General features: G+C 60.9%; 228 protein-coding genes, 1 tRNA gene and 2 pseudogenes (2 of these 231 running past the window's edge). 115 read left to right on the top strand and 116 right to left on the bottom strand.

The features are described 5' to 3' along the window. Window positions 1-62, bottom strand: the start of a protein-coding gene (locus ACM64M_RS03100; protein ID WP_416227167.1) for a Tim44/TimA family putative adaptor protein. 598 nt of this gene lie to the left of the window's left edge; the window shows 62 of its 660 coding nt (coding positions 1-62); the start codon lies at window positions 60-62; the stop codon falls past the left edge of the window. Between the two features lie 355 nt (window positions 63-417). Between ACM64M_RS03100 and secB the strand changes: the two genes are divergently transcribed. From secB to ACM64M_RS03080, 4 genes are all read left to right on the top strand, one after another. Beyond that, window positions 418-954 (top strand): protein-export chaperone SecB, encoded by a 537-nt coding sequence (secB, locus tag ACM64M_RS03095; RefSeq protein WP_416227166.1) that lies wholly within the window; start codon window positions 418-420, stop codon window positions 952-954. A gap of 27 nt (window positions 955-981) precedes the next feature. Further along, the gene (gene murJ / locus ACM64M_RS03090) at window positions 982-2,562 is read left to right on the top strand and encodes a murein biosynthesis integral membrane protein MurJ (RefSeq protein ID WP_416227165.1); all 1,581 of its coding nucleotides are present in this window, start codon (window positions 982-984) and stop codon (window positions 2,560-2,562) included. Window position 2,563: 1 nt separating this feature from the next. Continuing rightward, complete coding sequence (gene trpS / locus ACM64M_RS03085; RefSeq protein ID WP_416227164.1) at window positions 2,564-3,583, top strand: tryptophan--tRNA ligase; 1,020 nt, start codon at window positions 2,564-2,566, stop codon at window positions 3,581-3,583. A gap of 195 nt (window positions 3,584-3,778) precedes the next feature. Then, complete coding sequence (locus tag ACM64M_RS03080) at window positions 3,779-4,447, top strand: DUF4136 domain-containing protein (protein ID WP_416227163.1); 669 nt, start codon at window positions 3,779-3,781, stop codon at window positions 4,445-4,447. Between the two features lie 90 nt (window positions 4,448-4,537). On the opposite strand, the gene dut is transcribed toward ACM64M_RS03080, so the two are convergent. Together dut and ACM64M_RS03070 are read right to left on the bottom strand one after the other, a co-directional pair. Beyond that, window positions 4,538-4,996, bottom strand: a complete 459-nt coding sequence (dut, locus tag ACM64M_RS03075) for a dUTP diphosphatase (protein ID WP_416227162.1) — start codon at window positions 4,994-4,996, stop codon at window positions 4,538-4,540. Next, window positions 4,993-6,723 (bottom strand): phosphopantothenoylcysteine decarboxylase, encoded by a 1,731-nt coding sequence (locus ACM64M_RS03070; RefSeq protein ID WP_416227161.1) that lies wholly within the window; start codon window positions 6,721-6,723, stop codon window positions 4,993-4,995. Before ACM64M_RS03070 ends, dut begins: the two co-directional genes overlap by 4 nt. A gap of 160 nt (window positions 6,724-6,883) precedes the next feature. Here ACM64M_RS03070 and ACM64M_RS03065 point away from each other — a divergent pair, with 160 nt between their 5' ends. Next, the gene (locus tag ACM64M_RS03065; RefSeq protein WP_416227160.1) at window positions 6,884-7,264 is read left to right on the top strand and encodes a DUF4345 family protein; all 381 of its coding nucleotides are present in this window, start codon (window positions 6,884-6,886) and stop codon (window positions 7,262-7,264) included. On the opposite strand, the gene ubiB is transcribed toward ACM64M_RS03065, so the two are convergent. Together ubiB and ACM64M_RS03055 are read right to left on the bottom strand one after the other, a co-directional pair. Further along, window positions 7,261-8,829, bottom strand: coding sequence for a 2-polyprenylphenol 6-hydroxylase (gene ubiB / locus ACM64M_RS03060; RefSeq protein ID WP_416227159.1), 1,569 nt, complete (start codon window positions 8,827-8,829; stop codon window positions 7,261-7,263). The two genes, ACM64M_RS03065 and ubiB, sit on opposite strands and share 4 nt — an antisense overlap. A 4-nt stretch (window positions 8,830-8,833) precedes the next feature. Then, the gene (locus ACM64M_RS03055; RefSeq protein WP_416227158.1) at window positions 8,834-9,607 is read right to left on the bottom strand and encodes a class I SAM-dependent methyltransferase; all 774 of its coding nucleotides are present in this window, start codon (window positions 9,605-9,607) and stop codon (window positions 8,834-8,836) included. Between the two features lie 105 nt (window positions 9,608-9,712). On the opposite strand from ACM64M_RS03055, the gene mutM reads away from it, so the two are divergent. From mutM to ACM64M_RS03030, 5 genes are all read left to right on the top strand, one after another. Beyond that, window positions 9,713-10,528: a bifunctional DNA-formamidopyrimidine glycosylase/DNA-(apurinic or apyrimidinic site) lyase gene (mutM, locus tag ACM64M_RS03050; RefSeq protein WP_416227157.1), complete on the top strand. Its 816-nt coding sequence runs from the start codon at window positions 9,713-9,715 to the stop codon at window positions 10,526-10,528. Window positions 10,529-10,688: 160 nt separating this feature from the next. Continuing rightward, on the top strand, window positions 10,689-10,949 hold the full coding sequence (rpsT, locus tag ACM64M_RS03045) for a 30S ribosomal protein S20 (RefSeq protein WP_416227156.1): 261 nt from the start codon (window positions 10,689-10,691) through the stop codon (window positions 10,947-10,949). A 467-nt stretch (window positions 10,950-11,416) separates the two neighbouring features. Beyond that, a complete protein-coding gene (gene dnaA / locus ACM64M_RS03040) occupies window positions 11,417-12,877 on the top strand; it encodes a chromosomal replication initiator protein DnaA (RefSeq protein WP_416227155.1) in 1,461 nt (486 codons plus the stop codon). A 107-nt stretch (window positions 12,878-12,984) separates the two neighbouring features. Further along, window positions 12,985-13,416 carry a DUF983 domain-containing protein gene (locus tag ACM64M_RS03035; protein WP_416227154.1) on the top strand — a complete coding sequence of 144 codons (432 nt, stop codon included), beginning with the start codon at window positions 12,985-12,987 and terminating at the stop codon, window positions 13,414-13,416. Continuing rightward, complete coding sequence (locus ACM64M_RS03030; RefSeq protein ID WP_416227153.1) at window positions 13,413-14,180, top strand: HesA/MoeB/ThiF family protein; 768 nt, start codon at window positions 13,413-13,415, stop codon at window positions 14,178-14,180. The genes ACM64M_RS03035 and ACM64M_RS03030 overlap by 4 nt, the downstream gene beginning before the upstream one ends. A 237-nt stretch (window positions 14,181-14,417) precedes the next feature. Here the strand turns inward: ACM64M_RS03030 and ACM64M_RS03025 are convergent, their stop codons facing one another. Next, a complete protein-coding gene (locus ACM64M_RS03025; protein ID WP_416227152.1) occupies window positions 14,418-15,119 on the bottom strand; it encodes an NAD-dependent deacylase in 702 nt (233 codons plus the stop codon). A gap of 36 nt (window positions 15,120-15,155) precedes the next feature. Here ACM64M_RS03025 and dapB point away from each other — a divergent pair, with 36 nt between their 5' ends. The 3 genes from dapB to ACM64M_RS03010 are packed head-to-tail and all read left to right on the top strand — an operon-like array spanning window position 15,156 to window position 17,087. After that, complete coding sequence (dapB, locus tag ACM64M_RS03020) at window positions 15,156-15,884, top strand: 4-hydroxy-tetrahydrodipicolinate reductase (RefSeq protein WP_416227151.1); 729 nt, start codon at window positions 15,156-15,158, stop codon at window positions 15,882-15,884. A 10-nt stretch (window positions 15,885-15,894) separates the two neighbouring features. Further along, window positions 15,895-16,545 carry an endonuclease III gene (gene nth, locus ACM64M_RS03015; protein ID WP_416227150.1) on the top strand — a complete coding sequence of 217 codons (651 nt, stop codon included), beginning with the start codon at window positions 15,895-15,897 and terminating at the stop codon, window positions 16,543-16,545. Beyond that, on the top strand, window positions 16,545-17,087 hold the full coding sequence (locus ACM64M_RS03010) for a hypothetical protein (protein ID WP_416227149.1): 543 nt from the start codon (window positions 16,545-16,547) through the stop codon (window positions 17,085-17,087). The genes nth and ACM64M_RS03010 overlap by 1 nt, the downstream gene beginning before the upstream one ends. Here ACM64M_RS03010 and ACM64M_RS03005 read toward each other — a convergent pair. Then, the gene (locus ACM64M_RS03005) at window positions 17,084-18,340 is read right to left on the bottom strand and encodes a dicarboxylate/amino acid:cation symporter (protein ID WP_416227148.1); all 1,257 of its coding nucleotides are present in this window, start codon (window positions 18,338-18,340) and stop codon (window positions 17,084-17,086) included. The two genes, ACM64M_RS03010 and ACM64M_RS03005, sit on opposite strands and share 4 nt — an antisense overlap. After that, window positions 18,337-19,503: a succinyl-diaminopimelate desuccinylase gene (gene dapE / locus ACM64M_RS03000; protein WP_416227147.1), complete on the bottom strand. Its 1,167-nt coding sequence runs from the start codon at window positions 19,501-19,503 to the stop codon at window positions 18,337-18,339. The genes ACM64M_RS03005 and dapE overlap by 4 nt, the downstream gene beginning before the upstream one ends. A 54-nt stretch (window positions 19,504-19,557) precedes the next feature. Here dapE and ACM64M_RS02995 point away from each other — a divergent pair, with 54 nt between their 5' ends. Further along, window positions 19,558-19,998, top strand: coding sequence for a cupin domain-containing protein (locus ACM64M_RS02995; RefSeq protein WP_416227146.1), 441 nt, complete (start codon window positions 19,558-19,560; stop codon window positions 19,996-19,998). Here ACM64M_RS02995 and ACM64M_RS02990 read toward each other — a convergent pair. Then, on the bottom strand, window positions 19,995-20,870 hold the full coding sequence (locus tag ACM64M_RS02990; protein WP_416227145.1) for a S1/P1 nuclease: 876 nt from the start codon (window positions 20,868-20,870) through the stop codon (window positions 19,995-19,997). The two genes, ACM64M_RS02995 and ACM64M_RS02990, sit on opposite strands and share 4 nt — an antisense overlap. After that, window positions 20,867-21,526, bottom strand: coding sequence for a glutathione S-transferase family protein (locus tag ACM64M_RS02985; RefSeq protein WP_416227144.1), 660 nt, complete (start codon window positions 21,524-21,526; stop codon window positions 20,867-20,869). The genes ACM64M_RS02990 and ACM64M_RS02985 overlap by 4 nt, the downstream gene beginning before the upstream one ends. Before the next feature lie 144 nt (window positions 21,527-21,670). Between ACM64M_RS02985 and ACM64M_RS02980 the strand changes: the two genes are divergently transcribed. Both ACM64M_RS02980 and ACM64M_RS02975 read left to right on the top strand, forming a co-directional pair. After that, entirely contained in the window at window positions 21,671-22,090 is a 420-nt protein-coding gene (locus ACM64M_RS02980) for a VOC family protein (protein WP_416227143.1), read from the top strand. Window positions 22,091-22,273: 183 nt separating this feature from the next. Then, a complete protein-coding gene (locus ACM64M_RS02975; RefSeq protein WP_416227142.1) occupies window positions 22,274-23,305 on the top strand; it encodes a fatty acid desaturase in 1,032 nt (343 codons plus the stop codon). 15 nt (window positions 23,306-23,320) lie between these two features. Here the strand turns inward: ACM64M_RS02975 and yihA are convergent, their stop codons facing one another. From yihA to ACM64M_RS02945, 6 genes are all read right to left on the bottom strand, one after another. Then, window positions 23,321-23,998: a ribosome biogenesis GTP-binding protein YihA/YsxC gene (gene yihA / locus ACM64M_RS02970; protein WP_416227141.1), complete on the bottom strand. Its 678-nt coding sequence runs from the start codon at window positions 23,996-23,998 to the stop codon at window positions 23,321-23,323. Continuing rightward, window positions 23,995-25,809: a membrane protein insertase YidC gene (yidC, locus tag ACM64M_RS02965; RefSeq protein ID WP_416227140.1), complete on the bottom strand. Its 1,815-nt coding sequence runs from the start codon at window positions 25,807-25,809 to the stop codon at window positions 23,995-23,997. Before yidC ends, yihA begins: the two co-directional genes overlap by 4 nt. An 80-nt stretch (window positions 25,810-25,889) precedes the next feature. Then, on the bottom strand, window positions 25,890-26,099 hold the full coding sequence (gene yidD, locus ACM64M_RS02960) for a membrane protein insertion efficiency factor YidD (RefSeq protein ID WP_416227139.1): 210 nt from the start codon (window positions 26,097-26,099) through the stop codon (window positions 25,890-25,892). Further along, on the bottom strand, window positions 26,096-26,485 hold the full coding sequence (rnpA, locus tag ACM64M_RS02955; protein WP_416227138.1) for a ribonuclease P protein component: 390 nt from the start codon (window positions 26,483-26,485) through the stop codon (window positions 26,096-26,098). The genes yidD and rnpA overlap by 4 nt, the downstream gene beginning before the upstream one ends. 126 nt (window positions 26,486-26,611) lie before the next feature. Continuing rightward, complete coding sequence (gene rpmH, locus ACM64M_RS02950) at window positions 26,612-26,746, bottom strand: 50S ribosomal protein L34 (RefSeq protein ID WP_416227137.1); 135 nt, start codon at window positions 26,744-26,746, stop codon at window positions 26,612-26,614. Window positions 26,747-26,853: 107 nt separating this feature from the next. Beyond that, a complete protein-coding gene (locus tag ACM64M_RS02945; protein ID WP_416227136.1) occupies window positions 26,854-27,882 on the bottom strand; it encodes a hypothetical protein in 1,029 nt (342 codons plus the stop codon). Between the two features lie 174 nt (window positions 27,883-28,056). Here ACM64M_RS02945 and ACM64M_RS02940 point away from each other — a divergent pair, with 174 nt between their 5' ends. Beyond that, entirely contained in the window at window positions 28,057-29,553 is a 1,497-nt protein-coding gene (locus tag ACM64M_RS02940; protein ID WP_416227135.1) for a YifB family Mg chelatase-like AAA ATPase, read from the top strand. Between the two features lie 18 nt (window positions 29,554-29,571). On the opposite strand, the gene recQ is transcribed toward ACM64M_RS02940, so the two are convergent. Next, entirely contained in the window at window positions 29,572-31,413 is a 1,842-nt protein-coding gene (recQ, locus tag ACM64M_RS02935; RefSeq protein WP_416227134.1) for a DNA helicase RecQ, read from the bottom strand. Between the two features lie 70 nt (window positions 31,414-31,483). Continuing rightward, the gene (locus tag ACM64M_RS02930) at window positions 31,484-32,038 is read right to left on the bottom strand and encodes a winged helix-turn-helix transcriptional regulator (RefSeq protein WP_416227133.1); all 555 of its coding nucleotides are present in this window, start codon (window positions 32,036-32,038) and stop codon (window positions 31,484-31,486) included. A 226-nt stretch (window positions 32,039-32,264) separates the two neighbouring features. Between ACM64M_RS02930 and ACM64M_RS02925 the strand changes: the two genes are divergently transcribed. Beyond that, window positions 32,265-32,606, top strand: a complete 342-nt coding sequence (locus ACM64M_RS02925) for a CC_3452 family protein (protein ID WP_416227132.1) — start codon at window positions 32,265-32,267, stop codon at window positions 32,604-32,606. A gap of 128 nt (window positions 32,607-32,734) precedes the next feature. On the opposite strand, the gene ACM64M_RS02920 is transcribed toward ACM64M_RS02925, so the two are convergent. The 3 genes from ACM64M_RS02920 to galE form a co-directional block, all read right to left on the bottom strand. After that, window positions 32,735-33,340, bottom strand: a complete 606-nt coding sequence (locus ACM64M_RS02920) for an HAD family hydrolase (RefSeq protein WP_416227131.1) — start codon at window positions 33,338-33,340, stop codon at window positions 32,735-32,737. 99 nt (window positions 33,341-33,439) lie between these two features. Continuing rightward, complete coding sequence (gene ykgO, locus ACM64M_RS02915) at window positions 33,440-33,565, bottom strand: type B 50S ribosomal protein L36 (protein ID WP_007165381.1); 126 nt, start codon at window positions 33,563-33,565, stop codon at window positions 33,440-33,442. A gap of 89 nt (window positions 33,566-33,654) precedes the next feature. Further along, window positions 33,655-34,686: a UDP-glucose 4-epimerase GalE gene (gene galE, locus ACM64M_RS02910; protein WP_416227130.1), complete on the bottom strand. Its 1,032-nt coding sequence runs from the start codon at window positions 34,684-34,686 to the stop codon at window positions 33,655-33,657. A gap of 113 nt (window positions 34,687-34,799) precedes the next feature. Here galE and ACM64M_RS02905 point away from each other — a divergent pair, with 113 nt between their 5' ends. The 3 genes from ACM64M_RS02905 to ACM64M_RS02895 all read left to right on the top strand — a co-directional run bounded on the left by ACM64M_RS02905 (window position 34,800) and on the right by ACM64M_RS02895 (window position 37,378). After that, complete coding sequence (locus tag ACM64M_RS02905; RefSeq protein ID WP_416227129.1) at window positions 34,800-35,441, top strand: hypothetical protein; 642 nt, start codon at window positions 34,800-34,802, stop codon at window positions 35,439-35,441. Window positions 35,442-35,443: 2 nt separating this feature from the next. Continuing rightward, window positions 35,444-36,583, top strand: coding sequence for a M14-type cytosolic carboxypeptidase (locus tag ACM64M_RS02900; protein ID WP_416227128.1), 1,140 nt, complete (start codon window positions 35,444-35,446; stop codon window positions 36,581-36,583). Window positions 36,584-36,667: 84 nt separating this feature from the next. Then, window positions 36,668-37,378, top strand: coding sequence for a DUF4197 domain-containing protein (locus ACM64M_RS02895; protein ID WP_416227127.1), 711 nt, complete (start codon window positions 36,668-36,670; stop codon window positions 37,376-37,378). Here ACM64M_RS02895 and ACM64M_RS02890 read toward each other — a convergent pair. The 3 genes from ACM64M_RS02890 to ACM64M_RS02880 are packed head-to-tail and all read right to left on the bottom strand — an operon-like array spanning window position 37,372 to window position 39,104. Then, window positions 37,372-37,797 (bottom strand): cytidine deaminase, encoded by a 426-nt coding sequence (locus ACM64M_RS02890; RefSeq protein ID WP_416227356.1) that lies wholly within the window; start codon window positions 37,795-37,797, stop codon window positions 37,372-37,374. The two genes, ACM64M_RS02895 and ACM64M_RS02890, sit on opposite strands and share 7 nt — an antisense overlap. A gap of 44 nt (window positions 37,798-37,841) precedes the next feature. Beyond that, entirely contained in the window at window positions 37,842-38,576 is a 735-nt protein-coding gene (locus ACM64M_RS02885; protein WP_416227126.1) for a glycoside hydrolase family 25 protein, read from the bottom strand. 9 nt (window positions 38,577-38,585) lie between these two features. Beyond that, the gene (locus tag ACM64M_RS02880; protein ID WP_416227125.1) at window positions 38,586-39,104 is read right to left on the bottom strand and encodes a UPF0262 family protein; all 519 of its coding nucleotides are present in this window, start codon (window positions 39,102-39,104) and stop codon (window positions 38,586-38,588) included. 161 nt (window positions 39,105-39,265) lie between these two features. Between ACM64M_RS02880 and ACM64M_RS02875 the strand changes: the two genes are divergently transcribed. Further along, window positions 39,266-40,777, top strand: coding sequence for a replicative DNA helicase (locus ACM64M_RS02875; protein WP_416227355.1), 1,512 nt, complete (start codon window positions 39,266-39,268; stop codon window positions 40,775-40,777). An 8-nt stretch (window positions 40,778-40,785) separates the two neighbouring features. Here ACM64M_RS02875 and ACM64M_RS02870 read toward each other — a convergent pair whose 3' ends face one another. Then, the gene (locus ACM64M_RS02870) at window positions 40,786-41,970 is read right to left on the bottom strand and encodes a phospholipase D-like domain-containing protein (protein ID WP_416227124.1); all 1,185 of its coding nucleotides are present in this window, start codon (window positions 41,968-41,970) and stop codon (window positions 40,786-40,788) included. 108 nt (window positions 41,971-42,078) lie between these two features. Here ACM64M_RS02870 and rpoZ point away from each other — a divergent pair, with 108 nt between their 5' ends. The 3 genes from rpoZ (at window position 42,079) to ACM64M_RS02855 (ending at window position 44,517) form a co-directional block, all read left to right on the top strand. Then, window positions 42,079-42,423, top strand: a complete 345-nt coding sequence (rpoZ, locus tag ACM64M_RS02865) for a DNA-directed RNA polymerase subunit omega (RefSeq protein WP_416227123.1) — start codon at window positions 42,079-42,081, stop codon at window positions 42,421-42,423. 225 nt (window positions 42,424-42,648) lie between these two features. Next, window positions 42,649-43,380 carry a ParA family protein gene (locus ACM64M_RS02860; protein ID WP_416227122.1) on the top strand — a complete coding sequence of 244 codons (732 nt, stop codon included), beginning with the start codon at window positions 42,649-42,651 and terminating at the stop codon, window positions 43,378-43,380. 60 nt (window positions 43,381-43,440) lie between these two features. Further along, entirely contained in the window at window positions 43,441-44,517 is a 1,077-nt protein-coding gene (locus tag ACM64M_RS02855; RefSeq protein WP_416227121.1) for a DUF3667 domain-containing protein, read from the top strand. A 63-nt stretch (window positions 44,518-44,580) separates the two neighbouring features. Here ACM64M_RS02855 and ftsH read toward each other — a convergent pair whose 3' ends face one another. Both ftsH and ACM64M_RS02845 read right to left on the bottom strand, forming a co-directional pair. After that, window positions 44,581-46,542, bottom strand: a complete 1,962-nt coding sequence (gene ftsH / locus ACM64M_RS02850; RefSeq protein WP_416227120.1) for an ATP-dependent zinc metalloprotease FtsH — start codon at window positions 46,540-46,542, stop codon at window positions 44,581-44,583. A gap of 107 nt (window positions 46,543-46,649) precedes the next feature. Then, a complete protein-coding gene (locus ACM64M_RS02845) occupies window positions 46,650-47,333 on the bottom strand; it encodes a TetR/AcrR family transcriptional regulator (RefSeq protein WP_416227119.1) in 684 nt (227 codons plus the stop codon). Between the two features lie 119 nt (window positions 47,334-47,452). Between ACM64M_RS02845 and ACM64M_RS02840 the strand changes: the two genes are divergently transcribed. The 4 genes from ACM64M_RS02840 to ACM64M_RS02825 are packed head-to-tail and all read left to right on the top strand — an operon-like array spanning window position 47,453 to window position 51,801. Beyond that, window positions 47,453-48,589, top strand: a complete 1,137-nt coding sequence (locus ACM64M_RS02840; RefSeq protein WP_416227118.1) for an ABC transporter permease — start codon at window positions 47,453-47,455, stop codon at window positions 48,587-48,589. Further along, the gene (locus ACM64M_RS02835) at window positions 48,586-49,329 is read left to right on the top strand and encodes an ABC transporter ATP-binding protein (protein ID WP_416227117.1); all 744 of its coding nucleotides are present in this window, start codon (window positions 48,586-48,588) and stop codon (window positions 49,327-49,329) included. Before ACM64M_RS02840 ends, ACM64M_RS02835 begins: the two co-directional genes overlap by 4 nt. 44 nt (window positions 49,330-49,373) lie before the next feature. Further along, entirely contained in the window at window positions 49,374-50,375 is a 1,002-nt protein-coding gene (locus ACM64M_RS02830; RefSeq protein ID WP_416227116.1) for a biotin/lipoyl-binding protein, read from the top strand. A gap of 7 nt (window positions 50,376-50,382) precedes the next feature. Beyond that, a complete protein-coding gene (locus tag ACM64M_RS02825; protein ID WP_416227115.1) occupies window positions 50,383-51,801 on the top strand; it encodes an efflux transporter outer membrane subunit in 1,419 nt (472 codons plus the stop codon). On the opposite strand, the gene ACM64M_RS02820 is transcribed toward ACM64M_RS02825, so the two are convergent. The 5 genes from ACM64M_RS02820 to ACM64M_RS02800 all read right to left on the bottom strand — a co-directional run bounded on the left by ACM64M_RS02820 (window position 51,798) and on the right by ACM64M_RS02800 (window position 57,177). After that, window positions 51,798-52,799 (bottom strand): HupE/UreJ family protein, encoded by a 1,002-nt coding sequence (locus tag ACM64M_RS02820; RefSeq protein ID WP_416227114.1) that lies wholly within the window; start codon window positions 52,797-52,799, stop codon window positions 51,798-51,800. The genes ACM64M_RS02825 and ACM64M_RS02820 overlap by 4 nt on opposite strands. Then, window positions 52,796-53,596, bottom strand: coding sequence for a peptidyl-prolyl cis-trans isomerase (locus ACM64M_RS02815; protein WP_416227113.1), 801 nt, complete (start codon window positions 53,594-53,596; stop codon window positions 52,796-52,798). Before ACM64M_RS02815 ends, ACM64M_RS02820 begins: the two co-directional genes overlap by 4 nt. Next, complete coding sequence (locus ACM64M_RS02810; RefSeq protein WP_416227112.1) at window positions 53,593-55,536, bottom strand: DUF3604 domain-containing protein; 1,944 nt, start codon at window positions 55,534-55,536, stop codon at window positions 53,593-53,595. Before ACM64M_RS02810 ends, ACM64M_RS02815 begins: the two co-directional genes overlap by 4 nt. 108 nt (window positions 55,537-55,644) lie before the next feature. Continuing rightward, the gene (locus tag ACM64M_RS02805; RefSeq protein WP_416227111.1) at window positions 55,645-56,094 is read right to left on the bottom strand and encodes a MaoC family dehydratase; all 450 of its coding nucleotides are present in this window, start codon (window positions 56,092-56,094) and stop codon (window positions 55,645-55,647) included. Between the two features lie 3 nt (window positions 56,095-56,097). Then, window positions 56,098-57,177 carry a CaiB/BaiF CoA transferase family protein gene (locus ACM64M_RS02800; RefSeq protein WP_416227110.1) on the bottom strand — a complete coding sequence of 360 codons (1,080 nt, stop codon included), beginning with the start codon at window positions 57,175-57,177 and terminating at the stop codon, window positions 56,098-56,100. A 218-nt stretch (window positions 57,178-57,395) separates the two neighbouring features. On the opposite strand from ACM64M_RS02800, the gene ACM64M_RS02795 reads away from it, so the two are divergent. Both ACM64M_RS02795 and ACM64M_RS02790 read left to right on the top strand, forming a co-directional pair. Beyond that, the gene (locus ACM64M_RS02795; protein WP_416227109.1) at window positions 57,396-57,791 is read left to right on the top strand and encodes a glucuronosyltransferase; all 396 of its coding nucleotides are present in this window, start codon (window positions 57,396-57,398) and stop codon (window positions 57,789-57,791) included. Beyond that, window positions 57,788-58,270, top strand: coding sequence for a glycosyltransferase (locus ACM64M_RS02790; RefSeq protein WP_416227108.1), 483 nt, complete (start codon window positions 57,788-57,790; stop codon window positions 58,268-58,270). Before ACM64M_RS02795 ends, ACM64M_RS02790 begins: the two co-directional genes overlap by 4 nt. On the opposite strand, the gene ACM64M_RS02785 is transcribed toward ACM64M_RS02790, so the two are convergent. Next, a complete protein-coding gene (locus ACM64M_RS02785; protein ID WP_416227107.1) occupies window positions 58,267-58,809 on the bottom strand; it encodes a hypothetical protein in 543 nt (180 codons plus the stop codon). The two genes, ACM64M_RS02790 and ACM64M_RS02785, sit on opposite strands and share 4 nt — an antisense overlap. Window positions 58,810-59,099: 290 nt before the next feature. Here ACM64M_RS02785 and ACM64M_RS02780 point away from each other — a divergent pair, with 290 nt between their 5' ends. Genes ACM64M_RS02780 through ACM64M_RS02765 form a run of 4 tightly spaced genes read left to right on the top strand, consistent with a single transcriptional unit; the run spans window position 59,100 to window position 63,976 of the window. Beyond that, window positions 59,100-59,831 (top strand): polysaccharide biosynthesis/export family protein, encoded by a 732-nt coding sequence (locus ACM64M_RS02780; RefSeq protein ID WP_416227106.1) that lies wholly within the window; start codon window positions 59,100-59,102, stop codon window positions 59,829-59,831. Between the two features lie 4 nt (window positions 59,832-59,835). Then, window positions 59,836-62,052 (top strand): GumC family protein, encoded by a 2,217-nt coding sequence (locus ACM64M_RS02775; protein WP_416227105.1) that lies wholly within the window; start codon window positions 59,836-59,838, stop codon window positions 62,050-62,052. A gap of 60 nt (window positions 62,053-62,112) precedes the next feature. Next, window positions 62,113-62,991: a glycosyltransferase gene (locus ACM64M_RS02770; protein ID WP_416227104.1), complete on the top strand. Its 879-nt coding sequence runs from the start codon at window positions 62,113-62,115 to the stop codon at window positions 62,989-62,991. A 7-nt stretch (window positions 62,992-62,998) separates the two neighbouring features. Then, window positions 62,999-63,976 (top strand): glycosyltransferase family 2 protein, encoded by a 978-nt coding sequence (locus ACM64M_RS02765; protein ID WP_416227103.1) that lies wholly within the window; start codon window positions 62,999-63,001, stop codon window positions 63,974-63,976. On the opposite strand, the gene ACM64M_RS02760 is transcribed toward ACM64M_RS02765, so the two are convergent. Further along, window positions 63,973-65,046 (bottom strand): O-antigen ligase family protein, encoded by a 1,074-nt coding sequence (locus ACM64M_RS02760; protein WP_416227102.1) that lies wholly within the window; start codon window positions 65,044-65,046, stop codon window positions 63,973-63,975. The two genes, ACM64M_RS02765 and ACM64M_RS02760, sit on opposite strands and share 4 nt — an antisense overlap. A 533-nt stretch (window positions 65,047-65,579) precedes the next feature. Here ACM64M_RS02760 and ACM64M_RS02755 point away from each other — a divergent pair. Next, window positions 65,580-65,846, top strand: a complete 267-nt coding sequence (locus tag ACM64M_RS02755; protein WP_416227101.1) for a spike base protein, RCAP_Rcc01079 family — start codon at window positions 65,580-65,582, stop codon at window positions 65,844-65,846. Then, window positions 65,846-67,414: a hypothetical protein gene (locus ACM64M_RS02750; RefSeq protein WP_416227100.1), complete on the top strand. Its 1,569-nt coding sequence runs from the start codon at window positions 65,846-65,848 to the stop codon at window positions 67,412-67,414. The genes ACM64M_RS02755 and ACM64M_RS02750 overlap by 1 nt, the downstream gene beginning before the upstream one ends. A 15-nt stretch (window positions 67,415-67,429) precedes the next feature. Here ACM64M_RS02750 and ACM64M_RS02745 read toward each other — a convergent pair whose 3' ends face one another. The 10 genes from ACM64M_RS02745 to rfbA all read right to left on the bottom strand — a co-directional run bounded on the left by ACM64M_RS02745 (window position 67,430) and on the right by rfbA (window position 76,854). After that, window positions 67,430-68,218 carry a hypothetical protein gene (locus tag ACM64M_RS02745; RefSeq protein WP_416227099.1) on the bottom strand — a complete coding sequence of 263 codons (789 nt, stop codon included), beginning with the start codon at window positions 68,216-68,218 and terminating at the stop codon, window positions 67,430-67,432. Further along, window positions 68,215-68,907: a class I SAM-dependent methyltransferase gene (locus ACM64M_RS02740; RefSeq protein ID WP_416227098.1), complete on the bottom strand. Its 693-nt coding sequence runs from the start codon at window positions 68,905-68,907 to the stop codon at window positions 68,215-68,217. The genes ACM64M_RS02745 and ACM64M_RS02740 overlap by 4 nt, the downstream gene beginning before the upstream one ends. Then, on the bottom strand, window positions 68,904-70,355 hold the full coding sequence (locus ACM64M_RS02735) for an oligosaccharide flippase family protein (RefSeq protein ID WP_416227097.1): 1,452 nt from the start codon (window positions 70,353-70,355) through the stop codon (window positions 68,904-68,906). The genes ACM64M_RS02740 and ACM64M_RS02735 overlap by 4 nt, the downstream gene beginning before the upstream one ends. A 4-nt stretch (window positions 70,356-70,359) precedes the next feature. Beyond that, the gene (locus tag ACM64M_RS02730) at window positions 70,360-71,496 is read right to left on the bottom strand and encodes a Coenzyme F420 hydrogenase/dehydrogenase, beta subunit C-terminal domain (protein WP_416227096.1); all 1,137 of its coding nucleotides are present in this window, start codon (window positions 71,494-71,496) and stop codon (window positions 70,360-70,362) included. Window positions 71,497-71,581: 85 nt separating this feature from the next. Continuing rightward, complete coding sequence (locus ACM64M_RS02725) at window positions 71,582-72,787, bottom strand: polysaccharide pyruvyl transferase family protein (RefSeq protein ID WP_416227095.1); 1,206 nt, start codon at window positions 72,785-72,787, stop codon at window positions 71,582-71,584. Continuing rightward, window positions 72,788-73,507, bottom strand: a complete 720-nt coding sequence (locus ACM64M_RS02720; RefSeq protein ID WP_416227094.1) for a methyltransferase domain-containing protein — start codon at window positions 73,505-73,507, stop codon at window positions 72,788-72,790. A 9-nt stretch (window positions 73,508-73,516) separates the two neighbouring features. Further along, entirely contained in the window at window positions 73,517-74,575 is a 1,059-nt protein-coding gene (gene rfbB, locus ACM64M_RS02715; protein WP_416227093.1) for a dTDP-glucose 4,6-dehydratase, read from the bottom strand. Beyond that, complete coding sequence (gene rfbD / locus ACM64M_RS02710) at window positions 74,568-75,425, bottom strand: dTDP-4-dehydrorhamnose reductase (RefSeq protein ID WP_416227092.1); 858 nt, start codon at window positions 75,423-75,425, stop codon at window positions 74,568-74,570. The genes rfbB and rfbD overlap by 8 nt, the downstream gene beginning before the upstream one ends. Further along, a complete protein-coding gene (gene rfbC, locus ACM64M_RS02705) occupies window positions 75,425-75,967 on the bottom strand; it encodes a dTDP-4-dehydrorhamnose 3,5-epimerase (RefSeq protein WP_416227091.1) in 543 nt (180 codons plus the stop codon). Before rfbC ends, rfbD begins: the two co-directional genes overlap by 1 nt. Next, window positions 75,964-76,854 (bottom strand): glucose-1-phosphate thymidylyltransferase RfbA, encoded by an 891-nt coding sequence (gene rfbA / locus ACM64M_RS02700; protein ID WP_416227090.1) that lies wholly within the window; start codon window positions 76,852-76,854, stop codon window positions 75,964-75,966. The genes rfbC and rfbA overlap by 4 nt, the downstream gene beginning before the upstream one ends. Window positions 76,855-77,084: 230 nt before the next feature. Between rfbA and ACM64M_RS02695 the strand changes: the two genes are divergently transcribed. Both ACM64M_RS02695 and ACM64M_RS02690 read left to right on the top strand, forming a co-directional pair. Continuing rightward, window positions 77,085-78,242 (top strand): nucleotidyltransferase family protein, encoded by a 1,158-nt coding sequence (locus ACM64M_RS02695; RefSeq protein ID WP_416227089.1) that lies wholly within the window; start codon window positions 77,085-77,087, stop codon window positions 78,240-78,242. Further along, window positions 78,239-79,915: an ABC transporter ATP-binding protein gene (locus tag ACM64M_RS02690; protein ID WP_416227088.1), complete on the top strand. Its 1,677-nt coding sequence runs from the start codon at window positions 78,239-78,241 to the stop codon at window positions 79,913-79,915. The genes ACM64M_RS02695 and ACM64M_RS02690 overlap by 4 nt, the downstream gene beginning before the upstream one ends. 9 nt (window positions 79,916-79,924) lie before the next feature. On the opposite strand, the gene ACM64M_RS02685 is transcribed toward ACM64M_RS02690, so the two are convergent. The 5 genes from ACM64M_RS02685 to ACM64M_RS02665 all read right to left on the bottom strand — a co-directional run bounded on the left by ACM64M_RS02685 (window position 79,925) and on the right by ACM64M_RS02665 (window position 83,467). Next, entirely contained in the window at window positions 79,925-80,203 is a 279-nt protein-coding gene (locus ACM64M_RS02685; protein ID WP_416227087.1) for a PqqD family protein, read from the bottom strand. A 33-nt stretch (window positions 80,204-80,236) separates the two neighbouring features. Next, on the bottom strand, window positions 80,237-81,109 hold the full coding sequence (locus ACM64M_RS02680; RefSeq protein WP_416227086.1) for a hypothetical protein: 873 nt from the start codon (window positions 81,107-81,109) through the stop codon (window positions 80,237-80,239). 96 nt (window positions 81,110-81,205) lie between these two features. Next, entirely contained in the window at window positions 81,206-81,343 is a 138-nt protein-coding gene (locus tag ACM64M_RS02675) for a hypothetical protein (RefSeq protein WP_416227085.1), read from the bottom strand. A gap of 142 nt (window positions 81,344-81,485) precedes the next feature. Then, entirely contained in the window at window positions 81,486-81,614 is a 129-nt protein-coding gene (locus tag ACM64M_RS02670; protein WP_416227084.1) for a lasso RiPP family leader peptide-containing protein, read from the bottom strand. Continuing rightward, window positions 81,611-83,467, bottom strand: a complete 1,857-nt coding sequence (locus ACM64M_RS02665) for an asparagine synthetase B family protein (protein ID WP_416227083.1) — start codon at window positions 83,465-83,467, stop codon at window positions 81,611-81,613. The genes ACM64M_RS02670 and ACM64M_RS02665 overlap by 4 nt, the downstream gene beginning before the upstream one ends. Before the next feature lie 273 nt (window positions 83,468-83,740). On the opposite strand from ACM64M_RS02665, the gene ACM64M_RS02660 reads away from it, so the two are divergent. The 4 genes from ACM64M_RS02660 (at window position 83,741) to ACM64M_RS02645 (ending at window position 86,841) form a co-directional block, all read left to right on the top strand. Beyond that, window positions 83,741-84,175, top strand: a complete 435-nt coding sequence (locus ACM64M_RS02660) for a lasso peptide biosynthesis B2 protein (protein ID WP_416227082.1) — start codon at window positions 83,741-83,743, stop codon at window positions 84,173-84,175. Between the two features lie 139 nt (window positions 84,176-84,314). Beyond that, window positions 84,315-84,587 (top strand): hypothetical protein, encoded by a 273-nt coding sequence (locus tag ACM64M_RS02655; protein ID WP_416227081.1) that lies wholly within the window; start codon window positions 84,315-84,317, stop codon window positions 84,585-84,587. A 170-nt stretch (window positions 84,588-84,757) separates the two neighbouring features. Next, window positions 84,758-86,125: an O-antigen ligase family protein gene (locus tag ACM64M_RS02650; protein WP_416227080.1), complete on the top strand. Its 1,368-nt coding sequence runs from the start codon at window positions 84,758-84,760 to the stop codon at window positions 86,123-86,125. Next, window positions 86,122-86,841 carry a hypothetical protein gene (locus ACM64M_RS02645; protein WP_416227079.1) on the top strand — a complete coding sequence of 240 codons (720 nt, stop codon included), beginning with the start codon at window positions 86,122-86,124 and terminating at the stop codon, window positions 86,839-86,841. The genes ACM64M_RS02650 and ACM64M_RS02645 overlap by 4 nt, the downstream gene beginning before the upstream one ends. Before the next feature lie 6 nt (window positions 86,842-86,847). On the opposite strand, the gene ACM64M_RS02640 is transcribed toward ACM64M_RS02645, so the two are convergent. From ACM64M_RS02640 to ACM64M_RS02630, 3 genes are read right to left on the bottom strand one after another with little or no spacing between them, the layout of a single operon-like run. Further along, window positions 86,848-87,645 carry an enoyl-CoA hydratase-related protein gene (locus ACM64M_RS02640; RefSeq protein WP_416227078.1) on the bottom strand — a complete coding sequence of 266 codons (798 nt, stop codon included), beginning with the start codon at window positions 87,643-87,645 and terminating at the stop codon, window positions 86,848-86,850. 9 nt (window positions 87,646-87,654) lie between these two features. Further along, window positions 87,655-88,668, bottom strand: a complete 1,014-nt coding sequence (locus ACM64M_RS02635; protein WP_416227077.1) for an acyl-CoA dehydrogenase family protein — start codon at window positions 88,666-88,668, stop codon at window positions 87,655-87,657. Next, window positions 88,668-89,816 (bottom strand): acyl-CoA dehydrogenase family protein, encoded by a 1,149-nt coding sequence (locus tag ACM64M_RS02630; protein WP_416227076.1) that lies wholly within the window; start codon window positions 89,814-89,816, stop codon window positions 88,668-88,670. The genes ACM64M_RS02635 and ACM64M_RS02630 overlap by 1 nt, the downstream gene beginning before the upstream one ends. Window positions 89,817-90,599: 783 nt before the next feature. Here ACM64M_RS02630 and ACM64M_RS02625 point away from each other — a divergent pair. After that, on the top strand, window positions 90,600-90,959 hold the full coding sequence (locus tag ACM64M_RS02625; RefSeq protein WP_416227075.1) for an ArsC family reductase: 360 nt from the start codon (window positions 90,600-90,602) through the stop codon (window positions 90,957-90,959). Then, window positions 90,932-92,029, top strand: a complete 1,098-nt coding sequence (locus ACM64M_RS02620) for a glycerophosphodiester phosphodiesterase (RefSeq protein WP_416227074.1) — start codon at window positions 90,932-90,934, stop codon at window positions 92,027-92,029. Before ACM64M_RS02625 ends, ACM64M_RS02620 begins: the two co-directional genes overlap by 28 nt. A gap of 3 nt (window positions 92,030-92,032) precedes the next feature. Here the strand turns inward: ACM64M_RS02620 and ubiG are convergent, their stop codons facing one another. After that, complete coding sequence (gene ubiG, locus ACM64M_RS02615; RefSeq protein WP_416227073.1) at window positions 92,033-92,770, bottom strand: bifunctional 2-polyprenyl-6-hydroxyphenol methylase/3-demethylubiquinol 3-O-methyltransferase UbiG; 738 nt, start codon at window positions 92,768-92,770, stop codon at window positions 92,033-92,035. Window positions 92,771-92,849: 79 nt separating this feature from the next. Between ubiG and ACM64M_RS02610 the strand changes: the two genes are divergently transcribed. The 6 genes from ACM64M_RS02610 to purU all read left to right on the top strand — a co-directional run bounded on the left by ACM64M_RS02610 (window position 92,850) and on the right by purU (window position 99,225). After that, window positions 92,850-94,106, top strand: a complete 1,257-nt coding sequence (locus tag ACM64M_RS02610) for an aspartate kinase (RefSeq protein ID WP_416227354.1) — start codon at window positions 92,850-92,852, stop codon at window positions 94,104-94,106. Between the two features lie 95 nt (window positions 94,107-94,201). Beyond that, window positions 94,202-94,897: a helix-turn-helix domain-containing protein gene (locus ACM64M_RS02605; RefSeq protein WP_416227072.1), complete on the top strand. Its 696-nt coding sequence runs from the start codon at window positions 94,202-94,204 to the stop codon at window positions 94,895-94,897. 178 nt (window positions 94,898-95,075) lie between these two features. Beyond that, entirely contained in the window at window positions 95,076-96,083 is a 1,008-nt protein-coding gene (locus tag ACM64M_RS02600) for a GGDEF domain-containing protein (protein ID WP_416227071.1), read from the top strand. Window positions 96,084-96,152: 69 nt separating this feature from the next. Then, window positions 96,153-97,331: a formate-dependent phosphoribosylglycinamide formyltransferase gene (gene purT, locus ACM64M_RS02595; RefSeq protein WP_416227070.1), complete on the top strand. Its 1,179-nt coding sequence runs from the start codon at window positions 96,153-96,155 to the stop codon at window positions 97,329-97,331. Window positions 97,332-97,349: 18 nt separating this feature from the next. Next, window positions 97,350-98,357: an NAD(P)H-dependent flavin oxidoreductase gene (locus ACM64M_RS02590; RefSeq protein WP_416227069.1), complete on the top strand. Its 1,008-nt coding sequence runs from the start codon at window positions 97,350-97,352 to the stop codon at window positions 98,355-98,357. Between the two features lies 1 nt (window position 98,358). After that, window positions 98,359-99,225 (top strand): formyltetrahydrofolate deformylase, encoded by an 867-nt coding sequence (purU, locus tag ACM64M_RS02585; RefSeq protein ID WP_416227068.1) that lies wholly within the window; start codon window positions 98,359-98,361, stop codon window positions 99,223-99,225. 13 nt (window positions 99,226-99,238) lie between these two features. Here purU and ACM64M_RS02580 read toward each other — a convergent pair whose 3' ends face one another. Beyond that, entirely contained in the window at window positions 99,239-101,413 is a 2,175-nt protein-coding gene (locus tag ACM64M_RS02580) for a PQQ-dependent dehydrogenase, methanol/ethanol family (protein ID WP_416227067.1), read from the bottom strand. A 120-nt stretch (window positions 101,414-101,533) separates the two neighbouring features. On the opposite strand from ACM64M_RS02580, the gene ACM64M_RS02575 reads away from it, so the two are divergent. Further along, complete coding sequence (locus tag ACM64M_RS02575; protein ID WP_416227066.1) at window positions 101,534-102,430, top strand: dienelactone hydrolase family protein; 897 nt, start codon at window positions 101,534-101,536, stop codon at window positions 102,428-102,430. A 237-nt stretch (window positions 102,431-102,667) separates the two neighbouring features. Here ACM64M_RS02575 and ACM64M_RS02570 read toward each other — a convergent pair whose 3' ends face one another. Then, the gene (locus ACM64M_RS02570; RefSeq protein WP_416227065.1) at window positions 102,668-103,654 is read right to left on the bottom strand and encodes a complex I NDUFA9 subunit family protein; all 987 of its coding nucleotides are present in this window, start codon (window positions 103,652-103,654) and stop codon (window positions 102,668-102,670) included. A 165-nt stretch (window positions 103,655-103,819) separates the two neighbouring features. Here ACM64M_RS02570 and ACM64M_RS02565 point away from each other — a divergent pair. The 3 genes from ACM64M_RS02565 (at window position 103,820) to ACM64M_RS02555 (ending at window position 104,822) form a co-directional block, all read left to right on the top strand. Further along, window positions 103,820-103,906: transfer RNA gene (locus tag ACM64M_RS02565), tRNA-Leu, on the top strand. Window positions 103,907-104,239: 333 nt separating this feature from the next. Continuing rightward, window positions 104,240-104,530 (top strand): type II toxin-antitoxin system RelE/ParE family toxin, encoded by a 291-nt coding sequence (locus tag ACM64M_RS02560; RefSeq protein ID WP_416227064.1) that lies wholly within the window; start codon window positions 104,240-104,242, stop codon window positions 104,528-104,530. Then, window positions 104,520-104,822: a HigA family addiction module antitoxin gene (locus ACM64M_RS02555; protein ID WP_416227063.1), complete on the top strand. Its 303-nt coding sequence runs from the start codon at window positions 104,520-104,522 to the stop codon at window positions 104,820-104,822. Before ACM64M_RS02560 ends, ACM64M_RS02555 begins: the two co-directional genes overlap by 11 nt. 203 nt (window positions 104,823-105,025) lie before the next feature. On the opposite strand, the gene ACM64M_RS02550 is transcribed toward ACM64M_RS02555, so the two are convergent. Further along, complete coding sequence (locus ACM64M_RS02550; RefSeq protein WP_416227062.1) at window positions 105,026-105,805, bottom strand: SDR family oxidoreductase; 780 nt, start codon at window positions 105,803-105,805, stop codon at window positions 105,026-105,028. After that, window positions 105,802-106,131, bottom strand: coding sequence for a nuclear transport factor 2 family protein (locus tag ACM64M_RS02545; protein WP_416227061.1), 330 nt, complete (start codon window positions 106,129-106,131; stop codon window positions 105,802-105,804). Before ACM64M_RS02545 ends, ACM64M_RS02550 begins: the two co-directional genes overlap by 4 nt. Before the next feature lie 106 nt (window positions 106,132-106,237). On the opposite strand from ACM64M_RS02545, the gene ACM64M_RS02540 reads away from it, so the two are divergent. Beyond that, window positions 106,238-107,143 (top strand): LysR substrate-binding domain-containing protein, encoded by a 906-nt coding sequence (locus ACM64M_RS02540; RefSeq protein WP_416227060.1) that lies wholly within the window; start codon window positions 106,238-106,240, stop codon window positions 107,141-107,143. Window positions 107,144-107,205: 62 nt separating this feature from the next. On the opposite strand, the gene ACM64M_RS02535 is transcribed toward ACM64M_RS02540, so the two are convergent. Together ACM64M_RS02535 and ACM64M_RS02530 are read right to left on the bottom strand one after the other, a co-directional pair. After that, window positions 107,206-107,637, bottom strand: a complete 432-nt coding sequence (locus ACM64M_RS02535; protein ID WP_416227059.1) for an organic hydroperoxide resistance protein — start codon at window positions 107,635-107,637, stop codon at window positions 107,206-107,208. Window positions 107,638-107,690: 53 nt separating this feature from the next. Then, window positions 107,691-108,707, bottom strand: a complete 1,017-nt coding sequence (locus tag ACM64M_RS02530; protein ID WP_416227058.1) for an alpha/beta hydrolase — start codon at window positions 108,705-108,707, stop codon at window positions 107,691-107,693. A gap of 112 nt (window positions 108,708-108,819) precedes the next feature. Between ACM64M_RS02530 and ACM64M_RS02525 the strand changes: the two genes are divergently transcribed. Further along, a complete protein-coding gene (locus ACM64M_RS02525; protein WP_416227057.1) occupies window positions 108,820-109,284 on the top strand; it encodes a MarR family winged helix-turn-helix transcriptional regulator in 465 nt (154 codons plus the stop codon). A 209-nt stretch (window positions 109,285-109,493) separates the two neighbouring features. Beyond that, window positions 109,494-109,937 (top strand): annotated as a pseudogene (locus ACM64M_RS02520) (transposase); the annotation flags it as partial. A 289-nt stretch (window positions 109,938-110,226) separates the two neighbouring features. On the opposite strand, the gene ACM64M_RS02515 reads toward ACM64M_RS02520, so the two are convergent. Both ACM64M_RS02515 and ACM64M_RS02510 read right to left on the bottom strand, forming a co-directional pair. Then, window positions 110,227-110,700 carry a hypothetical protein gene (locus tag ACM64M_RS02515; protein WP_416227056.1) on the bottom strand — a complete coding sequence of 158 codons (474 nt, stop codon included), beginning with the start codon at window positions 110,698-110,700 and terminating at the stop codon, window positions 110,227-110,229. After that, on the bottom strand, window positions 110,667-111,596 hold the full coding sequence (locus ACM64M_RS02510; protein ID WP_416227055.1) for a hypothetical protein: 930 nt from the start codon (window positions 111,594-111,596) through the stop codon (window positions 110,667-110,669). The genes ACM64M_RS02515 and ACM64M_RS02510 overlap by 34 nt, the downstream gene beginning before the upstream one ends. A 239-nt stretch (window positions 111,597-111,835) precedes the next feature. Here ACM64M_RS02510 and ACM64M_RS02505 point away from each other — a divergent pair, with 239 nt between their 5' ends. Both ACM64M_RS02505 and ACM64M_RS02500 read left to right on the top strand, forming a co-directional pair. Continuing rightward, complete coding sequence (locus ACM64M_RS02505; RefSeq protein ID WP_416227054.1) at window positions 111,836-112,078, top strand: helix-turn-helix domain-containing protein; 243 nt, start codon at window positions 111,836-111,838, stop codon at window positions 112,076-112,078. Further along, window positions 112,075-113,340: a type II toxin-antitoxin system HipA family toxin gene (locus tag ACM64M_RS02500; protein ID WP_416227053.1), complete on the top strand. Its 1,266-nt coding sequence runs from the start codon at window positions 112,075-112,077 to the stop codon at window positions 113,338-113,340. Before ACM64M_RS02505 ends, ACM64M_RS02500 begins: the two co-directional genes overlap by 4 nt. A 911-nt stretch (window positions 113,341-114,251) precedes the next feature. On the opposite strand, the gene ACM64M_RS02495 is transcribed toward ACM64M_RS02500, so the two are convergent. After that, window positions 114,252-115,607: an ATP-binding protein gene (locus ACM64M_RS02495; protein ID WP_416227052.1), complete on the bottom strand. Its 1,356-nt coding sequence runs from the start codon at window positions 115,605-115,607 to the stop codon at window positions 114,252-114,254. Window positions 115,608-115,624: 17 nt separating this feature from the next. Then, window positions 115,625-116,350, bottom strand: coding sequence for a response regulator (locus ACM64M_RS02490; protein WP_416227051.1), 726 nt, complete (start codon window positions 116,348-116,350; stop codon window positions 115,625-115,627). Window positions 116,351-116,519: 169 nt separating this feature from the next. On the opposite strand from ACM64M_RS02490, the gene ACM64M_RS02485 reads away from it, so the two are divergent. From ACM64M_RS02485 to ACM64M_RS02465, 5 genes are all read left to right on the top strand, one after another. Next, the gene (locus tag ACM64M_RS02485) at window positions 116,520-116,945 is read left to right on the top strand and encodes a hypothetical protein (RefSeq protein ID WP_416227050.1); all 426 of its coding nucleotides are present in this window, start codon (window positions 116,520-116,522) and stop codon (window positions 116,943-116,945) included. A 41-nt stretch (window positions 116,946-116,986) separates the two neighbouring features. Next, a complete protein-coding gene (locus tag ACM64M_RS02480; RefSeq protein ID WP_416227049.1) occupies window positions 116,987-117,877 on the top strand; it encodes a sterol desaturase family protein in 891 nt (296 codons plus the stop codon). 10 nt (window positions 117,878-117,887) lie between these two features. After that, window positions 117,888-118,859, top strand: a complete 972-nt coding sequence (locus ACM64M_RS02475; protein WP_416227048.1) for an alpha/beta hydrolase — start codon at window positions 117,888-117,890, stop codon at window positions 118,857-118,859. 279 nt (window positions 118,860-119,138) lie between these two features. Further along, window positions 119,139-120,206 carry an MBL fold metallo-hydrolase gene (locus tag ACM64M_RS02470; RefSeq protein WP_416227047.1) on the top strand — a complete coding sequence of 356 codons (1,068 nt, stop codon included), beginning with the start codon at window positions 119,139-119,141 and terminating at the stop codon, window positions 120,204-120,206. An 11-nt stretch (window positions 120,207-120,217) separates the two neighbouring features. Continuing rightward, the gene (locus ACM64M_RS02465) at window positions 120,218-121,198 is read left to right on the top strand and encodes a glutathione S-transferase N-terminal domain-containing protein (RefSeq protein WP_416227046.1); all 981 of its coding nucleotides are present in this window, start codon (window positions 120,218-120,220) and stop codon (window positions 121,196-121,198) included. Here ACM64M_RS02465 and ACM64M_RS02460 read toward each other — a convergent pair. Next, the gene (locus ACM64M_RS02460; RefSeq protein WP_416227045.1) at window positions 121,195-122,202 is read right to left on the bottom strand and encodes a formylglycine-generating enzyme family protein; all 1,008 of its coding nucleotides are present in this window, start codon (window positions 122,200-122,202) and stop codon (window positions 121,195-121,197) included. The two genes, ACM64M_RS02465 and ACM64M_RS02460, sit on opposite strands and share 4 nt — an antisense overlap. Window positions 122,203-122,331: 129 nt before the next feature. Between ACM64M_RS02460 and ACM64M_RS02455 the strand changes: the two genes are divergently transcribed. Continuing rightward, window positions 122,332-122,727, top strand: a complete 396-nt coding sequence (locus ACM64M_RS02455) for a hypothetical protein (protein ID WP_416227044.1) — start codon at window positions 122,332-122,334, stop codon at window positions 122,725-122,727. A gap of 30 nt (window positions 122,728-122,757) precedes the next feature. Then, window positions 122,758-124,512 (top strand): sulfatase-like hydrolase/transferase, encoded by a 1,755-nt coding sequence (locus ACM64M_RS02450; RefSeq protein ID WP_416227043.1) that lies wholly within the window; start codon window positions 122,758-122,760, stop codon window positions 124,510-124,512. On the opposite strand, the gene ACM64M_RS02445 is transcribed toward ACM64M_RS02450, so the two are convergent. Both ACM64M_RS02445 and ACM64M_RS02440 read right to left on the bottom strand, forming a co-directional pair. Further along, window positions 124,506-125,336 carry a hypothetical protein gene (locus ACM64M_RS02445; protein WP_416227042.1) on the bottom strand — a complete coding sequence of 277 codons (831 nt, stop codon included), beginning with the start codon at window positions 125,334-125,336 and terminating at the stop codon, window positions 124,506-124,508. The two genes, ACM64M_RS02450 and ACM64M_RS02445, sit on opposite strands and share 7 nt — an antisense overlap. Before the next feature lie 25 nt (window positions 125,337-125,361). Beyond that, the gene (locus tag ACM64M_RS02440; protein ID WP_416227041.1) at window positions 125,362-127,035 is read right to left on the bottom strand and encodes a sulfatase; all 1,674 of its coding nucleotides are present in this window, start codon (window positions 127,033-127,035) and stop codon (window positions 125,362-125,364) included. Window positions 127,036-127,290: 255 nt separating this feature from the next. Between ACM64M_RS02440 and ACM64M_RS02435 the strand changes: the two genes are divergently transcribed. Both ACM64M_RS02435 and ACM64M_RS02430 read left to right on the top strand, forming a co-directional pair. After that, on the top strand, window positions 127,291-129,948 hold the full coding sequence (locus ACM64M_RS02435; protein WP_416227040.1) for a TonB-dependent receptor: 2,658 nt from the start codon (window positions 127,291-127,293) through the stop codon (window positions 129,946-129,948). 290 nt (window positions 129,949-130,238) lie between these two features. Next, on the top strand, window positions 130,239-131,279 hold the full coding sequence (locus tag ACM64M_RS02430) for an alpha/beta fold hydrolase (RefSeq protein WP_416227039.1): 1,041 nt from the start codon (window positions 130,239-130,241) through the stop codon (window positions 131,277-131,279). Between the two features lie 10 nt (window positions 131,280-131,289). Here the strand turns inward: ACM64M_RS02430 and ACM64M_RS02425 are convergent, their stop codons facing one another. After that, window positions 131,290-132,750: an MFS transporter gene (locus tag ACM64M_RS02425; RefSeq protein ID WP_416227038.1), complete on the bottom strand. Its 1,461-nt coding sequence runs from the start codon at window positions 132,748-132,750 to the stop codon at window positions 131,290-131,292. 124 nt (window positions 132,751-132,874) lie between these two features. Between ACM64M_RS02425 and ACM64M_RS02420 the strand changes: the two genes are divergently transcribed. The 3 genes from ACM64M_RS02420 to ACM64M_RS02410 all read left to right on the top strand — a co-directional run bounded on the left by ACM64M_RS02420 (window position 132,875) and on the right by ACM64M_RS02410 (window position 135,986). After that, a complete protein-coding gene (locus ACM64M_RS02420) occupies window positions 132,875-133,489 on the top strand; it encodes a TetR/AcrR family transcriptional regulator (protein ID WP_416227037.1) in 615 nt (204 codons plus the stop codon). Between the two features lie 184 nt (window positions 133,490-133,673). Further along, window positions 133,674-135,521: a flavin-containing monooxygenase gene (locus ACM64M_RS02415; RefSeq protein WP_416227036.1), complete on the top strand. Its 1,848-nt coding sequence runs from the start codon at window positions 133,674-133,676 to the stop codon at window positions 135,519-135,521. Between the two features lie 192 nt (window positions 135,522-135,713). Next, complete coding sequence (locus ACM64M_RS02410; RefSeq protein ID WP_416227035.1) at window positions 135,714-135,986, top strand: EF-hand domain-containing protein; 273 nt, start codon at window positions 135,714-135,716, stop codon at window positions 135,984-135,986. Here the strand turns inward: ACM64M_RS02410 and ACM64M_RS02405 are convergent. From ACM64M_RS02405 to ACM64M_RS02395, 3 genes and pseudogenes are all read right to left on the bottom strand, one after another. After that, window positions 135,979-136,263 carry a hypothetical protein gene (locus tag ACM64M_RS02405; protein WP_416227034.1) on the bottom strand — a complete coding sequence of 95 codons (285 nt, stop codon included), beginning with the start codon at window positions 136,261-136,263 and terminating at the stop codon, window positions 135,979-135,981. The two genes, ACM64M_RS02410 and ACM64M_RS02405, sit on opposite strands and share 8 nt — an antisense overlap. Beyond that, window positions 136,263-136,679, bottom strand: a complete 417-nt coding sequence (locus ACM64M_RS02400; RefSeq protein ID WP_416227353.1) for a hypothetical protein — start codon at window positions 136,677-136,679, stop codon at window positions 136,263-136,265. Before ACM64M_RS02400 ends, ACM64M_RS02405 begins: the two co-directional genes overlap by 1 nt. Window positions 136,680-136,844: 165 nt before the next feature. After that, window positions 136,845-137,924 (bottom strand): annotated as a pseudogene (locus ACM64M_RS02395) (FAD-dependent monooxygenase); the annotation flags it as partial. Window positions 137,925-138,029: 105 nt separating this feature from the next. On the opposite strand from ACM64M_RS02395, the gene ACM64M_RS02390 reads away from it, so the two are divergent. Beyond that, entirely contained in the window at window positions 138,030-138,644 is a 615-nt protein-coding gene (locus tag ACM64M_RS02390; RefSeq protein WP_416227033.1) for a TetR/AcrR family transcriptional regulator, read from the top strand. 3 nt (window positions 138,645-138,647) lie between these two features. Here the strand turns inward: ACM64M_RS02390 and ruvC are convergent, their stop codons facing one another. The 3 genes from ruvC to ACM64M_RS02375 all read right to left on the bottom strand — a co-directional run bounded on the left by ruvC (window position 138,648) and on the right by ACM64M_RS02375 (window position 140,326). Then, window positions 138,648-139,136, bottom strand: a complete 489-nt coding sequence (ruvC, locus tag ACM64M_RS02385; protein ID WP_416227352.1) for a crossover junction endodeoxyribonuclease RuvC — start codon at window positions 139,134-139,136, stop codon at window positions 138,648-138,650. A 96-nt stretch (window positions 139,137-139,232) separates the two neighbouring features. After that, entirely contained in the window at window positions 139,233-139,583 is a 351-nt protein-coding gene (locus ACM64M_RS02380) for a DUF3147 family protein (protein WP_416227032.1), read from the bottom strand. Continuing rightward, window positions 139,583-140,326: a YebC/PmpR family DNA-binding transcriptional regulator gene (locus ACM64M_RS02375; RefSeq protein ID WP_416227031.1), complete on the bottom strand. Its 744-nt coding sequence runs from the start codon at window positions 140,324-140,326 to the stop codon at window positions 139,583-139,585. Before ACM64M_RS02375 ends, ACM64M_RS02380 begins: the two co-directional genes overlap by 1 nt. A gap of 118 nt (window positions 140,327-140,444) precedes the next feature. Here ACM64M_RS02375 and ACM64M_RS02370 point away from each other — a divergent pair, with 118 nt between their 5' ends. Continuing rightward, on the top strand, window positions 140,445-141,167 hold the full coding sequence (locus tag ACM64M_RS02370; RefSeq protein ID WP_416227030.1) for a type II CAAX prenyl endopeptidase Rce1 family protein: 723 nt from the start codon (window positions 140,445-140,447) through the stop codon (window positions 141,165-141,167). Between the two features lie 13 nt (window positions 141,168-141,180). On the opposite strand, the gene ACM64M_RS02365 is transcribed toward ACM64M_RS02370, so the two are convergent. From ACM64M_RS02365 to ACM64M_RS02355, 3 genes are all read right to left on the bottom strand, one after another. Further along, window positions 141,181-141,636, bottom strand: a complete 456-nt coding sequence (locus tag ACM64M_RS02365; RefSeq protein WP_416227029.1) for a GNAT family N-acetyltransferase — start codon at window positions 141,634-141,636, stop codon at window positions 141,181-141,183. A gap of 4 nt (window positions 141,637-141,640) precedes the next feature. Beyond that, a complete protein-coding gene (locus tag ACM64M_RS02360) occupies window positions 141,641-141,958 on the bottom strand; it encodes a heavy metal-binding domain-containing protein (RefSeq protein WP_416227351.1) in 318 nt (105 codons plus the stop codon). 116 nt (window positions 141,959-142,074) lie between these two features. Further along, a complete protein-coding gene (locus ACM64M_RS02355; protein WP_416227028.1) occupies window positions 142,075-142,335 on the bottom strand; it encodes a DUF2312 domain-containing protein in 261 nt (86 codons plus the stop codon). Window positions 142,336-142,470: 135 nt separating this feature from the next. Here ACM64M_RS02355 and ACM64M_RS02350 point away from each other — a divergent pair, with 135 nt between their 5' ends. Both ACM64M_RS02350 and ACM64M_RS02345 read left to right on the top strand, forming a co-directional pair. Then, entirely contained in the window at window positions 142,471-143,754 is a 1,284-nt protein-coding gene (locus ACM64M_RS02350; protein WP_416227027.1) for a YARHG domain-containing protein, read from the top strand. Next, window positions 143,744-144,940, top strand: coding sequence for an adenylate/guanylate cyclase domain-containing protein (locus ACM64M_RS02345; protein WP_416227026.1), 1,197 nt, complete (start codon window positions 143,744-143,746; stop codon window positions 144,938-144,940). The genes ACM64M_RS02350 and ACM64M_RS02345 overlap by 11 nt, the downstream gene beginning before the upstream one ends. Here the strand turns inward: ACM64M_RS02345 and ACM64M_RS02340 are convergent. Continuing rightward, a complete protein-coding gene (locus ACM64M_RS02340) occupies window positions 144,937-145,254 on the bottom strand; it encodes a DUF1244 domain-containing protein (protein ID WP_416227025.1) in 318 nt (105 codons plus the stop codon). The two genes, ACM64M_RS02345 and ACM64M_RS02340, sit on opposite strands and share 4 nt — an antisense overlap. Window positions 145,255-145,318: 64 nt before the next feature. Here ACM64M_RS02340 and pyk point away from each other — a divergent pair, with 64 nt between their 5' ends. Beyond that, the gene (gene pyk, locus ACM64M_RS02335; protein WP_416227024.1) at window positions 145,319-146,806 is read left to right on the top strand and encodes a pyruvate kinase; all 1,488 of its coding nucleotides are present in this window, start codon (window positions 145,319-145,321) and stop codon (window positions 146,804-146,806) included. Window positions 146,807-146,845: 39 nt separating this feature from the next. Here the strand turns inward: pyk and ACM64M_RS02330 are convergent, their stop codons facing one another. The 6 genes from ACM64M_RS02330 to rpoB all read right to left on the bottom strand — a co-directional run bounded on the left by ACM64M_RS02330 (window position 146,846) and on the right by rpoB (window position 158,421). Beyond that, on the bottom strand, window positions 146,846-147,313 hold the full coding sequence (locus ACM64M_RS02330) for a hypothetical protein (RefSeq protein ID WP_416227023.1): 468 nt from the start codon (window positions 147,311-147,313) through the stop codon (window positions 146,846-146,848). A gap of 45 nt (window positions 147,314-147,358) precedes the next feature. Further along, window positions 147,359-148,687: a glutamate--tRNA ligase gene (gene gltX, locus ACM64M_RS02325; RefSeq protein ID WP_416227350.1), complete on the bottom strand. Its 1,329-nt coding sequence runs from the start codon at window positions 148,685-148,687 to the stop codon at window positions 147,359-147,361. A 54-nt stretch (window positions 148,688-148,741) separates the two neighbouring features. Next, window positions 148,742-149,182, bottom strand: a complete 441-nt coding sequence (locus ACM64M_RS02320; RefSeq protein WP_416227022.1) for a DNA-directed RNA polymerase subunit beta' — start codon at window positions 149,180-149,182, stop codon at window positions 148,742-148,744. Between the two features lie 85 nt (window positions 149,183-149,267). After that, window positions 149,268-149,735, bottom strand: coding sequence for a hypothetical protein (locus tag ACM64M_RS02315; RefSeq protein WP_416227021.1), 468 nt, complete (start codon window positions 149,733-149,735; stop codon window positions 149,268-149,270). Window positions 149,736-149,846: 111 nt separating this feature from the next. Continuing rightward, window positions 149,847-154,130, bottom strand: a complete 4,284-nt coding sequence (rpoC, locus tag ACM64M_RS02310; RefSeq protein WP_416227020.1) for a DNA-directed RNA polymerase subunit beta' — start codon at window positions 154,128-154,130, stop codon at window positions 149,847-149,849. Window positions 154,131-154,206: 76 nt separating this feature from the next. Then, window positions 154,207-158,421 (bottom strand): DNA-directed RNA polymerase subunit beta, encoded by a 4,215-nt coding sequence (rpoB, locus tag ACM64M_RS02305; protein WP_416227019.1) that lies wholly within the window; start codon window positions 158,419-158,421, stop codon window positions 154,207-154,209. Between the two features lie 459 nt (window positions 158,422-158,880). On the opposite strand from rpoB, the gene ACM64M_RS02300 reads away from it, so the two are divergent. The 7 genes from ACM64M_RS02300 (at window position 158,881) to ACM64M_RS02270 (ending at window position 162,860) form a co-directional block, all read left to right on the top strand. After that, window positions 158,881-159,021, top strand: a complete 141-nt coding sequence (locus tag ACM64M_RS02300; RefSeq protein WP_416227018.1) for a hypothetical protein — start codon at window positions 158,881-158,883, stop codon at window positions 159,019-159,021. Window positions 159,022-159,050: 29 nt separating this feature from the next. Continuing rightward, window positions 159,051-159,578: a DUF2975 domain-containing protein gene (locus ACM64M_RS02295; protein ID WP_416227017.1), complete on the top strand. Its 528-nt coding sequence runs from the start codon at window positions 159,051-159,053 to the stop codon at window positions 159,576-159,578. Next, window positions 159,578-159,823, top strand: a complete 246-nt coding sequence (locus ACM64M_RS02290) for a helix-turn-helix domain-containing protein (protein ID WP_416227016.1) — start codon at window positions 159,578-159,580, stop codon at window positions 159,821-159,823. Before ACM64M_RS02295 ends, ACM64M_RS02290 begins: the two co-directional genes overlap by 1 nt. Then, window positions 159,823-160,491: a hypothetical protein gene (locus ACM64M_RS02285; protein WP_416227015.1), complete on the top strand. Its 669-nt coding sequence runs from the start codon at window positions 159,823-159,825 to the stop codon at window positions 160,489-160,491. Before ACM64M_RS02290 ends, ACM64M_RS02285 begins: the two co-directional genes overlap by 1 nt. Before the next feature lie 325 nt (window positions 160,492-160,816). Beyond that, window positions 160,817-161,332 (top strand): 50S ribosomal protein L10, encoded by a 516-nt coding sequence (gene rplJ, locus ACM64M_RS02280; RefSeq protein WP_416227014.1) that lies wholly within the window; start codon window positions 160,817-160,819, stop codon window positions 161,330-161,332. An 86-nt stretch (window positions 161,333-161,418) separates the two neighbouring features. Then, window positions 161,419-161,793 (top strand): 50S ribosomal protein L7/L12, encoded by a 375-nt coding sequence (rplL, locus tag ACM64M_RS02275; protein ID WP_416227013.1) that lies wholly within the window; start codon window positions 161,419-161,421, stop codon window positions 161,791-161,793. A 131-nt stretch (window positions 161,794-161,924) separates the two neighbouring features. Beyond that, entirely contained in the window at window positions 161,925-162,860 is a 936-nt protein-coding gene (locus tag ACM64M_RS02270; RefSeq protein WP_416227012.1) for an IS1595 family transposase, read from the top strand. A 253-nt stretch (window positions 162,861-163,113) separates the two neighbouring features. On the opposite strand, the gene ACM64M_RS02265 is transcribed toward ACM64M_RS02270, so the two are convergent. Continuing rightward, window positions 163,114-163,854 carry a DUF3800 domain-containing protein gene (locus ACM64M_RS02265; RefSeq protein WP_416227011.1) on the bottom strand — a complete coding sequence of 247 codons (741 nt, stop codon included), beginning with the start codon at window positions 163,852-163,854 and terminating at the stop codon, window positions 163,114-163,116. A 6-nt stretch (window positions 163,855-163,860) separates the two neighbouring features. Between ACM64M_RS02265 and ACM64M_RS02260 the strand changes: the two genes are divergently transcribed. Then, window positions 163,861-164,004, top strand: coding sequence for a hypothetical protein (locus ACM64M_RS02260; protein ID WP_416227010.1), 144 nt, complete (start codon window positions 163,861-163,863; stop codon window positions 164,002-164,004). Then, window positions 164,001-164,321 carry a hypothetical protein gene (locus ACM64M_RS02255; RefSeq protein WP_416227009.1) on the top strand — a complete coding sequence of 107 codons (321 nt, stop codon included), beginning with the start codon at window positions 164,001-164,003 and terminating at the stop codon, window positions 164,319-164,321. Before ACM64M_RS02260 ends, ACM64M_RS02255 begins: the two co-directional genes overlap by 4 nt. 100 nt (window positions 164,322-164,421) lie before the next feature. On the opposite strand, the gene ACM64M_RS02250 is transcribed toward ACM64M_RS02255, so the two are convergent. Further along, a complete protein-coding gene (locus ACM64M_RS02250) occupies window positions 164,422-164,901 on the bottom strand; it encodes a Pycsar system effector family protein (RefSeq protein WP_416227349.1) in 480 nt (159 codons plus the stop codon). Window positions 164,902-165,139: 238 nt separating this feature from the next. Between ACM64M_RS02250 and ACM64M_RS02245 the strand changes: the two genes are divergently transcribed. Together ACM64M_RS02245 and spt are read left to right on the top strand one after the other, a co-directional pair. Beyond that, on the top strand, window positions 165,140-165,382 hold the full coding sequence (locus ACM64M_RS02245) for an acyl carrier protein (RefSeq protein ID WP_416227008.1): 243 nt from the start codon (window positions 165,140-165,142) through the stop codon (window positions 165,380-165,382). 13 nt (window positions 165,383-165,395) lie between these two features. Further along, the gene (spt, locus tag ACM64M_RS02240) at window positions 165,396-166,631 is read left to right on the top strand and encodes a serine palmitoyltransferase (RefSeq protein WP_416227007.1); all 1,236 of its coding nucleotides are present in this window, start codon (window positions 165,396-165,398) and stop codon (window positions 166,629-166,631) included. Window positions 166,632-166,643: 12 nt separating this feature from the next. Here the strand turns inward: spt and ACM64M_RS02235 are convergent, their stop codons facing one another. Beyond that, window positions 166,644-167,267, bottom strand: coding sequence for a YqaA family protein (locus ACM64M_RS02235; RefSeq protein ID WP_416227348.1), 624 nt, complete (start codon window positions 167,265-167,267; stop codon window positions 166,644-166,646). A 245-nt stretch (window positions 167,268-167,512) separates the two neighbouring features. On the opposite strand from ACM64M_RS02235, the gene ACM64M_RS02230 reads away from it, so the two are divergent. The 7 genes from ACM64M_RS02230 (at window position 167,513) to ACM64M_RS02200 (ending at window position 173,220) form a co-directional block, all read left to right on the top strand. Further along, window positions 167,513-168,001, top strand: a complete 489-nt coding sequence (locus ACM64M_RS02230; RefSeq protein ID WP_416227006.1) for a hypothetical protein — start codon at window positions 167,513-167,515, stop codon at window positions 167,999-168,001. Beyond that, window positions 167,998-169,338 (top strand): DNA-packaging protein, encoded by a 1,341-nt coding sequence (locus ACM64M_RS02225; protein ID WP_416227005.1) that lies wholly within the window; start codon window positions 167,998-168,000, stop codon window positions 169,336-169,338. Before ACM64M_RS02230 ends, ACM64M_RS02225 begins: the two co-directional genes overlap by 4 nt. 39 nt (window positions 169,339-169,377) lie before the next feature. Further along, the gene (locus tag ACM64M_RS02220; protein ID WP_416227004.1) at window positions 169,378-170,535 is read left to right on the top strand and encodes a phage portal protein; all 1,158 of its coding nucleotides are present in this window, start codon (window positions 169,378-169,380) and stop codon (window positions 170,533-170,535) included. Continuing rightward, entirely contained in the window at window positions 170,532-170,837 is a 306-nt protein-coding gene (locus tag ACM64M_RS02215; RefSeq protein ID WP_416227003.1) for a DUF6127 family protein, read from the top strand. The genes ACM64M_RS02220 and ACM64M_RS02215 overlap by 4 nt, the downstream gene beginning before the upstream one ends. Further along, a complete protein-coding gene (locus tag ACM64M_RS02210; protein WP_416227002.1) occupies window positions 170,837-171,256 on the top strand; it encodes an HK97 family phage prohead protease in 420 nt (139 codons plus the stop codon). The genes ACM64M_RS02215 and ACM64M_RS02210 overlap by 1 nt, the downstream gene beginning before the upstream one ends. Window positions 171,257-171,338: 82 nt before the next feature. Further along, entirely contained in the window at window positions 171,339-172,487 is a 1,149-nt protein-coding gene (locus ACM64M_RS02205; RefSeq protein ID WP_416227001.1) for a phage major capsid protein, read from the top strand. Window positions 172,488-172,662: 175 nt separating this feature from the next. Next, window positions 172,663-173,220 (top strand): head-tail connector protein, encoded by a 558-nt coding sequence (locus tag ACM64M_RS02200; RefSeq protein WP_416227000.1) that lies wholly within the window; start codon window positions 172,663-172,665, stop codon window positions 173,218-173,220. A gap of 38 nt (window positions 173,221-173,258) precedes the next feature. Here ACM64M_RS02200 and ACM64M_RS02195 read toward each other — a convergent pair whose 3' ends face one another. After that, window positions 173,259-173,387 (bottom strand): hypothetical protein, encoded by a 129-nt coding sequence (locus ACM64M_RS02195; protein WP_416226999.1) that lies wholly within the window; start codon window positions 173,385-173,387, stop codon window positions 173,259-173,261. Between ACM64M_RS02195 and ACM64M_RS02190 the strand changes: the two genes are divergently transcribed. From ACM64M_RS02190 to ACM64M_RS02140, 11 genes are all read left to right on the top strand, one after another. Beyond that, window positions 173,386-173,778, top strand: coding sequence for a DUF3168 domain-containing protein (locus ACM64M_RS02190; protein ID WP_416226998.1), 393 nt, complete (start codon window positions 173,386-173,388; stop codon window positions 173,776-173,778). The genes ACM64M_RS02195 and ACM64M_RS02190 overlap by 2 nt on opposite strands. Before the next feature lie 20 nt (window positions 173,779-173,798). After that, window positions 173,799-174,206 carry a phage major tail protein, TP901-1 family gene (locus ACM64M_RS02185; protein ID WP_416226997.1) on the top strand — a complete coding sequence of 136 codons (408 nt, stop codon included), beginning with the start codon at window positions 173,799-173,801 and terminating at the stop codon, window positions 174,204-174,206. Next, on the top strand, window positions 174,203-174,517 hold the full coding sequence (locus tag ACM64M_RS02180; protein WP_416226996.1) for a gene transfer agent family protein: 315 nt from the start codon (window positions 174,203-174,205) through the stop codon (window positions 174,515-174,517). Before ACM64M_RS02185 ends, ACM64M_RS02180 begins: the two co-directional genes overlap by 4 nt. Further along, window positions 174,514-174,726, top strand: coding sequence for a phage tail assembly chaperone (locus ACM64M_RS02175; protein WP_416226995.1), 213 nt, complete (start codon window positions 174,514-174,516; stop codon window positions 174,724-174,726). Before ACM64M_RS02180 ends, ACM64M_RS02175 begins: the two co-directional genes overlap by 4 nt. Further along, entirely contained in the window at window positions 174,719-175,291 is a 573-nt protein-coding gene (locus tag ACM64M_RS02170; RefSeq protein ID WP_416226994.1) for a tail tape measure protein, read from the top strand. Before ACM64M_RS02175 ends, ACM64M_RS02170 begins: the two co-directional genes overlap by 8 nt. Before the next feature lie 17 nt (window positions 175,292-175,308). Further along, window positions 175,309-177,630: a DUF2460 domain-containing protein gene (locus tag ACM64M_RS02165; RefSeq protein WP_416226993.1), complete on the top strand. Its 2,322-nt coding sequence runs from the start codon at window positions 175,309-175,311 to the stop codon at window positions 177,628-177,630. Continuing rightward, on the top strand, window positions 177,630-178,445 hold the full coding sequence (locus ACM64M_RS02160) for a DUF2163 domain-containing protein (RefSeq protein WP_416226992.1): 816 nt from the start codon (window positions 177,630-177,632) through the stop codon (window positions 178,443-178,445). Before ACM64M_RS02165 ends, ACM64M_RS02160 begins: the two co-directional genes overlap by 1 nt. Then, window positions 178,442-178,855, top strand: a complete 414-nt coding sequence (locus ACM64M_RS02155) for an NlpC/P60 family protein (RefSeq protein WP_416226991.1) — start codon at window positions 178,442-178,444, stop codon at window positions 178,853-178,855. The genes ACM64M_RS02160 and ACM64M_RS02155 overlap by 4 nt, the downstream gene beginning before the upstream one ends. A 20-nt stretch (window positions 178,856-178,875) precedes the next feature. Continuing rightward, a complete protein-coding gene (locus ACM64M_RS02150; RefSeq protein ID WP_416226990.1) occupies window positions 178,876-181,056 on the top strand; it encodes a phage tail protein in 2,181 nt (726 codons plus the stop codon). Between the two features lie 16 nt (window positions 181,057-181,072). Next, window positions 181,073-181,531, top strand: coding sequence for a DUF2793 domain-containing protein (locus ACM64M_RS02145; RefSeq protein ID WP_416226989.1), 459 nt, complete (start codon window positions 181,073-181,075; stop codon window positions 181,529-181,531). Between the two features lie 185 nt (window positions 181,532-181,716). After that, window positions 181,717-182,862 (top strand): OmpA family protein, encoded by a 1,146-nt coding sequence (locus ACM64M_RS02140; protein ID WP_416226988.1) that lies wholly within the window; start codon window positions 181,717-181,719, stop codon window positions 182,860-182,862. A gap of 314 nt (window positions 182,863-183,176) precedes the next feature. Here the strand turns inward: ACM64M_RS02140 and ACM64M_RS02135 are convergent, their stop codons facing one another. From ACM64M_RS02135 to ACM64M_RS02105, 7 genes are all read right to left on the bottom strand, one after another. Then, window positions 183,177-184,796 carry an MFS transporter gene (locus tag ACM64M_RS02135; RefSeq protein WP_416226987.1) on the bottom strand — a complete coding sequence of 540 codons (1,620 nt, stop codon included), beginning with the start codon at window positions 184,794-184,796 and terminating at the stop codon, window positions 183,177-183,179. Window positions 184,797-184,850: 54 nt separating this feature from the next. Next, on the bottom strand, window positions 184,851-185,561 hold the full coding sequence (gene queC, locus ACM64M_RS02130) for a 7-cyano-7-deazaguanine synthase QueC (protein ID WP_416226986.1): 711 nt from the start codon (window positions 185,559-185,561) through the stop codon (window positions 184,851-184,853). An 83-nt stretch (window positions 185,562-185,644) separates the two neighbouring features. Further along, entirely contained in the window at window positions 185,645-186,058 is a 414-nt protein-coding gene (locus ACM64M_RS02125) for a DUF3617 domain-containing protein (protein ID WP_416226985.1), read from the bottom strand. 85 nt (window positions 186,059-186,143) lie between these two features. Further along, the gene (locus tag ACM64M_RS02120; protein WP_416226984.1) at window positions 186,144-187,040 is read right to left on the bottom strand and encodes an Hsp33 family molecular chaperone HslO; all 897 of its coding nucleotides are present in this window, start codon (window positions 187,038-187,040) and stop codon (window positions 186,144-186,146) included. A gap of 78 nt (window positions 187,041-187,118) precedes the next feature. Continuing rightward, on the bottom strand, window positions 187,119-188,063 hold the full coding sequence (gene argF / locus ACM64M_RS02115) for an ornithine carbamoyltransferase (RefSeq protein ID WP_416226983.1): 945 nt from the start codon (window positions 188,061-188,063) through the stop codon (window positions 187,119-187,121). Beyond that, window positions 188,063-189,262 carry an aspartate aminotransferase family protein gene (locus ACM64M_RS02110; protein ID WP_416226982.1) on the bottom strand — a complete coding sequence of 400 codons (1,200 nt, stop codon included), beginning with the start codon at window positions 189,260-189,262 and terminating at the stop codon, window positions 188,063-188,065. Before ACM64M_RS02110 ends, argF begins: the two co-directional genes overlap by 1 nt. A 134-nt stretch (window positions 189,263-189,396) precedes the next feature. After that, entirely contained in the window at window positions 189,397-190,200 is an 804-nt protein-coding gene (locus tag ACM64M_RS02105) for a cold-shock protein (protein WP_416226981.1), read from the bottom strand. 277 nt (window positions 190,201-190,477) lie between these two features. Between ACM64M_RS02105 and ACM64M_RS02100 the strand changes: the two genes are divergently transcribed. Continuing rightward, window positions 190,478-190,915 (top strand): TIGR01244 family sulfur transferase, encoded by a 438-nt coding sequence (locus ACM64M_RS02100; RefSeq protein WP_416226980.1) that lies wholly within the window; start codon window positions 190,478-190,480, stop codon window positions 190,913-190,915. A gap of 15 nt (window positions 190,916-190,930) precedes the next feature. On the opposite strand, the gene ACM64M_RS02095 is transcribed toward ACM64M_RS02100, so the two are convergent. Further along, window positions 190,931-192,376 (bottom strand): amidohydrolase, encoded by a 1,446-nt coding sequence (locus ACM64M_RS02095; RefSeq protein WP_416226979.1) that lies wholly within the window; start codon window positions 192,374-192,376, stop codon window positions 190,931-190,933. On the opposite strand from ACM64M_RS02095, the gene ACM64M_RS02090 reads away from it, so the two are divergent. Genes ACM64M_RS02090 through ACM64M_RS02080 form a run of 3 tightly spaced genes read left to right on the top strand, consistent with a single transcriptional unit; the run spans window position 192,375 to window position 195,443 of the window. After that, window positions 192,375-192,848 (top strand): hypothetical protein, encoded by a 474-nt coding sequence (locus tag ACM64M_RS02090; RefSeq protein ID WP_416226978.1) that lies wholly within the window; start codon window positions 192,375-192,377, stop codon window positions 192,846-192,848. The genes ACM64M_RS02095 and ACM64M_RS02090 overlap by 2 nt on opposite strands. Window positions 192,849-192,860: 12 nt before the next feature. Then, on the top strand, window positions 192,861-193,823 hold the full coding sequence (locus tag ACM64M_RS02085) for a sterol desaturase family protein (protein WP_416226977.1): 963 nt from the start codon (window positions 192,861-192,863) through the stop codon (window positions 193,821-193,823). Window positions 193,824-193,847: 24 nt separating this feature from the next. Next, window positions 193,848-195,443: a GMC family oxidoreductase gene (locus ACM64M_RS02080; RefSeq protein WP_416226976.1), complete on the top strand. Its 1,596-nt coding sequence runs from the start codon at window positions 193,848-193,850 to the stop codon at window positions 195,441-195,443. A 285-nt stretch (window positions 195,444-195,728) separates the two neighbouring features. Here ACM64M_RS02080 and ACM64M_RS02075 read toward each other — a convergent pair whose 3' ends face one another. The 16 genes from ACM64M_RS02075 to glpX all read right to left on the bottom strand — a co-directional run bounded on the left by ACM64M_RS02075 (window position 195,729) and on the right by glpX (window position 212,388). Beyond that, complete coding sequence (locus tag ACM64M_RS02075; protein WP_416226975.1) at window positions 195,729-197,066, bottom strand: ammonium transporter; 1,338 nt, start codon at window positions 197,064-197,066, stop codon at window positions 195,729-195,731. A gap of 14 nt (window positions 197,067-197,080) precedes the next feature. Further along, window positions 197,081-197,419 (bottom strand): P-II family nitrogen regulator, encoded by a 339-nt coding sequence (locus ACM64M_RS02070; protein ID WP_416226974.1) that lies wholly within the window; start codon window positions 197,417-197,419, stop codon window positions 197,081-197,083. A 263-nt stretch (window positions 197,420-197,682) separates the two neighbouring features. Continuing rightward, window positions 197,683-198,252: a pyridoxamine 5'-phosphate oxidase family protein gene (locus ACM64M_RS02065; protein ID WP_416226973.1), complete on the bottom strand. Its 570-nt coding sequence runs from the start codon at window positions 198,250-198,252 to the stop codon at window positions 197,683-197,685. Window positions 198,253-198,269: 17 nt separating this feature from the next. Next, on the bottom strand, window positions 198,270-199,151 hold the full coding sequence (locus ACM64M_RS02060; RefSeq protein ID WP_416226972.1) for an alpha/beta fold hydrolase: 882 nt from the start codon (window positions 199,149-199,151) through the stop codon (window positions 198,270-198,272). Between the two features lie 38 nt (window positions 199,152-199,189). Continuing rightward, a complete protein-coding gene (locus tag ACM64M_RS02055) occupies window positions 199,190-200,740 on the bottom strand; it encodes a peptide chain release factor 3 (protein WP_416226971.1) in 1,551 nt (516 codons plus the stop codon). Window positions 200,741-200,864: 124 nt separating this feature from the next. Continuing rightward, entirely contained in the window at window positions 200,865-203,258 is a 2,394-nt protein-coding gene (pheT, locus tag ACM64M_RS02050) for a phenylalanine--tRNA ligase subunit beta (protein WP_416226970.1), read from the bottom strand. Beyond that, on the bottom strand, window positions 203,255-204,355 hold the full coding sequence (gene pheS / locus ACM64M_RS02045) for a phenylalanine--tRNA ligase subunit alpha (RefSeq protein ID WP_416226969.1): 1,101 nt from the start codon (window positions 204,353-204,355) through the stop codon (window positions 203,255-203,257). Before pheS ends, pheT begins: the two co-directional genes overlap by 4 nt. 81 nt (window positions 204,356-204,436) lie before the next feature. Continuing rightward, window positions 204,437-205,372, bottom strand: a complete 936-nt coding sequence (locus ACM64M_RS02040) for a helix-turn-helix domain-containing protein (RefSeq protein WP_416226968.1) — start codon at window positions 205,370-205,372, stop codon at window positions 204,437-204,439. Between the two features lie 10 nt (window positions 205,373-205,382). Continuing rightward, complete coding sequence (locus tag ACM64M_RS02035) at window positions 205,383-206,345, bottom strand: helix-turn-helix domain-containing protein (RefSeq protein WP_416226967.1); 963 nt, start codon at window positions 206,343-206,345, stop codon at window positions 205,383-205,385. Between the two features lie 172 nt (window positions 206,346-206,517). Continuing rightward, window positions 206,518-206,877, bottom strand: coding sequence for a 50S ribosomal protein L20 (gene rplT, locus ACM64M_RS02030; protein WP_416226966.1), 360 nt, complete (start codon window positions 206,875-206,877; stop codon window positions 206,518-206,520). Window positions 206,878-206,955: 78 nt separating this feature from the next. Beyond that, the gene (gene rpmI, locus ACM64M_RS02025; protein WP_416226965.1) at window positions 206,956-207,159 is read right to left on the bottom strand and encodes a 50S ribosomal protein L35; all 204 of its coding nucleotides are present in this window, start codon (window positions 207,157-207,159) and stop codon (window positions 206,956-206,958) included. A gap of 393 nt (window positions 207,160-207,552) precedes the next feature. Then, complete coding sequence (gene hisN / locus ACM64M_RS02020; RefSeq protein WP_416226964.1) at window positions 207,553-208,323, bottom strand: histidinol-phosphatase; 771 nt, start codon at window positions 208,321-208,323, stop codon at window positions 207,553-207,555. A 101-nt stretch (window positions 208,324-208,424) separates the two neighbouring features. Continuing rightward, window positions 208,425-209,360 carry a ribose-phosphate pyrophosphokinase gene (locus ACM64M_RS02015; RefSeq protein ID WP_416226963.1) on the bottom strand — a complete coding sequence of 312 codons (936 nt, stop codon included), beginning with the start codon at window positions 209,358-209,360 and terminating at the stop codon, window positions 208,425-208,427. 82 nt (window positions 209,361-209,442) lie between these two features. Next, complete coding sequence (gene arsB / locus ACM64M_RS02010; protein WP_416226962.1) at window positions 209,443-210,513, bottom strand: ACR3 family arsenite efflux transporter; 1,071 nt, start codon at window positions 210,511-210,513, stop codon at window positions 209,443-209,445. Continuing rightward, window positions 210,510-210,899 carry an ArsR/SmtB family transcription factor gene (locus ACM64M_RS02005; protein ID WP_416226961.1) on the bottom strand — a complete coding sequence of 130 codons (390 nt, stop codon included), beginning with the start codon at window positions 210,897-210,899 and terminating at the stop codon, window positions 210,510-210,512. Before ACM64M_RS02005 ends, arsB begins: the two co-directional genes overlap by 4 nt. 460 nt (window positions 210,900-211,359) lie before the next feature. Further along, the gene (glpX, locus tag ACM64M_RS02000; RefSeq protein WP_416226960.1) at window positions 211,360-212,388 is read right to left on the bottom strand and encodes a class II fructose-bisphosphatase; all 1,029 of its coding nucleotides are present in this window, start codon (window positions 212,386-212,388) and stop codon (window positions 211,360-211,362) included. A 144-nt stretch (window positions 212,389-212,532) separates the two neighbouring features. Between glpX and ACM64M_RS01995 the strand changes: the two genes are divergently transcribed. Next, window positions 212,533-213,147, top strand: coding sequence for a hypothetical protein (locus ACM64M_RS01995; protein WP_416226959.1), 615 nt, complete (start codon window positions 212,533-212,535; stop codon window positions 213,145-213,147). 14 nt (window positions 213,148-213,161) lie between these two features. On the opposite strand, the gene ACM64M_RS01990 is transcribed toward ACM64M_RS01995, so the two are convergent. Together ACM64M_RS01990 and ACM64M_RS01985 are read right to left on the bottom strand one after the other, a co-directional pair. Then, entirely contained in the window at window positions 213,162-214,505 is a 1,344-nt protein-coding gene (locus ACM64M_RS01990) for a homoserine dehydrogenase (RefSeq protein WP_416226958.1), read from the bottom strand. Between the two features lie 117 nt (window positions 214,506-214,622). Then, window positions 214,623-215,525, bottom strand: coding sequence for a hypothetical protein (locus tag ACM64M_RS01985; RefSeq protein WP_416226957.1), 903 nt, complete (start codon window positions 215,523-215,525; stop codon window positions 214,623-214,625). Window positions 215,526-215,946: 421 nt separating this feature from the next. Here ACM64M_RS01985 and ACM64M_RS01980 point away from each other — a divergent pair, with 421 nt between their 5' ends. The 4 genes from ACM64M_RS01980 to ACM64M_RS01965 all read left to right on the top strand — a co-directional run bounded on the left by ACM64M_RS01980 (window position 215,947) and on the right by ACM64M_RS01965 (window position 218,642). Further along, window positions 215,947-216,618, top strand: a complete 672-nt coding sequence (locus tag ACM64M_RS01980; protein ID WP_416226956.1) for an energy transducer TonB — start codon at window positions 215,947-215,949, stop codon at window positions 216,616-216,618. Between the two features lie 75 nt (window positions 216,619-216,693). Beyond that, complete coding sequence (locus tag ACM64M_RS01975; RefSeq protein ID WP_416226955.1) at window positions 216,694-217,476, top strand: MotA/TolQ/ExbB proton channel family protein; 783 nt, start codon at window positions 216,694-216,696, stop codon at window positions 217,474-217,476. A gap of 129 nt (window positions 217,477-217,605) precedes the next feature. Continuing rightward, window positions 217,606-218,142: an ExbD/TolR family protein gene (locus ACM64M_RS01970; protein ID WP_416226954.1), complete on the top strand. Its 537-nt coding sequence runs from the start codon at window positions 217,606-217,608 to the stop codon at window positions 218,140-218,142. A gap of 62 nt (window positions 218,143-218,204) precedes the next feature. Beyond that, entirely contained in the window at window positions 218,205-218,642 is a 438-nt protein-coding gene (locus ACM64M_RS01965; protein ID WP_416226953.1) for an ExbD/TolR family protein, read from the top strand. Window positions 218,643-218,736: 94 nt separating this feature from the next. Here the strand turns inward: ACM64M_RS01965 and ACM64M_RS01960 are convergent, their stop codons facing one another. The 3 genes from ACM64M_RS01960 to pgmG form a co-directional block, all read right to left on the bottom strand. Beyond that, entirely contained in the window at window positions 218,737-221,226 is a 2,490-nt protein-coding gene (locus ACM64M_RS01960; protein WP_416226952.1) for a ligase-associated DNA damage response DEXH box helicase, read from the bottom strand. A 61-nt stretch (window positions 221,227-221,287) separates the two neighbouring features. Then, window positions 221,288-222,577: a hypothetical protein gene (locus tag ACM64M_RS01955; RefSeq protein WP_416226951.1), complete on the bottom strand. Its 1,290-nt coding sequence runs from the start codon at window positions 222,575-222,577 to the stop codon at window positions 221,288-221,290. Next, window positions 222,564-223,985 carry the 3' portion of a phosphoglucomutase/phosphomannomutase PgmG gene (gene pgmG, locus ACM64M_RS01950; protein ID WP_416226950.1) on the bottom strand. The gene runs 30 nt beyond the window's last position, so 1,422 of the gene's 1,452 nt are visible here — the last part of the coding sequence; its start codon lies beyond the right edge, outside the window — the gene reads right to left on this strand; its stop codon occupies window positions 222,564-222,566. Before pgmG ends, ACM64M_RS01955 begins: the two co-directional genes overlap by 14 nt.

The following is a 223,985-nucleotide window of genomic DNA, read 5'->3' as shown; positions in this document are numbered from 1 at the left end:
GAATACAGGCGCAGCCCCAGAAATGCGGCGATCATGGCGAGGATGACGATTTCTAGAATCACAATAGTACCTGATATCCTTTCGGCGCTTATAATTGAACGCCTGATCCTTATTGTGCATGCCGGGCAGGCAAACAAACGGCTTTGAATGCCCTTAGGTACGGCTGACGCACCATCAAGATGAGTCTCGTCCCACAAATAGGCATCAAATTCAATTCGCCAACGTCTTTTCGGCGTAACAAGGCAGCAATTTCCCGGCGTTTCGTGGCAGTCATGCAACCTTCGCGCGTTGCAGTCGCCCCATTGCCTGCCACCCGCGCCCCTGCTAGGCGCGCGGACCTTGCATCCATCCAATACCGGCGCATCGTATAGCGCGCCGCACGAAATTTGAACCGACAACGCGAAAGACGAAACGACCATGGCCGACGAAGGCGACATCCTCACCGATCTGGACAATCAGGCAGCAGGCCCCAATGGCGCGGACAATCTGCCCGCCGCCGGGATCATCACCCAATATGTGAAAGACCTGTCGGTCGAAAACCCCAACGCGCCGGACGTCTTTCAATGGACCGACGCGCCAAAGGTCGATGTGCAATTCAACATTGGCGCGCAGCCCAAGGGCGATCAGGTGACCGAGGTTGAACTGAAGATCAACATCACTGCCACCACTGCAAAGGGCGCAGCCTATATTGTCGAACTGTCCTATTGCGGCCTGATCGGCCTGCGCAACATCCCAGAGGATCAGGCGCATGCGTTTCTGTTTGCAGAGGCTCCGCGGATCCTGTTCCCCTTTGCCCGCCGGGTGGTGGCCGATGCCGTGCGCGATGCCGGGTTCCCGCCGCTGATGGTGGACCCGATTGATTTCAACGGCCTCTATATCCAGCAGCTTCAGGCGAAGCGCGCGCAGGAAGCGGCAGCCGCCGGTGATGCGCCCGCGCCGAGCGGCGACGCGTAAGCCCATAGCAAGGCGGGCCTGAAAGCCATGAGCCTGCTCAGAAATGTCGGCACAATCGGCTCGCTCACCTTGGTGAGCCGAATTGCCGGCATGGCGCGCGAGATGATCTTTGCCCGTGTGCTCGGCGCCAATGCGGTGACCGATGCGTGGTTTCAGGCCTTCATCATCCCCAATGTGTTCCGCCGCCTGTTTGCCGAGGGCGCGTTTTCCGCCGCGTTCGTGCCGATGTTTTCCAAGCGTCTGCACGGCGCGGACACGCCGGAACAAGGGCTGGCGGAGGCCCGTTCCTTCTCCGCCGACGTGCTGAGCGTGCTGTTGCCGGTGCTGATCGCGCTGGTGGCGCTGTTTGAAATCGTCATGCCGGGGGTGATCTGGCTGCTGGCGGACAAGCCGGTCAATCCCGCCGGGTTCGATCTCGCAGTGGATTTCGCGCGGATCATGTTTCCCTATATCGTGCTGGTCAGCCTGGTGACCTTGTTCACCGGAATGCTCAATTCGGTGTCACGCTTTGCGCCCGGAGCAAGCTTTCCGATCATCCTCAACATCGTGCTGATCGCTGCGCTGCTGACCGGCGAATGGTTTGCCAGCACCACCGGGGCGAGTGTCGAACAAATCGCCTATGGCATCGCCTGGGCGGTGACCGGGGCGGGGATGATGCAGCTGGCGTGGCTGTATTACTGGGTCAGGACCGAAGGTTTCGAGGTGAAGCTGCGCCTGCCGCGCATCACGCCAGAGGTAAAGCGGCTCGGCATCATTGCCCTGCCCGCGGCGATTGGCGGCGGCGCGTATCAGATCAACACGCTGGTGCAGCTCTATTTCCTCAACCAGCTTGAAGACGGCTCGGTCAGCTACATGAATTATGCCGACCGGCTGAACCAATTGCCGCTCGGCATCATCGGCATCGCGCTGTCGACCGCGATCCTGCCGACGCTGAGCAAATTCGTGGGCAGCGACAACAAGGAGGGCGCGGACCGCATTCAGTCCGATGCCATTGAACTGGCAATGCTGCTGACGATCCCCGCGGCGGTCGCGCTGGCAATCTGCGCCGAAGCCTTCGTGACCATGATTTTCCAGGGCGGACGGTTCGATCTGGCCGATGCTGCATCGACCGGTCAAGTGCTCGCGGCGCTGGTGCTGGGCCTGCCCGCCTATGTGCTGGTCAAGGTGCTGGTGCCCAATTTCTACGCCCGCGCCGATACACGCACGCCGGTGGTCGCGGCGTTTATTTCGCTGGGTGTGTTCATCGGCTTTAACTTCGCGCTGCTGGACACTTACGGCGTGGTCGGGGTCGCCTTTGCCAGCGTCATCGGGGCGTGGATCAATGTCACTTTCCTGATGATCGTGCTGGCCATACGCGGGCATTACCGCGTGCCGCCCATGCTGGTGCTGCGGATCGCACGGCAGGGGCTTGCGGCGGCGGCGATGGGCGCGGCCTTGTTCTACACCGCCGACCTGCTAACGCCGTGGTATTCCGCCGGTCTGTTTGCGCGGCTGGCGGCGCTGCTGACGCTCGTGGGCGCGGCGGCTATCGTCTATTTCGGCATCGCCTTTGCGGTCGGCGCAATCGACCGTCAGCGGATCGCCGCCCTTACAAAGAGAGCAAATTAACATGCGTGTCGTCTCTGGCATTCAGCCCACCGGAAAACCGCATCTGGGCAATTACCTCGGCGCAATCGTCAATTACGTGAAGCTTCAGGACGAAGCCCACGCGGCGGGCGGTCAATGCTTTATCTTCCTGGCCGATTTGCACGCCATTTCGCAGCCGCATTCGCCCGCCGAACTGACCCAGAACACGCGCGAAATGGTCGCCACTCTGGTCGCCTGCGGGGTCGATCCGGCCAAAACCGTGCTGTTCAATCAGGCGCAGGTTCCCGCCCATGCCGAATTGCAATGGCTGCTCAACGGCACCGCGCGGATGGGCTGGCTGAACCGCATGACGCAGTGGAAAGACAAGGCGGGCAAAAACCGCGAAGGCCAATCGGTCGCGCTGTTCACCTATCCCGTCCTTCAGGCCGCCGACGTGCTGCTGTATCAGGCGACGCATGTTCCCGTGGGAGAGGATCAGAAACAGCATCTGGAACTGGCCCGCGACATCGCGCAGAAATTCAACAATGATTTCTGTGCTGAAGATGCACCGCTGTTTACCCTGCCCGAACCCTATATCCCGCCCGCCGCCGCGCGGATCATGAGCCTGCGCGATGGGTCGGCCAAGATGTCGAAGTCCGATCCTTCCGACATGAGCCGGATCAGCCTGACCGATGATGCCGACACGATTATGAAAAAGATCAAAAAGGCCAAGACCGATCCCGAGCCCCTGCCGAGCGAGGAGAAGGGGCTGGAGGACCGGGCCGAGGCGAAGAACCTTGTCGGCATCTATGCCGCGCTGACCGGGCAGACCGCGGCGCAGGTGCTCAGCGATCATGGCGGGCAGGGTTTCGGCGCGTTCAAGCCTGCCTTGGGCGAAGTGCTGATCGAGACGCTCGCCCCGATCAACGCGCGTTTCATGGAATTGAAGGACGATCAGGAGGCCTTGGATGCGATCCTCGCGCGCGGCGCGGCGCAGGCGCGCGAACGCGGCACTCCGACGCTTGATGCCGCCTACAAGGCGCTGGGACTGGTGCGCGGCTGACGGCGCTTGCTGTGCGTTAAAGCGTGGTTCAGCCGATCCGGTTATGCTTCGCTCTGGACTGTCAGGTCGCCGTCAGATTTGCAGCTCAGGTTCAGGCATAGTTTGTGACAGGCTGCCGCTGGCTCCGCGCGCAATCGCTGCGGCGCTACGCCGCGCTGGTGATTTAATAAAGGATATGCCATGGAGATCGCTATTATGACTTCGCCATCCCCCTTGATGAGTCGCATCCGCAGGTTTGGCCTTGCGGGTCTGCTCGCTGTCGGACTGGGTGCTTGCGCGCCCACGTTTCAGGCGGATGTCTCGCGGTTTCAGGCACAATTGCCCGCGCCGCAAGGTCAGACATTTGCCGTCGTAGCGGACGATCCGGCGCTGGCTGGCGGGCTGGAATTTGCCCTCTATGCCGATCTGGTCGCCGCCGAAATGGCAGAGCTGGGATACAATCGCGTCGCTTCACCAGAGACCGCAAACCTGCTCGTCCGGTTCGATTACGGCGTTGACAATGGCCGCGAACGGGTGCGCAGCAGCGGGATCGCAGCCGATCCATTCTTTAGCCCGTGGGGCGTGTATGGTGCACGCGGTTTCCGCCGCAGCTATGCTTTCGGGTTCTATGATCCATGGCTCGCCGGACCGGAAGTGCGCAGTTACACCGTCTATACCAGCGACATTGATCTGAAGATCGACAACGCCAGCACCGGACAGCGCCTGTTCGAAGGGCAGGCTCAGGCCGTGTCGAGTTCCAATCGTTTGCAGGCGCTGGTGCCGAACCTCGTCGATGCGATCTTCACCGATTTCCCCGGCAATTCGGGCGAGACCTTGCGCATCACCATCCGCGAAGACGGCAAGACGGTGCGCGCGGCCAACTGACGCAGAGCGGCTCAGACATACCCTTGGACGGGACGAACAGGGCGGCGCAAGGGATCAGCGCCGCCCTTTTTGTTGTGGAAGCGCAAACAACTATAGCCCCGCATGTCCGCCGGTCGATCCGAAACCGCCCGCGCCCCGTGTCGTCGCGTCCAGCTCAGCCACCTCATCCCACTTGGCCTGCACCACCGGGGCGAGCACCAATTGCGCCACGCGGTCGCCGCGCTGCACCGCGAAATCCTCGGTCCCGTGGTTGATCAGCAGCACCTTCAATTCGCCGCGATAATCGCTGTCGATGGTGCCGGGCGTGTTGGGCACGGTGATGCCGTGCTTGAAGGCGAGGCCCGAACGCGGGCGGACCTGAATTTCATAGCCCTGCGGAATTGCCAGCGCGAGGCCGGTCGCCACCGCGTGCCGCGCGCCGGGGGCCAGCGTCACATCCTCCGCACTGACCACATCCATCCCCGCTGCACCGTGGGTGGCATAGGCAGGCAGCGGCAGGCCCTGCCCGTGCGGCAGCCGCTTGATCGCAACCGTCACCGGCTCATTCACTGCGCCGCCTCTGCCGAAAGCGCCGCCGCGATCCGCTCCATCAATGCCATCGCCACTTCGCCTTTGGGCATTTCATCGAGGCTTTCGACCCCGTCGGCGCTGACGATATGGACGCGGTTGGCATCGCCGCCCATCACGTCGCCCGAAACGTCATTGGCGATGATCCAGTCGCAGGACTTGCGCTTGCGTTTCTTCTTGGCGTTGTCGAGCACGCTTTCGGTTTCGGCGGCAAAGCCGATCACCAGTTGAGGCCGGTTCGATGCCGACGCCAAATTGGTCAATATGTCGGGATTTTCGGTCAGCATCAGCGCCGGAGGGGCAGAGCTGCGTTTCTTGATTTTCTCATCCCGGTATTCCTTGGGCCGCCAGTCGGCGACCGCAGCGACCATCACCGCGACATCAGCGGGCAGCGCCCGCTTGACCGCGCTGGCCATTTCCTCGGCGCTTTCGACGTCGATCCGGTCCACCCCGGCGGGGGTTTTGAGCGCAACGGGCCCAGCGACCAACGTAACATCCGCGCCCAGCGCAGCCGCAGCGGCGGCAATCGCAAAGCCTTGTTTCCCGCTCGACCGGTTGGCGATGTAACGCACCGGATCGATCGATTCCCACGTCGGTCCGGCGGTCACCAGCACATGCCGCCCGTCGAGCGGTTGATGCGACGCATTGGCAATGAACCCGCTGACCTCTGCCTCATCGGCTTCAATTGCGGCGAGTTTGCCCGGCGCAGCCTGTTTCGCAGCGATCTTGCGCGCCGCAGGGGCTTCAGCCTGCTCCGGCTCGACGTCAGCGATGGTTTCAGGCGCAGACTTGCGGTCGTCGACCTCGTGATTGATCGCATCGGGGTCCATCGGCGGGGCGGCCCTGCCAGCCCCTTTGCTGGCAAGCAGCGGCCCGCCGAAGTCGGGGTTGAATTCGACCTCTTCCTCGGCTCCCGCGTCTTCGTCAGCGGCGCCGAATTCGTCCTCACCGGGAGCCTCGTCAAGCTCTGCCTCGATTTCCTCGGCGCTGCGCCGCGCGGTGGAACGGGGTATGATCCGCGACAGCAATCCGCCCAGCCCGCCCATCGGACCAGCCTCTTCGGGCTCAAGCGCCTCAATCGCATCATTCGCCAAGGCGGGCGCGGCGGCAGGTGGAACAGTTTCGTCCTCCACCTCGATCCCGAAATGCGCGGCAATCGCACGCCAGATGGCGTGGGGTTCGGGCAGGCGGCCATAGCCAAATTCGCCGCAGGCCATTGCCCCTTCGTCCGGGTGCAGCACCGTCACGCCCGCATCTTTCAGCCATGCGACGTTGCGCTGCGTCGATTCGTGCTCCCACATCTTTACGTTCATCGCGGGCACCGCCATCACCGGCTTGTTGGTGGCAAGGATCAATGTGGTCGCCAGATCATCGGCGATACCCGCCGCCATTTTCGCCATCAGATCGGCGGTCGCCGGGCACACGACGATCAAATCGGCCTCCCGCGACAATTCGATATGGCCCATCTCGACCTCGTTCTTGAGATCGAACAGGCTGGTGTAAACCTGGTTCTCGCTGAGCGCGGCGAGCGACATCGGGGTGACGAATTGCTGACCGCCCTTGGTCACGACGCAGGTGACATCGCCCTGAACCCCATTGGCACCCTTGCGGATCAGCCGGACGAGCTCGCACGATTTGTAGGCCGCGATACCGCCGCCTACGACCAACAGCACCTTTGGCGAAAGCACTTTTGGCTTCGCTGCGCTCATCCCCGTCACACTCCTCGTTGCACCATTTTTCAGGCGCTTCGATCACTCCCTAGCGTTCTGCCCCACGCGCGCCAAGTCCAGCCTTTGCCTTGGGACACGATGGTTAAGATTGTGCTTAGAGCCCCGTCCGGCCATAGCTGTGTGCGAGAGGGGATTTACGATGATTGTTGCACTGCGAACGGCGCTGGCTCTGGGCGGGCTGCTGCTGGTGTTCATGGCATTCGGGTTTCTGACCAATCCGGCCGGGTCCGGCGCCGATTTCGGGATCACCGCCGCGGGCGCGCATGGCATCACCTCGATCCGCGCCGACATGACCGCGTTTTTCGGCGTTGGCGGCGCGTGTTTCGTGTGGGGCGCATGGGCCCGGCGCAGCGATCCGCTGATCATCGGCGCGGCTTTGATGCTGACGGCATTGGCCGCGCGGATAATCTCGCTGTCGATCAACGGCAGTTTCGAAGGCTATGCGCCGCCGATGGTGGTGGAATTGCTGCTCGGCGTGCTCGGCCTGATCGGCGCGCGGGTGCTGCCAAAAGGCGCCTAGAACAGCCCTGCGAGGCTCGCTCCCCATACCGCGCCTGCGCCGACCAGTCCGGCGATGAAATATCCCAGCCAGCCGCCGCCCTCACCAGCGCCCTTGGCTCGCCGGTCGGTGAGCAGACGGATATCGGGCAGCGGCGCTGGTTCGGGCGCGCCGCCTTTGGGCGGGAATTTCTCCTCCAGCCGCCGGATCAGTCCCGGCAGACGAAACAGCGTCTCGGTGTCTTCCTTGATCCGGTCCGCCACCGCCGCCTCTGGCCCCAATTCGTCGCGGATCCAGCTGCGCACATAAGGCGCAGCAGTATCCCACATATTGATATCGGGGTTCAACTGCGTCGCGATCCCCTCCACCATCACCATCGTCTTTTGCAGCAGCAACAGATGCGGCTGGGTCTGCATGTCGAAATCGCGGGTGATCGCAAACAGCCCGTCCAACATCTGACCGACGCTAAGTTCCTTCACTGGCTTGCCGCGCATCGGTTCGCCCACCGCGCGCAGAGCGGTCGCAAATTCTCCGACCGAGTGGTAACTGGGCACATATTGCGCCTCGAAATGAATTTCCGCGACGCGCCGGTAATTGCCGGTGGTCAGCCCATAGAGGATTTCGGCGAGCCATTGCCGCGCCCGCCGGTCGATCCGCCCCATGATCCCGAAATCAATGGCAACAATCGTGCCGTCATCCTCGATGAACAGATTGCCCTGATGCATGTCGGCATGGAAGAAACCGGCGCTGATCGCCTGGGTCAGGAAACTGATGACCAATTTGTTGGCGATGGCACCCAGATCGTGCCCGCGCGCCAGCAATTCATCGCGGCGCGAGATCTTGACCCCGTCGACCCATTCGATGGTCAGCACCCGGCCATTGGTGCGGTCCCAATCGACCGCCGGGATGCGGTAACCGGCGACGCCCGACATTTCTTCTGCCAATTCGCTGGCGGAAGCAGCCTCGCGCCGCAGATCAAGTTCCGCATTCGACCAGCGTTTGAAATTGGCAATGGTCAGGCGCGGGCGCAGGCGCATCGCCTCTCCGCCCATCGCCTCGACATGCGCGGCGGCCCATTCATAGGTCTGAATATCGGCCGCGAATTTTTCGCGGATGCCGGGGCGCAGCACCTTGATGGCGACGGTGCGACCATCGGTGGTCACGCCTTTGTGCACCTGCGCAATCGACGCTGCGCCGACCGGATGGGGGTCAATTTCGGCAAACAGCGTGTCTATCGGTTGATTAAAGGTGGCGGCAATCTGCGCCTCGATCTGCGCGAAGGGGACCGGCGGCAGATCGTCTTGCAGGCTGAGCAGATTATGCGCTGCTTCTTCGCCCACCAGATCGGGTCTTGTCGCCAGCGACTGGCCTAGCTTGATCGCAGCGGGGCCGATCGCGCGAAACGCCCCGGCGTAATCGCGCGGACCGTGTTTGCCGGTGAAGGTCGCCAGCCGCGCCAGCCGCGCCAGCCGCCGAACCTGCGCGGGCGCATTGGGGTCTTGCTCTATCCCCACCAGCGCGCGTCGCCGGGCCAGCGTGATACCCCACCGCGCAAGGCGGAACAGATGCGTGGCAGGGGCGGTCATCGGTTCAGACTTTCCAACCGGAATGGATGGCAACCGCGCCGCCAAGGATCGATTCGACCCGCGTGTTCACAAAACCGGCGGTGCGGATCATGCTTTCAAATTCCGGCATGGAGGGAAATTTGCGGATCGATTCGACCAGATAGCGATAGCTGTCGGCATCGCCCGCGATTGCCTGTCCCATGCGCGGCAGCAATTGTTCGGAATAAATATCGTAGACTTGCCGAAATCCCGACCATTCGGTGGTCGAAAACTCCATACAGTAAAACCGACCGCCGGGGCGCAGCACGCGGTAAGCTTCGGCCAGCGCGCGGTCCTTGAAGGTGACGTTGCGGATGCCGAACACGATGGTGTAGGCGTCATAGCTGTTAGTGGCGAAATCGACCTTTTCGGCGTTCTGACAAGTGAACACGAGGCTGCCGGTTTCTTCGCTCTCGCGCCGTTCCATCGCGCGTTCTGCGCCGACATCCAGCATGTCCTGATTGATGTCGGCAACGGTCACATCCGCGCCCCGGTCGGCCATGCGGAATGCGATGTCGCCGGTGCCGCCCGCCATATCGAGAATGCGTTCGCCGCGCTGCGGCTTGACCCGTTTGACGAAGCGGTCTTTCCACCCGCGATGCATACCCATCGACATCGCATCGTTCATGATGTCGTATTTGCGCGCCACGCTGGAGAACACCTCGCCCACGCGGCGAGTTTTCTCTTCGGGTGCCACCTGTTCATAGCCAAAGGAGACGGTGTCGCCTTCGCCCTCGCTTATTGGGGTGCTTTCATCCATGCCGTGTCCCCTAGATGGAATTGTGCGGCGCGCAAAGGGTGTTAGAGCGCTTCGTTCAGTTGTTCCGGACCGCCCGGCACGCAAGCGTTAGCGAACCAGACAGACATGCCAGAACTTCCAGAAGTTGAAACAACGGTGCGGGGGCTCGCTCGGTTCCTTGATGGGCAGCGGATTGAGCGGGTTGCGCTCAACCGCCCCAATCTGCGCCGCCCGTTCCCGCCCGAACTGGTGCAGGTGATGACCGGCGCGCAGGTCACCGGCCTGTCGCGGCGGGCGAAATACGGGCTGATCCATATCGACCGGGGGTGGGCGATGATCTTTCACCTCGGCATGAGCGGGCGCTGGCGGATCGACCCGGAGGCGCCTGACCGCCACGATCATTTGATTATTGAGACCGCAGGCCACCGCTTTGCGCTGTGCGATCCGCGCCGGTTCGGTTCGGTCGATCTGGTGCGCTGCGATGCGCTGGACGCTTGGCCGCAATTTGCCGCGCTGGGGCCGGAGCCGCTGGGCCCGGGGCTGACCGCTGCGCATCTCAAATCGGCGTTTCGCGGCAAGGTGCAATCGGTCAAGCTGTGCCTGCTCGATCAACGGATCGTCGCCGGGCTGGGCAATATCTATGTCTGCGAGGCGCTGTGGCGCGCGGGCATCCATCCGCGCAAGGCGGCGGGCAAGGTGACGGGGCCGCAACTCAATCGGCTGGTGCCGGTCATCCGCGAAGTGCTCGAAGCCTCGATCGCGGATGGCGGTTCAACCTTGCGCGATTATGCCGCGCCCAATGGGGAGCTGGGCTATTTCGCCACTCGCTTTGATGTCTATGGCCGCGAGGGTGAGCCGTGCCGCCGCGAGGATGAAGGCACCATCCGCCGCATCGCGCAAGGCGGGCGCAGCACCTGGTTCTGCCCGAAGTGTCAGCGTTAACGCAGCATCCGCCAAGAATTGTTGACGATTCGCACACTGCACCCTATGTGGCGCGCTTTCCGGTACGCGGACACCGATTCCGTGCGCCTGCTTTCGAACACACCACAAATTCATTCGGTCGCCCTATGCGGCCCGCATCAAACGCGAGACAGACAGAAATATGGCCAATTCGCCGCAAGCCCGCAAACGCATCCGTCGCAACAATGCCCGTGCCGAAGTTAACGGTGCCCGCGTAAGCCGCATTCGCGGTTTCGTGAAAAAGGTCGAAGCCGCCTGCGAAGCGGGTGACAAAGACGCCGCTGCGGCCGCGCTCAAGGCTGCTCAGCCCGAAATGGCGCGCGGCGTTGCGCGCGGCGTCATGCATAAAAACACCGTGTCGCGCAAAATGTCGCGCCTGACAAAGCGCGTCGCCGCGCTCTGATTCGGCCGATTCTCCGCCGGATGAACGGCGGTCGGGGCATCCCCGCTTGGGATTTCACCTAGCGAGCTCCAACGATTGTGGATAAGGGCTGTGCCGAAGGGCGCGGCCCTTTTGTTTTGCGACAATTGTGACCGGAATTGCACCTGCAAATGTTAGGAATCCCCGCGATTCGCATGCGCTGAACGGTCAATATTTCATTGAATCAGGGACTTGAACGGACGCCTGCGGGGTTGCGGTGAGTCAACAAGAATATTTAAGTTTTATTGCAATTCGCTGCTTGCGCTTATCGCCCAACGGTTCTTTATTCGCTTCTCACCCGGGGCCGGACAGTCCGGGGGTCACACAGATTAGTCGACGGGGAACCTTGCGAAACACCGTTTCGCAAGCATGGCGAAGATTTGCCTTTCGTTGCGATAAATGGCTCCTCCGGACGTAAGTTTCGGAGATAGTAGAGTATTGGGGAAGCAATGGTGCACAAAATTGACAAGGCGCGGACAGCGCGCCGGAATGCGGACGATGATTTGATGGAAGATGCCGAAGCGGTAAATCTCGCAGCCGATTGGGCAGATATCAGCCAGGGCCTGCGCAAAGACCTGGGTCATCAATTGCACAGCCAGTGGATCAAGCCGATCCAGGTTGGCGGCATCAACAAGGAAAACGGCACGCTCGACCTGTTCCTGCCCACCGAATTCTCGGCCAATTGGGTCAAGGACCGCTTTCACGAACGGCTTCAACTGGCGTGGAAAATCGTGCGCAGCGACGTGCGCAATGTAAACATTCAGGTCCACCCCGGTCGCCGCCAGCTTCCCGAGCTGCGGCTGGGCGATGGCCGCCGCCCGGCCAATGACGGCGCCAGCGCGATTGCAGTCGCAGCGGGCACGATTGGCGATGGCGGGTTCAGCAGTTCGGTCGGGCTCGACCCCTCGCAGACCTTTGCCGCCTTTGTCACCGGAGAGGCCAATGTGCTGGCGTGCAACGCCGCGCAGCGCATGGCCGCAACCCAGCAGCCGCAATTCTCGCCGCTCTATCTCAAGGCCGCGACCGGTCAGGGCAAATCGCACCTGCTCCACGCCATCGGGCACTCCTTCCTTCAGGCGCATCCGCGCGCACGGATTTTCTACTGTTCGGCAGAACGGTTCATGATCGAATTCGTGCAGGCTTTGAAAGCGGGCCAGATGATGGAATTCAAGGCGCGGCTGCGCAGCTTTGACCTGCTGCTGGTCGATGACATTCAATTCATCATTGGCAAGGCATCGGCGCAGGAAGAGCTGCTCTACACGATCGACGCGCTGCTGGCCGAAGGCAAGCGGCTGGTGTTTGCCGCTGACCGCGCTCCGCAGGCGCTGGACGGGGTCGAACCGCGTCTGCTCAGCCGCCTGTCGATGGGTCTGGTGGCCGATATTCAGGCCGCCGATATCGAACTGCGCAAGAAAATTCTGGTTTCGAAACTGTCGCGCTTTGCCCCGCTCAGCGTGCCCGAGGACGTGATCGAATTTCTCGCCCGCACCATCACCCGCAACATCCGCGAATTGGTCGGCGGCCTGAACAAGCTGATCGCCTATGCCCAGCTGACGGGTCAAGAAGTGTCGCTGCAACTGGCCGAGGAACAACTCACCGATATTCTCAGCGCCAATCGCCGCCGAATCACCATCGACGAGATTCAGCGCACCGTGTGCCAGTTCTACCGCATCGACCGCAGCGAAATGTCATCCAAGCGCCGCGCGCGCGCCGTGGTCCGTCCGCGTCAGGTGGCGATGTATCTGTCCAAGGTGCTGACCCCGCGCAGCTATCCCGAAATCGGGCGCAAGTTCGGCGGGCGCGATCATTCGACCGTGATCCACGCGGTTCGCCTGATCGAAGACCTGCGCACCCGCGACGCCGATATGGACGGCGATGTGCGCAGCTTGCTGCGACAATTGGAAAGTTAATTCGCACATAATATCCGCAAGCAATGAACAGACTGATCGACAGGGCAATGCACAGCCCTGTCGACAGCCTATTCACAAGCTGTGCGCAGCCTGCCAACAGGCTATTCATGAACCTTTCCGCGCCGCTTCCCACCCATTCGATCAACCTGCCAGACGGAGTGTTTGGCGCTTTCCTGCGCGGCGGGCGGGGTAAATGCCCGCGCTGCGACGCTGCGCCGCTGTTCCGCCAATGGCTCAAACCGGTCGACACTTGCGCGCATTGCGGGCAAGATTGGTCGGTCCAGCAGGCGGACGATTTTCCCGCCTATATCGGCATTTTCGTGGTCGGCCACCTGCTCGCCCCGGTGGTGATTGCGATGATCGGCACATTCGGAATGTCCGCTTGGCTGACCTTGGCGATCATCCTGCCGGTGGCCATCATCATGCTGATCGCGATGCTGGGACCGGTCAAAGGCGGCGTGATCGCGTTTCTGTGGTGGCACGGCATCGGCGCCTTTGTGAAAGAACGCCACGCGATTGAGGCACCCGACGGGCCATGACGCTGACCCCTGCACGGCTTGACCGATTCGCGCGGCATATTGTGCTGCCCGAGGTCGGCGGCGCGGGTCAGGTCGCGCTGGCGGGACGGCATGTCGCGCTGATCGGCCTTGGCGGGATCGGTTCGCCCGCGCTGCAATATCTGGCCGCGGCTGGGATCGGGCGCTTTACACTGGTCGATGACGATGTGGTCGATGCCAGCAATCTGCAACGCCAGACGATTTTCACACAGCGCGATGTCGGCCACGGCAAGGCGACCAGCGCCCGCCGCTGGCTCGCCAATTTCGATGAAGTGCTGGAGGTCAGCCTGAGCGACAGTCGCATCAAGTCCGGCAACGCGCCAAACCTGATCGAGGGCTGCGATCTGGTGCTGGACGGGACCGACAATTTCGCCACCCGTCTCGCCGTCTCCGATGCCTGCGTGCAGGCCGGCGTGCCGTTGCTGTCCGCCGCCGTGGGTAGGTTTCAGGGGCAGGTCGGTGCGTTCGCAGGGCATTTGCCGGGTGAGGCGTGCTATCGCTGCTTCGTCGGCGATGCGTTTGACGCCGAGGATTGCGACACCTGCGCCGAAGACGGCATGCTGGGCGCAATGGCCGGATGGACCGGCAGCTTTGCCGCCATGCAAGCCGTGCGGGTATTGCTCGAAGGCGTCAGCCGGTTCGGGCAGCCGATGTGGGGGAAGCTGCACATCCTCGACGGAATGTCGCCGGGCATGCGCACGCTGACGATTGCGAAGGATCCGGCTTGCCGGGGATGCGGGCTCTGAAAGCCCCTGCCCCCAAGCAAGCCAATCAGTATTCCGCTTTCCTACACGCAGCCAACATGGCAACCCAGAGGCTGCTCTTTGAAATTGTCCGCATACCCCTTTCAAAACCACTTTCTGTTGGAAAAGTGTCAAGCAGTCGGAATCGGCGTTAATTATTGAAATATATATATTTTACTCCGAAAAACCCGCTTGACACCCTGTCACATGTGTCAAGCAGTTTCGCTGGGTTTTGGCGATTCAACCGCGCAGCACTTCATCCACCCATTCGGGCACCAATTGCCCCGCCGCCCCGTGGCGCGATTCTGAAAAGAAGTGGCTACCCTCGCTCGGTTCCAGATTTAACTCCAGCGTTGCTGCGCCGTTCGCCCTCGCCTCCTGCACGAAACCCGCCGCCGGGTAGACCGCGCCGCTGGTGCCGATGCTGACGAACAGGTCGCAGGCCTCCAGCGCGCGGGTGATCCGGCCCATTTGGTACGGCATCTCGCCGAACCACACGACGTCAGGGCGCAGGGTCGGCGCGCGGCAGACCGGGCATGGCGGGCGGTCCAGCATGGTCCGTTCCCACCGGCTGCGCGTCTCGCACGACTGGCAGAGCGCGCTCTTCAACTCGCCGTGCATGTGCAGCACGCGTGCCGACCCGCCGCGTTCGTGCAGATCATCGACATTCTGCGTGACCAGCAGCAGATCGCCCGAAAACTCCCGCTCCAGCCGCGCCAGCGCCAGATGCGCCGGATTTGGCGCGGCATTCGCCAGCGCCTCTCGCCGGGCATCGTAGAAGCCGAGCACCAGATCGGGGTTGCGGGCGAAGCCTTCGGGCGTGGCGACATCCTCCACCCGGTGCTGTTCCCATAGGCCCCCTGCGCTGCGGAAAGTGTCGATCCCACTCTCGGCGGAAATGCCCGCGCCGGTAAGGATGACGATGCGTTCAAACTCTGTCATGAAAGCTGTTCAACCATGTCAGGGGCTAAAAGATCAATGGCACAGTTTGCCGTCATCGGACACAAGGGCCGGATGGGCCGCGCGCTTTCGCAGGCTATCGATGAGGCTGGCCATAGCCTTTGCGTCGGGGTGGATGTGGGCGGCAATCCGGGACCGCTGGTTGGCGGCTGTGATGTGATCGTCGATTTTTCCGCTCCCGAAGCGCTTAAGGCCAATCTTGGCGCGGCCAAGGTGGCTGGCATCCCTATACTGGTGGGCACCACGGGACTGGAGCCCGAACATTTCGTGATGCTGGATGAGGCTGCAAAATCAGTGCCCGTCCTGCAAACGGGCAACACTTCGCTGGGCGTGAATCTTCTGGCGCATCTGGTGCGTGAGGCGGCGGCGCGGCTGGGCAATGATTGGGACATTGAAGTGCTGGAGATGCACCACCGTGCCAAGGTTGATGCGCCTTCGGGCACGGCCAAATTGCTGGGCGAGGCAGCGGCTGAGGCGCGGGGGATCGAGCTGTCGGACAATATGGAAAGCGGTCGGCACGGATACACCGGGCCGCGCGGGGAAGGCCACATTGGCTTTGCGACGCTGCGCGGCGGAACGGTGGCGGGCGAGCACAGCGTCATCTTCGCCGGAGAGCAGGAACGCATCACCCTGTCGCATTCCGCCGAAGACCGGATGATCTTTGCGCGTGGTGCGGTTCGTGGGGCGGCATGGCTGATTGGCAGACCAGCGGGGCGTTATTCGATGAAAGACGTGTTGGGATTGTGATCGCAAAGGCATGACAAAGGATCAGATCTTCGAATTCTTCCGTCGCCTTGCGGAGGACAATCCCGAGCCCGAGACCGAGCTGGAATATGGCAATGCCTATCAGCTTGTCGTCGCGGTGGCACTGTCGGCGCAGGCGACCGATGTGGGGGTGAACAAGGCGACCCGGGGGTTGTTTGCGAAGGTGAAGACGCCGCAGCAGATGGTCGATCTGGGGCTGGAGGGATTGGTGGAGCACATCAAAACGATCGGCCTGTTCAATTCCAAGGCGAAGAACGTGATCGCGCTCTCGCAGCTGCTGGTGGACGATTATGGCGGAGAGGTGCCTGGCACGCGCGAGGACCTCGTGCAGCTACCCGGAGTGGGTCGCAAGACGGCGAATGTGGTGCTCAATTGCTGGTTCGGGCAGGAGACTTTCGCGGTCGACACCCACATCCTGCGCGTCGGCAACCGCACCGGCATGGCGAAGGGCAAGACGCCCGAGCAGGTCGAGGCGAAGCTGGAAAAGCGCGTGCCCCAGCCGTTCCGGCTACACGCGCACCACTGGCTGATCCTGCATGGACGCTATGTCTGCAAGGCACGGACGCCAGAATGTTGGCGGTGTCCGGTGGTCGATTTGTGCAGTTTCCGGAAGAAGGTGCTGGAGAGGCCGAGGGGGCGGTGATGGTTAACAACAAGTCGGCAAGTTTGCCCAACCAGGAAGTGGCAAAAATCTTATCCGGCGATCTGACACGCGAGGTCCCACAAGAGGTCCGGAATGTACTCCTGGACGTCATTCTTATCTGGGCGAGTCTTGATATGGCAACTGCCTTTTACCTGTCCTCAATAAAGGGTTTGGATCCTAGTGAGGGGGCTAATCGCTACGGGCGAAAGGAAATTGCTGAAAAACTGAAGAAAGCCGCCAAGGCACTTTTTGATGAAGGCAAGAACGACACTGCTTCAGAAATTCAGAAAATTGCAGCGGATTATCCCGACAAAGCGTTCTATCGGAAACGTATCGCCCATTCTAGGTTGGTTGGCGTTCGGGCGTCCGATAGTTCTCGTCTCGTTTTCTTACCTTTCGAGAATGAAGGTCCGCCGGGAAATTTGGCCATGGAGGTTTTATCAGTCGAATTATTCAGCGACGCATTTAGATGGGCGCAGGCCGCCCATGTGTTCTTTATGGCCCTTGTCGACCAAGAAGGCTTCTTCTCGGCAGAAGCCTAAACATCATCCGCCGAGATCAGCTCCGCCGTATCCAGTTCGCCCGTCATGCTCGCCACCGTCACCGCCACAGCCGCATCGCCGCTCACATTGGTGGTGGTGCGCATCATGTCCATGATCCGGTCGATCCCGGCCACCAAAGCAATCGTCTCCAAAGGCACGCCGACCGCGCCGAACACCAGCACCATCATGATCAGCCCCGCCCCCGGAATGCCCGCCGCGCCAATCGCGCCGAGCGTTCCGAGCACCGAGATCATCACATAATCGCCCCATGACAGGTCCACGCCAAACACCTGTGCACCGAACAGCGTCGCAAGGCCCAAATACATCGCGGTGCCGTTCATGTTGATCGTCGCGCCCAGCGAAATGACGAAGCTCGCGACCGAGTTCGACACGCCGAGGTTGCGCCTTGCGCAGCGCAGGGTGACGGGCAGCGTCGCGTTTGAACTGGCGGTGGAATAACTGACCGCCATCGCGTCCACGATCCCGCGGAAGAAATCCACCACCGGCAGCTTGGCCAGAAATTTGATCATCCCGGCATAGATCAGCCCGATGATCAAGAAGCAGCCGAAATAGTTGAGCGCCACCAGTATGCCGAGCGCCTGCAACGCCTCCAGCCCCAGCGTACCCGCCACCCACGCCATCAGCGCGAAAACGCCAAACGGGGTCAGCTCCATCACCACCATCGTGACTTTTTGCATCACGACGCTGCCGCTCTCGAAGATTGTGAGCACCGGCTCGCCCTCTTCCTTGGCCATCAGAATGCCGATCCCAATCAGCAGCGAGAAGATGATCAGCGGCAAGACGTTGACGTCCGCCATCACCTGCACCGGGCTGGACGGCACCATTTCGAGGATCATCTGCTGGATCGTGACCCCGTCTTGCTGCCGCTCCTGCGCGCGTTCGAGCGCGGCGGCGTCAAGCTGCATCGACGAAGCGTCAAGACCCGAACCGGGTGAAAAGAACGTGCCAATGCCCAGACCCAGCCACACCGCCATCTGTCCGGTCACCACGAACAGCAGCAATGCGCGCCAGCCCACGCTGCCCAGCTTGCGCAAGTCCCCGATGCTGGCAACGCCCGCGACAAGGCTGAAGAAGATCAGCGGCACCACCAGCATCTTGATGAAGGCGATGAATATGTCGCCCACAATCTTGATGCTCTCCGCACCCGGCCCCCACAGGTAACCGGCAATAATGCCAAGGATCAGCGCCGCGATAACCCGCTGCCACAGCGGAATTGCAAACCAGGTTTTCATGCGGACTGCGCCCCTTCTTGTTCTGTTTTGAGCGTCAGCGCCCCGAGCGCCGCGCGTGTGTAGATGCGAGTAAGCACATCCAGGTCGGCTATGGCCACTGCTTCGTCGCGTTTATGCATGGTTGCGTTGCACAAACCAAACTCAATCACCGGGCAAACGCTGCGCAGGAAGCGCGCATCGGACGTGCCGCCGGTCGTCGATTGTTCGGGTTTGAGGCCGGTTTCGGCTTGGATTGCAGCGGCCAGCATGTTTGAAAAAGCGCCCGGCGCGGTCAGAAACGGCTCGCCCGAAATGATCGGCAGCGCGTGTCCGCCGTGCTTTTCGGCGATCGCCGCCACCAGCTGCGACAGGCCCGCGCCCGAATGCAGATCGTTGAAGCGGATCGAAATGCGCGCCTTTGCTGCTGCCGGGATGACATTGTGCGCCTTGTTACCAACCTCGATTTCGGTGATTTCAAGGTTCGATGGCTGGAACCAGGCGGTGCCCGTGTCGAGCGCCAGCGCATCCAGCTCCGCCAACATCGCCACCAGTTTAGGGATCGGATTGTCGGCGAGGTGCGGATAGGCGACGTGGCCTTGCGTGCCTTCGACGCTGAGCCAGATGTTGACCGATCCGCGCCGTCCGATTTTCATCATGTCACCCAAGCGGTGAACGCTGGTAGGCTCTCCGACAAGGCACAGGTCCGGGCAGATGCCATCGGCCTCCATATGATCGATGATCGCGCGCGTGCCGTGGAGTGCGGGCCCTTCTTCGTCGCCGGTGATGATAAAGCTGATCGTGCCCGCGGCCTGCGGCACATTCGCGGCGGCAGCGACCATGCAGGCAATCGCGCTTTTCATGTCCACCGCCCCGCGCCCGTGGAGCAGTTCGCCGCGCATCGTTGGCACGAAGGGATCGCTATCCCAGCCCTCTCCCGGCGGCACCACGTCCAGGTGCCCGGCAAATGCAAAATGGTTGCTTCCTTCTGGCCCATAGCGGATGGCGAACAGGTTTTCGACCGGGGCTTCGTCGCTGCCGTCCTCGCCCTGCCCGCGCCGGAACCGGTGGATGCCAAAACCCAGCGGGCGCAGCATCGCCTCCATCTCGTCAAACACCGCGCCAGTCGCAGGGGTAACGCTGGGCACGGCAATCAGGCGCTTGGCAAGTTCGAACGCTTCGGTCATTCCGGCCTGCTTAGCAGGAGTGTGCCCGCGCCCAAACTTGATTTGTCTGCCATCGTGCAAACCAACGTGACCGGGTATCCGCCCCCTTTTGACGCTGATGTCGAAGGGCGCTGGTATCGGCGGCTGGCTCCGGCGGCGGGGCTGGAACACATGGGGGCCACCCACGTGACGCTGGCACCGGGTGCCTTCTCATCGCAGCGACACTGGCACAGGGGGCAAGACGAGCTGGTCGTCATGCTCGAAGGCGAAGCGGTGCTGTTAGACGATGCCGGCGAGACGCAAGTGCACCCCGGAGACGTATTGATCTTCCCGGCAGGTGACGAGAACGGCCACCGTCTGCACAATCGCGGGTTAACGCCATGCGTTTTCATCGCGGTTAGCGCGGGTACCCGGGAAGCGGATTGCGGAGAATATCCCGATATCGACATGATCTTTGACGCAGAGGGATATGCGCGCAAGGACGGGACCAGATATGAAACGCGGCGCATTCCCTAATCCCGCTCGGGCAACACCAATGGGCCGGGGGCAAAGGCGCTTTCGAGCAGTTCGGCGATGCGGACGCCTGCCTGCTGAACGCGCCGTTTGGCAATCGGCACTCCGCGCGTGATGTCGTCCTGCGTCAGCGCGGTCTTCATTGGCAGGTCGGCTTCGCACACGCTTTCGGTGTCGAAGGCTGTGGGATAGACAAAACTGCGGCTGATCTCCCAGCTTTCGCGGCCCCAATCAGCAGCCATCCCGCCGCCCAGTTCAGCTCGCTCCGCAGCGGTGTAGCGGCGCACCACCGGGTCAGCCGGATCGCTGATTGCGCGTTCGGCCAGCGGGCCATCCCAAATCCAGTGCAGGTTGAGCCCCGGCACGATGCCGTAATCCGCCTCCCGGTCATTGCCGCCACGATCTTCCTTGTCGCCCGAATGGAGCGGCATGTGCACGTCACCTGCAAAATGGACCATGAAGGCGAGCGCTTCCAAGCGCACGTGATCGGGCAGGCTTTCATCGGCCAGCACCCGGTGCGCGCGCTCGATCTGCGCGGTGACGCAATTGCCGCCAGAGCAATTGGCGCGAGGGTTGAACGTCTCGCAAATCGGCGCGGTGCGGTAATGCCATGCGGCGGTGTAGCCCCAGCGCCAGAAGCTGCGGCGGATGCAATCGGGCCAGACGCTGGCGTCCTGTATGGTGGCCAGCGGGCATTCGGGCGTGCCGAGCAGCGCCTCTGACCGCATCAACCGGCGGATCTTTGCGCGCGCCTCGGGTGAGACGTTGGTTTCGGCAATATCAGCGGTTTTGCGATGCGCGTAAAAGCCCCAGGCGCTGGCAGGTGCAGGCACCAGCAAGGCGAAAGCGCATAGGGCCAGAAGCAGATGTCTCATCCCACGCTCTCATATTGCTCGATCACCCATTCCTCATCCTCTGATGCGCCGATCCATTGCTCCATCCATGCATGTTCCCAGATTGCCTGCATATAGCCTTGCGCAAAGCCGGGAACGCCGATGCCATAGGTCATGAAGCGCGACACGACGGGGGCGTAGAAGATGTCTGCCGCGCCAAAGGTGCCGAACAGGAACGGTCCGGCGCTCCCATGGCGCGCGCGCGCCTCTGCCCACAGCTGAAGGATGCGGACAACCTCGCTCTTGGTCTGATCCGACACATCCTGAAGCTGGATCCGGCGACGCACATTCATCGGCATTTCGCTGCGCAGCGAGCCATAGCCGGAGTGCATTTCCGCCACCATCGAACGCGCCATGCCGCGCGCGGCCTCATCCTTGGGCCAGAACCGTTCACGTCCAACCTTGTCGGCCAGATGTTCGAGGATCGCCAGACTGTCCCAGATCACATTGTCGCCGTCCCACAGGATCGGCACCTTGCCTGACGATGGCTGAAAGTCGCCGGTTTGCTTGCGCCTTTCCCATTGTTCGCCCAGCATCGGCACGGTGATCTCTTCAAAGCTTAGCCCCGATTGCTTCATGGCCAGCCAGCCGCGCAGCGACCAGCTTGAGTAGTTCTTGTTGCCGATGATCAGCTTCATGCGATTCTGCGCTCCACCTTGCGTCTTGTCGCGCTGTAAGCGTTCATCCCTGAGCTGTCGATGCTGAACCGTGACACTTGCGGGGACTGACACGGGGCGGAATTAAGTGATGCGCGCCGCCCGCGTGCTGCTATGGTCACGCACATGACACTTGCACCGTTTCACCTCGCATTTCCCGTCGATGATCTGGCCGCCGCCCGCAGTTTTTACGGAGGCCTGCTTGGCTGTCCAGAGGGTCGCAGCAGCGATGAATGGATCGATTTCGATTTTCACGGCCATCAGATCGTCACCCACCTAGCACCGGGAAAGGCTGGCGACCGGATGAGCAATCATGTCGATGGCCACGGTGTGCCGGTGCCGCATTTCGGGCTGGTGATGTCACTCGAAGATTGGCGCGCACTTGCCGACCGGCTGGAGCAGGCGGGCACCGATTTCGTCATCGCGCCGACCGTGCGGTTTAAGGGCAAGCCCGGCGAACAGGCGACGATGTTTCTGCGCGATCCGTCTGGCAATGCGCTGGAATTCAAGGCCTTTGCCGACCCCGCCCAATTGTTTGCTGCTTGAATCGGCAATAAATTCATTCAACAGCCTTGCGAAATGCAAGCTTTATCAGATAGCTGCACAAAAATGTCTTTTTCCGGCAATAGGCTGGTTTCGTTTCCTTGCCTTGATGAGGCCATCCTTAAAGAGGTGCGTGTGCCGCATAGCCAACTTGCTTCCATAGTAAAGCCAGCCGAAATTCCTTCATTGTCTTCAGCCCAACCGGTCCCGGATGACCCTGGGCTCAATCCGCGCGTGCTTGCGCGCCAGCTTAACCGGTTCACCTCGCCGGATCTGACGCGCAGCATCTGGGAAACCGCAGTCACCTTCGCCCCGTTCGCGGCGCTGTTTACCGCGCTGCTGTTCGCCGTAGATGCAGGCTATTACGCGGCGCTGCTGGCGACCCCGTTGGCCGGATTGTTCCTGTTGCGGCTGTTCATCATTCAGCACGATTGCAGCCACGGTTCCTATTTTTCGCAGAAGTCGGCGAACAACTGGCTGGGCCGCGCGATCAGCGTGCTGACGCTGACCCCATATGATAGCTGGAAACGCTCGCATACGCTGCACCACGCCAACACCGGAAATTTGGACGCGCGCGGGTTTGGCGATGTCGATACGCTGACGGTGCGCGAATTTGCTGCGCTGGGGTGGAAAGATCGGGCGCTGTATCGCCTCTATCGTCACCCGGCGGTGCTGCTAGGGCTGGGCCCGGCCTATCTGTTTCTGCTGCGCCACCGCTGGCCCACGGGCCTGTCGGACAAGGGCGCGAATTTCTGGGGCAGCGTGATGGCGACCAATGCCGTGAGCGCCGCCGTGCTTGGCGTGATCGGGGTCATTTTCGGCCCGCTGGTTACGGCGCTGGTGTTTGTGCCGGTGCTGCTGACCGCAGCATCGCTTGGCGTCTGGCTGTTCTATGTGCAGCACCAGTTTGAACAGGCCTATTGGCAGTACAAGCCCGGCTGGACCTTTCACGAAGCGGCGCTGGGCGGCAGTTCCTATCTGATGCTGCCTGCTCCGCTGCGCTGGTTCACCGGCAACATCGGCATCCACCATGTCCACCATCTGGCCAGCCGCATCCCGTTTTATCGGCTGCCCGCCGTGATGAAAGCGCATCCGGAGCTGGAACAGGTCAATCGGCTGACCCTGCCTCAGGCGGCGCGCACGATGGTGCTGGCGCTATGGGATGAAGACGCGGCGCGGCTCGTGTCATTTGGCGAAGCGGCGCGCGCCGCAAGGTAAGCGCTAACGCTAAAACTAGCGATGGTTCCACGGGGCATTTTCGCCCAGCGCATCGGCCACAACCGCGGCGCGCAAGGCGTCGATCCCCTTCCCTTTTTCCGCGCTGGTCAGGTGGATTTCGGGATAGGCGGCGACGTGTTTCTTGGCCTCTTCGGCAGTCTTGGCGGCCACCCGGTCCAGCTCCGATGCTTTGATCTTGTCGGTCTTGGTCAGCACGATACGGAAACCCACGGCGGCTTCATCGAGCATCCGCATCATCTCGCGGTCGACCTCTTTCAGCCCGTGTCGGCTGTCGACCAGCACCAGATTGCGCGCCAGCACCTGCCGTCCGCGCAAATAGGACTTAACCAGCCCTTTCCATCGCTCGACCACTTTTACCGGAGCCTTGGCAAACCCGTATCCGGGCATATCGACCAGCCTGAACTGCGTGGGCTCACCCACTTCAAAGAAATTGAGCTCCTGCGTTCGGCCCGGCGTCACCGATGCACGCGCGATTGCCCGCCGCCCGGTCAGCGCGTTGAGCAGCGAGCTTTTGCCAACATTGCTGCGTCCGCAAAACGCGATTTCGGGCACGCCGGGATCGGGCAGGAATTTCAACTGCGGCGCGGACAACAGAAAATCGACCCGCCCTGAAAACAGGCGCGAGGCAGCGTCTTCGCGGTGTTGCTGTTCGCGCTCTTGTTCAGGTGTCACGCTTGACTCTTTTCGGCCTTCTCGCGCTCCGCCTTGCGCGCCAATTCGGCTTTTTCCTTATCCGCCGCCGCGCGCAATTGCGGGTGCTTGGAATAAAGATAGCTTTGCTGCGCCAGCGTCAGCAGGTTCGATGTGACCCAGTATATCAGCAGGCCAGCGGCAAACGGTGCCATCACGAACATCAGGATCCACGGCATGATGCTGAACACCTGTTGCTGCACGGGATCCATCGCGGTCGGGTTCAGTTTGAACGTCGCCCACATCGTCACCCCAAGCAGGATTGCCAGCACACCGATGCCAAGGAAACTGGGCACGTCATAAGGTATCAGGCCGAACAGATTGAGGATTTTTGCAGGGTCTGGTGCGCTCAGATCCTTGATCCAGAATTCGATGAAGGGTTCGTGCCGCATTTCGATGGCAAGGATCAGCACTTTGTAGAGCGCAAAAAAGATCGGAATCTGGATTATCAGCGGCAGGCATCCCGCCAGCGGATTGACCTTCTCATCCTTGTACAGCTTCATGATCTCTTGCTGCTGCTGCGCTTTGTCGTCCTTATACCGTTCCTGGATCGCCTTCATCTTGGGCTGGACGGCTTTCATCTGCGCCATCGACGAAAACTGTTTCTGCGCGATCGGGAACATCACGCCGCGAATGATGACCGTCAGCAGGATGATGGCGACACCGAAATTGCCCACCAAACCGTTGAGCGTGCGCAGCAACCACAGCAGCGGCTTTTCGAACCATTCGAACCAGCCCCAGCTGATGAGTTTGCCGAAATAGGTGATCCCGCTTTCCTCATATCGGTCGAGGACAACGCTTTCCTTGGCCCCAACAAACAGGCGGGTCGTTTCGGTAATCGTGCCGCCAGCAGGAATCGTTTGCGCCTCATATCGCAAGACCGCCCGAAACAGGTTGTCGCCAAGCGATTCGAATCCAACCGTGCCGCTTTGCCCCTCGCCCTTGATTAGCGCCGAAGCCCAGTAATTGTCGGTAAAACCCAACCAGCTCGGCACTCCCGCAGGAGTTTCGCTGCCAAGCTCTGCGAGTTCGGCGTAGGAATGCGGATCCCATAAGGTGCCGTCAAACACACCAAGCGGCCCGGCATGAGCGATAAATTGGTCAAGGGTCGCGGTGGTGCTGGTCCGTTTGATAAAGGCAAAAGGTTCAACGATTGCTGCGTTTTCTGAACGGTTCTGCGCGGACTGCACGGCTGTAATCATGAACTGATCATCGATCGACAAGCGCACTGAATAGCTTACGCCGCTGGCGTCGCTGCGCGTCAACGTGATCGGTGCCTGCGGAGTAAGGCGCTCGCCATCGGCTTGCCAGATTGTGCCGTCAGACAGGATTTGCCCACCTGATTTGAAACCGAATTCAGCAAAATGCTGTTCTTCGGTGCGTTCGGGCGCGAACAGGCGGACCGGGCCGCTGTCCTTGTCGACGCTCTCACGGTAATCCTTGAGCACGATGTCATCAATCCGCGCGCCCACGAGGTTGATCGAACCGGCGACGCGCGGCGCGTCGATCACCACACGGTTTGGATCGGCGAGCGCGGCGGACAGGTCGATCGGACCCGCTGGAGCTTCGGCGACCTCAGCAGGCTGCGTGGCGCCAGCAACAGGAGCATCACCGTCTGAGGGGACGACCGAAGTGCCCGCTGCTGGGTCAGATGCCGCGCCTGCCGCTGCCACAGAATCGCTGGACGCGGGGAGCTCGGTCTGCGGATAAAAATACCGCATCCCGAAATCCCAACCGAGGATAAGCAGGCCGGATAGCACGACGGCGAGCAGGAGATTGCGCTGGTTGTCCAAGATTATGCCCTAATGTGCCCTGTTTAAGGGATATGTTGAGTGTGTTATATGGGTATGACAGCGTCCCGGTCCAGCCCCTTTCAGGGAACTGGATCATGGCCGTGCCCACCCCATGGATGGCAGCGCCCTATACGCTTTACCGCCAGCCATCCACCCTTGAGAGCGCCATATTTGCCGAGCGCCTCAATCGCATACTGGCTGCACGATGGGGAATAACGGCAGGTGGGCGGCAAAATCAGTGACGGACCCCATTGCCACAGGCGCGCGATGAAGATGAGAATGTGCTTCAACGGACGGCCCGTTGTCCGCGATTGCCGCGATTGGGGCGGCGACCACGTCCCGCATCGCCCTTGCCCTCGGCAGCGCGGACCAGCGCCTTGTCCAGTTCCTTGGCCATATCCTGAAAATCGCGTTCGATCCCGCCGTGCCTGCCGATCAGCACGTGATCGTGATCGGGCAGGCCATGCTCGGGCAAAGCCGCGCGCAGCAGTTCTCGAAATCGCCGCTTCATCCGGTTGCGCACCACCGCATTGCCAATCTTCTTGGTGACCGTGATCCCATAGCGCGTGCCCTGCCCGCCATTGGGCCGGGTGAGCAGCACGAAACCCTCGCGGGCATTGCGCAAACCCGAATTCGCCGCAACGAAATCGCTACGTTTGGTGAGGACCGAAATCATAAGCTCGCAGATAACGCAAACGGGGCCCCAAAGGGAGCCCGCAAGGGCGGCAGTCCGCCCACAGCGCCGCGATCTTCAGATCGCATGAGCGAGGACATCGCACGCCGAGCGGCGTGCGAAATCACCTCACGCGCAGAGTTTCTTGCGGCCGCGGCTGCGACGTGCGCGCAGAACCTTGCGGCCGCCCGGCGTTTTCTTACGGGCAAAGAAACCGTGCCGACGGGCACGCACAAGATTGCTGGGCTGAAAAGTCCGCTTCATATCATCCTCGAATACAATGTGGTGCTGCGCGCTACGGCCTCATCGGCTTTGGCGGCGGCGACCATGGTTTGGCCGTTCGAACAAACAGCCAGATCAGGCGCGCGCCACTATGGGAAAGCGGAAGGCGAGTCAAGGCGCGAGACGTCCGCGACCGCCAGTTTGATCGCATCCCAATCGCCGTAAACCAGCGTCGGTCCGGGCGTGGCAGCGCGAACTGACGGTTGCGCAGCCGCTTCGCGCTCCACCTGTGCGAGCGTTACGGCGGGAGTTCGAACCATCTGCAGCGCCATGATTCGCGGCGCTGGAACAGGGCCCAGCCAAGCGCGCATATCGCTCGCCGCCAGCCACCGGGCGCTGGCGTGGGGCACAGAATTGGTTATGGCGTAGAATTCCCGCGCGCGCGCCTCGCTCATGCCCATTTCGACGTAATAATCGAGATAGAGCCGATGCGCGGGGTGGTCGGCGGCAAAATCTTCCGCTTCGCGTCCATGATTGTCGAGCCAGGAATGCACTGCAAATTGCGCGCCGTCGGCGATGGTGCGCCGGGCCCCTGCCAGAAACAATTCAACCGCACCCGACCGCACTGATCCGCCTGCGGGGACATGCGTGGCAATCCCGGCGGCGCGTATCCGGCGGCCCAGCGCCAGATTGGCAATGTCGTTGCGGGTGCCGGGGGCTTCGACCATGTCGAGCACCGCAAGCCCCGGAAAATCGCGCAGCATCGCGTCAAATTGTGCCGGAGAAGCGCTGTCGGTCGATCCCATCATCGCTGCGCTGGTCGGTCCGGTCACGACAAAGGGGCCGTATTGCGCCAGAATTCCGGTGTCCCGGCGCGGAGCAGCGGGCATGGTGTAGCGCGCAGCAGAACGCGCTTGCGCGCGCGTGTCCAAGGCCGCCTCCCCGTTTACCAGGGTCACCGTGATTGTCGGCATATCGGCAGAGGCAGGAATGGCGGCGGCGGCGCTATCGGCAATCCTTACCCAGCTGCCGGTGGACGGGTCCCATTCCTCGATCCAGCTTTCGGTGGTGATGGTGCGCATTGTGCCATAGCCGCTTTCGGCTGCATCCCGGGCGAGCGCCGGGCTACCCAGCATGACCATCTGCAATACGGCAAAAAATGCGGCAATTCGTTTCATAGCCGAATGACTATCGGAGGCGACCTTCAGGAATTGCCAAGGTCTATGCTTGCTGAGTTCTTTACTTTAATCGTCTGCGCCGCTTGGTCTGGGCTCTCGACAGTCCCTTGATTACCCTGCATTAACGGCCCCGGCGGCAAATTGCCGCGTTTATCACTTCGGGGGATTTGCAGCTTGGTCGCGCTGGTTCGAACCGTCGCCTATCTGGGGCTCGAAGCGCGCCAGGTCGAAGTGCAATGCCAGGTCGCGCCCGGCCTGCCGCGCTTTTCGGTCGTTGGGCTGGCAGATAAGGCGGTAAGCGAAAGCCGCGAACGGGTGCAGGCCGCGCTGGCCGCAATGGGGCTGGCGCTGCCGCCCAAACGCATCACGGTTAATTTGTCGCCCGCCGATCTACCCAAGGACGGATCGCATTACGATCTGCCGATTGCGCTGGCGCTGCTGGCGGCGATGGGGGTCACCGATGCGGAACAATTGGGCGACTGGATCGCGGTGGGTGAATTGTCGCTGGATGGCCGGGTGGTCGCATCCCCCGGCGTGCTGATCGCCGCGCTGCATGCCAGCGCGCAGCAATGCGGATTGATCTGTCCCGCCGAACAGGGATCGGAGGCAAAGTGGGCCAGCGGCGTGCCGGTTCTGGCTCCGCGCGATCTCGGCAGTCTGCTCGCGCATCTCAAGGGCTCGCAGGTGCTGCCCGAACCTTTGCGCGGCGATATCGAGGATGCGCCGCATGTTACCGACCTCAAACAGGTAAAGGGACAGGAAACCGCCAAGCGCGCGCTCGAAATCGCGGCGGCGGGCGGTCACAATCTGTTGATGATGGGACCGCCGGGATCGGGCAAGAGCCTGCTGGCAAGCTGCCTGCCGGGTATCCTGCCCGAACTTACCCCGGCAGAGGCGCTTGAGGTGTCGATGGTGCAATCGGTTGCAGGGGTGCTCACCGCAGGCCGGATCAGCCGCGCCCGCCCGTTTCGCGCGCCGCACCATTCGGCGAGCATGGCGGCGCTGACTGGCGGCGGGTTGAAAGTGCGCCCGGGCGAGGTCAGTCTCGCGCATCTGGGGGTGCTGTTCCTTGACGAATTGCCCGAATTTCAGCGCGCGGTGCTCGATTCTCTGCGCCAACCGCTCGAAACCGGGCAAGTCGATGTGGCGCGGGCCAATGCGCATGTGCGATTTCCCGCGCGGGTGCAGTTGATCGCGGCGATGAACCCGTGCCGCTGCGGCCATGCGGGCGAGCCGGGACACGTCTGCGCGCGCGGCCCGCGCTGCGCGAGCGAGTATCAGTCGCGGTTGTCCGGGCCGCTGCTCGACCGGATCGATTGCCACGTCGAAGTTGCCGCGGTCAGCGCGGTCGACCTCACCCTGCCCCCGCCCGCAGAAGGCAGCGAGGAAGTTGCGCGCCGGGTCGCCGCCGCCCGTGCAAAGGCGGCGCAGCGCGGGGTGCGATCCAATGCTGAACTGGAGGGCGAGCGGCTGGAAGCCCACGCCTCGCCCGACGATGGGGGCCGCGAATTGCTGATGCGGGCGGCGGAAAAGCTGCGGCTGTCGGCACGCGGCTATACACGGATGCTGCGGGTGGCGCGGACCATTGCGGACCTTGCTGGCGCAGATCAGATCGGGCGCGCGCACATTGCCGAAGCGCTATCCTATCGGCAGATGGTCGGGCGGCGGTAAGCGCGCAGAAGCGGCGGGTTACGATTCAAATTCGCGGATCGCGTTCAGGAATTCATCGCCCCAAGTGTCGAGTTTTTTCTCGCCCACACCCTGTATCTCGCCCATTTGCGCAAGTGTGTGGGGACGTTCGCTGGCCATGGCGCGCAGCACGCTGTCGTGAAAGATGATGTAGGCGGGCACGCTGTGTTCGCTGGCCAGCCGCTTGCGCTTTTCCCGCAGCGCTTCGAACAAAGGATCACCGGCGGGGTTGGGAACCGGATTGGCACCCTGACCATGGGCCTTGCCTTCGCCCGCTGCGCCGCGCGCGCCGCGCCTGCGCCGGGCCGGCTTTTCCGGTGGCTGGGCAATCGTCAGCGCCGCATCGCCGCGCAGGAGCGCGCGCGCATTGGGGCCCAGCGCGAGCCCCCCATGCGCATTGGTCATCAACATTTCATGCGCCATCAGGCTGCGCATCACCGGGCGTAGCAACGGCGCATCCTGCGCGCCCAAGATCCCGAAGACCGACAAGGCATCGTGGCCGCGCTGGCTCACCCGGTCATCCGTGCGGCCCAGCAGCACTTTCTCGATATGGCCGATGCCGAAGCTTTGCCCAGTGCGGTAGATCGCACTGAGCAATTTCTGCGCAATCTCGGTCGCGTCGAGCACGTCGGGCGGGTTCAGGCAATTGTCGCAATTGCCGCAGGCTGGCGGCGGGTCTTCGCCGAAATGCCGCAACAAGATTGCGCGGCGACAGGTCGGTGCCTCGACCAGTCCCACCAGCGCATTCAGCCGCGCGCGTTCGCTTTGCGCGCGCTCTTCGGGCATTTCGGCCAGCCATAGCTGCGCCCGCGCAAGGTCGCTCGCGCCCCAGAACAATTGCGCCTTGGCCGGTTCGCCGTCTCGGCCTGCGCGGCCTGTTTCCTGATAGAACGCCTCGATCGACTTGGGCAGCCCGGCATGCGCGACAAAGCGCACGTCGGGTTTGTCGATACCCATGCCGAACGCGATTGTGGCGACCATCACCATGTCTTCGGATGAAAGAAACCGGGCCTGTGTGGCGGCACGCTCCGGCGGCGAAAGCCCGGCGTGATACGCCCCGGTTGGCCTGCCGGTAGCGGCGAGTTTCTGGGCAATGTCTTCGGTAGCCTTGCGGCTTTGCGCATAGACGATCCCGGCACCCGGTGTGGATTCGAGAAAATCCTTCAATTGCTGGTTCAGCGAATTGCGCGGGGAAATCGCATAGTGGATATTGGGCCGGTCAAACCCCGCCAGGATCAATCCAGCGCGCGGAATGCCCAGTTGCTCCAGAATATCGAGCCGGGTCGCCTTATCCGCTGTCGCGGTCAGCGCCAGCCTTGGAACATCCGCGAACCGGTCGAGCAAACCGCGCAATTGCCGGTAGTCGGGACGGAAATCATGCCCCAGATCGGAAACGCAATGCGCTTCATCAATCGCAAACAGCGAGATATCGGCAGCGGCGATCAGCGATTGGAAACCCGCCGTCGTCGCGCGTTCGGGCGCAACATACAGCAGATCAAGCTCGCCTGCGCGCAGCCGCTGAGCGGTTTCGGCATTGTCGCTATCCGCCGATGTCATTGAGGCGGCACGGATGCCCAGCGCGGCGGCGGCGCGAATCTGATCGTGCATCAGCGCGATCAGCGGCGAAACGACGACCGCCGTGCCCGGCCGCGCCACTGCGGGAAGCTGATAACACAGCGATTTGCCCGCCCCGGTCGGCATCAGCGCCAGCGTATGTTCGCCGGCAAGGATGCGGGTGACGACCGCTTCCTGTTGTCCGCGAAACCCGGAAAAACCGAAAGTCGCGCGCAGCACTTCGAGCAGTTCAGGGTGCGAGCCTTGCGTTCGGGACGCGGCAATCATGTTTGAACCTGTCCCTGCGGGTTGAGCGGTGAGTGTAAACCAGTGTGGGGCGGGTCCGGCGGCGACCTACTTACGATGCAGCGGCCCGCTTCACCGCTTCTATATCCACGACGTCACCCTTGGCGAGGGCGCCAGCAGGCTTTGCCACAGTCCCGTCGGCACGCCGCCCGACATCGGCGCGGCGTACCATATGCAGATCAGTGTGACCAAGTATCCGGCCATTATGCGACAGGATCGAAACCGGACCAATCGGCAGGCGATCGAATTCATCGACCAGAACCGGATCCTCCGATACGAATTCGGAGCCATATTTCTGTCCCCACTGACGCAGCGAGATCATGGCGGGCAGCAGATCAAAACCTTTTTCGGTGAGGCGGTATTCGATCTTGCGGCGATCATCGGCGCAAGGTTCGCGTTTCAAAATGCCGTGATCGACCAGCTTGGCCAGCCGGTTGGACAGGATATTGCGGGCAATGCCAAGCTCGCTCAGGAATTCCTCAAAATGTTTGAGCCCGTTGAAGCTTGCCCGCAGGATCATAAATGACCAGCGTTCACCCATCACCTCAAGCGCTTGCGGCAGGCCGCATTCGATCAATTCGCGCAGTGGTTCTCTAATTCCGCCCATATCAGTCCCTTCTCTGCAACCTATTTAGCGCCTTATGCGTCAATCGCAAAATCAGCCTGAATTTCTTGCGCGCCAAGGCGGAACCCATCCTGCAAAAATAATTTCAGTTTTTGGTTGCAACTTAAAACCTAATCGCATAGGTAGTGATTCGCAACTGATTTCGACATGAAACTTTGCAGACAAGAAAACAAGCTACCCCATGATCTTTCAATCAAGGACCAATGTGATGACCCTCTCCCTTCCCCGCACTGGCCGTTTCACCGTTCTTGCACTTGCCTTGGTTTACACCGGGCTAAGCTTTGGTGTTGCGACCTCCACCACTCCGCTCGCCGCGCAAAGCGGTGCTTATTACACGGCCACTCTGGCCCAGCCCGCCGCCGACGACCGTGCGGTCGCAGGCGGCGTTGCCTGGGCGTGTCAGGACACAACCTGCGTCGCCAATAAAGGCTCGTCGCGCCCTTCGCGCATCTGCCGCGGTCTGGCTCGTGAATTTGGCGAAGTCACCAGCTTCATAGCCAATGGCGAAGCGCTGACCGAAGAAGATCTGGCGCGTTGCAACGGCAATTGACCTGACGGCAGGCGGGATCCCGATTTCCCCAGCCGCCTGCCCCATCCACTCGCCTGCATCTCTCCACGCGGGCGAGGCTTATCACCCCCGGCGCAGCCCGTTCCCCAACGCTGCGACCGGGGGTGTTTTTATGGAAGATAGCCCGAAGCGCGCAATTGCCCCTGCAACGTCTGCGCATCGGAAAACAGATGCGCGTCCCACCCGCGCGCGCGCGCGGCGGAAATATTGGCGGGATTATCATCGGTAAAGAACAGCGCACCGCCCGGCCTGCCGCTGCGCGCTTCGGTGATGGCATAGATACTCGGATCAGGCTTGGCGACGCGTTCTGCCCCGGACACGATGATGTCATCGAACAGATCGAAAATCGCGTGCTCCCGGCGAAACTGGACAAACAATTCCTCACCGAAATTGGTCAGGCAGAAAAGCGGCACCCCGCGATCATGCAATTGCCGGACGATTTCATGCACCCCTTCGACCGGCCCCGGCACCGTTTCATTGAACCGCGCCGCATAGGCTGCGATCCTGAGCGCCTGATCTGGATATTGCGCGATACGCGCGGGCAGCATGTCGGCCAGAGGCGCACCGCGATCATGCTGAAAATGCCATTCTTCGGTGACGACATGGGTCAGGAACCAATCGAGTTCCTGTGCATCGTCAATGATTTTCTCAAACAGCGCGCTCAGCTGCCAGTGAAACAGCACCCGGCCGACATCGAAAACCACCGCCTTTTGCACGTCATGCACTCCTCAAACGGCTGCGGCCCGCGCTCCTGTTTGGAGGCGGGCCGCTGCGTTTCATCGATCGCTCTTGCGAGCGACCGGCCAATCAGCTGATCAACCCTGGCGGGCTTTGAACCGGCGGTTGGTCTTGTTGATGACATAGGTGCGCCCGCGACGGCGAATCACGCGGCAATCGCGGTGGCGGTTTTTCAGCGACTTAAGGCTGTTGCGGATCTTCATGTCAGGTTCCTGAGAATAAAATAGGCACCGGAGCGTGTGTCCGATGCCGCAATTTCAAGCCGCGCGCCTACGCGGCGAATCGGCTGACGTCAACCATTTCCCCTTATCTGCGCCAGTTTCCTCTCCCATGTCAGCGCATGGGCGATAATCGTGTCGAGATCATCGTGTCGCGGCTGCCACGGCAGGACCGAGCGGATGCGCGAGGAATCGCAAATCAGCGAATCGGGATCGCCCGCCCGCCGCGCCTCGATCCGGCGGTCGATTGTCATATTGGTCACCCGGTCCACCGCATCGAGCACTTCGCGCACGGAAAACCCGCGCCCATAGCCGCAATTCATGGTCATTGATCGCGCCGGCTGCGCAATCAGCGCCTCCAGCGCCAGCACATGCGCGGCCGCCAGATCGCTGACATGGATGTAATCGCGCACCCCGGTCCCGTCGGGCGTGGCGTAATCGGTACCAAAGATGCTGACAAAATCGCGCATACCGAGCGCGGCCTCCACAGAGACCTTTATCAGATGTGTCGCCCCGGCAGTCGATTGGCCGGTGCGCGCCAGCGGATCAGCACCCGCGACGTTGAAATATCGCAGCGCGCAATAATTCATCGGATGCGCCGCCGCCGTGTCGCCCAGCATCTGTTCGGTCATGAGTTTTGACCAGCCATAGGGATTAATCGGGCGCTGCGGCGTGTCCTCGCTAACCGGAGAAACCTCGGGCAGGCCGTATGTCGCAGCGGTCGAGGAAAAGATGAAATGCGGCACCCCTGCGGTCACCGCCGCCGCGATCAAAGCGCGGCTCTTGGCGGTGTTGTTGTGGTAATATTTGAGCGGGTCGGCAACGCTTTCGGGGACCACGATCGACCCGGCAAAATGCATGACCGCGCGCGTATCTTGTTCGGCAAAGATTCGCGCCAGCAACGCCGCATCCTCGATATCGCCTTCGTAAAGCGGCACATCGTCGGGCACGGCAAAGCGAAATCCGGTAGTCAGATTGTCGATCACCGCAACCGGCCATCCGGCATCGCGCAGCGCCAGCACCGCATGGCTGCCGATATAACCAGCCCCGCCAGTGACAAGGACAGAAGGTTTGAAGCTTTCAGCCGCTTTCAAGTTCTCAGTCATGGCGCGGCGCATATCAGCATTCCCCTGAAAAAGAGTGAAGCCGCCGCCCCCGCATCGCAGTTTTGCACAGAACCATCGGGCGGGTATAAGCTGGCCATGAGAGGATCATCCCTATGTCCATAGCCGCCCATCTGACCCGCGCCGCCGCCTTTGCAATTGGCGCGGCATCCTTGTCCGCTTGCGCAGGCAGTTACACCGGCCCGGTCGAGGTGACCCGGTTCGTGGCAGAGCGCCCGGCGGCGCTGGGCGAAATGCTGGGCCAGGGCACGATCACGCTCGACTTTCCAGAGGAAATGCAAAACCAGACCGCACGCAATGCCTTTGCTGCGGCGATAGCGGATGAGCTTTCAGCGCTTGGCTATACTGTTGTGCTTGATGGATCAGCAGCGGCCGCTCAGCTTGCCACGGTGCGCACCAGCCGCAATCCGCTGGCCTCCGAAGGTTCGCGCGGCCCGGTCAGCGTAGGGGTCGGCGGCAGCACTGGCAGCTATGGCAGCGGTGTGGGGCTGGGCATTGGCATCAATCTGGGCGGCGGGCAGAACGGCCCCACCGTGCTCACCGACCTTGCGGTGCGTATCAGCCTTGTGGGGGGCGAAACCCTTTGGGAAGGCCGCGCGCAGCAACCGGTTTCGCTCCGTTCCCCCTATGCCGATGTGGACGCAAGCGCCCGCACACTGGCCGCCGCCTTGTTCAAGGACTTTCCCGGTGGCAATGGCGAAACCGTCAGCATCGACGTAGACCAGCTTCAGGAATAATCATGACCCAAATCGCCATCGACGCCGCATTCGACAGCGGCAATATCGAAGTGCTGTCGATCTCCGGGCGCAGCGCGCGACTGGCAATCCCGAAAGACCACAATTCCGAATTTTCCCAGTGGTTTCATTTCCGCGTGACCGCCGAGGTGGGCGAAGAAATCGAGCTGAAAATCACCGGGCTTAACGCTACCGCCTATCCTGGCGGCTGGCCCGGTTATGACGCCTGTGTATCGGAAGACCGCGAATATTGGGCGCGCGCTGCCAGCAGCTTTGACAAGGGCGAAGAAAACGGCACACTCACCATCCGCTACTCACCTGCTTCCAACCTCTGCTGGTTCGCCTATTTTGCTCCCTATTCAATGGAACGGCATCATGATCTGGTGGCCGAGGCCGCGGCTTGCGAGGGCGTGGATCTGGTGCGGCTGGGCACGACACTCGACGGCCAGCCGCTCGATCTTCTCGAAATGGGCGAAGGCGACACGCAGGTCTGGCTATATGCCCGGCAGCATCCCGGCGAAACGCAGGCCGAATGGTGGATGGAAGGCGCGCTCGAATGTCTGACCGATCCCAGCGACCCGGTGGCGCGCGCGCTGCGTCAGCGCTGCCGCCTGCATATCGTGCCCAATTGCAACCCCGATGGATCGCGGCGCGGGCATATCCGCACCAATGCGGTCGGCACCAATCTCAACCGCGAATGGAACGGCCCAAGCGCCGAAAAATCCCCTGAAGTACTCGCCATCCGCGCCAGGATGGACGAAACCGGGGTCGATTACGCAATGGATGTTCACGGTGATGAGGCGATCCCGGCGGTGTTTCTGGCCGGATATGAAGGCATCCCCAGCTGGACTGATGAGCATGGCGAAAAGTTCTATCGCTATCAGCGCATCCTCGACCGGCGCACACCTGATTTCCAGACCAAGCAGGGCTATCCCAAATCTCCAGCGGGCAAGGCCAATCTGGGCATCAGCACCAATCTGGTCGCGGAGCGTTACGGTGCCTGCGCGATGACGTTGGAGATGCCCTATAAGGACCTTGCCGATTTTCCTGAGCCAGAACAGGGCTGGTCGCCGGAGCGCTGCAAGCTGCTGGCGCGAGATTGTCTGGCGGCGCTGGTTGAATGGCTGGACGGTCCAGAGGCATAAGCGACGCGATTGGCGGGTTACATGAATTTACCCCGATTCGCCCGAGAGGCTGTGATATAAGGCTGCAAAGAAGGGAGACCGGACATGCAGCGATCATTTGGCGTTACCGAACGCAGGGCGGTGCTTACCGGGCTTGGCGCGGGCGCTGCGGTGATGTTGATGCCAGCCGGTTTGCACGCACAGGGCCGCGGACTGGGCCTGTCCTCCATTCTAGGACGCGCCAGCGACGCGGCGCTGGACAAGCTCGCGCAGCCCGGCGCATTTTACGGCGACGAAAGCATCCGCATCGGTCTGCCGATTGTCGGCAATCTTGGCGGGCGCAGCGGCGGGCTGCTGGGTTCGCTGATGACTGCGGGCGACCGGCTGGGCGTGCTTGGCGGGATCACCCGTTCGATCAACGATGCGGCCGGAGTGGCCGCGGGCGAGGCCAAGCCGATTTTCCGTGATGCAATCGGAAATCTGTCGTTCACTGACGCACCCGCGATCATCCGCGAAGAGGATGGCGGCACGCAATATCTGCGGCGTTCAGCCAATGACCGCCTGCATGCGCGGCTGGAACCGCTGATCGACCGCGCGCTGGATCGGGCCGGGGTCTACCGCCAGTTTGACGGTTTGGCAGAGCGGCACAGTTTCATCCGCAACGCCGGGCTGAGCCGCCAAAGCATCAACCGTTCGGTCACCGATCAGGGGCTAGACGGGATTTTCGCCTATATCGGCAATGAAGAACGGACGTTTCGCAGCGACCCGGTCGGCAACCTAGGCGGCGTGCTAGGCGATTTGCTGGGCAATCAGTGAAGATGCGCCGGGCCGAACGCATGCGGCAGCAGCGCTGACAGTGTCATCCGCCGCACCTCAATTGTCCCGACGCAGAGGATCAACGGGTCGGTTGCACCCAAGGCTGCGAGCTCGTTCAGCACCTGACGGCACCGCCCGCATGGCGTAATCGGAGCGCCGTCCCCCTTACCCTCCGGCCCGATCACGGCAACCGCCACCAGCCCCCCGCGCCGCCCTTCGCCCAGCGCCTTCGATACGGCATTGGTTTCTGCACACAGCGACAGGCCGTAGCTGGCGTTTTCGACATTCGCGCCGGTGATAATCGCGCCGTCTTCGAACAGCAGCGCGGCACCAACTGGGTAATCGGAATAGGGGGCATAGGCTTGCACAGCTGCCTTTCGCGCAGCGGCGATCAGTTCGGCTTCGTGTTGCTGTTCCATCAAACCCACTCCGTTCGTCCCGAGCCATGCGGCGGGCCGCAAATTCATTTCTGCACCACCACCCATTCGATTGGCGCTTGCGACGCCTCGCTTACCAACTGGCTGTTGGCGCTCCATAACAGCCATGGCCGCCCGGCGTAATCGGGCCTTGCCCGGTCCCCGACCAGCCACAGGTCGCGCGCGGTGCTGCGCGCAGTGTGGTGACGCGCTTCAAACTCGCGGCCCAGTTGCAGGATCACCGGCTTTCCGGCGTGAATCTCTATCTGGTTGACCAAAGTCATCAATTCGCTTTCGACCGCTGCGTCGCTAACCTCGGGATCGCATCCCGGCGCGGTCTGCTGCAGTGCAACCGCCGGCGGCAACAAATCGGCGCTGCGCGGCACCATTCGGGTAAAGCGCGCAGATTGATCGTCGGCGCGCAGGCAGGGATCGAACGGCAGGACCACCCCCACTTTCAGACCCGATGCACGCGCCGCCGAAAGCCTTGCGGCAAAGCCCGGATCGGGCGCAGCGCCGGGTCCAGCAAGTTCGAGATAAACAAATTCAGCGCCGATTGCGCGGAGCGTTTCAAACCGCGTGCCAGGTGCGCCGCTGGCGATCACCGCCCCTTGTTCCGGATAAAGCGCCGCATCCGGACGCCAACTGCGCATGTCCCACCACAGCCACGCGGCAAAACCCAGCGCGATCAGCACCGCCAGCGCCCCGCCCCGGATCAGCCAAGTGCCAAGGGCACTGCCCCGCTTCCGGCTGATTTTCCGGCTCCGGCTGGAACGCGCCATGCCCCTGCCTTACCCTTTGATATGCAGAACGCAGATCAGCGTGAACAGCCGCCGCGCGGTGGCGAAATCGGTTTCGACCTTGCCTTCGAGCCGTTCCACCAACAGTTCCGCCGCGTCATTGTGGATGCCTCTGCGGGCCATGTCGATGGTTTCAATCTCGGCCGGGGTTGCCTTGCGAATGGCCTGATAATAACTGTCGCAAATGGCGAAATATTCACGGATCGGGCGGCGAAAACGCGCCAGTCCGATCAGCAGGCTTTCCAGCGCGCCTTCGTCCTTGTCAGCAATATCCATCGCCAGCCGTCCATCGCGCACCGCCAAATGCAACCGATACGGCCCCTTTGCCCCGCGTTCTGCGCTGCGCACAGGTTTGAAGGTGTTGTCCTCGATCAGGTCATAGATGGCGACCCGGCGTTCCTGTTCGACATCGGCGTTGCGCCACAGAATCGTCTCCTCATCGAGCGATATGTGAGCGATGCGATGCGTATCCTGCAGCGGATTCGCGGAATCGGGAGGGACAATGGCCATGACGCACACAGCCTTCGCAGATCATATAGGCTTTCTTCAAGCATTTCGGTGCGCGGATCGTCCGGCAATCCCCGCAATCCACAGCGCGAACCGCCAAAATGAAAATATATTCCGCCGCGCAGACCTTGCAAGCACCGGGGACAAGGGCGCATCAGGACGGGATGGCCGAAACCAGACCCCTCACACTTATCGACAGCGATTCCAACACTGAACGCAAACTCCCTTTCAATCTTGAAGCGGAGGCCGCGTTCCTTGGGGCGGTGCTGATCGACAATCGCGTGATCGAGGAATTGCAGACCCCGATCCAGCCGCAGCATTTCTTTGAACCGCTGCATGAACGGATCTACACCCGCATCCTGGCTCTGATTGAACGCAATGCGACCGCCTCTCCGGTGACGCTGCGACCGCATTTCGAAGCGGATGAGGCGTTGAAGGAGCTGGGCGGCCCCAAATATCTGGCGCAGTTGACCGCCAATGGAGCAGGCCTTCTGGCCCCGCGCGAATTGGCGCAGCAGATTTACGATCTCGCCCTGCTGCGCGAGTTGGTCAGCGTTGGGCGCGGGCTGGTCGAAGGGGCGCTGGACACGTCCGAACAAACCGACCCGATGGAGCGTATTTCGCAGGCCGAGGCCGATTTGTTCCGGGTCGCAGAGGGTGCATCGACCGGAAAGGACGCTTCCACTTTCCGCGATGCGTCGATGATGGCGATCAAGATGGTCGAGGCTGCGATGAATTCGGGCGGCGGGCTGTCGGGCAAGACCACCGGGCTGGAAACAATCGACCAGAAAACCGCTGGCCTGCACGATTCCGACCTGATTATCCTCGCCGGGCGGCCGGGCATGGGCAAGACCTCGCTCGCCACCAACATCGCTTTCAATTGCGCCGAGGAGCATTTGAAGTGGATGCAGGACGGGGGCGAACATCAATATGGCGCGCCCACCGCATTTTTCAGCCTCGAAATGAGCGCCGATCAGTTGGCGACGCGTATTCTGGCCGAACAGTCGGAGGTTTCATCGGAGGCCTTGCGCAGCGGCAAATTGTCGCGCGACGATTTTCAGAAGCTCAGCTTTGCCAGTCAGCGGCTGGCCGAATTGCCGCTGTATATCGACGATACGCCCGCGCTTACGATTGGCGCGCTGCGCACCCGTGCGCGGCGGCTCAAACGGCGGCACGGCATCGGGCTGATCGTAGTCGATTACCTGCAATTGCTGCAAGGATCGGGGCGCGCCAATGACAACCGCGTCAATGAGATTTCCGAAATCAGCCGCGGATTGAAAACTTTGGCAAAAGAGCTGAGCTGCCCGGTCATCGCGCTGTCCCAGCTCAGCCGCGCGGTCGAACAACGCGATGACAAACGCCCGATGCTGTCGGACCTGCGCGAATCCGGGTCAATCGAGCAGGACGCCGACATGGTCTGGTTCATTTTCCGTTCGGACTATTACCATCTGCTGGTCAAACCCGACACGCCCGACAGTTCTTCATCGACCGAGGCGACCGAGAAATACCGCGAATGGGAAACCAAATATGAAGAGCTGGTGGGCAAGGCGACGCTGATCGTCGCCAAACAGCGCCACGGTTCAACCGGTAATGTGCCGCTGCATTTCCAGAGCGAGATCACCAAATTCACCTCGCCCAATATGCGCGATTATTCGAGCTATGGGATCGACGGATAAATGCAGGATCAGCGCGATGCCTGCCGCGCAAACCGGTAATCGAGCAGGCTGATCGCGTAAAAGAACCGCCAGCGCATCCGGTCAAGGAGGCTGGTGTTGCGGCGATACCATTGCAGGTCCACCGGAGCGCTCGCCGCCTGCAAATGGTCCAGAAATTCGCGCAAGCGATCGGCCAGCGCTGCGTCTTCGACCCGCACCATCAGTTCGATGTTGATCCTGATCGACCGGCGATCAAGATTGGCACTGCCGAAATAGCTTTTGTCGTCCAAGACCAGCAACTTCATATGCAGCTTGCACGGCTGAAACTCGTAGACCTTTGCCCCGCTGCGCAGCAGGCGCCTGTAGAACATCCGGGCCAGTTCGATGGTGGCTGGCAGATCGGATTTCCCTGCCGCAATCAGGCGCACATCGCCGCGTTTCGCGGTCCGGGCAAGCAGCCGCCGGATGCTGAGCGGGGGACCGAAATAGGCCGTCGCCAGATCGACCCTGGCCGCGCGCGTCAGATCTTTCTTGAACCGATAGCTCCAGTGACTGCGGCGAACCAATGGGCCGCCCAGCAGCAATTGCACCGGCCCATCGCCCGGATCCCATTGTCTGATCATCCGGCGCACGCGGCGAAATTGCGAGCCGGAGGTTCGCGTCCAATTCGCCAGCAGCGCAAACCACTCGGTGAAACTTTCCGCCACCTTTCCGTCGATGCCGACACCCAGATCGCACCAGCCATTATCTTGCGGCGGGTCATAATAATGATCCGAGACGTTCGAACCGCCAGTCATCACCCGCGCGTTGTCGGCAATCACGAATTTCTGGTGATTGCGGATGAGGTAACGCACGCCCCAACTGGCCGAGAATATCGCGAACTGCCCCCCCGCCTGTTGCAGCGGCTGAAAGAATTCCGCGGAAGCATCGCTGCCGAAATCGTCAATGATCAAATGCACGCGGACCCCGCGGCGCGCAGCCTCGATCAATGCATCAAGCACTTGTCGGCCGGATCGATCATCCTGAAACATATAATAAAACATATCGAGAGAGCGTTCAGCCCCCGCGATATGCTCGATCAGCGCCGCCAGCCGGTCGGCCCCAGCGGGATGAAATGTAAAGGTGTGGCCGCAGGCGCTTACCTGGAAACTCTCGTGATCCACGTAATCGCATGTCTGGTTCGATGATGGATCGGGGGTCTGATTGTTGGGCACAGCAGAGTGAATGCACTGCAAGCGACTGGGTTGCAATTCCTTGACTCTGGCGCTGTGCCGCCCTAGCTGCGCTATCCCTTCCCAAATCCAGATTTCAAAGAGGCCGATATGGCACGCGTTACCGTTGAAGATTGCGTCGATAAGGTTCCCAACCGGTTCGACCTCGTCCTGCTTGCCGCTCAGCGTGCGCGTGAAATCTCGGGCGGCAGCGAACTGACCGTTGACCGCGACCGCGACAAGAACCCGGTCGTGGCGCTGCGTGAAATCGCCGAACAGACCGTGCGGCCCAAGGAATTGCACGAATCGCTCGTCACCAGCCTGCAGAAAATCCTGCCCGACGATGAAGACGACGCCGATGAAATCGGTTCGCTCAGTCAGTCGGCCGAAGCGCTGCGGATCACCGCCAGTGCGCCCGCGCGCTCGACTTCAATCGGCGGCGATTACGAAGGATAGGCCCCGTTTGCGCAGCGGGCATTGCGCTGCACCTGTCCCGAATTGAGAAGGCCGCCAGTTTGGCGGCCTTTTTCGTTGTTGCGGTGTATGATCGGGCGCGGCATGACCGTAATATAACGCGCGCGGCAGGGCGCTTGCCTTTGCCCTGCAAGAGGATAATTAAGCAGCTGTAACCAAAACGTCACAATTGGGCTATCAATCCCTACAGGAGAGCGTTTCAGCATCATGGCTTCAATTGCAGTCTACAGCGTCAAGGGCGGGGTCGGCAAAACCACCTTTGCTGTCAATCTGGCGTGGTGCGCAGCCAATATTTCGCGCCGCGAAACGCTGATCTGGGACCTTGATGCTGCCAATGGCTCAGGCTTTCTGCTTGGCGTGGACCCCAAGAAGAAACGCACCGCCGAAAGTGTGTTCGATCAGGCCCGCGACCCCGCCAAGCTTATTGAGAAGACGGGATTTTCCGGGCTTCATCTGCTGCCCGCCGATGAAAGCATCCGAACGCTCGACCGGCAGTTTGACCGGATCGGCAAGAAGAAACGGCTGGCGGGTCTGGTGGAGCAATTGGGCAAGGATTTCGACCGCATCATTTTCGATTGCCCGCCGGTGCTCAACGAAGTGAGTGCACAGGTGATGCGCGCCGCCGACCTTGTGATCGTCCCCCTGCCGCCTTCACCCCTATCCACCCGCGCGTTTGAAACCGTGGTCGAAGAGGTGCGCGGCGCAGGCAAGGGGCATCCGCCAATCCTGCCGGTGATGTCGATGGTGGACATGCGCCGGACGCTGCACCGGCAAGCGCGCGAGGCCAATCCGACCTGGCCCGTCGTTCCGCTGGCGAGCGCGATTGAGCAATGCGCGGTGGAACGCAAGCCCGTGGGTGCCTTTGCCCCGCGTTCCCCGGCCGCGCGTGCCTTTGCGCAATTGTGGACCGCAATCGAACGCAAGCTTGCCGCTGGCTGATATTGGCAATCGCCATCCGCGGGCTATAGTGCTGCGAAGCGCGAAGGGGGCGCGGCCGCGATGAGCGACATTGCCGAAGGAATTGGTGGGGCAATCGAAGGCGTGCTTGCTGGCCGAGCGGTCGAACCTGAAACAAGCGGCGCAGGTTCTCTCGCGGTTGGCAGCGATGCCAATCAGAAAACCTGCCGCAATTGCAGTGCTCATGTGACCGCCTCATATTGCCCTGAATGCGGGCAAAAGGCCCATGTCCACCGCACGCTTTCGGCGATCTTACATGATCTCATTCACGGGGTGCTGCATCTGGACGGAAAGTTCTGGCTGACCCTGCCGATGCTGATCTTCAAGCCGGGGCAGCTTACTCGCCGCTATATCGAAGGCGAACGCGCCAAATTCGTCAGCCCGATGGCGATGTTCCTGTTCAGCGTGTTTGCGATGTTTGCCGTGTTCCAGATGGTCGGCATCGGCGTTCCCACCGAGCTAAACGCCAATCCAGCAATCTCGCAGACCGTCCAGACTGCCCGCGCGGCCGCCGAAGCCGACGCCACAGCCCTGCGCGACGAGTTATCGGAATTGCCGCCCGGAGACCCCCGGCGACAATCTATTGCACAAGAACTTCGCGTTGTAGAGCAAGGGATCGATGGCCTTTCGAAAGTCGACCTGATGCAATTCGGCGACAATGGCAGAGTTACATTTGACGGGACTGGCATCGATTGGCTGGACGAGGGGATTGTCAAGAAATGGACCGAAAATCCAAGCTTGATGCTCTATAAGCTTCAATCCAACGGTTATAAGTTCAGCTGGCTTTTGATACCGCTTTCGGTGCCATTTGTTTGGCTGATATTTGCATGGAAGCGCCGCTTTAAGGCCTACGATCACGCCATCTTTGTGACCTATTCGCTGTCGTTTATGTCGCTCCTTTTCATTCTGGTTTCATTGATTGGAACCAGCGCGCTTGGAGGGGGCTGGGCTTTCTCGATCCTTGCGACTTTGGCCCCGCTGCATGTCTATAGACACCTCAAGAGCGCCTATAATCTAGGATGGTTCTCAACCCTTTGGCGATTTCTGGCGCTGCTGGTTTTCATTGTGACCGTGTTAGGGCTGTTCCTGCAGGCGCTGCTGCTGCTGGGTGCGTTCTGACACCAACGAAAACGGGCGCGCGGATTGTCTCCGCACGCCCGCTTGATTGCATAGACTGAACGATCAGGCGCCTTGCGGAGCCTCTCCGCCTTTGCCGCCAAACCGCTTGCCCGCCTTGGGGATTGACGATCCTTGCGCCGGAATCACCGCGCCCTTGCCGCGCGGTTCGTCGAGGCGGTTGATCTTGCCATCCTTCATCAGCTGGTCGATCTCTTCGCCCGAGAGGGTTTCATATTCGAGCAGCGCCTGAGCCAGCAGATGCAGCTTGTCCTCTTGCTCGGTAAGGATATCGGTGGCGCGTTTCAGCCCGCCTTCGACCAGTTCCCTGATCTCCGAATCGATCAGCTTGTTGGTGTCAGCTCCGGCCATCGTGCGCGCGGTCTGACCCATGCCCAGATAACCTTCCTGGCTCGCTTCATATTGCAGCGGGCCCAGCTTTTCCGACATGCCCCATTTGGTCACCATATTGCGCGCCAGATCGGTCGCATATTGGATATCGCTGGAGGCTCCGCTCGACACTTTGTCATGGCCAAAGATGATGTCCTCGGCCACGCGCCCGCCCATGGCTACCGCCAGATTGGCGTGCATCTTGTCGCGGTGATACGAATAGCTGTCGCGTTCGGGCAGGCGCATCACCATGCCCAAGGCGCGGCCGCGCGGGATGATCGTCGCCTTGTGAATCGGGTCGGAGGCCGGTTCGTTGATGCTGACGAGCGCGTGCCCTGCCTCGTGATAGGCGGTCATCTTTTTCTCATCATCGGTCATGACCATGCTGCGGCGTTCGGCGCCCATCATGACCTTGTCCTTGGCGTCCTCGAATTCCTGCATCGCCACCAGCCGCTTGTTGCGGCGCGCGGCCAGCAGAGCGGCTTCGTTGACGAGGTTGGCGAGATCCGCGCCAGAGAAACCCGGCGTGCCGCGCGCAATAGTGCGCGGGTTGACGTCGGGGGCCAGCGGCACTTTCTTCATGTGCACGCCAAGGATTTTCTCGCGCCCTTCGATATCGGGGATCGGCACCACCACCTGACGGTCAAACCGGCCCGGACGCAGCAGCGCGGGGTCAAGCACGTCGGGACGGTTGGTGGCGGCGATGATGATGATGCCTTCGTTGGCTTCAAACCCATCCATCTCAACCAGCAACTGGTTCAGCGTCTGTTCGCGTTCATCGTTGGAATTGCCCAGCCCATGCCCGCGCGAACGGCCCACGGCGTCGATTTCGTCGATGAAGACGATACAGGGCGAGTTCTTTTTCGCCTGTTCAAACATGTCGCGCACCCGGCTTGCGCCGACGCCAACGAACATTTCGACGAAATCCGAACCGGAAATGGTAAAGAACGGCACGCCTGCTTCGCCCGCGATTGCGCGCGCCAGCAGCGTCTTGCCCGTGCCGGGCGATCCGACCAGCAACGCACCTTTGGGAATTTGCCCGCCAAGCTTGGAAAAGCGCGACGGGTCCTTCAGAAATTCGACGATCTCTTCCAGTTCCTCGCGCGCTTCGTCAATTCCGGCAACGTCGTCAAAGGTGACGCGGCCCGAACGTTCGGTCAGCAGCTTGGCCTTGGATTTACCAAAGCCCATCGCGCCGCCGCCGCCGCCTTTCTGCATCTGTCGCAGCGCAAAGAAGGCAATGCCCAGGATCAGGATAAACGGCAGCGACTGCAGCAGGATATACAGCAACACATTGGGCTGCTCGCGTTCCTTGCCGGTAAACTTGACGTTGTTCTCTTCAAGCAGCGCGGTCAGCTGATTGTCCGAAGGGATCGGAATGGTCGAGAAATTCTCATTGTTGTTGAGTGTGCCGGTGATCAGATCTTCACCCAGCTGCACTTCGCGCACGGCGCCTGCAGCGACCTGATCGCGGAAATCCGAATAATTGATCTGCGTGCCCGCAGGTTGGCTCGCGCCGCCGAACATGGACACAACCAGCAGCAGCGCCAGAAAGATGCCGCCCCAGATCATCAATTGTTTGACCCAAGGGTTCTGCCCTTCGGGGGGCTGCTCGTTGGGGTCGTTTTGATCGCTCATGCGTCGGAATCCTTTCTCAGCCTTAGCAATGTAGGATCACACGGGTGAATGGCAAGATAATGCGCGTCTTGCCGCTTCACGCTAATTTTTGCACAGGGTGATGCAGATTATTGTTCAGCGCTGCTCTGATGATCCGGGAGATATCCGGGGGCGTAGGCTTTCAGGAACACATCAACCGCCCCGGCGATGCGCCGCGCGTTTTCACTTTCGGATGGAAGCACGCCAAACCGCCGCTCAAGATCGCCCATCCCTTTGGCCATTGCGACAAATTGCTCCGCGGCAAGCTGAGGGTCGGGGATGCTCAACTCGCCGGCGGCGCTGGCATGGGCGAGCCATGCGCTGAAGGCGGCCTTCATCCGCCACGGTCCCGCTTCAAGGAATGCGCGCCCAATGGCCAGGTCATGCTCAGTCTCTGCCGCAATGCGGCGTTCAAACTGGATCATCTGCGGGCGCGAAAGAAACGCGAACATCGCCTCGCCAACGACGATCAGCCGCTGCCTGATTGTCCCTGCCACCATTGTGTCGAGGCTGAAAACCCCGCGCATCCGTTCACATTCATGCCCAACCGCAGCGCTGAACAGCGCCCGCTTGTCCCCGAAATGATTGTAGATCGTGACCTTTGAAACCCCGGCATCGGCAGCCACCTGTTCGATCGAGGTCGCAGCAAACCCGTCATCGAAGAACCTCCGTGAAGCCGCTTCGACGATCCGATTGCGCTTGGCGTGATCGGATGGTCGGCCAGGTCGCTTTTTGTCGGCGCTGCTTTTCACTTTGGCTGGAACCTGTTTCACTTTTGTCGCTTGACCAAATGAACGGCATCGTTCATTTAAACGGCGTCGTTCATTATTGCTCTGATTCCTCCCCCGCCGCAACCCCCTCCTCGCCCGCTTTCGACAAAGGTTCGCACCGCATGCTTTGGATTGCCATCCGGATGCTCACGGGGGACAGACAGAAATTCTATGGCCTGTTGTTCGGCATTGCCTTCTCGACCCTGCTCATCACGCAGCAGCTGACGATCTTCGTCAATCTGATCGAACGCGGCGCAAGCGGGGTTTACAATGCGCCCGAGGCTGAAATCTGGGTGATGGACCCGGTTAGCCGCACCACCGAAGTCAATTATGCCATGCCCTCAACCGCGCTGGACGAAGTGCGCTCTGTTCCCGGTGTCGAATGGGCGGTGCCGCATTTGCGCGCGGCGGCCTCGGTGCGCACCCGCACCGGCGACCTCGAAGGGGTGGCGATCATCGGCGTTGACGATGCGACGCTGATCGGCCTGCCCGAACGGCTGATCGAAGGGCGCAAATCGGTGCTGTTGCGGCCCGACACGGTCATCATCGACGATGGCGGGGTCGGAAACCTGTTTGAAAACGGCGATGAACCCATCGGTCAACGGCTGGAACTGAACGATCAACGCGCGGTCATTCGCGGCGTGGCGGATTCGATCCCCGCCTTTACCAGCCAGGTCGTGCTCTACACCAAATACAGTCAGGCGCTGAATTACGTGCCGGGCACGCGCAACCGGCTGACCTTCGTGCTCGCCGGGGCCAGCGACGGATTAAGCGCGAAAGAAGTCGCCACCCGGATCGAGGAACGCACCGGGCTGAAAGCGCAAACGCGCGACGAATTTGCGCGCGCAGGCGTCGATTTCATCGTCCAGAACACCGGCATCCCGACCAATTTCGGTATCACGGTTGTGCTTGGTTTCGTGGTCGGCGTGGCGATTGTCGGCCTGACGTTCAGCCTTTTCATCCGCGACAATATCAAACAATTCGGCGCGCTAAAAGCGATTGGCGTGACCAATGCCAAAATCGTCGGCATGGTCGCGGTGCAGGCTGGGCTGGTTGGATTTGTCGGCTATTCCTTGGGCGTGCTTGGCACGGTGCTGTTCCTCTGGAGCTTTTCAGGCAATCCGTTTTTCAAAGGGTTCTATATCCCCTGGCAAATCCCGCTCATCAGCTTGGGCGCGGTGATCGTCATTCTGGCTATCACCGGCTGGCTGGCGCTGCGCAGCGTGTTGAGCACAGAACCCGCCTCGGTGTTCAGGTGAGCGCGGCCGACATGGACCTGCCCCGCGCCGTGTGCGCCGGAGAGCCTGCGATCTGCGCGCGCGGCATCACTCGCGATTTCACCGCAGGCCAATCGACAATCCGGGTGCTGCACGGGATCGACACCGATGTTCAGCCAGGCGAGATGACCTATGTCGTTGGCGAAAGCGGATCGGGTAAAACCACGCTGATTTCGATCATGTGCGGAATATTGTGGCCCACGGACGGCGAAGTGACGGTGTTCGGCACCGACATATACAGCCTTTCGGATAGCGAATTGGTCAATTTCCGGCTCAAGAACATTGGCTTCATTTTCCAGCAGTACAATCTGATCCCTTCCATCGACGCCGCCGCCAATGCCGCCGTGCCGTTGATCGCGCAGGGCATGGCGGTCGAGCCTGCGCGTCAAAGGGCGATCGCACTGATGGAAAAGCTCAATATTGGCGATCAGGCGAACAAGCTGCCCAATCAGCTTTCCGGTGGTCAGCAACAGCGCGTCGCGATTGCCCGCGCGCTGGTGCATGAACCGCGTCTGGTGGTGTGCGATGAACCCACCGCCGCGCTGGACGCGAGTTCGGGCCGGCGGGTGATGGATTTGCTGCGCGAGGTTGCGGTCGCGCCCGATCGCGCCTGCATCATCGTGACACATGACAACCGCATTTTTGATCTCGCCGACCGCATTCTGGTGCTCGAAGACGGACGCATCACCCATGACGGCACCGATATGCCCAGCGATCACTGACCTCTTGCCGCCGCCAATTGCCCATAGAAAGTCCTGAGAAGACCATGCCCCTCTTGCCTTCCAACATCAGCTTTTCGCGCCAGATCCTGCCCATTCTCGCGGTGGTCGGTATTGCGGGCGCAGCCTATTACATTGCTGGCGACCTGCCCGACCGGGAAATCACGGAGCCTCAAAACCAGCCGCCCAAGGCGACTGGGGCGCTGGCCAATGCGGCGCGCGTAGCGGGGTCAGGGATTGTTGAACCCGCCAGCGAAGTGATCGACATCGGTTCGGCGCTTTCGGGATTGGTCACCGATCTGCGGGTCGCGCCGGGTGATCGGGTGGAAAAAGGACAGGTGCTGTTCCGCGTCGATGACCGCGCCGCCCGCGCTGCCCGCGCCGAGGCAGAGGCCGCGATCCGCGAAGCCCGCGCCGCCATCGCAGAGGCGCAGACCGCGCAGTCCACCGCGCAGCAGCAATTGGCGCTATACCAAAGCCTGTCCGATCCCGCCGCGGTCAGCCGCGCCGAAGTGATCCGCGCCGAAGGTGACGCGCGCACCGCAACCAGCCGCCTGCAATCCGCCCGCGCCCGGCTGGGTGCCGCGCAGGCGCGGGCATCAAGTGCGCAAACCGAAATTGAGCGGCTGAGCGTGCGCGCACCCATCGCGGGAGAGATTCTGGCGGTGAACATCCGTCCCGGCGAATTCGTCGCCACGCAAGGCGGCGGCGGCAACCTCCCGTTTATCCAGATGGGCGAGACCAACCCTCTGCATATCCGCGTCGATATTGATGAAAACGAGGCGGTGCGCGTCAAACTGGGCGCATCTGCTATCGTCTCCCCACGCGGCGCGGCCGAGATCCAGGTTGAGGCCGCGTTTGTCCGCGCAGAACCGCAAGTCGTGCCCAAACGCTCGCTCACCAACAGCGCGGCAGAGCGGGTTGATGTGCGGGTGCTGCAATTGATCTATGCCCTGCCGCAAACCGAAGCGAGCGCGGTCTTCCGGGTCGGGCAGCAGATCGACGCCTTTATCCCTGCCACCGAAAGCGCAGCCGATGCCGGGAAGTAAGCCAGCCTTGCCGCTGACCGCCCGGCTGCTGGCATTGGGCCTGTCGGCGGCGCTTGCCGCCTGTGCGGGCGGGCCGTCGCCCGAGGTTGCGACCCCAACACCCGTTCTGCCAGAGGCGTTTTTCTACCAGCCCAGCGGCGGCGAGGCGGCGGCGCTGGATGCGTTGTTGCCAACCGATGATGCAGCGTTTCTTGAACTGGCCGGGGCGGCGCTGGACGAAGCGCCCAGTCTCGCCGAAGCCTTGGCGCGGATCGATGCCGCGCGCGCGGGCGCACGGCGGGCGGGCGCAGAGCGGCTGCCCAGCCTGAGCGCTGACGGTTCTGTCACCGGCAACCGGATCAACCCCAACCAGTTTGGCGATGGCGCGGCGCAAGGCGGTTTTATCGACACTGAGCAAGTCTCCTATGGTGCCAATCTCACCGCCAGTTGGGATGCGGATTTGTTCGGGCGGTTGCGCGCGCAGGAACGCGCAGCAATGGCGCGGATCGATGCCGCCAGCGCATCGGCAGCGGCAGTGCGGATCGCCTTGCTTGCCGAAATCGCCGCCAGCGTCACCGATTGGCGCGTTCTTGAAGCGCGTAGCAGCGCTATTGAAAGCGATGTGATCGCTGCACGGCAACTTGCCTCGCTCGCTGCGGTGCGTGAACAGGCCGGAATCGCGCCGGGTTTTGACCGGGTGCGCGCAGAGGCTGCCGCCAGCGCCTCACGCTCGCGCCTCGCAGCACTGGAGGGCGAAAAGGTGCGGATTGCCGGGCGCTTGATTACGCTGACCGGGCAAAGCGGCGCGGTGGTCAACGCGGCTTTGGCGCAAGGCGGCCCGGCGTTCGCGCCGCGCCCTGCCCCGGCCAGCTTGCCGTCAGAATTGCTCACCAACCGTCCCGATGTCGCAGCCGCTGCGGCGCAGCTTGCCGCCAGCGATGCCGACCTTGCCGCTGCGGCCCGCGCGCGTTTCCCGCGGCTGACATTGTCGGCAGTTGTGGGGCTGCTTGCCTTTGATCCGGGCGATTTATTCGACGAGGATTCGCTAATCGGCACACTCAGCGCCGGAATTGCCGGTCCGCTGGTCGATTTTGGCCGGTTGGAGGCCGAAATTGACGGCGCTGCGGCCAACAAAAGGGTTGCATTTCAGGCCTATCGCGGCGCGGTCTTTCAGGCGCTGGGTGATGCCGAGGCGGCCTATGGCACGCTCGCCGCATCCGATAATGAAGCCGTGCTCGCCGCGCTAGAACGCGATCAATTGGAACGCGCGGCGAGCCTTGCCAATGACCGTTACCGTGCAGGCCTTGCCAGCTTTCTCGAAGTGCTCGATGCGCGCCGCGCCGCCGATGCCAGCGGCGAACGCGCAGCGGCCGCAATTGGCCGGGCGGAGCGCGCGCGCATTCTGCTATGGCAGGCGTTGGGCGGGGAACCCAGCAGGGAAGATTAGCCGATCACCCGCTCGATCAGCCAGAAACTCCCGGTGATCCCGATCGCATAAGTTGCGAAGCGCAGCACCGGAGTTTCAGCCTTGGGAACGGCGCGCGTCAACACCTTCAGCAACCCGGCAAGCGCGGCGATCACCAGCAATTGTCCGGCCTCCACACCAAGGTTGAATGCCAGCAAGGCACTCACAATTTCGCCCTGCGGCAAGCCGATCTCGGCCAGCGCCCCGGCGAATCCGAAACCGTGAAACAGCCCGAATGCAAACGCCACCGCCCACGGGAAGCGCCGCGTGAAGGTGCGCCGTTCGGGCGAGCGCAACACCACCGCCACCTCGACTGCCAGAAACACGATGGACAGCGCAATCAGCGCCTCGACCGGGCGGCTCGGCAAACCTGCATAGCCAAGCGTCGTTGCCACCAGAGTGATCGAATGCGCCACGGTAAAGGCGGTGGCGGCCTTTACCACTGCCCACGGCGCGCGCACCAACAGCACCAGCGCGATCACGAACAACAGGTGATCCCAGCCAAACACAATGTGCTCCGCCCCGATCACGAAGTAATCGCGCAGCACCTGGCCAGTGTCCGGCTCTGCGAGAACCTGGGCAGTCGGCGCATCTGCAGTCAGGCGAAAGGTCTGCGTGGGTCGGTCCAGCGGTATGAGGCGCGCGATTGCATCGGCACTTCCGAGCAATTCGCTCAGCCCGAATGTCTGCCCGGCAAGGTCACCGGTGCAGCGCAATTGCTGACGGCCCTGCAAGGCGAGCGCGGCGGCCCGCTGAACGGGTTCGCCAACCGCCTCGCACACTTGAGGAAACACCGGCCGCGCCACTGGAGCGGCGCTTTGCGCGCGGGTCGCGGCAACTGGCAGCTTCCATTCGAGCACCCATTCGTCAACCTCGCGCTCGCTCAATTCGATGACTGCGGGGCGCAGTTCATCGGCGCTGAGCGGGGCCGCGATCAGCGCGAGGATGATCGCCAGCAGATACCGAAGGGTCAGCTTCACTGGTCAATCTCGACCCGGTAGGCGCTGCGCAACACGTCAAACGCCCGCTGCTTGCGATCCGCGATTTGGGCGCTGCGCCAGTCATTCTCGACCCGGCTCCGTATGGCTTCGAATTCAGGCTCGGCGCTGCGCCGGTCGCGCAGCCTTACCAGATGCCAGCCGAAACCGGATGGCACCGGCCCTTGCCACCTTTCCGAAGGGGCGAGTTCAGCCAAGGCGCGCGCAAACTGCTCTCCTAAGCGGTTCTGCACATCGCGCATGCTTGACCCGTCCACGCTGGGCGGCAGGCTGATCGGTTCACCGCTCGGCGCAGCCCGCGTCCCGGCCTCGCCAAGCGCTGCGCGCGCGCGGGCTTCATCGGCAAAATAGACCTGATCGAAGGACACCAGCGCCGCACCTGTGTATTTTTCGCGGTTCGCCTCAAAATAGGTCCGTAGCGCCGCCTCACCGGCCTGCGCGATTTCGGCGGCGGCGCTGGCGGACAGGTCCATCTTGGCGACCATGCGTTGACGCACGACGGCATCATCCTGATCCAGCCCCAGCCGCAAGGCTTCGCGGTAGAGCACTTCGTCGCGGACATAGCGGTCGATTCGTGCGTCCAGTTCGGCATCGGTCGGAGCGCGGCCCATTACCTGCTCGAAACCCAGCGCAAGCTGCGCCTGCTGCTCAGCATCGACGGAGATCACGCGCGAGGCGGGATCAACCGGCGTCCCGCCCCAGGTGAGCGCAAAGTAAACGATCGCGCCGAGCCCGAGAAAATGAACCAGCGGCTCGCGCGTCCAACCTGGCAGTGTCACGAACCCTCGGCACTCTTTCGCTTGACCCAGATTGGCGAAGTGTAGGCGCGTTCCTGCGCTACGGCATTTTCCATCGCTTCGCCCGTCAGTTCAAAGCCGAACCTGACCGCATCGAACAAGGGCCAGCGCGGGGTCGGGATTTCGAGCACGCGGACATAATAGAACGCGCTGGTCCCCGGCGTGTAATCGGGATCGGTCCAGGTCGTGCGCAATTCAGCCGCGCCGATAGAATTGGTATAGGTCGCGTCATCGCGGTTGACCGTATCGCCCACCGGGGTCAGCCCAGTCGCAGTGCGCCGGCGGCTGTCCATGTCGCTCCAGACCACATCGTAAACTCGTTCCTGCGTTTCGCCGGAGCTGTCGATCCAGCCTTTCACCACTTGCACCCGGTCCAGATTGGCACCGTCGGGGTCTTTCAGCGCGCTGATAAGGAAACTGGGCGCTTTGCCCTGATCGGCCAGTTCGCCGCCCATCGGCACCCCGCGTGTATAGCCCGCGCGGACCCAGTCACCGTCCCAATCCTGCGGGGTAAAGTCGAACCCGCCAAACACCCGCACGCTCATGCGAGGACCGGTGGTGGCGTAGACCTCGCGCCGGGCAAAGGCATCGAAGATTTCCGCGCGCGTGTTCCCCCGCGCCCATGCCGCCGCATAGCCGCCCGCAAGGTAATGCCAGCCAAACCGGCCCTGCCGAGTGCCCAGGTTTTGCGGCTGCATCGCACGACCCTGATAGGACGGTTCGTTGCCGGTGTGCTTGCCCCAGAAATTGTCTTCGTCGCCAGTGGCCAGCGCGGTGTGACTGTCGGTCGCGCCGATCATGCCAAAGGCATAAGGATTCACGCCAAGCTGCTGTTCGAGCGATAGACCGCGCAGCAAGGCCGAACGGGCATAGGACCCTGCAAACATCTCCGGTTCGGATTTGGCGGTGAGCGGAAGATTGCCAAGTTCCCAGCCCGCAACACCGAAACCAGCCATTTCGTCATTGGGCGACAGAAAGGGATGCGTTTCGCTATCGCCCTTGATCTGGGTAACCTCGATAACCGGTTCCGCAGCAGCGCGTTTCGCCGCATATTCTGCTGTCATGGGCGATCCATCGGGCATGGCCATTTCAAACATCAATCCGTTGGACACATTCGAATTGTGCGGAATTGCCAGAGCATTGCCGCCGGTCGCTGCCTCATAGGCGGCCATGTAGTCCCACAATTGCTCCGCCGCTGTGTTGATGCCGGGGAATGGCAAGGTCTGGCTTGTGCGATCGCTGCCATCGCGGAACATCACCACCCGGTGCAGATTGTTGCCGTCGGGCATGGCTGTCCATTCGAACCCAGCAAAAGCAGTAAATGTGCCCGGTTCATTATAACGGTCGAGCAGACCGAGCTGGGTGCTCCAGATGTCCTGTGTGCCCTCACGCGCGGTTTCAGGATCGCTGAAAGATTCGGGCAATGTGCCATTTGCCGCTGCCGTAATCAGTTCCGCAATTGCCCGCTGCGAGCCCTCAGGCCCTTCATGCATCATGTCGTACCAGCGCAGCACCGTCTCATCGCCGATCACCCATTCGACATACCAACGCGGCGCATCATACAGGCGTCGGGTCGCGCCTAGGCCGTCGGAATGGTCGGCGATGACAAGGAAATCGAGCGGCCGGGCGAGCTGCGCCTGCGCGCCGGTGGTGGCGGTCACTTCTTCACCGCGCGCGAACCGCAGCGCGTCTTCCGGGCCAAGCCGAACGCCAAATCCAAACGCATCGATGGAATTGTCGGTGTGGAGATGGGTGTCGCCCCAATAGGGCCGGTCAGGAAACTCGGCGAGTTCAACGGTGTCGGTGCCATCGCCGCTTTGCGCGGCGCTGGGCGCTGGTTCAGAACTGCAGCCGCCAAGCACCCCTGCCGTGCCAGTCGCCAAAACCAACCATGCGGCGCTTTTCGTCCACGTCCTGCGCACGGCTTTCTCCCCCTATGTCGTTTTCGCCTTACTCATCGGTAAGTTTGCGCTGACAGGTCCGCACCCGTCAAGCCGCGATGTTTTTAACAGCCCCCAAAATGAGGCGTCTCAGCCGCTCCTTTTGAGCAAAGCGGACCGTTCGCAGCGGCATACAACCTCGCCGTGCTGATTGAGCAATTCATGCGTGAAAATCACGATCCCTGCCTCGCGGCGCGACTTGCTTTCGCGCAGCTCCTTGACTTCGCTACGGGCGCGCATCGTATCGCCGATAAACACCGGCTTTGGCGTCACAACCTTGTCGAAGCCGAGGTTGGCGACCAGCGTGCCCAGCGTCGTGTCCCCCACTGACAATCCCACCAGCAAAGCAAAGGTGAAAGTGGAATTGACCAGAATTTGGCCGAAGCCGCTCTCCTTGGCTGCTTCGATGTCGAGATGCAGCGGCTGCGGATTGTGGGTCATGGTCGAAAACAGCAGATTGTCGGTTTCGGTCACGGTGCGGCGGATTTCATGGTCAATCCGGTCACCCACGTTCCATTCATCAAAGAATTTACCCGCCATGGTTCAACCCTTCCGCCAATTGGCCACGACATCGGTGCCATCATCCGCGCTCGACCGGACGGTGCCCGGTGTGCGGCTAAAGCGCGGCGCGGGCGCGGTGTGCCATTCGCCGTCATGTTCTACATAGGCAGATCGCGCCGCCATATGCGGATGATCGCGCGCTTCATCAAGGCCAAGCACTGGGGCGAAACAGGCATCTGTCCCTTCAAGCAATTGCACCCATTCGGCCTGGGTGCGGGTCTTGAACAGCGCCGCCAGCCGGTCTGCATAATCATCCCAATTGGCTGGATTCATCTGCGCCTCGGCCAATTCAGTTGGAGCGCCCGACTTTGCCAGCAATTCGGCGTAGAATTGCGGTTCAATCGCGCCAACCGACACCTCGCGGCCATCGGCACATTCAAAGCAGCGATAGAAATGCGCGGCCCCCGACAGCATGCCCTTGCCGCGATCGGTGGACAGGAACGGCCGGCTGCGCGCGCCAAAAAAGAAACTCATCAGGCTGGTTGCGCCGTCGACGATTGCGGCGTCGACCACCTGACCTTTGCCCGAATTTTGGCGTTCATAAAGCGCCGACATGATGCCAAAGGCACAATACATCGACCCGCCGCCAAAATCGCCGACCAGATTTTGCGGCGGCGAAGCGGTTTCGCCCGCTTTACCGACAGCGTCCAAAGCGCCGGTGATGGCGATGTAATTGATGTCATGCCCAGCGGCGTGCGCCAGCGGCCCTTCCTGTCCCCAGCCGGTCATCCGGGCATAAATGAGCCGCGGATTGATCGCCAGCAACTCCTCCGGCCCCAGCCCCAACCGCTCCATCACGCCGGGCCGAAACCCTTCGATCAGCACATCGGCCTTTGATGCAGCATCAAGGCAAAACGCCCTACCCGCTTCGGTTTTGAGATCGACGCTGGCGCGGTGGCGGGCGCGTTCGACCACCGGATTGGTGACGGCTGCGCCCGGACGATCAATCCGCACCACCTCTGCGCCCAGATCCGCGAGCAACATCGCGGCGTGCGGACCTGGCCCGATTCCGGCAAATTCGATCACTCTCAATCCGGCAAGCGGCCCGGAATTCTGGTTCATTCTCAACTCTCCCTATACCTCTCTCTGTGCCGACTGGCATGGCGTAGGGCAAGTGCCTGTCTGGGCCCGCTTGACGCTCTGCCGGTTTGACTAACTGCGAAATTCAGCAATAGGACCGCCGGATTGTTTCTCAGTGCGGAAGAACGATGCAGCAAGCGACACAATCCTGCCGCAGAGTGTTGGCGGTTGCCTCTGGCGGGGGTCATTGGGAACAGCTGATGCTGCTGCGCCCGGCCCTGACGCATTGCGACGTGCGCTATGCCACAACGCATGCGGATATTGCGCATCAACGCGGCATTGCGCAGGTCGATACACTGCCCGATTGCAATCAGAACAAACCGGTCAGTTCGGCACTTTGCGGGCTTGTCGCGCTTTGGGTGGTGCTCAAACATCGCCCGCATGTGGTGCTGTCAACCGGCGCGGCTCCGGGGTTTTTCTGTCTGATGGCGGGGCGGCTGATCGGAGCGCGGACACTATGGATCGACAGCGTCGCCAATGGCGAACAGCTTTCCATGTGCGGAAAATTGTCGCGGCGCTTTGCCCATCAATGCCTTACCCAGTGGCCCGATCTGGCCGATGAACCGCAGGTCAAATATCGCGGAGCGGTGCTGTGATCCTCGTTACTGTCGGTATGCAGCTTGGTTTTGACCGCCTGATAAGGGCGATGGATGCAATCGCGCCGACGCTTGGGATGGAAGTCATCGCGCAGACTGGCAAAGGGTCATTCACACCCCAAAACATGACCGCACGCGAACGGATCGGGGCAGAGGAGTTTGACCGACTGGCGGAACAAGCGCAGCTGATCGTCAGCCATGCGGGGATCGGCACCGTGCTCACCGCACAGCGTCTATCAACGCCGATCGTGCTGCTGCCCCGGCGATTTGAATATCGGGAGCACCGCAACGATCATCAGGTTGCAACGGTGACCAATCTTGAAGGGCGCGCGGGGATCCTCGTGGCGCTGCGCGACGAAGACCTGCCGCACGCCATTGAACAAGGGCTGGCAATGGGCACTGTCACCCCCGCCCTTTCGCCATCCACTCAGCAGCTGCACGCGGCAATCGCGCGCTATATTGACGGCGGAGAAATCTAGCGGCGTCTTGCCGTTGCCATTTGGCGGATCAGCCAGATGTAATAGGCCGCGGCGCAAAGGATCGCGGCGCTTGAACCAATATCGCCGACCCAATTCAGTTTCAAAGGTCCGTAGAGCAAACGGTCCATTGCATGCAGTGAAATCGACCTCAACGCGATGGTCACAATCATGATTCCGCTCGCCCCGGCAGCAATCGCAACGGCAATGTTGCGTCGCCCGGAAATCCGGCGATTGATCCAATAGGTGGCAAGCAATCCCAAGCCTGCAAAGGCCGCAATGCATGCTGCAATGATCCAGCCTTGCACTATGCGGCGATTGTCGATCATGTCGGCTGACCGAAGCCAGCCGCGCAGATCGGCGCGTAGGCCCTCTTCGATGTTGAACAGCCGCAATATGACGAGCACCGCAAACAGCACGGCGATAATTGACCATGATCGCGCATGCCAGCCCTGTTGTCGGTGAAGGCGGGCAAAATAGCCCGCACCCAGACACGACAGCACAACCAGGCAATACAGCGCTGCGGCTGCAAGACTTAACAATGTGGGCCCCTCATGCACCTGCTGCCTCGCTCCTCGTTCAGCAAATTTCTCAGCCAGATCGGCAAAACTGAACCGGCTGGCGCGATGCGATAAAGGCTGCGCAGCAAGGTGCAAGCCGTCAATGCGCAACCGCTCACAATCCAGCCTCCATTCTGCCCGCCATGATGCGGGCCCCGCAATGTCTCGATTCGAAACAGATCGTTACAAGCCGGTCAGGCACGCGGCTTTGAAGGCGGTTGCACAACACAAAACCCCGGTTTAAGGAAGAATGCGTAGCAAAGGGGACTGCAGTGGCGTTCAGAATTTCTATCAGCAACCGGCTTGGCATGGCCAGCGTTTCGGCATTGATCGCGCTTTCGGGCTGCGCTTCTACGCCTGAGCCGGTTATTGGTGCCGCCGTCAGCCAGCCGCGCAGCGACCTTGGTCAGGCGAACTATTCGCAAATGCCATCGTCGACCTATGCGCTTCGGGCATCTGACAAGATTTCGGTCAACGTGTTCCGCGAACCCGATTTGTCGGTAGAGAACGTGCGGCTTGGCGTAGACGGGGCGGTTTCGCTGCCGATGCTCGGTTCTATTCCGGCGGCCGGGATGACCACCCGTCAGCTGGAACAGGATGTGTCGCGCCGGCTGCTCGCCGCTGGCCTGCGAACCCCCATGGTCAGCGTGAATATCGCCGAATATGCCTCGCATCTCGTCACCGTCGAAGGCGCTGTCGAGGACCCCGGAGTATACGCTTTCCAGCCGGGTGCCCGGCTTTCAACCGCAATCGCGCTGGCCGATGGTCCGACCGATGTCGCCAAGCGCGAACAAATCGCGGTTTTCCGTGAGAGCCCGCAGGGCATTATGATTGCGAAGTTTGACTATGCGCAGGTCAGTCAGGGCACCATGCTCGACCCGATCCTGCAGCCCGGTGACCGCGTTGTCATGGGGACCAATGGGCTGTCAGTGTTTTATCAAAATCTCCTCCAGGCCCTGCCCGCATTCGGCGTGTTCGGCGTCGCGGCGTTAAACAACAACTGAACCAATGAACGAACGCTCTATTATTGATCCGTCCGAACAACCGGATGGCCGTGGCACTTGGCTTGAAACCTACCTGCCCGAATCCGAGATTGTTCGTGCCAATCCCGGACAGCAGCTCATCAGCCTCGCCACGGTTCGCGGCGTTGTCTTTCGGCAGCGCTGGCTGTTTGCCGGGGTAATTCTGACCGCATTGACGGTCGGATTGATCATCACCTTGCTGGCCACCCCGATGTATCTTGCCACCGCAAAGGTCAGCGTTGAGCCTTATGGTGCCTTCATTCTCGAAGGCCAGGACGTTGAACAGGGCATCGCCAGCAACCAGGTCGGCGATTATCTCGCCACGCAGGTGGAACTGATCAAGAGCCGCAGCCTCGCGGAAGTGGTTGTTGCCGACCGCCAATTGGGCGAACGCTACGATCTGCTGGGGCAGGACATCGACGCCAGCCGTCCACCCGATATGAGCGATGAGCAATGGCTCGAATCCAAAAACTCAGTCGCCGCATCGATTCTGGTCAAAGGCGTAACTTCCGAAGTGCCCGATGTCAGCTGGGTGATTCCCATCGGCTTTCGTTCGGACAATCCCGCTTTGGCGGCCGAAATGGCCAATGCTTATGCCGATGCTTTCATTTCGTCCGATACACGCGATTCGGTCGAAGGCAATGAATATGCAATCGAATATCTGCGCGATCAGATTGAAATTGTGCGCGCCCGACTGGAAGAGGCAGAGCGCGAAACCAACGCCTATGCACGCGGCAGCGGGATCATCGTCCAGCCGACCACTGACGCGGAAGGCAACGTTCAAAACTCCACGATAACCAGCTCCAATCTGGCCAATATCAGCCAGCGGTTTGCCGATGCACGTGCCGCGCGAATCGAAGCAGAACAGAAATGGCGCTCGATCCAGAACCTGCCAGCCGCACAGCTTCCCGAAGTGCAGAACAACGCCGTGCTGCAAGGGCTTGTCACGAACCGCACCGGCAAGCTCGCACAGCTGGCTGAATTGCGCCAGCGTTACAGCGACGAATTCCCGCAGATCGCCAACCTGCTTGCGCAGATCGAGATCCTGGATACTCAGATCGAACGCAGCAGCGCCGACATCAAATCGACCGTCCGCAACGAATTTATCGTAGCCCGCAATCAAGAACAGGCGTTGCAAGCCGAGCTTGGCTCGCTTTCGAGTGAATCGCTTTCCGAACAGGATGAGATGGTTCAGCTGACCGTGCTTGAACGCGAAGCAGAAGCGCTGCGGCAGCAATTGCGGTCGCTGCTCGAACGTTTCAACCAGATCAGCAGTGCCGCCAATGTAAACAGCGGCACCATGACCAAGATCGAAGGCGCGCTGGTGCCAAGTTCGCCCTATGCGCCGAGCCTGTTGCAGAATCTTGGCCTGGCGTTGGTGCTGGGCGTTGGCCTGGCCGCTGGCCTCGCGGTCTTGCGCGAGATGTTCGATGACCGAATCCGTTCGCTCGATGAAGTTGAACAGAAAATCGATCTGCCGCTGATCGGGCATACGCCGCATGTCAGCGAAAAAGACATCGATGTCGAAAGCTCGAACAATTTCACGTCACTGATGGAAGCCTATGCCTCGATCAAGGCGGCAATAGAATTCTCACTCCCGCGCAGCCGCAATGTCTTGCAGCTCACCAGCACGCATGAATCCGAAGGTAAATCGACGACCGCAGTTGTGCTTGCCGAATTGTTTGCACGTTCGGGGCGCAAGACGCTCTTGGTCGATGCCGATTTGCGGCGCCCCTCGGTGGCGCGTTTGCTGGAACTTGAACGTCCGCAGATCGGTCTGGTCGAAGTGCTGTATGGTCATGCCAAGCTTGAAGACGCGATCGTCAAAGGCGTGCATGATAATCTTGAAGTCCTGCCCATCGGTTCGGTCCCGCCCAATCCCACCGAAATCCTTGCGTCCGACGAAATGCGCGATTTCATCGCAAAGGTGCGCGACGAATATTCGATGGTGATCTTCGATTCCTGCCCGGTTCTGGGGCTGGCCGATGCTCCGCTTCTGGCGCGGCTGATGGACGGCACCATCTTTGTTCTCGAAGCGAATAAAGTGCCCTTCTCCCAAGCCCGCAATGCGGTCAAACGCCTGCGCGGCTCTGGCGGCAATGTGCTCGGGCTGATCTTGACCAAATATCGTGCATTGGAAGCCGGACAATCATACGGCTATCAATACAGCTATTATGAATATGGGTCGGGCTCAAAACGGTAGACGAGTTTGCCGGTGCCCGGCGCTCCGATGAAATGACCGCACCGACAGGATCGTGATCAAGTGCCTGAACCGGTAGAATTCAGTCTGATCATACCGGCTCACAACGAAGAATCGGTGATCGCACGGTGCCTGAAAACCGCACTATCGGGTGCGCCTGACCCGCCCGGTTTTGAAATCATTGTCGCGGCAAATGGCTGCTCCGATCGCACCGCCGAAATCGCCCGAAATGTAATGCCTGCGGCTCAGATTCTCGAAATTCCCGAGGGTTCGAAAACCGGAGCGATCAACGTCGCCAACCGCGCGGCATCCCACTTCCCGCGCATCTATCTCGATGCCGATGTGGAATGCGAATATGGTTCGCTGGCCGCTCTGGCGCGGACGTTGAAAGGCCCTGAAATCATGACCGCCGCCCCCGCTATCCGGCTTGATCTGGAACACTGCAATGCGTTGGTCAAAGCCTATTATTCGGCATGGATGCAGCAACCCTTTGCAAAGGCGGGCAAGGGCGGCGCAGGCTGTTACGGTCTGTCGCAAGCCGCGCTGGAGGCGGTCGGAGAATTTCCCCAGATTATCGGTGACGACATCTGGATTCACACGCGCTTTCCAGACGAACAGAAACGGATGGTGGCGCAAGACGAGCTTGGCCGCCCGGTGTTCTCAATTGTCCGCCCCCCGCGCACCGCCTGGCAGCAGATCAAAGTCGAGGCGCGCCGGATGATCGGCAATGCCGAGGTTAAGCGCAATTATCCGAGCCCCTATGTCAGCTTAGCCAACAAAGGCGGCGGGGTGCTGGGTTCATTGCGCAGCGGCGCCTCGCCCATCGATCTGCTGGTCTTCTATGCAATCAAGATGATGGTACGGATCGAAACTCGGCTGGCAAAGTCGCGCGGCAGCGGCGTGGAATGGACCCGCGATCTGACCTCCCGTCAGGATGGTTGATCGAATTGTGAACGAACCCTCCGCTTCTAGTCGCAGCGCGGCCCCGGACGTCAGCATCATGATCGTGGGCTACAATTCAGCGAACGTGATCGACCGCTGCGTGGCATCGATAGCGCCCGCTTGCACAGGTCACAGTTACGAAACCCTTCTGGTCGATCAGGGTGACGGTCAGACCGCAGCATTGGTCGCGGCGCGCTTTCCCGAAGTTGCAATCATTCCCAGCCGCGGGAACATTGGTTTTGCGGCTGGCAACAATCTGCTCGCCGCGGCGGCAAGGGGGAAATATCTCTTGTTGCTTAATCCTGACGTTGAGCTGACGTTTGAAGCCGTTGACAGGCTTCTTGAAGCGGCTGGAAGGCATTCTGAAGCCTCGGCCTGGGGCGGAATAACGCTGGATCGCAGCGGCGCACCCGATGTCGGAAACACGGTCCACGTTCCCTCGCTTGGCGAAATGGTCAGCCGCGTAACCGGGCGATCCAGCGCGGGATTGCGGGCGGGAGCGCGCTTCGACACAGACGAAAGAGCCGAAGTCTTGAGCGGCGGTTTTGTGCTCATCTCGCGGAGTGCGTGGGATGAAGCGGGCGGCCTCGACGAGCGCTATTTCCTCTATTGCGAGGAAGTGGATTTCTTCTACCGGCTGGCTCAGCGTGGGCATAGTTTTTGGCGGATTGCCGATGCGCGCGCCTATCACGACATTGGTCACGGAGAGGTCGGCTCACCCATGAGGATGCTCTATCGGGCGGCAGGGACGATGCAATTTGCCCGGATCCATTGGCCAAGATGGCGGGAAACTGCCGCCTTCCTGCTGATCTGGATCGGTGCGCTTCAACGCTATGGTATCGGCACGTTGCTGGGCAGGTGGCGCGCTCATTTCAGGGCAATTGCACTAAGCAACCGGCAGCTGGCGCTGCGACCGGATGTTTGGAGGCATGGCTATGACCCGCAGCGCGGATTGCTCGCAAAACTCGCACAAAAGCCCGTCTAGCGCGGTAGTCGCTCGCTAGCGTGTGGCTTTGCAGGAGCAGGTGCTGGACGCGCGGCAGACCGTCGGATCAGCATCCGCGGGACCTCCCTTTGCAGGTTAACGCCAAGGCTGACAGCGATGCCAAGCAACACAAAAAACCAGACCAGCACGGACAGCCAAAGCGAAACCGATATTGCCCCAAGCGCAAAGACAGCGAGCGAGATCGCCACTCCGCGCAGCAATCGCGCATCCTGCGGGCGATAGGTGCGCGATTTGACCGCCAGCAAAATTACGCCTGCCACAGTGGCAGCTATCAGCAGGATCGAAACCGGAATCCCAAAGCGCAGCGCCATGATCAACCAAAAGTGGTCGAACGAACCAGAATGCATCCAGGACGGACGATCCCAATCTGCATAGCCGAGCCCAAACCAGGGATGTTCGGCAATATTCTGCGTGCCATAGTTCCAGATCAGGACGCGGTTGTAAGCAGACGTGGTGTTGAGCGATGCGTAACGGATCATCAGGCCGTAGAACCCTGAATTGCTTGTCAGCTCGACCATCGCGTAAAGAATGGCCGTGCCGAACAGGAAAATGCGCCAGGTCACATTGCTGATCTTTTCGGAAGCCCAATCATAGCACCACAACACGCCGCCCATCAGCAGCCCCAGCAATGCAGCTGAGCTCATCGAGAAAAAGCCGCCAAACGAGGCTGCTATTCCCAAGATCTTGGGCCACCCGCGCAGCCCTGATGCCAGATAAAGCGGGAGAAAGCTCGCGAGGAAAATCCCGGCCAGAATGGGATGCGGAAAAGGCCCGGTTCCGCGCATCAGGCCGAGCCTGACGTCGTCTCGCAATCGGTATGGCGAACCGGAAATATCCGAAGCCACGCGCTGCAACACGCGCGTGTGCGTTACCGCCTCCTGAACAACAAACAGGCTCATCAACGCTATGCCCGGTGCGATCATGACCAGAAACAGCCGCAGGTCGCGCGGCGTTTGAATCGCCGCCCGCGCAAGAAAATACGCAAAGGCAATATCCAGCGTATGCGCGCCGCCTTGTGTAATTGCGGTCGAGACAAGGCCGCTGGTCATGTAAGAAGCAAGCCAAATCCATGCCGCTGCGACCGCGATGAGCAAATCCGGCCAGACAAATCTGAGCCTCCCCGCAACTGCACTGGAAAGCAGATACAAGGTCGCAGGAAACATGAAAATTCGGTACGGCGGAAGATACACCCCAAACAACCGGACATGGAGCTGTTCGGGAATGAAGAGCAGATAAATCAGCGTTGCAGCCAGATAGACCGGTACCATACTGCGCGGTTGCGCGCGAACAGGCGCAGCAGCTCTCGGCCGGGCTGGTAAAGGGCGATAGGTAGTTGCCACGGTATTCGGGTAGCCGCTTTTCCTCAGCAATCAAAGACGCAATTCATGCAGTCAGGAGTGCAATGTATAAAATCGGGATTCGTAGAAAACCCTGACCCAGACTCCCTCAATCGAACATCGCACTGCTCCGTTCGAATTGACCGGGGCGGCGAACAATTTGGTGACAGGGCAAAAAATCACTTTCCTACATGTAACCTTTTTGGTTCATGAATGTTCTCCATTTCATCATATAGGAAATCAATATGCCCGATCCCTTCGGTTCTTCTAGCGATAGTGTCATTGCTCCGGCCCGCCACGCCTTTCCCATTGCTCCTGACAACATCAATGATCTGCCACGCTTCACCAAAGCGCTCTACATCGGAACGGGCGGAACGATTGTGCTGCGCGCCGTCGGATCTGATGCAGATGTGACCTTTACCAATGTTCAGGATGGATCGTTCCTTGATGTACGGTGCCGCGCGATCCGGGCCGCCGGCACGACTGCGGCCGGTATTGTGGGGCTGGCCTGATGGCGGGCTTTGGCTTTGGCTCCGCGCGTGGTCGCCGCGCGCGGAGCAGTGGCAACAGCAATGGGCCCGGAGTTGGCCCCGGCACCGGCCCTACTCTTAGCCAGACCATCGGCGCCTTGACCCGCAATCAGTTCGGTGGGGGTGTCCCGGTTGGTGCAAGCGCGATCACCTCCGGTGACGCGGGCGGGCACTGGACCATCTCAGCGGGGCGGCTTTTTCCAAGCGCCGCTGGCGATGCGGCCGATCTCAATGCTGGTCCTTACGTGCTTGCCCTCGATGACGGTTCAACGATCAATATTGTCGTAGAGCCCAACACTTGGGACGTGACCGACCAAAGCGAATGGGACTTCATTGCTCGCCAATCACCAGCGACATTGGCTGGCAAAAAGATCGGGCTGCGTAACACCTCCACTTTGGCACTTGGGATTACAGGTGGATTTGGCACTCCGTTCCGGCGCGTCGATCTGCGCGATGGAGGCGGCAGTCCCCTAGTTATCGAAGGCCGCTTTGGCGCGGCGGGCGCCTTTGCCGATTATTGCGAGATCGACAGAGTGCAATTCATGCGCGGGGCGCGCGGTATCACATTTAGGCATCTCAAGACGGACGCAACCGCGAATGCGAAATTCACGCTAGTCGGGGAAGGCGCAAACCACACCGAAGACATCACGATTGATGATTGCTGGGTTCGCGGCGAAACCGGCGATCCTAACGGAGATTACAGCACCAGTTCGAATTACCCCAACCTCAACCGTGACCTCATCAACACGACCGGCTCTGCCCTTGGTTCGGTTGGCAACATCACGGTCACGAATTGCAAGGTCGAATGGGGCGACAGCCTCGTCAACATCAGAGTGGACAAGCTCGGCGCGCAGTCGATCATCACGGGCAATGAATGCGCCTATTTCTATGGCGATGCGATCGCTGTGACTATGGCACCAGCCAATCCGCTGCCGGTGACAATCAGCGACAACTTCATCCACGATACGGTTGGGCTGGCCACGGATAGCGCCAATCCGCATGTGGATGCGATCCGGTTGCAAGGCAGCACAACCGCGCTTGCCGATTGGGCGGGCATCACAATCGAACGCAACATTATCGTCCAAGGGACCGCGCGCGGCGATATGCAGGCGATATTCCTCGACGACATGAGGACCGGCGCTGGCGATAGCGGTCATTTCTTCACCGCAGCGATTCGCAATAACATCGTTGCCATCGATTTCTCGGTGCACGGCATTACAGTCATTCAGGCAAAGGATTGCGTGGTCGAAAGCAACACGGTCATTTCATGGGATCAAGGTTCGTCGAACGCGCCTTCGATCCTTGTCGCTGGCTCTGGGCTGACCACCGCGACCAGCGGCGGCGGCAATGTGATCCGCAATTGCATCGCCGACAATATCGGAGACAGCGTTGGCACGCTAACGCTGACCAGCAACTTCACGACCGGATTGAACGGCGCATCCATCGCCTACAGCACCCTGTTTGACGGCCCGACTTTCGCGCCCACGACAGAGGCCGAAGCCAAGGCGTTCTTTAACCCCAAGGTGGCGGCGGGGGCCTTGATACCCTAGCCGCTAGGTCAGGCATCAAAGATCCAGTTTGCTAACCAATTCGCGAGGATCGATCCGTGAATCGGTCGCGTTGGCAAGCCTTCGTTTTAGCGAACGCCACAAACGGAGACGCGCGCGCAACAATGGTAAAACCGAGCGTGACAACGGTACCGTCAAGGTCGGCACGGGCAGGAATTCTTGCCATTTCTGTCTCATGTAGAACCAAGCCTGCGAATATCCGCCGCGATAGGTCCGAACCGGTTTGCTGTTATGGATAGCGGGGATGTCGGCGACATAAGCCTGCATCCCTGCTGCCCGCGCAGCCAAAACTATATCCGCCGCGTAAAGGTGAAAGCCGGGCAATTCTTCGTCAAAGTGCAATCCGCTGCCGCGCCGCAGGACAATCACGAATTCATCAATGCACAGCGTTTCTACCGGTTCATCAAACCTTTGACCAAGGCGTAGGCTAAGACCCGACGACCACGCATGGCCGGCATATTCACCGTCCTGATTGACGCCCCAGGCCCCGATTATCGCCCAGTTTGGATCTTTCACTTCAATCTCTGCAATCGCCCGCCTCAGCGCCGCTTCCCAACCTTGCGGCAAGAACACATCCTGATGCGCAAAAACGATAATCTGAGATGAAGTATCATCGATGCCCTTGTTGTAGGCCTCGGACGCCGAAGCCGCCCCGCGATAGCAATTCAGCTTTGCCTTGCCCTCTGAAATGATTGGAGAGCGCATCAGATTGTTCTGCAAGACTTCTTCATCATTCACTGCGGCAACGATGTGGATGTCCAGATTGCTTTGCTCGGTCCCGGTCACGTCTTATGCCCTACGATGCAAATCTGGCGGACTGTCAGGTGGCGCAAGCGGTTAAAGGTCAACAGGTTGAACGCGCGCGCGCCGGGGCCGGGTCGGGCCATGGGCCGAATGCTATCGACGCGAATGCCTGCGTCTTCGAACATGGCTCGATAGCTAGCCTGAGTAAACCAGCGTAGGTGGGTGCGGTCCATTACCCCGCTCTCCGTCAGCTCCCAGCGGTCCGCAAGCAATCCGCGCAAGACCGACATTTGGGCCACATTGGGCGAACTGGCCATGACCAAAGCGCCCGGCTTTAGTTTGGCTGCCACCCTCCCCACAACCGACCACGGATCGACAAGATGCTCGAGCACCTCGCTCATCAGGACTGCGTCGAAATGCTGGTCAGGCCACGGCAGATCGAGGGTTTCGACATTGCCTTCAACCACTTCGGTAAGCCGTGTTCGGGCGACGCTCGCCGCTTGATGGGCAATTTCCACTCCGATGTATTCCTGACACAGTTCCTGCGCGAGAGCCGCCGCACCAGTCTCGCCCGCGCCGCAACCAATTTCGAGAACGCGGGCCTGACCATCCCTTGGCAGCAGTTCGAGGAAATCCTGCCTGACCCCTGCGAAATAGCCGTCAGACTTTCCGGCATAGGCTTGGGCACTGTGGTCACCTGGGGCAGGTGTCTTGGAAGCAGTATCAATCATTGCTGGTGCCTATAGATTTTGCCCGCAACCACGACCAGCACGGCCTTCAGCCTTTGCCGAAGGTCGCGCGAAACGAGCAAGGCTGTGATGATGCCGGGCGCGCTGGTTGCTATTGCCAGAAAGGCGGTGAAGCCAAGGTCCGCGAAGGGATCGTTGATCGAATTCAGTGCAATCAGAATAGCTGCCATGATGACAAAGACCAGACCGAAGGTAAGGCAGGCGGAGCGGGCAGCGGGTGCTCTGCGACTGACCTGAAACAGCGCCAACACCGTTGCCGCCACATCTCCGGCACACATCGATGCCGCGACCCAGACGATTCCGTGGCCCGATGACAACACCAGATAGGCCCCAACCAGACCGCTGATGCGCAGGATGTTTGCGGTCAGTATGTCGCTGGTCCCGCCAAGGCTGAGCGAGATCACCACGCACCACGCGCGCAGCACAGTGGCCCCGGCAAGAATCGATAGAAATGTCACCAGCAAAGGCGGGGTCACATAGCCCGGACCAAACATCAGCAGGACGATCGGTGCGCCCAGCGTGGCGAGCGGAAACAGCACCGCAGATAGCAGCAGCAAACAAGCCGCGCCGGTAGTGCGGCAGCGCTCCCGATACATTTCAATATTGTCGCGGGCTTCGGAAAGCAGCGGCAGGAACAGATTGCCGCAAAGCCGCGCGAAGAACACAGCTGCTCCGCCAGTCAGCGCGCCGACCGCTGCATATCCAGCAAGATCGAGCATCCCGCCCAGAGTGCCGATCACTATCCGGTCGCCCTGAGTGGCGAGAAAGATCACGATCCCGTTGAGAAACAGCGGCCAGCCAAACACAAACACCGGCAGTGCGGCGTTCTTGTCAAACCCCAGACGATACGGCGATCTGGCCAGAATATGCGACAATGTGACGGAAATGATCGAAGTGGCAATGCAACCCGCAGCGATTGCGATGAAGCTTTCCGTCACGATCGCCAGCGCAATTGTCAGCAACACGCCCGGCAAAAGCCCGCCCAGCTGCATCTTCACATAGGGACTGAAATGCATCTGGCGTTGCTGCGCCAGCGGATCGAGATGGCGAAATCCTTCGATGACCGGAATGATCGCCGCGCATGCATAAAACCAGCCGAGTTGAGGATTGCCAAAGCTCGATGCGATCCAGTCTGACAGGAGAAAGATCGCAGTCCCCATCAACACACCGCGCGCCAGCAATACACTCGCCAGAGTGGGCATCGCGATCGTTAAAGCGCCCTCGCGCACCTGAATCAGATATTTCTCAATGCCAAGATCGCTAATGAGCGCAAAGGTGCTGACGACCAGCAGGAACGTGACGCTGATGCCGAAATATTCCGGCCCAAGAAAACGCGCGACCAACAGAACGCGCAAGAACAACAGTGCATGTTCGCCGACATAGCCAAGTCCAAGTGTCGAACCCGCTTTCAGGAAACGTCCTGCCGCCACCGGATTACCCCGCCCCGCGCTGGATCAACAGCCTGCGCAATGTGCCCAACATGCTGCGCAGGCCCTGCCTGATGCCAAGCTTGCGGGCGTTGACCGCTAGTTCGAGATTTTCAAATCGTGGAAGCCGCCTGAAGGTCACCGCGACCGCCGCCAGCCTCGGCAGTACCAGCCCTTTACGCTTGGCCTGAAACGGCTGCATTTTGGTCATTTCGTCAAGGGTTAGCGGCGCTGTGATAATGTCGCCCGCCGCTATCGCGCGCTGCACCAATGCTTCGCCCTTACCCGTGCGCGTCAAGACAATGCTGCGCCCGTCCTGTTCATCGAACAATGGGTTGCCAGCATCATCGCAATACCAGCCGTCGGCGCAAACGATGTCGGCAAATTCTCCCGTTCCATCGGGGCAAATCTTGCAGCGAAACTGCAAATGCCGATTCAGGATGGTGCCCCAACTGGTATCGTAATCCATGCGGAAACGGCGGCCATCGCTCATTTCGGCGGTGGCAAAGCCTGGCCAGCCATCCCCGCGATAGCGAAACGCAGCAATGGCGCTTTCATCCTCGACGCCCATCTCAGCAAGCAATGCAGAGGTGCCGCGATAGCTCGGGACGCCTGCACACATAAAGGCGATCATGCAGACAACCTTCTGCCCAACTCTCGGATCGCGGCGCGCAAGCTGACGCAGTCCGGCCACGTCGCAGGGCTTTCCGACAAAGGCGAATCGGCCCGGCGCGTCGAGTCTCTGGCCGATATCTTCCAACGGCGACGAAGGCGCATATCGCGATCCTGCGGCGCGGAAAACATCGTCGGCTACTTGGCTGATTGTTAGCGCATTTCGGATCGGGGAATCGGGCGCGGCGGCGGTCTGGATGACATAATCGATTTCACCGTTGGCGATCAGGAAATTGAGAATGGCTGACAAGCCTCCGCCCGACGAAGCGTTGCGGCGCAGCCCGGCATCGCTGCTCCAACCCAGTCGAGCCTCGACGACCGGGCCCCATGTAGGGTGGTATTCGGCATCGAATTCTTCAGGCGCGTGCCGGATATTTGCGCCCGGACAAACCGCATCAATCAGTCGGGATTGCTGCGCGGGGACCGGGCAGGTGGCAAAGGGGCGGCGGAACCCTTCGGCCGTATCCCGCATAACAATCGGCGCGCCGGGCCCAGAGCCAATCCCGGCGCATAATCCGCAGCCCGAACATAGCCCGTTCGCTGTAATGGATTCGATATCAAACATCGCGCCGCGCCAGATCGCCGATTACCCTGTCAAGAAACGCCGTATAGTCCGCCAGCCTGCGCTGCGCCTCGGCATTGGCGGCCACGGCCTCTGCGCGAATGGCAGGAATGTCGGAAAGCGCCGCGTCGAAACGTGCGAGGACCTCCGCATCGCTGTCGCTCGTCAGGTCGGCATTCCAGCCATAGCCAAGCGAACCAAACAGCCCGCTGAACTTGCGGCTGTAACCCAGCGGCACCACCGCCGTGCCCGAGGAAATGGCTGCAATGGTCGAATGCATCCGGCTGCCCGCAAACAGATCGAGCCCGGCAATGTAGCTCTTTGCCTCTGAAGGACCGCTAAACCGGGACGGCAATATCGCTTTGGGAAAGCGCGCTTTCAAAGCCTCAGCAACAGCATAATCGTCTTCATAGGGGGTCGCAGCCGCCAGCACATGTGGAACCAGATGCACCTCGATGCGCGGGTTATCCAGCAGCCGCCCAAGCAGGCTGTCGACCAACGCGGGATAGTCCACGCTCAAAGCAATCCGATCGCTCGCCGCAATATCACGGCGGTAGAGCAGCGCCGACACGTTGAGCCCAGCCTTGATCGGGCCATTGGCAAGGTCGCGGGCTTCCTTGTCAGCGGCAGCATCGAACGGCAGCGCAAACGCAACGTCGGTCGTCAGCGATGATTTCGCCGCCATCCCCAGCTCCTGCAAGATGCCAAAGGATTTTTCGTCGCGCGCAAAAATGGTGCTGGCCAGGTTCATCACCCCGACCGCCGCATGTCGGGCGAGGGCTGTGTGGAATGGCCCGATGGTCTGCGGACTGAACACCAGTGGGCCGCCACCGCGCATGGCGGCAATTTTCGATCCGATAATTAGCCAGAACCGGCGCGCGGCATAGATGTCTGAAAAACTGTCTCCGCCGCCGATGTCGAATACAATGTCACACCGGCCAAGCTGGCGGTGCAACGCTGAAAATGGATTGGCCAGCGCCTTGTATCCGATATTCTCAAAGTGGTTTTCATATGCGATTTCATGGCTGTAGTCGAAAGCCCCGCGCACCCCCATCAAATGAAAGACCGGTCGCCGCCCGGCCTTTTCCGCCGCCTTGCCAATCAGGTTTGCATTGGCCACGCTCAGCGCGCCGACGCCAAGGTTTTCGGAGAAGCACGAATGCCACAAAAGACCGATGTGGAGAGGCAGCTGACCGGACATTCAGGCGCTCCGATCCGGGCCAAGCCGCGAAGCGATCAGCGATTTTGCAAAAATCACTGCAAACCGTTCAGTCGAATGTTCGGCATCGGGAAATAGTGCATGCATCGTGCTGCGGCTGATCATTCTGCAACCGTCCAACCGCGACAAAGCACCTGAAAAATCAGACTTTTTGGCCAATCCCAAGGTGAAATGCGTGTGCGCGAAGAGGCGCGCCGGGTCTGGCAGCCAATGCAGTAAAGGAAACGCGGTGTGCGGGTCGATCGGGAACCAGAAATTGGGCGTCTGGACGTAATACGCCCAAGCTACTCGCCTGATTTCCTTCGCAAAATCCTGCATATCCGCATATTGGCCGACATGCTCGATCACCGAATTGGAATGCACCAGGTCAAAGCTCTGATCGGCATATTGCGGCATGGCGCAAGCATTACCAGCAGCGTTTACATAGCTGATACCGACTTCAACAGCTTGCGAAAACGCTTCAAGTTCCGCGCCATAATTGAGCAGCGTCAGTTCCACTCGCCCGCGCAGATGCGGCGACAGCATGTTCCAATATTCGGCGCGGCCGCCAACGTCCAGAATCCGCAACGGTGCTGATTGTTCAAGCAATTGTTCGATCATCGCTTCGATCTTGGCAAATCGGGCACGGCGAAATCGCGCTTGAAGACGTTTGAAGAGCCTGCCTTCGTCTCGCTTGCGAATAGGGGCGGGATTTACGGTCACAGGCTCAGCCTATTTCGCACCTGATAACAGGGGGCGCCACCAGTCCTCATGCGCCAGATACCAGCGCAGGGTCATGCGCAGGCCTTCGTCAAAGGACCGGGTCGCTGAATAGCCCAGCGCATTGCGCGCCTTGGTCTCGTCAATGGCATAGCGCCGGTCGTGCCCCGCGCGGTCGGTCACGAAAGTCTTGAGGCTTTCGCTCTTGTGCCCCTTGGCCGCGGGCGCATCGGGATAGCGCTCTGCCAGACCCTCCACTTCCGCAAATGCCAGATCAACCTCACGGCAGATTGCATCGATCACCGCCATATTGGGCAATTCCGCCCCGCCGCCGATATTGTAGGTTTCGCCCGGCTGGCCATGCGCAAGGCAGGCCTCGATCCCGCGGCAATGGTCCTCCACATGCAACCAGTCGCGCACATTCATCCCGTCGCCATAGATCGGCAGATCCTTGCCCGACAATGCGTTCAGGAAAAACAGCGGGATCAGCTTTTCAGGATATTGATACGGCCCGTAATTGTTCGAACAATTGCTGGTCGTGACATTCAGCCCATAGGTGTGGTGATAGGCCCGCACCAGATGATCCGACGCAGCCTTTGACGCGGAATAGGGCGAGTTCGGCGCATAGGGCGTCGTCTCGCTAAAGGCTGGATCATCCGCGCCAAGCGAGCCGTAAACCTCATCGGTAGAGATATGATGGAACCGGTGCTCCACCCCGTCGCCAGCCAGCCAGACCGCGCGGGCCGCCTTCAGCAGGCTGTTGGTGCCAAGGATGTTGGTGTCGATGAATGCATCAGGGCCGCTGATCGAACGATCAACATGGCTCTCAGCGGCAAAGTGAACAATCGCGCTGATGCTGCGTTCGCGCAGCAATTGTTCGACCAATTCGGTGTCGCGAATATCGCCCACGACCAGTTCGGCGCGCGGCGCCCCGTCGAGGGTCGAGCGATTGCCCGCATAGGTCAGCGCATCCAGCACGATCACCGCATCTTCGGGATGCCGCGCATTCCAGTAATGGACGAAATTGCCGCCGATGAAACCGGCGCCTCCGGTCACGAGCAAATTAGCCAAGGGCAGCTTCCTGTCTAAGCATTTCGCGCAGGTTTGCGCGCCAATGCGCCGGCACATCGCCGAGCAAATCGCGCGTCGCCCGGCAATCGAGCAGCGAAAAGGCGGGGCGCGCAGCGGGGGTGGGATATTCGGCGGTGGTGATCGGTTTGATCGCGGGGATTCTGGCGATCAAGCCGAGCGTCAGCGCCTCTTCGGCAATTGCTACGGCAAAATCATACCAGCTCGCCGCGCCCGCATCGCTGTGATGGAAAGTTCCCGAAGCCTGTTTGTCGAGCAGACCCCAGATGGTCTGCGCAAGACCGCTGGCCCATGTCGGGGAACCGATTTGATCAGCCACGACGCCCAATTCTTCGCGCTCGTTCATCAACCGGATCATGGTCCGCACGAAATTGGCCCCGCCCGCTTCGTAAACCCAGGCGGTTCGCACCAGAAGGTCGCTTGCCCGCAGATGATCCTCGCCTTCGGCCTTGGTCCGGCCATAGGCGCTGATCGGTGCGCGCGCATCATCGGGCCGATAGGCGCGCGGCGATTTGCCGTCGAACACGAAATCGGTCGAGACATGGACCAGCTTTCCGCCCTGTTCCTCCATCGCTTCGACCATTATGGCCACTGCATCGGCATTGATCGCCCGTGCAAGCTCTTCGTCGCTTTCGGCCTTGTCGACGGCGGTATAGGCGGCAGCGTTGATGATGACCTCAGGTGCTTCGACCACCAGCCGGGCCCGCAGCATCGCAGCATCAGTCAGATCGACATCGTCAACGTCAATCGCGTTGAGATCGGCATGGGCAGGAGCGAGCCGCTGAAGCGCGCCGCCCAATTGCCCGCCGGCTCCTGTAATCAGTACTTTCATCAGAATGCCGGCACGTCAGCGAGCGAAAGCCCGCGCGCGTCCTTTTCGGAAATGATCGGATCAAGATCCTGCACCGGCCACTCTACTCCCACTTCGGGGTCGTCCCAGGCCAGCGTATGCTCTGAGCCCGGAGCATAGGGCGCAGTGCATTTGTAGAGGAAGTCGGTGTCATCTTCCAGCGTCAGGAAACCGTGAGCGAACCCTTCGGGCACCCACAACATCCGCTTGTTTTCGGCCGAGAGTTCCACCCCGATCCATTTGCCGAAATGCGCCGACGATTTGCGCAGGTCCACCGCAACGTCAAACACCGCGCCGCGCGTAACCCGCACCAATTTGCCCTGCGCGCCGGGGTTTTGAAAATGCAGCCCGCGCAGCACGCCCTTTTGCGAATGGCTATGGTTGTCCTGAACAAAGCTGCGGTCCAGTCCCGCTGTGCGAAAGACCGCCTCGTTCCATGTTTCCATGAAAAATCCGCGCGCATCGCCGAACACACGCGGTTCAATGATCAGCGGTCCGGGGATGGCAGTCTCGATCAGTTTCACGTCAACACCGGTCGTTCGAGCAGGCTGAGCAGATATTCGCCATAGCCGGATTTGCGCAGTGGCTCGGCAATTTCCCGCAAACGATCTGCGGTGATAAAGCCCTGACGAAATGCGATTTCTTCGGGGCAGGCGATCTTGAGGCCCTGACGTTCCTCGGTGATCCGTACATAGGTCGCCGCATCAAGCAGAGACGCATGGGTGCCGGTATCAAGCCACGCAAAACCGCGCCCCATAATTTCCACCGACATCGTGCCATCGTCCAGATAGAGCCGATTGAGATCGGTAATTTCCAGCTCGCCGCGCGCCGATGGCGCGAGATCACGTGCGCGGTCTGCCACAGTTTCATCGTAGAAATACAGGCCGGTTACGGCGTAGTTCGATTTGGGGGCCTTGGGCTTTTCCTCAATCGAAATTGCCTTTCCGGCGTCATCGAATTCGACCACGCCGAAAGCCTGCGGGTCATTCACCCGATATGCAAACACGGTCGATCCCTGTTCGCGCGCATTGGCGCTTTGCAACAGATCGGGCAGTCCGTGACCATAGAAAATATTGTCGCCCAAGATCAGCGCGCTTGGCCCGCCGCGCACGAAATCGGCACCAATGTGAAACGCCTGCGCCAGACCTTCGGGCTTTGGCTGTTGTGCATAGGACAGGCTGACCCCGAAATCCGAACCATCGCCCAGCACGCGCCCAAATTGGTCCGCGTCTTCGGGCGTGGTGATGATCAGAATGTCGCGGATACCGGCCAGCATCAGCGTGCTGAGCGGGTAATAGATCATTGGCTTGTCGAAAATCGGCATCAGCTGTTTCGACACGCCCCGGGTCAGCGGATAGAGCCGGGTGCCCGAACCCCCTGCGAGAATGATGCCTTTGCGTGGTTTGGCCACTGATCCCCGCCTCTTGAATCTACTCCGGGCAAACGCCCCGAAAAACCGCGCTTCGCATTGCAGCATGGCCCCTAGTGGTCAACACCTAATGTCTGCCCGAAAGGGGCACAGCGCCAGTGCTCTGGCCAAAGCGCCGGATTTGGCCCATTACGACACGAAACCAAGCGCTTTGCGCAGGAAATCGCAGAAATTTATCGCCACAAAGCTCCGGATCAGCCACGGCATAGCACATGATCGACCCGTCGTCAGTTGACCGATTTCTGGCCGCTACATTGCGCAATCTGCATGGCGGAAAGGCCGCGGATTGGTCGCTATCGCCCGAAATTGACTGGCCTGCCGTCTGGGCAAGGATTGAATATCACGGGATACCGTTTGTCCTGCACATCTGCGCTGACCAGCTGGACAATTGGCCGCCGCCGCTGCTTGCGCGAATTGCCGAAGAAGCGCGGCTGATCGCTTTATGGGAGACGACCCACCGCGATTGCGTTCGCGCGCTTGTGAGCGCGCTCGCGGCCACCGGAATCGACGCCGTCATGATGAAGGGCACAGCGCTGGCCTATGCCTTTTACGATGAGCCAGCGGCGCGGCGGCGCGGTGACAGTGATCTGCTGGTCGAACCGGCACACCGAGAGGCCGCACGGGCAATCCTTACCCGGCTTGGCTGGTATCGCCGGGATGATCCACACGGTCTCTATCATCAGGAAGGCTGGCTGCACGATGCGGCGGGATTCTTTGTCCATTCGGTCGATTTGCATTGGGAGCCGTCGGACCGTCCGGTGCTGCACCATGTGCTGCCGATGGAGCAATTCTTCGCCCGTAAAGTGGCGATGCCGCGATTTGGCGAAGCCGCCTTTCGCCCGGATAGCGCGACCATGATCCTGCACGGCACGATCAATCAGAAATGGCACGCTCAGCATGGCTACGAATCGGAAAAAGGCCGATTGATGAGCCCGCGGCGGCTGATCTGGTCGGTCGATTTCGGTCTGCTGGTGCGCAGCATGGACGAAACCGATTGGCAGCGGCTGACCGCGCATTGCGCGCGAGAAGGGGTGGGCGAATTGGTCGCCGAAGCGCTGCGCGGGGCGCGGGATGATCTCGGCACGCCAATCCCGGCGGAGGTTCTGGCGCAGCTCGACCGCGCGCCGATGAGGCCTGACCTCAAAGCCTATTTCTCCAATCCCGACTCGCTCGCCCAGTTTCGCATCGACCTGCGCAGCACGCAGGGACTGATCGGGAAATTGCGCCTGGTCGCGGCGCGCGCCTTCCCCCCGCGCAGCCATCTGATTGAGAAATATCCGCAAGCGCGACGCTGGCCGACCCTGTTGCTGCAGGCGCGGCTCTTGGTTGATACCGCAAGACGCGCGCTGCGCCAGGGGCCTGCGCAATGAGCGTGCGGTTCTGGATGGAATGGGCGCAGCGATTCCGCTGGCAATTGGCGCTGATTTGCGCGCTCACGGTGCTGAGCTCCGCTGCGACGCTGGCGGTGCCCTGGCTGGCGGCGCAGGTGTTGGGCGGCGTGGTGGCAGGCGGAACCGCCGCAGGCTCTGAGTTTGACCTCTCGCAAACGCTGGCCTTGCTGGTGACAGCGCTGGCGCTGCTCACCGTGCTCAATATCGCAGCGGCCATCCTGTCAGAACGCGCGTCAACCGCGATCCTCACCGAATTGCGAAAGCGGATCTACAACCATGTGCAAATGATGCAGCTTGGCTTTCATGACGCCGCGCGCCGGGGAGATATGCTGGCGCTCACCTCTTACGAAGTCGGAAATTTGAGCGACTTTCTCGCCAATACAATCGCCAACGCGCCGGCGATGGTTCTGACCGCGGCAGGCGCGATTGTGGTGCTGTTCTGGATTGATCCGGGGATGGCTTTGATTGTGCCAGTGCTCATTCCCTTGTTCATCCTGATGATGAAACTCGCCGGTCGCCGCCTGCGCGAAGTTTCGGGTAAAGTCCGCGCGGCCGAAGTTGAACTGATCGCAATTGCAGAGCGCGATCTGGAAATGCTGCCCGCGATCAAAGCCTTTGCAACCGAGGAACATCACCGCGCCGAATTTGCCGCTGCTGCGGAAAATTCGCGGGCGCTGGCGGTCAAACAGGCGCAGCTGAGCGCGTTTGTCGGCCCGGTCATGGCGCTGCTTGCGGCGCTGGCGGCAATCGCCGTGCTGATGGGAGGCAGCGAGCAAATGCTGGCAGAGCGCGGATCGTCTGCGGAACTGTTTGCCTTCCTGCTCTACGCCGCGCTGCTGACCCGGCCTGCCGGAGCGCTCGCCAATATGTACGGCGCCTATCAGATGGCGCGCGGCACGCTTGCACGGTTGGAGGATGTCCTCGCGCTCGCACCTGAACCGGGCCATGCGCAAGGGCTCAGGCTGGGACGGGCGAAAGGCGGTATCGCGTTCAAACAACTGTCTTTCAGCTACCCCGGCAGAGCGCCGGTGTTCACCGGGTTCGACCTTGAGATAGCGCCGGGCGAAATCGTCGCGTTGACCGGTGAAAACGGAGTGGGCAAATCGACGCTCGTCCGGCTCCTGCTGCGTTTTTATCAGAGCGATGCCGGGTTCATCACGCTCGATGGGATCGACACCTCGGAAATTCAGATTCAGGACCTGCGACGGCAATTTGGCTACGTTCCGCAGCGCGCATTGCTGTTCAACGGCACGATTGGCGACAATATTGCATTTGGTCAGCCCGTCGAAAACCGCCAGTCAGCGGTCGAGAAGGCCGCGCGGCTGGCACAGGCCTGGGATTTCATCTCCGCCTTGCCCGATGGCTTTGAAACAGCGATTGGCGACAATGGCATCCGCCTGTCAGGCGGGCAGCGGCAACGCATCGCGCTGGCGCGGGCACTGTTCCGCGACCCGCCGATCTATATCCTCGACGAAGCGACAAGCATGTATGATCTGACCAGCGAGGCGGCCTTTGTCGAAGCCTGCGTGGATTCGCTGAAAGGGCGCACCGTCATCATCATCACGCATCGCCCGGCGAGCCTTGCTTTGGCCGACAGGGTGCTGAAAATCGTGCCCGGAGGCGCGGTGTTGGAAGCAGACAATCAGGCGTAGCGGCGGGTGTTATGCGGCGGCAGCGATCAATTCCTGATCCTGCAATTGCCTTGCCAGCTTCAGCAAATCCGCTTCGATCCGGTCACGCGGTGCGTCGAATTCGGCTTCGATAATGTCGCACAATTCCTTGATTTCATGGGGCCGCTCGCTGAGCAGTTCCCATATCCGCCCGCCAACGCTGTCGAGCCCGAAATACTGGCCGCTCGACAGATCGAGCAGAACCATCTCGCCGCCCACCTCGCGCGCCACAACGTCGTTCGAAACGCTAAACCGATCACTCAGCTGCATAAGCCGCTCTGTGCTTCCCCCAAGCTCAAGGCATCAAATGCCCTGAACATTCCCCAAAATTGCGCCCCGAACCCTAGGCAGTTCCCCGTAGTCACGCGTAAAGTCAAGCGTGTAGCAGCGTATGTCCTGCGACAGGTCAGCTATTCTCGCAAAGTGACCGCGCAGCCGCGCCTTGTCTTCGACATCAAGGATGAAGGCATGCGGCATCAACATGCTGACGGCCTCTTGCAGCGAACATTGCCGGATCGACAAGGGCGCGCGGTGATCGGTTCCAAGGATATAGATCTGGCTCAGCGGTGCCGGATTTTCGGCAAACGGCAATGCACCGCCCGCCTCAACATCCTGTTTCAAATTTTCATCTTCAACGCGTGCATTCTCGCCCAGCAAATAGCGCGCGCTGTCCGCGAACAGCCGCAGCTTTGATCGCTTGGGCTGCACCCAATAACGCCCGCTATCGAACCTGAGGTCGATGACATCTTCGGTCAGGAACGGCTGCCCTTCACGCGCGAAGGAACCAGCCAAAGTTGTCTTGCCGCCTCGTGACAGGCCAAGAAACGCGACGGCCCCTGCTGCACCGTCGCGCGCCGCCCCATCCAGTCTGACCGCGCTGCCATGCAGATAGAGTCCGCCCAAATGGTTTCCCAATATGGGCTGGATCGCATTGTGATACAGATTGATGATCGTCCGATCGTCGCAGTCAGGGGCGGGCCAGCCGGTAACGGTAAACTCAACTGCGTTAGCTTCCGGACTTAGCAGGAAATCGCCTTGGCCGGGAAAACGGATCAGGAAACCGCCGACCATTCTGTGAAATTCGGCCTGACATTGGCCTTCGGGGGAGATCCAGCGATCATAGGGCTGCGATGACAGGCGTTCCTGCGGGCGGCGGGCGGCGGGTTTCCAATCCATTGCGGTCTTGCCCCTAGAACTGGCGAAGTCGATTCGCCAAAGCCTTGTGATTCGCGCGATTTTGCGATCGTTGCTGCAAATCGCGAAACGCCGGAATCAAGTGCCAGCCGCCGGCAACCCGGCTTGCAGGTCGAGCCCGTATTGAACCACCAGAGGCGCCGCCTTCGCCGCCTGCGGGAACTGGCTTGCAATGAAAGGCTGACCAAAGGTCAGCACGTCTGGCAAATCTGCCAAATGCTGTCCGAGACCCGGCGGTCACAACCAGCAACATGCGGAAAAGCCAATGATTAAAATATCTTGCGCACAAAACAAAAGGCACTCCGATCGGAGTGCCTGATGTTTGCCTTAAACCAACGGCCCGCAACGGACCGCTAGATTAGAAGCGCGAATCGGCCACTGCGCCATCGCGGAAACGTGTGCCGCTGCCGCCGGTCAGGTTACGAACAGAACCGAAAACCGTGAGTTTCGGAGCTTCGTACTTCGCTTTTTCAATCGTCTTGATCATTGTTGGATCCTGTCCTGTTGCACCCCAGTGGCAGGGTTAATCTCGGTTAAGCAGTTATACTGATACAAAAATGCTGCGGATGCGTAAAGGCCCCAAATTTCCCATGCCCAATAATCGCCCTCTGGCGCGGTGAAATCGACCTTGAGAAGTGCCTCCAACGCACTGAAATCGCAAATTCCCGACAGCTGCTCGCGTGCATTTGCGCGGACATAATCGGCAAATTGCGAATCGATTTTTGTATTGGTGAAGTTAGCCTTGGTGCTGCGATCAAGGATAACCTGAGGCAGCAGGCCTGCCATCGCCTGCCGGTGCAAAGCCTTCGCGACATTGCCCTGACGTTTGATCTCTCCGGGGGTTTGCAGGGAAAATTCGATAAACGCCCGGCTGAGCATCGGATGACGCGCTTCAAACCCGATCGCGGCGCGTTGGCGCCGCATCAGTGAATGCGACAGATCGTTGAATGGTGATGTCGCAAGATTGTGCTTGGACCAATGGACAGCGTTTTCGGGCAGGCCTGATTCGTAGGCTTCCTCTGCCTGAGCCAGAGCATCGCGCAGTTCCGGCACCAGCCATTGCATGGTCGGATCACCCCGCCGCCGTCTTTCGCGCAGCCGCTTGCGTAAAGTGCGGCGAATCGGTTCGGGCATCAATTCAGCGCCGCCATGTCGCAAGGCCTGTTTCAGCGCCGCGGGCCAGCCCACTGCGGCACCGTCACGCCGAAGGGCGCGCCAGAAACCCGCAACATCAAACTCGGCGACGAATTCGCGGTAATACAGGCTGTTGCCTTGCAACCATTCGTCTCCGCCGGTGCCAGTGATCATCACGCGCGAGCCATCGGCCACGGCTCGCCGTTCCATTTCGAGCATCATGGCCCCGTTCGAGGGGATCGGTATGTCGCGGTGCCAGTTGGCGTCCCGCGTGTACCAATCATTCTCTGGATCGAACAACGGCACTTCGGTCAACTCGCGCCCCAGATGGGCCGCAACGGCGCGGGCATAGGGCAGTTCAAACGCATTGCCCCCCTCCTCTGCCGCCAGCGAATATCCGGCAATTCCCGGAGCCAGCAATTGCCCCGTTCTTTCGAGGCTGTCCGCCACGCAAAACAGCGCCGAGCTATCAAGCCCCCCGCTGACTGCCACCCCTACCGGCGTGTCGGTCCGCGACGAACGGCGCACGCAATCGAACAACATCTCGCGGTAATGTTCGGCATATTCTTCGGAGGAATTGTAGCGAATGGTGATGTCAGTGGGCGGCGTCCAATAACGCTGCAATCGGGTCCGCTGCCCATCGTGGGTCAACGTGTGGGCGCGGACCAGCCGCTTGACCCCGACCCACGGCGTTGTCTCACGCATGTGCCAACGCTTGGTGATAACCTGAGCGATATAATTCCGGTCGGGCTCCAATGGCTGCCCACTAAGTGCGGCAATGGTGCGAAATTCGGACGCGATGATAAGGCGTCCCGGTTCCTGCAGATAATAGAGCGGCAGAAACCCCATATGGTCACGCGCCGCAAACACATGCCCCTTGCGCAGATCGGCGATAATCAGCGCATATTCGCCTTGCAGTCGATTCGCGCATTCCTCGCCCCAAATTTCATAGGCATGGCGGGCAATCTCCACGTCTGAGCGGCTGCGCAGGCGCACACCCCTTGCGGCCAGATCAAGTGCCACTTCGACAGGATTGAGAAGGTGGCCGTCGAACACAGCGGCCACTCGCCCATCGTCGCTGACGTCAGGCTGCGCGCATTCCCGCGATTCGGCATTGGTGTGCAAAACACCCGCGGCCAGACCCATCGGGCCGGCGTTCCACGTAGCCGATTGGTCGTGCGGGATTTTGGCGAGCGAACTTGCCATAAGCTCGAGCTGCTCCGCGCGCATCCCCCCGCTGGCAAAAATTGCTCCAATTGCAGACACTTATGAAAATTCCGTCACTTGGACGCGGATCGGCTGAGCGATTACGACGCTTGGCATGAGAGGAACCTTTATGCCAATAGATTGGGTCAGCAGCGCGTGCGAACATCGTGCGCCGACAGAGCGCAGGTCATTAAGCTTATCATGAATTTGGCGCAATCACCGCATATCCCGAACCCGGGAAGCCGGCCAAGTCTTGCAGATATCCCGTGGCTGGTGGGCTATTCGGCGCGCGGCCTGTGCGAACTGATTCGCGCACGCATCGCTTTCGGAAGGCTAGAGGCAAAGGCAATCCCGCTGCGCAATCGCCAATCCCTTGCCGGTTCCGCCACTGAGCCGGCAATTGCCGAGGCTGCTCTTGCCCGTATATCCTACGTCTTGCCGCGGCTGTCCGACCGGCTGCCGTGGCGCAGCGACTGCCTTGTTCAGGCGATTGCGGCGCAGAACTGGCTATCAGCAATGGGTGCCGCAAGCGAGATACAGATCGGTGTCGAAAATCCCAAGGGCGGCCAATTCGGTGCCCATGCATGGCTGGTGCATGACGGAATGGTCGTAACCGGCGGCGATATCGCGAAGTATGAGGTGATCCTTGCTGATTCGCGGATGCGGGGCGATTCGGGGGACGAAACAGTGGATCGGGGCGCTGGCTAGCGGCCTTGGCGGGCCAGAATCGAGCAATTCTGCCTCTGCTCAGACTTCATTTACCCTTTTTTCGTAACCCATGGTTGTCAAACTTGTTGCGCTGCAGTAGGGGTTGTCCCGTAATCAGGTGCAATAAAAGGTTAATTCGATGATCAAAATCATGTCTCGTATGATGGTGACTGCGGCTGCAGCCAGCATGGCCTTTGCGCCAATCGCTGCTCAAGCCAACACGCGCGCAGGCGACAGTGCTCCGGTTTACACCAGCACCGCCTCTGCTCCTGGCCTTGCCCGTTCGGCTGAAGGCGAAGAGCTGCGCGGCACGCCGGGCATCCTGATCGCTCTGCTCGCTGCAGCTGCTGCGATTGCCGGTATCGTTGCCGTTGCCGACACCAATGACGAAGGTCAGTCGCCCGGCACCTGAGCCGCCGATTGATCGGACCAGCATATTGTTGGTAAGCAAAAGAAAAAGCGCGCGGGATTCCCGGGCGCTTTTTCTTTGTCTGGTTTTTGGCTGCGCGAACGGAATTGCCAATGGGTGAAAACGCCCCCTCATACCGCCACCCAAACCATCCCGATTCGTTAAGCGGGGGCATGGCTGATCATTCCGAAGGCGCACTGGGCACATTCTGGACGGTCGCCATCCTGTTCGTTTTTGCCGCTGTGTTTGGTGGGGGCGGGTCGAAATACGGGATGGCGAACCTGATCGTTCAGCTTGCCGCACTGACCGCGCTCTCGTTCCACCGCCGTGCATTTTTCGAATTCTGGGCAACCTCCCCCGCTGGCTTGAGAGTGCTGATCGCAGCGTCGATCATGCTGCCGCTGATCTATCTTGTCCCATTGCCGGTGAACCTTTGGCAAAGCCTGCCGGGCCGCGAGCTGATGACCGAATCCTTCGCCCTGATCGGTGAAGCGCAATGGGCAAGTGCCAGCGTTGATCCGATCCGGACCTTGCTCGCGCTCACCGCCTTGATCGCCCCGCTCGCGTTGCTGACAATTGGCTGGAACATGGCGCAAGACCGGCTGATCATGGTCGGCTGGATAGCTGTCGGGCTTGGCCTCGCCAATTTTCTGATTGGCATTCCGCAAGTCCTTTCTGCCGGTCAAAGCGGGCTTCTCTATCCTGAAAACCCCATGCCCGGGGTGTTGTTTGGCACCTTTGCCAATCGCAATTCCACGGGCCTATTGCTGGTCGGCTGCGTCGCTCTGGCGGCCTTGCTGCCTCCCCCACCGCGTCTCGGGAGGAGTGCATCGGCAATCCAGATTGTCACCTGCATGCTGCTCATCGTGGCCATCATCCTCACCCGTTCGCGCACCGCGCTGGTTTTGACGTTGGTGCCAATAGGCGCGGTGATGCTGCGAGTGGCGCTTGCACATGCGGGGACGCGCACCCTTCGCGGTCAGGGTGAAAGCCGCAAGGCCTGGTTTGCATTGGTACCGGCGGCGCTGATCGCCGGGGCGCTCGGATTTTTTCTCGCGACCGGGCCAGGCCGGGTCAACGACGTGCTAGAGCGCTTCGACGACAGCGACGATGCGCGCGCATATATCTGGGAAGATGCCGCCTATTCGGCGGATCGATATTGGCCGATTGGTTCCGGGATGGGCACCTTTGACGACGTTTTCCAGATCGACGAATCGCTCGAAAACATGACCCTGCGCACCGCAGGCCGGGCGCATAACGATTATCTCGAAGTGGCGATTGAGGCGGGGCTGCCTGGCCTGACCCTGATCGCCGGTTGGCTGATCCTGCTCGGCTGGCTGATCTGGCGAGCCAGAAAATCGCGTGGTCGCTGGATCGCGTGGAGCGGCGGGGTAATCCTGCTAACCATCGCTTTGCAATCAATAACAGATTACCCGCTGCGCAATCTGACCATGCTGACATTTGCAAGTTACGCGCTGCTCATACTGCTGCGGTTTGGGTCGCCGGAACATTCCTCCTCGCGGCAGGAGGTGTTGCCATGATCGCAGGGATTGCATGGCGCGCCGCGCTTGTGGGAATCGCGCTCGTCACGTTCGGCGTGCAATTGGACCGGCAGACACGGCGCACGCCTGCCATTGCTGAAAGCGTGCCAGAGGCCTTGCGCTCGGCAGCGCAATTGCCGGTCGCCGCCGATGCTTTGGCGGGAGACGATCCAGATCGCGCATTGGCGGAAGCCGAGCGGCTCGTTCGTCGCCGCCCGCTCCCCGCTGAGCATCTGCGGCTCTTGGCTCAGGCACAATTTGCGGCGGGGCAGGTCGATAAGAGCGCGCTGTCGATTCAATATGCTGCACAGCGCGGCTGGCGTGATCCGCTGGCACAGGAATCGATGCTGCGGCTGGCGCTGGAGGCTGGCGATGCACCCGAAGCCGCGCGGCGCTACGCTGCGCTATTTTTGCGCCGCGACACCGCAGACGCGCTGCTCGAAGAGCTTGGCCCGCCCGTGCTAGCCGAAGCTGGCGGCGAAGGGCGCACGACCTTGGCTAGCATCGTTGGTGGAGGTCAGCGCTGGCATAGCCAGTTCCTCAACCGGGGTGCGCGGGTAATGCCGTCGGACGCCTTTGTCGAAATCATCGCCGCGACCGCTGCCAAAGGAACGCGGTATGATTGCCGGTTGTTGCGACAGGCGCAGCGTGCGCTTTCCGCCCGCGACGAGGCTGCCGGAACGCGGCTTTCGGCAATTGTGGATGAGCAATGCTAGGCGGATCTAGCGCCCCTTGAAGACCGGTTTGCGCTTTTCGAGGATCGCGTTGACCGCTTCCTGATGGTCTTCCATCTGCTGCAGCACGCCTTGCGTGGTCGCGGCCTTGGCGAGGCTGTCCTCGAGCCCCATGCGCTGCGCAGCGAGCATGATCTCCTTGCCCTTGCGCAGGGCAAGTGGCGGGTTTGAAACGACTTTTTCTGCCAATGCGCGTGCGGCACCCATCAGCGCATCGGGTTCCACCACCTGGCTTACCAGACCCCAGGCCAGCGCCTTTTGCGCGTCGATCGCTTCTGAAGTGTAGAGCATTTCCGCCGCGCGGGCATAGCCAATGATGCGCGGCAGGAACCACGCTCCGCCGTCACCCGGAATGATCCCCACTTTCAAAAAACTCTCTGCAAACAATGCCTTGCTCGAAGCGATCCGCATGTCGCACATCGTGGCGAGATCATTGCCCGCGCCAATCGCCGGGCCGTTGACCGCTGCGATCACCGGCACGGTCAGCTGCTCCATCAGCAATGGGATGCGCTGAATCCCGGTTTTATACCAAGCCTCTATGTCGAGCGGGCTCATCGCCTTTTCCGCTGTCATCGCGCCAATATCGCGCAGGTTCCCGCCCGATGAAAACGCCTTGCCCGCCCCGGTCAGGATTACGCAGCTGATTGCCTTGTCGCTTTCCGCCTTTGCAAACGCTTCAAGCAGGCTTGCAATGACTTCATCGCTCAGCGCATTGCGTGTTTCATCGCGGTTCAGCGTGATGGTGGCGACGCTGTCTTCGCGTGAATAGAGTACGGGATCAGACATGGGTTCTTCCTAGATGGGCTGGCTGATTCGCGGCCAGAGGCGAGGTTCGGGATCACTGAGCACGCTGCGGCCCAGACGCGATGCCCATTCGGTCTGCGACCCGAATTCATCCTGCCATTGCCACAGACGCCGGGTAAAGCGGCCCAGCGCATATTCGCGGGTGAAGCCCATGGCTCCATGCGCCTGATGTGCGGCGGCGGCGACTTTCGATGCCGCCTGCCCGCAGCGCGTCTTGGCAATCGCGATCTCGCCTAGCACACCGGGTCCGCAATGCGGATCAATGCGCAGCGCGTCGCTGGCCAGTTCCACTGCAGCGATGGAGGCGGCGGTTTCGCAGGCAATGTCGGACAAGTGATGCTGGATCGCCTGAAACTTGGCCAATGGGCGGCCAAACTGTTCGCGCTCCTGCGTATAGGTCAGGGTCAGCTCCAGCACCGCTTGCATCGCGCCCGCCATATTGGCGGCGCGCATCAACGCGGCAATCGCGCGGAAGGCGTCTGCGCTAAGCCAATCCGGCGCAGCAATTTCCGCCAGTGTTTCCTGCGGCGCGCGCACCAGCCGGCCCGCGCCATCTTCCGCTTTGGCAAGCGGCGCAAAGTCATCAGGAGACAGGCGGGCACAGCGCAGAAACCCGTCCTGCAGGATCAGAACCGCATCAACCTGTGCCGCATGGGCAACCGCCGCCGCAGAGTCGAACGGGTCAACCAACCCGATGCGCAATTCCGGCGCTTCGCATCCCGCCGCCGACAGCAGGCCCGCCGCCAGCATCGTATCGCCCAGCGGCAACGCCGCCGCATGGCGCGCCATCATTTCTCCCAGCACCAACGCATCGGCAATTGAACCACCAAAGCCGCCATGCTCCTCTGCCGCGCATAAAAGGACAAAGCCGTTTTCGGCGAGCGTAGACCACAGCGCGCGGGCGTCGGCGCCCTGCCCCGCGGCCTGATCGATGGCTTCAAGCGGAGCATCGGCCAGAATCCGTTCCAGCCCCTCGGCGATCAGCGACAGCGTCTCCCGCTCCATCACCGCATCCCCATTTCGCGGGCGATGATACCGCGCAGGATCTCGGTCGTGCCGCCGCGCAGGGTGTTGGAAGGCAAATGCAGCACCGCTTCGCGCAGCAATGCCTCCAGCCCGTCCGGCCATTCTGCAAACGAAATACCCGCCAGCATCGAGCGAAGCTGGGCAACGATGTCATTTTCCAGCCGGTTGCCCATTTCCTTGACCACCGCAGCCGCAGTTGCCGGACTTTCGCCCTGCTCCAGCATCTCCGCCACACCCAGCGACATCCGGCGCAGCACGCGCAGGTTCGCAAGGATCGATCCCACCTCGATCGCGCGGCGTTCATCGGCATGGCGCGCGATCACCGGCAGCGCCTGTTCCAGCACAATCAGCGAGGTGAGAAAGCGTTCGGGGCCCGACCGCTCCAGCGCCAGTTCGCCCATGCACTGCGCCCAGCCATTGCCTTCGGTTCCCAGCAACGCGTCTGCAGGAAGTTCAACATTGTCGAACAAAGTCTCGTTGAAATGCGGGGTCCCGCCAAGGTCGCGAATCCCGGAGATTTCGATGCCGGGCAGCGAGAGATCGACCAGAAACTGCGACAGACCCACTTGCCGATTGCGCCCCTCGGCAGGCGATGTGCGCGCGAGCACAATCATGTAATGCGAATAATGCGCGCCGGTCGACCAGATCTTGCGACCCGACAGCACCCAGCCTGTATCGCTGCGCTGCGCGGTGGTCCGGATCGCAGCCAGGTCTGAGCCCGCTTGCGGTTCGCTCATCCCGATTGCGGTAAAGCATTCCCCGGCGGCAATGCGCGGCAGGATCGTGCGTTTCTGCTCCTCAGTGCCATAGCGCAGGATATGCGTTCCTGTCTGACGGTCCGCGATCCAATGCGCGGCCACCGGGGCGCCGGCAGCGAGCATCTCCTCGGTCACGACAAAGCGGTGTGCCACCGGGCAATCATGGCCGCCATATTCGCGCGGCCAGACCATGCCGAGCCAGCCCTGCGCGCCCATCTTGCGGCTGAACGCAGGATCGGCGGCGGAAACCCAGCAATCAGCCGAAGGGCTAAACCCGCCCGACGCAAGTTCGGCATTGAGAAAACCGCGCAGATCTTCTCGCAAGGCATGTGCGGCTGCATCGAATTCAAGACGGGGGAATTGAAACATCGTCGCTGACCTTGGCCTCATTCATGATGGAATGCTGAAACGAGCAACGCGCTTTTCGCCCGCGATGCGGCGATGTGCCAGCCGCATATTTGCCAGTAAGTCAATCAACCAGCCCGGATTGGGTGCGCAATCAGGCTCCGCTTGGCAATCTCGCCTTGCCTCAGGCGGCTTGCAGCCCTCAATGGCTTCGCTTTTTGGTGGGAGCAAGGGCAGCTTGCCGCTCACGCCCAGTACGACTGGTCCATCGAAGCGGCTTTCGGAACCGCCCAGAAACGCCGGGTAAGGATAGCTCAGCGGAAGCGGTGGTGCAGGCAAGGTGCTGGTCACCGCGATGGTGAAAGTGCAGCTTCCTGGCGTTACGAATGCCGGCTCTGACGCCGCCGACGCGCTCGCGGCGGCAATAGCGGACGCGCACCGTACCCCCCGAACAAGTGGGCTGTGAAATGGAAGCGCGGGCAAGCCGTCCGGGTTACGGGTTGCGGGCTGCAAGCGGCGATGACTGGCTGCTTTTGGCGAACGGCGGCGAGCGGCGAAATGTCTGGGATTGGGTGGTTTCCTACCTGACCCGTCATCCCAGCAAAGGCTGGGATCTCGGGCGGAAAGCGCCGATCCATGCAGCCCTGGACCCCAGCTTCCGCTGGGGTGACGGGAGAGGCCGAAAATAGGGTCGATAGCAGACCGGCGGCTCTTCGCCGGAATGGCGCGAAAGATTGTTATTGCGCACCTTTGCAGCATACTCAATTGCACTTCGGTAAGCGCTCAAACATGACGACAGGCAAATCAATGACCAAACTCTCCCTCTACGGCATCCCCAATTGCGACACGGTCAAGAAGGCGCGGCGGTGGCTGGATGCGAACGGCGTCGAATACGACTTTCACGATTACAAGAAAGAAGGCGCGGATGAGCAGAGGCTTGCGGGCTGGATCGCGGACAAGGGGCTTGATGCGGTGCTCAACACGCGCGGCACGACCTATCGCAAGCTCCCCGATGCCGACAAGGCGGCGGCGGCGGACAGTCACACAGCCGTAGCCTTGCTCGTTCAGCACCCCTCCATGATCAAACGGCCAGTGGCCGAAGCCGGTCACACGGTTCTGGTAGGTTTCAAGGAAGACGAATGGTCCGCAGCATTCTTGCAAGCATAGCGTTGGGCGCGGCGTTGGTCGCATCTCCACTAAGAGCCACTGCCGAATCCGATCCGGAAAACATCGCAAAGGTGGTCGCCGCGATGCAACGTCCCCTTATCATCGCGCATCGCGGGTCGTCTGGCGAACGGCCCGAACACACGCTGGCCGCCTACGAACTGGCAATTGCGCAGGGCGCGGATTACATCGAGCCCGATCTGGTCGTGACCAAGGATCTGCAATTGGTCGCGCGCCACGAAAATGAGCTGTCGGGCACCACCGATGTCGCCAGCCGCGAGGAATTCGAGGACCGCCGCCGGACCAAGAATGTCGAAGGGCAACAGGTTGCCGGCTGGTTTTCCGAAGATTTCACACTCGCCGAATTGCGCACTTTGCGCGCCCGCGAAAGGGTGGGCAATATCCGGCCCGGCAGCGCGGCCTATAACGGCCTCTATCAGATCCCGACCTTTGCCGAGATCGTGCAATTGGTGCGCGTCAAACAGGCCGAGACCGGGCGCACCATCGGGCTTTATCCCGAACTGAAGCATCCCACGCTCATGCTGGAGCAGGAGGGTATCGACATGGTCGATCTGCTCGTCACGCAATTGCGGCAGCTTGACCTCGACCGCGCGGATGCGAAGGTGTTTGTCCAGATTTTCGAAATCGGCCCCTTGCAGCGCCTCAACGCCCGCGTCGATACGCCGCTGGTGCTGCTCATCTCTTCGGAGGGCGGGCCCTATGACGAACCGGAAATGCGCTGGGCGGAAATCATCACACCCACCGGACTGGCTGAAGTGGCGGCCTATGCTGACGGAATCGGTCCGTGGCTGGGCCATGTGCTGGACCCGGATACTATGCAGGCGACTGCGCTGGTGGGTGATGCCCATGCGGCGGGGTTGAAAGTCCATCCATGGACCCTGCGCAAGGAAAACGGGTTCCTGCCCGCATCGCTGCAAAATGACGGCGGCGCAGCGGCAGAGGGGCAGTATCAGCGCCTGTGGAACGCCGCTCTGGCCACCGGTGCGGACGGGTTCTTTACCGACAATGTGCGCGAATTGGTTGCGCTGACGGGCGCAGCGGTAGGCGAATAGCGGCTAGGCGCGGCGCGCGCTCACGATGTAATTGAGCGCTTCGTCAGCCGCCAGATGCAGCCCCTTGCCCGGCCGCCACGCAATGCCGCGCCGTTCGGTGATTTGCAGGCCGACATCGGCGAGCAGGCCCTCCAATTCTTCGGGCGTGACAAAATCGCTCCAGTGATGCGTGCCCTTTGGCACATAGCCCACCGCTTCTGCCGCGCCGACCAACAAGACCCGCGATGCCGCCGTGCGGTTGGGGGTGGACATGACCAGCAGCCCGTCCGGGGCCAGCCGCGCCGCGACATCGGCAAGGAATGCGGGCTTGTCGGCAACATGCTCCACCACTTCAAGGCAGGTGACCAGATCAAAAGTGCCAATATCAAGCGCGCCGACCTCGCCCGCCATATAGCGGATGCCCAGCCCGGCTTGCTCGGCATGCGCGCTGGCCGCCGCGACATTTTCCGCCGCCGCGTCCACTCCGGTCACATCGCCGCCCAGCCGCGCCAAGGGTTCGCACACCAGCCCCGCGCCGCACCCGATGTCGAGTGCGCTCTTTCCTGCCAAGGGACGAATCGAGCGCGCGTCGGTGCCGAACTGCGCGTCAATCGCCGCGCGGATGAATTGCAGCCGCACCGGGTTCACCTGATGCAGCGAGGCCATCTTGCCCTTGGGATTCCACCAATCCTTGGCCAGGTTGGCAAAGAACTCTGCCTCTTCGGGGCGGATGGTTACATTTGATACGTTTGCGTTTCCCATGCGCTCTCCCTAACAGCGCTCGCGGGACCTAACCAGCAAGAGTATGCTCACCTTGGCGCGCTCCAGGCAAAGAATCGTGATGAAATTTGGCGGCACTTCGATGGCCGGGACCGAGCGGATTCGCCGGGTGGCCAATATCGTGCGCACACAGGCGGCCGGCGGCAACGAGATCGCGGTCGTTGTCAGCGCGATGGCGGGCGAGACCGACCGGCTCGTAAATTTCTGCCGCGAAGCCAATGCGCTTTATGATCCCGCGGAATATGACGTGGTGGTGGCCAGCGGCGAACAGGTGACCAGCGGATTGCTGGCGCTGACCCTGCAATCGCTGGGGTGCAAGGCGCGCAGTTGGCTGGGCTGGCAAATCCCGGTGAAAACGATCGAAGCCCATGCCAAGGCGCGGGTCAGCACAATCGACGCGCCCGACATGCTCGCCAGCATGGCAAGCGGCGAGATAGCAATTGTGCCGGGGTTTCAGGGCGTTTCAGACGATGGCCGCATCACGACTTTGGGCCGGGGCGGATCGGACACTTCGGCGGTCGCGGTCGCGGCGGCGGTAAAGGCGGATCGCTGCGACATCTACACCGATGTCGACGGCGTCTACACCACCGACCCGCGGATCGTCGCCAAGGCGCGCAAGCTGAAGGCAGTCACCTACGAAGAAATGCTCGAACTGGCATCCGTCGGGGCCAAGGTTTTGCAAACCCGGTCCGTCGGGCTGGCGATGAAACAAGGGGTGCGCATTCAGGTGCTCTCCAGCTTTACCGGCGACGATGCAGTGTCAGCCGACGACCTGCCCGGCACGTTGATCGTGTCGGATGAAGAAATGGACGAAATGGTGGAGAATGGCCTGATGGAACGCCAGCTTGTGACCGGCATCGCGCATGACAAGAATGAGGCGAAGGTGATCCTTACCCGGGTGCCCGACAAACCCGGCGCGGTGGCCGATATCTTTACCCCGCTGGCCGAGGCGAGCATCAATGTCGACATGATCATTCAGAACGTGGGCCGCGACAAGGGTGAGACCGACGTGACCTTTACCGTCCCGCAGGCAGACCTTGCCCGCGCGCAGGCCTTGCTGGAGGATCGCCGAGCCGGGATCGGATACAATCGGATCATCACCGACAGCCGGATCGCCAAGATCAGCGTCGTCGGCGTGGGCATGAAAAGCCATGCGGGCGTTGCCAGCACGATGTTCCGCGCGCTGTCCGACCGGGGCATCAATATTCAGGCAATCTCGACCAGCGAGATCAAGGTCAGCGTGATGATCGACGAAGATGAGACCGAGCTAGCGGTGCGGGTGCTGCACACCGCCTATGGTCTGGATGCGCCTGATTGATCGGCAATTCGTCTCATCCCGTTAAGGGTGCGCCGCTAACTCCTTCTTAACGCTTATCGCCAAGGTTTAGGGCTCTTTTACAGGAGTCGTATCCCATGGCGATGAAAGCCCATCTTGCAACACTTGCACCGGGCAGCCCGGCCAATGTCGACGGTCGCCGGGCTGTCCGGCGCGCCTTGCAACTGGAAACCAGCGGGGTCTTCGCAGGCTCTGGCGAGGCCAATGTGACGGTCCACAATATCTCTGCGGCGGGTCTGCTGCTGGAAACCGGGCAAGCGCTGGCCGTGGGCGACATGCTGGCGATTGAATTGCCCGAATTGGGCGCGGTCGGCGCAGAAATCGTCTGGAAAAGCGAGCGCCTGTATGGCTGCGCCTTTCAACAGGCTCTGGGTGAGGCGGCGCTATCTGCGGCGCAATTGCGCGCCGCTGCTCCGGGTGCGGCGCCGGCTCCGATATCAGCTGTGCCGCCCGCCTCGCAGCGCAGCGGGACTGGGGACTGGCTGGGTGAGAAATTCAACCGTCTGCGCCGCGAACGCGGGCTTACTCTGGCGCAGGTTGCCGATGCCATGGGGGTGAGCAAGCCAACCGTCTGGGCATGGGAAAAGGGCAAGGCCCGCCCCTTGCCCGAACGCCTGACATCGCTGGCCGAAGTTTTGGGCGTAAGCGAGGATGAGATCAATGAATCCGGCACGCCCGGCGAAGCGGCTGCTCTGGTCGATGAATGTCGGCAACGGATAGCCTCAGCCTATGGAATTAACCCAAATAGCATCCGCATAATGCTAGAAATTTGATATAAAATACCAAGTATATGCACAGAAATAATGAAACAGCGCCAAAACATGGTAAACGATAATCAGGATTGATTCGTTTTTTAGTCGGGTAAACAAACGCATATAACAACTTTCATTTCTGCGTGCAGGCAATTTGGGGATTGCATAGAAATTGCGCGGCGAAAGTTAGCTAATAGTATTGCCGACCGATTTTCGATTTGATCCCGTGGTCGTAACAAAGCCGGGGGCAATCGGCATGGAAATGGGTTTCAGCATTGCAGAGGGCCGGGCGCTGCGCGGCCTTCTGGAGGATGCTTCGGGTGATATTGTGGTCCGGCTCGATCCGGGCGGGTTTGTGGTCCATGCCTCGCCCAATGTCGCGGAGCTTGGCATTGATCTGACGGCGCGGCTGTTCATGCCGCATATCACCGATTTTGCCGAGCCGGGTCACGGGGCAGAAGTGGCGCGCTTTGTCGATCAGGTGTTTGCAGGCACCGCGCATTCGGGCCGGATAGAATTTCCGGTGCGCATCTGCGCGGTGGATGATTGCACCGATCATGACGATCCTGAAAATCCCGCCGGTTCTGGACTGTGTCGGCGCTGGTACACTTTGGGGCTGAAACTGGTCGAAAACGGCGGTGGCGACGCCGGTCACCGCGCCTTGGGCCTGCTTCGGCTGGTCCGGCACGCGCAGGTTTCCGCCGCAGACAACACGCCGAACGCGATGATTGATCCGGTCACGGGGCTGGCCAGTCGCCAGGTGTTTTTCGCCAGCCTGCACCGCGCCTTCGCGCATGATGGCCCGCAAACGGTCGCGCTGCTTGCGGTCGATTCGCTGAAGGCTCTAGCGCTGCAATATGGCAGGCGCACCGCCGATGAGATCCAGTGGGGATTTGCCCGATTTCTTGAATCCATGGTGCTGCCCGGCCATGAACTGGCGCAGCTTGATGGGGAACGTTGCGGGGTGTTGCTGCACGGCATGACGTTGAAGCAGGCACGCTGTTGGAGCGAGGATGTCTTGCAGACCTTTGGCGCGCTGGCTGTGAGCGCATCGAAACGCGCGCCCGAATTGACCGCCAGCGCCGGGTTGGCACAGGTCGAGGCGTCCGCCGACTGGACGATGCGCCAGGCAGAGCTGGGTCTGGTCATGGCGCGCGCCGGTGGAGGCGGCCAGACGGGGGTCTGCGGCCATCCGCTGCCGCTGTGACTTTGTGCCCAGACAGTCAGATTGACCGCGATGCTTGGCCATCGCTGGTTCTGCCGCTAGTCCCGAAAGATGGCTTTTACCTCCACGATTCTGCTGCTCGGCTCGGGCGAGCTGGGCCGCGAATTCACCATTTCGGCTAAGCGACTGGGCGCGCGCGTCATCGCCTGCGACGCCTATGCGGATGCGCCAGCAATGCAGGTTGCGGATGCTTGCGAAGTGTTTTCAATGCTTGATGGCGGGGCCTTGCGCGCCGCTGCTATCAAACACCGCCCCGATCACATCGTGCCCGAGATTGAGGCTATCCGCACCGAAGTGCTCGCCGATCTGGAACAGGAAGGCTTTAATGTCATCCCCTCCGCTCGCGCTGCACAGCTGACCATGAACCGCGATGCCATCCGCGATCTGGCCGCAGCAGAGCTGGGTCTGGTTACCTCGCGCTATCACTATGCCGAAAGCCTTGATGAGGTGCTGGCGGGCGCCGCGAACACCGGCTTTCCCTGTGTAATCAAGCCGGTGATGTCGTCATCGGGCAAAGGCCAGAGCAAGGTCGATGATGCCGCCGGGCTTGAGCCCGCCTGGGACTATGCCGTTGCCAATATGCGCGGCGACCGCGCGCGGGTGATTGTCGAGCAATTCGTCGATTTCGACTATGAAATCACGTTGCTGACGGTGCGGCACCGGGATGGCTTCTCCTTTTGTCCGCCAATCGGTCACAGGCAGGAACGCGGCGATTATCAGGAAAGCTGGCAACCCGCTGCGATGTCTGCAGATGCCCTTGAAAAAGCGCGCGCGATGGCACGTAAGGTTGTGGAGGCGCTCGAGGGCAATGGCCGCGGATGGGGCATCTATGGGGTCGAATTCTTCGTGAAAGGCGAGGAGGTAATCTTCTCCGAATTGTCTCCGCGCCCGCATGACACCGGTATGGTGACCCTGATTTCTCAGGGCCTATCCGAATTCGATCTGCACGTGCGGGCGATCCTCGGATTTCCGGTCCCCGATACGATTGCGGCGGCTGCGGCGGCTTCGGCGGTGATCCTTGCGGACCGGGACAGCGATGACTTCGGATATACAGGACTTGCCGAAGCTTTATCCGTCGAAGGCAATGTCGATCTGCGGATATTCGGCAAACCCACGTCACGGCCCTTTCGCCGGATGGGGGTGGCTCTGGCGGCTGCTGAGACTGCGGAGGAAGCGCGGCTCCTGGCAATTCGTGTCGCAGGCACAGTCAAGATTGCCTATCGCGATTGACCTGACTAATCGCGGCTGATGACCATTTATCCCCAGAGCGCGGCCCTGATGCAGCGCGGTATCGATTTCCTTGGCTGCGAGCACGCGATCCTGTGCGGCGCGATGAGCTGGGTGTCTGAGCGCAACCTTGTTTCCGCCATTTCCAATGCGGGCGGATTTGGTGTGATCGCCTGCGGAGCGATGACGCCCGATCTGCTCGACACCGAAATTGCCGAAACACGGGCGCGCACGGCCAAGCCTTTTGGCGTCAATCTGATTACCATGCACCCGATGCTGTTCGACCTGATCGCGGTGTGCCAGAAACATGGCGTCAGCCACGTCGTGCTGGCCGGCGGCATCCCGCCCAAGGGCAGTGTTGAGGCGATCAAGGAATTCGGCGCCAAGGTGATCGTGTTCGCCCCAACGCTGGCGCTCGCAAAGAAACTGCTGCGGTCGGGCGGCGATGCGCTGGTGATCGAAGGGATGGAAGCCGGCGGCCACATCGGCCCGGTGGCGACCAGCGTGCTGGCGCAGGAATTCCTCCCCGAACTGTCCGCCGATCACGTCGTCTTCGTCGCCGGAGGCATTGGCCGGGGCGAGGCGATCGCCAGCTATCTCGAAATGGGCGCATCGGGCGTGCAACTGGGCACGCGCTTTGCCTGCGCCACCGAAAGCATCGCGCATCCCGATTTCAAGAAAGCGTTCTTCCGCGCCAAGGCCCGCGACGCCGAAGCCAGCGTCCAGGTTGACCCGCGCCTGCCCGTAATCCCGGTGCGCGCGCTCAAGAACAAAGGCACCGAGGAGTTCACCGCCAAGCAGATCGAGGTTGCCGGAATGCTCGACCGCGGCGAGGTCAACATGCTTGAGGCGCAATTGCAGATCGAACATTTCTGGGCGGGCGCGCTGCGCCGCGCCGTGATCGACGGCGATGTCGAAAGCGGCAGCGTGATGGCCGGGCAGAGCGTCGGCATGGTGACCAGCGAAGAACCCGCCGCCGACATCATCGCTCAGCTGATGGGCCAGTGCGAGGCGGCGCTGAACCGATAATATGGCTGCACCGCTTATCCTCACTCTCGCTTGCGCTGACCGGCCCGGCATCACCGCGCGCGTCACGGGCTTTCTGTTTGAGCGGGGCTGCAACATCCTCGACGCGCAGCAGTTCAACGACCGCGCGGAAGCGGGCGGCACCGACCGCTTCTTCATGCGCGTGGTGTTCGACCCCGATGGCTCGACCGCAGAGGGACTGCGCGGGGCCTTTGCAGCACTGGCGGGCGAATATGCAATGGCGTGGAAAATGGCGCGCGAAGATCGCCCGCGCCGCACCATTATCCTGGTCAGCAAGGCCGACCATTGCCTCGTCGATCTGCTCTATCGCTGGCGCACGGCTGAGCTGCCGATTGACCCTGTGGCCATAGTCTCCAACCATCCGCGTGAGGCCGCAATCCGCGAAGACATTGGCGGCATCCCGTTCCATCACATCCCCGTCACCCCCGATACCAAACCAGAGGCCGAAGCCCGGCTGCGTGCGCTGGCCGAGGAAACGCAGGCCGAACTGGTGGTGCTGGCGCGCTACATGCAAATCTTCTCAGACGAACAGAGCGCCCATTTTGCGGGTCGCTGTATCAACATTCACCATTCTTTTCTGCCGGGGTTCAAGGGCGCGCGGCCATACCATCAGGCGCACGAACGCGGGGTCAAGATCATCGGCGCGACCGCCCATTTCGTCACCGCTGACCTCGATGAAGGCCCGATTATCCATCAGGATGTCGAACGCATCACCCACGCCGACAGCCCCAGCGATCTGGTGCGCAAGGGCCGCGACATTGAACGCCGCGTACTTGCCGAAGCGGTGCGGCTGTTCGCGCAGGAACGCGTGCTGATCAATGGCAGCCGGACCGTGGTGTTCCGGGGTTAGGCGCATTCAGAGGCTAACGCCGCCCGACCTGCCTTGCCGCTGCTTCCGCCGCCTTGTCCGCATTGGCGCGGTGAATAACGAAGGCGCGAATTGCCTGGATTTCATCCGTGGTCAGCGAGCCTGCGAAACCGGCCATGCCGTTATCCTTGAGCGCGCCGTCATGCACAATTGCGGCCCAGCTGCGGGCATCGGCTAGTGTGCCGGAGCGCCGCAGGTCCGGCAGAACACTCGATCCAACGGCTTCAAAGCCGTGGCACGTGCTGCAATAGCGACCGTAGATCGCCTTACCAGCGGCAATGGTGGCTGCATCAGCACGGCTCGGCGGCGGATCAAGCGGAAGGCGGACCAGTTCTGGCTTTTCTGGCAGGCTCAATTCACCGCCCAACTTAAAGACAAGCAGGCGGCTGATGTTTGCCATTGGCCCGCCGGGCTCGGCCATTTCGCCGTCATTGACCAAGGCAAAACCGCCGCCCCAGCCCACGAGAACGGCGACATATTGTACGCCCTCAATCGAATAGGTCATGGGTGCTGCCTGAATCCCGGTTTGCCCGTCAAAGCTCCACAATTGCTCGCCATCAGCCGCGTTGTAGGCCCGGAATTCACCTGTATTGGTGCCCTGAAACACAAGGTTGCCTGCGGTCGCCAACACACCGCCATTGGCTCCCCCAGGATGATCCACGCTCCACCGGGCTTCTTGAGCGACGGGATCCCAAGCAAGCAGTTTGCCCCCGACTTCCGGGGTTAGCTGTTTGCGGATTTCGCGGTCGGAAGGAACACCATCCGAGTAGTCAAAGCCGTGGTTCCAGCCGCGCTTGCGATCAGGGTCCCACTCTTTGACCGGGACATACATCTGACCTGCTTCAACCGTCGGAATGTAAACCAGATTGTGATCGGGGTGATACGCCATCGGATGCCAGTTATGACCGCCGCCAGATCCCGGATTGACCAAGGTCGGCAATCCTGTGCGGTCGACTCGCATTTCGGGAACCTGAATCGGACGACCTGTTTCGGGATCAATCCCGCTCGCCCATGTTACGTTGACATAGGGCTCACCGGACAGGAACTCACCCGTCGCGCGGTCGATCACATAGAAAAACCCGTTTTTGGGTGCCTGCATCAAGACTTCGCGCATCTCTCCGCCGATTTCCATATCGGCAAGCATGATGTGCTGTGTGGCTGTGTAGTCCCAGGTTTCCCCGGGCGTGGTCTGATAATGCCAGACATATTCGCCCGTGTCGGGCCGCAAGGCGACGATGCTGGAGAGGTAAAGGTTGTCACCTTCGCCCGCGCCATCTTTGCCCGGAGACCGGATCGCCTGGTTCCATGGGCTGCCATTGCCAACGCCGATATACAATAGGTCGAGATCGGGATCGTATGCCATGGCATCCCACGCAGTGCCGCCGGCGCCGATTGCATCGGAGCTGCGCAACACTTCAGTGTTCCATGTCTCGGCGGCGTCCTGAAGATATTGCGGGCTTTCGCCGCCTTCATTGCCGTCCGGCACTGTGTAGAAACGCCAGATTTGTTTGCCGGTTTCGGCATCATATGCGCCGACATAACCACGCACGCCCAATTCTGCTCCGCCATTGCCGATGATGACTTTGCCATCGATCACGCGCGGCGCGCCGGTGATGGTATAACTCTCGTCCTGATTGACGGTAAAAACTTCCCAGTTCACCTTGCCAGTGTTCCGATCCAGCGAGACAAGCCGCCCATCAAGCGTGCCCAGAAAGAGGCTGTCACCCCATGCGGCCAAACCGCGGTTGACGACACCGCAGCAGGCTTTGACTGCATATTCACCGGGCACCTCGGGATCGTAATCCCATAAGGGCGCACCGGTCTTGCCGTCATAGGCCTTTACCTTGCTCCATGCGGTTGAAACGTAGATCTTACCATCAATGGCGAGCGGCGTCGCCTCCTGCCCTCGCGCAGTGTCCATATCGGCGAACCACGCCAAGCCCAGTTCACCGACATTTTCGGTGTTGATCTGATCCAGCGGGGAGAAACGCTGTTCAGAATAGGTGCGGCCATAGGTGATCCAGTTGGCGCTATCCGCGTCCGCGCCAGTCAGCATCGCGGCGGTGATCCCGTCCTCGCTGTAGAAATCCGCGTCGAACGCTTCGTTGCAGGCGACCACACCGAGCGCGCCCAGCACCAGCAAAGGCACTGCCCAGACTGTTTTGTTCATGAATCCCTCTCCCTCACGGCACATGTTGCAGCGCGCGGGAACGCTTGTCCATAAGCGAACGTCTTGACTATGAAGTAGCCGGTGATGCCGCCGGTATCCGAACCGCCAAGGGAGAGCGCAATGTGTGATGAAGCAAGATTGAAGGAATGGGCGGCAGGCGTGGTGAGCCGGCGGCAGTTTGGCGCGCTGGCCGGAACCGCGGCGATTGTCGCCTGCGCGCCCGGGGATGCTGTAACGGCGCAGGATAGCAGCGCGCAGCCCAGTCTCGACCTGACGGAAAGCGCGGTCACATTCGCCACCGATGACGGCACGATGGATGCGTTTTTCGTGCATCCGGCGGCGGGCGCGCATCCGGGCGTGATATTCTGGCCCGACATTGCCTCGATCCGCGAATCGAAACGCAACATGGCGCGCAGGCTGGCGGGTGAAGGCTATTCGGTGCTGGTGCTCAACCCTTATTACCGCGATGTCACGGGTGAGCAATTCGCCGATTTTGCCGACTTTATTGCGGCGCAGGGTTTCCCCAAAGTCTCGCCGTGGCGGACAAAGCTGGATGCGGGCGCAGTCGGGCGCGATGCGGTCGCGGCGGCGGCGTGGCTCGATGCGCAGGCGCCGGTCGATGCGGCGCGCGGGATCGGCACGCAGGGCTATTGCATGGGCGGACCCTTCACCGTGTGGAGCGCGGCGGCGGTGCCAGAACGGATCAAGGCGGCGGCAAGTTTTCATGGCGGCGGGCTGGTGCGCGAAGACAATCCGCTCAGCCCGCACCGCCTGCTGGACCGCACCGAAGCGGCGTTTTTGATCGCGGTGGCGCAGGATGACGATGCTGAGGCTCCAGCGGTCAAGGACACTTTTGCCGCCGCCGCCGAAGCCGCCGGACGTCCGGCCAAGGTCGCGGTCTATGCCGGGGATCACGGCTGGACCGTTCCCGACAGCCCGGCCTATGCGCAAGAAGCGGCGGAAAGGGCGTATGATGATTTGCTGGAGCTTTACGCTGCAAACCTGAGCCTCGACTAGGGTCAGGACCTAGGGCGCTGGCCTTCGGTCTGGTTTTCCTACTCGCTCAGGCTGCTGTAACCGGGCGGCGTGGACCTTCGACCGATTCCTGCCTTTGCGCACTTCCCATTCGTCCCGGCGAAAGCCACCGTGCGAGGTCGGAGTTTCTTGTGTCAGGACTGTGTTCCAAGTGTTCCATCCTGTAGGGTTTGCGCCTCGCAATCGGACCGCCCGCGCTTAGGAGCGCAGGCGGGCGCATCAGGAACGAGAAGCGCCCTCGCGCTCCTTGCTGCGCAGGTTCGACAAGCCAAAGCGCCCGAACTTGCGATAGCGGACCATCCACTTGTCCAGAAACAGCCCAAGCGGGCGCGGCGTTATGCCCAGATCATCAAAGGTGCGGGTGGTGCCGGAGACCACGCTGCCGGGCTGGAGCAAGGTCCATTGGTCCTTGCTCATCGGTGTGCCGGGGAGGCTGGCGAACACGCCGGACAGTCCATCGGGCATGGCGATGAAGCGGCGCTTGCGTCCCTGTGCGGCGGCGATGCGCTGGTTGATCTCCATCATGGAGAGTTGCTCGGGACCGCCCAGCTCATAGATGTGCCCGCCATGCTGCGCCGGGTGTTCGAGCGCGGTGGCAATCGCCTCGGCAACATCGTCGACATGGACCAGTTGCAGCCGCGCCTCGGGGCCGAACACCGGGAGCACCGGCAGCATCTCGATCAGCTCGGCGAACATGTTTATGAAGCTGTCATCCTTGCCGAACACGATCGAGGGGCGCAGGATGGTCGCCTCGGGAAAGGCCTCGGTGACACGCTGTTCGCCCAGCGCCTTGGCCCGGGCGTATTCGGCGCTGCTGCCCGCGTCGGGACCAATGGCGCTTAGATGGACAAAGGCGCGTGCGTTATTCTCCTTGGCGATGCCGGCCATGGCGCCCGGAGCCTCGCCCATCAGTTGCGTCAGATTGCCGCCAAACGCGCCAACCAGATTGACGACATGCGTGGCCCCGTGCAGCGCCGCCCTGAGACTGTCCTCGCGGGTGATGTCGCAATGCGCGAATTGCAGCTGCCCCAGATTGGCGAGCGGTTTGAGCGCAAAGCCGCTCTGCGGGTTGCGACTGGCGATCCGCACCCTAGCGCCGCGGCTGAGCAGGCCTTGCACGGCATAATTGCCGATAAAGCCGCCTCCGCCAAAAACAGTGACGAGCGCGTCTTGGAACGGGCTGGATGGGTGGGCAGTTCTGGCCATGGCGTGATCCGTAGCGGTAGCAGGAAGGGGTTGTTCGCAGCGCAATGCTTCAACGCGCACAATAGGGCAAGAGCGCTGTGAGGTTTGCGTTGACAGGCAGGCAAGCTGAACGCTATTGGCCCGCCCCTACCCCGGCGAAAAGCGCGATTGCTGCTCGCCACCCGTGCCCAGATGGCGGAATTGGTAGACGCACCAGCTTCAGGTGCTGGCGCTCGCAAGGGCGTGGAGGTTCGAGTCCTCTTCTGGGCACCAACGACCTAAGTAATTGAAATATTTAGGACAAAAGGCATATTCTGAAGACTCACATTGGTTCTCCAAACTCTTGTCTCGTATTGCCTTTTCCTTTCTTTTTCAATGCCTAACGGTTTCAGGCGTTCGAATCCCTGATTGTCCCGGATCGATCTAGCTCGAGATTTTTGCGGGCCTTTTCGTGGGCTTCTGAGAAAACGAAATTCCGAGGCCCGCACCTGCTTTCTTCGGCGACCCATTTTTTGAGTGTCGATTGGATAGTATCCCACCTGTGTGAGGTGTGTCGCGCGTCGCGTGACGCTTGACAAGGCGAGGTGTAATGGCTAGATAGGCCTCATGGAAATCGAATCCATCAGGCACAAAGGCCTGCGCCGCTTCTTCGAAACCGGCAATCCCAAAGGCTTGGTGGGTGATGTGGCTAGGCTGCGCAAGATGCTTGCCTTTATTGATGCAGCTGAAGGTATCGATGAGCTTTTCGTGCCACCTAACTTCGGCCTGCATGAGCTTGCAGGAAACCGGAAAGGTACCTGGTCGATGACCGTTACACGCAACTGGCGCTTGACCTTCAGAGCCAATGAAGAAGGCGCGCTGATCGATATGGATCTGGAGGATTATCATGGCGCTTAAGATGCACCCGTCGCTCGCCGTCCATGCCGGTGACTGGCTCAAGAGCGAGATTGTCGAGCCTGCAGGAGTAAGTGTAACCGATCTCGCTGCACATTTCGGTGTCTCGCGGCAGGCGCTGAGCACGCTGCTAAACGGAAATGCCAACCTCTCTGCCGATATGGCGATTCGCTTTGAGAAAGCATTCGGGGTCAGGGCCGATACCTTGCTGCGGATGCAGACAGCCTATGAACTAGCCCAAGCACGAGCGCATGAGGCCGAGATCAAGGTCAGTAAGTTTGCAGAGGCTGCTTGATAGCTGCCGACCTTAGCCAACGCAACGCGGAGCAGCGGATTATCGAACTCAAGGTCCAGGTTGATACCAGTCGATATTGTAAACGGAAGCAGCTGGGCCGTTTCCGGACAGTCTGCATTCGGGCGCCGGACCTCGCGAAGCGGACGTTCGGCAAACGACCCGATCCCAGATTTTCATGACCACGGGCAAAATCGCGGGGAACATCAGGCCGTCGGCACCGTTCCACCGTCAATCACATACTCGGTTCCCGTGATGGAGCCGGCCCGGTCTGAGGCTAGGAAGGCGATCAGGCTGGCAACCTCTTGGGGCATCGAGGGGCGGCCGATAGGAACCCCGCCGAGCGATTGCATGATCATCTCCCGGCCATGCTCCACGCTGACACGGTGTTTCGCCGCCAAGCGGCGCGCCAGATCGACCGAGGATTCGGTTTCGATCCAGCCGGGCGAGACCCGCACCACGCGCACGCCCTCTGGCGCGACTTCCTTCGACAGGCTCTTGCTGTAGGTCGAGAGCGCAGCTTTGGCAGCGGCGTAGCCGGTGGTCGCCTCGGGCAGAGGAAGTGCGCGCTGGATCGAAGTCACATGGATCACCACACCCGAACCGCGCGACGTCATGGCGGGCACCAACGCGCGGTCGAGCCGCACCGCCGGCATCAGGTTGAGATCGAGTTCTCTGCGCCACTGCGCGTCATCAAGCGCCTGGTAGCCGCCCGCCGGGGCCGAGGAGCCGCCGAGCATGTGGACCACGATATCGACCCCGCCGAGCCGGTCGTGCACTGCCTTGGCCACGGCGGCGCACCCCTCAGGCTTGGTCAGGTCGGCGGCGACGAACTGCGCGTCAGGCATCCTCTCAGGCTTGTTGCGCGCGGTGGTCAACACCCGCGCGCCCAGTTCCTCGAACAAGGCGAAGGTCGCTGCACCCGCCCCGCGTGTGCCTGAGGTGACCAGCGCGCGCTTGCCTTCCAGCGTGACGAAGCCGTTCATATCACGATCTCAAGGGCGGCGATCAGATCGCGTTCAATGGCGAAGAGGTAGCGCAGGTCCACCGGGCTGCCGGGAAAGTTGCCTTCGAGATGGCTGGTGACGACGATCTTTCCGTCTTGTTGGTCCAGCGCAAAGGGCTCGGCGGTATAGCTGTACTGCGTCGACGCATTCGCCATCCACTGCCGGATCGCATCGCGCCCGACATAGCTGTTGCCTTCGTCGATCACGGTCGCATCGGGGGTAAAGCAGGCAGCGAGCGCGGCGGCATCGGCGCGCTTGTCAGCGGCGAAATAGCGGGCGATCGGGTCGGGCAGATCGAGGGTCATGGTCGTTCTCCGGTTGGCACTGTCAATGTCGAAGAGGGAGATAGCGCTTTGACATCATCCGGATAAGCGGGATAAAGTGGGATACTATATTGCGGGATACGGGATAATGAGAAGCCACAGCCTGGCCGAGTTCGATGCAGTTATCGCCATTGGGCGCCGGGGCTCGTTCCGGGCTGCCGCACTTGAACTGAGCGTTTCGACCAGCGCGCTCAGCACCACGATTGCCAGACTGGAAGGCCAGCTGGGCGTTCGCCTGTTCAACCGCACCACACGCAGCGTCGCGCTGACAGAGGCAGGGCGCAGGTTCATTGAGCAAGTAGCGCCCGCGCTTTCGGATATCCACGAGGCGCTCGATACCGTCAGATCGCAGCAGGACATTCCGGCCGGAACGCTGCGGATAAACACCTTTGCCACCGCCGGGCGTGAGATACTTGAATCGCTGATGCTCGAATGCCTGCGTCGTTTCCCGCAGATCCGGATCGACGTGGTGACCGAGGGAAACCTTGTCGATATTGTCGCCGACGGGTTCGATTTCGGAATTCGCAGCCAGAACCTCGTCCCGAGCGATATGATTGCGATGCCGCTCGGCCCCGCGCAGCGCCATGCTGTGGTGGCTACCTCTGCCTATCTGGCAGAGAGAGGACTGCCCCGCGTTCCGGCCGATCTGGTTGGACACGCCTGCATCCGCACGCGGCTGCCCAATGGCGCGCTGCTGCGCTGGCAGTTCGAATCCGAAGGCGAGCCGCTGCAACTCGATGTCGACGGCCCGCTCACGCTCGACGAGGCGAGTCTGGCGCGGATCGCTGTGCTTGCCTCGGTCGGCATCGGCTATTTCATGGAGTCCGACGTGCGCGAGGATATCGCGGCCGGAAGGCTCGTTCGGCTGCTGGCGGACTGGACCCCGCCGCTCGCGCCGCTGTGCCTCTACTATCCCAGCCGGCGCAATCCGCCGGCCGCCTTCAAGGTGTTCGTCGATCTTGCGCGCGAGCTGGCGCGGGCACGCGCCGCTTGAACGGCGCAAGGCCCGGCCAGCTGTGTTGCCGACCGGGCCCGTGCCGTGATGGGCCGTCAGGATCACGCCTCGGTCGAGACCTCGAGGCTGACTTCGATGTTGCCGCGCACCGCGTGCGAATAGGGGCAGACGGTATCGGCTTCGGCCACCAGGGCTTCGGCTTCGGCGCGCTCTAGCCCGGGCAGCACGATCGCAAGCGTTACTGCGAGACCGAAGCCCTTGTCGGCGCGCGGGCCGATGCCGACCGTGGCGCTGACAGCGGAATAGGCAGGAACGCGGACATGCTTTCCTTGAGTAGCGACGAACTTCATCGCGCCGAGGAAGCAGGCGGCATAGCCCGCAGCGAAAAGCTGTTCGGGGTTGTTGCCCTGGCCATTGCCGCCAAGCTCCTTCGGCGAGGCAAGCCCGACCGCGAAGGCTCCGTCATCGGTGCGGACGCGGTCGTCGCGGCCACCGGTGGCAGTGGCGCGGGTGGTGTAGAGAAACTTGGTCATTTCATGGGTTCCTTGTGTGTGTGTGTGTGTGTGTGTGTGGTGGATCGGGGCGATTAGATGTCAAAGGCATCGCGAAGCCGCGCCGCACCCTGGGCGATCGCCGCCCGGGCCGGTTCGCTCGCCGCAAGCGGGTTGAGCATCACGAAGTCATGCATCGTGCCGTTGAAGCGGGTGGTGGCGACCGGCACCCCGGCTTCGATCAGGCGGCGGCCATAGGCCTCGCCCTCATCGCGCAGCAGGTCGTTTTCCGCCACGATGATGGTCGCTGCGGGCAGGCCCGAGAGCTGATCCTGCGAAGCGCAGAGCGGGAAGGCGAGCACGTCCTGGCGATGTTCTGCCGGGAAGTTCGCTTCGAGGAAGTAGTCCATCGCTTTGCGGGTCAGGAACGGCCCTTCGCCGAATGCGCGGTAGGAGGCATTGTCCGAGACATCGTCGGTCACCGGATAGAACAGCAGCTGGTGGCTGATCGTGGGGCCTGAACGGTCCTTGGCCATCATGGTGACGGCGATGGCCATATTGCCGCCCGCACTGTCGCCCGCCACCGCCAGCCGCGCCGGGTCGATGCCCAGCGCCGCGCCGTTCGCCGCGACATGTTCGAGTGCGGCATAGGCCTGCTCGTTGTTGACGGGGTAACGAACCTCGGGGGCGTTGTCGTATTCGACGAAGACGACCGCTGCACGGGCCTGCACCGCCAGCTCGCGGATCAGGTGATCATGGGTGTTGCGGTCGCCCATCACCCATCCGCCGCCGTGATAGTAGAGCACCGCAGGCAGATCGCCCGCTGCATCGGCCGGGCGCACGATACGGATCCGCACGGCTACGGTCGGGCCGATGTTCCAGACGAGGTCCTGCGTGGTGGTGGGGGCTGAAGCCTCCACCTCGTCCGCCTGCACCCCTGAGAGAACGGCGCGCGCATCGGCATAGGGCAGCTCGTAGATCGGCTGCCCGGCGGCAGCAGCCTCGGCAAATCCGGCTGCGGCCGATTCCAGGGTCTGGGCAATGGCGGGGACGGGCAACAGGGCCAGCAAAGCGCTGGAGGTCAGGGCGGAAAGCAGAATCGATTTGGTCATGGCTTGGGTCCTTTCTATATCGGGCACGATTCAATCGTGTGCGATTTACATAGCCCGATGATTCGGCTTGTCAACCCTTGCGATTAAATCGTGCGCGATTTATATCGTCGCCATGACCCAGACCGACTCTCCCGCCGATGCCGGCAACCCGCTCGACACGTTCCTGTGCTTTTCCGTTTATGCGGCAGGACTGGCCTTCAACCGCGTCTACAAGCCGTTGCTCGATCCCTACGGCATAACCTATCCGCAATATCTCGCGCTGGTCGCGCTGAGCAGCAAGGACGGGCAGACCGTCAGCGAGCTGGGCGACAAGCTGCACCTCGAATCGAACACATTAACACCGCTGATCAAGCGACTCGAAGCGGCCGGAATGGTTACTCGAACGCGCGACAAGCAGGATGAGCGGGTCGTCCGCCTGAGCCTGACGGATTCTGGCAGCACACTTGTCGATCAGATGCTCGGCTGTGTCCCTGCAGAAGTGCTCAAGGCTGCGGGTTTGGATCAAGAATCGCTGCAAGCGCTGAACGACGAGATAGCTGCAGTTGGGGCCGCGCTACGAAACGCTGCGGGCCGATAGAACCATCCAGCCGCCAGTTGCCGCACAGATAAGGCGCTTCTCAACGCGGTCGCTTTGACAACTCCAGACCTTCAGCAGTTGGGCCGATTGCGGGCTGACCGCATTTGGGACCGCAAACTGAAGAGCAGACATTCAGCTTACGAACCCGGAGCGGACACTCCCGGTCGCTCGCTGGCGCCAATTCCCCCTGAGTCTCCCAATTGCAGCGTACCTTCGATCACGACGACGACAGCTACATCTGCCCAGGCGGCAATCGCCTGCGTCTATCGAACCGCAACTTCAGCGTGCCGCGCCTGCGTGCCAATGCCGACGGCTTCATCCGCTATCGGGCCCGCGAGAAGGACTGTGGTGCATGCGGACTGAAAGGACGTTGCACCCCGAAGCTGGCAGCCCGCAAGATCATGCGCTCCGTCCACGAAAGCGCGCGCGATAGGGCCCGAGATATTGCAACCAGCGATGCCTATCTCGTCTCGCGACGACAACGGAAGAAGGTCGAGATGCTGTTCGCGCACCTCAAGCACATCCTGAAGCTGGATCGCTTGCGTCTGCGCGGTCCCAATGGAGCAAATGACGAGTTCCACCTAGCCGCAGCCGCCCAGAACCTCCGCAAACTGGCCAAGATGCAACCAATGCCGGGTCTCGCACTCGCCTGAGTGGACTGCTGCCTCCGCTCGTCCGCTATCCACACCCGCCTTCAGCCCGCGCCAGCTGCGACTTCTTCAACAGAATAGGGCGCAAAGCGGACATCGATTGGCCTTGTTTCGCGAAGCCGAAAGATCAACTTTAAGCCATGAAAAAGGCATCAAACCAGTACATTAAGCGGATTTAGCGGGCCTATTGGTGGGCTTTCTCGAAAACGACATTCGAGAGGCCTGCAGTTCCGCTTCCGGCCCTTTTTGAATTGGGCTGTGTACTCGCGCCCGCAATGCCAGGAACGGAGGATCAACGTCGCAGTTCACTGATTCCCAGTTCATCCCACATCCAGCCAAAGTTATAGCTAGCCATTGGGTCGGACTCGCCGGTTTTTGCGGAACCGTTTTCAAGATATTTGAGCCATTCCGCCACCTGGGGCCTGCCGGTTCTTGCGCGCGCCAGGGCGCGGGGCGTCTTGTTGCCCAATGCCGGAACCGCCTCGTCAAGCGCTCGCACATATTCGCGGGTCAGCAAGTCGTGAACAATGTGTTCCATCTCATGCGGCGGAATTTCCGACGACAGGTCCGGCTCGTCGCGGGTGGCACCATCGGTCATCACCTGAGCCAAGGTCTGGATTTCCGTGAGCGGCGTTTCGACGCGTTCACCCAGCCAATCGCTGATCTGTTGGGTCGCCTGCTGCGCGCGTGTGGCGCTGTTCACTTCGACGATCAGTTTGCGCCCTTCCAGTTCTACATTGGCGAAAACCGGTGCGCCGTCATCCATGGGGTCAGCAAAGCCTGTTTGCCAGTGCTCCCAAATTGCCTGCTACTTGCGGCAGGCGCCAGCCAGTTCCAGAAGTTATCGCTGGCGGGTGAAAGCCATTCCGCCGCATTCAGCATTCGCGTCACGGTCCTTACCAGCACATTTTTTGCCAGTGGGAAGATGATCCGATGGAACACTAGATCATCACCGTCGGCATTGACCATTTCCGGTTCCTCGCTCGCCATCAGCTGACCCAGGCTGTCCAGCAGCCAGATATTGGTGAACATCGGCGCAGAGGCGCGCAGCAACATCTCCGGATCGGTCGGATCAGGCCCGGCCTCGTTTCCGGATTCGTCAAGCAATAGGGAATAGGTTTCCGCGATCCGCTTTGCACCTTCCGGGCTGAAGGCCAGAAGTGCGCCGGAAATACCACGCCGCCCGTTCACCTCGACGACTCTGGTGGAAATCTTGTCCCAATTGATCAGGGTTTGGGTGGCGCTCTGCTCGTGCACAGTCACTGGCGGTGTATCACGCAACAGATCGCGTAGAGTCATTGACCGGCCAGACACGACGTCGCTCACCTCATAGAGCGACATGACACCATCGCGCAGTGCACGCATATAGGCCTTGTTGTGCGCCTTCTCGTTCCAGCCCCTGCGCTTGAGGTAGTCATTGACCAGGTTGGCGCCATCCGGCTCCAGTTCCTGGGCGAGCATGTCCTCGAATGCGCAGCCCCATATCGGCCCTTGCCAGTGATCGCCGATGAGATCGAATATGGCATCCGGATCGAGCCCAGTGTCTTTGCATGCGAGGCCTAGGTGGGCAGACAGCATGTCGTCCATCACTTTGCCCCAGGGTTCGCGCTCGGCAAATTTCATCAAGCGGGAGAGATCGTGGGTGGAGTTTGATCGGGACATTGAGCTTGACCTTGGTTCGAGCAGTGCCTGGTCTTCGTAAGTTGCTTTGGATGAGAATCCAGGATGACCATGTAGCATGGCAGAATGGTGGAAATTCCTGACCTTTGGAACAGGCGGTATGCCGTCCAATGAGTTATCTTGCATATTTTACCAATAACGTCCATATTTGGACGATGTATGATGTCATACACAATCAATTGTCCTCAATTGGACAGAAGATTAGGGTCAGGAGGGTTGCATTGGGCCTGACGCAGAAGGATGCGGCGGAGCGGTCGGGCGTAGCCTATCGCACCTGGCGGCGGATGGAGGGGGAGGGAAAGGCCTCGATCGGGGATCTTGTCCGCGCCGCGATGGTTCTGCGCTGTGAACATGGTCTGGTAGAGCTTTTCCCCGAACCGGTGGCCAACAATATGGATGAGTTGCTTGAGCGTCAACGTGTAGCATCGGGGAAGCGCAAGCGCGTGGGGAGGACGCGCAAGTGAAACTCGCGCCTGGAACTCCGCTTGAAGTGCTGCTCTGGACTGACGAGACAGCGGCGCCTCAGCCGGTGGGTCGGCTCGCCATGGCAGGCGGCGTGGCGCAACTCGAATGGTCAGAGTGGGCGCGTGCTGCAAGACTAGCCTTTTCACCGCTCCACTACCCGCCTGAACCGGGCCTTCATGCCGCGCGTAGGGGATTGTTCGATGGCTTGCACGGTTTCCTGGCTGATAGTCTCCCGGACGCGTGGGGGGCGCTCCTGCTCCATGGGCAATTGCGGAGGCTGGGCCATCGATACGACGATCTTGATGCAGTGGACCGGTTGGCATTGATTGGCAACAAAGGAAGGGGGGCGCTGGTGTTCCGTCCGGCGACGCTTGTTGCCGAAGATGCAGGTGCGATCGACCTCGACCGGTTGGCGGGCGAAGCGCATCATGTCCTTTTGGGGCACGAAAGCGAACTCGATGCGTTCCTAGCGAGACTTGGTGGTGGTTCAGGTGGGGCCCGACCCAAGGTCCACATCAGCATTGATGCTGATGGATTGCTGCAAGCGGGAGACGAGCTTGCAAACAGCGCAGCTGGCCTTGTTGCGGAACAATGGATCGTCAAATTTCCCTCGCTCAGCGACCCTCCCGATATTGGCCCGATTGAAGAGGCCTATGCCCGTATGGCGCGTGCTGCCGGGATTGAAATGGCCGAGACACGGCTGATCGCCTCGCAGAATGGCAGCGGGCATTTTGCCACCCGCCGTTTTGACAGGCCCGCACCCGGAAAGCGGATCCATATGGTCAGCCTTGGCGGGGCAGTGGAGGCGTCGCCCCACATGCCCAGCCTCGACTATGATGGTTTCTTCAGAGCAACACTGGCAATCACGCGTGACGTTCGCGACCTGGAACAGGCCTTTCGGCGGATGGTGTTCAATGTCCTTGCCCACAACCGCGACGACCATGTCCGTCAGCACGCATTCTTGATGGATACGAAAGGCGAATGGCATCTTTCCCCTGCCTTCGACTTGACATTTTCCCGCGGCCCCGGCGGAGAGCATTACATGGGTGTGGAAGGTGAAGGGCGGGCAATCACCCGCGCTCATGTCGATGCGCTCGGACAGCGCCATGGCATTGCACCCCGCCGCATTGCAGAAATGGTGGAGCAGGTGAGAGACGCCTTGGCTGAGTGGCCTGCCCATGCACGCGAGACAGGTGTGGATGCTTCGTGTGACGAGATCAACGTAGTGCTGACAAAACAGTGGCGACAATTTGCTCTGTGAGGCTAAATTATCAAGGTGGATACATGGAAAAAGGCAAATATATCAGCTTGATAGAATGCATTGCGGGCTTATTTGCGGGCCTCGCACCGTTTGGGCATCAGAAAGGCATGTAGTTTCAATATCTTGAGTATCTCAATGTGGTGCCTCTTCTGGCACCATTGATTTAAAGTATTGAATTATAAAGTTAAAACGACGTATTTCAAAGGTCGACCGGATCGTATCCCGCCTGAGTAAGAATTGTCGTGCGTCGCGTGACGCTTATCTGTCCCTACCAACTCTCTAATGCAAGAGACGTGTTGAATTGACGACCGAAGCGCTCCTGCCACCCTCATACCAAGCATTTCCTTTACCCAGCCGCGGGCTACGTCATGACATTACGTCGTTCTGTCCTTGTAGCCCGCTTCGGTCAGCGCCATTCTCAAGGACAGAGACACCTTATTGCTGTGCGCAATTAGGCTTGTCAGCATGGTTTGGGTTGAGCCGGAACCGAGATGTTAGCACGGGGTTGTTGCGTCAAATTGGCGTGATTGCTTGACGCGTGTGATTGACAATTCCGGCGTTTTACCAACTCTCGACCCGCAGATGAGTACGAATTAAAAACAATATATTTTCAGTGCTTTACTTGACCTCGCCGACCCCTTCTACGGCTCTTGCGAAAACCACATCGAAAGGCCCACTTCGTCCTCGCCATTGGATAATTTCTGATCGCTGCATGGCGTCGCAGTGCGAAACTGGCCCAGCTGCTGTTGCAAATCGAGCAACAGATAACGGGCCGCTTGCGAACCGTCGGGGCTTGGGGTTCAAGGAACAAGAGATTGCCATTCGGTAGACGATCTTGGTTCGGAATTTTGAGCAATTCCGTCCGAGTGGTGCGTTTTTCCATAAGCGATGACAGACTAAGGCCTAAGCGTCTACATGCCCATCGCAGCGGGAAAGACCACCTCGGCGCGCAGGCCCCCGGCGGCGCGGTTGGATAGCCGGATCTGCGCGCCGTGCGTATGCGCGATGGCGCGGGCGATGCCCAGGCCGAGGCCGGTTCCGCCGGTCGCCCGGTTGCGCGATCCCTCGCCGCGGAAAAACGGCTCGAACACCCGGTCCAGCTGGGCTTCGGGGATGCCCGGACCGTTATCCTCCACCGCGATCCTCAGCCCCTCGGCATCCCGCTCCAAGCGAAGGCCGACCCATCCTTTGCCATAGGCCCGCGCGTTTGCGAGCAGGTTCTCGAACATCCGGGAAATCGCCAGCCGGCTTCCGGCAATCGTGAACGGGTCCAACGGGTTGTCCTGAATGACGTCGACATGCTGCGGCGCTGCCTCGGCGAGCTTGGCGAGGAAGGCGCGCAGTTCGATCAATTCGTGCTCCACGACTGGGCTTTCGGCGCGGGCATAGGCCATCATGTCTGAAAGCAGGTGCTCCATCTGGGCAAGGTCGGATTCGATCTCGGCAACCGGGATAGTGTCCCTGCCATCGGTCCTCAGGCGCAATTTGGTGAGACCCGTGCGGATGTCATGCGCAATCGCGACCATGATCTGTTCGCGCTCGCGGATCAGACCGTCGAGCCGCAGCCGCATCCGGTTGAGCGCATGCGCGAGGCGGCGCAGCTCCAGCGGGCCGGTCTCCGAAACGGGGACAGCGGTTTCCGCCAACCCGACACGCTCTGCATCAAGCTCCAGCGCGCGGATCGGGCGCATGATCACATAGTGAAGCGCAAACCCCAGCACACCCGTCACCACCAGCAGCAGGGCAACCAGAAAAATGAGGCCATAGGGCCGCTCGGTATAGATGATCGAAGGGGACAGCCAGATGTTCAGAACCCGGCGATCTTCGAGCGCAATCGCGATATGCAGCGTGCTTGAGGAGTTGTAGAACAGGTCGGGATTTGCGCCTCTCATGCGCGCCAACTCGAGCGCACCGAATTCACCAAAGCGAATGTCTCGTTCCCGCAACCGTTCGGCAACCGCGCTGTCGATCCCGATCAGGAGCGTCTGTCTTGCGCCATCAGCGGCAAGTGCGGCATCGAAGCTATCATCTATCCACGCCACCCGCGACCGGCTTGCATAGGTCGACAGGATCGCTCCTTCGACCTCGGTCGGCGAAGTCTCGATCAGCCATACCAGTTCGGTGATGCCATCAGCGCTATCGCTGATCGCCCGGTCAAACACGCGGCCGGACAATGGCGTCTGCATGATCAGGATCAGCGCGGCGAGGGTCAACACCAGCAGGCCGAAGGTCAGGGCCAGCACCCGCGCGAGGATCGAGTTGAACATTGCGCCTGCCTGCCGCCTCAATAACCTTCGCGCTTTACCGGGGCCGAGAAAGCATAGCCGAGATTGCGCACGGTCTTGATGAATTGTGGCTGCCTGGGGTCAGGCTCGATCTTGCGGCGGATGCGGCTAATCTGCGAATCGATGCTGCGGTCGAAGGGATTGGTGTTCACCCCGCGCGACAGATCGAGCAGCGTGTCGCGTGACAGCACCCGCGGCGCACGCTCGACCAGCGCCAGCAGCAGCGCGAATTCGCCCGAGGTGAGCGCGATATCGGCTCCGGTAGAATCCCTTAGGGCCAATTGGTCTGGCAACAGCACAAAACCCCCAAAGCGCAGCGCGCGCGGCGCTGTTGCCGGATCGGGCGCGCCTTCGGTTCTGCGGCGGCGCAGGACCGCTTTGATCCGGGCGACCAGTTCGCGCGGGTTGAAAGGCTTGCCCAAATAATCATCCGCCCCGATCTCCAGTCCGACGATGCGGTCGATGTCTTCGGCCATTGCGGTGAGCATGATGATCGGGATATTGGAGGTTGCGCGCAGGCGGCGGCAGAAGCTGAGGCCGTCTTCCCCCGGCATCATCAGGTCGAGCACCATAAGATCGGCCCGCGCCTCGGCAATCGGCGCCTCGGCCTCGACCACCGATTGCGCCGTCAGGGTGCGCATGCCGCTGCGTTCCAGCACCCCGGAGACGAGGTCTAGAAGCTCGGGATCGTCATCGACGAGGAGGATGGTCGGGTTTTGTTGCACCAGGCGACAATAGGCACGCACCGGGCTTCACTCCAGTTCCCTTTTTGCGACCATTTGTGTCCGGGCGCACCCGCTGTGGCAACAATTCGTCACAATTTGTGTCGCTCGCGGCAAACGCGGGCAATGCGGCGTGGTCATTTTGCCTTCATCGCAATTGATGGAGACCCCCGTGACCAAGATTTTCAAACGCATGTCCGCGCTTGTTGCCGGCATTTTGATCGGCCCCGCGCTGATCCTCGCCGCACCGGCCAGCGCGCAATCGAGCGACCAGATGCGCAAGATGCTTGAGCGCGCCGATGCCAATGGTGATGGCGATATCACCCGCGCCGAATTTGACCGGGTCCGTTCTGACATGTTCGCGCGAATGGACCGCAATGAAGACGGCTATGTCGACAGCAAGGACCGCCCGCGCATGTTCGGCGATCGCTTCGACCAAGCCTATCGCATGCTCTCGTCGCTCGACAGCAATCGCGACCGCCGCGTCTCGCAAAGCGAACTTGTGAAGGGCGAAGCCCCTGCCTTTATCGCTGGCGACGCCAATGGCGACAATGTCCTCAGCCGTACCGAGATTGCCTCGCTCAGCCCGCCCCTCTGAGCCCGGCAAGCCCACCATCACCCGATTTTCTGGAGCACGCCATGCTGACCGAACAGCCCCCGGTAGCCTTCGCCCTGATCGTCATCCTCTTCGCGCTGGCCGAGTTCCTCTGGCGCAGACGATCGGGGCGGGGTTATGACCTCGGTTCGCTTGGTGCCAGTCTCGGCGTGATGGTGGGTCAATTCCTCTCCAAACTCATCACCGGAGGCGTGGTGGCCACCGCGATGTTCGCGGTGTTCAGCCTCGCGCCGGTGCAATGGGCGATGGATGACTGGCGCACCTGGGCGGTCGGCTTCTTCGTGCTGGAGTTTTTCTACTACTGGCAGCACCGTTTCAGCCACACGATCCGCTGGCTGTGGACCAGCCACGCGGTGCACCATTCACCCAATGAATTCACCCTGCCCGCGGCCGTCCGCCTCGGCTGGACCAGCACGATTTCGGGTGGCTGGGTCGTATTGCTGCCGATGGCGCTGATGGGCTTTCATCCCGTGGTCATCGCGACGCTCATGGCGACCAATCTGCGCTACCAATATTTCCTGCACACCGAAGCGGTGGGCAAGCTTGGACCGCTCGAATGGGTGCTCAACACGCCCTCGCACCACCGGGTGCATCACGGTTCCAACCCCGATTATCTCGATACCAATTTCGGCGGGGTGCTGATCGTCTTCGACCGGCTGTTCGGCACTTTCGTCGAAGAGCGCGAGGATGAGCCGGTGCGCTATGGCCTGACCACGCCGGTCACCAGCAACAATCCGTTCGTCATCGCCTTTTACGAATGGGCGAACTTGTGGCGCGACCTGAAGCAGGCGCGCTCCGTGCGCGATGCCTGGCGGGTTCTCTTCGGTCGCCCGTCGGAGCTCGCGACCAGCAATGCGGACGACACTTCGCGCCGCGCGCTCGCTCTCACCCTATCCCTTCATGCCAACCAATAGGAAAAACACCATGACCCCCATCCTTCGCCCCCGCAGCCTGTTGTGCATTGTCGCCGCCTTCGCACTGTCATCCTGTGGTGGCGACGAGACCGCCTCGCCGGTTTCGGTTGCACCTACGCCGACCCCAACGCCCACTCCCACCCCGACACCCACGCCCACACCGAGCGCCTTCACGCTGCTTTCGGACATCAAGTACGGCGAAGGTGCAACCACGACCGGCAGCATCAACCTGCTGCTTGACATCTACCAGCCAGAGGCGACCTGCACCGCGCCGCGTCCCACGGTTTTCTATGTCCATGGCGGCGGCTTCATTCTCGGCGACAAACAGGACCAGCTTGTGGCCGCCATCGCTCCGCGGATCACCGCCGAGGGATTCAACTTTGTCTCGATCAATTACCGCCTCACCGGCGACAGCCCAGTCTTTTCGCAAGAATTTTCGGCCTTCGCGCAGGCGCTGGTCGATGACGGCATTGCCAATCCCCAAAGCAATCTCTTCCCCGCCGTGATCAGCGCTATCGAAGACGGGGTCACCGCGCTACGCTGGATGGAAGACAACGCGGAAGAATATTGTATGGACATGAGCCGGATGGGCTATTGGGGTTCCTCGGCCGGCACGATCGTCACAGCCCAGATCGCCTATGGGCTCAACCAGTTTGGCATTGCACGGCCTGAACCGCGCTTTCACAACGCTTGGTGGGGCGAGCTTTTTCGTGTGAGCGACCTTGAAGCGGGCGAGGTTCCGTTCCTGATCCTGCATGGCAACGAAGACCCGCTGGTGGATTACCAGATTTCGCTTGATCTGACGGAGCGAGCCGATGTGGTGGGCGTGCCGTTTGCGTTCTACACTCTGGTTGGTGCCGAACACGGTTTCGACACGAGCAATCAGGCTCAGACCGCCGCCGGTATCGATGCCTCGGTACAGTTTGCTGTCGATCACCTGACCGGCGGTACGCCGACCTATGGGCGATTTGATCTGCCCTAGTGTGAGCAGCTGTCAGTAACACCTTGTCCCCTACAAGCCCCGCCGGGGACCATAGTTGCTGATATTCGGCTCCCCTCACAATCGTCGACTATGCGGGCATACGGACCCCGATGCCTTCTTCATTGATGTTGATCCAATGCGCTATAATGTCCGATGCGGTAACTTGAAGCGCCCGAGCCGCCGCACCTCGACGCCCTCAGCATGCAGAATACAGCAAAAGCGAGAGCAATTGCCTAATGTAGTCAATTAAGCCAATAGCTCGTGCAAAGGGGAAGGATAATGAAGCGAATCGGGATTGGGTTTTTGGTGTTGGTCATGCTGACCGGGGCTGCGGCTTTTGTGTTTCAGAAACCGATCGGCCAATTCGCGTTCGAACGCGCCGCGCAGCAATTGGCTGGTCGCAATCAACTGGCCAGCCTCACTGACGGGTTGCATATCGGGCTTTGCGGCACGGGCTCGCCGATGCCCAATCCTCAGCGCGCCGGACCCTGCAATGTGGTGATCGCGGGAGACCAAGTGCTCGTGGTCGATATGGGCGAGAACGGCAACCGCAACCTCAACTTGATGGGCATCAGCGCCGGTGATGTCGACGCCTTGCTGCTGACCCATTTCCATTCGGACCATATTGACGGCATTGGCCCGCTGATGCTGTTCCATTGGACCCGCGGAGCAAGCACCGCCCCGCTCCCGGTCCATGGCCCCGAAGGTGTCGAGCAGGTCGTGGCGGGCTTCAATGCCGCTTATGTGCTCGATCACACTTACCGGATCGCCCACCACGGCGAGACAGTCGTGCCGAGCAGCGGAGGCGGAGCGGAGGCGCGGCCCTTTGCTATCAAAGGCGACAGCGCAACCATCCTGAAAGGCGGCGGCCTGACAGTGACGGCGTTCAAGGTCGATCACGACCCGATCAGGCCCGCGGTCGGCTATCGCTTCGACTACAAGGGCCGCGCACTGTGCATCAGCGGGGATGCGGCGAAATCAGCAAATCTGATCGCCGTCTGCAGGGGGGCTGACCTGATTGTCCATGACGCTTTGCAACCTCGCTTGCTCAAAGAGGTTGAGGCAGCGTTTGCCGCGCAAGGCAATGCCAACACTGCCAAGATATTCCACGACATCCAAGACTATCACTCCACGCCCGAACAAGCGGCGGAAAGCGCACAGGCGGCAAGAGCGCAGATGCTGGTCCTTTCGCACCTCGTGCCGCCGCTGCCGGCGGCATACCTCTACCCTGCGTTCCTTGGCGATGCGCCCGCGCGGTTCGATGGCGAGATCGCGGTGGGCGAGGACGGGATGTTGTTCTCGCTCCCGCCGAACAGCGAGGCAATTGACCGCCGCAGCCTGATGTGAGGAAAAGCGCTGTGTACAAACTCCACGGCGCTTTGGCGTCACCTTATTCGATGAAGATGCGGGCGATCCTGCGCTATCGCCGCATCCCGCATGTTTGGTCGCAAGGCCCAGCGACGCGTGCGGCGCAGGCGTATATGAAGGCACCAGTCATCCCGGTTCTGGAGTATCCCGAGGGGCATTTCACCAATGACAGCACTCCCCTGATCCACGATCTTGAAGCAAGGCACCTTGAGCGCTCGATTGTCCCCGAGGATCCGGCACAGGCTTTCATTGCGCATCTGATCGAGGATTTTGCAGATGAATGGCTGACCAAGGCGATGTTCGGCTATCGCTGGCTTGAGGCGGTGGATCAGGACCAGATGAGCCACTGGCTCGCCTTCGATCTGTTCCAGGGTGGCGGATTGGTTCAGATTGAGGGCTTCGCCAACGCCTTCCGCGATCGACAGGTAGGGCGCATGGCGCTGGTGGGATGCGCGCGCGACAATTTCCCGCTGATCGAGGCATCAACGCGCCGGGTGTTGGCCGCGTTGGAAGCGCACGTGACGACGTGCCACTGGCTGTTCGGCACCTGCCCGTCGCTGGCTGAGTTCGGGATTTACGGACAAATCTCGCAGCTCGGTGTCGATCCGACCGCGCAGGGGATGATGCGACGCGACTATCCCTATACCTATCGCTGGCTGGCCCATGTCGACGATGCCTCAGGCGTCGAGGGCGAGTGGGTGCCGGGTTGGTCCACCGCAGTCGAGGCGATTCTGAGCGAGGCAGGGCGGGTTTATGTCCCCTTTCTACGCGCCAACGAAGCCGCCTACATTGCGGGCGAAGGCAGCTTCCGGATCAAAGTCGATGGGCTGCCTTACGAACAGGGAACTTTCGGTTATCAGGTCAAGTGCCTGAACGCGCTGCGCCGCCGACATGCCGACCTACCGCCAGAGGTGCGCACTGAGGTCGACGCGCTGTTGGTCCGCAGCAATTGCCTAGCGCTGTTTGCCTAGCGTGGCGCGGGCCGTTCGTTGTCGACAAGGCGGAAACCGATGTGGTCGGTGCCGAGATCGCGTTCCTGAAACTGGCGTGCGGCGGGGCGATAGCGGGCGCAGTAATTGGCCGCGCACAGGTATGATCCGCCTTTGATCACATTCACCGGCTGGCCCGGCTGGACGATGCTGGTGGTCCATTCCCAGACATTGCCGATCATGTCGTAGAGGCCAAAGTCATTGGCGGGAAAGCAGCCGACCGGTGCGAGGGCGGAAAAGCCGTCTTCGCCCGTATCTCGCGCCGGGAAGACACCCTGGTAATAGTTCGCGGTCGGTCTGCCCGAAGTGTCCTTGGGCTCGGGCAAGGATTCGGCTCCGGCGCGCGCGGCAAACTCCCACTGTTCCTCACTGGGCAAGCTCAGCCCCGCCCAGCTGGCATAGGCGAGGGCGTCATTATAGGTGACCTGCACTACGGGGTCACGGTCGCGTTCCGCAATCGCGCTTTGCGGGCCTGAAGGGTGCTGCCAGTTCGCGCCCGGCACCCAAGCCCACCAATTGCGGTTGTCGGGTGTCGGCACGCGGAACACGGCCGAGCCGGGTTGAAACATTTCGCGCGGCGCGCCGGGCAAGACCTTTGGGTCGCGCTCGGCCTCGGTGCGGTATCCGGTTGCGGCGACGAAGGCGGCGAACTGAGCGTTGGTAACTTCCGTGCGGCTCATCCAGAAGCCTTCGACCTCAACCGCGCGCGGCGGGCCTTCTTCGGGGTAGCGGCCATCCGCGCCCATAGTGAATCGGCCGCTGGGGACCCACACCATTGCGGATTCGGAAAGCCCCGTGCAGGTTGGGGCGGCCCGCTTGATCGTGTCCTGCTGTGGAGCCTCGCCGCAGGCGGAAACAGCGAGCAACGCGGTGAGCAGCAGCCCCAACGGTACGTCCAGTATCTTGCCTCGATTGAACCGCATCTGCTTGTCCCGCCTTGGATCGCGCACAATCATCACCATTCCGCCCAGAGCGCCATTATTCATGTGGCACATCGCGTGCTAGCATGAACTGCTCGGCCAACCAGCGCCTGGCAGACCAGCCCTTCGCCGTGCCTTTGATTGACAACACACTTACAGATAATATACCCCATTAACAAGATGGAGGTATGGCGAATGCAAGTGGGTCGATGGGATGTTTTGGCGCTCGTCGCCATCATCGCACTCTTCATGGGCACCAACGCGGCGCTTTGGCTGCTTGTCCCGGAGCGCGCTGCAAAGGTGCTTGAAATGCCCTTGCTGACCGGAGCTGGCTTGAGCAGCCAGATGGATATTGGTGCTCTCTTTCTGGGTGCCGCCACCTTCACCATATTGGCGTTGATCACGCGCGAGCGACCGTGGTTCATCGCTGCGGGGGTACTGATCCTTGGCGCCGCTGCATATCGGACTAATGCATTTCTGTTTCACGGCGCTGAATTTCTCGGGCACTTTGTGGCTATCGAAGTTGTGATTGGGACTGTTCTGATCTTTGCCAGCCGCGCGCTTGGGAGCCGGCGCGAGGACAAGAGCTAGGGCATGGGGAGATTGCGCTTTAGACTGCTGGTGCCGCTCTTGGTCCTTGCCGCGCTGGCCGGAGCGACCGGACCGGTAACCACCGCGAACAAGCGCCCCAATGTCGTGATCATCCTTGCTGATGATGTCGCACTTATGGATTTCGGTGCCTATGGCGGCGAGGCGCGCACGCCCAATATCGACGCGCTGGCCGGGCGTGGGGCGCTGTTCACCCAATACCGCGCCTCACCGCTATGTTCGCCCTCACGCGCGATGCTGCTTACGGGCATGGATGCGCACCTCACCGGCGTGGCCACTATTCCTGAAGTCCTGCCAAAGGAGCAGCGCGGCCAGCCGGGCTACACAATGGCGCTGGAGCCGGGGGTGCTAACGCTGGCCGACCGGCTGCGGGCGCAGGGCTATCGCACTGTGATGGCGGGCAAGTGGCACATGGGCGAGGCTGCGGACGAGATGCCGCAGGCGCACGGCTTCGACCGCAGCTTCGCGCTGGCGGCCTCAGGCGCGGACAATTGGGCCGACCGGTCCTACATGCCCTATTACAAGGACGCGCCTTGGTTCGAAGACGGGGTGGAGGCCAGCCTTCCCCAAGATTTCTATTCCTCGCGCTTCATTGTCGACACGGCGATCGAATATCTTGCCGAGACCGATCCGGCCAAGCCGTTCTTCGCCTATCTGCCGTTTCAGGCGATCCACATCCCGGTGCAGGCGCCGCAGGAATTCATCAACCGCTACAAGGGCCGATATGACGCTGGGTGGGAGGCGTTGCGCACGGAACGGCATCAACGGGCGCAGGCGCTGGGCCTGATCCCGCAAGGCGCGCCGCTCGCTGCCCTGCCGCCCGATTTCCGCGCCTGGGACAGCCTCTCGGTCGAGGATCGGGCGCTCTATGCTGCGCGGATGGAAGTGAACGCGGCGATGCTGGAGGCGATGGACTTTCACATCGGGCGACTGATCGCGCATCTCAGGGCCAGGGGTGAATACGACAACACGATATTCATCGTCTCCTCCGACAACGGCCCGGAGCCTTCGCGCGGCGACGACACGGCAACCCTCAGCCTGTTCCATTGGCTGACCGGCTATGACATCGGGGCTGAGACCATGGGCGGCCCGGGGCATTGGGGCTTCATCGGCCCCGAATGGGCCGCAGCCGCCGCCACGCCTGGCGCTTGGTTCAAGTTCTATGCCACCGAAGGCGGGATTCGGGTGCCGCTGATTATGGCCGGGCCCGGCATCGCCCCGCAGCGGATCACCAGTCCGGCGATGATCACCGATATCGCCCCGACCGTGCTGGACTGGCTCGAGGTCAACCCGCATCAAGCCAAGGGCAAGCCGATGACCGGGCGAAGCTTGCTCCCGGTGCTCAGCGGTGCGGCCGAAAGCGCCTATGACCCTGACGAGGCCCGAGCGGTCGAGGTGTCGGGCAATTCCGCGCTCTATCTGGGCGATTACAAGATCACCCGCAGCGTGCCCCCGGTGGGCGACGGCCAGTGGCGACTCTTTAATCTGGCGCGCGATCCGGGCGAGACGACTAATCTCAGCGCAACCGAGCCTGCGGTCATGCAGCGGTTGCTCGCTGAATACGCCGCCTATGCCAAACGGGTAGGCGTGCTGGAGATGCCCGAAGGCTATGATTCCATGGCGCAGGTCAACCGCAACATTGGGACACGGCTGCTCAGCAATTACCCTTGGCTTTATGGCGTGCTGGGCGCGTTCCTACTGGCGCTTGTTGCGGCTTTCTGGCTGGCGCTGCGCGCGCTCCGCCGTCGGCGCAGGGCCGCTCAATAGGCGCGGGTGACGATCACGCGCGTACGCTTGAGGCCTTCGTCCCGGTCGCCGAGCGCGCGGCGGTAGAATGGGAACTGCTCCATGGCGAAAATCGCGGTGGGATCGGGATAGATCATCGCTGCGAGATCATCCCACGGCTCCTGCCATGCCGGGCTTTCCGGCGCGGCCAGCACCGAAGTGATCTGGCCGGCAAACAGGAACTGGCCGCCGACACCGTGAACTGCCCGCATGGCTTGGCGGCCATAGCGAAGATAAGCCGCGCGCCCATCCGCCGCGTCGCCTTTGGTGATCGCGGGATATTCGAGAAAATTCACCATCGTCACCTGCATGCTCCGCGGCAGCGCCTGGGCGTGGCCGATCGCCTCAAGCGTTGGCAGCACATCGCGCCGCCCTTCTACATGATCGAGCGTGGTCGGCAGCGGGCCCTTCGGGCGCCGGGTCAGCCCAAGCCGATGACGCAGCCGCAACATGCCGAGCGCGGCGGAAGGCACGTTGGTCAGTTCGATTTCGGCCACGAAGAGGTCTGTCACTCCGGGCTGCGCGGTGAGCCGCGATACAGCGGGACTGCCTTGCGGGAGAATGGCGAAATGGGTCCAATAGGCTTCCCCCTCGCCCACCAGAGTGAACAGCGTGGTTGATGTCCACAAGACATCCTCGACCTGCACCGGGATGCTCGGGTCGTTGTGGCGCAGCGCGGCGAAGATCACCCGCTCCTGCCGGTGGATCGGGCGCGAGGGCTGGCGCCGCCCGGTGATCGTCACCGCCGTCCCCGCAGCAGCAATGGCCGCGAGGGTGCTCGCAAGGGCCGCAAGAACGATATTCATGCTGGTCTACTCCTTTCCTGCCGCTTCAATTGGCCCACAGGATATACTCATCCCCCTCCGCAACCGACTGATCGATGGTCTTGTCAATCACGATCGGGCTGATCAGGCTGTGCGGCCATAGTGAGGGCACGGCGTTAACATGATGCGCGGCCAGCAGCGCCTGCAATTCGGCGACCTTCTGCGGTTGCTGGCTCGCAAGGTTGGCCTTTTCGGTTGGATCGGCGGCGAGGTTGAAAAGCCAGAGCTTGTTCTGATAGCCATCCACCTGCAGCTTCCAATCGCCCGCGCGTACCACGCGGTAATTGCCCGATTGCCAAAAGATCGCATCATCCTTGCGCTGGAGCGGGGCGGTGCCGAAGGCGGCGGGCATGAAGTCGACCCCGTCGATCACCCGGTCACTGGGCAAGGGCGCGCCTGCGGCTGAGGCCAGGCTGGGGAACAGGTCGATATGCGTAACCGGGCTGTCCACCACGGTGCCTGGCGCAATGCGCTGCGGCCATTTGACGAACATGGGCACGCGGATGCCGCCTTCGAACAGGGTGATCTTCCAGCCCCTGAGCGGTGCGTTGACATCGGGAATGCCGATATAGCCCGGCGCGCCATTGTCGCTGCTGAGCACCACGATGGTGTTGTCGGCGAGGCCCTCTTGCTCAAGTTTGTCCAGCACCCGTCCGACGCTGCGATCCACCGCGCGGATCATCGCGGCATAGACCCGCTCACGATGGGTCCCGAACTCGCCGACCGCGTCGAAATCCTCACGGGTCGCCTGCAGCGGGGTGTGCGGCGCCCAATGCGCGAGATGGAGGAAGAACGGCCGGTTGCGGTTGGCCTCGATCACCCGCAGCGTCTCGTCGGTCCACCAGTCGGTGAGATAGCCGCCCGGCTTGAACGGCTCACCGCCGTTGAACGAGGCAGCAAAGCTCATTGCGGCCCACAGGAACTGGTCGATCGGATCGAAATCGAGCTTGGCGTTGACGACGTTCGGATCATCCTCGGGCAGATAGAGCCCGCTGTGCATCAGCAAGCTTTCATCGAAGCCTTGCGCGTTGGGCAGGAATTGCGGGCTGTTGCCAAGGTGCCATTTGCCGATGTGGACGGTGTGGTAATCCTGCTCCTTGAGCAGCTCGGCAATGGTAATTTCCGATTGCGGCAAGCCCTTGTTCCTGAACGGCATGATGTCGTCGTTGATCTCGGGGTTGATCTCCAGCGGGGGCAGGGTGTCGTTCCCGCGGCCCGCGGCAAAAGCGGCGATCACATTGGTCATGCCATCGGGCGTTGGCGTATATTCAAACCCGGTGCGGGTAGGGTAGCGCCCGGTCATCAGCATCGCACGCGACGGCGCGCAGGTGCCGGTGCCGGAATAGGCCTGTGAAAAGATCGCGCCTTGCGCTGCCAGCCGGTCGATATTGGGGGTGGGCACCTTGCCGCCACCAATGCCGCCACCGGAAGTGGTGATGTCGTTATAGCCGAGGTCATCGAGCAGGATAAAGACGATGTTGGGCGGCCGGTCGGCGAGCGGCGTGGTCGCGGCGGCAGGCCCCTGGCTCCACGGAACGGTCTGGGTCGGACCGGTCTCGATCCGGTTCGCTTCGGCACGGTTCAGCGCGATCATCTGGATAATCGTCCCGCGGTTGAACCACCCCAGCGCGCCGATCAGCAGCACGGCGACTAGCCCTGCGATCCCGATCTTCTTTAGCATTCGCGTCTCCCTCCCTGCCGCTTTCCGGTCTCCGGCTTGCCAGTGAAGCCGGATTTACCGCCGCCTGCAAACCCGTTTCGGCAAGTGATTAATGTGTTCAATTAGAAATGGCAATGCGCTGTCGCGAAGCATTGACATCAAGACGTTTGCCTTACGCCCGCACATCTCCCCTTGCGGGTCTCAAAATAATGTATACCATTAATGTAATCAATCATCCGACACATTGAATGTCGGCTGCGGACTTGGGAGGGAATAGTGCTGCAATCTCGCCGGGGGAAACAACCCGTCAAATTTCGTTCGACGCTGGCGCTTGGTGCCGCGCTTCCGGCGCTCCTGATCGGCATGGGCGCGCCGCTGCATGCGCAGGAACAGGCTGGTCCTGACCAGCCGGACGCTTTGACCCCGCGAGTCCCCGTCATCGTTGTGACCGCAACCAAGCGAGAACAGACTCTTCAGGAAACTCCTGTAGCCGTCTCAGTGGTCGGCGCTGAGGAAATCGAGCAGGCCGAAATTCAGGACCTCGCCGATCTGCAGACACTGGTGCCCTCGCTGGCGGTTCGGCAGGGTCAAACTTCGGGCAACACCACCTTCTTCATCCGCGGCTTTGGCAACGGCCAGAACGCGATCGGGCTTGAGCCTTCGGTCGGCGTCTTCATCGACGGGGTGTACCGTTCACGCTCGGCAGCGGCGATCTCGGACCTGCCCAACCTTGAACGGGTCGAGGTGCTGCGCGGACCGCAATCGACGCTGTTCGGCAAGAATGCTTCGGCCGGGGTCATTTCGGTCACCACCCGCAAGCCGCAATTCGAGCTCTCAGGAGCGATTGAAGCCAGTATCGGCAATTATGATCTGCGGCGCTTCGATGCCTATGTCACCGGGCCGTTGACCGAAAACCTCGCCGCCTCGCTTTCGGGCAATTACAACCGCCGCGATGGTTTTTTCGAAGATCTGGGCACGGGCGACGATTACAACCAGCGCGACCGTTGGGGCGTGCGCGGAGATATCTTGTGGGAACCGACGCTCGATGTATCGTTCCGCCTGATCGGCGATTATGACAAGATCGACGAGGTCTGCTGCGGTGTCACCAACCTCGTCGAAGGCCCGACCGGCGCCAATGTCCGCGCCATCGGCGGGCAATTCATCTCTGAAGATCCGTTCTCCTACAACGTCTATTACGACGTTGCGCCAGCCAACGAGATCGAGAACGCAGGCGTATCGCTGCAGGGTGATGTCGATCTGGGTTTTGCCGCGCTGACCAGTATCACCGCCTATCGCAGCAACACCAATTCATCCGATTTCGACGCCGACGTCACCGATCTTTCGCTGTTCGGCAAGGTCAATCAGCGCAGCGAGATCGAAACCTTCACCCAGGAAATCCGGCTGCAGTCGGTCGGTGCGGGCAATCTGATCGACTGGTCCGTGGGCGGTTTCTATTTTGATGAGACGCTGGATGTGAACAACCAGATTCTCAATGGCGCGGATTACCGCCCCTTCCTCGACTCGCTTATCGGTAGCCCGCAGGTTCTGCTCAATTTGGAAAACCTCATCACCCAGGCCACCGGGGCCCCTTCGCCCACACTGGGCGGCGCAGGTCAGGGGATCACCGATGTCGGGCATCAGGACAACACGGCGTGGTCAATTTTCGCTTCGGCTGACATCAACATCACCGACCGGCTGACCGCCACTTTCGGCATCAGCTACACTGACGACCACAAGGAAGTCAGCCTGACCGCAGTCAGCACAGAGGCGCTGGCCAGCCTCAATCTCGAACAGCTGGGCTATGCCGCAGTCCTTTCACAGCTGCTGACGGGCAGGGGGGTCAATCCGACCAACCCCGCGCAGGTCGGCATGTTCATCCAGACGAGCCCGCAGGTCTACGCCCAGCTCCAGCAGCAGGCGCTGACAGTGGCGCGAGGGCCCACCAATCCGTTCAACGCGGTGCGCGCCTTACAGCCGTTCCCCCCCTTCCTCGGCTTTCCCAACGCGGTCGAAGACGGGATCAGCAACGACAACAGCACCGATTTCACCGCGCGGCTGGCCTATGATGTGACCGACAACATTAACGTCTACGTCTCCTATGCCACCGGATTCAAGGCGACCTCGTGGAACCTGTCGCGCCAGAGCCGACCTTTCCCGGATGACTACACCGTCGGCAATCCCGTGTTCGACCGTTTCACGCAGCGCCCGGTGTTTGCGACCCCCTCATCGCCGATCACCGATGCCGGGCTCAACCTTGTGAACCTGTCATCGGGCACGCGCTTTGCTGGCCCTGAGGATTCGCAAGTTTTTGAGCTTGGGATCAAGGCTGCCTTCGACACGCTGAGCTTCAACCTCACAGTGTTCGATCAGACGATTCAGAATTTCCAGACCAACGTCTTCACCGAAGAAGGCTTCGTGCTTGCCAATGCAGCCGAACAGTCGACCTTCGGGGTGGAATTCGATTTCACCTGGAGCCCTTATCTGGGGCTGGTCCTGTCCGGCGGCGCGACCTTCCTCGATCCGGTCTATGACAGCTTCCCAAATTTCGGGGACGGTATCGATGTCTCCGGCCAAAAGCCGCAAGGGATTGCCGAAACGCAGTTCAGCCTCGCGGCGGCCTATGGCTTTGCAATCAGCAACCTCGACGCCTTCGTGCGGGCCGACTGGCAGCATATTGGCGATTCGCCCTTCTTCGGTAATCCCGCAGAGCAGGCGATCATCGATGCGACCGATTACACCCGCGAACAGAACCTGATCAACGCCGCGCTCGGTATCAGGGCGCAGAGCGGGCTTGGCATCAGCCTGTGGGCGCGCAACCTGTTCGATGACCAATATCTCGTCTTTGCATCGCCAACGGTGTTGCAAGCCGGTTCGTTCAGCGGCGCACCGGGCCAGCCGCGCACCTTCGGGGCGACCCTGCGCAAGACGTTTTGAGCTATGCGATGACACGGTTGCCTTAACACCTCGTTCAACTGCAGCCCGTGTTGCTGGCGCTGATCTTCGGCGTGCTGGCGTTCGGAAGGATCATGGCCACCGCGCTAGATGGCGTCCCAATCTTGCCAGAGCGGATTGTGCCCGAGCTGGTATTCGTCGGTCTACTGCTTCTTGCCGCTCGCTCCGCCGGAACACCGCGAGAAGCTTGATTGTCGCGGAGATTGCCCTTAGGAAAACTGTGTAATGTGATGCATTAGAATTGGCTACCGAAAGACGCGGGAGATTTCTGGATGATGATGAAGTTGCTGATCGGGCTGGGTATCGTGGCGATTCCTGCGATTGCCGGGATCTGGTGGATGACCCGCGAGGGCGCGCTGGTCACGCCGCAAGGGTCAGGCACAGTGGTCACCGCTTCGGGCACCTTCGAAAGCTTTCCCCTGCCCGATTATGCCCACGAGGTGCTGCCCGAAGGTTACAAGAGCTATCTCATCGAGGTCGAGCCGGGCATCAAGATCCACATGCTCGAAGCGGGATCGGGCACTCCGGTCTATCTTCAGCACGGCAACCCCACCAACGGCCTGCTGTACCGCAAGATCTGGAAGGAATTGCCGACCGACCGGATGCGGTTGATCATGCCGACCATGGTCGGGCTGGGATTCTCCACGAAAGTCCCGGCGAGCCAGCACACGCTTGAAAATCACATCCGCTGGATGAATGCGGCGCTGCGACAGCTTGATCTGGGTGGGACGGTTTATGTTGGCCAGGACTGGGGCGGCGCGGTCGGGCTGGGCGCTATGATGCGCTCGCCAGAACTGCTCAAGGGCATGGTCGTTCTCAACACCGGCTGGACCGCGCCCAAGGAGCAGTTCCAGCTTTCGCGCCCTCACGCAATCGCTGCGACCCCGATTGTGGGCGAAATCCTGCTCGAGAATGTCGTCTCGGTGTTTGACCGGATCCATGAAGCGCAGGGCGAACCGGCATCAATCCCGCCGGAAGTCGCCGCGCTCTATTCCCGCCCGGTGCGCGATAGCGGCAATATCAAGGGCCCGCTGGCGCTGATGCGGATGGTCCCAACCGGTCCCGATCACCCGAGCTCGCCGACGATGGTAGAGGTTGAGGCCTATGCCAAATCGCTCAAGGTGCCGACCGAGATCGTGTGGGGGATGCGCGACCCGATCCTCTCGCGCATTCTGCCGGTGATGACGGAGATGTTCCCCGAGGCCCGCGTGACCGAAACCCAGGCCGGTCACTTCCTGCAGGAAGAGGTTCCGACCGAGATTGCTGAAGCCATCGAACGCGTGGCCGCGGCGGCGACGGCGGCGGCGGAATAAGCGGCGCGCGTCAGCGGCCCAGTTGGCGCAGGTTCGACTCGTGGGTGGCCTCATCAATCTGATATTGCGCAATTAATACAATCATCGTCAGCCACAGCGCCAATACCAGCGGCACATAAAAGGCGCCCATCCACCATAGAGTGTCGGCGCTGACCTCTTCCACCCCGGCCCCGGTCGGCAGCACGGCCAGCGTCAGCACCGCGCTTGCCGCCATGACACCGATCCCCCGCACCGATTTGTCGACGAAGGTCTCGGCGGCGTTGAACACGCCTTCGGAGCGCCGCCCGGTCCGGATCTCGCTGTCCTCGACAAGGTCGGCCAGCATCGCAGCGAACAGGATCTGGAAACAGATGATGAGGCCGACATCGATAATCTGCGCCACCAGAACGAACCAGAACACGAAGGGATCGTCATTGGGCGGCAGCAGGCCGACGAGTCGCAACACAATCGGCAGAGGCGCGCCGAGGAAGGCGACGAGCCCCACAATGATCGCCCCGCGCTTCTTGCCCATGCGCCGTGAGACAATCGGGGCCAGCACAAAACCGATCAACGCAGCGACGAAGGTTCCGAGGAACAGCATGCCGGTCTCGATTTCGCTGAAGCCCCAGAAATAGGTGAAGAAATAAAGCGACATGCCCGAACTCAACCCCGCCGCGATGCCGAACAGCATGGCTCCTGCGAACAGCGCCAGAAAGGAGCGGTTCGCCAGTGTCTCGAACAATTCTCCGAAAATCAGCCTGAGCGTGAAGCGGCGCTTTGGCGGTGCGGGGGTGAGGTAGGGGATGCGCGAGTGCGTTCCGACCGATCCAATCAGGATCGACAGCAGGATAACCACCGCCGCGACAATGCCATAGGTGATGTATGCGTCCGGATTGAAGCGGCCATCGGCAATCGTCTCGGTCGCCGAACGCGGGAACAGGATGAAGAACATCCACACCGCAATGGCATTGCCCCCCGTCCATCCGAGGAAATAGCGCAGGCTGAGTAGCTTGGTGCGCTCACCGTAATCAGGGGTAAGGTCGGGTGTCAGCGCAGCCGAAGGGGTGCGGTAAAACGTGATCGCAGTCCGCACTGTGACGGCCAGCACCAGCAGATACCAGAACAGCGCTGTCTGGCTTGCCCCTTCGGGCGGTGACCACAGCAGGAAGAAACCCAAGGCCACGGGAAGCGCCGAGGCATACATCATCGGATGGCGGCGGCCCCAGCGCGAACGGAAATTATCCGACCAATAGCCGACGATGGGATCGCTGATCGCATCGCAGACCAGCGCGATCAGGATTGCCAGCCCAACCAGCCGGGCATCAAGCCCAACCACCTGGCTGTAATAGATGAGCAGAAAAAATTCGAAACCGCCCGTCGTCACGCCCGGGGCGACTGCGCCGAAACCAAACGCCAGCTTCGTCCAGCGCCCCAGCGGAGGCGTGCCTGCCACAGGCTTTGCGGCAACAGCGCCGTGATCAGCTTCATTCACAGGCGCTCTCCCCAGGACGCTCCATGCCTTTGCCTTATTGCTTGCCCTCCGCTTGCTATCTCCTTGGGAGCAATGATAAGACACGGCATTGCCATTCTAATGCTTGGCATTATTAGCGGGTGTTATGGAAGTATCAAGTCGTCAGGACACCAAGGCCGAATTGCTGCGATCGGCCGAGCGGCTGATTGCCGAAAGGGGCATTGGCTCGGTCTCAGTAAAGATGATCACGACCGATGCTGGCGCCCGCAATCCCAGCGCGGTGCATTACCATTTCGGCAGCATCGAAGGCCTGATCAGGGAAGTCTTCACGCAGAAATATCGTGCGATCGAGGCGGAGCGGGCTGTCCGGCTTCAGAGGGTCGACGAAAGCGATCCGAACGCCCGCGTGGTGGCGCTTATCGAAGCGGCAATCGGCCCCTTCATGGAAGCATGCCTTGAAGAGAGCGGCCGGATGTATGTCAGCTTTGCGCTGCAATTCGGCACCGACCCGCGTTTTGACCTGTCGCAATCGACGGTCGAGGCGGGCCTGGAAAGCCTGTTGTGGCTGCGCGGAGAGCTGGTTTCCTGCCTGCCGCATGTGCCGCCCGACAAACTCGTCTCGCGGATGCGCCACAGCTTCATGATCTCGCTGGTTCAAGCGGCCGATTATGCCGGGAAGGTCGAGGCCGGAACCGCGCCGCCGATTGAAGACGCAGTGAAGGACGCGGCCACCTGCATTGCCGCCTATCTCGGGGCATAGGCATCGTGGCATTGGCCAAGGCGATTACCCCGCTCGCTTGACTTTCTAATGTGATGCATTAAGTCTCTGAGCGTCGCAGCATCAGCGCTGCGGCGGCGCTTTGGTGCGTCCGGATGGCGACTGCACCCCGTTTGTGACGGCGAGACACCCGAAGCGGGGGCCAACTCAGGTAAGGGCAAACAAGATGACGACGGCGCTCGACCAGGCTGATATCAAGGCGAAATACGCCGCTGAGCGGGCGAAACGGCTGCGACCCGAAGGCAATGACCAATATCAGCGACTCTCGGGCAAGTTCGCCGCGCTCGCAGCCGATCCCTACACACCCTATACCGAGCGCGAGCCGGTGGCCGATCACACCACCTTTGCCTTTGTCGGGGCGGGCATGTCGGGCCTCGTGGTCGGCGCGCGGCTCAAGGAGGCCGGGATCGACAGCTTTCGCCTGATCGACAAGGCCGGCGGGGTCGGCGGCACCTGGTACTGGAACCGCTATCCCGGCGCGCGCTGTGATACGGCGGCGATGATCTATCTGCCGCTGCTCGAAGAGACCGGCTATCGCCCAAGCGAGAAGTACGTCCGCGGCCCCGAAATCCTCGCCCATTGCGAACGGATCGCCGAGCATTACGGACTCTATGACAAGGCCCTGTTCCACACTGAGGTGTCGAGCATCGAATGGCAGGAGGCCGCGCGGGTTTGGCGGATCACCACCAACCGCGGCGACAATTTTACCGCAAAATATGTCGCCATCGGCACCGGCCCGCTGCACGTGGCCAAGCTGCCGGGCATTCCGGGGATCGACACCTTCAAGGGCAAGTCGTTCCACACCAGCCGATGGGATTACGAATACACTGGCGGGGACGCGAAGGGCGCGCCGATGGACAAGCTGTCCGACAAACGGGTCGCGGTGATCGGCACCGGGGCCACGGGGGTGCAATGCATCCCGCAGCTCGCAAGGACCGCGGGCCAGCTCTTCGTGTTCCAGCGCACGCCGTCCTCGGTTGATACTCGTAACAATCATCCGATCGATCCGCAGTGGTTCGAAAGCATCGCAAGGTCTGGTTGGCAGCAGCGCTGGATGGACAATTTCCTCGAAAACATGGGCGGCGGCCTGCCGACCGAGGATCTGATCAATGACGGCTGGACCGAAATCTCGCGCCGCATCCGAGAAAAGGCGCTGGGCGGCACGCCGCTGTGGCTGGCCCGGCTCCTCGCTCGGCTGCGCAAGGTGTTTGGGGCCGCGCCCGGCCAGCAAAGCACCGCGCGGGTGCGGGCAGCGTTCGAGGACGCAGATATCGAGAAGATGGAGCAGATCCGCGCCCGGGTGGAAACCGTGGTACAAGATCCGCACACCGCTGAGCACTTGAAGCCGTGGTATTCGCAGCTGTGCAAGCGCCCCTGCTTCAGCGACGAATACCTTGCCGCCTACAACGCAGCCAACACCATCCTGGTCGACACCGACGGCAAGGGTGTTGAACAGATCACCGAAACCGGTCTGAAGGTCGGCGGCAAACACTACGAAGTCGACTGCATCGTCTATGCTTCGGGATTCGAATATGGGGCCAATTTCCAGCTCAAGACCGGCTTCGATCTCAAGGGGCGCGGCGGGCAGATGCTGTCCGAATATTGGGCCGAAGGTTTGCAGACCCTCCACGGCCTCCACATGCACGGCTTTCCCAACGCATTTGCGGTGCAGATGAACCAGGGGGCCAACATGGTCTCCAACATCCCGCACAACATCGTCGATCATGCCGCCACCATCGCGCAAGTGGTCGCCCATGCCGAGCGACATGGCTATGCTGAGATCGAGCCCACACAAGAGGCCGTGTCGGAATGGGTCAAGCTGATCCTGACAGCGCCGCCCTCGATGATCACCTCGGCCGAATGCACGCCCGGTTTCTGGAACAATGAAGGGCAGGGTTGGAACGAGAAGTTCCGCCGCTCGCAAGGTCACCCCGGCGGCGCCGGGGGCTTCTTCCGGCACATCGATGCCTGGCGCCGTTCGGGTGACTTTGCCGGGTTGATCTTCAGCAAGTGACGGATGCGCGACGGTGTCCGCCCGACTACGGCAGGTTCCGACGCTGCCCTGACAAGCACTTGTTCGCGTGTATGGCCTACGTTAATGTTATGCATTATATTGCTTCAAAAGGCGCAACTTGGTGAGCGTCTTGTCAACCTGTTTGCTCGACCGTCCCAACCCTATGTCCATGACCCCGAAGGAGAATTCCATATGAAGACCCTTGTCAAATTGGTAGTGCTTTCTGCAGTCGCAATGACCCTTGCCCCAGCGGCCCACGCCGATGCCTATCAGGATCGGCTGACCGAGCTGCGTACCAAGTTCAGAGCATCCGACAAGAATCAGGATGGCAAGCTGACCCAGCAGGAAGCCAGAGATGGAGGAATGACTCGTCTTGCTTCGAATTTCAGCCGCATCGATACCGACAGAGACGGTTACGTGACGTTGGCGCAGCTCGAGGCCCAGCTGGCCGCGCACTTTAAGTAGGCTGGCCAAGCCGAAGCGCGTCGATGGGGTGGATTGGCGCGCTTCGCATTGGCGTCACGAGGAACACCGCATCCACGCCCTTGGCCACACGCTCGACACCGCCTGCATCCATCATGCTGCCACCGATGATCTCGGCGTGGGGGTATTTTTTGCGCACTTCTTCGGATCGGCGCGCAAGGATACGCAGCGTGACGCCGAGATCGACAAATCCCTCTATAAAGGGCTGCGTAACATGGCCAGAACAGCCGATCGCTGCGACCGTGAAGGGGCTGCTCACTAGGCCGGATCCCGGTGCAATATCTGCTCAAGTGCTGCGGCCAGCGTAGTGTCAGCATCTGCAAAAGACTGCGCGCGCCAAGCGATATGCGCATCGGGCCTTACCAGCACTGCGCCATCGGCTTCGACCGCATAGGCGGCGAGGAATGCGCCATTATCATGCAATCGGGCGCTACCGACGCGGTAGCAGGCGATGGGAAGACCGAAATCCCGGCGCGCGGCATCGACCTCGGCTTCCCAATCCTTGCCGCCAGGGCCAACCAGAATTGTGAAGCTGGGCCCGCACAGGTCCAGTGTCGAAAGCTGGTCTTCCGGCTGACCCAGCCACACATGCGGCGCGCGGCAGCCGGGCGCCGCCGCCGGGACATAGTCCGAGTAGGGATCGTCCGCATGGTCGGGCGTGGTCCCGTCCAGCATGACCGCGGCGGAGCAATACCAGCTCCCGAATTCAACCCCGAGGTGATTCCCGTAACGGCGCGATTTCGACTCGATCTTTTCGGTCGAAAGTCCGCTGTCACCGCCGGTCGCCGATGCGACATTGATGCGCTTCACGTTAGAGGAGTTAATATAGGACTGCATCACGATCGCCTTGGACACCGGTCGCCGTTCGTCGTTATAGGTTTTTATCAGATCCCAGCCTGCCTTGCCCTGCGCAAAGAGCGCCAATTTACACATCGCATCGTGCATCCCTTGCAGGCCGGTGTTGACGCCCAGCCCGCCAGTTGGCGGAAACTGGTGCGCCGCATCGCCGCACACAAGGGCGCGGCCCTTGGTGAAATGGTCCACAGTCGTGGCGTTCAGTTCCCACAATCCTACCGACATCACCTCCACATCAAGATCAAGCACGCCGGCGGCCGCGCGGACCCACTCAGCCGCGCGCTCCTTTGTGAAGTATTCGAGCGAGAATTGTTCGGGCTCGACGTTTATCTGAGACAGCCACCTGCCCTTCGCGTCGAGCGGCTGCAACGCCCCGGTCGCCTGGTCGTTATGCACGAACAGCAGCACGCCCTTGCGGCCCTCAATATGACGCTCGATGTCGGCCCAGAAGTAGCAGTTCACCAACTGCTTGACCGCGCGCTGCCCTTCAAGCTTGAGGCCGAGCGCATCGCGCATCGGGCTCGCCGCCCCGTCCGCGGCAACCATTGCGCATCCGAAAATGATTTCTTTTTCACCAGTGAGGTCATTGCGAACCTCAGGAGCGACATCGAAATCGCCGTCCTCACCGCCGCGAATTAATCGCACAGCCTCAGTAGAAAAGCGCAGGTCAACCAGACCACGGGCACGCAGCGCCTCAAGCATGATCTCCTCGATCCTGTCTTGCGAAGTCATGGTCGGTTCGGCAGGGCTGACGTCGCGCCCCGGCCCTTTGAAACCGAGCGATTCAATCTGGCCGAATTGCTCTCCGCAGGCGCTTTCAAGGAACCGGATCGGGCTTTTCCAGCCTGGCGGGCAGTCGATACTGCGCAGCCGCTAGTAGGTGGCAATGCCCCAGCCGCGCGCGATCTCCATTGTCCGGGTGTTGAAATTGCGGGTCTTGGGGTGCCATGAGGTGCTGGCACGCTTCTCGATCAGTACGCTCGGCACGCCGAAGCGGCTGAGTTCCAGCGCTGCACCCAGCCCGACCGGGCCGCCTCCGACGATTATGACTCTTGCCACATTCATATTGGCATCCCCGTTTCTGGTCGGACCCTTTGGTGGTCGGGCCCGCGCTTGCCATCCTTTGACGACTCACTATTACCAATACATATGCCCCATTAAGGAGATGCCGTGTCAAGCGGGATGCCGACAGCGCCGCTGCGCAAAGCGGCAATCAAACGGCCGGGCGGTAGAACCTCGGATGTCACCGAACGGATTTTTGCCGCCACGATAGCACTGCTGGAGGTGGGCGGCATTGCGGCCGTGACATTTCAGCGTGTGGCCGAGCAGGCAGGCGTCGGGCGCGCCACGCTCTATCGTCGTTGGCCCGAACCGATATTTCTCGTCGGCGACGCATTGGCAGCAACAGCGGCGGACCGGATCCAGATCGGGGATACCGATAGCCTTCGCGGCGATCTTGCAGCAATGCTGCGCCAGATCGGTGCGTTTATCGAAAGCTCGACCGGTCGGGCTGCGATCGCGGCGAGTCTTATGGGCAGGACCGAGCCCGAGTTTGCCTCGCAGGCCAAATTGTTATGGGAACGTCGGCGCAAGGACGTTGCGCCGATCTTCGCACGGGCAATTGATCGTGGCGAACTACCTGAGGATTGCGACACTGACACTTTGTTCGCGGCCATTGCCGGCGCGCTATACGTTCGTTTGATCGTGATGGCTGAATCCAGTGACGATGCATGGATCGAACGGACAATCGGCCTAGTTTTGCCAAACGCAACCGTAAGCCTCTAGGAGTTATTCCACCTTGCACCCCGCTCTCGGAGCGAGATGGGCATCCGCAATCGCCGCCGCGAGCGCATCAGCGGCGTCAGAGCCGGCAATCGTGACGCCGGGCAGCAGCACTTTCACCATCGCAGCGACCTGCATTTTGTCGGCGCCGCCGGTGCCGACCACTGCTTTCTTCACCAGCCGCGCGGCGTGTTCGTTAACCCTCAGCCCGGCCGCGCCGCACGCCGCCAACACCGCGCCGCGCGACTGCGCCAGTTTGAGCGTAGATTGCGGATTATCGTTCACAAACACTTCTTCGCATGCGGCGCGGTCGGGCCGTTGCTGCGCAATGACCTCTGCGATCCCAGCGTGAAGCCGCGCCAGCCGGTCCGCCATCGGCGCCTTGGTGCTGGTTGAAATCTGGCCGTTGGCAATATGCGACAGCCGCGATCCCTCCAACCTAATCACACCCCAGCCGGTGCAAGTAAGTGAAGGATCAAGGCCCAAGATGATCACGCTCACGCTACAGCCCGATCCGCCAGCCGACGCGCCAAGCGATTGCAAGAGCAAACGCTGACAGCAGGACAATCACAAAAAGCAAATCTCGCAGCGTCACAGTCGCAGGCCTATGCGCGGCCCGAACCAGACCATCGCAAGATACAGCAGCACGTTATGCACAAAGCCAGCCACAAGTGCCACCCAAAACCCGGCACCCGAGCGCAGCATCACGGGGATCAGCAGTAACATCGGCAGGCTCGGCAATACGAACCAGAAGGTCGCCTGAGCGTTCTGCGCCATATTCTCCGCGTCAGGACGTGAATACCAAAGGAAAACCATCCCGAGAATCGAAACTAGAGGCAAGGACGCAATGAGCGCCGCTGTAGTCGGCAACCGTCGCCCAACCTCTGCAATCGCCGCGATCATAACGCCAGCCAGCAGCGCTTTCGCAACGAAAGCCCACATCAGGCCAGTTTTTCCATCAATTCATCGCTGATTTCGTAATTACCCCAAACGGTCTGCACGTCGTCATCATCGTCGAGCACATCGATCAGCTTGAGCAAGGTTGACGCGCCCTGTTCGTCCATGGCGACCGTGATGTTGGGTTTCCAGGCGAGTTTGACGCTTGGCGCTTCGCCCAGCGCCTTTTCCAGATCGCTGGCGACCTGATGCAAATCATCAGGGGCAGTCCAGATCGCATGGCCATCTTCGGAGCTTTCGATGTCATCGGCCCCCGCCTCCATCGCGGCCTCAAGCACCTTTTCCTCGTCCCCGGCGCTGGCCGGATATTCGATCAATCCCAGCCGCTCGAACCCGTGCTGCACGGATCCTTCGGTGCCCAGATTGCCGCCATGTTTGCTGAACGCGGTGCGCACGGCGGTGGCGGTGCGGTTGCGGTTGTCGGTCAAAGTTTCGACAATGATCGCGCTGCCGCCGGGGCCATAGCCTTCGTAACGGACCTGTTCGTAATTGTCGCCGTCGCCAGCGCTCGCCTTGTCGATCGCCCGCTGAATATTGTCTTTGGGCATGGACTGCGCCTTGGCGGTGTTGACCGCCAGCCGCAGACGAGGGTTCATATCCGGGTCGGGCGTGCCCATCTTTGCAGCGACCGTGATTTCACGGCTGAGCTTTGAAAACAGGTTGGAGCGTTTCTTGTCCTGCGCACCCTTGCGGTGCATGATATTCTTGAATTTGGAATGGCCTGCCATGGGAACTCTTTTTGCGTCTTAAGCGGGAGATTAGTGAAAGCGCATTAGACCGATGAGCGATATGCCGACAAGCCCCCACACGCTGCCCGTCCCGCTCGCAGGAATGCCGACTAGGGCTATGCGGCAAGCTGCGCCGTCCATGGTGGACGAATGGCGCAAGGCCGCAGCGTTCATGCGGCACCCGTCGCTGGAAGAAACGGAGCGGCTGGATAGGCCTCTGACTTTGCTGGCGCGTATCTTTGCACTTGATATGATCGTGATGTTGGGACTGATCACGGCCGCGAGCATCGCAGTGGCTTTTGGCGTTTACCTGCCCAAGACGGCGTTGGCAGGAATGGAGTTCACCTCGATTATCATTCTTGGGGTGGTTGTGGCAGCGCCCGTGTTCGAGGAACTGCTGTTTCGTAGCTGGCTGTCGGGACGACTTGCCCATATTGCGGCGCTGGTAGCGGCGTTGGTGGGTCTTGGCGGTGCAATTCTAACCCATGCCAGCGCGCCGATTGTCGCCGCCATTTTGGCAATTGTCGGACTGATAGTGGCGTTTTGCGCGTTGGTGAGTTTGAACAAGCGCCCGCCGATGCGATGGTTTGTGCGGGCCTACCCCGGCATTTTCTGGTTTGCCGCGCTGTCCTTTGCTTTGGTGCACCTGTTCAATTTTGATGCTTTGTCGGATTGGAGGTCACTCGCAATCCTGCTGCCGTTGGTGCTTCCGCAATTCGTACTGGGCGCGCTGCTGGGCTATGTCCGGGTGCAGGTCGGACTCTGGGCGGCAATGTTGCTCCATGCTGCGCACAACAGCGTCGCCGTATCGCTCGCCGCGCTATCGGCTTTGGCCCAATGAGGAGCGCAGTTGATCAGGGTTCAATATCGAAATGCAGCGCGGTGATCTCGCTCTGCGCAAGGCTGCGATACAGCGCCCGAGCGGGCTCGTCTTCAGGAAAGACATCGGCTTGAACGAACACCGTCCAGGCACTCGCCTCGCGGGCAATCCGCCGCACTTCCTCGATCATCGCGGTAGCCAGTCCAATGCGCCGGTGCGATTCGAGAACGGCAAGGTCGTAGATAAACACTTCGCTCCGCTGCTGCTCAAACTTTTGCAAGATATAGGCGGCAATCGCTCCCCTCGGCTCTCCGTCAACCAACCCGAGAACGCCAATGTTTGTAGTATTGGCGAGCCAGTCCAAAACATTAGCTTCGCCCGGTGGGTGATCGACGTAGTTTTCCGGCTCTTCAAAGACATCCGAAAACAGCGCATTCATCACGCGGAAACCGGCAAGATCACCCGGAACCAGACGGCGAACCTCGACCATCCGATCAAATCTTAACCGCAGTCCCACTGGCGCTGACCATCAGCATTGATCCGGTGTCGCCTATGACTTCATAATCAAGGTCCACGCCGACCACTGCATTGCCGCCGCGCGATGCGCATTCGGCCTGCAATTCCTCGATTGCCTGATTGCGCGCATCGGCAAGGATGCGTTCGTAACTGCCTGAGCGTCCACCAACGATGTCGCGGATATTGGCGAACAGATCGCGGAACAGGTTCGCACCGACAATCACCTCACCCACCACGATTCCGCAATATTCCTGGATCGGGTGACCTTCGATGGTGGGTGTGGTGGTAACGATAATCCCGCGCGCGTCTTTCCAAGGCCCAGCCATATATTATCTCCTCAAGTCGCTGTGTTATCGACATAATACACGGAAAGGAAAATACAATGGACCGCAGCAAATAGCACCGCCCGGAATTAGCCCATGCCCAGCGCGGCCTTGTAAGTGTCGAGGATCATTTCCTGTTCGCTGCGATCGTCGGGCTTCATTTTGCGCAGGCGTACAATCTGGCGCATGATCTTGGCATCGTAACCGACCGCCTTGGCTTCGGCATAGACATCACGGATGTCGTCGGCGATGCCCTTTTTTTCTTCCTCAAGCCGCTCAATCCGCTCAATCAAAAGCCGCAAGCGGTCGTCGGTGGGTTGCGCATCTTGCGCGGTTTGGCTGTCGGCCATGATAAAAATGCTCCAAGAGAATCAGTGTGAGTTGTCGGGACTCGCTTACCAGTCTCGTATCGTCTGCACAGCGATGACTTACCCATTCTCCACCGGGTTGCTTGTCAATCACCATGCTGTAGGGATAGGAAATTCTTGGCGGACCAGCGATGGGGAGTGGCCGTGGTCGATGTGTTCGTTTCCTATTCGCGCGCCGACGCAGAAAAAGTCGGAATGCTTGCGCGCATGATCGCAAGCGAAGGGTATCAGGTGTGGTGGGATGCCGACCTGCCGCCGCATATGAGCTATGGCGACGTGATCACTGCAAAGATCGGCGCGGCCAAGGCGGCGGTCGTGGTCTGGTCCGAAACGGCGGCCAAATCTGAATGGGTCCGCGCCGAAGCCGACGTTGCGCGCAATCAGAAAAAGCTGATCCAGACATCCATTGGCGAGGTGCTCCCGCCGCTGCCGTTCAACCAGATACAATGCGCCTCCATCGGCGACTGGAACGGGGAAAGCGATCATCCCGGATGGTCCAAGGTCAAGCAAAGCCTTGCCGCACTTTGCGGCCCGCGCGGAAGCCATGACGGGGGAAGCGTTTCGGCACCCCCGGCGGATATTGCGCATGCCCCACCGCCCCCAAGTCCGTCTCCGCCAAGCCCGCAATATTCGCCCGCGCCGCAGGCCGCGCCGCATACCGCATCGAATTGGCCAATCATCGCTGGGCTTGTGGTGGCACTGATCGCCATCCTTGCGGCGGTGTTGATTGTGCTCTTTGGCCTTGGTGCGCGCGAGGATGATAGCGGCAAGGCTGACGATGAACCCGTCGTCGAGGCGGCAGATTATGCCGCTCAGGCCGAAGAGGCGGGCGAAACCGCTGCAACTGGCAGTTCGAACGAACCGGTGCCGTCGCCGGTCCCGGATCGGCGCGAATGGCTGTTTGCCACGGTCGAGGATGCCGATGGATTTAGCAATGTCCGCGCACGGCCGACCACCAGGTCACCGATTGTTGGCACGGTGCGCGAAGGCGAAAGCTTCAGCACCTGGCGGCAAGATGGATCATGGTGGCAGGTTGAACTTTCAGACGGAAGCCGCGGCTTTATCTACCGCAGGCTGATCCGGCTGCTTGGCAATGACACGGCGCGCGCGCCGGAAAACCTGCCGCAAGTGCCGGTCGGGCCAGGCGGAATGGTGTTCGCCGATTCGAGCACCCGCCAGCTTGACTATGCCGAGCTGGCCGGGCTCAACGCCGGGGCATTGCGGATTGCCCGTAATGAAATCTACGCAAGGCGCGGCTTCCGGTTCGAGGATGACGCGCTGCGCAGCTATTTTTCGCGGTTCGACTGGTATTCTCCGCGCACCGACACGGTCAATCTCAATGCGATTGAGCAGCGCAATATTGAACTCATCAGCGAAGCGGAGGCACGTCTTGCCCGATAGTCCGGTGTTTAACCCGGTGGCGGAGTCAACCGACATTGACCCGGCACTGCACAAGGGCAATGTCGCGGTGTTTTGCGGGCATATGTTCAACACCGGCAGCGAAGCCGAAGTCGCACTCGCCGCGCGCATACGCGAACAGTTGGAAGCGCGCGACATTGCGGTCGGGTTTGGGCCGCTGGCCTGCGGCGCGGATATTTTGATTGCCGAGGCACTGCTGGAACGCGGCGCGGAATTGAACGTCGTGCTGCCCTTTGCCGAGGCCGATTTCATCGCTGAAAGCGTGCTGTGCGGAGGCGAGGACTGGCTGGCGCGCTACAAGGCGTGTCGCAATGCCGCAAAAACGGTCAATTTCGCAACGCCGAGCGATTATGTCGGCGATGACAATCAATTCGCCTACAATACGCTCTACGCCATGGGGCTGGCCGTCTTGCGCTCTCAAAAACGTGGGTGCGAAGCGGTGCAATTCGCTGTTGTTTCCGATAATTTTGCCAGTTTTTCGGCAACCGGTATCGCCGGGACAAAGGCCGATATGCGGCTGTGGCAGCAATTGGGGCGCGAAACCGTGACGATTGCCGCCGGGCCGGTGCCGCGCAACCTGACCTTTCCCCAACGCGCCAAAATAAGCGGCGGGACGCGGCGCGAAATCCGGTCGATCATCTTTGCCGATTACAAGGGTTTTTCGCGGATTGGTGAGCGCGTTCTACCCGATTTCATGAACATTATCATGGGCCGCATCGGTAAGGTCCTCAACGATTTTGGCGACCATGTGGAGTTTCGCAACACTTGGGGCGATGCAATCTATGCAGTGATTGATGAACCGCGCACGGCCGCGCAGATTGCCCTGAAATTGCAGGAAGAACTCAGCGATATTCCTCCCGGACTGATCCCCGAAGGCGCGATCGCGGGGATGCGGACCGGGGTGCATTACGGACCCATCTGGGTGGGCACCGACCGCATCACCGGCAACCGGCTGTGGTATGGCGGCGAAGTCAACCGCACCGCGCGGATTGAACCGGTGACACCGGTTGGCGGGGTCTATTGCACCGAAAGCTTTGCCGCGGCGCTGCTAATGGACGATTGCAACGATTGTCATTTCACCCCGGTGGGCCGCGTGATCTTGCCCAAAAGTTACGGCGAAGTTGAATTGTTCCGGCTGGAACGCGGGCCCGAACCAAGAGCGATCTAACGCAAATCTGGCTTGTTGCGGGTCAGGCTTTTTTCCATCGCCGCGATCTGTTCTTCGCTCGCCGGAGTCTGGCGCGTGGCCTTCCATTCTTCCGTCGGCATTCCGTGGATAAGCTGGCGCGCAGCCTCCTTGTCCCCGGCATATCCTGCATCGCGAATCCAATCGGCCAGGCAGTTGCGGCAAAATCCCGCAAGTCCCATCAATTCGATATTCTGGGCATCGTGGCGGTGGCGCAGATGGCGGACGAGCCGGCGAAACGCAGCGGCGGCATGTTGATCGTCGAGCGCATCCAGCGGATCTTGAGCATCATTCATTTGGCTTTTCCTTGAGTTGCAAACTTGCTGTGCCATAGCAGGGCAAAACGGGGTCAGGAACACCATGGCAAGAACCGATAATACCAGATTCGATCCACGCGGGCGCAAGGTCAAAATTCTTGCAACTATTGGTCCTGCCAGCCGATCGCCTGAAATGCTGCGCAAATTGTTCAAAGCCGGGGCTGACGCCTTCCGCGTGAATATGAGCCACGGCACCCATGCTGACCACGAATCGGCGATCATTGCCATCCGCGCGCTGGAAAAGGAGTTTGCGCGCCCGATTGCGATCCTTGCCGATTTGCAGGGTCCAAAGCTGCGCGTCGGCACGTTCAAGGACGGCAAGGCGGTCATCCGTCATTCGGGCCATTTCACGCTCGACCGCGACCCCACTCCCGGTGACGACAGCCGGGTGTGTCTGCCTCACCCCGAATTGTTCGGCATCATGGAGCGGGGCCAGCGCCTGCTCATCAACGATGGCAAGATCAAACTGGTGGTGAAGGAAGCGGATGAGAATCGCATTTTCTGCTCTGCCGAGGTCGGCGGGGTCATATCCGACCGCAAGGGCGTGAACGTGCCCGATGCCGAGGTTCCGATCCCCGCGCTTACCGACAAGGACAAGAAAGACCTCGCCTTTGCAGTCGAACAGGGCGCAGACTGGATTGCGCTCAGTTTCGTCCAGCGGCCCGAAGACATGGCCGAGGCACGCAAGCTGATCGCCGCCCATTCCAGCGGCAGCAACGGCCCGGCACTCTGCGCCAAGATTGAAAAACCGCAGGCGCTTCGGCGGCTCGACGGGATCATAGAATTGTCCGACGGCATCATGGTCGCGCGCGGCGATCTGGGCGTGGAACTCGAACCCTTTGAAGTGCCGCCGCTGCAAAAGCGGATCATCGCCGCCAGCCGCCTAGCGGGTAAGCCCGTGATCGTGGCGACACAAATGCTGGAAAGCATGATCGAAAGCCCGACACCGACCCGAGCGGAAGTCTCCGACGTCGCCAATGCAGTTTACGATGGGGCCGACGCAGTGATGTTGTCAGCGGAAAGCGCGGCGGGTGACTGGCCCGAGGAATCGGTCGCCATGATGCACAGCATCACCGCACAGGTGGAACGCGACGAAGGCTACAAGGAGCGCGTACGGCTGCTCGACACCACGCCCGATGCGACCACCGCCGACGCGCTGAGCCATGCATGCATGACCATCGCCGACACCGTCCCGATCAGCGCGATCACCGTGTTCACAGCCAGCGGATCGACCGCAAGGCGGGTCGCGCGAGAACGTCCGGCGACGCCGATGCTAGTGCTCACTCCGTCAATGCGCACCGCCCGGCGTGTGGCGCTGTTATGGGGCGCGCATGCGGTGGCGACAAAGGATATCGGCAGCTTTGAAGAGATGATCGCCAAGGGCAAGCGCATGGCCCTACGCCACGGCTTCGGCACCGCCGGGTCAAAGCAGATCGTGCTGGCCGGCGTCCCCTTCGGAACACCGGGCGCGACAAATTTGCTGCACGTCGTGACGCTGAAGGGCGACGAGTTGGAGAAGCGCGGGGTTTAGGGTGATTGGCGTTACGTAGGCGTCAGCCTTTCCGGTGGCCTATTCCGGATTAGCCCGCTGCGAATGGAAAAAATCGAGCTTCCAGCGCCCGTCCTGGTGAACAAGCACCGCAGATTCCAGCCATTTTATCGGTCGAACATCGGGCGGTGTGCCCGCACTGCCAGAGTTCTCCCATTGAGACCATGCGATGTTGCAGCGGACCTTTGTATCCATCGGCCCCAGCATCCAATTGATTTCAACGCCCTTGTCGAGAGCACTGCGAACAGCATCGGCAAGCGAGGAATCGGGAAAGCGCTCCCCAACATCAAAGGCATAAAATGAAGGGGTCGTCAGACGCTTAAAGGGTGCCTTGTCTTCCTGACGCAACGCATCGAAGAAATCTTCGATGGTCCGTTCTATGTCGACAGGAGCAGTTGCAGGATCGGCACATTCGGATGAGCTTGCCTGGGCTGGCACCGCAAGCAGGAGCGCCCCTGCAAACGCGCCTAGAACGATGAGCCTCTTCATATCAAATATCCCTCTCTGTGATCGATGAGCGCCCTTGCTTTCACTTTAGCGCCCCCCAGCCTGCTCCAACCGCGCCCGCGCCTCATCCTCACCGATCAGCGGCAGCAATTCGCCCATGTCGGGGCCGTGGTCCATGCCGGTGAGCGCCTGTCGCAGCGGCAGGAACAAGGCTTTGCCCTTGCGGCCCGTCGCTTCCTTAAGCGCCGTGGTCAGCGCGCCCCACGGGTCATCCCCCCATGTCAGCGCCGCGGCTGCCAGCGCCAGATAGGTGCGGTCCTCGTCTGAAAATTCGGGCTGCGTGATCGGCCCGGTGACCAGCCGCCACCATTCATCGACGTCGGAAAGTGTGGCGATATTCGGTTGCACCGCGTGCCACCCCGCCTTGTCCATGCCCTTGGGCAAGCGGTGCTTCACCGCGTCATAGGGCATGGCGTGGACGACGGCGGTGTTGATCCGATCTAGATCGGCATCGTCGAATTTTGCAGGCGCGCGGCCAAAGGTGGAAAGGTCGAATGTCTCCAGTAGCGCCGCGCGATCCGCAATTGGTTCCACCGGCTGCGACGTGCCGAGCCGCGCCAGCAGCGCGATGATCGCTTCGGGTTCGATCCCGCGCTGCCTGAACGAATCGCAGCCGAGCGATCCAAGCCGCTTGGACAGCTTGCCTTCCTTGCCCACCAGCAGCGCCTCATGCGCGAAGGCGGGAGGCTCAGCGCCCATTGCGGTGAACATCTGAATCTGGACCGCAGTGTTGGAGACGTGATCTTCCCCGCGCAGCACCTGCGTAACGCCCATATCGACATCGTCCACCGTGCTGGGCAGCATGTAGAGCCACGATCCATCGGCGCGGCGGATGACAGGATCGGATAGCTGTGCGGGGTCGAACTTGACCGTGCCGCGCACGCCGTCTTCCCAAGCGATCGGCTCATCATGGTCAAGCTTGAAGCGCCAATGCGGGGCCACGCCTTCGGCCTCCTTCGCAGCGCGCTGCTCTTCCGTCAGGTTCAGCGCGCCGCGATCATAGATGGGCGGAAGGCCGCGGCTGAGCAGGATTTTGCGCTTGATCTCCAGTTCCTGACTCGTTTCGTAGGCGGGGTATATGCGGCCTCCGACACGCAAGGCTTGGAAAGCAGCCTCATACAGGTCTTTGCGCAGCGACTGACGATATTCCTGATCTGCCTCGATTCCGAGCCATGCGAGATCGGCGCGGATGGCTTCGACATATTCCTCGCGGCTGCGTTCCGCATCGGTATCGTCGATGCGCAGAAAGAAGGTGCCGCGAGCCTTGCGAGCCAGCATCCAATTGTGCAGCGCGGTGCGGATATTTCCTACATGCAGCCGGCCAGTGGGCGAAGGAGCGAAACGGGTGGTTGGCATTGTTGAGTTCATAGGCGCTGCCGTTAGAGCGTGGCCAGCGCCCCGGCAAGCGGTTCAGCGCGCCCGCAGCTCTGCCATGACAAGGTCCTGCGCGGCATCCCATATCCGTTCGAAACGATCAGGCCTGACCAGACCTGCAATGGTCTGATCGAAACGCTGTCGGTCGCGGGCAACCACGGTTTCTATCAGCGCTGCAATCGAGGCCTCATCGTGGCTCATCAAACCGCAGCAAAACGGCGAGACATGGAGATTTTCGGGCCAGGCCGCGCTGATCGTGTAGCTCAAGGCAAGCGTCTTAGCCGCAGCATCGACGCTGCTGAGCCGCACCGCGAGTTCCGCAACCGGATCGCGCCGCACCCTTTGATGCAACGCGATCAGGCGCAAGGAATAAATGAAACGCGCCGCGATCGGATTGAGATGGGCCATGCAAGGCGGTTCGGCGAGGCGGGCGATGGTGGCTTTCGCGGCTGCGAAAGTGCTGCGGCTTTGGGTCATGCTGCTCCTGCGGGCTTCAAGGGAAAACACACAGATTATGATATAATTGCGAGTGCTTCGCAATAGCGTTTATTAATGCAAAACGTTATTGAGCGTAGAGCGTAACGCTATGCCCGCCGCCGCTGAGTTCTATCCCGTTTGACGGCACTTTTTGCGCACGGGCCGCAGCATCCAGCGCCGCAGCCAGACGTTGTTGTTCGGGATGGACTGCGATCCGGCAAGTTGGCCTCATCCGGCTAGCGACATACGGCCCACCCTCAAAACGCGACCTTTCCGGTCTCTCCATGGTCAGCGCACCGCCCGAATAGGCGTAGGTCCAGCTGAACCCGGCGCAGCGCGGATCAAACCAGATCATGCTGTCCGTCACCGTCAGCGCAATCCCAATCCCGCCGCCGACTTCCTGCCCGTCGATTGCTGCAACTCGGTATTCACCGGTAAGCGTGGCCGGGATAGGCCAGGATGCAGCAGTCGGCAGCGCCCCAGATAGAGCATCGGCAGGCTGACAGGCGGCCAGCGGCAAGGAACCAAGCAACAGAGCAAGCATCAGGCGCATCCGCAACCCCTTTGTAACTGTCCCGAAAGAATAGGCCGCGCATGGTACAAAAGCAAAAGGCCCCGGCGAATTTCTCCGCCGGGGCCTCGCTATCTTCCCTGTCAGTCGCTTTTACTCGCTTGCGCCGGCACCTTCGGCTGAAGCAGCCATCGCAGCTTTCATCGCTTCCTCGGAAGGAACCGCATCAGCTGCTGGTTCAGCCTCGACCGCATCGGCAGCGACGAGGGCATCCTGCTGCTTTTTCCAAGCCGCTTTCAGCGCCGCATCGCGGCTGTTGGCGGTGACCCGCATCCGATTCATGCCCGCGCCGGTCCCGGCGGGGATGAGGCGGCCAACGATCACGTTCTCCTTCAGCCCGACCAGCGTATCCTTCTTCCCCTCGACCGAAGCCTGAGTCAGAACGCGGGTCGTTTCCTGAAACGAAGCAGCCGAGATAAAGCTGCGCGTTTGCAGACTGGCCTTGGTGATCCCAAGCAGGATCGGCGTGCCTTCGGCTGGCTGCTTACCCTTGCCCAACTTGGCATTGTATTCGAGCATTTCCGCCAGATCGAGCTGCTCGCCTGGAAGCAAGGTCGTGTCGCCGCCATTGGTGATTTCAACCTTTTGCAGCATCTGGCGAACGATCACCTCGATGTGCTTGTCGTTGATCTTCACGCCCTGAAGCCGGTACACTTCCTGAATTTCGTTGACCATATATTCGGACAACGCCTCCACGCCCATGACTTCGAGGATGTCGTGCGGGTTCGGAGCGCCAGAAACCAGCGTGTCCCCCTTCTTCACGAAGTCGCCTTCCTGGACGTCGATCACCTTGGTCTTGGCAATCAGATATTCAACGGGATCGCCTTCCTCGGGAATGATCGCGATCTTGCGTTTCGCCTTGTATTCGCGGACAAATTCGATCTTTCCCGAAATCTTGGCGATGACCGACATATCCTTTGGCAGGCGCGCTTCGAACAGTTCGGCAACACGCGGCAGACCACCGGTGATGTCGCGCGTCTTGGCGGCCTCGCGGCTGGCACGTGCAAGAATGTCGCCTGCCTCGACCTGCTGCCCGTCCTCGACCGACAGCGTCGTGCCAGGGGCGAGCATGTAACGCTGAGCTTCGGTTTCGTCTTCGGTCTGGCCTTCGCTCAAGAGAGTCATGCGCGGGCGCAGTTCCTCTTTCTTCTTGCGCCCGGTTGCCCGGTTCTCGGTCACGACACGCTGAGCAATGCCGGTCGCGTCGTCGGTCAATTCTTCAAGCGTTGTGCCCTCGATCAGATCCTGATACTTCACCACGCCCGATTGCTCGGTGATGATCGGCAGAGTGAACGGATCCCATTCGGCCAACCGGTCACCTTCCTTCACCTGCTCGCCGTCCTTGAACATCAACACCGTACCATAGGGCACCTTGTGCATTTCGCGTTCGCGGCCCTCGGCATCGATCACCGCGATCTCGCCATTCCGCGCGAGCGACAGAATGCGGCCCCGCTTGTCGGTGATTGTTGGCATGTCGCGCAATTCGATCCGGCCATTGGAAATTGCTTCGAGATGCGAGGTTTCATTAAGCTGTGCTGCGCCGCCGATGTGGAACGTCCGCATCGTCAACTGCGTGCCCGGCTCACCGATGGACTGTGCAGCGATAACCCCGACAGCTTCACCGATATTCACCGGCGTTCCGCGGGCAAGATCGCGGCCATAGCAGGAACCGCAAACGCCCTGTTCGGCTTCACAAACCAGCGGAGAACGGATCCTGACCGACTGGGTTTCAGCCGCCTCGATTTCCTTGACCATCGGTTCATCGAGCAATGTTCCCGATTTCACGATGACTTCGCCGGTCGCTGCATTAATGACATCTTCGGCCACAGTGCGACCCAGAACACGTTCACCCAGCGAAGCAATCACGCTGCCGCCTTGAACGATGGCGCGCATTTCCAGCGCGTTCTCGGTCTTGCAGTCCTCAACCACGATCGTGCAATCCTGCGACACATCCACCAGACGGCGGGTCAGGTAGCCCGAGTTGGCCGTCTTCAACGCCGTATCCGCAAGGCCCTTACGCGCCCCGTGGGTGGAGTTGAAATATTCAAGAACGGTCAGGCCTTCCTTGAAGTTCGAGATGATCGGCGTTTCGATGATCTCGCCCGAAGGCTTGGCCATCAGGCCGCGCATCCCGGCAAGCTGTTTCATCTGCGCTGGCGAACCACGCGCACCCGAATGGCTCATCATATAGATCGAGTTGATCGGCGCTTCCTTGCCGTCGTCGTCGATCGGGGTCGCCTTGATTCGGTCCATCATGGCGTCAGCAACAAGGTCGCCGCATTTCGACCATGCGTCGATCACCTTGTTGTATTTTTCCTGCTGGGTGATCAGACCGTCCTGATATTGCTGCTCGTAATCGGCAACCAGCGCCTTGGTCTCATCGACCAGCCGTTCCTTTGATTCAGGAATGATCATGTCATCCTTGCCAAAGCTGATGCCGGCCTTGAACGCATGGCGGAAACCAAGGCTCATGATCGCGTCGGCGAACAGCACCGTGTCTTTCTGACCGGTGTGGCGATAGACCTGATCGATCACGTCGCCGATTTCACGCTTGGTCAGCAGCCGGTTGATGATGTCGAAAGGAACCTTGTGGTTCTTCGGCAGACATTCCCCGATCAGCATCCGGCCCGGCGTCGTTTCAAAGCGTTTCAGCGCCACATTGCCATGTTCATCGGCCTGCGGAACGCGGGCGAGAATCTTGGTGTGGAGCGTGACCGCCTTGGTTTCTAGCGCCTGATGCACTTCGGCCATATCGGAAAAGCGCGGCAGCCGCTCGACCTTGGTGCCGTCGGCGTTTTCCAGATATTCGGGGTGCCGTTCCTGCCGTTCCATCGACAAATAATAGATCCCCAGGACCATGTCCTGTGAAGGCACGATGATCGGCTTGCCGTTGGCGGGCGAGAGGATGTTGTTGGTCGACATCATCAATACGCGCGCTTCGAGCTGAGCTTCGAGGCTCAGCGGCACGTGGACCGCCATCTGGTCACCATCGAAGTCGGCGTTGAAGGCCGAGCAGACCAGCGGGTGCAGCTGGATCGCCTTGCCCTCGATCAGCACGGGTTCGAACGCCTGGATGCCCAGACGGTGCAAGGTCGGCGCGCGGTTGAGCAGTACCGGGTGCTCGCGGATCACCTCGTCCAGGATGTCCCAGACTTCCTTGCGTTCCTTCTCGACCCACTTCTTGGCCTGCTTCAGGGTCATGGAAAGACCCTTGGCATCCAGACGCGCGTAGATGAACGGCTTGAACAGTTCGAGCGCCATCTTCTTGGGCAAGCCGCACTGGTGCAGCTTCAATTCCGGCCCGGTCACGATCACCGACCGGCCCGAATAATCGACGCGCTTACCCAGAAGGTTCTGGCGGAAGCGGCCCTGCTTGCCCTTGAGCATGTCGGACAGCGACTTCAGCGGACGCTTGTTGGCTCCGGTGATGACACGGCCACGGCGGCCATTGTCGAACAGCGCGTCGACCGCTTCCTGCAGCATGCGCTTTTCGTTGCGGACGATGATGTCCGGCGCGCGCAGTTCGATCAGGCGCTTCAGACGGTTGTTGCGGTTGATGACGCGGCGATAGAGATCGTTGAGATCGGAGGTCGCAAAGCGGCCACCGTCGAGCGGCACCAGCGGGCGCAGTTCGGGCGGGATCACCGGGATCACTTCAAGGATCATCCATTCTGGGCGGTTGCCCGAATCGATGAAGCTTTCGACGACTTTCAGCCGCTTGATGATCTTCTTGGGCTTGAGCGTCGACTTGGTGGTCGCCAACTCTTCCATCAGATCGTCGCGTTCCTGTTCAAGATCGAGCTCCATGAGCATCACCTTGACCGCTTCGGCCCCGATGTCGGCGCTGAAGGCGTCTTCGCCGTATTCGTCCTGATATTCGAGCAGTTCGTCTTCGGTCAGCAGCTGGAATTTCTCAAGCGGGGTCAGGCCCGGCTCGATCACCACATAGCTTTCAAAATAGAGGATGCGCTCAAGCTGTTTGAGCTGAATGTCGAGCAGCAGGCCAATACGCGACGGCAGCGATTTGAGATACCAGATATGCGCGACTGGCGCGGCCAGTTCGATGTGGCCCATACGCTCGCGGCGGACCTTGGTCACGGTGACTTCAACGCCGCATTTTTCGCAGACGACGCCCTTGTACTTCATCCGCTTGTACTTGCCGCAAAGGCATTCGTAATCCTTGACCGGGCCAAAGATGCGCGCGCAGAAAAGGCCGTCACGCTCAGGTTTGAACGTGCGGTAGTTGATAGTTTCGGGCTTCTTGATTTCCCCGAACGACCACGAACGGATGCGCTCTGGCGAGGCAATACCGATCTGGATCGTGTCGAAAGTATCCGGCTTGGAAATCTGGTTGGTGAATTTGGTCAGTTCATTCATGACTTTGTTCCCTGCAAAAGGGTGAATCTTTCAAGAGCGGAGCAAGAGGGGCGCCGCCGGAGCAGCGCCCGCTCGCTTATTCCGCTGCGATCGCGCCGAAATCGTCTTCGCCCTCTTCGCCGTCAGACAAAGATTTGAGTTCGACGTTCATACCGAGTGAGCGCATTTCCTTGACGAGCACGTTGAAGCTCTCCGGAATGCCGGCCTCGAAGGTGTCGTCACCCTTGACGATCGCTTCGTAAACCTTGGTGCGGCCGACCACGTCATCGGACTTCACCGTCAGCATTTCCTGCAAGGTGTAGGCCGCGCCGTACGCCTGCAATGCCCAGACCTCCATCTCGCCGAAGCGCTGTCCGCCGAACTGCGCCTTACCGCCCAGTGGCTGCTGTGTGACGAGCGAGTATGGCCCGATCGAACGCGCGTGGATCTTGTCGTCCACAAGGTGATGCAACTTAAGCATGTAAATGATGCCCACGGTGACCTTGCGGTCGAATGCCTCACCAGTGCGGCCATCATAAAGCACCGACTGCCCCGAGGAATCGATTCCGGCCTTGATCAGCATTTCCGACACATCGGGTTCACGCGCGCCATCAAACACCGGGGTTCCCATCGGGACACCGGCAGCGACATTGCCGACAAGTTCAACGATGCTTGCGGTTGATCGGCTATCGAGGTCCTCGAAATATTGCTCGCCGTATACATCCTTGAGCCGTTCGATCACCGCTTCGGGTGGCTTCACATCGGCATAATCTTCGGCGGCGTTGGGATTGGCGCGTTTCCACTCTTCGAGCTTTTCCGCAATATCCATGCCGAGCCCACGTGCGGCAAAGCCCAGATGCGTTTCAAAGATCTGCCCGACGTTCATGCGCGAAGGCACGCCCAGCGGGTTGAGCACCAGGTCGACTGCGGTGCCATCTTCGAGAAACGGCATGTCTTCAACCGGCAGGATGCGCGAAATCACACCCTTATTGCCATGGCGGCCAGCCATCTTGTCGCCCGGTTGCAGCTTGCGCTTCACCGCGACAAAGACCTTGACCATCTTGAGTACGCCCGGCGCCAGTTCATCACCGCGTTCGAGCTTTTCCTTGCGGTCCTCGAACTTGGCGTTGATGATCGCCGCGCTGTCGTCATATTGCGACTTGATCGCTTCGATCTGGGCTTGACGACCGTCGTCTGCAACCGCGAATTTGAACCATTCGTGGCGGTCAAGTTCTTCCAGCAGCGCCTCGGTGATCTCGACGCCTTTCTTCAATCCCTTGGGCGCAGCCGATGCGGTCTGACCGATCAGCATTTCGCGCAAGCGGTTGTAGGTCGCGCGGTTGAGGATGTTGCGTTCATCCGCCGCATCCTTGCGAAGGCGCTCGATTTCCTCGTTCTGGATCGCGCGCGTACGGTCGTCAATCTCGATCCCGTGGCGGTTGAACACCCGGACTTCGACGATCGTGCCCGCCACGCCCGGCGGCAGCCGCAACGAGGTGTCACGCACATCGCTCGCCTTTTCGCCGAAGATCGCGCGGAGCAGCTTTTCTTCCGGCGTCATCGGGCTCTCGCCCTTGGGCGTGATCTTGCCGACCAGAATGTCGCCCGGATGCACTTCTGCGCCGATATAGACAATGCCCGCTTCGTCGAGGTTGCGCAAAGCTTCCTCGCCGACATTGGGAATGTCGCGGGTGATGTCTTCCGGGCCGAGCTTGGTATCGCGCGCCATGACTTCGAATTCCTCGATATGGATCGAGGTGAATACGTCATCCTTCACGATGCGTTCGCTGATCAGGATCGAGTCTTCGTAGTTGTAGCCGTTCCACGGCATGAACGCGACGAGGCTGTTCTTGCCCAGCGCCAGTTCGCCGAGATCGGTTGAGGGACCATCGGCGATGATATCGCCCGGCTCAACCGTTTCGCCCACTTTGACCAGCGGACGCTGGTTGATGCAGGTGTTTTGGTTCGACCGCTGGAATTTTTGCAGTGTGTAGATGTCGACGCCAGACTGGCCTGCTTCAACATCACCAATTGCGCGGATCACGATTCGGGTCGCATCGACCTGATCGACGATCCCGCCGCGCTTGGCCGCAATTGCTGCGCCGCTGTCTCGTGCGACAGTTTCTTCCATCCCAGTGCCGACCCATGGTGCCTCAGCCTTGACCAGCGGCACTGCCTGACGCTGCATGTTCGATCCCATGAGAGCGCGGTTGGCGTCATCGTTTTCAAGGAACGGGATCAGCGAGGCCGCAACCGAAACGAGCTGTTTCGGCGAGACGTCCATCAGCGTGACCTGCTCGCTCGGTGCCATCAGGTTATCGCCAGACTGGCGCGCCGAAATCAGTTCTTCGACGAATGTGCCATCATCATTCAGCGCAGCAGATGCCTGTGCAACGGTATGTTTCTGCTCTTCCATCGCGGAAAGGTAGATCACATCGCCGGTGACATGGTTGTCCTTCACCGTACGATACGGCGTTTCGATAAAGCCATATTTGTTGACCCGGCTGAAGCTCGCCAGCGAGTTGATCAGGCCGATGTTCGGGCCTTCCGGCGTTTCAATCGGACAGATGCGGCCATAATGGGTTGGGTGAACGTCACGGACTTCAAAACCCGCGCGCTCACGCGTCAGGCCGCCCGGCCCAAGCGCCGAAACGCGGCGCTTATGCGTCACTTCGGACAGCGGATTGGTCTGATCCATGAACTGCGACAGCTGCGAGGAGCCGAAGAATTCGCGCACCGCGGCCACGGCCGGCTTGGCGTTGATGAGATCGTTCGGCATGACGGTCGATACATCGACGCTGCTCATACGCTCCTTGACCGCACGCTCCATGCGCAGCAGGCCGACGCGGTACTGGTTTTCCAGCAGCTCGCCCACCGAACGGACACGGCGGTTGCCGAGATTATCGATATCGTCGACTTCGCCCTTGCCGTCCTTGAGGCCGACCAGTTCCTTGACCACGGCAAGAATGTCTTCCTTGCGCAGGGTCGTCACGGTGTCTTCAGCATCAAGGCCAAGGCGCATGTTCAGCTTTACGCGGCCAACCGCCGAAAGGTCGTAACGCTCGGCATCGAAGAACAAGCCCTCGAACAGCGCGTCGGCGGTTTCCTTGGTCGGAGGTTCGCCCGGACGCATGACCTTGTAGATCGCCTCAAGGCCCTCATCACGGTTTTCGGCCTTGTCAGCCTTCAACGTGTTGCGGATCCACGGCCCGGTGTTGATTTCGTCAATGTCAAGCAGGTCGAGTGTGTCGATGCCGGCGCCGTCGAAAGTTTCGACATGCTCCAGTGTGACCTCGTCCCCGGCCTCAATATAGATGCGGCCTGTCGCTTCGTCGATCAGATCATAGGCGGCATAGCGGCTGACCACTTCCTCAAGCGGTAAAAGCAGGTTGGTCAAACCATCCTTGGCGGCCTTGTTTGCGGCGCGCGGGCTGATTTTCTGACCCGGTGCAAAAATCTCTTCGCCGGTGTTTGCATCCACCAGAGCAAAAGTGGGCTTCTGCCCGCGCCATTGGTCGGCCACGAAGGGCACTTTCCACCCATCCTTGGCGCGTTCCCACGTTACAGTGCCATAGAAATGATGCAGGATTGCCTCGCTATCGAGGCCCAGCGAATACAGCAGTGCGGTGACTGGCAGCTTACGCTTGCGATCGATTCGGACGTTGACGATGTCCTTGGCGTCAAATTCAAAATCGAGCCACGAACCGCGATAGGGGATCACGCGAGCAGCAAACAACAATTTGCCCGACGAATGCGTCTTGCCGCGGTCATGATCGAACAGCACGCCCGGCGAGCGGTGCATTTGCGACACAATAACGCGCTCGGTACCGTTGATGATAAAGGTGCCGTTCTCGGTCATGAGCGGCATATCGCCCATGTAAACGTCCTGCTCCTTGATATCGAGGACCGAGCGAGTTTCGGTTTCCTGATCCACTTCGAACACGATCAAGCGCAAAGTGACCTTCATCGGAGCGGCATAGGTGATCCCGCGCTGGCGACATTCGGTCGTGTCGTATTTCGGATCTTCGAGCACATAATGCACGAAGTCCAGTTCGGCGGTGCCGGCAAAATCACGGATCGGAAAGACGCTGCGCAGCGTCTTCTCAAGACCGGAAACATAGCCTGTGGCAGAGTCCGAACGCAGGAATTGTTCATAGCTTTCGCGCTGAACTTCGATCAGATTGGGCATCTGGACGACTTCGTGGATGTCGCCGAAAATCTTGCGGATGCGCTTTTTCGCGGTGCCTTCTGCCTTGCGGCTGCGCACAGCCCCTTTGGGCTTCGAGCCTGCTGCCGGAGCTTTGGTTGCCATGGAGGAGATGTGCCTCTTTATCTGATATGCGCGCAGGGCAAAGCCCGCTTGCGGATTAGCCGGTGGTCGTCTCACGGAAACTGCACCATATTCGACGCAAAAGCGCCGCGAACCCGGCAACACCCTTTCGGAAGTCATCCCGGCAGCAGCTCATTCACCGTCGCGTATATGGCAAAGCGCCGCTTCCATCCCTGGACCGATCCCCGCGTATGAATCAGCCCTGCTCGAAGCTGGCGTGTGATGGCCATGTAGGAATGGCGGCGCCCGGTGTCAAATGCGACACGCAAAGTTTCGCGCCTAGAGCGGGGTTTGGGCAGGTTGCGCTGCATACGATCTGCCTCCTCAACGCGTAAAACGATATGTTGAATATCGTTTTTCAATATTATTGCTTGACAATAAATCGAATCGCTTCTAGATCGACCTTATTGAATATCAATAACGACCTTCAAGGAGAACGATATGACACACCCACTCACAAACTCGCTCGCGGTATTGGCTGCTGCGATTCTTACGATCACCTCAATCACCACGATCGTCACTGTGCCTCCCGCTTCTGCGCAAAGCGCCAATGCGACCGGCGCGGTCGTCGAACTCGCCTGAACGCGGCCACAACCATGAAAGGCAAACCCATGGCAAAAAAACTCAACGACCCGCTGCTGATGGCAGCCAAAGGGATTATCTATTTCATCCTTGGCGTTCTCGCCTTCGCAGGCTTCTTCGTCCTGCTTGGGGTTCCGACCACCTTGTTCTTCGGCGCTGACCTGGGCGCGGATTTCAACGCTGCCGATCTGCCTCAGCACGCCTATTGGCTCATTGCCCTGCTGCTCAGTGCAGTCGCCGGTCTACTCTATATCGGCATTCGCTTTTTCCTGTACATGCTGCGGATTGTGCAAAGCGTGGGCGCAGGCGATCCATTCGCGCCGGAAAACGCCGACCGGCTGACCGCGATGGCGTGGATCACGCTGGCGATCAATGTGCTGATGCTGCCAGTCGCTGCCCTCGGCATTTATGTCGCCAAGCTTGCCGGTGAAGCGCCTGGCACGGTGGATGCCGACCTGGATTTCGGCGGGATTGTCCTGATCCTGACGCTGTTCATCCTCGCCCGCGTGTTCAAACACGGCGCTGCGATGCGCGACGACCTCGAAGGGACCGTGTGATGCCCCCCAAACCCCACGATATCGACGAAGGAGCAACGATCATGGTCAAACTTGACGACCTGCTGCACGACCGCCGCATGACCCTTACCGAACTGGCAGAGCGGGTGGGCCTGACACTGGCCAACCTCTCGATCCTGAAGACCGGCAAGGCCAAGGCGATCCGCTTTTCCACCCTCGCCGCGATCTGCCGCGAGCTGGAATGCCAGCCGGGCGATTTGCTCGCTTTTAGCGACACTCCGGCATGATGAGCGCGCAGAAAGCAGGGGGATGGTCCGCCATCTCCCTGGCAGCCAGCTACACCGCTGGATTCGGGCTCTTTGCTTTTGCTGTCGACCGCACGGGATACCAAGGCGCAACGGGTGAACTGGCTTTCGCGCTCAACAATTCGCTGGTTCTCTCGGTTGCCATGATCCTCCTTTACATCATGGTAGGAGCGGCGCTCATACCCCTTTCTTTCGCACTGGCACCCGAGGAAGCGCCGCACAATGCCAAGTGGTGGGGCAGGGTCGGTCAGGGCTTTGGCGTGACATGGTCGGCCCTGGTTTTCGGCAGCGGCATGATCGGCTTGGTTGGAATTGGGGGCGCGGCGCGGCTTGCGCTCGAAGAGCCCGAACGGGCGGCGACGGTCTGGCAAGTGATCGGCCTCGTCCAGAACGCGCTCGGGGGCGGTATCGAGGTCGTCGGCGGTTTGTGGAGTCTGATCTTCGGTTCTCTCGCGCTCGGCGGGTTCATCCTGAACCGGGCGCTTGGCTGGCTCGGCATCGTCATCGGTATAGCAGGCATGGCAACGATAGCCCCGCCACTTGCCGATCTCGCCATGATCTTTGGACTGGCTCAGATCGTTTGGTTTGGCTGGGCCGGGGGCGTGATGCTACGGCAAAAGCGCAGACGGATTGCGCGCCCCGGATGCTAATTTCGGTTGACTCTGCCGCTGCGAACCATAAAGGCCCGCCGCGATCCCTATGCGGGATTGTCTGGCGGGTCTTTACGGATTTGCCGGTCATCCGTCCGAGACAGTTGGTGAGAGCAATCGGGCTCTCTTAATTTCCAGCCTAGACGGGGAAACGAGATTCCGGGGGTCCACACAAGTGGTCGCCCGCGTGTCCGCAGCGATGCTGACACACAACCTCCTTCCCTTTCAACGGACTCGCCCGTGTCGGAGCAATCGCTCCCGAACGGACAAACGTAGCCGGTCGTGCGGGAGCCTTCCTGTTCGGCCATTAGTGAAGGAGTATGGCATGGATCGTTCGCAAAAGACCGACGCGGTTGCCCAGCTCAATGCAGTCTTCAACGAGGTCAGCGTGGTGGTCGTCACCCGCAATCTCGGCATGACGGTGGCTCAGTCCACCGACTTGCGCACGAAGATGCGTGATGCTGGCGCTTCCTACAAGGTTGCGAAGAACCGTCTCGCCAGGCTCGCCCTGAAAGACACCGACTACGTCGGGCTCGATGATATGCTCACCGGTCCGACTGCACTGGCTTGGTCCACGGACCCGGTCGCGGCTGCCAAAGCCGCTGTCGATTTCGCGAAATCGAACGACAAGTTGGAAATCGTCGGTGGCTCAATGGGCACGCAGGTGCTCGACGAAGCCGGGATCAAGGCGCTTGCCTCGATGCCGAGCCTCGATGAGCTGCGCGGCAAGATCGTGGGTCTGGTCAACGCCCCGGCGACGAAGGTCGCCCAGTTGATGAACGCCCCTGCGAGCAAGCTGGCCCGAGTGTTTGGCGCATATGCCGCCAAAGACGCTGCCTGATTATATAGGCCTCAGAGACGCAATTCGCACTTAACGAAACATCATGGGGCAATTGATACGCCCCGCCTAGTAATGGAGTGAACATCATGGCTGATATTGCCAAGCTTGTTGAAGAACTTTCGAAGCTGACCGTCCTTGAAGCGGCAGAACTTGCAACCGCTCTCGAAGAAGCATGGGGTGTTAGCGCCGCTGCTGCTGTTGCGGTTGCGGGCCCCGCTGCTGGCGGCGATGCTCCGGCTGCAGAAGAGCAGACCGAATTCGACGTCATCCTGACCGGCGACGGCGGGAAGAAGATCCAGGTCATCAAGGAAGTCCGTGCCATCACCGGCCTGGGCCTCACCGAAGCCAAGACCCTTGTCGAAAGCGCCCCCAAGGCGGTCAAGGAAGGCGTGAACAAGGCCGAAGCCGAAGAAGTGAAGGCCAAGATCGAAGCTGCTGGCGGCACCGTCGAGCTCAAGTAAGCTTCGACCAAATTCGACCGTTCAACGAAGGGGCGGTGCCAGCGATGGCGCCGCCCTTTTCTTTTGGTGATTATATACTTTGCAAACACACTCCATGATGCTATAAGGATCGCACCAACGGAGTTACTGAAATGTCTGCGCTTTCCCGTCCCGAGTTCCACAGCGAAGAAGCGGCTTTTGCCCACCTTGAGCGCATCATTTGGGGCGAAGCGCCGATCTGCCCTCATTGCGGTGGACTGGACCGGATCACGAAGGTGAAGGCCAATCCAGCAAAGCGCATTCGTCACGGACTGCACCGCTGCGGTGACTGCAAGAAGCAGTTTACGGTGAAAGTCGGCACGGTGTTCGAACATATGCGTCTGCCGCTCCATAAGGCGCTGCAGGCGGTCTATCTCGTCACCAGCAGCAAGAAGGGTATCAGTGCACACCAGCTCCACCGGACGCTCGAAATCACCTACAAGAGCGCGTGGTTCCTCCTGCACCGCATTCGTGAGGCGATGCGCGATGGTGGCGAGCTTCCGCCTATGGGCGGCAATGGTGGCGTGGTCGAAGTCGATGAAACCTTCATTGGCCGTAAGCAGGGTATGCTCAAGAAGCGCGCGTTCCACCACAAGATGAAGGTGCTGGCACTGGTAGACCGAGAAAGCGGAAAAGCCCGCACGATGGTGATTGACGATGTGAAGGCCGAAACCCTCATGCCGCTGGTGATCGCCAATGTTGACCGCGAAGCTCGCGTGATGACAGACGAACACATCGGCTACCGCGACGCTGGCAAGTGGTTTGCCGCTCATGGCACTACCAGCCACGGCAAGGGTGAATACGTGAACCTTGAGGATCGCAGCATTCATAGCAACACGGTGGAAGGCTATTTCAGCATCTTCAAGCGAGGCATGAAGGGCGTTTACCAGCATTGCGGCGAGGATCACCTGCACCGCTATCTCGCGGAGTTCGAGTTTCGCTATAACAATCGTGCGAAGCTGGGCTTCAACGACACGGACCGGGCCGGGAATGCCCTTCGCGGTATCGTTGGTAAGCGACTGACCTATGGGGGGCCTGCTGCGGGGTAAAAGGAAAAATTCCTCTTGACAGCCTATTGACGGTGCCAGTGTTTTGCTGTCTTGTGCGAAGCTAACTGCTGGTTAATCGAGCGTCACAATTTTCTGAATTTGTCAAGTCCCTATTGACTTTTCCACGAATCTTGTTATCTACACAAACAGCGAGGTCATCAGGTGCTGAAAATCCTGATGATGTCAGGAGAAGGTTTAGCCGGAAGCGCGGTCTCAGGACTCGCTTATAGGCATTTGGGGCCTCGCTAACTCATTAAGTTCTAGGGCGCATGTTCCACACGCTAAAGCGTGTGACTCCTCTGGCGCTGTCTTGTTCAAAAGACTCTAGGCCGCTTTTCTCAAGCACGAGCTGGGCAAGGTTGCGCTTCGACTCACGCCCTGTAACTAGTTTGTGCTTGCCGTTGCGGGCCGCACAAACGGCCCCTAAGATAACGTCGTTCAGCTGTAGCAAATCATCGTCGTGAGATTCTTGCGACACAACCTGCTTGATTGGGTTGCCCGAAATTCCATGCGTTTTCGCAATCCCCGCATTGAGCATATCGCGAAGATCATTGAGGCTAGTGCTGCTGTTACGCTTATCCAGACAAACGCACATTCCCTCAGCGTGCGGATAATATCGACTAAACCGATGCAGGATCAGCTGGTAGTAGAGCTTTGACAGCCCAATATCGGCGTCACCATTATTGAACTTCCGGTGATTTGCTCGATGACTGTCAAAAATGATAGAATGAAAGTGCAGATAGTTTGCGTTGTTCAAGGCGAAAAATAGGTCAACAAGGGCGCGATACTCAGCTTCCTTTTGGTTCGAAATTTTCGTCCATTTTAACTCTGAATGCATGTTGTGCTTCGTTCGAAACGCATCGATATTCTGATGAATCTCGGGTATAGCGCCCTTGCGAACACAAAGCCCGCCAACCACAGTAAAGCGGTCATTAGAAATTCCGCTTTCATCTGCGAAAAACACATATTCTTGGGGTGGGCAGAAACCAGGCATACGAAAATGACTGAATCGAACGAACAAAAGAGTCAATCCAACAAGTTCAAAGAACTTGCCCGCGAACTCGAATGCGACGAGGATGAGGCCCGCTGGGATGAGCGGCTGCAAAAGGTCGCCAAGGGCAAGCCTGACGAGAAGTCTGAATGAGGCAACAACAAGAAGGGCCTCTTGAGCGCAAGTTTTGGAAAACTGTCGGAGTTGTAACCTTCGGCCCGATAGCGCTGGCTCTGGGCCTAATCATTCTTGCTGCGGTCTTTGGCGTTGGGCGCGACAGCACCGACGCCATAGGTCTTTTGCTCTTCTTTGGCCTAGCGATGGTGGGCGTGCTGAATTTCGGCTTTGGCCTTACTAACATCGTGAAAGGCAAATCCGATCAGTTCAATTGGACGTGCCTGCTGCTGGGCGGAGGCTTTGCGGCATTTTTCGGAAGCGGCGTGTTGCAGGCTTTAGGCGTAGAGTTCTGATAGCGCAGCGGCGTGTTTGCAAAAGATACAATCGCCTTTCTTTTGGCAATTGCGAAGCTGGCAAACGACCGCCGCGGCAAAGCGCAATAAGCATCAGCTTCTACGCGACCGCAGATTCGACCAGATATGCCGCCATCGTCGCCGCCAGCCCACCGATGAATATCCGGTAAGCGTAAGATAAGAAGCGATATTTGCGCCGGTAAAGTATCTGCCCGTTCTGATGGATGTCCTTGAGCATCGCCCGAAACAGAGCTTCATCCGTTGCGAACCTTTCCAGCATTTCTTCGGTCCATTGTTCCTCGCTCATTGCGGCAAAATGGCCGAAGAACAGCGGATTGACTGCGGCTGGGTCGCTGGGCGGCTTGCCCAGCGCTGGGAGCACTGCGAGCACCGCAAACAGCGAAGAGAGAAAAGCGGTCGCAGCAAGGCAGAACATAGAGGCGTTCAATTCACTATTGATCAGGCGCGTCACGGCCAGCGAGAACACCACGAATGTCGCCCCGATCAGGATCGACGCCTTTTGATCCGCCATTTGCGACAGCGTCAGTGTGTTGATCTGGGCAGTGCGGAGCAAATGCACAGACTGCACCGAAAATTGCCGCGCTGGCGGTTGTTCTCCCGCCCCTGACAAGGGCGCGGCGGCCACGCCTATATTCAATCCCGGCTTCGCTTGTGTCACGCCGTGTTTACCCCCACATATCCCAGCATGACGTGTGCCAGCGACAGCAAAGCTTGACAAGCTTGGCCCCGAAACGCTTTTCAGGCGTTAGGTACGGCATACGCTAACCAGATTTCATCCAACAAGAGCATCTATCACCATGACCGAAGCCGAAGTCGACGAACGCATTCGCGACCTGATCGAGCCTTTCAATAAGAAAGACATTGATATCGTTGCAGCGACGACCTTTGCCAATGATCTCGAATTCGACAGCCTGACGGTGATGGATTTCGTCGCCGAAATCGAGGATGAATTCGACATTATCATCAGCATGAACCAGCAGGCGGAAATCGAAACTTACGGCCAACTAGTCAGCGCAGTGCACAAGCTGCAAGATAGCTGATAAGGGGCCGTCCATGACATACAGCACAGCGACGGTCGAGACTCCCAGGCGCGACCTCTTTTCAAAGTTCGATCCGATCATCCAAACGCGAGAGACTTTGCTCGCCAGCGGGGTCCAGGATCCTTTCAATTTGGTCATGGAGAAAGTTCTCTCGCCCACCCGCGCCGTGTGCAACGGGCGCGACACGATCTTGCTTGGCACCTACAATTACATGGGCATGACGTTTGACCCGGACGTGCTTGAAGCGGGAACCAAGGCGCTCGCCGATTTTGGTTCGGGCACAACGGGCAGCCGCGTGCTCAATGGCACGTATCAGGGTCACCGCGAATGCGAGGATGCACTTCGCGAGTTTTACGGCATGGACCACGCGATGGTCTTTTCCACCGGCTATCAGGCCAATCTCGGGATTATCTCGACGATTGCCGGCAAGGGCGATTACGTCATCCTCGACATCGACAGCCACGCCTCGATCTATGATGGCTGCGCGATGGGCAATGCCGAAATCGTGCCCTTTCGCCACAATGATATCGAAGCGATGGAAAAACGCCTGCGCCGAATCCCCGAAGATGCGGGCAAGCTGGTGATCCTCGAAGGCGTCTATTCGATGCTCGGCGATGTTGCCCCGCTGAAAGAGATGGTCGCCATCGCCAAACGCTATGGCGCGATGGTTTTGGTCGATGAAGCGCATTCGATGGGCTTCATCGGCGAAAATGGCCGCGGCGTGGCCGAAGAACAGGGCGTGATGGACGACGTCGATTTCATCATCGGTACGTTCTCCAAGAGCGTCGGAACCGTCGGCGGCTTCTGCGTTTCGAACCACCCTAAGTTTGAGATCATGCGGCTCGTCTGCCGCCCCTATGTGTTCACCGCCAGCCTGCCGCCCAGCGTGGTCGCCACCGCCGCCGTCTCGATCCGCAAGCTGATGCATGGGTCGAACAAGCGTGCGCACCTTTGGGAAAATTCCAAGCGGCTGCATGGCGGCCTGACCCAACTGGGTTTCCAGCTTGGCACCAGCGAACCGCAAAGCGCCATTGTCGCGGTCATCATGCCCGATCTGGAACGCGGCGCAGCCATGTGGGAGGCACTTTTGCAAGAGGGGCTTTACGTCAACCTTGCCCGGCCGCCCGCCACACCTGCGAACATGACCTTGCTGCGCTGTTCGCTCTGCGCTGAACATTCCGCACAGGAGGTCGGAACGATCCTCGCCATGTTTGAACGCGCGGGAAAATCGGTCGGGATTATTTCCTGACCGGCCGCACCTTCAACCGATGCCGCGCACCTGTTCCAGTGATGTGACGTTGGCGCAGGGACCAGCTTCGCCTTCGTCGTCGCTGGTAAACTGAGTGATCGCCAAAATGCCGCCAACCACCAGCAGCACAAATGCCGCCGTGACCAGGCCGAGATATTTCTCGATGAAGACCTTGATCGGCGCACCAAACAGCTGAAACAGAACGCCGACTGTAAAAAAGATCATCCCTCTGCCCACTAGGCTCGCGAGCACAAAGGTGACGAGGTTCATGCCAACGAAACCTGCGGTTATCGTCAGCAGCTTGAACGGGACCGGGGTGGCCCCAGCAAGAATGATGGCTTCCCAGTCATATTCGTTGAGGTAACAGGCCGCGACCGGGAAACTGTCGGTCAGGCCGATGATGCCCAACAACCATTCGCCGACCGTGTCGTAAAGGCCCCAGCCAATCGCATATCCAAACAACCCGCCTGCAACCGATGCAAGCGTTGCGATCAATCCAAACCGCATCGCCCGCCCGGGTTCGGCAAGGCACATCAGGCCGAGCAGCGGATGCGGCGGAATCGGGAAAAAGCTGGCCTCGATGAAGCAGAAAAACGCCAGCCACCAAACCGCATGGGGATGTGCGGCCTTGGCCATCGTCCAATCGTATAAAGCGCGAAGCCAAGCCACTTGCTGTGTGTCCCTATCCGGTGTGCTGCGGGCCATTAGGTCAGCGCCTGCGCACATGCAACTGCAATTGAGTTCACCAAATAGGTTATTTATCTTGACATCGTGACGCTCTTTGGTTATCAGGGGGCATCATCGAGAAATAGCGATTCGCCACCAGGCGGCCTTCCAGCGGGAAGTGCCGCCTTTTTTATTGCCAATTGCGGAGACTGTGCATGGCCAGAAAGGGCACCAAGCAAATCAGACTCAACCCCAAGCTGACTTGCGGCGAGGAACCCGGCCTCAGCCCGCATTGGCGCGGGCTGTTTCTGGATTATCTGGCGGAAAGCTCGAACGTCTCGGAATCCGCGCGCAAAGCCGGGATCAATCCCAGCCGCGCCTATAAAGTGCGGCGCCAAGAGCCCGAATTCGCAAGAGCATGGCTGGTTGCGCTGTGGGAGGGCTACATCCACCTCGAAATGGAGGTCGTGCGCCGCCTGCGCGAAGGCGATCATTCGACCATCGAAGCCGACAAATATGATTTTTCCAACGCCATCCGGCTGCTGAACGCCCACCGCGAAAATGCCATCCGCGCGCAGGCGCAGCAACGCAATGTCAGCGCCGCCGAGGTACGCGCATCGATCGACCGCAAGGTTGAAGCCATCCGCCTGCAAGTCCGTCAGGAACGCCTGCGGTCCGGCACCAATCCGGGTGGGAACACATGAAAGAGGCGTTCGATTGGCTGGCGGAGGAAGAGGACGAGGTCCGCGCCCGGATCGTCGCTGCGCTGGACCAGCAGGAACTGAATGAGTTTGAATACCACTGGGACCTGATGGCGCGCGGCGCGCAGCGGCCGCCTGATGAAAACTGGCGGATCTGGCTCATTCTGGCAGGGCGCGGTTTCGGCAAGACCCGCGCCGGAGCGGAATGGGTGCGGATGATTGCCGAAACCACCTGCATGGCCCGCATCGCACTGGTGTCGTCGTCATTGGCAGAGGCCCGCGCCGTCATGGTCGAAGGTGAAAGTGGCTTGCTGGCTTGCTCCCCGCCTGAAAGCAAGCCGACATTCGAAGCCTCGCTGCGGCGGGTGCGCTATCCCAATGGCGCGCAGGTCCAGCTGTATTCGGCGGCAGAACCGGAAAGCCTGCGCGGTCCGCAGCATAGCCACGCCTGGTGCGACGAAATTGGCAAATGGGCACTATCGAACGACCGTGCGACCCGCGCCTGGGATAATCTGTTGATGGGCCTCAGGCTGGGCAGCGACCCGCGCATCGCCGTCACCACGACGCCGCGCGCGGTGCCGCTGGTTCAGCGCTTGATCGATCAGGAAAAGGCAGGCGATGCGGCGGTAACGCGCGGATCAACCTATGATAATGCGGCGAACCTGCCCGAACGGTTCCTGGCTGCGATTGAGAGCGAATTTGCCGGAAGCCAGCTCGCGCGGCAGGAGATCGCGGGCGAGATGCTGCGCGATATCGAAGGCGCATTGTGGACCCGCGCGATGCTTGATCGGGCCCGCGAAGAATTGGGGCGGGATGATCTGCGCAAGTCAGATTTGCGCCGCACAATCATTGCGGTCGATCCGCCTGCCTCCGCGACGGGAGACGAATGCGGGATCATCGTCGCTGCCGTGGATGAAGACGGCGGCGCGGTCGTGCTCGCCGATTGCTCGATCGCCAAGGCGCAGCCTGACCAGTGGGCCAAAGTCGTCGCGGATGCCGCCCGGCACTGGCAGGCCGACCGAGTGGTCGCCGAAGCCAATCAAGGCGGCGCAATGGTCGAAAGCGTGCTGCGCGCCGCCGACAGCGGCCTGCCGGTCAAGCTGGTTCACGCCAGCCGCGGCAAGATCGCCAGGGCTGAACCAGTCGCGGCGCTCTATGCGTCGGGGCGGGTGCGCCACCGCGGGCTTTTCCCGCTGCTCGAAGACCAAATGTGCGGATTGTTGACCGGTGGCGGATATTCCGGGCCGGGCCGCAGTCCTGACCGCGCCGATGCGCTGGTCTGGGCGCTGACCGAACTGATGCTTGGGCGCGCGTCGCAGCCCAGGGTGCGCCCTTTATAGCGCGCTGAACCAAAAGACCTGTTTCAAAAAGGAATTGCAATGGCATTGCTCGATTCTCTGCTCTCCGCCTTCAAGGGCGGGGAGGAAAACCGTGTGCCGCTTGCACCGGGAACCCTGCAAGGCTGGATGCCGGCCTTTGCCGACCATGGCGGTGCGCGACTCTATCAATATGACCGTGCGGTGCGCGAAGGGTTTCTCAGCAATCCGATTGCGCAGCGGTCGGTGCGGATCGTTGCCGAGGGCGTTGGTCAGGCACCGATGAGCGGCAATGACCCCGATCTGGCCGCGCTGATTGCTGCAACCAGCGCGGGCCAGTCGCTGATCGAAACGCTCGCCGCACATGTGCTCTTGCATGGCAACGGCTATGTCCAGATTATCAAAGATGCGAGCGGCCGGCCGATTGAATTGTTCGCCTTGCGTCCTGACCGGGTCAAGATCGTGGCGGGCCACGATGGCTGGCCCTGCGCCTATGAATATTCGGTGTTTGGCGACCTGATCACCATCCCGGTTGAGGATGACAATGGCTGGCCCAATATCGTCCAGATCAAGGCGATGCACCCACTGGACGATCATCTTGGAGCAAGCGCACTTGCCGCCGCGCAGCAGGCCGTGGCGATCCACAATGCGGCGTCGGAATGGAACCGATCGCTGCTGGAAAATGCCGCCCGCCCGTCGGGCGCGTTGATCTATGATACGGGTGACGGCGCGGGATTGACCCGCGACCAATTCGAACGGCTCAAGGGAGAGCTTGAGACGGCGTTTTCTGGCTCGGGCAATGCCGGGCGTCCGATGCTGCTCGATGGCGGTCTCAGATGGCAATCGATGGCGATGTCACCCGCTGACATGGATTTCGCCACCCTCAAGAGCGCCGCCGCGCGCGAGATTGCACTGGCGTTCGGGGTGCCACCGATGCTGCTCGGGCTGCCGGGTGACAACACCTATGCCAATTACCGCGAAGCCAATCGTGCGCTGTGGCGGCTGACGCTGCTGCCGCTCGCCGAAAAATTGCTGGCGGCGCTGCTCGAGGGGCTTTCGCCGTGGTTTCCGGGCAGCACGCTGGCGATCGATCTCGACCGCATCACCGCGCTTTCGGAAGACCGCGAACGGCTGTGGCAACAGGTTTCAGGCGCTGAGTTCCTGAGCCGCGCGGAAAAGCGTCAGATGCTTGGCTTTCCGGCAGAGGAGAACATTCAATGAAACACGAAGACATGCTCGCCAGCCTGATGGTGCAGGCGACCGCTGACGGCGCAGAACTGGTCACATTGCGCGCGATTGTGGAGGAAACCAGCGAGCTGGCGGCGGAGCGCGTGCTCGAACGGCTGGGCCTGGCGGATGCAGGTGCCGAGGGCGACCTCGATGAACTCAGGGAATTGCTGCGCGCCTGGCGCGATGCCAAGGCGAGCGCGTGGAAGGCCTTTATTGACTGGGCGGTGCGCGGGCTGCTGGCCGGACTCTTGATCGGAATTGCCGTGCGGCTTGGCGTTTGGGATCTGTTCTGATGGAGCCCGCAGTCATCCCGCGCGAAGCGATCCGGTTTGCAGGCTATGCCGGTTTGTTCGGCATTCCCGATGCCAGCCGCGACATAATCCGACCCGGTGCCTTTGCCGCAACGCTGGCCGCGCGCACGCAGCCGCTGCCGCTGCTGTGGCAGCATCGCCCCGACCAACCCATCGGTGTGGTCGAGAGCATCGCCGAGGACTGCCGCGGCCTGCGGGTTGTGGCTCGGATCGACCGGATCACCAGCCGCGCTGCGGCCATGCTGCTCGCCAAGGCGGTCAATGGGCTGAGCTTTGGCTACCGCGCCCGCGCCGCGCGTTATTCGGATGAGGGACGCGAATTGATCGCCATCGACCTGTTTGAGGTCAGCCTCGTCACCCACCCCCTCCAATTTGGAGCGCGGGTTCACCTCATTACCTGAATTGCGGGCGCCGCAATCCAACCCCGTCGGGCCGCCAATCGGGGCGGCCTTTTTCTTGCCCAACAGAAAGGCCCAATACCCCATGGATATCACGATCCCTACCCCTGCCACTTCGGACCCGCTGGAGCAAAGCTTTGATATTGTCGCCCGTCAGGACCAGACCGAAACCGAAGTCAAAGCGCTGCGCAGCGATGTTGACGAGGTGAAAGCGCGGCTCGACAAAGTCTCACGCGCCGCATCGCGCCCCGCACTTGGCGGCGCTCCGGCCATTGATGCTGAGGTCAAAGGCTTCGTTGATGGCTATTTGCGCCGCGGCCGCGAAACCGAGGTCAAGTCGATCAACGGTGCCACGCCTGCCGATGGCGGCTTTGCCGTGCCACGCCAGATTGACGCCATGATTGCCCGCGAGCTGGTGGAAATCAGCCCGATCCGCGCCATTGCGCAGGTTGTCCAGACCGGCACATCGGGTTACCGCAAGCTCGTCGCCACCGGCGGCACGGCTTCTGGCTGGGTCAGCGAAACCGCCTTGCGGCCCGAAACTGCGACGCCGAATTTTGCAGAAATCGCCCCGCCCAGCGGCGACCTTTACGCCAATCCAGCCGCCAGCCAGTCGATGCTCGATGATGCCGCCTTCGATCTCGAAACATGGCTTGCAAGCGAGATTTCGATCGAGTTCGCCCGCGCAGAAGGCATGGCCTTCGTCGACGGCACCGGCACCAACCAGCCGCAGGGCTTCCTGCGGGCCGGGACCAGCACCGCCGAAGATGGCGTGCGCAGCTTTGGCCAGCTGCAATATATCGGATCGGGCAACGCCACTGGCTTTGACGCGGCCCCCGATGCCCGGCTGATCGACCTTATCCATGCGCTCAAGTCTGGCCACCGGCAGGGCGCGAGCTTTGTGATGAATTCGTCCACCCTGGCGAGCGTGCGCAAATTGAGAACCGCCGATGGCGCGTTCCTCTGGCAACCCGGTCTCGTCGACGGTCAGCCCGATCGGCTGCTGGGTTACCCGGTGATTGAGGCCGAAGACATGCCCGATGTCGCAGCGGGCGAATTCCCGATTGCATTCGGCAATTTCCGCCATGGTTATCTGATCGCCGAGCACAGCGCGACGCGGGTCCTGCGCGATCCATTCTCGAACAAGCCGTTTGTCCACTTCTACGCGACCAAGCGAGTTGGCGGGCAGGTGCTCGATTCCAATGCGATCAAGCTGCTCAAGATCGAAGCCTGATGATCCCTGGGGGCCGCTGCAGCGCGGTCCCCAGATCCCCCGATAGATCCCCGGCGAGGCAGAGCCCCCCTTGCTCCCCCGCCGGTTCCCCGCACCCGCGCCGCCCCGGGCGGCTCTCCTGTCCCGCAGATGCGGCGCGGGTGCCCCTTGTTGCAATATGAAAATGGAGACCGTGATGCGGCGCAGGATCGTAGAGCCAGCGGATGTTAGCGCCTCCGCTCTGGCCGAACTCAAGTCATGGCTTGGTATCAGCCGGCCCAATGAAGACGCACTGCTCACCGGATTGCTGCATGCAAGCCTTGATGTCTGCGAAGGCTTCACCGGCCAGGCCCCGCTTTCGCAGCTGGTCGAAGAGCGCATTGCTCCTCGCGCTGGCCGATACAGCCTTAGCTCGCGGCCCGTCAGATTGCTGGTTTCTGCGCATCTCGCCGCGCAGGATGGCACTCTAACAGCGCTGGAGGAAAGCGCTTACAAGATTGAACTGCAAGCGGCTGGCACTGGCTGTGTCCACCTGCTTGCGGATTCCGAGGGCCAGGCGGTTGTCCTGCGATTGCGGGTCGGGATTGCGGAGACCTGGGAAACCACCCCCGCAGCCATCAAACAGGGTTTGATTCGGCTCGCTGCATTCCAATACCGCGACCGTGATCGGACCGGCGGAAGCGGCAATGATGCTGCGCCTCCGGCCAGCGTGACCGCGCTATGGCGTCCGTGGCGCACGCTGCGACTGCGATGATCAAGGCCGCTGCACCGACCACTGATCTGGTCCGTCGTCTAACCGCGCACGCCGCCCGCATAGGCCAGCAACGCGCCAAGCTGCTCGCCCGCACGCAAACTCAGGCCCGCACAAACTGGCGTTCGCCGCGCGAGCTCTGGCCCGATCTCGAACTGGATTGAAATCATGGAAAACTTCCTTCGCGCTGCGCTGATCGATTGGCTGCGCGGCGATCCCGGCTTGGCGGAGATCAACGCCATCGAAGAAGAAACGCCGGTAAGCGCCAGCGCCCCGTGGCTGGGAATCGCCGCCAGCGCCTCCACAGATTGGGGGACCAAGGACCGGGTAGGGCGCGAGGTGCGGCTCGCCTTGGAACTTGAAAGCCGCTCCGACGAACCCGGCGGCGATGGCGCGTTGCTGGGCGCGATCGAACGCCGGGTGCTGGGCCTGCCCCCGTTCCATCCCGGCTTCGAGATCGCCTCGATCCGGTTCCTGCGGTCACGCAGCGAGGAGCGCCCCGGTCATCTTCGCGGCGCGTTGCTCGAATTCCGCTTTCGCATTTTTGCCCCTCAATCCTGAACCAAATACGGAGAAAAATCATGCCTGCTCAAAACGGGTCCGCTTTCCTGCTCAAGATCGGCGACGGCGGCGCGCCGCCGACCTATGCAACAGTCGCCGGGCTGCGCACCACGCAAATGTCGATCAATGGCGATGCCGTCGTCGTCACGCACAAGGAATCGGGTGGATGGCGCGATCTCCTGTCCGGGGCTGGGACGCGGTCCGTGTCCGTCAGTGCGGCGGGAATCTTCCTTGGCAGTCAGGCGGAAAGCTCGGTGCGCACTCATGCACTTTCCGGGACCATCGACGATTATGAATTGTCGTTTGAAGACGGCGAGCGGCTGCGCGGACGCTTTCTGGTCCAGCGGCTCGACTATTCCGGCGATTTCAACGGCGAGCGCAATTACACGCTGCAGCTGGAAAGCTCCGGCCCGGTTGTGCCTGCATGAGCCGCGCAGCCAATCCAATGCGCGGAGAGGCCGAGTTGCCATATGGCGAGCGGGTTCTCCGCCTGCGACCAAGTTTTGAAAACCTTGTTGCTGCCGAAGCGGAACTGGGCTCGCTGTTCGCGCTGGTTGAACGCGCGTCGGAGGGCGGCATCACGATCGCGGAAATCACCGCATTGCTGTGGCATTGCATTGTCGATGAGCCCCGCCCGTCCCGCGAGAATGTGGGCTCAGCCGTCCTCGATTTGGGCCTGGTGGCCGCAACCAAGCCGGTGCGCGCAGTGCTCGCGCAGGTCCTGCAGGGGCAAAAATGAACAATTCAGGGCCCGTGACCTTTGGCGAGGCCGTGCGATTCTGGCGGAGCCTCGCGGCGCGCCTGCTCGGATGGCGACCGGGCGAATTCTGGCAAGCGACACCGGCGGAATTGCTGGGTTCGATCTGCGATCCCGAGGCCGAGGACAAGACCGCCGGACCTAGCCGCGAATTAATCGACCAGATGCTGGAGCGCGATAGACATGGATGAGAAATTCGAAGAACTCGTGATCGAGGTTCGGGCGACGACCGATGGTTTCAACGCCGACCTTGAAAACATGCGCGGGGCGCTGGACACATCCTTGCTGGATGGCTTTGGCAAGGCTGGCTCGGTCTTGGAGCGCGGTCTGCTGTCTGCGCTCAGGCGCGGCAGTCTGGGATTTGACGATCTCAAACGGGTCGCATTCAGCACGCTGGACTCGATTGCCGCGCATGCATTGAATTCTGGCCTCAGTTCTGCACTTGGCGGATCAAAGTCCGGGTTCGGCGGGCTGATTGGCCAATCATTGGGGGCGCTGCTCGGCCTGCCCGGGCGCGCCACAGGCGGTCCGGTAGCGCCCGGGCGCGGTTATATAGTGGGCGAAAACGGCCCCGAATTGTTCGTTCCGACAAGCGCGGGAAAGATTGCGCCCAATGCTGGAACGGGCTCGGGTGGCCGTGACGTCAAAGTCGCCATTCAACTCGCCGCGCCGCGCGGAACATCTGCGCCCACTGCCATGCAGAGGTCGTCCCGCCAAGTCGCCAGCGCCGTGCGCCGCGCACTCCAGGAACGCTAAGGAAGGGACCGCGGACCATGGCATTTTGGCTAACGCGCGAACGCCGCGCACAGGAATCGAGTTTTATCCAGCGCTTCGACCCGCGTTTCTGGACCGTGAATTTTCCGCGCCCGGCGATGGCCTCGGTCATAGCGACTGGCGCAGATAGCATGCAGATCGACGTCGAACTGCATCACCAAGGCGAACTGGTCGGTCTGATCTGGGATAGTGTGGACAGTCTGGACCACCCACTGCTCGCCTATGAAACGATCCGCGATTACTCCAACACCATTCTGAATTTTCACTGGCAGTCCGAAGGCGTGATTGCTCTTGATGCGGTCAATGGGCCGACGCTGACCATCGAAGGACGCGATGCTGCTGGTAATCCACAGACCTGGTTTGTCAGGCTGTGGAATTACGCGGTCGGCACAGCCACCGATGCGGCCATTTCCTTGCCGTTTTCGCAGCTCGAAAGCGGCTTTGCATTACCCGGCACACCGATCTTCGCAGGCGACATTGACCGCATGTTCATCTCGCTGGTCGCCCCGGACTATGTTCCTGGGAGCGAGTTGCCTTTGCCCCAGCGTTTCAATGGCCGGGTGACGATTTCTCGTATCACCACTGACGGCGCGCATGGGATGCTTGAAATCGGTGACGTGCGACTGCCCATCCATGGGGAGCGCATCGCCACCGCCTATGATGACGGTTACAATCAGACCCCTGCAAGGTTGCTGCGCGGGGCAGTTGGTTTGGGCTATCGCACCGACCTGGTCCATTACGTCGGGATGAGCCATTTCATGCGGCTCTCCCGGCAAGGCGCGGCGCTGCTCGCGGCGACAGTCGGTGAGCTTTGCCAGCCCGCAGCAGAGTGGCACCGGAACTTTTTCGATATCGCCCACGCCAATGAATTCGAAGTGATCGCTTCGATTTCATACGAGCTGTTTGACGCCTATTGCCCGGAACCATGGAAGCAGCGCAAGGCTGATGGCACGCAAGCCCTGACCGGTTGGGTGCCGCCATCAACTCTGCTTTCTCCGGTGAATATTGAGGCGATGGCGTGGCTCAGGGTCAGCGCCCTGAGATTCGTTACCCTGCTGGAATTGTCAGGACAGCCGGTCCGAATGCAGATTGGCGAACCATGGTGGTGGACCAATGCAGAGGGTGAAATTTATCTCTATGACGACGCAGCACGCGCCGCCTTTGGCGGGGCGCCGCCGGAAATTGACGATCTGCGTCTGCCGCTTGGCGCTGATAAAATTGCCCTTCTCGATCAGGCGGGCGCGCTGCTGGCGCAATCGACCGCCGAATTGACCGCTGCCATTCGTGCAGCGTCGGGCGGGCTTGCCGAGGTCTTGCTGCTTGCTTTCACGCCTACAGTCCTCAATCCGCAAATGCCCGAATTGTACCGTGCAAATTTGCCCGCCGAATGGGCAATGCCCGCTTTCGACCGGCTGCAACTCGAAGATTACGACTGGCTGACTGGCGGGTTCGATGCGCTTCGCCGTGCCGCATACGCCTTTGTCGATGCCCGGCTGTCATATCCGGTTCAAGAGCAGGACTACCTCGCCGGGTTTGTGCTCGATCCCGCCAATGCGGAGCAGTTCTGGGCCCGGATCGATGCAGGGATTGACGAGGCGGCCCGACGGTCGATCGCCCGCCGATATGTCTGGGCCCAGCCCCAGATCAACCGCGACGGATATACCCGCCTGCCCTCAATCGGAGAGGACCCGATGGAAGCCTTTGACGACGTTCTCTACCCCTTTCCGCTTGGCCGCAGCACCGCTGTCGCACCGGAATTCTCGACCTCGATTTCGGTCACCGCCTCTGGGCATGAGCGGCGCAATTCGCTGTGGTCCGATGCGCGCGTGCATTTCGATGTCGGTCCCGGCATCCGTTCTGAAAGCGAGCTGTCGGAGCTAATCTCGTTCTTCCGCGCCCGAAGAGGTGCAGCAATCGGTTTCCGGATCAGCGACCCTTTCGATCACAGCTCGAATGGAATGACAGACTCACCGACGATGCTCGACCAATTGATCGGCATTGGCGACGGTCAACGCGCCGATTTTCAGCTGGTCAAATCCTATGGCGCCGGCGCAGACCCCCAGAAGCGTCCCATCACCCGCCCGCGCACCGAAACATTGCTGGTAAGCGTTGATGGCAATCCGGTGCTGGACTGGACGATTGGTTCAAAAGGTCTGCTAACCCTGACACAGGCACCTCCGGACGGAGCCGAGGTCCGGGCGGGATTTCTCTTCGACGTGCCGGTGCGCTTCGCCGAGGACCGCATTGACATCTCGGGCGTCAATTTCGACGCGGGCGAAGCGCCAAGCATCCCATTGATTGAGATCAGAGAGGAACTGTGATGCGCGTGTTCTTTGACCGGGAACTCGATACGGCAGCGACCTATTGGCGGATATTCCGACGCGACGGGATTGTCATCGGCTTTACCAGCCACGACCGTGACCTAGTGTTCGGCGGGATCAGGCACCGGGCTGCGCCAGGGATGGTACCTGCCGCCATTCGCATGACATCGGACCTGTCAGAAGACAGCGCGGGCGTAGACGGCACGCTAAGCCACGATTCGATCCGCGCTACCGATCTTGAATCCGGCCTGTTCGATCAGGCAAGCATCGAGATTGGCATCGTGGATTGGCAGGCATTCGATAGCTATGCGATCTATTCAGGAACCTTGGGACGGATCGAAGACGACCGCCGCGGTTTTTCCGCTGAGCTTAGATCAGCAAAGGCAATCCTCGAACAGGACCTTGTCCCGCGCACCAGTCCGACCTGCCGGGCCGTGTTCTGCGGACGCGGCTGCGGCTTGTCAGCGATCAGGTTTACGCAGCGGGTTAATCTCGCCGCATTCGACGCTGACCTGAACAGGGTGAGCTTTGATGGTTTGCCGAGCGCAAACTATATTGATGGGCAGGTACGATTTCTGGACGGGCCGCAAACCGGAATGGCGTTCGGTATCCTGAGCGCAAATGGCGGATGGCTGACCCTCGACCGGCCTCTAAGCGACCAGACATCCATAGGCACGCCCGCTGAATTGCGCGAGGGGTGCGATCACACTTTGGCAACATGCTCGGGCCGGTTTGGCAATGCGATCAATTTTCGCGGCGAGCCATTCCTCCCCGGCAATGATCTGCTCGCCCGCTATGGGCAAGGCGCAGGATGAGGCGCGAAAGGGCTCAAGGTCAAAGGCTGGCCGAAGCCGCAGCAGGATTTGTGGGCGTGCCATTCCGCCTGTTCGGGCGAGAACCAGCGCGAGGCCTCGATTGCGTCGGTCTTGTCCATGCAAGCTTGGCCGCGATGGGGCACAGACTGGCCGCTCCACAGGGCTACGGATTGCGCAACACTGCCCCCGAAGCTTGGTTCGGGTTCGCTGAAGTCGCGGGGTTTGAACAGGTCAAGGGCCGAATTGCTCCGGGCGATGTTGTAATGGTCCAGCCTGGCCCAGGGCAACAGCATCTCATTGTGGCCGAAAACGGCAATACTGGCATCCACGCACATGCCGGACTCCGGCGGGTGGTGCGCCAACCTATCGCCTTCCCCGATGCCCCCCTGGCTCACTGGCGATTACCCTAAACAAGCGAGAGGAAAGTCTTTTGGCCACTCTAATTCTTACCGCTGTTGGCACTGCCATCGGCGGGCCAATCGGCGGGGCAATTGGCGCATTCATCGGCAGGCAGACAGATGCTGCGATCTTCGGAGGCGGTTCACGTGAAGGTCCTCGGCTGCGTGAATTGTCGGTCACGACGTCAAGCTATGGCCAGCCCATACCCCGCCAATTTGGCAGGATGCGCGTTGCCGGAACGGTCATCTGGTCGACCGAACTGATCGAATCGACTTCGCGGCAAGGCGGCGGAAAAGGCAAGCCTTCGACCAAGACCTTCTCCTACTCCGCGTCATTTGCCGTCGCCCTTTCAAGCACGCCAATCGACCGGATTGGCAGGATCTGGGCTGATGGAAATTTGCTGCGCGGGGCAAGTGGCGATCTCAAGGTCGAAGGCATCATGCGAACCTATTGCGGCAAAGGGGATGACGCGATTGACCCACTGATCGCCGCAGACCGAGGCAATGAAGCGCCCGCCTTTCGCGACTGCGCCTATGCGGTGTTCGAAGACCTGCAATTGGGTGACTTTGGCAACCGGATACCGGCGCTGACCTTTGAAGTCTTTGCGCCGCAGGACACAGAAGTGTCGCTTGGTCAGCTTGTGCCACATAGCATGAATGTGTCCGGAGACATCGTGCTGGAGAATGCGCGCGGGTTCTCGGATGAAGGCGGGGCGATTGGCTCTTCGCTCGCGGCCATCGACCGCGTTTTCCCACTTAGCTGCGTGACCACCGCCGATGGCTTGCAATTTGCGTCAACATCCGCGCTCCCATCAGATGTTCCCACCTTGCCCGAACAACTGTCGCAGCGGGACAGCGAAGATGCTGATACGAAACATAAAAAGCGCAGCGGCAGGGTTGACCGCCAACCCCTTGCGCTGCGCTACTATGACGAAGGGCGCGATTATCAACCTGGCGTGCAGAGGGCGCTTGGCATGCGAGCCGATGGGCGCGAATCTATTGTTGACCTTCCTGCAGCGATGACCGCGCAAGGGGCGCGCCAGCTGGCCAACTCCAACGCCCATAGGTCACGCTGGCACGAGGAACAGGTGGTCTGGCGGATCGGCACGCTCGATCCGAAGATTGGCCCTGGCAGCGTGGTAAGGGTGCCGGAGACAAGCGGGTACTGGCTGGTTAAAAGTTGGGAATGGTTCGACCGCGGGATCGAGCTTGGCCTTGAACGGCTTGCACCTGAACTGGGCACAATCGTGCCAAGCGATGCCGGTGCGGCAAACACCCCTGTCGATCTTGCTGCGCCAGCGACCCTGCTTACCGCGCTCGAAACTCCCCCCAGCGGCACTGCCGATACCACCAACCCGGCAATCTTTGCAGCAGCAACTGCGAATTCCGCCGGATGGCGAGGTGCTGCACTGTTCATTGAGCAGGGCTCGGCGCTTGTTGGCATTGGCTCTACTGATGGTGTCCGCTCGATTTTTGGCACGCTGGCCGCCCCGCTTGGCGGATCGCCTTCAACCTTGATCGAAACATCTGCCGCCTTTGACATCGATTTGCCGGATGAAAGCCTTTCTTTCAGCAGCACCGATATGACCGGCATTGCGATGGGCCAGAACAGGTTGATGCTGGGCGGCGAACTCTTGCAATTCCTTAATGCGGAACCGCTTGGCGCAAACAGATGGCGGCTCAGCGGGCTGCTGCGCGGCAGGGCGGGGACGGAGGATGCTGCAGCCCTTGGCCATACAGCCGGAACGCTGGCGGTATTGATCGATGACAGCCTGACGGCGCTAGATAATTCGCTGGTGCCATCTGCTGCGGGCACCAGAATTGCCGCTATCGGTCGGGGCGACACAGTGCCTGTTTATGCCAGCTTGCAAAATGTTGGCCTGTCACGCCGCCCGCCGCGTCCCGTTCATCCACGCGCCGACGTGCTGCCAGACGGATCCTGGCGCCTCTGCTGGACTCGTAGGGCGCGCGGGCAATGGACCTGGCCGGACGGGATTGAGGTGCCGATCGTCGAAGAACACGAATCATACACCATCAGTTTTGGCGCAGAAGACACCGCATTTGCAGTTTGGACCCTATCAACGGCGAATTTTCTGATTTCGTCTGCGGAAAGATCTGATCTCTTGACTCAGTTCGGTGCCGGATCGCTTTGGGTTCGGCAATCGGGGACCTACGGCCAATCCAGCCCCCTGCATCTTATCACCATCACCTGAAATTCGGAGATCATCAATGGCTGTGTTGTCAATCTTTCCATCGACCACTGCGTGCTTTGCTTTGCCACTCCTATTTCCTGGACAGGCGCAAAAAGAGTTCTTCATCAACCAATCCCTCACATTGATCGACTTTGTGCTTCAATCGGGTGTCGAAGGATCGTTGTCAGCCCCGCCTCAAGACCCTGCGGAAGGGGTGAGCTACCGGATCAAGGCCGAAGCAACCGCAGAATGGGAAGGCCATGAAGATGAAGTGGCCGTACGAATTGGCGGCACTTGGCACTATATCAGTGCCCAATCTGGAATGACATTGTTTGACCGTCAGGCAGGACGGTTCCTCCATTACAACTCTGGCTGGCAAATTGCCTCGGAACCACTGCGGCCAACAGGCGGCGCCGTGATTGATGCTGAAGCAAGGCAGGCCTTGGACGATTTGGTCGAAGCTCTTAGGAACATGGGGATTTTCGCGAATCCTTGATGGTCGAGAATTGACCACGATTTCCCAGTTATTCAAAATCATTGTCAAACAGTTGCAATTTTTGGAAGCAGAACCGGCAATCGCGGCATTCTTGCAACAGTTCCGCACCATTGATTGCTTGCCACTCACCGGGGGAGAAGTTAGAGACAAGAAGCGCCTCAGACCTAAAGAAGGGGAATTTTAGAATGCGTAAACTTGTCATCGGTTTGACGATGGCTTCGACCGCACTCACCGCGCCCGCCATGGCCCGTGAAGGCCAATGGTATATCCAGGGCGATGCTGGTGTGATGCTGGTCGAAGACGTCACTTTTGATGTGGACGGCAATCCTGGCGATGCCATTGCTGATCACGATTCGGGCGGCGACTTTGGTGGGGTAGTCGGCCATGATTTCGGCGGATTCCGTCTCGAAGCAGAAGCCAGCTATCGCACCGCGGAGCTAGAAGAAGTATTTGCTGGCACCGCTGGCCTTGCGCTGAACCCATCTGCTAACGCACCGGGCGGTATCAACACTTTCACCGGATCGCGTGACGCGCTTGGTGAAACTGATACCCTTAGCTTTATGCTGAACGGTCTGTTTGACTTCGGTTCGGACGACGGGCTTCAGGCATTTGCAGGTGCCGGTATCGGTGTTGCTCGCGTCGACTTTGATGGCCGCGTGAATTCGAATGGTCCCGGAGTGTGGAACGATTCGGACACAGGTCTGGCGTGGCAATTGCTGGCTGGCATTCGTGCCCCGCTTAGCGATAGCTGGGATGTTGGCCTTAAGTATCGTTACTTCAACGCTGAAAACGTTAGCTTGATTGATCCGCTCGGTCGTCCGCTGGAAACCGACATGAGCTCGCATTCGTTGCTCGGGTCGATCATCTACAACTTTGGTGGAGAGGCTCCGCCGCCACCCCCACCCCCACCGCCGCCGCCTCCGCCGCCGCCCCCACCGCCTCCACCTCCGCCTCCGCCGCCACCGCCGCCACCGCCGCCGTGCAACACTGGCCCATACATCGTCTTCTTTGATTTCGATGAGTCAGTCATCACAGCAGACGCAGCGACGATTCTCGACAATGCGGTTACGGCATATGCAAACTGCGGCGCGGCCAATGTCATGCTCGCTGGTCATACCGACCGTTCAGGCAGCGTGACCTACAACATGGCGCTTGCTGGACGTCGCAACGCTTCGGTTCGTTCGTATCTGACGGGTCGCGGGATTCCCGACGGTCGCATCAGCGGCGAAGCATTCGGTGAATCGCAGCCTCGCGTTCCCACCGCTGATGGTGTGCGCGAATTGCAGAACCGCCGCGTCGAAGTGACCTACGGTCCGGGTTCGGGCATGTAAGGTTCGGCCTTAACTGGCAGACAAATTGAGGGGCCGGAGAGATCCGGCCCCTTTTTTGTGCTTTTGCAAAAGCCGCTTTTGCTCCGCAGAATAGCTGAGAGCGTCGGCATCCACCCTACGCTCGCTGGACTGATGCACGTCAATTCTGGCATCACTAAAAAGCGAGAAATTGGGCAAGCCTTGACCATGCTTAGAAACGAATCGCCCTTGCAACCACAGTCAAACTTCAGCGAGCTGGCAGCCAACTTGAGCTAGACAAGTCACCAATCACGATCGACCAGTTCGATCCCCGTGATTAGGGATCCGCCAATCTCTCAACCCGTTGGCCCTGAAGGCTCCCCTGCGAGGATGGCACGGTCCAGTACAGTGGCATTCGCTTTGGGAACCAAGCGAATTGCGGCGATCAGCAGCCCAAGACCAAATGGTGTGATCCACAAGGTGGAGAGCACACCGATGCTCAAATTCCCGTCATTCTGCGCTGAGACATACCCGGCAGTATAGGGACCAAGCGCCAGCCCCACGAGCGTCGTTGCCAGAAAGAATGTCGCAGTCGCTACCCCCCGCATTCTTGGCAGGACAAGCGCCTGACTGCTCGCTGCCGCCGCTCCCAGTGCCGATGCTGCCAGCGCACCCACCACCACATTCAGGATAATAAAAAGCGTAAAGCTGTCTGTGGTGTATTGCACAACTGCAAACGGAATCGGTGAAAGAAGGCCGAACAGAATCACCCAAATTCGGCCGGCAGAAGTGCGTGTGAACAGGTAGTCAGCCATCCGCCCGCCCAGAATTACGCCCAAGAACCCGCCCGCCGCGCCGCCACCGCCCAGCCAAAAGCCAAGTTCGCCCTTCGACACATCGAACACGCGCTCGGCATAGGGTGCGCCCCAATATGAGGCGGAATAGGCCATGAACGCGACCGTTCCATAACCCAGAATGGTGCAGAGAAACGCGGGCGACCCCCACGTCAGCGCAAAGGTCGGATAATCACGCTGTCGCAATGCGCTCGCCCAGCAAAAGACCGCGTAGTAACCCACTGCCAGCAGCGTCCATTGATCGGTAATCCATGGTATGATCAATCCCCCGCCCGATTGCAGCACTTCGGTGAGGGAGTATGCCACCAGGAAAGCCAGCAGCAACACTACGATATTGAGGATCAAGGCCCTACCGCCCCGCATCGCCGCCCCGACGAAGGTAAAGGGCGGTATCACCGTGTAAAGTTCGCGCACGAAACTGCGGAACGGGTGCGGATCTCCGGGCGTCGGAAGACCATCCATTGCACCGCGCACAGGCTCACGCAGGCTGAACACCCAGATCGCCAGCAACAGCCCCGGCAATCCCACCACGATGAACGCCGCCTGCCAACCAGCCAGGTTCAGTGGGCCACCGTCGGGATAGGCAGCGTTCCAATTATCGACCACCAAGCCGCCAAGCGCGAGCGATACCCCTCCGCCGATATACAGGCCTGAACTGTAAATCGCGAGCGCGGTTGCACGCAACCTCGCCGGAAACCAATCCGAAATCAGCGAATAGGCCGAAGGACTTGCCGTCGCCTCCCCCACGCCGACGCCGATGCGCGCCACGGTCAATGTGCCCGCGTCTCGTGCAAATCCCGAAGCCGCAGTCATCGCTGACCAGACCGCAAGCCCCAGCGTCATCAACCGCACTCGCTTCCAACTGTCGGCCAGCTTGCCCAGCGGGATTCCGAAAAGTGCGTAGAAAATGGCAAAGGCAGTGCCGTACAAAAAGCCCAGATAGGCATCATCGACGCCAAGATCCGCCTTGATATCATTGGCAAGGATCGAAAGTATCTGGCGGTCGATGAAATTCAGGACATAGACGATCACCAACACGCCGAGCGCATACCAGCTGTAAGCTGGAACGGGTTGGTTGGCCTGATCGACAGGATCAGGTTTCGCGGTAACGTCTTGATTCAAAGGATTTCCCCCGAGAGAGCTCTTATGGCCTTGGGCTACGGCATTGTGCCTGCCTCATTCTGAATATTGGGTGCTATCTTTTATTCCCGCTTCCGCAAAACCCTTTCTGCGCAATCGGCAAGAGTCGCAGCTCCCGCATGCCACCCCTTCGGATGTAGGATCATAGCAGGACCAGCTCCACGCAGGATCGAGGTTCAGGCGATCACACTCCCTCGCAATATCGGCTTTGGTCATATGCTGAAGCGGAGCATGGATCGTGAATCCTCCACCCTGAACGCCCGCTTTGGTCCCCAATCGCGCGGTTTCGGCGAAGCTTGCGATGAATTCCGGGCGGCAATCGGGATATCCCGAATAGTCCAACGCATTGACCCCGATGAAGACGTCATTTGCACCCGATGCTTCCGCACAAGCGGTGGTCAGTGCAAGGAAAACCAGATTTCTTGCAGGGACGTAAGTGACAGGGATATCGTCCCCCACCCCATCTTTGGGAACAGCAATCGCATCGGTCAGCGCCGATCCGCCGAACGCTCTGAGATCCAGTGAAATTTCGACATGACCGGCAAGGCCCAGCGTCTTGGCAATAAAGCTTGCCGACGCCAGTTCGCGCCTGTGCCGCTGACCATAATCCACAGTCAGGGCGTGAACGGCAAATCCAGCTTCGAGTGCCAATGCCGCGGTCACCATCGAATCGAGCCCGCCAGACAGAAGCACCACCGCCTTCGGATTTCCAGACAGCATTTCGTAGCCAGAAGGAATCTTTGTCATCGGCGCCGGATTAACGCGAATGCCCGAATTGGCAACGTCTTCCTTGAATGTGCACCCAAGCCTGCTTCCGGCTCAGTCGTCGATCAACAGCTGCCAGTGCGGCGAGCTTCGGCGGCAAGCTGAAATGGCATTCCTCCTGCGATACCCTGGCTTTCGATCTGCACCAGCGCGCCGGTTTCCTTGCGGATGTTGGTTCGCCCATAGCCATTGCCGGGACAGGTGTATTGCACCGTCACGCGGTTGGCCGCATCCTCCACGACAAAGCGGCTGCAACCGCTTTCGGTGTGACGCAACTGAATCAATTCTTGCCCGGTCCGGATGCAGATCTTCTGGTCTGCCGAGCCATCGCGGTGCTTGATCGTCCATTCACCCTTGGTCAGACCGCCGAGCATCGCCAGACCGTCTGACTGGGCAGCCACAGGCAACGCCGCACCCAAGGCGATCATGCCCAATGCAGCCACAAATCCGATTGGCGAAATGGAAGCGCGTGTTTTCATGTTGCTGATGTCACCGAAACCTTTCTCAATTTCTTGGAAATAATAGCGCCATTACGATGAGCCGTTGCTGAACAGCGACGAACCGCTAGATCTCCAAGGCAAAGGTCTTTGCGCAAAACGCGCAATCGACCGCGATCACTCCATCGTCGCCGCGCATTTCATCGCGCTCCGTAGCCGAAAACCGTGCGATCACCGATACGTAATAGTCTGCGCTGCACCGGCATCCGCGCGATATTACCGGGCCGGGCTGCACGCGAATTTCCTCTTCTTCGTGGAACAAGCGCCAGGCGATGGCTTCCAGTGAAAGCGCTGGATCAAGCAGTTCATCGTGGCTGGTCGTTCCCGCCATGGCCAACACATGTTCCCAATCGGGATGGTCGAGGCGGACATGCAACCTTTCGCGCCCTTCCTCTCCATCGGCGAGATGCTGGATAAGCAATCCAGCGGCCACACGGTCATCGCCGCAAGATCGGCTGGCAACCCGAATCATGGTCGGTATTTGTTCCGACTGGCTGAAATAGGATTCGCAAGCCTCGGCGAGCGTATCCCCTTCGAGCGGGACGATCCCCTGATAGCGTTGCCCACCTTCGGTCTCGAACGTGATCGCCAGAAAGCCCTCGCCAAACAGCGCGGCAAGGGACGGATTGGCACCGAGATTTGCGAGCCGCGGGCCGTCAAAGTCGGCATATCCGCGCAGCTTTCCTCCACGATAATCACACACCAGCAGCGATACCACGCCCGCCTGTGTCTGTGCCTGCAAAGTCAGTTGCGCGTCTTCGCCATCGTCCTTGAGCAGCCCTCCCATCAACGCTGCCAGCACCAGAGCCTCGCTCAAAAGGTGGGTGACAGGCGCCGGGTAGTCATGGGTGGAAAGAATCTCGTCAATTGACGAATCGAGCCGCACCGCCCGTGCCCTCGCGCCGCGCGCCGGAAGGGTAAAGCCGAGCAATTTGTCCGCAAAGGTTTCGCGCTGAATATCCATGGCCCGCCATATGGTGACTGGACGCTGCGGCGTTAAGCCCCTTCGTGCATTCGTTCTGCCACTGGGCCGATCAAACCCTTAGCCGAGCAGCCCGAAACACCAGAGCAGCACTGATTTTTGCGCATGTATGCGGTTTTCCGCCTCATCGAAAACCACCGAACGGGGCCCTTCAAAGACCGCTTGCGAGACCTCTTCCCCGACATGCGCCGGCAGGCAATGCAGGAACAGCGCATCGGGCCGCGCCTTCGCCATCATTGCTTCATTGACCTGATACGGCGCCATGGCGCTGCGCTTTTCGTCTGCATCCAGTTGCCCCATTGATATCCAGGTATCAGTGACGACGACATCCGCGTCGCTTGCCGCTTCCCCGGCGTCCTGTGTCAAAGTGACCGCTGCACCGCCCGCGCGCGCCATTGCGACGAATTCGGGATCGGGTTCATAGCCCGCAGGAATTGCCGCGCGGACATTGAACTTGAACAGCCCTGCGGCTTCCAGCACCGAATTCAGCACATTGTTGCCATCGCCAAACCACGCAAGCTCCAGCCCCGGCAGCGCCTTGCCCTGTTCGATCACCGTCAACAAATCGGCGACGATCTGGCACGGATGCGAACGATCGGTCAGGCCGTTGATGACTGGAACGCAGGCGTGACGTGCCATCTCCTCGACCTTGGAATGATCATCGGTGCGCAGCATGATGGCATCGACCATACGGCTAAGTACCCGCGCAGTGTCCGCGATGCTTTCGCCGCGGCCAAGCTGGCTCGACCCCGCCTCCAGAATCAGGACCGTGCCGCCCAACTGACGCATGGCAATATCGAAACTGACGCGGGTGCGGGTCGAATTCTTCTCAAACACCAGCGCCAGCACGCGGCCCGCCAGCGGCGCATCGCGATCGGCCTGCCCTTTCGGCAGGCGTTCCCGCACCGATTTCCGGTCGAGCGCATCGGCGATCATCGCTGCGATCGCATCGGCCCCGGCGTCGCCCAGTTCGATGAAATGGCGGTTGGGCTCGGGCAGGTTCATCAAGCTGGCTCCGGCAGGGTAAAGCTCGCAGCACCTGCCGAAAGCTTTTCAAAGAATTCGTCGATCTCGGCATCGCCAATCACCAGCGGCGGGATCACCCGCAAGGTCTGATCGCCCGCTGCGACGGTCAGCAATTGGTGATTGTCGCGCAGATGCACGTAGAACGGGCGGCTTTCGACCTTCAGCCTGATCCCCAGCATCAATCCCTTGCCCCGGACGAGATCGAACAGATCGGGATAATTGCCGATGAATTGTTCCAGCCGGGTGCGGATGCGTTCGCCTTTTTCGCTGACCTCGGCGAGAAATTCCTCATTCGCCACCGCTTCCATGACCGCGCTGCCCGCCGCCATCCCCAGAGGGTTACCGCCATAGGTCGATCCATGCGTGCCAAAGGTCATGCCGCGCGCTGCTTTCTCCGTGGCAAGAACCGCGCCGAGCGGGAAACCACCGCCCAGCCCCTTGGCCGTGGCGAGAATGTCGGGATCGATCCCGTAATGTTCATGCGCATAAAATTTGCCGGTGCGCCCGACGCCGCACTGCACTTCGTCCAGCACCAGCAACAGATCGTGTTCGTCGCACAGCGCGCGCAGCCCTTGCATGAAAGACTGCGAAGCCGGACGGATGCCGCCTTCGCCCTGTATTGGCTCGACCAGAAAGCCCGCCGTGTGCGGCCCGATCAAGGCTTTGGCAGCCTCCAGATCATCAAACTCGGCATATTTAAAACCGTCAAGCAGCGGTGAAAAGCCGTGATGCATCTTGGTCTGATTCGAGGCGCTGATCGTCGCCATCGTCCGCCCATGGAAGGCATTGGTAAAGGTGATGAGTTCAAACCGATCCGCGTCCCCGGCATCACCAGCGTTCTGGTGATAGGCACGCGCGGTCTTGATCGCGCCTTCAACCGCTTCCGCGCCGGAATTGGTGAAGAACACGGTGTCGGCAAAGGTGTGGTCGACCAATTGCTGTGCCAGCCGTTCGCCTTGCGGGCTGCCATAAAGGTTGGAGACATGCATCAATTCAGCCGCCTGCTGCTGAATCGCGCCGATCAATCCCGCGTGCGAATGGCCCAGCAGATTGACGGCAATGCCGCTGGCAAAATCGAGGTAGCGGGTGCCGTCTTCGTCAATCAGATGGCAATGTTCGCCGCGCACGGGCCGCACGCCGCACCGGGGGTAAACGGGCATAAGCGGAGGTATGGACATAAAATTTCCAATAGTCTGAATTGTTGGAATTTGGGCCTAAACGCAAATGGCGGCCCCTTGGAAAAAAGGGCCGCCATCGCAATTGTTATGCGCCGCGCCCGTGATTGGTCAAGCGGCCGACAATGCTGAAAGGATTACTCCTGCACAGGCACAAGGTTGACCGCGGAATGTTTGCCACGTCGGTCCACTTCGAGATCAAACTGGAAACGGTCGCCTTCGTTGATTGCCGAAAGACCCGAGCGTTCAACCGCGCTGATATGCACAAAGGCATCCGGCTGACCATCGTCGCGCACCAGAAAGCCGAAACCCTTCATCGAATTGAAGAATTTGACCGTTCCGGTTGCCTTTTCCCCCGTAAGCTCACGCTTGGGCGCGCCGGCGGGAGCGGAAGGCGAAGCCGCCGATGCCGCAGGAGCCGCAATCACATCGCCAATGATCTGGAGGTCCTGCGCCGAAACTTTCCCGCCGCGATCGACCAGATTGAATTCCAGTTCCTGTCCCTCAGCCAAGCCTTCGAGACCCGCGCGTTCGACTGCACTGATGTGCACGAAGACATCTTCGCCGCCGGTTTCCTGCTGGATGAAGCCAAAGCCCTTTTGAGCGTTGAAAAATTTCACGATGCCTTTGCCCGTGCCGACAACCTGCGCGGGCATGCGGTTGAAACCGCCGCCGCCGCCGCCACCGCCGGGGCCGCCGCCACCACGTGGGCCGCCACTGCTGCCGCCGCCGCCGAAGCGGTCGCCGCCACCGCCGCCGCCGCCGCCGTAGCGATCACCACCGCCGCCGCCGCCGCCACCGCCATAGCGATCACCGCCACGATCTCCGCCAAAATCATTGCGCGGCGGGAATCCATCACCGCCGCCGAAAGGATCGAAACCGTCCTCGCCGAATCCGTCGCGCTTGTCCCGACCGCGCCGACGTCCCCTGTCGTAACCCATATCCTAAGTCGTACCCTATCACGCCGCCCGATATTCCAATGCGCTGGTGACGAGGGCAACGGGTCGCACCATGCACAGACAGCCTGCCGGACAAGCCGGGTCTATCTTCGTTTGCGGTACATAGCGCAGAAATCGGCGCTATGCGAATGATTTAACCCGCAACGCCCTTATCGCGCAAAAATGTGACATTTTCGAAAGCGGCAAGACCGCACCGCGCTTGCATGACATTGCGCTGGCAGGCAAAAGCGGCGTGATCCAATCCTTTGGGAGGTCCAACTTGTCCGATTTCCGCACCCTGTCGCCGACCGTGTTGGCCAGCCCGCAAATATCTCTTGAGGATATCGAATCGGCAAAGGCGGCTGGGGTGACGCTGATCGTCAACAATCGGCCCGACGGCGAAGAGCCATCCGCGCCGCAAGGAGACGCAATTGCCGCCGCAGCAAGCGCCGCAGGTATAGGCTATCTCGCCATCCCCATCGACCATACAGGTTATGGCGAGACGCAGGTCGATGCCATGGCCGCCGCGCTGGCCGATGCGGAGGGCAAAGTTCTGGCCTATTGCCGATCAGGCACCCGTTCGACCTTCCTGTGGTCACTGGCACAGGCCAAAGTCGGCGCGGCGCCCGATGACATCGCCACTGCGGCGCAGGCTGCAGGTTATGACATCACCCCGGTCAGACCGTTGCTGGACCTGCTTGCCGCCAAAGCGAATTAAGCCCCGCGCGCCCTCTTACTCGCGGTAATCCAGCGGCGGTTCACGGTCGCCCAGCAGCGAGCGATAGACGTAGTTCTCACCCCGCGAAGCGTCGAATTCCGCGCGGGCGGCGCTGCGCATTTCGGGATTTGTGAACAATTCGACCGCCATCAACGCCATCGCCTTGGCCGCGACCTGCGCGCCTTTGTGACCGATCGAATGGCCGCTGGCGGCGACCGCCTGCCAGCTGTGGGCGCTGGTCCCCGGCACCCATGTTGCGGTGCGCACGCCAACCGTTGGCGTCGCATAGGACACATCGCCCACATCCGTCGATCCATATCCCAGACTGCGGCTATAGGGTTGAATTTCGGCGGCACTGTCGAGCGGCTGCGCGGCATCGCCCAAAGATTGCTGCAATTCCTCCGCCCAAGCCCGCTCCGCCGGAGAATAGATCACCCCGCCAACCATTTCGAGCTTGGCCTGCATCGCGCGGGCCAGCGTTTCGTTGACCAGCAGCGGGTTGTTGCCGTGGATCACTTCCCATTCAACCTGAGTGCCAGTCCCCAGCGCCGCGCCGCGCGCCGCATTTTCGAGCCGGTCCCAGATCGCCTCGACCCCCTTGGGATCAGGATGGCGGACATAATAGAACACTTCGGCGAAATCGGGGACGACATTGGGCGCATTGCCGCCGCTGGTGATGACATAATGCATTCGCGCATCCTGAGGGATGTGTTCGTGCATCATATTGGCCATCATGTTCATTGCTTCGACCCCGTCGAGCGCGCTGCGTCCGCGTTCCGGCGCGCCTGCGGCATGGGCAGAGACCCCGGTAAAGCGAAACTTGGCCGACCGATTCGCGAGGCTGGTGCGCGCCGCCGCGCTGTTTTCGTCATCGGCGTGCCAGTGGATCGCCACATCGACATCATCGAACATGCCTGCGCGGGTCATATAGACCTTGCCCGAACCGCCCTCTTCCGCCGGTGTGCCATACAGCCGGATGCGGCCCGGCGTGCCGGTTGCCTCCAGCCATTCCTTTACCGCAATCGCCGCTGTCAGCGAACCTGCGCCGAACAGATTGTGCCCGCAGGCGTGCCCCGCGCCCTTGCCATCGACCGGATCGCGGCTGGCAGAACCGGACTGGTTGATCCCCGGCAACGCATCCATTTCCGCCAGGATTGCGATCACCGGACCACCTTCGCCCCATTCGGCGACAAAAGCGGTGGGGATTTCGGCAATGCCGGGAGTGATGCGGAACCCCTCGCTTTGCAGTTCGGTCTGCATCAGCCCGCTTGACCGGGTTTCAAGATAACCCAGCTCGGCAAATTCCCACAATTGCTGCGCCACGCGCGCGGTCCGCTCGGCATCGGCCTCCACCGCAGCAACCGGATCGGGCGCGGCGTGATTATCGGCGGTGAGCGGGGTGCCTCCCAACAGGGCGGCGCCCATGCTGGCGATTGCGAGTGATCTTACGGTGAACTTCATGCGGGTCTCCTCATACACCTGCTTGCCGCAAATCACGCGCTATGCCAATCCTTGGGCTGAGGAAACTGACGCTATGGAAATCCCACCGCTGCTGCTGCAAACCGCCGGGTCGCTGGCGGCGATACTCGCGCTTTACGGACTGGCCCGCGCGCTGCGGCTGGGCGGGCAAGCCGGGCTGCGCGACGAAGCGGCGGTGCGGCAGGCTGCGCAAGAAATTGAGGACGGCTTTGATGCACAGCGCATTTCCATCGCGCGCGCGGAAAACGCCGCCTTGGCCAAGGACCCGGCGGGCCGGATCATGGTCATCAAGCGTCACGGCAACCGCTTTGCCGGCCGGGTGTTAACCCCGGCGGCGCAGACGCGCGAAGAGGTCGATGCGCTGGTGGTGGACTGCGGAGAGCGAAGCTTTGGCCCGGTCCGTATGTCGATCAATGATTCTGCGGCTTGGGCAGACGCGATAGCCCGGCTATAGGCTGCAATCACGATGCCCGAATTCTCCCCCACCCAATATGCCGTGCCGCTGTTCGTGGTTGCTGTTCTGGCTGAAATGATCTGGGCGCGGCTGCGCGCTCCTGAAGCGTATGAGCCGATGGACACACTGGTCAGCCTCGCCTTCGGGCTTGGCTCAACGGTCGCGGGCGCGCTGTTTGGCGGGTTTGCGCTGTATCTCTTCATCGAAGCCTATGAATATCGTATCTTCGATTTTGGCGCGGAATGGTGGGCCGTGTGGTGGGCGTGGCCGCTGTGTTTTGTGCTCGATGATCTCAAATATTACTGGGTCCACCGCGCCGGGCACCGCATCCGCTGGATGTGGGCGGCACATGTGAACCATCATTCGAGCCAGCATTACAACCTTTCCACCGCGCTGCGTCAGACGTGGACCGGACCGTTTACGTTTGGCCTGCTGTTCGCTCTGCCGCTGATCCTGCTCGGTTTTCATCCGTTGATGATCGCCATCGTTGGTGGGTTCAACCTAATCTACCAGTTCTGGATCCATACCGAGGCGATCAAGCGGATGCCGCGCTGGTTCGAAGCGGTGATGAACACACCCAGCCATCACCGCGTCCACCACGCGACCAATCCGCGTTATCTCGACCGCAATTATGCCGGCGTTTTCATCACCTGGGACAAGATGTTCGGCACGTTTGAGGCTGAGCGGGACGATGAGAAAATCCGTTACGGGATCGTCAAACAGCTCGGCAGCTTCAACCTGCTATGGTCGGTGTTCCACGAATGGATCGGGATGCTGGGTGATATCTGGCGCGCGCCCATGAGGCACAAATTGTCCTATCTCCTGCGCGAACCCGGCTGGAGCCACGATGGCAGCCGCGAGACATCGGACATGATCCGCGAAAGATGGCGCGCGCGGCAGGGGGAGCCGGGCGCCGAGCCCGTAATTTCAGTTGCGCCCGGAAACCCGATTGCAGGCTCGCACGAAGCTGCCTAGTCTCCCTGGCCAAAGGGAGAGAACATGGAGAGTTTTGATTATATCGTCATCGGCGGTGGCAGTGGCGGCAGCGCGGCCGCCGGGCGGCTGGCGGTCGATGGGACGCGGCGGGTGTGCCTGATCGAAGCGGGCGGGCGCAACGACAATGTGCTGATCAAGACCCCCGGTTTCATGCCCTTCATCCGCAATTCGTCCAATTACAAATACGACACCGTGCCGCAAAAGGGGCTGAATGGACGCATCGGCTATCAACCGCGCGGCAAGGGGCTGGGCGGATCATCGGCGATCAATGCCATGGTCTATATTCGCGGAAACAAATGGGATTACGACAATTGGGCCGCCCATGGCTGCTCCGGCTGGGCCTATGACGATGTGCTGCCCTATTTTCGCAAGGCCGAGGCGAACGAGCGCGGCGCGGATGATTTTCACGGCGCAGGCGGGCCTTTGTTCGTTTCCGATCAGCGTTCGCCCAACCCCACCAGCCGCGCCTTTGTCGAAGCAGCGGCAGAGTTGCAATTGCGCACCAATGATGATTTCAACGGCGGGGTGCAGGATGGCTTTGGGCTGTATCAGGTCACTCAGCGCGATGGGGAGCGCTGGTCTGCCGCGCGCGCCTATGTTGAACCGATCCGCGCGCAGGGCAATTTCGCAGTCCGCACCGATACTTTGGTCGAACGGCTGGTGATCGAACAGGGCCGCGTCACCGGGGTGTTGGTGCGCCGGGGCAAATCCAGCGAGATGATCTATGCGCGGCGCGGCGTGATCCTGTCGGCAGGCGCGTTTGGGTCGCCGCAAATCCTGATGCTGTCGGGCATTGGTCCGGGCGAGCATTTGCGCCAGCACGGCATCGACGTGGTCATTGACCGCCCTGCGGTGGGTGCAAACCTGCAAGACCATATCGACTATGTCTCCGGCTGGGAAACCACCAGCGACGTGCCGATTGGCGGCACGCTCAAAGGCACATTGAAAATGGCGGGCGCGATCATCGAACATCGGCGCAAGCGCACCGGCGCGATGACCACATGCTATGCAGAGGCGGGCGGATTCTGGACCGTCATGCCCAATAGCCCCGTCCCTGATGTGCAATGGCATTTCGTCCCCGCCGTGCTTGAGGATCACGGGCGCGAGAATGTGAAGGGCTACGGCTTTTCGCTCCATGCCTGTGTGCTAAGGCCCGAGAGCCGTGGGACCGTGCGGCTGGGGTCAGGCGATGCCGCCGCCGCGCCGGTGATTGACCCGAATTTCCTCGCCGATGACCGCGACATTGCGACCTTGCGCGCAGGCGTTCGCCTGTCGCACCGGATTGCCGATGCGCCGCCCTTGCAGGCCTATGGCCCGACCGATCGTCACCCGGTCGATCTGAATGATGGCGCCGCACTGGATGCGTTGATCCGGGCCCGCGCCGATACGGTCTATCACCCGGTCGGCACCTGCCGCATGGGCGCAGACGAAGCCGCCGTGGTTGATCCCACTCTCAAGGCAAAGGGTGTCGAAGGTCTGTGGATCGCGGATGCCAGCGTGATGCCCAAAATCGTCAGCGGCAACACCAACGCGCCGAGCATCATGATCGGCGAGCGCTGCGCCGACTTTGTAAAGGCGAACGAAGCGACCTACGCATAGATAGCTTTGCGCGCCCGAACCAACACCCTACCGCATCTGCGGTTCTGATTCGGCACCGAGGGCCGCAAGGGCACGTGCCCGCCCGCAGGCGCTCTGCCGTAAGGCAGAAGCAGCGCCGAGGACGCGGCCTCGGCTGCAGCCACGGATGCGGCTGCGCAAGGCCTAGACACAAAAAAGGGGCCGAAGCACTTGGCTCCGGCCCATCGTCAGTTGATTGTTCGCAGGAGGAACAAGGTGAGGCGGGGGAAGGGAAGAGGAGAGAGCCTCCCCCCGCCAAACGGTTGATTAATTGTAGGCGCGCTCGCCGTGTTCGACGATGTCGAGGCCATCGACTTCGGCCTCTTCGGAGACCCGCAGACCGATGGTCAGCTTCACCAGATAGCCAGCAATCAAGGTGCCGATACCGGCCCAGGCGATGGTCACGATTACGCTGAACACCTGCACGCCAAGCTGATCGACAAGCGGGGTGGAGCCGTCGCCGGGGCCGCCCAGAAACGGCTGGTAAACAACCGCCGTCCCGATTGCGCCGACGATCCCGCCAATGCCGTGGATACCGAAAGCATCCAGCGAATCGTCATATCCGAACTTCGCCTTCACCTTGGCCACGAACACGTAACAGATCGCAGAGGCGAGGATGCCGAGCAGGATTGCGCCAAACGGGCCGCTGTTGCCCGCTGCCGGAGTGACAGCAACGAGGCCCGCGATCACGCCGGAGCAGAAACCCAGCGCCGAACCCTTGTGTCCCGCAGCGCGTTCGATCACCATCCAGGTCAGCGCGCCCGCCGCCGTGGCGACGAAGGTGTTGATCATGGCGAGACCAGCCGAACCGTCCGCTTCCAATGCCGAACCGGCGTTGAAACCGAACCAGCCCACCCACAGCAAACCGGTGCCGACCATGGTCAGCGTCAGGCTATGCGGCATCATCGGTTCTTGCGGCCAGCCGCGGCGCTTGCCCAGCAGATAGGCGAGCACGAGGCCCGACACACCAGCGTTGATGTGCACCACGGTGCCGCCCGCAAAATCGAGCGCGCCGTCTTCGAACAGCAAACCGCCGCCGGCCCACACCATATGTGCAATTGGGAAATAAACGACAGTCAACCAGATCGGCACGAACATCATCACCGCGCTGAACTTCATCCGTTCCGCCGTCGCGCCCAGGATCAGCGCAGCGGTGATCGCGGCAAAGGTCATCTGGAAACTGATGAAGACATATTTGCTGATGACTTCATCGGTGAATGTCGCCGCCGTGCTGCTGGCATCGGTGCCCGCCAGGAAATAGCTGCCCCCGCTAATGAACAGGCCCAACGTGCCTTCGTAGGTCGTGTCGCCAAACGCCAGGCTATAGCCCCACATCACCCAGATCAGCATAGCGAGACACGCGGTCGCGCCGATTTGCGTCATGGTCGAAAGCATGTTCTTCGACCGGGTCAGACCGCCATAGAACAGCGCGAGGCCGGGCAGGATCATCAACATGACCAGAACGGTGGCGGTCATCATCCAGGCGTTGTTGCCCGGATTGGGTGCCGCCGGAGCCGCTTCGGCCACCGCTGCCGCTAAAGCGGGCTGCGCCAGCGCAGTCGCCCCGGCGGCCAGAACGGCAAATTTTGCAAGAATGTGTTTCATTGTCCTTTGCCCCCTTAAAGCGCGGTTTCGCCGGATTCGCCGGTGCGAATGCGGGTTACCGAAGCAAGGTCGAGTACGAAGATCTTTCCATCACCGATCGCTTCGGTGTTGGCGGTTTGCTGGATCGTTTCGACCACCTGCGCAGCGATGTCGTCGCTGGCGGCAATCTCGATCTTCACCTTTGGCAGCATGTTGGTGGAATATTCCGCGCCGCGATAAATTTCGGTCTGACCTTTTTGGCGGCCAAATCCTTTGACCTCGGAAACGGTCATCCCTGCGACCCCGATGGCGCCCAGCGCTTCGCGGACCTCATCGAGCTTGAATGGTTTTATGATGGCGATGATGAACTTCATCCGTGCCCCCTTTGGCTATACCGGCTCATCCGGCTGGCTCTGGGATTGCAAGGGGCGTGCCACATTAGTGTAACAGGGCTGACGCTCCGGAATTTGGGCGGAATCCGGGCAGAATCTGGGCGGCATCCGGGCAAGTTCAGGCGCGCACTTCGCAACTGCACAAAAATGCGTGCCTAAAACTTAATCATTTGGTCATAAATTAGGCAAGAACGTAGGTTTCGACGCATATTCTGCGCATAATTGTTATCTTGTGACGCCTGCGCCTATTCGCCCGCAATATAGCGCGCGGAGGCCCGCGTTTTCAGCCCGTCGATGCTGACCGTGCGGCGCGCGGTCTTGGCCTCCCACTCCGCCGGGTCGGTCTGGCGGTGCGCCTTCTTCAGCGTCTCGCGCTCACCCTCCATACTCATGAAGGGGACGCCCCAGCCGCAGCTGGTCTGCACGCTTTCGATATCAATCACAAAGATCTGGCGGGTGCCGGGCATCAGGGTGAAATGCGCGGCCAATTCTTCCCATCCGTCATCCTGCGGCAAGACCGGCGTGCCCCGCCCGTAAATCCGCAGGATCAGCGCGGGGCGATCAAAATTGCAGAACATGATCGTAATCCGCCCCTGATCGTGTTGCGGTGCAACCAGATGCGCGTGGGTTTCGTTGCCCGATCCGCCCAGATCAAGATAAGCGACCTTGCCTGGCTCCAACACCCGGAACGCATCATAGCCCTTGGGACTGAGATTGATCCGCCCATCGGACGCCGCAGTGGCGACAAAGAACACCGGCTGTTTCTCGATCATGGCGACGTGTTTGGGTTCAAGTGCGCTGAAAAAGTCAGCCATGGCCGTGTCCTTGAAAGTTAGAGAAAGTCGCGCAGCACCCCGATGAACCGATCGAACTGATCGTGGTGGAGCCAATGGCCCGCCTGTTCGAACTCGATCACCTCGGCGGTGCTGAAATGCTTGATGCGCCCATCCTTCGCTGGGTTGGAGGCCCAGCTGTCCGCCCCGTAAAGCAGCAGGGTCGGACATGCGATCGCCGCCCATGTCGCCTCAAGAAATTCGTCAGCGACATCCTCGACGCCCCAGACATTGAGGTGCGGATCGAATTTCCAGCTATAGGTGCCGTCTTCATTGCGGTTAACCCCGTGAACGGTCAGATGCCGTGCCTGATCCTCTGTGAGGTAGGAGTTTTCCTCGATCATCCGGGCAAAGGCTGCCTCTATCGTCGCATATTTGCGCGGAATGCGCCCGGCGGCCTTGCGCTTTTTCTCGATCCATTCGGCCATCCGCGCCGGATAGGGGACCGCACGCTGCTTTTGCCGCATTTCGGGTGATGGCCCTAGCCCTTCGATCGCAACCAGCTTGGTCACCATTTCGGGGAAGGTGCCGGAATAGCGCAGCGCCACATTGCCGCCCATCGAATGGGCCACGATCCGCACCGGTCCCACACCCAACTGATGGATCAATTGCGCCAGATCATAGACCATATCGCCCGCAGAATAATTTCCGTCCGACACCCAGTCGCTATCGCCGTGGCCGCGGTGATCCATGGCGATGACGTGGTATTCCTCGCGCAGCGCCTCTGCGGTCCAATCCCAGCTGCGCGCATGATCGCGCCCGCCGTGGACCAGCACCAGCGGCGGCTTCCCGCGCCCCTTTTCTCCGGCACCCCAGTCGAGGTAGTTCAGCCGGAGGCGCTGCGAGATGAAGGTCTGCGAAGTGGGTCCAGTGTCGTGCATGGGCGATGCCATGCCGCGAACCTCGCTGTCTCGCAAGACTACCTTTCCTTCGTCGCCGAAAAGACCAGCTCGGGGTTCTTCTCAACCTGGTAATTCACGTCCCACGGGCTTTTCGCCATGAACACCAGATCGCCGTCGCGGTCGCGGGCCAGATTGGCGCGGTTGAACCCGGCAAATTCGTCGAGCACCTTGGCCTCACCCTTGACCCAGCGCGCCGTGGCAAAGGGCGAAGCCTCCAGCGCGGCCTCGACCTTATATTCCGCCGACAATCGCGATATCAGCACCTCCAGCTGCAATTGTCCGACAACGCCGACAATGTGCTGCGCGCCGATTTCGGGATAGAACACCTGAATCACACCCTCTTCGGACAGATCATCCAGCGCCTTGCGCAGCTGTTTGGTCTTGGTCGGATCTTTCAATTGCACCCGGCGCAGGATTTCCGGCGCGAAATTGGGCAGGCCGGTAAAGCGCACCTCGTTTTTCTCGGACAAAGTATCGCCCACGCGCAAGGTGCCGTGGTTGGGGATGCCGATAATATCGCCCGCCTCGGCGGTGTCGGCAATCTCGCGGTCCTGCGCAAAGAACAGGATCGGCGAATGGATTGCAATGGGTTTGCCCAGCCCGCTCGGCGTCAGCTTCATCCCGCGTTTGAACGTGCCCGATACCTGCCGCATGAACGCAATGCGGTCGCGGTGGTTGGGGTCCATATTGGCCTGAACCTTGAAGATGAAACCGGTCACCTCGTCACGGCTCGGCTCGATCTGTTCTTCCCCTGCAGGCTGCGGGCGCGGCGGCGGCGCGTGTTTCGCAATCGCCTCAATCAATTCGGTCACGCCAAAATTCTTGAGCGCCGAACCGAAATAGACCGGCGTCAGATCGCCATTGCGATAGGCCTCCAGATCAAATTCGGGATAGCCGCCGCGCGCCAGTTCGATTTCATCGGCATATTCATCGGGGATCGCCGGGTCGCTGTCGCGCTGCCCCAGAAATTCCTTCGACGGCCCTTCGGGACGGCTGACCTTGCCGGTCGCAAAATCGAGAATGCCCTTGAACTGCCCGCCCATGCCGATTGGCCACATCTGCGGGCTGACATCAAGCGCGAGCATATCCGCAACCTCGTCGAGCGTTTCGAACGGGTCGCGTCCTTCGCGGTCAACCTTGTTGACGAAGGTTATGATCGGCACGCTGCGCAGCCGGCAGACCTCGAACAATTTGCGGGTTTGCGGCTCAATCCCCTTGGCCGCGTCGATCACCATGATCGCGCTGTCGACCGCGGTCAGCGTGCGGTAGGTATCCTCGGAGAAATCCTCGTGCCCCGGCGTGTCGAGCAGGTTGAAGGTTACAACCTCGCCGTCTTCATTGGCGCGCTCAAAGGTCATCACGCTGGAGGTGACCGAAATCCCGCGCTGCTGTTCGATCTTCATCCAGTCCGAACGCGCGCGCCGCGCCGCGCCGCGCGCCTTGACCTCGCCCGCCAGATGAATCGCGCCGCCTTGCAACAACAGCTTTTCGGTAAGCGTCGTCTTGCCCGCGTCAGGATGCGAGATGATCGCAAAGGTTCTTCTGGTGCTTTGGGGGCTGGAGGTCATTTCAGATACCAATCACAAATCGCCATGCTGAACTTGTTTCAGCATCCATCCTTCGAATCTCACGGATGGTGCTGGCCGGAAAATGGACCCTGAAACAAGTTCAGGGTGACGGATTAAGGCAATATTACCCTCGCAACTCCGCCCCCTGTTTGGCTGCCGCCGCTATGATCTGATCGGTGATCGCCTTCAATTCGGCATCTTTGAAGCTGGCCTCGCCCGGTTGCAACGTGACTTCGATGGCGAGCGATTTCATGCCCTCGGGCACGCCTGCGCCGGTGAAAAGGTCGAACACACGTGCGCCTGCGATATGCGCCTTGTCCGATCCCCGCACCGCTTTCAGCACATCTTCGGCGGGCAGCGCATCGGGCACAAGAAACGCAAAATCGCGGGTCACAGCCTGCAAGGCGGGCGGGGTGAAGCTGGGCCGGGCAAAGCTGGCGGTGCCTTTTCTCGCCGGGATTGCGCCGAGGAAAATCTCCACCGCCGCGACCGGACCGTCCATATCAAACGCCTTCAGCGTTGCGGGATGCACCATGCCGAACCGCGCCAGCACATTCTTTGGCCCCAGCCGCAATGTGGCCGATTGGCCGGGATGGAATTGGGCCCCCGCTTCCCCCTGCACCATCAGATTGGCAATCGGCGCGCCCGCCGCTTCGAGCAAGCTGAGCGCGATTGCCTTGGCATCAAAGGCATCGAACGGCGCAGCCTTGCCGCTGGCCCAGCCGCGCGGCTCTTTATCGCCCGACAACACCGCGCCCAGCGCCGGCTGTTCGTCGCTCAGGCCGTCACCGCCGCGGAAATAGCGCCGCCCGATCTCGAACAGGCGCAAAGAGGCGGCGCCGCGATCCGCATTGCGCTTTGCCGCCATCAGCAGTCCCGGCAATAGCGACGGGCGCATCGCCTTCATATCCTCGCTGATCGGATTGGCGAGCACCCACAGATCCTGACCATCAGCGGCAAAATGCTCTGCCGCCCAGAGCGGCAGGAACGACCAGGTGATGGCCTCGCCCAGCCCGCTGCCTGCCGCGACGCGGCGCAATTTGCGCTCCAGCACCTGCTGCGGGGTTGCGGTTGGGCGGGCGACCCCGTCATGGCGCGGCAAGGCCACGCTTGCCACCTTGTCCAGCCCGTGAATACGCACGACTTCCTCGACCAGATCGGCGGGGCCTTCGATATCGTGGCGGCGCAGCGGGCAAGTGACCTGCCAATCATCCGAAACGCCGAAATCGAGCGATTCAAGGATGCGCCGCTGCTCTTCGGCGGGAACACTCACCCCGCCCAGCCGCGCGGTCAGGCCGGTGTCGAAGTTCACGATTCTCGGCTCGCTTGGCGGCGCACCGGCGCGCACCACTTCGCTCGGCTGGCCGCCCGCCAGTTCGGCGATCAACCCGGTCAGCAGGTCAAGGCCGTCATCCAGAAACGCCGGATCAACCCCGCGTTCAAACCGCGTGCGCGCGTCCGAGGTCAGACCCAAGGCACGCCCTGCGCGCCCGATCCGCGCGGGATCGAAAAAGGCGATTTCGAGCAGCACGTCGGTGGTCGCCTCGCTGACGCCCGAATCCTCGCCGCCCATGATCCCGGCAATGTCGTGGACTTGAACCTCGTCCGCGATCACCACCATGCTGTCATCCAGCGTGTAGGTCTTTTCGTTGAGGGCTTGGCATTGCTCGCCTGCCTTCGCCCGCCGCGCCACCACCGCGCCGCTCAGCTTGGCCAGATCATAGACATGCGCGGGGCGGCCATAGCCCAGCATCAGGTAATTGGTGAGGTCCACCAGCAACGAGATCGGGCGCTGGCCCGCGCTCTTCAATCGCTGCTGCAACCATGCGGGTGAAGTGCCATTGGTGACGCCCGTGATGACGCGGCCATAGAACGCCGGGCAACCTTCGGGATCGTCGGTGCGAACTTCCACCGGGCACGCGCCCGCCGCTGTGAACGTCGGCACGGCAATCGGCTTCAATGTTCCCAGCCCCTTGGCCGCCAGATCGCGCGCAATGCCGTAAACCCCCATGCAATCTGGGCGGTTGGGCGTGATCGCCACGTCGATGACAGGTGAGGTCCCGTGATAATCGGCAAAGGCATGGCCGACCGGCGCGTCACCGGGCAGTTCGATGATCCCGTCGTGATCCTCGCCCAGCTCAAGCTCGCGCACGGAGCACATCATCCCATTCGATTCGACCCCGCGGATTGCGCTTTTGCGCAGCACCATGCCGTTCGCCGGAACCACCGCGCCGGGCAGGCCCAGCACGCCTTTCATCCCCGCGCGGGCATTGGGCGCGCCGCACACGACCTGCAGCGGATCGCCCTCGCCAGTGTCGACGGTGAGCACCTGCAATTTATCGGCATCAGGATGCGGCGCAGCGGTCAGCACCTGCGCCACGCGGAAACCGGCCAGCCGGTCCGATGGGTCTTCGACGCCTTCAACCTCGAGCCCGATAGCGTTGAGCGCTTCGCAGATTTCCGCGAGGCTGGCGGACGTTTCAAGGTGATCCTTGAGCCATGTCAGGGAGAATTTCATGCGCGCGCTCCCACACCAGCAGACAGGGTCGGTTGGTCATAGGCGCTGAAGCCGTAATGGCGCAGCCAACGGACATCGCCGTCGAAGAAAGCGCGCAGATCATCCATTCCGTATTTGAGCTGGGCGAGCCGGTCGACCCCGGTGCCGAAGGCGAAGCCCTGCCATTGATCGGGATCGAGCCCGGCGGCGGCGATCACCCGGCGGTTGACCATGCCGCTGCCCAGCACCTCCATCCACGCATGGCCCGGTTCATCGCCCGACCCGCCGACGATCCGGCGCCCGCCTTCCATCGCGTAGCCGACGTCGATCTCGACGCTCGGCTCGGTGAAGGGGAAGTAGGAGGGGCGCAAGCGCAGCACAATATCCTCGCGCTCGAAGAACGCCTTGAGGAAGGTTTCCAGCGTCCATTTCAAATGGCCGAGGTGAATGTCTTTATCGATCACCAGCCCTTCGATCTGGTGAAACATCGGCGTGTGGGTGGCGTCGCTGTCGCTGCGATAGACCCGGCCCGGGGCGATGATGCGGATCGGCGCGCCGTGTTCCTGCATCGCCCGGATCTGCACCGGCGAGGTATGGGTGCGCAGCAGCACCTCCCGCCCCTCCCCGGTCTTGTCCGGGAAGTAGAACGTGTCGTGCATCGCCCGCGCGGGATGCGTCTCGTCCATGTTGAGCGCGGTGAAGTTGTGCCAGTCGTCCTCGATCTCCGGCCCGGTGGCGACCGAAAAGCCAAGGTCGGCGAAAATCTCGGCCAATTCATCCATCACCTGGCTGACCGGGTGGATCGAGCCTTGCGCTGCAAACGGCGCGGGCAGCGTCAGGTCCAGCGTCTCGCGCGCCAACTGCTCTGCAAGCGCTGCGCCTTCCAGCTCGGCCTTGCGCGCGTCCAGCGCGGCGGCAACCTCGGCGCGCGCCGCCTGAATTGCGGGGGCTGCATCCTTGCGCTCATCCGCGCTCATCTGGCCCAGCGTCTTGAGCGCGAGGCTGATCCAGCCCTTCTTGCCAAGCGCGGCCAGGCGCTGCTCCTCCAGCATGTCGAGCGTGGTCGCAGCGGCGATAGCGCCAAGGCTTGCAGTGGTTTGTGTGGTCAGTTCGGTCATGATTTGCCTGTTTGGTCAGGCGGGTCCGCTAGCGTCAATTGCGCCGCGATGCAAAGCGACAATCGCGCCGAGCCCAAGCGATCAGCGGGGATCGTCAGATTTTGCGCGCGCCCGAATTGAGCCCGGATCGTGGAGGCCCTGCACCGCCTCTCCCGCAATCGCCATCCGCGCGCGTGCCGCCGCAATCAGGAACGGCTTGTCGAGCTTTGCATAGGCACTTGGGCTCATCCCCATGAAACGTTTGAAATCACGCACGAAATGCGCCTGATCGTGATATTGGCAATCGAGCGTTCGCAACCATTTTAGCGATGGGTCGAGCATGAATTGCGAAAGGCTGCGCAGGAACCGCTGACGCCGCAGCAGCAATTTGGGGGTGAACCCGAACGCCCGTTGGCTGAGCCGCTCTAGCGACCGGACATTCATCCCCACCCGCTCTGCCAGCGCGGTCACCGTGGCAATTTCCGGATCGACCAGCGCGGCGTTGATCGCGGTGATGCGCAGCGCCAAGGGTGATGGGTTGGCCGCCATCTTCTCCATATGTTTTTCGATAATGGCCAACTCTGCGGCAAAATCGCTGTTGGCGTTTTCCAGCGCCGCCCCAAGCGCCGCAGCGAGGGGATGGAAGGCAGCGAAGGCGCGGTCCTGCGCCCCGTCCACGATCCGGTCGGCATAATCGCCCGCCGGTGCATCGATAAGTGCCGACCAACCCAGTGGCAACAGCCCGATGCCCCAACTGCGCCCCGGCCCGATGCGGAACCGCGCAGCCTTGCTGGTTGGCCCGGTGATGCAGAAGGCTGGTGCGGGCTGAACCGGATCAGCGCCAATCGCCGACTGCGCCCAGCCCGCCTGCATGAACCGCAGATTGGCCCATTCCGGGTGCAGATAATCTTCGAGCGCCGGCTTGGACGGGTGGCCTGTGACAGTGGTGCGGTAATAGGTCGTGACATAGGGGCGCAATGCGGCACTGGGGAGCGCAAAGCGAACGGTAATCGCGCCGCCGGTTTCAGCCTGCATCATCCGCGGTCACTTATCCTTCGGACCCGCGCGCTGGCCGGTCGAGCGTCTGTGCGGCGCTGCCCCAGACCCGCGCGCGCGCTTCCATGAAAGAAGCGAGGATCGGGTGATCGAGGCCCGCATATTTGCTCGGCGTCATGGTCATGAATTGGGTAAACTCGCGGGTGAACTGCGCCTGATCGTGATAATCGCCGTCCATAGCCTCGGTCCAGCGTGCGCCGCCTTTCTGGCCGCTGTGGAGCATATAGCTGGTCAGGCTGCGCATGAAGCGCTGACGCCGCATCAACAGTTTTGGGGTAAAGCCGAAATAGCGGTGGCACATGCGTTCGAGCGTGCGGATGCTCATGTTGCAGGCATCGGCGAGCTCTGCGACCGCAATATGCTGCCCGCTGACCAGCGCTGTATGGATGCGCTGAATCTTGGGCTCATCGCGGTTTGGCTGCATCAAATGTTCCATGGTCGCGGCAATTGCCGCCAATTGTTCTTCAATCGGGACCTCAGGATCGCACAGAACCGGGGAAAGACCATTGAACTTTGCGAAGGCCGGATGCGCTGCGCCGTCGCATATTGTGTTGGCGAGCGCAGAGGCGTCTGCAGCGATCAGCCGCGCCCAGCCGAGCGGCAGCAGGCCAATCCCCCACATCCGCGCATTGCCCAGCTCAAACCGGCAGGGCAGCGCGCTTGGTCCGGTCGCGGTAAAACGCGCGCCGCTGACCCGCGATACGCCGATTTCGGCCGAAGGGCATGAGCCTGCGAAAAAGCGGAGATTGCCCCATTCGGGTTGCAGGTAATCTTGCAGGGTCCCGCGCGTTCCGGCATCCAGATCCACGTGATAAAACGAGGTGAAGCAGCCATCGAATTGCGGCGGCGGAGTGTAAAACTGGCTGCGCACCGTATGGTCTGCGCCATAGCGAGCCGATAGGTTTTCACGTTTCGGCCCATCGGCGGGACCATTCGCAATTCCAGCATTCCGCATGGGGAACATTTGGCCCATTTGACGCAAATTTACAAGGTTCGCGGCGCATTCCTACAATGTGCCGCGCTCAGTGAGCATACTGATCGGCATGGAAAAGGGCCGCAGCGCATTGGTGTGCGTTGCGGCCCTTTAGAGCGGTTGCGCACCCTTGCCGGGCGCGATGGAAGCTGCCCTAGGCGGGCAGCGCGCTTTTTGCCTGCGCGATCACCGCCTTGAAGGCGGCGCTTTCGTTCATGGCGAGATCGGCCATCACCTTGCGGTCCAGCTCAATCCCGGCAAGTTTCACACCGTGCATGAACTGCGAATAGGTGAGCCCTTCGGCGCGGACGGCAGCGTTGATGCGCTGAATCCACAAGGCGCGGAAATTGCGCTTGTTGATCTTGCGGTCGCGGTAGGCGTATTGGCCGGCTTTCTCGACCGCCTGACGCGCGATGCGGATCGTGTTCTTGCGGCGGCCGCGGTAACCCTTGGCCTGCTCAAGGAGCCGTTTGTGTTTCTGGCGGGTCGTAACACCGCGTTTAATGCGTGGCATATCTGTATATCCTTAATTCTGTCGCCGGGCGGGCCAAAGCCGCGATCTCAGCAATGTAGGCCCGGCAATTCAGGCCCATCAATTCAGGCCGTAGGGCGCCCATTTCTTGATCGTCTTCGCATCAGCGTCAGAGACCAGTTCGGTGCCGCGGTTCTGGCGGATATACTTTGCATTGTGGCTCATCAGGCGGTGCCGCTTGCCAGCGACGCCGTGCTTGATCTTGCCGGTGGCGGTGATTTTGAAGCGTTTCTTCACACCGCTCTTGGTCTTAAGCTTGGGCATTTTCATCTCCTTGGTAGGACACGTCGAAACCGGCCGTGGCAGCCCTTGTCGCCAGGCAGGCTGATTGATTCGTGTCAGTGAAGTGCGCGCGGATAGGCGGGCACGCGGCGAAAGGCAAGCGGTTTGGGGGGTGGGGCGAGGTGGCACGGTCCAGATGGCCGCTTTCCGGTGCGGTGTCGCCGGGCGTGAAGGACCGGAATTTGGGTGGTTTCCTACCTCACCCGTCATCCCAGCGAAGGCTGGGATCTCGGGCGGAAAGCGCCGATCCATGCAGCCCAGGACCCCAGCTTCCGCTGGGGTGACGGGCGAGGCCGAAAACGGGAGAGGCCAAAAATGGGGTCGTATGCGGAATGTCGGCTTTCGGCGAAAAAGTGCCGATTGCTGCCGAAGCTCCTAGCCCATCGCCTCCAGCACATCCTCCAGCCGCGCGGGGTCGCCCAGCGCGATCACGGTGCCGTCGCTTCCGGCGTCGAGCGGGTTGCCCTGCCAATCGGCCATGATCCCGCCTGCGCCTTCGACCACGGGGACGAGCGCGGCGTAGTCGTAGAGCTTCAGCCCCGCCTCGATCACCACGTCGACATGGCCGGACGCGACGAGGCCGTAATTGTAGCAATCGCCGCCATAGATGATCTTCTTTTCCGCGACCTGTTTGGCGACCGACATGAAAGCATCCGCCTCTTCATTGGTGAACAGATGCGGGCTGGTGGTGGCGAGCACCGCGTCGGTCAGCTCCTTGAGCGGGCGGGTCGCGGCAGGCTTGCCGTTGAACAGCGTGGGGTGGCCAATCCGCCCGACCCAGCGTTCGCGCAGCACGGGCTGGTCGATCACGCCGAGCACCGGCCAGCCATCCTGCAACAACGCGATCAGCGTGCCAAAGATCGGGCGGCCGGCGATGAAGCTGGTGGTGCCGTCGATCGGATCGAGCACCCATTGCCGCCCCGCGCCTTCGTTGCGCGTGCCGTATTCCTCGCCGATGATGCCGTCAGAGGGGAATTCCGCCTCGATGATGGCGCGCATCGCGGCCTCGGCTGCGCGATCGGCTTCGGTGACGAAGGAGCGATCATCCTTACGCTCGGATTCCCATGCTCCGCGAAACAGCGGACGGATCGCAGCCCCGGCAGCATCGGCAAGGCGATTGGCGAGGGCAAGGTCAGCGGGGGTCATACTTGCCCTTTATTCGTCATTGCGAACGAAGTGAAGCAATCCAGTTCGATGCGCGAGACACTCTGGATTGCCGCGCGGCTTCGCCGCTCATAATGACCAAATCAATCAAACAAACTGCTGACCGAACTTTCATCCGCGATCCGCCTTATCGCCTCGCCGACCAGCGGGGCCATGGTGAGGATGCGGATCTTGTCGGATGCTTCGGCGGCTTCGGTCGGGCGGATCGAATCGGAGATCACCAGCTCTTTAAGCTGCGACCCGTTGATCCGCGCCACTGCGCCGCCTGACAGCACACCGTGGGTGATATAGGCCGCGACGGACTTCGCTCCGCCCGCCAGCAGCGCATCGGCGGCGTTGCACAGCGTGCCGCCCGAATCGACGATGTCGTCGATCAGGATGCAGTGCCGGTCCGCGACATCGCCGATGATGTTCATCACCTCGCTTTCGCCGGGACGATCGCGGCGCTTGTCAACGATGGCGAGCGGGGCGTTGTCGAGCCTTTTCGCCAGCGCGCGGGCGCGCACCACGCCGCCGACATCGGGGCTGACGACCATCAGATCCTGATCGCCGTAGCGCGCCTGAATATCCGCCGCCATCACCGGCGCACCATAGAGATTGTCGGTGGGAATATCGAAGAAGCCCTGAATCTGCCCTGCGTGCAAATCCACCGCCAGCACCCGGTGTGCGCCCGCCTCGGTAATCAGATTGGCAACCAGTTTGGCCGAGATCGGCGTGCGCGGGCCGGGCTTGCGATCCTGCCTTGCATAGCCGAAATAGGGCACCACCGCCGTTATCCGCTTGGCCGAGGCGCGCCGCAGCGCGTCGATGCAGATCAGCAACTCCATAAGGTTGTCATTCGCCGGAAAACTGGTCGGCTGGACGATGAACACGTCCTCTCCGCGCACATTTTCGTGGATTTCGACGAACACTTCCTCGTCCGCGAACCGCCGCACGCTCGCATCGGTCAGCGGGATTTCAAGATAGGCCGCAATGGCCCGGGCGAGCGGCAGGTTCGAATTGCCGGACATAATCTTCATGGCGCGCGAATCCCCGAAGGCAGGTGATGCGACCCGCCTAGCGATGAGTCATGGAAACGCAACAGACGAGGCGCGGTTGTCGTCAGCTCTGGGGAAATTGTGCCCGCGTCCGGTTGGCAAAGGCCACCAGCGACAGCATCACCGGCACTTCGACCAGCACCCCCACCACCGTCGCCAGCGCCGCCCCGCTCGTCAGGCCGAACAGCCCGATGGCGACCGCCACCGCGAGCTCAAAGAAATTGGACGTGCCAATCAATGCGCAGGGCGCGGCGATGTTGTGCGGCACTTTCCACGCCATCGCCGCAGCATAGGCAATCGCGAAAATGCCATAGGACTGGATGATGATCGGCACAGCGATCAGCACAATCAGCAGCGGACCCGCGATAATCGTCCCCGCCTGAAACGCGAACAGCAGCACCACCGTCGCCAGCAGGCCAATGATCGACCACGGTTTAAGCCGCGCGGTAAAGGCATCCACCGCCGCCGCATCCCCGCCATGCGCGGCAATCACCCGTTGGCGCGTGAAAGCCCCGGCGGCGAGCGGGATCACCACATACAGCGCCACCGACAGCAGCAATGTCTCCCACGGCACCGCAATATCGGTCACGCCGAGCAGCAGCGCGACCAGCGGCGCAAAGGCGACGATCATCACCAGATCGTTCACCGAAACCTGCACCAGAGTGTAGGCCGGATCGCCGCGCGTCAGCTGCGACCACACGAACACCATCGCGGTGCAGGGCGCGGCCCCCAGCAGGATCAGCCCGGCAATATATTGGTCCGCCTCGCTCTCCGCGATCAATCCGGCATAGAGGTAATCGAAGAACAGCACCGCCAGCGCCGCCATCGTGAACGGTTTGATCAGCCAGTTGACCACCAAGGTGATGACCAGCCCCTTGGGCTTGCGACCGATATCCTTAATGCTGGCGAAATCGACGCCAACCATCATCGGATAGATCATCGCCCAGATCAGCACCGCGACCACCAGATTGACCGAGGCATATTCGAGCCGCGCGAGCACCCCGACCGCATCGGGCGCCGCCAGCCCAAGCCCTAACCCGGCCAGAATGGCGAGCAGCACCCATAGCGACAGGTAACGTTCGAACGTGCCGAGCGGCGAGGCCGCCAGGGCGGATTGTGAAATGGTCTGGGTCATGCGCGGGGTTTCCGGCTTTCAACAGGAGATGGTGCGAGACAGTCGCGTCCGGCGAACAGCGCGCCCATCATATCGCCGCACATTTCAGGCGCGCCCTGACAGCAATCCTCCATCAGGAAGGTCAGCAGGCGGCGCATCGCGGCATAATCGGCGGTGTAATGGATCAGGCGGCTTTCGCGGGCCGATTGCACCAGCCCGGCGCGTTCCAGCGCGGCGAGATGATGGGACATGGTCGAAGGCGGGACGTGCTGACGATCGGCAATAGCGCCTGCAATCATCCCGTCCGCCCCCGCCTGCACCAGCGCGCGAAACACCGACAGGCGCGTTTCATGGGCCAGCGCGCCCAGCGCCTCGACCGCCCAACGCTGATTACCGGGAGCTTCCATCAAACGACCTTTCGAGAAATATCGAAATATAGATGATGCGGGGCAAGTCAACCGGGCTTTCGGGCTGCGCGCATCGACTTTGTGTTGCCAGTCCCCCGCAGAGGTTTCCTACAGCCGAATTTTCTGCAAACTGATTGGTAGACAAATAAGCGCGCGGAAAGAAAACGAGTTGGAGAAGTGTCAAGCAACCAGAAAGAGGGATTTCGCCCTGTTATCAGATGGTAAGAACCCATTTGTCCGCTTGACACCCTGTCAAATGTGTCATGCGTTCCCAACACCGATGCGGGGCGATCCTATGCTCGCCTTTGATCCATCGCGAGCGCTTGTTTCGGGTGCGAGGACCGTTGCGCGTGGTTCAAGTCTTGGCTCAACCCCGATGCGGGGCGATCCGGTGCTCGCCTTTGATCCATCGCACGGGTTTGTTTCAGGTGCGAGGACCGTTGCGGCTTCTAGGCCTCGTTCAACCCCGATGCGGGGCGATCCGGTGCTCGCCTTTGATCCATCGCACCGTGCCGCTCGATGCGCGCATCACAACACTATGCGTGGTCATGATCACCGCGCCGGTCGATTTCTTGCGCTTCTTCACCCCGTCGAGCAACGATCCATCGGTCACACCGGTCGCGGCAAAGATGCAATCGCCGCGCGCCAGATCATCAAGTTTGTAGATCCGGCCAAGATCGGTGATGCCCCATTTCTTCGCGCGCGCTTTCTCGTCATCGTTGCGGAACACCAGCCGCCCGTTGAATTGCCCGCCGACACAGCGCAGCGCCGCCGCTGCAAGCACGCCCTCGGGCGCGCCGCCTTGGCCCATATACATGTCGATGCCGGTGTCCTGATCGGTCACCGCGATCACGCCTGCCACATCCCCGTCGCCAATCAGATAGACCCCGCAGCCCAGCTCGCGCAGCTCGGCAATCAGATCGGCATGGCGCGGCCGGTCGAGCACGCAGACATTGATCTCGGACGGGTCCTTTCCCTTGGCCGCCGCCACCGCGCGGACATTGTCGCTGGCCGATTTATTGAGGTCGATAATATCCGCAGGCAGGCCCGGTCCAACCGCCAGTTTGTCCATATAGACGTCGGGCGCGTTGAGCAGATCGCCTTCTTCGGCCGCTGCCAGCACCGCCAGCGCGTTCGGGCCAGCCTTGGCGGTGATGGTCGTCCCTTCGAGCGGGTCCAGCGCAATGTCGATCTTGGGGCCTTTGCCCATGCCGACTTTTTCGCCAATGAACAGCATCGGCGCTTCGTCGCGCTCGCCCTCGCCGATCACCACGGTGCCGTCCATGTAAAGATTGTCGAACGCGCGCCGCATCGCCTCGACCGCCGCGGCATCGGCGGCCTTTTCATCGCCGCGCCCGATCAATTGCGCAGCGGCGACCGCAGCGGCCTCTGTCACGCGAACCATTTCCAGCACCAGCACGCGGTTGATCGCATTGTCCTGTTCAAGGTCTTTTGCCGCCAGCACATCTGTGTCAATCGGGGTGTTCATCGGAGATTCAGTCCTTCTGGGCTTTGCCTTCGCCCTGCGCTTAGACTTGGAGGAACGCGATTGTCGAGCAAAGCCGCCGCCTCCCTTCCAAAAACGTGTGGCCCGTTAAAAACATGTGGGCCGAAAATCGTGCGCCGCGCGCCGTTGGCCGGTTTGGCTCTGGCCGCGGCGGTGATCGCTGCATCGCCTTTGGCGGCGCAGGATGACCCTCTGGTGACAGTGCCGCCGCCAGCGGGTGAGGTTTCGGCAAATGCTGCGTCAGACCCCCTTGCCGACCCTGCTCCGCCGCCCCGGCAAAGACGCCAGACCATCGATCTGACGGTGACCGTCCCGCGCGAGGAATCGGACCGACTGATCCAGGAAGACTGCGAAGAAGAAGCCGACGCCGGGCGCATCGCGGGCGAAATCGTGGTCTGCCGCCAATTGGGCGAGGCGACCGACGGTTCATGGAACAAGGATGCGTGGGAGCGTGACTATGCCCGCCGCACTCAGGGTGGCAGCACCCCCGATGTCGCAGGCGGAGGGATTTTTCGCGGTCCGGCGACCGTGGGCGGATTGTGCATCATCCCGCCCTGCCCGCCCGAAGCGGCGCTGATGATCGACGTCGAAGCCTTGCCCGAGGCGCCCGCGGGATCGGATGCGGACCGGATTTCGCGCGGGCTCCCACCGCTGGGTCGGGGCGACGAAGCGACGCCCGAGGAGATTGCCGAGCGCCGCCGGGCGCTGGGATTGGAGGCGCCGCCCGTGCCCGGCGAATAACCGGTCAGCAAAGGCTATTTGGGCAGGATCGGCAGCACCAGCGGGTCGCCGGTCAGGCTGTCGGAGCCGTCGAGCAGGTGGAGCGCGCGGGTCACATTTGCCTCGCGCCCTTCATGCGTCACCATCGCCACCAGCACCTCGCCGCCGTCATTGGCGCGGCCTTGCTGGATCAGGCTTTCGATCGAGACATCGGCGTCGCGCATTGCGGCGGTGATCTCCGCCAGCACACCGGGGCGGTCGTTGACGGTGAAACGCAGATAGGTCCGCTCGGTCCGGTGGCCGGGCTCCGCCGGGGGCAGCGCGGCAAGCTGCGCCACCGGAATTGAGAACGGCGCGCCGACGGCGGAGCGGGCAATATCGATGAGGTCGGCAACCACCGCGCTGGCGGTTGGTCCGTCGCCCGCACCAGCGCCCTGAAACAGCAACCGGCCGGAGAAATTGCCCTCCGCCACGACCGCGTTGGTCGGCCCATCGACCGAGGCAAGCGGATGGTCCTTGCTCACCAGGCAGGGCCGTACGCGTTGCAGCAGGCGTGCGCTCTCGCCCACGCCCTCAACGTCGGCTTCCCCGATCAGGCGGATGACAAAGCCCAGCGCATCGGCCTGCGCAATGTCAGCGGCGCGAACCTGCGTGATGCCGCGGGTGTCGACCGCAGCGAAATCGATCCGCGCGCCAAATCCGATGGCCGACAGGATCGCCAGCTTGTGCGCGGCGTCGATCCCCTCGATGTCGAAGGTCGGATCAGCCTCGGCATATCCGAGCCGTTGTGCTGCGGCGAGGGTTTCGGAAAAGTCCGCGCCGGTCGCTTCCATTTCGGAGAGGATGTAATTGCAGGTGCCGTTGAGAATGCCATACACTTTGGAAAGCGCATTGGCGCTGGTCCCTTCGCGCAGGCCCTTCACCACCGGGATGCCGCCCGCAACGGCGGCTTCGAATTTGAGCGGCGCGGCCTGCGCCTCAGCCAGTTCAGCCAGCGCGAGGCCGTGATGCGCGATCATCGCCTTGTTCGCGGTCACCAGTCCCTTGCCCTGTGCCAGAGCGGCTCGCGAAAGCGCGAGCGCCGGGCCGTCCGATCCGCCGACCAGTTCAACCACCACATCCACATCCTCGCGCCGGCCCAGCGCGGTCATGTCGTCTTCCCAGCCATAGCCGCCGATCTCGATGCCGCGATTCCGGCTCCGTTCACGCGCGCTGACAGCGACGACTTCGATCGCCCGCCCAGCCCGAGCGGCGACCAGATCATGATTGGTGGCGAGCAAACGGATCACCCCCACGCCAACCGTGCCAAGTCCTGCGATGGCAATGCGCAGCGGTGCCGGTGGCGCAGAAAGTGGGGCAGGATGGGCTGTGGTGGTCAAGGATACGCTCCGCCGGTTTGGTCAACGCGCGCTGCGCTGACGATACGCGCGGGCGGCGTCAAGCGGCGATTGCCTCGGGCAAGGCCAGAAAAGCTGCCGAGTTCACGGCAAGAGCGCTTATCCCGCTTCGGTGATTTCGCGCGCGCACGGCCCCATTTGATGGATGACAAAGGCATAATCTGCCTCTGCCAAGCGCCGCGCATCGGGATCGCGCGCCAGATTGGCGCTGCTGGGCAATCGTTCGGGCAGGGCGCAGGCGAGCCGGTACCAGCGCAAGGTTTCGGGCTGCGGCGGGCGCGCGGCGGAATCGATAATCTCCCCCCACGACACGCCCCACACCGGTCGCTGGCCGGGGCGGCGCAGCACCGTGATGGATACGGGCGAGGAATTGTTTGTTGCGAGAAATATCTGCGTTTCCGATTCGCCGGTCAGCGTGCCTTGCACCGCCAGTGCGTCGCGGACGCCGGTCACGACCGGCGGTGCATCACTCGCAACCAGAGCCGAAAGGACGGATCGCAGCCGCGCTTCCAATGCGGGCGAGTAATCGAGCTGCGCCTGTTTCCCGGTAAGCTGGAGCGAACCGGGCCGTCCGGAAACGGAATCGGCAAACAGCACGACGACCCGGTCCTTGAACTTGTCGGGCTTGCCCCGCGCATTAACCGGGACATCGACGAGATAGACCAGCGATTCGCCAAGTGCGCTGGGTCCGGCGAGCAGCGCCTGCGTGCGCGCCTCTATGTACAGCCGCGCGAATCCGGGGGGGAGACCGGGGGCACGCTCGGGCTCGACCACGGTCTGACGGCGAATCTCTGCACGGATCACAAACTCGCTGCGTTCAGCCAAATCGGTCAAATCGGCGTAGGTCGCGCGTTCGGCTGGACTTGCCAGCAGCGCAGTTTCGGACTGTGCAACCACGGGCGCGGCGAACGCTGATGCAGCAAATCCAAGCGCTGCGGCAACTGTGCCTCGCCGCGCTAGCAGTTTGAAACCATATCCTAATTTTGTGTTAAGTGCCGCCATTGTCCCAATTTCCCAGTGCCCACCAACGCGGACTATTTGCCTTTTTTCTATTCGAGCGTCGCAACAGTGAATCGGCCCTGAACCGTAAAAGCGTTTGATTGCCTAGACCTTGCCGGTTAAGGCTCCAAGGGCTTACGGCGAGGTTGGGGACAAGATCGGCGCAGGCAGGGCCGCTTCATATGCATCTTGGGAAAGGATGCATTGGGCGGTCTGTCGGGACTGGATTTCTGGCGCGCGCCCTCCGGGTTAACGGGCAGCGCATATGGACATCGGGGACCGGCTGGGAGATACAAGATTCTGGGATTCACGGCCCAGGTCGATTTCAGCGATCCGATGCGAATCGGAGCGTCTGGTGTTTGGCCTGACGTGAGAATTGTGTCGGATTTCGGTCCGTCAGTTATTATGGAGAGAAAGCGACTGGATGGCCTACGCTGACCAACAAGGGCTTACGCCGGCCAAGCTGATCGGCTTGATCGCGGCGTTAACCGTAGTGGGACTAATTGGGCTCGCTATGGTGCTCGGCCTGACAATTTCAAAGGCTCTGAAAGAGATCGAGAGGGTTACCACGATTGATATCGAGGAGCCTGAACCCCCCGAAGAGGAACCGGAAGAACCGCCACCGCCGGAGCAGGAGGTATCACCTCCGCCGCCGGTTGCACCGCCGCCGCCGATTAACATCGCACCGGCTCCGCCACCCATTCGCACGCAGCCTACGATCCCGCCGCCTGCTCCGCCGGCATTGCGGATCCCGCCTCCAGCCCCGGTTGCCCCGCCTGCGCCGCCTCCTGCGCCGTCACAGGCCCGCGGTGCGACCACTCGCAACGAACGCAGCTGGGCGCAGAGGATTCAGGACAATTACCCTTCGCGCGCTTTGCGTGAAGAGGTCGAAGGCACCGTAGGCGTTCGCGTCACTGTGACACCTGATGGACGCGCGACTGGCTGCTCGGTTACGGCGTCTAGCGGGTCGAGCATTCTCGACGATGCAGCTTGTTCGGGGATGGAGCGTTATGCGCGTTTCAATCCGGCACTGGATGCCGCCGGAAATCCGACATCGGGTTCGTATTCGACGCGGATCACTTATCGTTTGAATTGATGAAAATCACGGATTGGCGGCTCGCAAGGAAGGGGCGGCAATCCTGGGGACACTTTTTTAGAAGGACTATTCGCAATGAACCTTTATTATCTTGCAGCGGTTGCCGCAACCGAAGCGCCGGAGAACGAATTCGGCTTTGTGAAAGCCATGGAAGAAGGCGGCCCGGTTGCCTGGTCGATCCTTGCCGTGATGGTCATCATGTCGGTCGGATCGTTCTACATCCTGTTCACCAAATATTTTGAACAAGCCAAGGTGCTTCGCCAGTACAAGAGCGTACCTGGCACTTTCTGGCGTGCAGCCACCCTTAAAGAAGGCGCTGCGAAGCTTGAAAAGAACAGCGCATGGCGTCAAATCGCCGATGATGCGATCACCGCTCAGGAAAAGCACGGCAAGATGACCGACAGCCTCGAAGCGCATGATTACATGCACGGTTCGCTTCAACGTTCGGAAGATTCGATCAACTATGCGCTGTCGGGCGGTCTGTCCTTCCTCGCGTCGGTTGGTGCGACCGCGCCGTTCATCGGTCTGCTCGGTACCGTGATCGGGATCTATCGCGCGCTGATCAACATCGGCATTGAAGGTTCGGCCTCGATCGACAAGGTTGCCGGTCCGGTGGGTGAAGCGCTGATCATGACCGCAATCGGTCTGCTCGTCGCTGTGCCTGCGGTGCTTGCGTTCAACTTCCTTCAGGCCCGCAACCGTCGCATTGGCGAATTGCTTGGCAGCTTCTCGACCGACATCCTTGCCTACATCAGCTCGGACGGCGCAGTGAAGCCGGCGGTAACCGCAGCACCCGCTGCGAAGGCTGCCCCTGCAAAGCCCGCCACCACGACCGGCGGCGTTGGCGTAAACAAGTAAAAACCGGAGCTTTGCCGGGGGCGCTCAGCGGTGCCCCCGGCAACCCGCACGGTTCATAAGTTGCGAGGCAGCGCCACAGTGCGCTGACTTTTTGAAAAGCTCTTTTTTTGAGCAGATAGGGAATTCACAATGGCGATTTCGACGGGAGGTGGGGGCGATACCCCGATGTCCGACATCAACACCACGCCGCTGGTCGATGTGATGCTGGTTCTCCTGATCATCTTCCTCATCGCGGTTCCGGTGGCGATCCAGACGATTGAAAAGCTGGAGATTCCGGTGTTCGAATCGATTGAATCGAAGAACAAGGTTGAGAATCTTCAGCTAACCGTGAGCACGACCGACGAAGCAGGTAACACCGCCTCGACGATCAGAACCGGGTTTCAGGGCGCATCACGTTCCGGGGAATGCCGCGTGTATTTCAACAATATCACGCCGGTTACTTCCGAAGAATTGTACGATCAGGCGTTTTCGCGTCTCGATGCAATCGTTCAGGCCGCTGGCGGACCCGAAGCAATCATGGAAGATCCTGAGCGGATCCCCCAGGTCCATATTCGCGCCGACGTAAACACGCCTTGGCGCTGTGTGGCTGGCGCAATCTACAATGTGCAGGCTGCGGGTTATCCAACGGTCGGCTTTATCTCGAACCCGGTTTCACCCGGCATCTAATCACCCCGGTGCCCATGCCCCAACGGCGATGGAATGGCACAGGTATCTAAGGAGTAACTGACATGGGTATGGCAGGAGGCCAGCTGGACGGCCAGCCAATGCTCGACATGAACATGACGCCGTTGATCGACGTTCTGCTCGTGTTGCTTATCATGTTCATCATCACCATTCCGGTGGCAACGCACTCGGTCGATATCGATTTGCCGCAAGACACTTCGAATATGCCGCCGCCACCAGTCGATCCGATCAAGAACAAGCTGGTGCTGACTTCGCAGGATCAGATCCTTTGGAACGCTGAAACCATCACCTCAGGTCAGCTTGTGACGCTGTTGCAGGAATCCACGAACTTCGCAGTGGAACCAGAGCTGCAGTTTGAGCCCGAGGCGCAGGCCAGCTATGACCTGACCGCCAAGGTGCTGCAGATCATCAAGGCATCCGGCGTGACCAAGTTCGGCTTTGTCGGCAATGAAAAATATCGCGTGTTCGGCTCCGGCCAGTAACATCTGAGACAAATATGGGCCTTGGCCTGATAAGAGGGCGCTGCGAGAAATCGCGGCGCCCTTTCTGGTTTTCCATCACGGAAACGTCCGGACGTCAGATGCCCTCGCGGTCATCCATCTCCAACGGATCGATCCGCATTGCCTCCCCCGCAAGGCTTTCCGCCTCAACCCACAATTCGTCGTCCACTGCACCTTGCGGCACCGCCTCGCGCCCGATCATCGTCATCACCGGTACCGCCAGCGGGGACACGCGCGTCAGCTCAACATGCACCAATTCATGCTGCGAACGTTCCAGCAAATCGCCAAGCCGCCCCACATCGGTCATCCGTGCGCGAGCATCGGCCCATGCAGCCTCTAACAGGATGTGATCTGGCTCGAACTTCCTCAGCACATCGTAAATGAGGTCGGTTGAGAAGGTCACCTGTTTCCCGGTTTTGCGCTTTCCAGGATGTTGACGCTCGACAAGCCCACTGATCACAGCGACCTCTCGAAAAGCGCGGCGCAGCAAGTGCGATTCCGTCACCCATTCGATAAATTCATGGGTCAATATATCGGGCAACAAGAGCGGCTTGGGATCATCAACCGGCTTCAATCCCCACACCGCCAGGCAGTAATCATTGGCCACGAACCCGCCCGGCATCAGCCCCCGATCCTCCATGCGCCGAGTGATCAGCATCCCCAGCGACTGGTTCGCGTTCCACCCTTCGAATGTGTAATAGGCGGTGTAGTGCTTGCCATGATGCGGAAAGCTTTCGACCAGCAATTCGCCCGGTTTGGGTAGCCGGCTGCGGTAATCCTGCACCTCCAGCCACTCGCGCACATCGTCGGGAAAGCGGCCCCAGCCTGCGCGGTCGTCGAGCATCGCCTGCACCCGCGTCGCCAGATGCGTGGTCAGCGGGAGGCGCAACCCGCCATAGGATGGGATGGTCGCCGATTTCTTCGCAGCGCGAACAATCACGTCCATGTCCTTCACGCTTTCCACCTCCAGGCTCATCCCGGCAAAGAAGAACGTGTCCCCGGCAGACAATTGCGCGGCAAAGCGTTCCTCGACCTTGCCCAACTTGCGCCCGTTCCTGAACCGCACGGTGAGCATTTCAGAATCGACGATGATCCCGGCATTCATCCGGTGGCGCTGCGCCTGATTGGGGTGGGAAAGCCGCCAAACGCCATCCCTGCCGCGGACGATCCGTTTGAATTTGTCATAGGCACGCAGGGCATATCCGCCATTCTCAACAAAGTTCAGCACCCGCCGCAGCCCTTCTGCATCGAGCCAGGCATAGGCGAGCGCGTTGTGCAGTTCGACCAGCAGATCATCTTCGTGAAAAGGACCGGCACAGGCGCAGGCCATGATGTGCTGCGCCAGCACATCCAGCCCGCCATCACGGAAAGTCTCGCCGTCGCGCTGGCCTTCGTCCACGGCATCTTTTGCCGCCATTGCTTCGAGAAATTCGAACCGGTTGCCGGGCACAAGCACCGCGCGCGATGGCATATCGAGCCGGTGACCAGCGCGTCCGATGCGCTGCAACAGACGCGAGGAACCCTTTGGCGCGCCCATCTGCACCACCAGATCAATGTTGCCCCAATCCACTCCGAGATCGAGGCTGGCAGTGCAGACCAAAGCCCGCAGATTGCCTGCAGCCATCGCATCTTCGACCTTGCGCCGCGCTTCCTTCGATAGGCTACCGTGGTGCACGCCGATGGGAAGGTGGTCTTCGTTGACGTCCCAAAGGCATTGAAAGATATACTCGGCAAGGAAGCGCGTGTTGGTGAATATCAGCGTGGTGCGGTTGGCCTTTATCGCTGCGTAAAGCTGATCCACCGCCCAGCGCCCCGCGTGCCCGCCCCATGGCACTCGCTCTTCGATCGGGAGCAGAATCTCGACCTCAGGCGCGGCTCCCGGCTCGCCCAGCACCAGATCGGCGGCGACAATCTCTCCGGTGCCATCCGTGCCTTGCGGCGCCAACCATTCCTGAAACGCCAACGGATTTGCGAGCGTCGCGGACAGTGCGACGCGCCGATGGCCCGGTGCGAAGTTCTGCAACCGCGCGAGCGACAGCGCCAGCAGATCGCCACGTTTACCTGTGGCAAAGGCATGGACCTCATCGATCACCACCCGTTTGAGATCACGAAACAGCTCCCGGCTTTCGGGATAGGACAGCAGCAGCGAGAGCGATTCGGGCGTGGTCAACAACACATGCGGTGGCTTCTCGCGCTGGCGCTTCTTTCGATCGGAGGACGTATCTCCGCTGCGCGTCTCGACCCGGATCGGCAGGTCAATTTCCTCAATCGGGCTCAGCAGATTGCGCTTCACGTCATGCGCCAGCGCCTTCAGCGGCGAGACATAGAGCGTGTGCAGACCCTCAGCGGGCGGCGCGCCCATACTCGGCGCGAAATCGCACAGCGTCGGCAGAAACCCGGCGAGCGTCTTGCCCGCCCCGGTATCCGCCACCAAGAGAGCATGCGCACCCGCGCGCGCTTTGAAGAGCATTTCAAGCTGGTGCCGCCGGATCCGCCACCCGCGCGCATCGAACCACGCCTGAATTTCGGGCGGGATTTCGGGAGGCAAGGGTGGTGCGTTGCTCACTCTACGCGTGATGGCAAGCGGCGGGCATGGCGACAAGCGCGATACCGCACCTGTGGGCGCTTCATAGCCCGCCAATCGAAGCGAGCATCGCCGGTGTCACGTCGTCTCGTCTATCCAGCATCGCTTGAAGGAGCCCAATTTGCGCCGAGCAATGGTTGGGACCATCCTGACTGACGAGCCATTCGCGCAGTTCAGGAACCTCGACACTGTAACGCTCAGCCGCGGCAACGAAGGCCCAATCGGGCGTGGCGCCCCGCTCTACCCCCAAAGCTTCCGCGCCGAACCCGCCCGATTGCAGCAGACCAAGTGCGAGGCTCTGTTCGAATGTCTTCCAGTCTTCACGCATTTGCGGAGTATCGCCAGAAAAACTCAAGCCGGTGACTTGCTGGCATGCATCCTTGCCAATCTCCTGCGCGGTGGTGAGCCAGGCAAGATGCAACTCGGCGATCGCCAATGCCTGTTCGCGCGGGGCGGCAGCGCGCGCGCCGAGCATGCGGCGGCGCAAATAGGCGCGAGCCGCACCAAAGTCGCCGGACTGTGCGGATAGGAGACCTATCAGTTGGTGGGACAAGGTGCCATCGGCAGAAACGAGGCCGACATAATCGAATTCAGCGCCGAACAGTTCATCGATCATGGCTTCGACCTGCACTGGATCGATGTCGCCGGGACGCCGGTCTGCTCCGGACTGCAACGCAGGCCGTTGGATGATCGGATATTCGCGGCGCGGCTCCTCTCGATCATCATCTCCGCTGCACATGGCGACGAGCAAGATGAACCCCAGAAACAGCCAGTGCCAGTTCTTGCGAAGCGGCTCCAAGTCCAGGTTCGATGGCAAGTGGTTGGCAAGCGTCCGCTCATCCGCGGCATTCTGCAACATCAGTTCGCGCTCAGTCTCGGCAACATAGCGGCCAGAATGTTCCCACTCTTCCGTCTCCGTCTCCGGCTCCGGCTCCGGCTCCGGCTCCGGCTCCGGCTCCGGCTCCGGCTCCGGTTCGGGTTCGGGTTCGGGTTCGGGTTCGGGTTCGGGTTCGGGTTCGGGTTCGGGTTCGGGTTCGGGTTCGGGGGGCGCCCCCTGCACAGGTGTCGCAGTGTCAACAGGCTGTTGCGGCTCGGCTTCAGGCTCGTTCACTGCTCCGGCGCGCTCGCTCTTACGGCGCAGATCCGCAGCCAAGAACAGAGCTTTCTCCCGCGCTTCAGTCAGCTGAGCAAATGCAGAAATCCGCATCGCCTGCGCATCCAGCGCAGCGCGACGGGCCGCAAAGGCCGCATGGATGGCATCGCGGTCCGATGTTTCGGCAATGCCCAGCTCAGACCATGGCCATTGGCTTGATGGAGGGTCAGTGCCCAACACTCTCCCCGCGCTCCAGCCCTGACAGCGCCAGTTGTTCGTCAATCTGTGCGATCAGGCGGGCAAGGCCTGCATCGGTGTCGCTCTCCGCGCGGGCGACCAGCACGTCCTGTGTGTTCGATGCGCGCAGCAGCCACCAACCGTCAGCGGTGTTCACGCGCACCCCATCGGTGGCGTTGACGCTTTCCACCTCCGGTCCGGGCTGGGTGGTGAGCCGCTCCATCACTTCGGCCATGGCCGGGAATTTGCGCGCTTCATCGACCTGAAACCGCATTTCAGGCGTGTTGAGCATCGCGGGCATGGCGCTGCGCAGCTCGGTCACTGACTTGCCCAGCCGCGCCGAGGCCGCGATCAGCCGGATGCCCGCATATAGCGCATCGTCGAAGCCGTAATAGCTGTCAGCGAAAAAGACGTGGCCGCTCATTTCGCCCGCCAATGGCGAAGACGTTTCCTTCATTTTGGACTTAATCAGCGAATGCCCGGTCTTCCACATTAGCGGCTTTCCGCCCAGTTCCGCGACTCGGTCGAACAGCGCGCCACTGGCCTTAACATCGGCGATAATCGTGGCTCCGCGGTGCTTGCTGTCCTGAGAAGTCAGCACATCCTCGGCATAGATCATCAGCAATTGATCGCCCCAGATCACCCGGCCTTCGCCATCGATTGCGCCGATCCGGTCGCCATCGCCATCAAAAGCCACTCCAAAGTCGAGGTTCTTCTCCGCGACGAGCGCGCGCAAGTCCGCCAGATTGGCTTCGACAGTGGGATCAGGATGGTGGTTTGGGAAATGTCCGTCAACTTCGGTAAACAACAGATGATGTTCGCCCGGCAATCGCGCCGCCAACGCTTCGAGGGCCGGACCGGCCGCGCCGTTGCCCGCGTCCCAGCCGACCCTGATCCCGGACAAGGCTTCGACAGGAATATCGATCAGGCCTTCGAGCATGCGCTCGACATACTCGCCAAGGATGTCGAGTGCCGTAATCTCCCCGGCCCCGCTGGTCCAGTCGCCGCGTGCTGCCAATTCCCCGAGCTTCTGGATATTCGCGCCGAAGAACGGGCGCCCCTGAAATACCATTTTGAAGCCATTGTAATTGGGGGGATTGTGGCTGCCAGTTATCTGAATGCCGCCCTGTATCTCTTTGCGTGATGCCTCGGCATAATACAGCATCGGGGTCGCGCCCATGCCAATCCTCAAAGCATTGCAACCGCTCGAATTGAGGCCCTCCACCAATGCATGTTCGAGCATGGGGGAACTGACCCGCCCGTCATAACCCACCGCAACGGTTGGTGCGGTTTCGCTCGCATCTTCCTCGGCAAGCGCGCGAACCAACATTGAACCAAAAGTGCGTCCGATTGCTCGGGCATCATCGGCGCCCAATGTCTCTCCGATAATCCCGCGAATATCGTATTCGCG

Origin of the sequence: Qipengyuania sp. ASV99 (genome assembly GCF_047872805.1) — a bacterium.
Taxonomy (GTDB): Bacteria; Pseudomonadota; Alphaproteobacteria; order Sphingomonadales; family Sphingomonadaceae; genus Erythrobacter.
This window is presented reverse-complemented; position numbering and strand designations above follow the sequence as displayed.

Excerpts from the sequence above, each read along its gene's own strand:
- ACM64M_RS02495 (WP_416227052.1), bottom strand. The coding sequence starts at position 115,607 with ATGTTCAACTCGATCCTCGCGCGGGTGCTGGCCCTGACCTTCGGCCTG.
- ACM64M_RS02555 (WP_416227063.1), top strand. The coding sequence starts at position 104,520 with ATGGCGCTTAAGATGCACCCGTCGCTCGCCGTCCATGCCGGTGACTGG.
- ACM64M_RS02895 (WP_416227127.1), top strand. The coding sequence starts at position 36,668 with ATGCAGCGATCATTTGGCGTTACCGAACGCAGGGCGGTGCTTACCGGG.
- ACM64M_RS02080 (WP_416226976.1), top strand. The coding sequence starts at position 193,848 with ATGGAGAGTTTTGATTATATCGTCATCGGCGGTGGCAGTGGCGGCAGC.
- ACM64M_RS02410 (WP_416227035.1), top strand. The coding sequence starts at position 135,714 with ATGAAGACCCTTGTCAAATTGGTAGTGCTTTCTGCAGTCGCAATGACC.
- ACM64M_RS02285 (WP_416227015.1), top strand. The coding sequence starts at position 159,823 with ATGAGCGCGCAGAAAGCAGGGGGATGGTCCGCCATCTCCCTGGCAGCC.
- ubiG (WP_416227073.1), bottom strand. The coding sequence starts at position 92,770 with ATGGGAAACGCAAACGTATCAAATGTAACCATCCGCCCCGAAGAGGCA.
- ACM64M_RS02830 (WP_416227116.1), top strand. The coding sequence starts at position 49,374 with ATGCCCCTCTTGCCTTCCAACATCAGCTTTTCGCGCCAGATCCTGCCC.
- ACM64M_RS02375 (WP_416227031.1), bottom strand. The coding sequence starts at position 140,326 with ATGGCAGGCCATTCCAAATTCAAGAATATCATGCACCGCAAGGGTGCG.
- murJ (WP_416227165.1), top strand. The coding sequence starts at position 982 with ATGAGCCTGCTCAGAAATGTCGGCACAATCGGCTCGCTCACCTTGGTG.
- ACM64M_RS01985 (WP_416226957.1), bottom strand. The coding sequence starts at position 215,525 with ATGGCGGCACTTAACACAAAATTAGGATATGGTTTCAAACTGCTAGCG.
- ACM64M_RS02355 (WP_416227028.1), bottom strand. The coding sequence starts at position 142,335 with ATGGCCGACAGCCAAACCGCGCAAGATGCGCAACCCACCGACGACCGC.
- ACM64M_RS02120 (WP_416226984.1), bottom strand. The coding sequence starts at position 187,040 with ATGGATATTCAGCGCGAAACCTTTGCGGACAAATTGCTCGGCTTTACC.
- ACM64M_RS03005 (WP_416227148.1), bottom strand. The coding sequence starts at position 18,340 with ATGAAAACCTGGTTTGCAATTCCGCTGTGGCAGCGGGTTATCGCGGCG.
- ACM64M_RS02605 (WP_416227072.1), top strand. The coding sequence starts at position 94,202 with ATGGCGATGAAAGCCCATCTTGCAACACTTGCACCGGGCAGCCCGGCC.
- ACM64M_RS02670 (WP_416227084.1), bottom strand. The coding sequence starts at position 81,614 with ATGATCAAGACGATTGAAAAAGCGAAGTACGAAGCTCCGAAACTCACG.
- ACM64M_RS02680 (WP_416227086.1), bottom strand. The coding sequence starts at position 81,109 with ATGGATTGGAAACCCGCCGCCCGCCGCCCGCAGGAACGCCTGTCATCG.
- ubiB (WP_416227159.1), bottom strand. The coding sequence starts at position 8,829 with ATGACCGCCCCTGCCACGCATCTGTTCCGCCTTGCGCGGTGGGGTATC.
- ACM64M_RS02885 (WP_416227126.1), bottom strand. The coding sequence starts at position 38,576 with ATGGCGCGTTCCAGCCGGAGCCGGAAAATCAGCCGGAAGCGGGGCAGT.
- ACM64M_RS02625 (WP_416227075.1), top strand. The coding sequence starts at position 90,600 with ATGACCAAACTCTCCCTCTACGGCATCCCCAATTGCGACACGGTCAAG.
- ACM64M_RS02055 (WP_416226971.1), bottom strand. The coding sequence starts at position 200,740 with ATGACCTCCAGCCCCCAAAGCACCAGAAGAACCTTTGCGATCATCTCG.
- ACM64M_RS02645 (WP_416227079.1), top strand. The coding sequence starts at position 86,122 with ATGATCGCAGGGATTGCATGGCGCGCCGCGCTTGTGGGAATCGCGCTC.
- recQ (WP_416227134.1), bottom strand. The coding sequence starts at position 31,413 with ATGATTGCCGCGTCCCGAACGCAAGGCTCGCACCCTGAACTGCTCGAA.
- rpsT (WP_416227156.1), top strand. The coding sequence starts at position 10,689 with ATGGCCAATTCGCCGCAAGCCCGCAAACGCATCCGTCGCAACAATGCC.
- queC (WP_416226986.1), bottom strand. The coding sequence starts at position 185,561 with ATGACAAAGATTCCTTCTGGCTACGAAATGCTGTCTGGAAATCCGAAG.
- rplT (WP_416226966.1), bottom strand. The coding sequence starts at position 206,877 with ATGCCACGCATTAAACGCGGTGTTACGACCCGCCAGAAACACAAACGG.
- ACM64M_RS02985 (WP_416227144.1), bottom strand. The coding sequence starts at position 21,526 with ATGAAGCTGATCATCGGCAACAAGAACTACTCAAGCTGGTCGCTGCGC.
- ACM64M_RS02035 (WP_416226967.1), bottom strand. The coding sequence starts at position 206,345 with ATGCGGAATGCTGGAATTGCGAATGGTCCCGCCGATGGGCCGAAACGT.
- ACM64M_RS02980 (WP_416227143.1), top strand. The coding sequence starts at position 21,671 with ATGACACTTGCACCGTTTCACCTCGCATTTCCCGTCGATGATCTGGCC.
- ACM64M_RS02855 (WP_416227121.1), top strand. The coding sequence starts at position 43,441 with ATGAGCGACATTGCCGAAGGAATTGGTGGGGCAATCGAAGGCGTGCTT.
- ACM64M_RS02340 (WP_416227025.1), bottom strand. The coding sequence starts at position 145,254 with ATGAATGATGCTCAAGATCCGCTGGATGCGCTCGACGATCAACATGCC.
- ACM64M_RS02525 (WP_416227057.1), top strand. The coding sequence starts at position 108,820 with ATGACCCAGACCGACTCTCCCGCCGATGCCGGCAACCCGCTCGACACG.
- ACM64M_RS02075 (WP_416226975.1), bottom strand. The coding sequence starts at position 197,066 with ATGAAACACATTCTTGCAAAATTTGCCGTTCTGGCCGCCGGGGCGACT.
- dapE (WP_416227147.1), bottom strand. The coding sequence starts at position 19,503 with ATGACCGAAGCGTTCGAACTTGCCAAGCGCCTGATTGCCGTGCCCAGC.
- ACM64M_RS02590 (WP_416227069.1), top strand. The coding sequence starts at position 97,350 with ATGACCATTTATCCCCAGAGCGCGGCCCTGATGCAGCGCGGTATCGAT.
- ACM64M_RS02695 (WP_416227089.1), top strand. The coding sequence starts at position 77,085 with ATGATCGACCCGTCGTCAGTTGACCGATTTCTGGCCGCTACATTGCGC.
- hisN (WP_416226964.1), bottom strand. The coding sequence starts at position 208,323 with ATGACCCCCGCTGACCTTGCCCTCGCCAATCGCCTTGCCGATGCTGCC.
- ACM64M_RS02575 (WP_416227066.1), top strand. The coding sequence starts at position 101,534 with ATGTGTGATGAAGCAAGATTGAAGGAATGGGCGGCAGGCGTGGTGAGC.
- ACM64M_RS02570 (WP_416227065.1), bottom strand. The coding sequence starts at position 103,654 with ATGGCCAGAACTGCCCACCCATCCAGCCCGTTCCAAGACGCGCTCGTC.
- ACM64M_RS03070 (WP_416227161.1), bottom strand. The coding sequence starts at position 6,723 with ATGAGCGCAGCGAAGCCAAAAGTGCTTTCGCCAAAGGTGCTGTTGGTC.
- ACM64M_RS02195 (WP_416226999.1), bottom strand. The coding sequence starts at position 173,387 with ATGATTTCAATCCAGTTCGAGATCGGGCCAGAGCTCGCGCGGCGAACG.
- ACM64M_RS02370 (WP_416227030.1), top strand. The coding sequence starts at position 140,445 with ATGCGGCAAGCTGCGCCGTCCATGGTGGACGAATGGCGCAAGGCCGCA.
- ACM64M_RS03025 (WP_416227152.1), bottom strand. The coding sequence starts at position 15,119 with ATGACAGAGTTTGAACGCATCGTCATCCTTACCGGCGCGGGCATTTCC.
- ACM64M_RS03010 (WP_416227149.1), top strand. The coding sequence starts at position 16,545 with ATGGTTAACAACAAGTCGGCAAGTTTGCCCAACCAGGAAGTGGCAAAA.
- ACM64M_RS02800 (WP_416227110.1), bottom strand. The coding sequence starts at position 57,177 with ATGAACCAGAATTCCGGGCCGCTTGCCGGATTGAGAGTGATCGAATTT.
- ACM64M_RS02065 (WP_416226973.1), bottom strand. The coding sequence starts at position 198,252 with ATGGCTGACTTTTTCAGCGCACTTGAACCCAAACACGTCGCCATGATC.
- ACM64M_RS02290 (WP_416227016.1), top strand. The coding sequence starts at position 159,578 with ATGCCCCCCAAACCCCACGATATCGACGAAGGAGCAACGATCATGGTC.
- ACM64M_RS02640 (WP_416227078.1), bottom strand. The coding sequence starts at position 87,645 with ATGTCTGATCCCGTACTCTATTCACGCGAAGACAGCGTCGCCACCATC.
- ACM64M_RS03030 (WP_416227153.1), top strand. The coding sequence starts at position 13,413 with ATGACGCTGACCCCTGCACGGCTTGACCGATTCGCGCGGCATATTGTG.
- ACM64M_RS02160 (WP_416226992.1), top strand. The coding sequence starts at position 177,630 with ATGCGCGTGTTCTTTGACCGGGAACTCGATACGGCAGCGACCTATTGG.
- ACM64M_RS02225 (WP_416227005.1), top strand. The coding sequence starts at position 167,998 with ATGAAAGAGGCGTTCGATTGGCTGGCGGAGGAAGAGGACGAGGTCCGC.
- ACM64M_RS02580 (WP_416227067.1), bottom strand. The coding sequence starts at position 101,413 with ATGAACAAAACAGTCTGGGCAGTGCCTTTGCTGGTGCTGGGCGCGCTC.
- ACM64M_RS02795 (WP_416227109.1), top strand. The coding sequence starts at position 57,396 with ATGCTGCTGCGCCCGGCCCTGACGCATTGCGACGTGCGCTATGCCACA.
- ACM64M_RS02455 (WP_416227044.1), top strand. The coding sequence starts at position 122,332 with ATGCAAGTGGGTCGATGGGATGTTTTGGCGCTCGTCGCCATCATCGCA.
- ACM64M_RS02085 (WP_416226977.1), top strand. The coding sequence starts at position 192,861 with ATGCCCGAATTCTCCCCCACCCAATATGCCGTGCCGCTGTTCGTGGTT.
- arsB (WP_416226962.1), bottom strand. The coding sequence starts at position 210,513 with ATGACCCAGACCATTTCACAATCCGCCCTGGCGGCCTCGCCGCTCGGC.
- ACM64M_RS02190 (WP_416226998.1), top strand. The coding sequence starts at position 173,386 with ATGGAAAACTTCCTTCGCGCTGCGCTGATCGATTGGCTGCGCGGCGAT.
- ACM64M_RS02245 (WP_416227008.1), top strand. The coding sequence starts at position 165,140 with ATGACCGAAGCCGAAGTCGACGAACGCATTCGCGACCTGATCGAGCCT.
- ACM64M_RS02180 (WP_416226996.1), top strand. The coding sequence starts at position 174,203 with ATGAGCCGCGCAGCCAATCCAATGCGCGGAGAGGCCGAGTTGCCATAT.
- rpoZ (WP_416227123.1), top strand. The coding sequence starts at position 42,079 with ATGGCACGCGTTACCGTTGAAGATTGCGTCGATAAGGTTCCCAACCGG.
- ACM64M_RS02015 (WP_416226963.1), bottom strand. The coding sequence starts at position 209,360 with ATGAAGATTATGTCCGGCAATTCGAACCTGCCGCTCGCCCGGGCCATT.
- ACM64M_RS02170 (WP_416226994.1), top strand. The coding sequence starts at position 174,719 with ATGGATGAGAAATTCGAAGAACTCGTGATCGAGGTTCGGGCGACGACC.
- ACM64M_RS02270 (WP_416227012.1), top strand. The coding sequence starts at position 161,925 with ATGTCTGCGCTTTCCCGTCCCGAGTTCCACAGCGAAGAAGCGGCTTTT.
- ACM64M_RS02105 (WP_416226981.1), bottom strand. The coding sequence starts at position 190,200 with ATGGGTTACGACAGGGGACGTCGGCGCGGTCGGGACAAGCGCGACGGA.
- ACM64M_RS02210 (WP_416227002.1), top strand. The coding sequence starts at position 170,837 with ATGGAGCCCGCAGTCATCCCGCGCGAAGCGATCCGGTTTGCAGGCTAT.
- ACM64M_RS02235 (WP_416227348.1), bottom strand. The coding sequence starts at position 167,267 with ATGGCCAAGGCCGCACATCCCCATGCGGTTTGGTGGCTGGCGTTTTTC.
- glpX (WP_416226960.1), bottom strand. The coding sequence starts at position 212,388 with ATGAACACCCCGATTGACACAGATGTGCTGGCGGCAAAAGACCTTGAA.
- ACM64M_RS02775 (WP_416227105.1), top strand. The coding sequence starts at position 59,836 with ATGAACGAACGCTCTATTATTGATCCGTCCGAACAACCGGATGGCCGT.
- ACM64M_RS02220 (WP_416227004.1), top strand. The coding sequence starts at position 169,378 with ATGGCATTGCTCGATTCTCTGCTCTCCGCCTTCAAGGGCGGGGAGGAA.
- ACM64M_RS02550 (WP_416227062.1), bottom strand. The coding sequence starts at position 105,805 with ATGAACGGCTTCGTCACGCTGGAAGGCAAGCGCGCGCTGGTCACCTCA.
- ACM64M_RS02110 (WP_416226982.1), bottom strand. The coding sequence starts at position 189,262 with ATGTCCATACCTCCGCTTATGCCCGTTTACCCCCGGTGCGGCGTGCGG.
- ACM64M_RS02760 (WP_416227102.1), bottom strand. The coding sequence starts at position 65,046 with ATGACCAGCGGCCTTGTCTCGACCGCAATTACACAAGGCGGCGCGCAT.
- rnpA (WP_416227138.1), bottom strand. The coding sequence starts at position 26,485 with ATGATTTCGGTCCTCACCAAACGTAGCGATTTCGTTGCGGCGAATTCG.
- spt (WP_416227007.1), top strand. The coding sequence starts at position 165,396 with ATGACATACAGCACAGCGACGGTCGAGACTCCCAGGCGCGACCTCTTT.
- ACM64M_RS02265 (WP_416227011.1), bottom strand. The coding sequence starts at position 163,854 with ATGCCTGGTTTCTGCCCACCCCAAGAATATGTGTTTTTCGCAGATGAA.
- ACM64M_RS02420 (WP_416227037.1), top strand. The coding sequence starts at position 132,875 with ATGGAAGTATCAAGTCGTCAGGACACCAAGGCCGAATTGCTGCGATCG.
- ACM64M_RS02230 (WP_416227006.1), top strand. The coding sequence starts at position 167,513 with ATGGCCAGAAAGGGCACCAAGCAAATCAGACTCAACCCCAAGCTGACT.
- ACM64M_RS02725 (WP_416227095.1), bottom strand. The coding sequence starts at position 72,787 with ATGTCCGGTCAGCTGCCTCTCCACATCGGTCTTTTGTGGCATTCGTGC.
- secB (WP_416227166.1), top strand. The coding sequence starts at position 418 with ATGGCCGACGAAGGCGACATCCTCACCGATCTGGACAATCAGGCAGCA.
- ACM64M_RS02040 (WP_416226968.1), bottom strand. The coding sequence starts at position 205,372 with ATGATGCAGGCTGAAACCGGCGGCGCGATTACCGTTCGCTTTGCGCTC.
- ACM64M_RS02205 (WP_416227001.1), top strand. The coding sequence starts at position 171,339 with ATGGATATCACGATCCCTACCCCTGCCACTTCGGACCCGCTGGAGCAA.
- trpS (WP_416227164.1), top strand. The coding sequence starts at position 2,564 with ATGCGTGTCGTCTCTGGCATTCAGCCCACCGGAAAACCGCATCTGGGC.
- ACM64M_RS02750 (WP_416227100.1), top strand. The coding sequence starts at position 65,846 with ATGGCGGGCTTTGGCTTTGGCTCCGCGCGTGGTCGCCGCGCGCGGAGC.
- rpoB (WP_416227019.1), bottom strand. The coding sequence starts at position 158,421 with ATGGCAACCAAAGCTCCGGCAGCAGGCTCGAAGCCCAAAGGGGCTGTG.
- ACM64M_RS02650 (WP_416227080.1), top strand. The coding sequence starts at position 84,758 with ATGGCTGATCATTCCGAAGGCGCACTGGGCACATTCTGGACGGTCGCC.
- ACM64M_RS02060 (WP_416226972.1), bottom strand. The coding sequence starts at position 199,151 with ATGCACGACACTGGACCCACTTCGCAGACCTTCATCTCGCAGCGCCTC.
- ACM64M_RS02185 (WP_416226997.1), top strand. The coding sequence starts at position 173,799 with ATGCCTGCTCAAAACGGGTCCGCTTTCCTGCTCAAGATCGGCGACGGC.
- ACM64M_RS02690 (WP_416227088.1), top strand. The coding sequence starts at position 78,239 with ATGAGCGTGCGGTTCTGGATGGAATGGGCGCAGCGATTCCGCTGGCAA.
- ACM64M_RS02300 (WP_416227018.1), top strand. The coding sequence starts at position 158,881 with ATGACACACCCACTCACAAACTCGCTCGCGGTATTGGCTGCTGCGATT.
- ACM64M_RS02610 (WP_416227354.1), top strand. The coding sequence starts at position 92,850 with ATGAAATTTGGCGGCACTTCGATGGCCGGGACCGAGCGGATTCGCCGG.
- ACM64M_RS02070 (WP_416226974.1), bottom strand. The coding sequence starts at position 197,419 with ATGAAGTTCATCATCGCCATCATAAAACCATTCAAGCTCGATGAGGTC.
- gltX (WP_416227350.1), bottom strand. The coding sequence starts at position 148,687 with ATGCCAACCACCCGTTTCGCTCCTTCGCCCACTGGCCGGCTGCATGTA.
- purU (WP_416227068.1), top strand. The coding sequence starts at position 98,359 with ATGGCTGCACCGCTTATCCTCACTCTCGCTTGCGCTGACCGGCCCGGC.
- ACM64M_RS02685 (WP_416227087.1), bottom strand. The coding sequence starts at position 80,203 with ATGCAGCTGAGTGATCGGTTTAGCGTTTCGAACGACGTTGTGGCGCGC.
- ACM64M_RS02200 (WP_416227000.1), top strand. The coding sequence starts at position 172,663 with ATGCGGCGCAGGATCGTAGAGCCAGCGGATGTTAGCGCCTCCGCTCTG.
- ACM64M_RS02365 (WP_416227029.1), bottom strand. The coding sequence starts at position 141,636 with ATGGTCGAGGTTCGCCGTCTGGTTCCGGGTGATCTTGCCGGTTTCCGC.
- ACM64M_RS02890 (WP_416227356.1), bottom strand. The coding sequence starts at position 37,797 with ATGGAACAGCAACACGAAGCCGAACTGATCGCCGCTGCGCGAAAGGCA.
- ACM64M_RS02095 (WP_416226979.1), bottom strand. The coding sequence starts at position 192,376 with ATGAAGTTCACCGTAAGATCACTCGCAATCGCCAGCATGGGCGCCGCC.
- ftsH (WP_416227120.1), bottom strand. The coding sequence starts at position 46,542 with ATGAGCGATCAAAACGACCCCAACGAGCAGCCCCCCGAAGGGCAGAAC.
- ACM64M_RS03080 (WP_416227163.1), top strand. The coding sequence starts at position 3,779 with ATGACTTCGCCATCCCCCTTGATGAGTCGCATCCGCAGGTTTGGCCTT.
- ACM64M_RS02840 (WP_416227118.1), top strand. The coding sequence starts at position 47,453 with ATGCTTTGGATTGCCATCCGGATGCTCACGGGGGACAGACAGAAATTC.
- ACM64M_RS02430 (WP_416227039.1), top strand. The coding sequence starts at position 130,239 with ATGATGATGAAGTTGCTGATCGGGCTGGGTATCGTGGCGATTCCTGCG.
- ACM64M_RS02330 (WP_416227023.1), bottom strand. The coding sequence starts at position 147,313 with ATGAAGAGGCTCATCGTTCTAGGCGCGTTTGCAGGGGCGCTCCTGCTT.
- ACM64M_RS02475 (WP_416227048.1), top strand. The coding sequence starts at position 117,888 with ATGACCCCCATCCTTCGCCCCCGCAGCCTGTTGTGCATTGTCGCCGCC.
- ACM64M_RS02930 (WP_416227133.1), bottom strand. The coding sequence starts at position 32,038 with ATGGGCGGAATTAGAGAACCACTGCGCGAATTGATCGAATGCGGCCTG.
- ACM64M_RS02860 (WP_416227122.1), top strand. The coding sequence starts at position 42,649 with ATGGCTTCAATTGCAGTCTACAGCGTCAAGGGCGGGGTCGGCAAAACC.
- ACM64M_RS02165 (WP_416226993.1), top strand. The coding sequence starts at position 175,309 with ATGGCATTTTGGCTAACGCGCGAACGCCGCGCACAGGAATCGAGTTTT.
- ACM64M_RS03035 (WP_416227154.1), top strand. The coding sequence starts at position 12,985 with ATGAACCTTTCCGCGCCGCTTCCCACCCATTCGATCAACCTGCCAGAC.
- ACM64M_RS02005 (WP_416226961.1), bottom strand. The coding sequence starts at position 210,899 with ATGGAAGCTCCCGGTAATCAGCGTTGGGCGGTCGAGGCGCTGGGCGCG.
- rpmH (WP_416227137.1), bottom strand. The coding sequence starts at position 26,746 with ATGAAGCGGACTTTTCAGCCCAGCAATCTTGTGCGTGCCCGTCGGCAC.
- ACM64M_RS02630 (WP_416227076.1), bottom strand. The coding sequence starts at position 89,816 with ATGTTTCAATTCCCCCGTCTTGAATTCGATGCAGCCGCACATGCCTTG.
- ACM64M_RS01970 (WP_416226954.1), top strand. The coding sequence starts at position 217,606 with ATGGCGATTTCGACGGGAGGTGGGGGCGATACCCCGATGTCCGACATC.
- ACM64M_RS02665 (WP_416227083.1), bottom strand. The coding sequence starts at position 83,467 with ATGGCAAGTTCGCTCGCCAAAATCCCGCACGACCAATCGGCTACGTGG.
- ACM64M_RS02805 (WP_416227111.1), bottom strand. The coding sequence starts at position 56,094 with ATGGCGGGTAAATTCTTTGATGAATGGAACGTGGGTGACCGGATTGAC.
- ACM64M_RS02880 (WP_416227125.1), bottom strand. The coding sequence starts at position 39,104 with ATGGCCATTGTCCCTCCCGATTCCGCGAATCCGCTGCAGGATACGCAT.
- ykgO (WP_007165381.1), bottom strand. The coding sequence starts at position 33,565 with ATGAAGATCCGCAACAGCCTTAAGTCGCTGAAAAACCGCCACCGCGAT.
- ACM64M_RS01975 (WP_416226955.1), top strand. The coding sequence starts at position 216,694 with ATGAACCTTTATTATCTTGCAGCGGTTGCCGCAACCGAAGCGCCGGAG.
- ACM64M_RS03065 (WP_416227160.1), top strand. The coding sequence starts at position 6,884 with ATGATTGTTGCACTGCGAACGGCGCTGGCTCTGGGCGGGCTGCTGCTG.
- ACM64M_RS02540 (WP_416227060.1), top strand. The coding sequence starts at position 106,238 with ATGAGAAGCCACAGCCTGGCCGAGTTCGATGCAGTTATCGCCATTGGG.
- ACM64M_RS02315 (WP_416227021.1), bottom strand. The coding sequence starts at position 149,735 with ATGCGCCTGATGCTTGCTCTGTTGCTTGGTTCCTTGCCGCTGGCCGCC.
- ACM64M_RS02380 (WP_416227032.1), bottom strand. The coding sequence starts at position 139,583 with ATGTGGGCTTTCGTTGCGAAAGCGCTGCTGGCTGGCGTTATGATCGCG.
- pheT (WP_416226970.1), bottom strand. The coding sequence starts at position 203,258 with ATGAAATTCTCCCTGACATGGCTCAAGGATCACCTTGAAACGTCCGCC.
- ACM64M_RS02905 (WP_416227129.1), top strand. The coding sequence starts at position 34,800 with ATGTCCATAGCCGCCCATCTGACCCGCGCCGCCGCCTTTGCAATTGGC.
- ACM64M_RS02535 (WP_416227059.1), bottom strand. The coding sequence starts at position 107,637 with ATGACCAAGTTTCTCTACACCACCCGCGCCACTGCCACCGGTGGCCGC.
- ACM64M_RS02440 (WP_416227041.1), bottom strand. The coding sequence starts at position 127,035 with ATGCTAAAGAAGATCGGGATCGCAGGGCTAGTCGCCGTGCTGCTGATC.
- ACM64M_RS02415 (WP_416227036.1), top strand. The coding sequence starts at position 133,674 with ATGACGACGGCGCTCGACCAGGCTGATATCAAGGCGAAATACGCCGCT.
- pyk (WP_416227024.1), top strand. The coding sequence starts at position 145,319 with ATGGCAAGAACCGATAATACCAGATTCGATCCACGCGGGCGCAAGGTC.
- ACM64M_RS02470 (WP_416227047.1), top strand. The coding sequence starts at position 119,139 with ATGAAGCGAATCGGGATTGGGTTTTTGGTGTTGGTCATGCTGACCGGG.
- ACM64M_RS02515 (WP_416227056.1), bottom strand. The coding sequence starts at position 110,700 with ATGGATGACGGCGCACCGGTTTTCGCCAATGTAGAACTGGAAGGGCGC.
- ACM64M_RS02510 (WP_416227055.1), bottom strand. The coding sequence starts at position 111,596 with ATGTCCCGATCAAACTCCACCCACGATCTCTCCCGCTTGATGAAATTT.
- ACM64M_RS02145 (WP_416226989.1), top strand. The coding sequence starts at position 181,073 with ATGGCTGTGTTGTCAATCTTTCCATCGACCACTGCGTGCTTTGCTTTG.
- ACM64M_RS02925 (WP_416227132.1), top strand. The coding sequence starts at position 32,265 with ATGACCCTCTCCCTTCCCCGCACTGGCCGTTTCACCGTTCTTGCACTT.
- mutM (WP_416227157.1), top strand. The coding sequence starts at position 9,713 with ATGCCAGAACTTCCAGAAGTTGAAACAACGGTGCGGGGGCTCGCTCGG.
- rplL (WP_416227013.1), top strand. The coding sequence starts at position 161,419 with ATGGCTGATATTGCCAAGCTTGTTGAAGAACTTTCGAAGCTGACCGTC.
- ACM64M_RS02295 (WP_416227017.1), top strand. The coding sequence starts at position 159,051 with ATGGCAAAAAAACTCAACGACCCGCTGCTGATGGCAGCCAAAGGGATT.
- ACM64M_RS02545 (WP_416227061.1), bottom strand. The coding sequence starts at position 106,131 with ATGACCCTCGATCTGCCCGACCCGATCGCCCGCTATTTCGCCGCTGAC.
- ACM64M_RS03055 (WP_416227158.1), bottom strand. The coding sequence starts at position 9,607 with ATGGATGAAAGCACCCCAATAAGCGAGGGCGAAGGCGACACCGTCTCC.
- ACM64M_RS02215 (WP_416227003.1), top strand. The coding sequence starts at position 170,532 with ATGAAACACGAAGACATGCTCGCCAGCCTGATGGTGCAGGCGACCGCT.
- ACM64M_RS02320 (WP_416227022.1), bottom strand. The coding sequence starts at position 149,182 with ATGACCCAAAGCCGCAGCACTTTCGCAGCCGCGAAAGCCACCATCGCC.
- ACM64M_RS02175 (WP_416226995.1), top strand. The coding sequence starts at position 174,514 with ATGAACAATTCAGGGCCCGTGACCTTTGGCGAGGCCGTGCGATTCTGG.
- ACM64M_RS02875 (WP_416227355.1), top strand. The coding sequence starts at position 39,266 with ATGGCCGAAACCAGACCCCTCACACTTATCGACAGCGATTCCAACACT.
- ACM64M_RS02090 (WP_416226978.1), top strand. The coding sequence starts at position 192,375 with ATGCGGGTCTCCTCATACACCTGCTTGCCGCAAATCACGCGCTATGCC.
- rpoC (WP_416227020.1), bottom strand. The coding sequence starts at position 154,130 with ATGAATGAACTGACCAAATTCACCAACCAGATTTCCAAGCCGGATACT.
- nth (WP_416227150.1), top strand. The coding sequence starts at position 15,895 with ATGACAAAGGATCAGATCTTCGAATTCTTCCGTCGCCTTGCGGAGGAC.
- ACM64M_RS02635 (WP_416227077.1), bottom strand. The coding sequence starts at position 88,668 with ATGGAGCGGGAGACGCTGTCGCTGATCGCCGAGGGGCTGGAACGGATT.
- ACM64M_RS02655 (WP_416227081.1), top strand. The coding sequence starts at position 84,315 with ATGATCAAAATCATGTCTCGTATGATGGTGACTGCGGCTGCAGCCAGC.
- ACM64M_RS01965 (WP_416226953.1), top strand. The coding sequence starts at position 218,205 with ATGGGTATGGCAGGAGGCCAGCTGGACGGCCAGCCAATGCTCGACATG.
- ACM64M_RS01980 (WP_416226956.1), top strand. The coding sequence starts at position 215,947 with ATGGCCTACGCTGACCAACAAGGGCTTACGCCGGCCAAGCTGATCGGC.
- rplJ (WP_416227014.1), top strand. The coding sequence starts at position 160,817 with ATGGATCGTTCGCAAAAGACCGACGCGGTTGCCCAGCTCAATGCAGTC.
- ACM64M_RS02260 (WP_416227010.1), top strand. The coding sequence starts at position 163,861 with ATGACTGAATCGAACGAACAAAAGAGTCAATCCAACAAGTTCAAAGAA.
- argF (WP_416226983.1), bottom strand. The coding sequence starts at position 188,063 with ATGAACCTGCCCGAGCCCAACCGCCATTTCATCGAACTGGGCGACGCC.
- ACM64M_RS02560 (WP_416227064.1), top strand. The coding sequence starts at position 104,240 with ATGGAAATCGAATCCATCAGGCACAAAGGCCTGCGCCGCTTCTTCGAA.
- purT (WP_416227070.1), top strand. The coding sequence starts at position 96,153 with ATGGCTTTTACCTCCACGATTCTGCTGCTCGGCTCGGGCGAGCTGGGC.
- rfbD (WP_416227092.1), bottom strand. The coding sequence starts at position 75,425 with ATGAAAGTACTGATTACAGGAGCCGGCGGGCAATTGGGCGGCGCGCTT.
- ACM64M_RS02755 (WP_416227101.1), top strand. The coding sequence starts at position 65,580 with ATGCCCGATCCCTTCGGTTCTTCTAGCGATAGTGTCATTGCTCCGGCC.
- ACM64M_RS02900 (WP_416227128.1), top strand. The coding sequence starts at position 35,444 with ATGACCCAAATCGCCATCGACGCCGCATTCGACAGCGGCAATATCGAA.
- ACM64M_RS02620 (WP_416227074.1), top strand. The coding sequence starts at position 90,932 with ATGGTCCGCAGCATTCTTGCAAGCATAGCGTTGGGCGCGGCGTTGGTC.
- ACM64M_RS02255 (WP_416227009.1), top strand. The coding sequence starts at position 164,001 with ATGAGGCAACAACAAGAAGGGCCTCTTGAGCGCAAGTTTTGGAAAACT.
- ACM64M_RS02460 (WP_416227045.1), bottom strand. The coding sequence starts at position 122,202 with ATGAATAATGGCGCTCTGGGCGGAATGGTGATGATTGTGCGCGATCCA.
- pheS (WP_416226969.1), bottom strand. The coding sequence starts at position 204,355 with ATGACCGAACTGACCACACAAACCACTGCAAGCCTTGGCGCTATCGCC.
- ACM64M_RS02945 (WP_416227136.1), bottom strand. The coding sequence starts at position 27,882 with ATGAAACGAATTGCCGCATTTTTTGCCGTATTGCAGATGGTCATGCTG.
- ACM64M_RS02445 (WP_416227042.1), bottom strand. The coding sequence starts at position 125,336 with ATGAATATCGTTCTTGCGGCCCTTGCGAGCACCCTCGCGGCCATTGCT.
- ACM64M_RS02140 (WP_416226988.1), top strand. The coding sequence starts at position 181,717 with ATGCGTAAACTTGTCATCGGTTTGACGATGGCTTCGACCGCACTCACC.
- ACM64M_RS02400 (WP_416227353.1), bottom strand. The coding sequence starts at position 136,679 with ATGCTGGACGGGACCACGCCCGACCATGCGGACGATCCCTACTCGGAC.
- ACM64M_RS02730 (WP_416227096.1), bottom strand. The coding sequence starts at position 71,496 with ATGCGGGATACGGCCGAAGGGTTCCGCCGCCCCTTTGCCACCTGCCCG.
- ACM64M_RS02480 (WP_416227049.1), top strand. The coding sequence starts at position 116,987 with ATGCTGACCGAACAGCCCCCGGTAGCCTTCGCCCTGATCGTCATCCTC.
- rpmI (WP_416226965.1), bottom strand. The coding sequence starts at position 207,159 with ATGCCCAAGCTTAAGACCAAGAGCGGTGTGAAGAAACGCTTCAAAATC.
- galE (WP_416227130.1), bottom strand. The coding sequence starts at position 34,686 with ATGACTGAGAACTTGAAAGCGGCTGAAAGCTTCAAACCTTCTGTCCTT.
- ACM64M_RS02125 (WP_416226985.1), bottom strand. The coding sequence starts at position 186,058 with ATGAAAACACGCGCTTCCATTTCGCCAATCGGATTTGTGGCTGCATTG.
- ACM64M_RS02740 (WP_416227098.1), bottom strand. The coding sequence starts at position 68,907 with ATGATTGATACTGCTTCCAAGACACCTGCCCCAGGTGACCACAGTGCC.
- ACM64M_RS02530 (WP_416227058.1), bottom strand. The coding sequence starts at position 108,707 with ATGACCAAATCGATTCTGCTTTCCGCCCTGACCTCCAGCGCTTTGCTG.
- dapB (WP_416227151.1), top strand. The coding sequence starts at position 15,156 with ATGGCACAGTTTGCCGTCATCGGACACAAGGGCCGGATGGGCCGCGCG.
- ACM64M_RS02990 (WP_416227145.1), bottom strand. The coding sequence starts at position 20,870 with ATGAGACATCTGCTTCTGGCCCTATGCGCTTTCGCCTTGCTGGTGCCT.
- ACM64M_RS02155 (WP_416226991.1), top strand. The coding sequence starts at position 178,442 with ATGAGGCGCGAAAGGGCTCAAGGTCAAAGGCTGGCCGAAGCCGCAGCA.
- dnaA (WP_416227155.1), top strand. The coding sequence starts at position 11,417 with ATGGTGCACAAAATTGACAAGGCGCGGACAGCGCGCCGGAATGCGGAC.